Raw genomic sequence first — 226089 nt, forward strand, 5'->3', positions numbered from 1 at the left:
CTCACGGTCAGAAGGTGCAGACCGCCGGTAACAACATGGCCAACACCGACGCCTCGGTCGGCTCCAGCTGGGCCTGACCGACCCGAGTCCCCGGGGCGCTGCGCCGTCACCAACTAATCGGAAATCCGCGTCGCGGCCGATCGACCAGAGGTGGTAGGGCATGGATTTCGGAGCGTTACCGCCGGAGATCAACTCGGGGCGAATGTATTCCGGGCCCGGATCCGGGCCGTTGCTGGCGGCCGCCGCAGCATGGGACGCACTGGCAGCCGAGTTGAGTTCGACCGCGTCGTCGTACAACTCGGTGGTCACCAGCCTCGCGCAGGTCTGGTCCGGGCCGACGGCGGCCGCGATGGCGGCGGCCGCGCAGCCCTATGCCGGTTGGATGGGCAGCACTGCTGCGCAGGCGGCACAGTCCTCCGCCCAGGCCCGGGCGGCGGCCGCCGCCTACGACGCGGCCTTCATCGCGACGGTGCCGCCACCGCTGATCGAGGCGAACCGCAGCCTGCTGCTGTCGCTGATCGCCACCAACATCCTCGGCCAGAACACCGCGGCGATCGCGGCGGCCGAGTCGGAATACGCCGCGATGTGGGCCCAGGATGCCGCCGCGATGTACGGCTACGCCGGTGCCTCGGCCAACGCCACCACGCTGCCTCCGTTCGCGCAGCCGCCCCAGACCACCAATCCGGCCGGCCTACAAGCACAGTCGGCTGCAGCCGGCCAGGCGGCGGCAGGAGCCGGTGCCCAGACCCAGTCGTCGTTGACCCAGCTGATCTCGCTGGTGCCGCAGGCCTTACAGGGCATGGCGGTCTCGGGCACGGCGCAGGCCGAACCGACGGCGATCCTCGATTTCCTGGCCGGCCCGCTGTCGCCGATCTCGCTGTTCGGCATCGGTGGGATCCCCTACCTGCTGGCGATCCAGTGCGTGCTGCTGCCGATGAACGGCGCGAACGTGGTCTCCGCGGTCAACCGGGCACAGGGGCCCAAACCCTGGCTCGAGCAGCCGTTGCCGGCGCAAGCGCTGGCCGGGGCGCGGCTGGCCGGGGCCCCGACGCCGGCGGTGTCGGCCGGGTCGGCCAACAGCGGCTCGATCGGGCGGCTGTCGGTGCCGCAGGGATGGCTCGCCCAGACGCCGACCGCCAAGGCCGTCGCCGCGGTGTTCCCCGAGGCTGGACCGGAAGCCGTCGCGGCGGTTGCCGCGGAGAGCGAGAGCGGGCTGGCCGGCGACCTGGCACTGGGTGGGCTGGCCGGCCGTGCCATGAGTCTCACCGCCGGGGGCGGCGGGCGCGGACCCGGCGGGGTCACCGGCCGAGCGCCGGCCGGCAAGCCCGGTAAACCGAGCAAGGCGACCATCATCGTGATCCCCCCGTCGGCGGAGGACTAGAGCGATGCCGGACTTCGGGGCGCTGCCGCCGGAGACCAACTCGGCGCGGATGTATGCCGGCCCGGGGGCAGGGCCGATGTTGGCAGCGGCCGGCGCATGGCGGGCACTGGCCGGGGAGCTCGGTGCGGTGGCGTCGGCCTATCAGGCCGTGATTGCCGAACTCACCGGCCGGGCCTGGTTCGGTCCGGCGGCGCAGGCGATGTCGGCCGCGACGGCCCCCTACGTGAACTGGCTCACCGCAACCACGGCGGTGGCGGAGCAGACCGCGAGCCGGCTGATGCAGGCGGTGAGCGAGTTCGAGCAGGCGTTCGCAGCAATCGTGCCGCCGCCTGCGATCGCCGCGAACCGCAGCCTGTTGGCGGCGTTGGTCGCCTCTGATGTGCTCGGACAGAACGCGACGGCGATCGCGGCCGCGGAGGCCGAGTACGGACAGATGTGGGTGCAGGACGCCATGGTGATGTACGGCTACGCCGCGCGCTCCGCAACCGCGACGGCCGTGCAGCCGTTCACCTCGCCGCCAACGGTGGCCGACCCGTCGCGCGGACAGGACGCTGCGGTCACACCGGCCGCCACGGGCGGTGCGCACAACCAGCTGTCCCAACTGCTCAACGCGATACCGCAGGCGTTGCGCGGACTCTCCGGGTCCGGCGGTACGCAGGCCGCACCGCTCGACGTGCTGGGTTCGGCGCAGAGCACCGACCCGGTGTCGCAGGGCGCCTCCTACCTCGAGACACTGGCCCGCACGGTCCTGCCTGCCAACGACACCAACATCTCGGTGCTCTACGGCATGGGACAATATGCGCGCAACCTCAATACCGATCTGGACATCTCACAGGCCACCGGAGGACGGGCCGGATTCGGCTCGGGCACAACGGCGTTGGGTGCCGTGGAATCGATGGGCGGCGGGATGCGGCCGGTGGTGGCCGCGAGCGCCGGGAACGCAGGCGTGGTCGGCAAACTCGCGGTCCCGCCGGCCTGGGCCGAGTCGGTGCCGGAGGCCCCGATGGCAGCGGCGGTACCCACCGGGGCACCGGCCGCCGCCGCAGCGGCACCACAAGGACACGGTGCGGGCATGGCTGCTGCCGCGATGACGGCCGGACGGGCCGGTCGGCGGAAACGTGGCGAGCGGGCGGATGCTCAAAGCGAGCGGATCGCCGGCCGGCTCAGCGAGGCGGGAGAGGTGCGGCACTGGCATGTGGAGCCGGGCGGGCTCAAGAGTCTGCTGGGCGAGGTGGCCGGACAGCCCGGGGTCCACGAGATCTACTTCGACACCGAGGCGCAGGTTCCGCCCGACACCGGGCCGCCACGGGGCCGGGGGTGAGGGGAATGGATTTCGCAGCGCTGCCGCCGGAGGTCAACTCCGGCCGGCTGTATGCCGGCCCGGGCTCCGGGCCGATGGCCTCGGCCGCGGCCGCGTGGGCGCGGCTGGCCGCCGAGACCGGTTCGGCTGCCGGGGTTTACCGCTCGGTGCTGTCGGGCTTGACCGACCAGTGGTGGCTGGGGCCGGCGTCGGAGTCGATGGCCGCCGCAGTGGCACCCTACGTGGCTTGGCTCGACTCCACCGCAGCCCTGGCCGAGCAGGCTGCCGCCCGGGCCACCGCGGCCGCGGCCGCCTTCGACGAAGCCTTCGCCGCCGTCGCGCCACCGCCGATGATCGCCGCGAACCGCAGCGCGCAGGCAGCGCTCGTCGCGTCGAATGTACTCGGGCAGAACAGCGCCGCGATCGCGTCGCTCGACGTCGAGTACGCGCAACTGTGGGTCCAGGACGCGCTGGCGATGTACGGCTATGCCGCCCAGTCGGCCGCCGCGACCGCGTTGACCCCATTCGCCGAACCACCGCCCACCACCGACCCTGTGCGACAGGGCGGGCAGGCGGCGGCGGTCGCCGCTGCCACCGCTGCCAGCGGGCACGCTGAGCTGTCGCGGTTGATCACCGCCATTCCTCAGGCGCTGAACGGGCTTGCTCCGGCGGCGGTTGCGGCCGCCTCGACGCCGCCGGCGCAGACCACCGCGGCGCTGTCACTGGCCCAGATCGCCTCCTACATTGAGTTGCTGCCGAAGACCATCGTGCCGTTCAACGACGCGATCAAGACCGTGCTTTACGGACTGATCCAGTACTCCCGCAATCTCAACATCGACCTGGACATCGCCGCGGCCACCGGCGGGCAAGCCGGGTTCGGCTCCGGCGCAACGGCGTTGGCCGCCACGGAAACGCCGCCACCGGTCGCTGCCGCGCCGATATCGGCCGGTGCCGGCGGCGCGGGCACGATCGGCCGACTCAGCGTCCCGCCGAACTGGGTGACGACCGCGCCGGTGGCCAAGATGGTCGCAGCGGCGTTGCCCACCGCAGCGGCGGCAGCGCCGGCGGCTGCGGTCGCCGGAGCGCAGATTCCCACCGGGGTCTTCGGCGACATCGCGCTGGCGAGCCTGGCCGCGCGGGCGCTCACCGGTGCCGCACCGCGAAGCCATCCCGCCGCCGCGATGAACGGTCACGCGCAGAGCCGACTGGAACGCCTCGTCACCGAGTTGGCCGGCACCACCGATGTGCAGCACTGGCACGTCGACGCCGGCCGCCTCGACAGCCTGCTGGAGGAACTCGCCGAGCAACCCGGCGTGCATGCGGTGCACGTCAATCCCGACGGTCAGAGCAACACCGGACCGGGCCGGCAGCCCGGCTGAAACCGGTGCGACTTCTGCCCGACAGTAGGCGATTTGGCCACCGAAGCGGACTATTGGCCCGCTGGCCGCTCCCGCCCCGCCGTGTCCGATTGACCCTGCCAGTTACCTGGTGCACTATGGTGAGGCAAGCACCTCGTTAGGTGAGGCGTCTGCACGGATATAGGCCACTGACCCCGAACGTCGAAAGACGCCCCGGGTCAGGACAGCTCCTCCCGGCTTAAGGGTTGAGCCCAAGTGGCTTCCGGACCCGCGTTGATTACGCAGGCAGGACACGCCGTGCAGTGCCGAAGCTCTGACGAGAGGGGTGCGAAAGTCCGGCCGTCGCCGGGCGTCCCCACCTCTGTGTGCATACGTGCAGGCACCCGCGCGTGCCCAGGCCGAGAGGAGGTGAGAGCGACATTGAGTCCGAGTGATAGTTCCTATCCGAGATCGATGTTCGTCTCCCTAGATCTCGGTACTGCTTTCACCATCTGATTCGCACCGGCGCTGAATTCGTCAGCTGGCGCGCTTCCGTCAGCGGAACGCGTCAGGCTTCGGCATGTCGGTGAAACCGCTTGTCGGCCCGAACTCTCCGTCGAGCAGCGGTTTCGTCGACGTGCCCGGCTCCGGTATGTCGCCATGACCGGCTAACCCGATTCGTGCCTCCGGCCAGCTGCGCAACGCGTATCGGGATGTCGACGTGCCTGCACACCCGCTCAACACCAGACCTCTCTCAACCACCACTCAAAAAGGAGCAATGCCATGGACTTCGGAGCATTCCCGCCGGAAATCAACTCGGCTCGTATCTACACCGGTCCCGGCTCGGGACCGCTGATGGCCGCCGCGGCGGCGTGGGACAAGTTGGCCGCCGAACTCGCTTCGGCCGAGGCCGCCTACCAGTCGGTCATCAACGGGCTCATCAGCGAGGGCTGGATGGGGCCGGCGTCCAACGCGATGGCCGCCGCGGCCGCGCCCTACGCGGCGTGGATGGGCACCACCGCGGTCCGGGCGGAACAGGCTGCCGCCCAGGCGAAGGCGGCAGCGGCGGCGTTCGACGCGGCGTACGCGATGACGGTGGCGCCGCCGCTGGTCGTCGCCAACCGCTCGCAACTCGCGGCCCTGGTGGCCACCAATGTGCTGGGTCAGAACACCGGGGCGATCGCCGCGACAGAGGCGCATTACGGCCAGATGTGGGCCCAGGACGCTGCCGCGATGTACGGCTACGCGGCGTCGTCGGCGGTGGCCACCAAGGTGACGCCGTTCAACTCACCGCACGAGGTCGCCGACCCGTCGTCGCAGGCGGTCCAGCAGGCCGCGGTCGCCCAGGCCGCCGGTAACGCGGCCTCGTCGAATGCTCAATCCGCACTGTCGCAAGCGATTACGAACACACCGCAGACGCTGCAGACCCTCGCGGCGCCGGTGCAGCCGCCCACGCCGCCGGTCACCGGAGGCGAGGTGATCAGCACCGGTGATCTGACAAACGCGATGACCAACCTGATGAGCAGCTCCTTCAGTCCGATGGGCGCGGCCGGGATCTCCAACTTCGCCGCCGACATGGCGGTGGTGCGTGGTGCCGCCATCGCTGCGGGTGACCCGCTGGGCCTGGGCGCCATCGACCCGTTCACCCCGATGCTCGGCGGGCTCGGGCTGGGCGGCGGACTCGGCCATGGAATGAATGGCCTGGGCGCCGGATTGGGCGGGCTGGGCACGGCCTCGGCGACGATGGGGCAGGCGTCCACGGTCGGCGCGCTGTCGGTGCCGCAGTCGTGGGCGGCGTCCATCCCGGCTACCGCAGCCCCGGGCAGCGCCGTGGCCGCCACCGGCTGGACCGTTGCCGCACACGCGCCGGAGGCCGGCGCGGCCGGTATGCCGGGCGTGCCGCTGGCCGGCGCCGGGCAGGGCCGCAACTACGGATTCGCCGCGCCGCGGTACGGCTTCAAGCCGACGGTGATGGCTCGACCCGTGGTCGCCGGGTAGCTGTGACATCGTTGGGGCCATGCAGACGCTGAGCGTCGCCGAGTTCACGCTGCGACTGGCCGTCGGGCTGGGCTGCGGCGCGCTGATCGGGCTGGAACGGCAGTGGCGGGCCCGGATGGCCGGGTTGCGCACCAATGCGCTGGTGGCGGCTGGGGCCACACTGTTCGTGCTCTACTCGGTTTCGGCCGGTGACACCAGTTCTACCCGGGTCGCCTCCTATGTGGTGTCCGGGGTGGGATTCCTCGGCGGCGGGGTGATCCTGCGGGAGGGGTTCAACGTTCGCGGCCTGAACACCGCGGCGACCCTGTGGTGCTCGGCGGCCGTCGGGGTACTGGCGGCCGCCGGCGACGTGCTGTTCGCGGTGATCGGCACCGGCGCGATCGTCGGCACCCACCTGTTGCTGCGACCGTTGGGCCGGCTCATCGACCGTGATCAGCACATCGAAGAGGACGAGCCGCAGTCGCTCTACCAGGTGCAGGTGGTCTGCCGGCCCAAATCCGAGAAGTACCTGCGGGCCCAGATCGTGCAGCACACCGCCGGCAACGACCTGGTGCTGCGGGGGATCCACACCGGTCCGGCCGGCGACGACAACATGACCCTGACCGCCACGATGTTGTCGGATAGCCGGGCGCCGGAACGGCTCGAGCGCCTGGTCGGCGAGCTCTCGTTACAGCCGGGCGTCTATGCGGTGCAGTGGCACGCCGAGGGGCAGGCGGCCCTGTCGCCGGAGTGACGGTCGCCGCGCTGATCTAGGCTGTTGGGCACTGGAGGTGAGCGCGGTGGACGGGATCGCTGGCGTGTGGTCGGTGCTGCCGGGCCCGATGCGTGACCCGGTGCTGTTCGCCATCCCGTTCTTCCTGCTGCTGCTGACGCTGGAATGGACTGCGGCCCGCAAGCTCGCCGACCTTGAACGCGGCTCCTACCGCGCCAGGGACGCCTGGACCAGCATCTCCATGGGATTGGTGTCGGTGGCCACCACCGCCGGCTGGAAGTTCCTCGCGCTGCTCGGCTACGCGGCGATCTACACCTACCTGGCGCCGTGGCACCTGTCGCCGCGGCAGTGGTACACCTGGGTGATCGCCATCCTGGGCGTGGACCTGCTGTATTACACCTACCATCGCATCGCGCACCGGGTCCGGCTGGTTTGGGCGACCCACCAGGCGCACCATTCCAGCCAGTACTACAACCTGGCCACCGCACTGCGACAGAAGTGGAACAACAGCGGCGAGATCCTGCTGTGGATTCCATTGCCGCTGTTGGGCATTCCGCCCTGGATGGTGTTCGCCGCATTCTCGGTGAATCTGATTTACCAGTTCTGGGTGCACACCGAGCGGATCGACAAGCTGCCGCGTGTAATCGAGTTCATCTTCAACACCCCGTCGCACCACCGGGTGCACCACGGGATGGACCAGGAGTATCTGGACAAGAACTACGGCGGCATCCTGATCGTCTGGGACCGGCTGTTCGGCAGCTTCGCGCCCGAGCGGTTCCGGCCGCGCTACGGGCTGACCAAGCAGGTCGACACCTTCAACATCATCAAACTGCAGATCCACGAATACGCCTCGATCCTCGCCGATGTGCGCGCGGCGAAGAGGTGGCGCGATCGGCTCGGCTACGTTTTCGGGCCGCCCGGATGGCAACCCGCGTCGTCGCGGGCTTCGGCGGCACTGCGGCATTGATGGGACGCACCGACCGGTGTTCGCATAGGCTTGCGACGTCGCATCCGCGCGACAACGCCCGGCGTCTTCGGCCGCGGCGTGCCGATGAGAAGGGAACAACGTGGCACAGAGCTTGGGAGACACGCTCACCGCAGGGAAGAAGCTCGTCAAGGGCGAGTCGCTGACCTCTAAAAACGGGGCGTACACCCTGACCCTGCAGGACGACGGCAACCTGGTGCTGGCGGCGCGGGGCAAGGCGATCTGGGCATCCGGCACCAACGGCAACGACGTGGTGCGTGCCGAGGTGCAGCCGGACGGCAACTTCGTGCTGTACACCGCGGACAAGCCCATCTGGCACACCGACACCAAGGGCAAGAAGGACGTCAAGCTGGTCCTGCAGGACGACCGCAACCTGGTGCTCTACGCCGCCGACGGCGCCGCCTGGTCCACCAAGACCGAGACCGACGCCCCGCCGCCCGAGGAGCCCAAGGCTGAAGCGGCGCCCGCTGAAGAGGCCCCCGCTGCAGCGGCCCCCGCAGAGCCGGCCGCACCCGCGGCACGCAAGTACACCGTGGTCTCCGGCGACACGCTGTTCGCCATCGCCGAGCGGTTCTACGGTGACGGCAACAAGTACCCGCAGATCGCGGAGGCCAGCGGTATCGCCAACCCGGACTTGATCCACCCCGGTCAGGAGTTGACCATCCCCTGATCGCCGCTGACGGCCGACGCGGCGGCCCGGAGCCCAAAACGGGGCCGGGCCGTCGCGTTGCGCCGGTGATCACGGTGGTCGAATCCCGGCCGGGCTGACCGGCCTCAACGATCGGAGTCGAGACGGTGCCCGGGCGCATTGTGCGGTTGTTGGCGGTGGGAGTTGCGGTCGGGGCGACGGTCGCGTCCCCGGCGGTCGGTACCGCTCGCGCCGATCGGGTGTTGGTGTTTCCCGGGATGGAGATTCACCAGGACACTCACGTGTGCACCCTCGGCTACGTCGACCCGATCATGCGTGTCGCCTTCACCGCCGGCCACTGCCGGGGGAGCGGCCCCGTCACCGACCGGGCCGGAAACGTCATCGGCACCATGGCGACCTTCCGCGACAACACCCCCAACGGTGCGACCGTCAACACCGATCAGGTGATCGCCGACTACGAGGCGATCGTGCTGGCCGACGATGTCGACAGCAACGACATCCTGCCCGGCGGGCTGCGACTCGAGGCCGGTCCGGACGACATCGTGGCGCCGGGAGACCCGGTCTGCCACTTCGGTATCGTCACCGGAGAGACCTGCGGAACCGTCGAGCGGGTCAACAACGGATGGTTCACGATGACCCACGGCGTTCGAAGCCAACAGGGCGACTCCGGTGGCCCGGTGTATGTCATCCGCGGGCCCGGCTCCGCCCGGATCGTCGGGTTGTTCAACAGCGTGTGGGGGCAGTACCCGGCCGCGGTGTCGTGGCCGGCGATCTCGCAGCAGGTCCGCGAAGACGTCGGCGTGCCAACCCCGCTGCCGTGACTCCGCCGCCTCGACCACCCGTCCAGATCGCCTGGGTCACCAGTGATCTCGACGCCACCGAATCGACGCTGAGCGCATTGTTGGGCGCCCGCAAGTGGGTCCGCATGCCGGGCGTGCATTTCACCCCGGATACCTGCAGCTACCGGGGCGAACCGGCCGACTTCGTTGCCGACATCGCGCTGAGCTATGCCGGCGACATGCAACTGGAACTGATCGCACCGGTCAGCGGGCGCAGTATCTACGCTGACTTCCTCCGCGACAGCGGTCCCGGCCTGCATCACATCTGCATCGAGGCCGCCGACCCCGCCGATTTCGCCGCGATGCTCGACGACGCCGCTGCCCAAGGCGCCGGCGTGGTCGCCCAAGGCGTGATGCCCGGCGGTATCCGGTTCGGCTACGTCTCGGCGGCCCAGGCGGGTGTCCCGTTCGTGGAGATCGCATACATTCCGGCGGAGATCCGAGCGGTCTTCGACTACATCAAAGAGCAGCAGAGGTGAGCCGCGCCGGCGACGACGCGCAGCGCCAGCACGGGAAGGAACGACTTCGATGACCACCGAAATACCGGCAACCGTTGCCGTAGAGGACATCTCGTCATGGTCTGATGAGGTCGACGTAGTGGTGATCGGATTCGGGATCGGCGGTGGTTGCGCGGCGGTCAGCGCGGCGGCAGCCGGTGCGCGGGTGTTGGTGCTGGAGCGGGCCGCCGAGGCGGGCGGCACCACTGCCATGGCGGGCGGGCACTTCTACCTGGGCGGCGGGACCGCCGTCCAACAGGCAACCGGGCATCCGGATTCACCCGACGAGATGTACAAGTACCTCGTAGCGGTCTCCCGGGAGCCCGAGCACGACAAGATCCGGGCCTATTGCGACGGCAGCGTCGAGCACTTCAATTGGCTGGAAGAGCTGGGGGTCGCCTTCGAGCGCAGCTACTACCCGGAGAAGGCGGTGATCCAGCCCAACACCGAGGGGCTGATGTACACCGGCAACGAAAAGGTATGGCCGTACCTGAACCAGGCCGTTCCGGCGCCGCGCGGGCACAAAGTTCCGGTTCCCGGTGACACCCAGGGCGCCAAGATGGTGATCGATCTGCTGCTCAAGCGGGCCGAGGGCCTCGGCGTGGAGATCCGTTACGAAACAGGTGCCACCGGCCTGGTCACCGACGCCGCCGGCGCCGTCGCCGGTGTCACCTGGAAACACTTCACCCAAAGCGGTGCCATCAAAGCGAAGTCGGTGGTGATCGCCGCCGGCGGCTTCGTGATGAACCCGGAGATGGTCGCCCAGTACACCCCGAAACTGGCGGAGAAGCCGTTCGTGCTGGGTAACACCTACGACGACGGACTGGGCATCCGGATGGGGATGTCGGCGGGCGGTGCCACCAAGCATATGGATCAGATATTCATCACCGCGCCGGTCTATCCGCCGTCGATCCTGCTCACCGGGATCATCGTGAACTCCGACGGTAAGCGCTTCGTCGCCGAGGACTCCTATCACTCGCGCACGTCGGGCTACGTGATGGATCAGCCGAACAGTGCGGCGTTCCTGATCGTCGACGAGAACCACCTGCGAACGCCGCAGGTGCCGCTGGTCACGTTGATCGATGGCTGGGAGACGGTTCCGGAAATGGAAGCGGCACTGGGGATTCCGGAGGGGAACCTGGTGGCGACGCTGGATCGCTACAATAGCTACGCGGCGCGCGGGGAGGACCCGGACTTTCACAAGCAGCCGCCGTTCCTCGCCCCGCAGGACACCGGGCCGTGGGGCGCCTTCGACCTGTCGCTGGGCAAGGCGATGTATGCCGGCTTCACCATCGGGGGGCTGGCGACCTCGGTGGACGGCGAGGTGCTGCGCGACGACGGCAGCGCGGTGCCGGGCCTCTACGCCGCCGGCGCCTGTGCGGCCAACATCGCCCAGGACGGCAAGGGTTATGCCAGCGGCACCCAGTTGGGCGAGGGCTCGTTCTTCGGTCGCCGTGCCGGTGCGCACGCGGCAGCCCGCTCCCGCTGACCGGCCGCCCCGGGTCCGAACGTGCGCAAATCCGATGTGCACCACGGCGTGTCGACCGGGGACGCGCACGCTCGCGGGTGGTGGGCTAGACCGGGGTGAGCTCCCAGCGGCCCCGGCCGAGCAGTTCGAGCACCTGCTTGTGATGCTGGCGGACGGTGTGCCGGTGGCTGACGCTGACCACGATGGTGTCGGGAAGTTCGGTGCGCAGCAGCTGATACAGCGCCAGCTCCAAGCCTTCGTCGAGCGCCGACGTCGACTCGTCGAGGAACACCGCCTTGGGCCGGGTCAGCAGCAGCCGGGCGAACGCCACCCGCTGCTGCTCGCCCGGCGAGAGCACCTTGGCCCAGTCCTCGACGTTGTCGAGCTGGTTGATCAGCTGCGGCAGCAGCACCTTGCCCAGCGCATCGACCAGCGCGATGTCGGAGATCTCCTGTGGCGCCAGCGGATAGGCGACCACGGTCCGCAGGTCGCCCAGCGGGATGTAGGGCAGCTGGGAGACGAACACCGTCTCGTTGTCGGCGTCGGGACGTTGCAGGGTGCCCGAGGCGTACGGCCACAGCTGGGCCAGGCTGCGCAGCAGGGTCGTCTTTCCGCTGCCGGACGGTCCGGCGATCATCAGCGCGTCACCGATACCCAGCTGCACATCGAGCGCCTCGACCAGCGGGTCGCCGGCCGGGCTGCGCACCTCGATGCCCTCGAGCGCCACGGTGCCGTCGGTGCTGGGCTTCACCAGCAGCTCGGGCAGCTCGCGGGCCTCGCGGTTGGCTTCCACCAGCCCATGCAGACGAATGATGGAGGCACGGTAGCCGGCGAAGTTGTCGTAGGCGTTGCGGAAGAAGGACAGCGAATCGGAGATGTTGCCGAAAGCTGTCGCGGTCTGCGCCACCCCGCCGAACATGATCTGCCCGGAGAACAACCGCGGCGCCTGGATCACCCAGGGCAACGGCACGATCGCCTGGCTCACCGACAGGTTCCAGCCCGCGAACCCGATGGTCCGGTTCACGAACTTCAGGTAGTTGTCGATGATCCCGCCGAACCGCTCCCGCAACTGGAGGCGTTCGGCGACCTCGCCGCGGTAGAACGCGATGGATTCGGCGGAGTCGCGTACCCGCACCAGTGCATACCGGAAGGCGGCGTTGGTCAGCTCGTTGCGGAAGCTCAGCCGGATCAGCGGCCGGCCGATCCAGAACGCGACAATGGTCGCGACGGCCACGTAGAGCAGCACGATCAGGAACATCGCCCTGGGAATGTCGACCCCCAACACGGTCAGCGTGCCCGACAGGTTCCACAGGATGGCCGTGAACGACACCACGGTCACCATGGACTGCACGGCGCCGAACAACAAGGTTCCACCGGTGCCGTTGGCCGGCGCGTTCGGGTTGGCGCCGTTGCCCGCGGTGAAGATGTCGATGTCCTGCTGGATGCGCTGGTCGGGGTTGTCGATCGCCCCTTCGACGGCCTCACCCACGGCCGGGTCGAGTGGCGTCTTGACGAAGCGGGCGCGGTAGTAGGCCCGCCCCTCGAGCCAGTCGCCGGTGAGCCGGTCGGTGAGCCAGATTCGCCAGTTCACCATGAAGTGCTGGGTCAGATAGATGTCGAGCATCACCCGCGCCACATGCAGCACCGCCATCAGGCTGAAGATGCCGATCGACACCCAGAACCCGTGCACGCCGGACTGTTTGACCGCCTCGTCACCGCCGGCGGCGCCCTGAAACGCAGTCTGCAGCGAGGAGTACATGTCGTTGCCCTGGAAGCTGAAGAGCACGTTGAGGCGCACCGCGGTGATCACCGACAGCAGCAGCACCCCCAACATCAGCCACACCCGGGCGCTCTCGCGTCCGGTGAAGTAGCCGCCGGTGATCTCCCAGAACTGCCGGCCCCACCGGGTGCTCATCCGCAGCAGCACCAGCACGGCCAACACACAGACGGCGCTGATGCTCCAGGCCACCGCGATCCACAGCAGCGAATCGGGCAGCGCGTGCGACCAAGTGATGGACGGGTTGAACAGCTTCGAGTCCACTGCCAGGTCTCCTTGCGGTCGCTACCGCCGGAATCACGTCACCGCCGGTATCGGAAATCGGAAAAATCCCGTGCGAAACCTACCGCAGCGCCGCGTCGTCGCGTCGGATGAGCAGCGCGGGAAAAGCCGACGGGCGCGGTGGTGCCCCCGGGCTGGTGACACCGACCACCGCGTACGGTTGTGCTGTGGCTAACACCTCGAAAACGGTCTCCGGGACCACGCGCGCCAAGTCGGGACGGCTGAGCGGAAAATTCTGGAAACTGCTGGGCGCCAGCACCGAGAAGAACCAGAGCCGCTCGATGGCCGAGGTCAACGCAGCGGCCGCCTTCGCCAAGAAGGCCGCCGGACTCGACGACGAGCAGCTGCGCAAGGCCGCGCAACTGCTCAAGCTCAAGGACCTGGCGGATGCGTCCGACATCCCGCAGTTCCTGGCGATCGCCCGCGAAGCGGCCGAGCGCAGCATCGGGATGCGCCCCTTCGATGTACAGCTGCAGGGCGCGCTGCGGATGCTGGCCGGCGATGTGGTCGAGATGGCCACCGGCGAGGGCAAGACGCTCTCCGGTGCGATCGCCGCCGCCGGTTACGCCATCGGCGGCCGCCACGTGCACGTGGTCACCATCAACGACTACCTGGCCCGTCGCGACGCCGAGTGGATGGGACCACTGCTGACCGCGATGGGGGTGACCGTCGGCTGGATCACCGCCGACTCCAGCGCGGCCGAGCGCCGCGAGGCCTACAAGTGCAATGTCACCTACGCGTCGATCAACGAGATCGGCTTCGACGTGCTGCGTGATCAGCTGGTCACCGACGTCGACGACCTGGTCTCGCCCAACCCCGACGTGGCGCTGATCGACGAGGCCGACTCGGTGCTGGTCGACGAGGCGCTGGTGCCGCTGGTGCTGGCCGGCACCACTCACCGGGAGAACCCCCGGATGGAGATCGTGGAACTCATCGGCCGGCTCACCCCGGGGGTGGACTACGACTCCGACGAGGACCGGCGCAACATCCACCTCACCGAGAAGGGAGCGCGGCGCGTCGAAGCGGCACTCGGCGGCATCGACCTGTACTCCGAGGAACACGTGGTGTCCACGCTGACCGAGGTCAACGTCGCCCTGCACGCGCACGTACTGCTGCAGCGCGACGTGCACTACATCGTCCGCGACGGCAAGGTGCAGTTGATCAACGCCTCCCGCGGCCGGATCGCCGCGCTGCAGCGCTGGCCGGACGGCCTGCAGGCCGCGGTCGAGGCCAAGGAGGGCATCGAGACGACCGAGACCGGCGAGGTGCTCGACACCATCACGGTGCAGGCCCTGGTCAACCGCTATCCCACGGTATGTGGCATGACCGGGACGGCATTGGCCGCCGGTGAGCAGCTGCGGCAGTTCTACCAGCTGGGGGTCTCGCCGATCCCGCCCAACATGCCCAACATCCGTGAGGACGAGACCGACCGGGTCTACATCACCGCCGCGGCCAAGAACGACGCCATCGTCGAACACATCGTCGAGATCCACGCCACCGGGCAGCCGGTGCTGGTCGGCACCCACGACGTCGCCGAATCCGAGGAACTCTACGAGCGGCTGCGCAAACGCGGCGTGCCGGCGGTGGTGCTCAACGCCAAGAACGACGCCGAGGAGGCCACGGTGATCGCCGAGGCCGGCAAGCTCGGCTCGGTCACCGTCTCCACCCAGATGGCCGGGCGAGGCACCGACATCCGGCTCGGCGGCTCCGACGAGACGAACCACGATGAGATCGTCGAACTCGGCGGGCTGCACGTGATCGGCACCGGGCGCCAGCACACCGAGCGGCTGGACAACCAGCTGCGGGGCCGGGCCGGCCGGCAGGGCGACCCCGGCTCGTCGGTGTTCTTCTCCAGTTGGGAGGACGACGTCGCGGCGACCAACCTGGAACCCAATAAGCTGCCGACCGAGACCGACGAGGATGGGCGCATCCTGAGTCCCAAGGCCTCCGGGATGCTCGACCACGCACAGCGCATCGCCGAGGGCAAGCTGCTCGACATCCATGCCAACACCTGGCGCTACAACCAGCTGATCGCCCAGCAGCGCGCCATCATCGTCGAACGGCGCAACACGTTGCTGTCCACCCCGGCGGCCCGCGAGGAACTCGCCGAGCTGACCCCGCAGCGCTATGCCGAGCTGAAAAAGCAGTTGGGCGAGGACGCCGATGCCAAGCTGGAGAAGATCTGCCGGCTGATCATGCTCTACCACCTGGACCGCGGCTGGGCCGATCACCTGGCGTTCCTGGCCGACATCCGGGAGAGCATCCACCTGCGCGCGCTGGGCAGGCAGAACCCGCTCGATGAGTTCCACCGGATGGCCCTGGACGCGTTCGCCTCGCTGGCGGCCGACGCCATCGAGGCGGCCCAGCAGACCCTCGAGACATCCGAGCACATCGAGTCCGAGCCGGGCATCGACCTGTCCAAGCTGGCGCGGCCGACATCGACGTGGACCTACATGGTCCGCGACAACCCGCTCAGCGACGACACCATGGACGCGCTGAGCCTGCCCGGAATCTTCCGCTAGGAGCGGCCGGGATGTCTGCCGGGGCGGGCCCGGATCGAGTCCAAGACCGGGTGCTCACGGTGCCCAACGTCATCAGCCTGGCTCGGCTCGGCCTGATCGTCGTCTTCGGATACCTGCTGCTGGTCGCGCAGGCCGACGGGCTGGCGGCGGCGACGCTGATCATCAGCGGCATCTCCGACTGGGCCGACGGCAAGCTGGCCCGGGTGCTAGACCAGTCCTCGGCGCTTGGCGCCCTGCTCGACCCGGCGATCGACCGGCTCTACATGGCGGCGGTGCCGATCGCGTTCGGCCTGCGCGGCCTGGTGCCGTGGTGGATCATCGGCACACTGCTGGCCCGCGACCTGCTGCTGGCCGCGGTGCTGCCGGTGTTGCGCAGCCGGGGACTGACCGCGCTGCCGGTGACCTACATCGGCAAAGCCGGCACCTTCGCGCTGATGTCGGCGTTCCCGCTGATCCTGCTGGGCCAGTGGGACGCGGTATGGAGCCGGACGGTGCTGTCGGTCGGCTGGGCCTTCCTGATCTGGGGCATGGGCATGTACCTGTGGGCGTTCGTGCTGTACCTGATCCAGGTGAGGTTGGTGGCCCGCACGCTGCCGAAGATCACCTCCCGAGGGGCAGATGTCTGAACCGTTCTTCGCGCTCAGCGGCTATGACGGCCAGAGCGACCGGGGCGCTCACGAGGCGGGCCGGCCGCAGCGATTCGCGGTGCCCTCGCTGCTGCGGTCGCTGCTGTCCGAACACCTGGATCCCGGCTATGCCGCGGCGGCGGCCGAGCGTGACCGGCGCGGCACCGGGCGGCCGGCCGCGCGTTGGGCATGGGAGGCGGTGGCGGCGCTGTTGATGGCGACGGTGTTCGCCGTCGCGTTCTCGCAGGCCCGCTCGTTGGCGCCCGGGGTGCGTGACGCCCAGCAGGTGCTGGCCAGCAACGTTCGTTCGGCCGAATCGGTGACGGTGCGGCTTGTCGACAAACGCGACACCTGGACGAATCGCGTCGATGAGTTGCGCCGCCACCGGCTGGCCGACGACGCCGAGGGGCAGCGCGTGCTGGCCGGCCTCGACGCGCTGAGCCTGGCGGCCGCCAGCACCCGGGTGACCGGCCCCGGGCTGACCGTCACCGTTACCGACCCGGGCGCTGCCGGACGCAACCTCTCCGATGCCTCCAAGCAGCGGGTGTCGGGCAGCCAACAGATCATCTTGGACCGCGACCTGCAGCTCGTCGTCAACTCGCTGTGGGCCAGTGGCGCCGAGGCGATCGCGATCGGTGATGTCCGGATCGGGCCCAATGTGACGATCCGGCAGGCCGGCGGCGCGATCCTGGTTGACAACAAGCCGATCAGCAGCCCGTACTCGGTGCGCGCCATCGGGTCACCGCGCGAGTTGCGCGACGCCTTCGAGCGGACCCCCGGGCTCTACCGGCTGCGCCTGCTGGAGGTGTCCTACGGGGTGGTGGTGCGCGTCGACAGCCGGACCGGCTCAGACCTGACCCTGCCGGCCGGTTCGGTGCGAGATGTCCGGTTCGCCAAACAGATCGGGCAGCCGTGACGCAAGCTTGCCTTGCCGGGTACGCGGCCGTCGGCGTCGTACCCGGGCGGAAATCCGGTTCGGGAGGCTGGAGTGGGTTCTAGATGATCGGTATCGCCGCGCTGGTCGCCGGCATCGTGCTGGGCCTGGTATTTCATCCCAGCGTTCCAGAGGTGGTTCAGCCCTATTTGCCGATCGCCGTGGTGGCGGCATTGGACGCCGTGTTCGGTGGGCTGCGCGCCTATCTGGAGCGGATCTTCGATGCGAAGGTGTTCGTCGTGTCGTTCGTGTTCAACGTCCTGGTCGCGGCGCTGATCGTCTACCTCGGCGACCAGTTGGGGGTCGGCACCCAGCTGTCCACCGCGATCATCGTGGTGCTGGGCATCCGCATCTTCGGCAACGCCGCGGCGCTGCGACGACGGCTGTTCGGGGCCTGACGCGTCATGGGCATGGATCCGGTGCCGCACGGTCGGCACGAACTACCCGACACCGCTGACGGCGCGCCGTCGCGGCGCGGCTTCGGAGGTATTCGCGGGGGGCGTTCCAGCCCGCTGTTCGGCGTATTGGCGATGTTGCTGTGCCTGCTGCTGGGGATCGCGATCGTCACCCAGGTCCGCCAGAACGACTCCACCGACGCCCTGGAGACGGCCCGGCCCGCCGACCTGTTGGTGCTGCTGGACTCGCTGCGACAGCGCGAAGCCGCGCTCAACACCGAGATCGCCGAGCTGCAGCAGACGCTCAACGCCCTGCAGGAGTCCGGCAGCAGCGATCGCGCCGCCATCGAGACCGCCCAGGCGCGGCTCTCCGCCCTGGCGATCATGGTCGGGACGGTCGGCGCCGTCGGGCCCGGGGTGGTGGTCACCGTCGACGACCCGGCGCGCGGCGTGGCGCCGGAGACCATGCTGGATGTCATCAACGAACTTCGAGCCGCCGGCGCCGAGGCGATGGAGGTCCGTGACGCCGCCAAAGCGGTGCGCATCGGGGTGGACTCCTGGGTGGCCGGAACGCCGGGAGAGCTGGAATTCGATGGGATCGCCTTGGTGCCACCGTATTCCGTACTGGCGATCGGCGATCCGCCTACCTTGGCGGCCGCGATGAACATTCCCGGTGGTGCGGTCGACAGCGTTAAACGGCTCGGTGGCGCCATGGCGGTGCAGCAGGCCGACCACGTTGAGGTGACCGTGTTGCGGCAACCGAAACCGCGCCAATACGCTCAGCCAGTCAAGTGAACCCGACAGCGCAAGGAGCACGATCACCGTGAGCTCGGAAAGCAATGTTCCGTCCGACCTGTATTACACCGCCGAGCACGAGTGGGTGCAGCGCACCGGAACCGACACCGTCCGGGTGGGCATCACCGACTTTGCGCAGGCGGCGCTGGGCGACGTGGTCTTCGTGCAACTGCCCGAGGTGGGCGCCGATGTGACCGCGGGGGAGAGCTTCGGCGAGGTGGAGTCGACCAAGTCCGTCTCGGACCTGTTCGGGCCGATCTCGGCGAAAGTGGTTGCCGTCAACGCGGACCTCGACGCCAGCCCGCAGCTGGTGAATTCCGATCCGTACGGCGCCGGCTGGTTGGTCGATCTTCAGGCCGCGGACGGCTTGGACGAGACCCTCGCGGGGCTGCTCACGCCCGACGCGTACCGCGCGACGCTGGCGGAATGAGTATTGCTAGCCTGCCTGCCGGGACGCGCCGGATATCGCGGCGGGTATTCCGCGACACGATCCCGCGGTGCGGGGCACATTATCGACCGCTGCGCGGTACGGTCGACTCAACAATCGTGGGTCCGGTGCCATGGATATCCGGCGGGTGCGACCAGGTAACACGACAGTGGCCAGTGAGGAGCAGCGGGTGACGGAGAAGGACCCAGGAAATGGGCAGGACCAGGCAGGCGACGAGGTCACGGTGGAAACCACATCGGTCTTCCGCGCCGACTTCCTGAGCGAACTCGACGCTCCCGCGCAGGCGGGCGGTGAGAGCCTGACCTCGGGTGTCGAGGGGCTGCCCGCGGGTTCGGCGCTGCTGGTCGTCAAGCGCGGCCCCAACGCCGGGTCGCGTTTCCTGCTCGACCAACCGGTCACCGCCGCCGGCCGGCACCCCGACAGTGACATCTTCCTCGACGACGTCACGGTCAGCCGCCGTCACGCCGAGTTCCGCCTGGAAGGCAACGAGTTTCAGGTCGTCGACGTCGGCAGCCTCAACGGCACCTACGTCAACCGGGAGCCGGTCGATTCGGCGGTCCTGGTCAACGGCGACGAGGTACAGGTGGGCAAGTTCCGGCTGGTATTCCTGACCGGCCCGAAGACGGCTGAGACCGAGGGCGGGCCGGGGAGCTAAGTGAGCGCGCCTGACAGCCCCGAACCGGCCGGGATGTCGATCGGAGCGGTTCTGGATCTGCTTCGGCCGGAGTTTCCCGATGTCACGATCTCCAAGATTCGGTTCCTGGAGGCCGAGGGGCTGGTGACGCCGCAGCGCTCGGCGTCGGGCTACCGCCGGTTCAGCGCCTACGACTGCGCGCGTCTGCGGTTCGTGCTGACCGCGCAACGCGACCAGTACCTGCCGCTGAAAGTGATCAAGGCCAGGCTGGACGCCGAGCCGGACGGGGCGCTGCCGCTGGCCGAGTCGCCGTATACGGTGCCGCGGTTGGTGTCGGCCGCCGACGCCGCGCACAGCGGCACGGCGCTGCCCGTACCGCCCCGGCGGGTCAGGCTGAGCCGGGAGGACCTGCTGGAGCGCTCCGGGGTCGATGACATCCTGCTGACGGCACTGGTCAGAACGGGGGTGATCACGGCCGGGCCGGGCGGATTCTTCGACGAACACGCGGTCGTCATCGCGCAGTGCGCCCGCGGACTGGGCGACTACGGCGTCGAGCCACGGCACCTGCGGGCGTTCCGCTCAGCCGCCGACCGGCAGTCCGATCTGATCGCACAGATCGCCGGGCCGCTGGTCAAGGGTGGCAAGGCCGGCGCGCGCGACCGCGCCGACGACTTGGCGCGCGAGGTGGCCGCGCTGGCAATCGCGCTGCACACCGCGCTGCTCAAGTCGGCGGTACACGACGTTCTGCACGGCTGAGGACTAGACTCGCGTCGGCGGCTTGTTGTGCGACATGCGGTTGCCGGACCGGGGGTTTCGCAGCGAGTCGGACTGGGACACAGCGACTTGGGTTAAGCAATTGCGGAGGGCTGACTGGAGATGGGTGAAGTACGCGTGGTCGGCATTCGCGTCGAGCAACCGCAGAACCAGCCGGTGTTGTTGCTGCGCGAGGCCGACGGCGACCGATACCTCCCGATCTGGATCGGGCAGGCCGAAGCCGCCGCCATCGCCCTGGAGCAGCAGGGTGTGGAACCGGCCCGGCCGTTGACTCACGACTTGATCCGCGACCTGATCGCCGCACTGGGGCATTCGCTCAAGGAGGTCCGGATCGTCGACCTGCAGGAGGGCACGTTCTACGCCGACCTGATTTTCGACCGTGACATCACGGTCTCGGCGCGTCCGTCGGACTCGGTGGCGATCGCGCTGCGGGTGGGGGTGCCGATCTACGTCGAGGAGGCGGTGCTGGCCGAAGCGGGCCTGCTGATCCCCGACGAGACCGACGATGAGCCCTCCGGCGCGGTGCGCGAAGACGAGGTGGAGAAGTTCAAGGAGTTCCTCGATAGCGTGTCGCCCGACGATTTCAAAGCAACCTGACCCGGCGCGGCGGGCTCAGCCCCGTCACAGATCCGTCTCATCTGCGAGCGGTCCGACGACACGCCCATCGCCAAAGCAGGATGCGGAAATCACGGCCCCCATACTTGAGCCACGGCGGGAACCGCACGGTGGCTCGCCGGACAGCGTATGCTCACGACCAACTCGGGCAAGAGCAAACGCGGCCACCGGCCAGCCAGTGGCAACGAGCGCGATCGGCGAGAGGAAGCATCGTGGGCGAGCAACCGGGGCAGGAACAGCTGAACTTCGCGAGTCCCTCCGAATCGGGTTCGGATGGCGAAGTCGCAGCGACCGCTTCCGGCGTCGGCGAACCGGTGCAGCCCGGGCTGTTCCCCGATGACTCCGTGCCCGACGAACTGGTCGGCTACCGCGGGCCCAGCGCCTGCCAGATCGCCGGCATCACCTATCGCCAGTTGGACTACTGGGCCCGCACCTCACTGGTGGTGCCGTCTATTCGGGGCGCGGCCGGCTCCGGCAGTCAGCGGCTGTACTCGTTCAAAGACATCCTGGTGCTCAAGATCGTCAAGCGGTTGCTCGACACCGGCATCTCGCTGCACAACATCCGGGTCGCCGTCGACCATCTGCGGGAGCGCGGGGTACGGGATCTGGCCAACATCACGCTGTTCTCCGACGGCACCACCGTCTATGAGTGCACGTCGGCCGAGGAGGTCGTCGACCTGCTGCAGGGCGGCCAGGGCGTGTTCGGGATCGCGGTATCGGGCGCGATGCGGGAGCTGACCGGCGTCATCGCCGATTTCCCCGGCGAACGCGCCGACGGCGGCGAGTCGATCGCCGCGCCGGAGGATGAACTGGCCAGCCGCCGCAAGTTCCGCGACCGCAAGACCGGTTAGCGCCGGCCGGCCCGGCGCATTCGCATCGGCCGAGGGACGCTCGGTAGACTGGGCCGCGCATCAGCGTAGCGCGGGAGAGTCTCGGGGCAGCCAGTCTCGGGCGCCGAAGGAGCAATACCTCCCCGTCAACCTCTCAGGCACCAGGACCGCGCACGCATCGATGCCTCTGGAAAGCGGTGCTGCCCGGTTCGGGTCCACCCGCCCATGGGGAAAGGCGCCCGTGCCGGCGCCGAATCTCTCAGGCGCCCGGGACGGGCAGACGACAGAGGGGGAGGGACACCAGTCGTCTATCGCCGAGGGGGTCTACGTGGCCGAGCACACCGAATTCCGTTTTGTCGACCGGCACATCGGCCCGGACGACGCCGCCATCGCCACGATGCTGGACACCATCGGGGTCGGCTCGCTGGACGAACTGGCGGCCAAGGCGGTGCCCGCCGGCATCCTCGACCCGCTCGGCCCCGACGGTGTCGCACCCGGCCTGGAAGCCTTGCCGCCGGCCGCCGGCGAGATGCAGGCGCTGGCCGAACTGCGCGAACTGGCCGACGCCAGCACCGTCGCGGTGTCGATGATCGGGCAGGGCTACTACGACACGGTCACCCCGCCGGTGCTGCTGCGCAACATCATGCAGAACCCCGCCTGGTACACCGCCTACACGCCGTACCAGCCCGAGATCAGCCAGGGCCGGCTGGAGGCGCTGCTGAACTTCCAGACCATGATCGCCGACCTGACCGGCTGCGAGATCGCCAATTCGTCGATGCTCGACGAGGGCACCGCGGCAGCCGAGGCGATGACGCTGATGCAGCGCGCGGTGCGGGGGAAGGCCAACCGGCTGGTGGTCGACACCGACCTGTTCACCCAGACCGCGGCGGTGCTGGCAACCCGTGCCGAACCGCTGGGCATCGAGATCGTCACCGCCGACCTGCGCAACGGGTTGCCCGAGGGCGACTTCTTTGGCGTGATCACCCAGCTGCCGGGGGCATCCGGCCGGGTCACCGACTGGTCGGAGGTGATCGAGGCCGCCCACGAACGCGGTGCGATGGTGGCGGTCGGGGCAGACCTGTTGGCACTGACCCTGGTCACGCCGCCCGGCGAGATCGGCGCCGACGTGGCGTTCGGCAGCGCCCAGCGCTTCGGGGTGCCGATGGGCTTCGGCGGGCCCCACGCCGGTTACCTGGCGGTTCACAGCAAGCAGGCCCGGCAACTGCCGGGACGGCTGGTCGGGGTCTCGGTGGACGCCGACGGCTCGCCGGCCTACCGCCTCGCGCTACAAACCCGCGAACAGCACATCCGACGCGACAAGGCGACATCGAACATCTGCACCGCCCAGGTGCTGTTGGCGGTGATGGCCGCGATGTATGCCTGCTACCACGGCGCCGAGGGCCTGACCGCCATCGCACGGCGGGTGCACGGCCAGGCCCAGAAGATCGCCGCTGCGCTCGGTGACGCGCTGGTGCACGACCGCTACTTCGACACCGTGCTGGCCCGCGTTCCCGGCCGCGCCGACGAGGTCATCGCGGCGGCCAAGGCCGACGGCATCAACCTGTGGCGCGTCGACGCCGACCACGTCGCGGTCGCCTGCGACGAGACCACCACCGACGCCCACGTGGCCACAGTGCTGGCGGCTTTCGACGTCGCCGATCCGGAGTTGTCGGGGCGCGAGCCGGTGTGCGCGCACGTCATCACCCGTACTTCGGAATTCCTGACGCACCCGGCTTTTCGGCGCTACCGGACCGAAACCGCCATGATGCGATACCTGCGCGAGCTGTCGGACAAGGACATCGCCTTGGACCGCAGCATGATTCCGCTGGGTTCGTGCACCATGAAGCTCAACGCCGCCGCGGAGATGGAGTCGATCACCTGGCCGGAATTCGCTCGCCAGCACCCCTTCGCGCCGCCCGCCGATGCTGCCGGGCTGCGCCGGCTCATCGCCCAGTTGGAGGAGTGGCTGGCCGGGATCACCGGGTACGACGCGGTTTCGCTGCAACCCAACGCCGGCTCGCAGGGCGAGTACGCGGGCCTGCTGGCCATCCACGCCTACCACGCCAGCCGTGGCGAGTCCCAGCGTGACGTCTGCCTGATCCCGTCCAGCGCGCACGGCACCAACGCCGCGTCGGCAGCGCTGGCCGGGATGCGGGTGGTGGTGGTCGCCTGCCGGGAGAACGGTGACGTCGACCTCGATGATCTGCGTGCCAAGATCGCGGAGTACGCCACGACGCTGTCGGCGCTGATGATCACCTACCCCTCCACCCACGGGGTCTACGAGCACGACATCGCCGAGATCTGCGCCGCCGTGCACGACGCGGGCGGTCAGGTCTACGTCGACGGCGCCAATCTCAACGCGCTGGTCGGACTGGCCCGCCCCGGGCGCTTCGGCGGCGACGTCAGCCACCTGAACCTGCACAAGACGTTCTGCATTCCGCACGGCGGCGGCGGCCCCGGCGTCGGGCCGGTGGCGGTGCGTTCGCACCTGGCCGCCTTCCTGCCCGGGCACCCGTTGGCCGATGAACTGCCCGGCGGCGCGCCGGTCTCGGCGGCTCCCTACGGTTCGGCCTCGATCCTGCCGATCACCTGGGCCTACATCCGGATGATGGGTGCGCAGGGCCTGCGATCGGCGTCGCTGACCGCGATCGCGTCGGCGAATTACATCGCCCGCCGCCTCGATGAGTACTTTCCGGTGCTCTACACCGGGGAGAACGGCATGGTCGCCCACGAATGCATCCTGGACCTGCGCGCGATCACCAAAGCGACCGGCGTGACTGTCGATGATGTCGCAAAACGATTGGCCGACTACGGATTCCATGCTCCGACGATGAGTTTCCCGGTGGCCGGCACGCTGATGGTGGAGCCCACCGAGAGCGAGAGCCTGGCCGAGGTGGACGCGTTCTGCGAGGCGATGATCGCCATCCGCGGTGAGATCGACCGGGTTGGCGCCGGCGAGTGGACCGCGGAGGACAATCCGTTGCGCGGTGCCCCGCACACCGCCGAATGCCTGATGGTCGACAAGTGGGAGCACCCCTACACCCGGGAGCAGGCCGCCTATCCGCTGGGCCGTGACTTCCGGCCGAAGGTGTGGCCACCGGTGCGCCGGATCGACGGCGCCTTCGGGGACCGCAACCTGGTCTGCTCATGCCCGCCGGTGGAGTCCTACGCCTGAGCCACCGGGCGACAAACCCTGAGAACAACATTATGGACTTGATGCCGGAATTCGGCCGGAAAGTCTGTCGAAGTGACGAAACGAAAAACCATTGACGGCTGTGAATAATCAGCGATTTCTCATCTCCACCTGAAATAAGGATTACGCTGGTCTCACCCTGACGGTGATGTGGATCACAAGAGGAGAGACCATGCAACAGCTAGCGCTTCGCCCCTACATCACTGCCGGCGTCGCCGTCGCGGGCGCCGGCATCATCGCGGTGGCGCCGGTAGCGCCGGTGACGCCGCCGGCCCTGGTCTCCGGCGCGCAGTTCCATGCCGTGCAGCTGACCGATGCCTGGTCGGACCTCTTCACCCACACCGCGGCCAACCTGAACAACATCAGCGAGAACGCCGACTGGGGCGCCATCACGGCGGTCTTCGGCAAGCTGTTCACCGACCCGTTCGGCGTGATCTCCGCGTTCACCAGCATCACGCCGACCATCACCACCGATATCTCCGAGCTGCCGGCGTCGGTCTCGGTGCAGCTGCCGCCCGGACTCGAACTGGCGATCGCCAGTATGGGCGCGCAGGCACTGACCTCCCAAGCAATCAGCAATGCCGCGGCCGACATGGCCAACGGCGACTTCTCCACCCTGTTCACCGCGCCGGCCACCATCGCCGACGCCTACCTCAACGGCGCCCAGAACGTCAGCCTGCTCGGGGGCATCATCAACATCCCGGTGCTCAACGGCGTGCTCGCCCCGGTGCAAAACCTGGAGGTGAATCTCAACCTGGTCCAGTTGCTCAACGCCCTGGGGCTGGGCAACCTGGACCTGACCAACCTGGACCTGCAGAACCTGATCGATCAGCTCGGGCTGGGCAACCTGACCCTGGGCAGCCTGCTCAGTGAACTGGGCATCAGCGACGACGGGCTGGGCGACCTGCTCAACCTCGGCAGCGGGATCACCGACCTGGGCGGGCTGCTGGGCTTCCTCGGGCTCGGCAACCTCGGGTTGGGCAGCCTCGGCCTGACCGGCGTCTTGAATGGACTGGGCCTGGACACCGGAGTCGACCTGAACGATCTGCCGCTCAGCAGTGTGCTGAGCGCATTCGGGATCGACCCGACGACGCTGCTGTCGCCGGCCAGCCTGCTGGCCCTGGTGGGGCTGGACCCGGCGAACGCGCTGTCGACGACCATGCTGAACAGCCTGCTCGGTACGCTGGGGCTCGACCCGGCCGGCGGGGTGTCGACGGACGTGGTGAACGGCCTGTTGAGTTCGCTGGGGCTGGACCCGGACGGTGTGATCTCGCCGGCGGTGCTGACCGATCTGCTGAACTCGCTGGGCCTGGATTCCGACAGCACGCTGACGCCGGAAGTGATCAACAGCCTGCTCGGCGGGCTGGGGCTCGACCCGAGCACGTCGGTGTCGACGACGATGTTGAATTTGCTGCTCGGTTCGCTGGGCCTGGACCCGACCAGCACGGTCAGCCCGGATCTGCTGCTCAGCCTGATCGGCCTGGGCACCGGCGATGCGCTGCCGGGGGGGAGCGCACTCAGTTTGCTGACCGCCGCACTGACGGGCGTGCTGAGCGCCTTCGGCTTACCGAGCGGAGCCGTAACAACTCTGGTCTCAGGTCTCCTCACGACTCTTGGCGCCCTTGGACTATCGCCCACCGCCCCGAGCATCGGCGGCCTGCTCGACGGCCTGTTCAGTGCACTGGGCATCACGCCCGCCAGCCTGGGCCTCGACGATCTGCTCGCTGGCCTGGGGCTGAACACCGCCGGCCTGACACTCGATGAGCTGCTGAGCGCGCTGGGACTCTCCGGTGCCGGCACGACGATCGGTGACCTGCTCGGCGACCTGGGTCTGGACGGCAACGGCCTGACCGTCGGTGATCTGCTCGACGTTTTGGGTTCGACACCCGGGGGCCTGACGATCGGCGGCCTGCTCGGCGATCTGGGGTTGGACGGTAGCGGCCTGACGATCGGCGGCCTGCTCGGTGACCTGGGTCTGTCGTCGAACGACCTGACCCTCGGCGGCCTGCTCGGCGATCTGGGGATCGTGCCCGGTCAGGACCTGACCGTCGGCGGGGTGCTGGAGGCGCTGGGCTTCCCGGCCTCGACCGGCGACCTGTCGCTGAGCGAACTGCTGAGCGGATTGGGCCTGGGTGGCATCGACATCACCGGCCTGCTCAACGGCCTGGACCTGGGTGGCCTGATCAGCGGCCTGGGTCTCGACGACCTGCCGCTGAACCTGGGTGACCTGATTCCCCCGCTGGACCTGAACCTGACCGACCTGCTCGACAGCCTGGGCCTGGGCAACCTGGATCTGGCCGACATCAACGTCGGCTCGTTCGGGGGGATGGTCACCCTGCTGGTGGACGTCATCCCGCAGCAGATCCTCGACATGCTGGGTGCTTAGCGGCGCTCAGCCCAGCAGGGTGTTCAGCGTGCCGGCCAGTTCCGGGGTGTTCGCCCCGCGCAGGTTCTGGTACGTGCCACCGGACAGCTGGGCCACCGCCTGCCAGACCGCCCGGTCGGCGTCACCGAAGTCGATGACGTTGACGGCGACCGGGCGCTCAGGGTCGGTGTTGGCCCGGATGAAGTCCTGCAGTCCGGGGCCGTCCAGGGTCCGGTCGGTGTGCGGTCCCGCGGTGATGACCAGTACCGAGTTGCGCTGTCCGGGGTGGTAATTGGCCAACGCCTGGTTGTAGACCAGGCGCAGCGTGGTGAATGACACCGCACCGCCCGATGTCGAACTGAGCGCATCGAGTTCCCGGGTCAGCGTCTCCGCCCGCGTTCCGCCGTTCACCGGCTCATCCAGTGGGCCGGACGTGACCACGCTGTGGCCCTCCACACCGTCGAAGGTCCACAGCCCCACGACGGCGCTCGGCTGCAGCGCCCTGATCCGTTGATCCAGGGCCGCGATCACATGTGCCAGCCGGGTTTTGCCGCCCTCGTCGGTCGTCATGGACTCGTCGAGCATGATCGTCACCGCCGAAGCGCCCGGCAGCGTGGTGAGCGCATTGGCAAGCGTGGCCCGCATCGCGTCGTCGCCTACCGACAGGGTGTCCGATACCGCCGGAAAGTCGGTGACCTCACTGCTCGGCGGGGCGACGCCCTCCACCCGGAATCCGGCCTTGGCCAGCTCCGCGAGCTGATCCGGCTTGCGGGCGAACCGCGCGAATTCGCTGGCGGCACTGACCTGTTCCTGCGAGAGCCACGAGCCGGCAAGCAGCACGGTGGGGTAATCGGCGACCGGCACCGGCCCCGGCGGCAACCAGGAACCGAGGGTGCTCGCCGGGTCCGACAGCGATTGCCCGCGGGTGAACAGTTGCTGCTCGGTGGTCACCACCGCGTGCACCGGTGCAGCCGCTGGATCGCCTTGGCGCAGCAGTACGTTCAGCGCCTCGGCGAGTGAGTTGTCGGCGAGGTGGGGTTGTGCGCCGGCCAGCCGGTGCACCGCCGGCGTCCCGTCGGTGGCAGGGGCGCCTTTCGGGGCGGTGCCGGATGCCACCGCCTCACCGGCCAGGAAAGCGGCATCGCCGTTGCCGCCGATCGGCAGCGCCAGCCGGAGTTGCCCCCAACCGGCGAGGCCGAGTCGGCCCAGGCCGTCGGGGTCGGTCTGCAGGTCCGGCAGACTCGCCCAACTCTGGTGCTGCAGGGCGGATTCGAGCTGGGGCCGGACCGCCAGCAGGACCGGAGAGGTGACCAGCGAACGGCTGTCACTGACGGTTTCCTGGCCGGCCGAGGCCTGCAGGCGGGCCGCCGAGATCGAACTGCCGGGAATCCACAGCGCCGGGCGCTGGCCGAGCTGTGCCGGCCAGTCGCCGATGAAACCACTGACCACGGCGTCGGAATCCACCGGCTTGACCTGCACCGACACGCAGCGGTCACCCACCGGTTTGGCGGTCTTGTTGAATCGGTCGGCGAAACCCTGCACGTGGTCGGCGATCGAGGGGTCCGCCACGACGGCGACCGTTAGATCGCCGTGGGCGCAGGTGCCGGCGGCGACGGCCGAGCGATGCGACAGCGAGTTGCCGAAGAAGCGCCACAGGATCACGGTGCCCACCACGACGATCACGGCAACCAGTGCGGCGATCACACCGACACTGACACCGCGGCGGCCCGCATCGTTGCGATGCCGTCGCCACCGGTCCAGCTCGCGGCGACCGCGGCGCGGTTGGTCGCGATCGGCCTCCCGGCCCGAGTAGGACCCGGTCGGCAAGGCCCCGGGCGAACCGAAAGGCCCGGTACGGTACCGGGTTTCTTCCTCGCTGCCGCTGCCACGCCGCATGTACTGGGCCGGGTCCGCGTGGTAGCCCGCATCGCTGCCGATCGGCTCGTCGTAGAAGGCGTCCTGATAGTCGTCGACGTAGTCGTCGTCGTCCGGATCGCCGAAGCCGAACGGATCGGGCGCCCCGGCGTCCCAGTCAGGGTCGAGCGGCTCGTCATCGAAATCGTCGGGGCCGGGGAAACTGTGCCTACCCACGGTGGCTGCGTCCTCTCCGCCTGGTCAGCTCTCCGGCCACGGTCAATCCACTCGAATCCGCGTAGCCGCTCAGCGGCCGGCGCGGGCTTTGAACTCGCGCCGGCGCCGGTGCAGGATCGGCTCGGTGTAGCCGTTGGGCTGAGTGGTTCCGGACAGGATCAGTTCACGGGCGGCCGCGAACGCGATGCTGTCGTCGAAATCCGGAGCCATCGGCAGGTAAGTCGGATCGCCCGCGTTCTGCCGGTCCACGGCCGGGGCCATCCGCTCCAGGCTGGACTGCACGTCGTCAGCGGTGATCACCCCGTGCCGCAGCCAGTTCGCCAGCAGCTGCGATGAGATCCGCAGTGTCGCACGGTCTTCCATCAGCGCCACATCGTGGATGTCGGGAACCTTTGAGCAGCCGACGCCCTGCGAGATCCACCGAACGACGTAGCCGAGAATCGACTGACAGTTGTTGTCGACCTCCTCGCGGATCTCGTCGGGGGCCCAGGCCAGCCCCTCGGAGAGCGGGATTGTCAGCAGCTGATCGATTGTGGCGCGGCGTTTTCCGGCCAACTCCCGCTGCACCTCGAACACGTCCACCTGGTGGTAGTGCATCGCGTGCAGGGTGGCCGCGGTCGGCGACGGCACCCACGCGGTGCTGGCGCCGGCGCGTGGGTGCGCGATCTTCTGCTCGACCATGTCGGCCATCAGGTCGGTCATCGCCCACATCCCCTTGCCGATCTGGGCGTGACCGGTCAATCCGGTGGCCAGGCCTGCGTCGACGTTGTTGTCCTCGTAGGCCAGGATCCACGGCTGCGACTTCATGGCGGCCTTGCGCACCATCGGCCCGGCCTCCATCGAGGTGTGGATCTCGTCGCCGGTGCGGTCCAGGAAGCCGGTGTTGATGAACACCACCCGGTCGACGGCCGCCTTGATGCAGGCCCGCAGGTTGACGGTGGTGCGGCGTTCCTCGTCCATGATGCCGATCTTGAGGGTCGCCTGCGGCAGGCCGAGGACGTCTTCGACCCGACTGAACAATTCGGCGGTGAACGCCACCTCGTCGGGCCCGTGCATCTTCGGTTTGACGATGTAGATCGACCCGGTGCGGCTGTTGAGCAGCGGGCCGTTGTCGTCGGAGGCAGTCAACCCGTGCATCGCGATCAGCCCGGTGAACAGCGCGTCCTGGATGCCCTCGAACACCTCACGGCCGTCGGTGCCCTCGGCGCCCTCGGCGCCGAAGACGATGGCGTCGTTGGTCATCAGATGACCGACGTTGCGGACGAACATCAGGCTGCGGCCGGGCAGGGTAAGGGTTCCGCCGTCGGGAGCGGTGAACTCGCGGTCGCCGGACAGTGTCCGGGTGAACGTCTTCCCGTCCTTGCTGACCTCTTCGGCCAGATCCCCGCGATTGAGCCCCAGCCAGTTGCGGTAGCCGAGCACCTTGTCCTCGGCGTCGACCGCGGCAACCGAGTCCTCGAAGTCCATGATCGTGGTGACCGCCGACTCGAGCACCACGTCCTTGATGCCAGCGGCATCGGTCGCCCCGATCGGCGAGTCCGGGTCGATCAGGATCTCGATGTGCAGGCCGTGGTGGACCAACAGCACCGATGACGGCGCCTCGGCGTCCCCGAGGTAACCGACGAACTCCGCCGGCGCGGCCACGGTGGTCTCCAGACCGTCGGCCAGCGTGATCACCAGCCGGCCGTCGTTCACCGCGAAGCTCTTGACCTCGGACCACGCGCCGTTGGCCAGCGGCACGGACTCGTCGAGGAACTTGCGGGCATAGCCGATCACCTTGTCGCCGCGCACCGGGTTGTAGCCGCTGTCCGCTCCCGCGGGCGTCTTCGTTGCGCCGTCGTCCTCGCTGATCACGTCGGTGCCGTACAGCGCGTCATACAACGAGCCCCAGCGGGCGTTGGCGGCGTTGAGCGCGAACCGGGCGTTGAGCACCGGCACCACCAGCTGCGGGCCGGCCTGCACGGCGATCTCGTCGTCGACGTCGGCGGTGGTGACGGTGAAGTCCTCCGGCTCGGGCAGCAGGTAGCCGATGTCGGTGAGGAAGGCCCGGTAGGCCTCGGTATCCAACGGCTCGATGACCCGGTGCCGGTGCCACTTGTCGATCTGTGCCTGCAGCTCGTCACGACGCGCCAGCAGCTCCTGGTTCTTCGGCGTCAGATCGGTGACGACCTTGTCCACGCCCGCCCAGAAGCTGTCCGGGTCCAGACCGGTCCCCGGCAGCGCCTCATCGGTGATGAAGTCGTAGAGCGCACGCGCCACCCGCAGACCGCCAACCGGCACCCGATCCGTCATGGTTTCCTCCCTCATAGCCAATCTCTCACCTTACCGGCCGAAAGCACCGCTATCCGCATCCGGCGATTGCCGACAACCGCTCGCACCGTTCGAGCAGAGCGGCGCGCAGCGGTGCGGCCCGCTGCGAGATCTCGGTCTGGCAACGGACGTATTCTGCACGGCCGACCGGGTTTTCGATGCAGATCGGCTCGTACCCGTAGCCGCTCAGGTCATACGGGCTCGCTTGCATGTCGATCTCCCGCGCGGCGGCGGCCAATTGCAGGCAGTCCAGCAGCAATTCCGACTCGATCAACGGGCCCAACTTGTAGCACCACTTGTAAAGGTCCATGTTGGCGTGCAGGCAACCAGGCTGCTCCCAATCGGTTTGGGTGGCCCGCCGGGGCGTCCCGTCGTTGCGTGGCGCCGCCGCCGGGGTGAAGAAGCGGAATGCGTCGAAATGGGTGCAACGCAACGGTATTGACTCGACTACCCGTTCCACTTCGGGTGTACTGAGCCGCAATGGGACGTGACCGTGCCGGACGGTTTGCCCTACCGGACTGCGATACACCATCGCCCACTCGTGCAGCCCGAAACAGTTCAGCCGGGCCGGGCGGGCGGCGGTGGCCCGCAGCAGCCGTGCGACGAACGTCACGGTGTCGGCCCGCGCACGCAGGAAGTCCTCGCCGACACCGACCCGGCCGCCCGTGACGCTGTATCCCCGCCGGTTGCGGTATTCGCGCAGCGCCGCCGCACCGGCCAAGGCAACGCCGAAACCGGGATGCCAGCCGCGCAGCTGTCGGGGCCGCAGGCTGTAGTAGCTGAACAGGAACTTCGGCACCGGGTCGCCGGCGGCGACCTGGCGCAACAGCGGTGCCAGAAAGGTGTCCAGGCGCCGCCGGTAGGCCTGCGCCCGCGCCTGCCAGTGCTCGGTTCCCAGAGCCGATTCGGCCAGGTCAAACATGTTGCGTTCCGTCACGGACGGTTCCCACGACGTCCTGGACGAGGTCCTCGAGGGCCACCATGGCCACCACAGCGCCATCGGTGGCGACCACGAGGGCCAGATGGCTCTTGGTCCGCCGCAGCCGGGTCAACGCGTCGGCCAGCGGCAGCGACGCGGGAACGCGGGGCAGCGGCCGTACCACGCCGATATCGACTACGGCGGCTGCGCCGTCGCCGCCGGTGGCCGCCGCGGCGCTCTCACTGATCGGCAGCAGGTCCTTGATATGCAGGTAGCCGACGTATTGGCCCTGGTCGACGACGGGGAACCGGGAATAACCGGTCTGCGCGAGCGCCTTGTCGACGGCCGCCACGGTGGGGCCGCGCCCGGGCGCTGCGGCCGGGACGGCGCGGATGTCGCCGACCGGCAGCGCCACGTCGGCGACGGTCCGGTTGCGGATCTGCAGGGCGCGGGTCAATCGGGTGTACTCCTCGAGGTCGAGCAGTCCTGCCGAGACCGATTCGGCGATCATCTCGCTGAGCTCGACGGTGGACACCGTGATCTCCAGCTCGTCTTTCGGCTGCACCCGCACGGCGCGCAGCGTGACGTTGGCGCACCAGTTGTAGAAGACGATGAACGGCCGGGCGGCCGCCATGTAGACCAAATACGGCGGGATCAGCAGCATCGCCGCCGTCTCCGGGCCTGCCAGGGCGATGTTCTTGGGCACCATCTCGCCGAACAGCACATGCAGCGTCACCACGATCGTCAACGCGACGATGAACGCCACGGTGTGCAGCAGCGCGTCGGGGATGCCCACCAGCCGGAACACCGGCTCGAGCAGGTCGGCGACGGCAGGCTCACCGATGCGACCGAGCAGAATCGAGCACACCGTGACGCCCAGTTGCGCCCCGGCCAGCATTAGCGACAGCTGCTCGCCGGCCCGGATCACCGTGACCGCGCTCTGCCTGCCCTGTTCGGCCAGCGCCTCGAGCCGGTCGCGTCGCGCCGATATCAGCGAGAACTCGGCGCCGACGAAGAAGGCGTTCGCCGCGACCAGCAGGACGGTCAACACGACGTTGAACAGATCAGCCATCGCCCGCCCCCAGTTGGGTGAGCACCAGCAGGTCGATGCGGCGGCCGTCCATCCGGACCACCCGGGCAAGCCAGCGCGGCGGGATCGCGGACAGCTGGTCGGGATCGAACGCGGTCAGTTCGACGGTCTCGCCCGCCGCCGGAATGTGGCCGAGCTCTTGGAGCACCAGCCCGCCGATGGTCTCGTAGGAGCCCTCCGGGGCGCGGTAGCCGGTGGCCTTGGCGACCTCGTCGATGCGCAGCAGCCCCGACACCTGCCAGCCGCCGCCGGCCGCCACCACGTCCGGCGTGGCGTCGTCGTGCTCGTCGCGGACGTCGCCGACGATCTCCTCGATCAGATCCTCCATCGTGACCATTCCCGCGGTGCCGCCGTATTCATCGACGACCAGGGCAGCCTGCAGGCCGTTGGCCTGAATCTGCTCCATCACCGCGTCGCCGTCGAGGGTGGAGGGCACCACCGCCGCGGGCTCGGCGACGGTGGTGACCGGGGTGGTCGCCCGATCGGCGGCCGCCACCGCGAACACCTGTTTGACGTGGACGATGCCGACGGGGGCGTCCAGGTCACCGGCCACCACCGGAAACCGGGAGAAGCCGGTGTCGATGGCCGCGGCGGCCAGGTCGGCGACAGTGTCACCGGCCTGCAGGCTGACGATCTTCGAACGCGGCGTCATCAGCTCCGCGGCGGTCAGGGCGCCGAACCGTAGCGAGCCCTCGACCAGCGTGGCGGTATTGGGATCCAGCGCGCCGCTGCGCGCCGAGTTGCGCACCAGCGAAGCCAGCTCGCGCGGGGACCGGGCCGAGGTCAACCGGTCGGCAGGCTCGATGCCGAGCCGCTTGAGAATCAGGTTCGCCGTCCCGTTGGTCGCCTTGATCGCGAGGGTGAACAGCCGGGAGAACAGCAGCTGCGGCCCGGCCGTCGCCCGGGCGGTCTGCAGTGGGCGCGCCACGGCGAGATTCTTGGGCACCAGTTCGCCGAAGACCATCGACAGCGAGGTGGCGATCACCAGGGCCAGCGCCAGCGCCACCCCGGCGGCGGCCGGCTCGGACAGGCCGAGAGCGGCCAGCGGGGGGCGCAGCCACCGGGCGAGCACCGGCTCGGCCAGATACCCGGTGGCCAGCGTGGTGATCGAAATACCCAACTGGGCCCCGGAGAGCTGAAAGGACAACGTGCGGTGAGCTTCTTGGATGTAGGCGTCGCGACGGCCGCCGCGACGGGCGTTGGCCTGCACCGCGCTGCGTTCCAGGGTGGTCAGGGAGAACTCGGCGGCGACGAATATCGCGGTCCCCAGCGTGAGGATCACGAACGCCAGCACGCTGCCCAGAGTCAAGGCGATGGTCATGAGCGTCTACGGGTCGCCGCCGGTGGCCTCACCAGCCGAACGGTAGCGGATGGCCCTCGGCGAAGCCCGCGGCCGACTGCACCCCGAGCACCGCGCGCTCATGCAACTCGGCCAGGTCCGAGGCGCCGACGTAGGTGCAGGTGCTGCGAAGGCCCGACGTGATGTGGTCCAGCAGATCCTCGACTCCGCCGCGATCCGGGTCCAGCATCATCCTCGACGTCGAAATACCTTCCTGGAAGAGTGCTTTGCGGGCACGGTCGAACGCGCTGTCGCCGGCTGTGCGCGCGGCCACCGCCCGCTTGGACGCCATGCCGTAGCTTTCCTTGTACGGCTTGTCGTCGCGGTCGAACATCAGGTCGCCGGGCGACTCATAGGTGCCGGCGAACCACGAACCGATCATCACGTTCGACGCCCCGGCGGCAACGGCCAGCGCCACGTCGCGGGGATGACGCACCCCGCCGTCGGCCCAGACGTGGGCGCCGAGTTCGTGCGCTGCGGCCGCACACTCCAGTACGGCCGAGAACTGCGGGCGGCCCACCCCGGTCATCATCCGGGTGGTGCACATCGCGCCGGGGCCGACGCCGACCTTGACGATGTCGGCCCCGGCGCCGATCAAGTCCCGGGTGCCCGCCGCGGACACCACGTTGCCGGCGACCAGCGGAACCCCCGGCGTCAGCGCGGCCACCGAGCGGATCGCCTGTATCGCCTTCTCCTGATGGCCGTGCGCGGTGTCGATGACCAGCACATCCACCCCGGCTGCCAACAACGCGGCGGCCCGGGCCGTCACCTCGCCGGTGATGCCGACCGCGGCGCCGATCCGCAGCCGGCCGGCCGCATCGGTGGCGGGGGTGTAGATGCCGGCCCGGATCGCACCGGTGCGGGTCAGGACGCCGGCCAGCGTGCCGTCGGAGTTGGTCAGCACCGCGACCGGGACCGGCGCATGCTCCAGCAGGTCGAAGACCTTGCGGGGTTCGGTGCCAATCGGAACGCTGAGCAGGTCGGACATCGCGACGTCACGGACTCGGCTGAAGCGGTCCACCCCTTCGCAGCACGCCTTGGTCACCAGGCCGGTCGGCCGGCCGTCGACGATGACCACGGCCGCGCCGTGGGCACGTTTGGGAATCAGCGCCATCGCGGCGGAGACCGAGTCGTCCGGGGAGAGCACGACGGGGGTGTCGGCCACCAGGTCGCGACTTTTCACGAACGCCACGGTCTGGCTTACGGCGTCGATCGGCAGGTCCTGGGGCAGCACCACGATGCCGCCGCGCCGGGACACCGTCTCGGCCATTCGCCGGCCCGCCACGGCCGTCATGTTGGCGACCACCACCGGGATGGTGGCACCCGAACCGTCGCGCGTGGACAGATCCACGTCGAGTCGGGACTCGACCGCCGAGCGGTTGGGGACGATGAAGACATCGTCGTAGGTCAGGTCGTAGCCCGGTTCGTATCCGCCGGCGAATCTCATCGGGCGCCCGACATCGGGCCGTTGGGTTCCGACGAGCCCATCAATTTCCTCCACTGGTTCTGGGCCGGGTACGGGCGGGCGTCGGACGCCGGCCCGGCCGCGCCGGGGGCACCGTTTCGGCCCGGCAGCCACGCTACCGGGCGCCGGTCGGCGGAACCACTCGTGACCGACGGCCCGCGGATGAAAAATTGATCTTCCTCACAGCCACGTCGTCAGGTAAACTCATCTCGTCGTTTAGGGGAACAGAGATGACAGTTAGCTGCGAGCGGCGGGGCACGGCTATTCGGACCCCGATTGCGACCGCTGCTCACCCGCGGCCCACCCGGCCGGGCGACGGTGCCGACCGCGGCTGCCGGATCGATGCACCGGCGGCGTGGCGGGGATGTCACCTCGAAGGCTACCTGGAGCGCAAACTGCATCGGCAGTGGCGCAATCGTGGATCCTAGCCGCCGCGGTGACTTGACGGCGTCCGCGATATCCATCGTCGTGTGCCCATTGTTATCTTGTACCGCAAGGTGAATCGGATGGCCTGGCTGCTGCCGTCGAGGTAGGTCCGGCGTCGACCCGGGGCGCGCCCAGGGGTGCCGTCCCACGGTCGGCCCGATGGGGCGAACATCGCCGACAGGTGGTGCGGGCGAGCACCGGAGGCCGGCACGGCAGTTCGGCGCCGATGCTCTCCACGAAGCGCCGGACGGGCCGGTCACTGCCGGACGCCGCGGCATTGACCGCACTTGTCTGGCAATTAGCTGGCAAGAATTCAATAGCGCAGTCAGATTCTTAGAGCCGAATAAGCTGCGGAATATTCAAACGGCAACTCCGCAGCCGATCCGGACGACACTTTCGCACCCCAAAAGAGGTACGCACCATGCAGGTCAGCCCGCTTTTGTCCCTCACCGCCGGCGCCGCCCTGGCCGGCGGTATCGCCGCCGCGCCGGTCGCTGCACCGCCGGCGACATCGACCGCAGCCAACCGCGACGTTGAACTCACCGCGCAAGATGTCGTCATCGATTTCGTGCGGCATGCGCAGATGACACCGCCGTACGATCTGCTGCTGACCCCCTCCCCGGATCATCCGGGGGCTCCGCTCAGTGACCTCGGCCACGAGCAGGCGAACGACGTCGGGCAGCAGCTGTTCAACGAACTCGGTCCGGTCGCCGGCATCTTCTCCGGGCAGGGCCTGCGGGTGCAGGAGACCGCGGTGCCGTTCGCCGAGCTGGAGGGCGCCGGCGGCACCCCCGCCGACATCCGGCTACTGCCCGGGCTCGACGAGGTGGACAGCGGCGTCTATGCGCTTGATCCGATTGAGAGCCTTGGCGGTCGGCTGGCTTTCCTGACCGTGGGCGCCTGGACATTCGGAGCGCCGCTGGGGTTGGCGCTGCTGCAGGGGCCAGGCTCGCACGACGTCAACGGGATCGTGCTCGACGATCGATTCGGCGACGCCGTTCAGACGATGTACGACCATGCGCTGAACAGCGGGGTGGTCAGCGCCAACGGCCAGCTCACCGATGTGGCCTTCAGCAGCACCGCGTCCGTCTTCGCCTGGGTGATGCAGAACGTCGACAACCCCGATCTGCCGTTCTTCCTGAACCTGCTCCAAGAGTCACACAGTGTCCCAAACGGCCAGACGACCATATTCCTGCCCAACGCCGCCGTCGTCGAAGTCGAGGGCAATCCCACCGACGGCTGGACCCTGGTCAGCTGGGACGGGCACGCCATCCCCGCCGACCCGGGGCTGCTGACCGCCCTGTTCGTCGACGTCCGAGACGTGATGCTGCCGGTCCAGGAGTCGTTGTGGGCTGTGCACCAGGCCATTCTCGGCTCCGATCCCGAGGCGATCATGACCGCGGTCCAGACCGGTTTCGAGCAGGTCAGCGCGGCGTTGAGCCAGTTCCCCGGCGCGGTCTTCAGCGACATCGCCGACGCCCTCGGAAACCTCGGCTAGGAGGTAGCTGTCATGCAGGCAGTCTCGATCGGTCCGGTAGCCGCAGCGGCTGCCCTCGTCGGCGCGGGCGTCATTGCCGCGACACCGCCGGTGCACGCCGATCTCGCAGCCCCCGCGGTCACTCTCACCAGCGCGGAGGCCCAAGATGGCGCCGTGCACGATGTCGTCATCGACATCGTCCGGCACGGGCAGCGGATGCCACCGTTCAACGACGTCATCACACCGTCTCCTGATCATCCGGGCCCGCCGCTCAGCGATCTCGGGATACAGCAGGCCCGCGACGTGGCCGACAAACTGCACCAGGAACTCGGTGACCACGTCGCCGGGATCTTCTCCGGGCAGGCGATCCGCGACATCGACACCGCTGCGCCGTTCGCCGCGCTGCAGAACATGACGACGCAGATCTTGCCCGGACTCAACGAGATCGACAGCGGGATCTATGCCGGCCAGCCGATCGCGAGCCTGGCGGGCTTCCTATACCAATTCACCCCGATGCTCTGGACGTTGTTCGGATTGGTGCTGATGCCGATCCCGGGCTCGGTCGAGGACCCCAATGGGGTGGTGATGGACCAGAAGTTCACTGAGGCCGTGGCGGCGATGTACAGCGCCGCGATGGCCAACCCGGTCGAAAGCGACAACGGCGCCATCACCGCCGTGGCGTTCAACAACGAGGCCGACATCGCCGCGTGGGTGGCGCTCAACGTCAAGAACCCCGACATCTCACTGCTGCTGCCGTTGACGCTGCAGACCATGTTCGCCAACGACGACGGATCCCCACTGTTGCCCAACACCGGCATCGTGCAGATCGAGGGCAACCCCACCGACGGCTGGACACTGGTCAGCTGGAACGGAATCCCCGTACCGGAAGACCCGGGACTGCTGACCTCGCTGCTCATGGATCTGCGCGAGGTGGTCATGGCTCCGCAGGTCGCGGTGTGGAACCTTTACCAGGCGCTGCTCGACGGCGATCCGGCCGGCATCAGCACCGCGCTGCAGACCGGCCTGCAGGACGTGGCCACGACGTTCCTCGGTTTCCCGCAAGCCGTCTTCACCGACATCACTGACGCGCTGACGAATCTCGGTGAGGCAGCCGGTGCCGGGTCCGCGCTGGACGATCTGCTGGCGCTAATCTGAGCCATGGCCCTTTCGAGCATGGCGCCCAGCGTGCGCAACTGGCTGGACGGCGGCAGGTTCGTGCCCACCGACGCGGGGCGGGTGTTCGTACGCTCAGCCCCCGGCGAGGGGCCGACAGTGCTACTGCTACACGGCTTTCCGTCTTCGTCCTACGATTTCCGCGGCGTCGTCGCCCGGCTGGCGGGCCGGTCCTGGCTGACGATGGACTTTCTCGGGTTCGGGCTCTCGGATAAGCCGCGCCCGCACCGCTACAGCTTGTTCGAGCAGGCCGATCTGGTGCAGCAGGTGGTGGCCTCGACAGTGCCCGGTCCGGTGGTGCTGGCCGCCCACGACATGGGCACCTCGGTGGCCACGGAGTTATTGGCCCGCGATATCGCCGGCACGTTGGGCTTCGACCTGCAACGTGCCGTGCTGTCCAACGGCAGCGTCATCCTGGACCGGGCCAGCCTGCGGCCCAGTCAGAAAGTGCTACGTAGCCGCTTCGGCGCTCTGGCCGCTCGGGTGTCCAACCGGCGCGGCTTCACCCGCGGCTTCGGCCGGCTGTTCTCCGCGCAGCACCCGATATCCCCGGAGGAAGCCGCCGCCCAGTGGGATCTGTTGTCCCACAACGACGGTCATCGAATCCTGCACCTGCTCACGGCCTACCTCGACGAACGGGTGCGCTACGCGCAGCGCTGGCACGGCGCGGTGCGCGACTGGCCCAAACCGCTGGGGTTCGTGTGGGGGCTGGGCGACCCGGTCGCCACCACCAATGTGCTCGACGGCCTGCGCGAGCTGCGCCCGGCCGCCGACGTCGTCGAGCTACCCGGGCTGGGTCATTACCCGCAGATCGAGGATCCGAAGGCCTACACCGACGCCGTGCTGGGGTTGCTGGTTTAGGCCGGCACTTCGCTGCGGTCGGCGCTCCACAGCGTGTGGAACTTGCCCTGCGCGTCCACCCGGCCGTAGCTGTGAGCGCCGAAGTAGTCGCGCTGCGCCTGGGTCAGGGCAGCGGGCAGCCGCTCGGTGCGCAGACCGTCGTAGTAGGCCAGGGCCGAGGAGAAACCGGGAGCCGGGATACCGAGGCTGACCGCCGTGGTCACCACCCGCCGCCAGGAGTCGATGGCTGCCTCGACCGCGCTGCGGAAATACGGCGCGGCGAGCAGACTCACCAGGTCGGGGTCGGTGTCGAAGGCCTCTTTGATCCGGTTGAGGAACTTCGCCCGGATGATGCAGCCGCCACGCCAGATCGTCGCCAGGTCGCCGGGCGTGATGTTCCAGCCGTGCTCGGCGCTGCCGGCCTGAATCTGGTTGAACCCCTGCGCATAAGCGACGATCTTCGAGGCGTACAGCGCACGGCGGACGTCCTCGGTGAACCGGGCCGCATCCGAAGGACGGTCGCCGAGGGCCCCGGCGGCCAGGCCTGCCGCCGCGCGACGCTGCGGGACCGCACCCGACAGTGCTCGCGCGAACACCGCCTCGGCGATCCCGGTGACCGGAACTCCCAGGTCCAAGGCGGACTTCACGGTCCAGCGGCCGGTGCCCTTCTGCTCGGCTTCATCGACGATGACGTCGACCAGCGGCTTGCCGGTCTTGGCATCGACCTGGCGCAGCACCTCGGCGGTGATCTCGACCAGGTAGCTGTCCAGCTCACCGGCGTTCCACTCGGTGAACACCTCGGAGATCTGCGGCGCGGTCAGGCCCAGGCCGTCGCGTAGTAACTGGTATGCCTCGCCGATCAGCTGCATGTCGGAGTACTCGATGCCGTTGTGCACCATCTTGACGAAGTGCCCGGCGCCGTCCGGCCCGATGTGGGTGCAGCACGGCACACCGTCGACGTGCGCGGAGATCTCCTCGAGCAGCGGGCCCAGCGAGGTGTAGGACTCCTTCGGGCCGCCCGGCATGATCGACGGCCCGTTCAGCGCACCCTCCTCGCCGCCGGAGATACCGGCCCCGACGAAGTGCAGCCCGCGGGCGGCCATCGCCTTCTCCCGGCGGATGGTGTCGGTGTAGAGCGCGTTGCCGCCGTCGATGATGATGTCGCCGGACTCCATGGCGTCGGCAAGTTCGTTGATAACGGCGTCGGTCGGGTCACCGGCCTTGACCATGATCAACACGCGGCGTGGCTTCTCAAGGGCGGCAAGGAATTCCGGAATCGATTCGGTGCGAACGAACTTACCCTCGGAGCCGTGTGCGCTCAGCAGGGCGTCGGTTTTGGCGATCGACCGGTTGTGCAGCGCCACCGTATAGCCGTGGCGGGCGAAGTTGCGCGCGATGTTGGATCCCATGACGGCCAGGCCGGTCACTCCGATCTGGGCGGTGCCGACAGGTTCCGACGCGCTCATACATTCGCCTTTCGGTGGTAGGTGATCGCTGCGCGGCACGCCGGACGGCGTGGGTCATCCCGCGATCAGTCGATGCAGTTCGGTCAGCCACGGTACCGCCAGCGCGATCGTCGGCACCGTCAGGACCCCGGCCGCGGCGGAGTAAGCGGCCGCGGCCAGCGCGCGACTGTTGCCGCGTCCGGACAGCCGCTGTACCCGCAACACCGTGCTGGGACCGCCGGCGGCCAGCGCGCCGGCGGGGATGGTCGCTGACGCGCAGGCCACCAGGGCGCGGGCCAGGGGAGGGGCGCCGGCGACCCGAACGGCAGCGTCGTCGGCCAGCAGTTCGACTAGCAACCGCACCGCGCCCAAGGCGCTGGCGCTGCGCACCAACCGGGGAAACGCCGAGTGCACCGCGGTGAACGCCTCCAGTACCAGATCGTGCCGGGCGCGCAGGTGGGCGCGCTCATGGCAGAGCAGAGCCGCTAGTTCGCTATCGCTGAGCGCCTGCAGGGCGCCCGAACTGAGCACCACCCGGCTGCGTACCCCGGGCAGGCAGTAGGCCAGTGGCTGCATCACTTGCAGAATCCGAAGGCCGCTGGTGCGCACCGCCGGAGCGCCGTCAGAGACGCCGACCAGGTCGACGAGCATGCGGTGACGGGCCCGGCGTTGCCGGGTGCCGATGGCGACCCGCAGCACGGTTACCGTCAGCCGCAGGCCGACGAGCAGCGTCACCGCCGACACCGCGGTGTAGAACGTCCACAGCGGCCAGCCCAGCCGGTCGAGAGAGCCCAGGATCGTCGAGGTGGGCCGACCGTCGGGGCCCGGCATCAGCAGCCGACTCGACGTGGCGACACCCGCGCTGAACGCCGACAGCACCGCGGCTATGGCGATGGCCTGCCAAAGCACCACCGCGGCCCGGGGGGCGCGCAACGGCCAGTCGGCGCGCGCGAGCAGGGCGGGTACCGGCCCCACGAGCAGCAGCGCCAAGAGGGTGAAGGCCAGCGCGGACACGCTGCCAGTCTCCCTCAGGATGTGGGTCGGCCGCCAGCGGGCGGGCCGACGTGATGTTTGGCTTCCAACTCGTCGAGTGCGCGGCGCAGGGCCTCAGCTTCGTCCACGCCGACGCGCTCCACGAAATGCACCAGGGCGGCCCGGCGGTCACCGGAGTCGGCGGCCTGGTCGAGGGCCTCGACCATCAGCCCGGCGACCAGCTCGTCACGGCCACGCACGGGGGTGTAGCGGTGGGCGCGGTCATCCCGGATCTGCGACACCAGATTCTTCTTGGCCAGCCGCTGCAGCACCGTCATCACCGTGGTGTAGGCCAGGTCGCGCTGCGCGGACAGCGCTTCGTGGACCTGGCGCACCGTCTGGGCCTCCGGTGCGGACCACAGGTGGTCCATCACCGCTCGTTCCAAATCGCCTAGGTGGGTCTGCTTCGCCATGTGGTAATCAACTCCCTGCGGAATGGAGCAAGCCTACCCTCAATTACTACCGACTGTCGTACCGGCGGTGGCCGGGCCTACTGGGCTGCGGGGGCGGGCCACCGGCCGCGACGACCGCGTTCGGCGCACCGCGGCCGGTCGTGTAGAACCATGGGCATGGCTGCCAGCGGTTCCCCGACCATCCCCGTCGCGCCCTTCGACCGTGAGATCGGCCTGGTCTTCACCGACATCGGCCCCGACGGTGCCCGCGCCACGCTGGAGTTGCAGCCCAAGCTGAGCCAGCCCGCCGGGCTCGTGCACGGCGGGGTGTACTGCTCGATCGTCGAGAGTGTGGCAAGCGTCTCCGGTCACGCCTGGCTGAACTCGGGCGGCGGCGACGCCGGCGGCACGGTGGTGGGGGTCAACAACAACACCGACTTTCTGCGAGGAGTGTCGTCGGGGACGGTGTTCGCCGCGGCCACCCCGATACACCGCGGCCGCCGTCAACAACTGTGGCTGGTGACCATCACCGATTCCGACGACAAGGTGCTGGCGCGCGGGCAGGTCAGGCTGCAGAACCTGCCCAGCTGAGGCGCCGGCGGTGAGCCGCTGCTAACTGACCGCGCGTTCGGCGCCGCGCTGCGCCTCGGCCGCCAGCACCTCGAGTTGTTCCAAGCGGGTGCGGGCGAAGGCCTGCTGCTCGGTAATGGTGAGCTGGCCGCGGCGGGTGCTCAGGAACGTCACGTTCCACGACAGCAGCGTGCTGACCTTGTTCTTGAACCCGACCAGATAGATCAGGTGCAGTCCCAGCCACGCCAGCCAGGCCAGAAAACCGCCGAACTCCAGCGGGCCGATCTTGGCGACCGCGGAGAACCTCGACACCGTGGCCATCGAGCCCTTGTCCAGGTACTGGAACGGCTCGCGGTCAGCCGGGTCGGCGCCGCCGAGCTCGGCCTTGATGGTGTTGGCGGCGTGCTTGGCGCCCTGGATGGCGCCCTGCGCCATGCCGGGCACGTCGTCGACGGCCGCCATGTCCCCGACGACGAAGACGTTGGGGTGCCCCGGCACCGACAGGTCCGGCAGCACCTTGACCCGGCCGGCGCGGTCGAGTTCCACCGCGGACTGCTCGGCGAGATCGTGGCCCAGCGGACTGGCGGAGACGCCGGCCGACCACACCTTGCACTGCGACTCGATGCGCCGGATCGTGCCGTCGGAGTCCTTGACCGTCAGGCCGTTGCGGTCGACGTCGGTGACCATGGCGCCGAGCTGGATCTCCACACCCATCTTCTGCAGCCGCTCGGCTGCCTTGAGCCCCAGCTTCTCGCCCATCGGCGGCAGCACCGCCGGGGCGGCGTCGAGCAGGATCACCCGTGCCTTGGTCGAGTCGATGTTGCGGAACGCGCCCTTGAGCGTGTAATTGGCCAATTCGGCTATCTGCCCGGCCATTTCGACGCCGGTCGGGCCCGCGCCGACCACCGTGAACGTGAGCAGCTTCTCCCGCCGGGCCTGGTCCCGGGACCGTTCGGCCTGCTCGAAGGCGCTCAGGATGCGGCCCCGGAGTTCCAGGGCGTCATCGATGGTCTTCATGCCGGGGGCGAACTCGGCGAAGTGGTCGTTGCCGAAATAGGACTGGCCGGCGCCGGCCGCGATGATCAGGCTGTCGAATGGGGTGTCGTAGGTGTGACCCAGCACCTCCGAGGTGACGTACTTTCCGGCAAGGTCGATGTGGGTGACGTCGCCGAGCAGCACCTGGGCGTTGCGCTGCTTGCGCAGCACCACGCGGGTCGACGGCGCGATCTCCCCTTCGGAGAGGATTCCGGTCGCAACCTGGTAGAGCAGCGGCTGGAACAGGTGGTGGGTGGTGCGCGCGATCAACTTGACGTCGACGTCGGCTCGCTTGAGTTTCTTGGCCGCGGTCAAGCCGCCGAATCCGGAGCCGATGATGACGACCTGGTGGCGTCGGCTCTGCGGCGCAGTGACTTCAGGCTGGGCGCTCATGGGAATACGGTTGCTCCTCGACGGCGACTGCGTTCACAAATACGCTAGTCGAACCACTTGGCGGTCACCGAATTCGATCGCTGTGGGATTAGCCACTCCGGTGCGACATCAGCCGAAATGGGCCAGCGCTCCGTGGCTGACGTGCAGGGTCTGGCCGGTGATGTGCCGGGCGGCCGGCGTGGTCAAGAACACTGCCAGGCGGGCGATCTCGGTGTCCGCGCCGGCCGGGGCACTGGTGAGCCCGTCGTAGCCCGGACGCGCACCGGCGCCGGCGGCGACCACGTTGACGGTGATGCCGCGGGTGCCGAACACCGTGGCCTGCCCGGCGGTCCAGCTCGACAGGGCGGCCTTGACGGCCGCATCGGCGCCGCCGTCGAGCGGGTTCTCCGGTACCACCGAAACGATCGAGCCGCCGGAACGCAGGTGATCGCCCACCGTCGCGACCGTCAGCACCGCCGAGAGCACGGTGGCGTCGAGGGCGCCGCGCCATGCGGCGGCCTGGTCGGCCAGCGAGTAGGCGCGCGGGTCACCGCCTTGCCAGCGCGGCGCGGGGACATTGACGATGGTGTCGAGGTGGTGGGGGAACAGGCTGCGGGCCGCCAGCAGGCTCGCCGGATCCGTGTTGTCGCAGACCACGGCGTTGGCGTCGAGTTCCTTGGCGGCGATTTCGAGCTCGGGACCTCGCATCCCTGCGAGCGTCACCTTGTGGCCGGCTTCGCTGAAGCCTTCTGCAACGGTGCGACCCAATTCGGTGTCACCACCGGTGACCAGCACATCCATCGGTAGGACCTCCTCGTGTTGGCAGCTATGTTACTGGACAGTAGCCGGTTTGCGGGCGCGGGACGCAACTCGGCACAGACACGATCCGGCTACGGTCCGGATTAGGCGCGCTTCGCCGCGCTTGCGGTCCGCGGTGTTGGTGTCGGGGACCCGCTGCGCCCGGCTTCGCCGCGCTTGCGGTCCCCGATAGGCTTGTGGGCCATGTGGCGAACCCGGGTGGTGGTCTCCGGCGCGGTGGCGATCATGCTGGCAGCGGGTTCGACGGGATTGACCGGCTGTAGTTCCGGCCCGGCGACGCCATCGATCACGGTGTTCGCTGCGGCGTCGCTGAAGGCGGCGTTCACCGAGATCGCCGAGCAGTTCAAGACCGACCACCCCGGCGTGGCAGTGGAGTTCAACTTCGCCGGGTCCTCGGACTTGGCCACCCAGCTGACCGAGGGTGCGCGCGCCGACGTCTTCGCGTCGGCAAACACCGCCCAGATGGACAAGGTCGCCCGGGCCGGCCTGCTGGACGGTGAGCCGGTGCCGTTCGCCAGCAACACACTGGTGATCGTCACCGCGCCGGGCAACCCGCACGCGGTGCGCTCCTTCGCCGATCTGGCCGGCCCCGACCTGGCCGTGGTGGTGTGTCAACCGCCGGTGCCATGCGGAGCGGCGACCGGCAAGGTCGAAGACCTCACCGGGGTCCGGGTGAATCCGGTCAGTGAGGAGCCCGACGTCACCGACGTGCTCAACAAGGTCACCACCGGCCAGGCCGACGCCGGGGTCGTCTACCGCACCGATGCCATCAACGCCGGCGACAAGGTGGCCACCGTCGAATTCCCCGAGGCGGCGGGGGCGGTCAACACCTACCCGGTCGCGCTGCTCAAAGACGCGGCGCAAGCCGTACCGGCTCGCGCATTCGTCGAGGTGGTCACCGGTGTGGCGGGGCAGAAGATCCTGCACACCGCCGGCTTCGGTGAGCCCTGATCTGTGCACCGGCCCCCTGACCTGCCGGGCTGGGTCTATGTGCCCGCCGCGATCGGCGCCACGTTCGTGGTGCTGCCGTTGGTGGCGATCGCGGTCAGGGTCGACTGGCCGCACTTCTGGTCGTTGATCACCAGTCCATCCTCGATGACCGCGCTGCTGTTGAGCCTGAAAACGGCCACGGTCGCTACTGCGCTCTGCGTCGTGCTGGGCGTGCCGATGGCGTTGGTCCTGGCGCGCAGTCAGTCGCGGGTGGTGCGGCTGCTGCGGCCCCTGACGTTGCTGCCGCTGGTGCTGCCGCCGGTGGTGGGCGGTATCGCGCTGCTGTACGCGTTCGGGCGGCTCGGGCTGCTGGGCCGCTATCTGGAGGCGGCCGGAATCCACATCGCGTTCACCACGGCCGCGGTGGTGCTGGCGCAGACGTTTGTGTCGCTGCCGTTCCTGGTGATCGCGCTGGAGGGCGCGGCCCGCACCGCGGGCGCCGACTATGAGGTGGTGGCCGCCAGCCTGGGAGCCCGGCCGAGCACGGTGTGGTGGCGGGTGACGCTGCCGCTGCTGACACCGGGCCTGATCTCGGGGGCGGTGCTGGCCTTCGCGCGGTCACTGGGGGAGTTCGGGGCGACGTTGACCTTTGCCGGCTCCCGCGAGGGCGTCACCCGAACGCTGCCGCTGGCCATCTATCTGCAGCGGGTGACCGACGCCGACGCCGCCGCCGCGATGTCGCTGCTGCTGGTTGCGGTGGCGGCGGTAGTGGTGCTGGGACTGGGAGCCCGGCGGCTGGCCGGCATCGGGTGACCCGGGTGGCGGACGGGCTGACGCTGCACGCGGTGGTCGCCGAGCGCGGCCTGGATGTGCGAATGACGGTCGAGCCGGGTGAGGTGCTCGCGGTGCTCGGGCCCAACGGCGCCGGCAAATCCACCCTGCTGCACGTGATCGCCGGCCTGCTACCGCCCGATTCGGGCGTGGTGCGGGTCGGCGATCGAGTGCTGACCGACACCGAGGCCGCGGTGCACATCGCCACCTGCGACCGCCGGATCGGCTTGCTGATGCAGGATCCACTGCTGTTCCCGCACCTGAGCGTGGCGGCCAACGTGGCATTCGGACCGCACAGTGGGCACCGTCGGTGGCGCCTCGGCCGGCGGCAGGCGCGCACCCGGGTGTTGGCGGCGCCGTGGTTACGTGCCGTCGGCGCCGAAGAGCTGGCCGACCGCAAGCCGCGCCGGCTCTCCGGCGGCCAAGCGCAGCGGGTCGCGATCGCCCGCGCGCTGGCCGCCGAACCCGACGTGCTGCTGCTCGACGAGCCGTTGGCCGGGCTCGATGTGGCTGCGGCCGATGCGGTGCGCACCGTGCTGCGTGAGGTCATCGCCACCACCCGCCGCACCACGGTGCTGGTCACCCATGACCTGCTCGACGTGTTCGCGCTGGCCGATCGGGTATTGGTGCTCGAGTCGGGTCGGGTTGCCGAAATCGGTGGCACGGCAGAGGTTTTGGCCGCACCCCGCAGTCGATTCGGGGCGCGCATCGCCGGTTTCAATCTGGTGGCCGGGGTGATCGAAAGCGACGGTGTGCTACGCACCCGGTGGGGCGATCGGTGGTACGGAATCGCCGACGACGGCTCGGGCGTCGGCCGGCCGGCTGTCGCGGTGTGTACACCCCGGGCGGTTGCGGTGTATCGGGAGCCGCCGGCGCACGGCAGCCCGCGCAACCTCGTGGCGGTGACCGTCGCCGAACTGGACGCACGGGGCAGCGCGATCCAGGTACGCGGTGTCGACCAGCCGGACGGCGCGCCCGGACTGGCCGCCGACATCACCGCCGAGGCCGCCGGCGAGTTGCGGCTCGCGCCGGGCGAGCCGGTCTGGTTCGGCGTCAAGGCGCAGGAAGTGACCTTGCGGGCGACACACCCCGGCATGGCGTAACTTGCGTAGCGGTCCGGACGCGGTAGGTTTTTCTGCCATGAAGCAGGTGGACCTGACCTCAACGGCTCACAGGGGCATTCGGGCGGTGGCTGCGACGACGTGGGCCACCGCGATCGCCGGTGCGCTGGCATTCGCCATGGCGTCGCCGGCCTCCGCGGACCCGCCGCCGCCACCACCGCCGGCGCCGCCCGCCACGGCCGATGCGCCACCGGCCGACGCACCGCCCCCCGCCGACGGGCACGCACCGGCGCCGGCCGCCGAGCCGGGCGCACCCGAGGTGGGCCGGGTCGACGACGTGGCCGGCGGATTCAGCTACGTGCTGCCCGGCGGCTGGGTGCAGTCCGACACCAGCCACCTGGAATATGGATCCTCGCTGCTGAGCAAGCAGACCGGAGAGCCGATGCTGCCCGGGCAGCCCGCACCGGTGGCCAACGACACCCGGATCGTGCTCGGCAAGCTGGATCAGCGGCTCTACGCCAGCGCCGAGACCGACAACGCCAAGGCCGCCACCCGGCTCGGATCCGACATGGGCGAATTCTTCATGCCCTACCCCGGGACCCGCGCCAACCAGGAAAGCACTCAGCTGGCGGGCGGCGGCCTGACCGGCAGCGCGTCCTACTACGAGGTCAAGTTCACCGACCCGGCCAAACCGGTCGGCCAGATCTGGAGCGGCGTCATCGGTGTGCCGCCGGCCGACGGCGGCACCGGCGCCCAGACCGAGCGGTGGTTCGTGGTGTGGCTGGGAACCGCGAACAACCCGGTGGACCGGGAGGCGGCCAAAGTGCTGACGGAGTCCATCCGTCCGCTGACTGCGGCTCCGGCCCCGGTCGAGCCGGCGCCCGCTCCGGTGCCCGGCATCCCGGGTATTCCGGCGCCCGCACCGGCGCCCGCACCGGCGCCTGCTCCGGCTCCCGCACCGGCCCCGGAACCCGCCCCGGCGGCGCCGCCGGCGCCGGCGCCCGCATCCTGACCGATCGGCTGGCATAGTTTGCCGCGCAGCGGTGTAAAAGCCGCTAGCCTGGCGATATGACTGCGCAAACGCATGTGCTGGCGGCAACGGAATTCCTCGCCGAACGCTCGACGACGCTGACCAGTGTCGGCTGGATCGGCTACATCATCATCGGTGCCATCGCCGGCTGGCTGGCCGGCAAGATCGTCGGCGGCGGCGGCCGCGGTATTTTGATGAACATCGTGATCGGTGTCATCGGCGCATTGATCGGTGGTTTCCTGCTGAGCTTCTTCCTCGACACGGCCGGCGGTGGCTGGTGGTTCACGCTGTTCACCGCGACCTTGGGGTCGGTCCTGCTGCTTTGGCTGCTGGGATTGATGCGCCGAGGCTGAACCGGCCCCCGGTCGCTGGGCGCACAATGTCGTCATGGGTGCGCAGTCCCCCGGGATGACCATGACCGCCTGGCGGGTCGATCATCCCGGTCCCATCGCCGGCGGGCCCTTGCACCGGGTCAGCGCCGCGGTGCCTCGGCCGCAGCCCGCGGAGTTGCTGGTCGCGGTGCGCGCCTGCGGGGTGTGCCGCACCGACTTGCACGTCACCGAAGGTGACCTACCGGTGCACCGCGCCGGGGTCACCCCTGGCCACGAGGTGGTCGGCGAGGTCGTCGAGGTGGGCGCCGAAGCCGGCGAGGACTTCGCGGTGGGGGATCGGGTCGGAATCGCCTGGCTACGGCACACCTGCGGAACCTGCCGATACTGCCGTCGGGGCGATGAGAACCTGTGCCCGCGGTCGCGCTACACCGGCTGGGATGACGACGGCGGTTATGCGGAATTCGCCACCGTCCCAGCCGCGTTCGCCCATCATCTGCCCGGCGGCTACAGCGACACCGAGTTGGCGCCGCTGCTGTGTGCCGGCATCATCGGCTACCGTTCGTTGCAACTCGCCGACCTGCCGCCCGGCGGCCGGCTGGGAATCTACGGGTTCGGCGGCAGTGCGCATATCACCGCGCAGGTCGCGTTGGCCCGCGGCGCCGAGGTGCACGTGATGACCCGGGATCCGCAGGCTTGGGAGCTGGCGCTGCAGCTGGGGGCGGCCTCGGTCCAGGGGGCGGCCGACCCGCCGCCGGTGCGGTTGGACTCGGCCATCCTGTTCGCGCCGGTCGGCGAGCTGGTGCCGCCCGCCTGCCAGGCCCTGGATCGCGGTGGCACGTGCGCGATCGCCGGAATCCATCTGAGCGATATCCCGCCGCTGAACTACCAGCGCGACCTGTTCTACGAACGCCGGATCCGGTCGGTGACGTCGAACACCCGCGCTGACGCCCGCGAGTTCCTCGACTTCGCCGCGGCGCACCACATCACCGTGACGACGCCGGAGTACTCGCTGGGCGACGCCGACCGGGCGCTGGCGGACCTTGCCGCGGGCCGGATCGCCGGGGCGGCGGTGTTGGTGGTGTGAACCGCCGGCTCAGGCCGACAGTTGCCAGACCAGGGCGGCCGCGAGGGCACCCACCCCGTTGAGCGACCAGTGCAGGGCGATCGGAGCGATGAGGCTGCCGCTGCGGCGACGCAGCCAGCTGAACACGAAACCGGCCACCCCGGTGGCCAGCACCGCCAGCGTCACGCCGGCCACCATGCCCAGGAACCCGCCGCCGAACAGCCGGGTAAATCCGACATTGCTGCTGGTCAGCCCGAGTGAGGTCGCCACATGCCACAACCCGAACAGCAGCGAGCCCGCCGCGGCGACGCCGCGGAACCCCCAGGCCCGGTGCAACGCGCCGTGCAGCGCGCCGCGGAACGCCAGCTCTTCGGGGATGACGGTCTGCAGCGGGATGACCAGCATCGAGGCCACCACCGCGCCGGACAGCGTGGCGTAGTGGTTGTTCAAGAACATCGGCCTGGTCCAGGGCAGTAAGGCGCCGACGGCGATCACCGACACCACCACCAGTACCGCCGCGACGGCGTAACCGACCCCGGACTTCCAGTGGGCGCGGCCCAGACCGAGCTCCGCCCAGCTCAGACCATTGCAGCGGACCAGGGCCACCAAACCGACGGCGACCGCGGGCACCGTGGCCACCGCCGCCCAGGGCGTGGTGAAATGCGCGACCAGGTTGGCCATCACCAAGACCACCACGACGACGGCGACGTCGACGAAGGCGCGAAACTGGTTCAGCGCCGCGAGTTGCGACACCAACGGATGCCGCCCCCCGGACGCCGCGAAATCGTGGCAAGGCATTGGTCGGATTCTACGCCCGCCCGGAAGCTGACGCAGTCCGGTCAGTACGCGCGGGGCTCAAGAAAGCTCAGCGGGGACCGTGCGTCGTGCACAGCACTCGCGCCGGGTCTCCGGTCGCGGTCTGTCGGCTGACGACCTTTCCATTGACGCTGACCGTGCAGCTCAGCGTGCCCGGGCCGGCACCCTGGGCGCTCACCGAGTAGACGGCGGAATTGGCCATGTTGGTCATTCGGCCGGTCAGCTCGATCGACCAGGGCAACGGGGCGTTGGTGGCGTGGGACTGACCGTTCTGGGTCTGGTAGGTGATGTAGCCGGCGACGCCGGTTCCGGTCAGGTCATAGCGGACGGGCACCAAGGTGAGGTCCGGCGTCGCGCCGGCCGGGGTGACACCGGCGACGGTCGCCGAGGCGACGAGCACGCCGAACAGCAGCATTGCCGCCTTGCGAAGCGTCCGGACCGGTGACGGGTGAACTGTCATGGCCGTCACCTTATCTCGCCGTCGGCTCCGGACACGTCCGTTCGCCACGTCCAGTCCGCGATCCGGGGGTCGTCCTCACCGTGCTCGCGGGTGTAGAGCCGCGCGGCCAGCCGGGCATCGAGCATCTGCTGGCGCAGCAGCGCGCTGCGCTCAGCCAGACCCGGCACCCGGTCGATGACGTCCATCACCAGATGGAAGCGATCCAGGTCATTGAGCATCACCATGTCGAATGGCGTGGTGGTGGTACCGCGCTCGCGATACCCGCGCACGTGCAGCTGGTCGTGGTTGGTGCGCCGATAGGTCAGCCGGTGGATCAGCCAGGCATAGCCGTGGTAGGCGAAGATCACCGGCTTGTCGCGGGTGAACAAGGCGTCGAACTCGCTGTCGGACAACCCGTGCGGATGCTCGGTGGCAGGCTGCAGCCGCATGATGTCCACCACGTTGACCACCCGCACGGCAAGGCCGGGCAGCTCCCGGCGCAGGATGTCCGCGGCGGCCAGCGTTTCGAGGGTGGGGACGTCGCCGGCGCAGGCCAGCACCACGTCCGGCTCACCGGTGGCGGTGCCGGCCCATTCCCAGATGCCCAATCCCCGGGTGCAGTGCGCCACCGCCTCGGGCATGTCCAGGTAGGCCAGTGCCGGCTGCTTGCCGGCGACGATCACGTTCACGTAGTTGCGGCTGCGCAGGCAGTGGTCGGCCACCGACAGCAGGGTGTTGCCGTCCGGCGGTAGGTAGACCCGCACCACCTCGGGGCGCTTGTTGGCCACCAGGTCGATGAAGCCCGGGTCCTGGTGGGATGCGCCGTTGTGGTCCTGGCGCCAGACGTGGGAGGTCAGCAGGTAATTGAGTGAGGCGATCGGCCGGCGCCACGGCAGCTCTCGGCTGACAGCAAGCCACTTGGCGTGCTGGTTGAACATCGAGTCGACGATGTGCACGAACGCCTCATAGCAGTTGAACAGCCCATGTCGGCCGGTCAGCAGATAGCCCTCCAGCCAGCCCTGGCAGAGGTGTTCGGAGAGCACTTCGAGCACCCGGCCGTCGGGGGCCAGGTGATCGTCGCCGGGTGCGGTCTCCGACAGCCAGACCCGGTCGGTCGTCTCGAATACCGCTGAAAGGCGATTCGAGGCGGTTTCGTCGGGGCCCATCAACCGGAACCGATCGCGGTTGCGGTCGATGACGTCGCGCAGGAAGGTTCCCAGCACGCGGGTGGCCTCGTGGGTCTCGGTGGCCGGCCGGGACACCGGCACGGCGTAGTCCCGGAAGTCGGGCAGGTCCAAATCGCGCAGCAGCAAGCCGCCGTTCGCGTGCGGGTTGGCGCTCATCCGGCGGTTTCCGCGCGGCGCCAGTGCGGCCAGCTCCGGCCGCAGCCGGCCCGATTCGTCAAACAACTCCGTCGGCCGGTAACCGCGCAACCATTCCTCCAGCTGGCTGCGGTGCCCGGGATCGGTGCGGGTCGCAGCGAGCGGCACCTGATGCGACCGCCAGGTGCCCTCCACCTGCTGACCGTCCACCTTGGCCGGCCCGGTCCAGCCCTTGGGGGTGCGCAGCACGATCATCGGCCAGACCGGCCGCATAGTCGAGCCGCCGGCGCGCGCGGCGCGGCGGATCGCCGCGATGTCGTCGAACGCGTCGTCGAGCGCGGCCGCCAGCGACCGGTGCACGACGGCCGGATCGTCGCCGGCGACGGTGATCGGCCGGTAGCCGTAGCCACGCAGCAGCGCCTCCAACTCCGAATTCGGGATGCGGGCCAGCAGCGTCGGATTGGCGATCTTGTAGCCGTTGAGATGCAGGATGGGCAGTACCGCGCCGTCGGTGGCCGGGTTGAGGAATTTGTTCGAATGCCAGCTGGCGGCCAGGGGTCCGGTCTCGGCCTCGCCGTCGCCGATGACACAGGCCACCACCAGCTCCGGGTTGTCGAATGCCGCGCCGAAGGCATGCACCAGCGCGTAGCCCAGTTCGCCGCCCTCATGGATGGAGCCCGGCGTCTCGGCGGCCACGTGGCTGGGTACCCCACCGGGAAATGAGAACTGCCGGAACAATTTTCGTAGGCCTTCGGCATTCTCCCCGATGCCGGTGTACACCTGGCTGTAGGTGCCTTCCAGGTAGGCGTTGGCGACCAGCGCCGGGCCGCCGTGACCGGGCCCGGTGACGAAGATGACGTCGGCGTCGCGCTCCCGGATGACCCGATTCAGGTGGGCGTAAAGCAGGTTCAGCCCCGGGGTGGTGCCCCAGTGCCCCAACAGCCGCGGCTTGACGTGCTCGGCCTGCAGCGGTTCGGTCAGCAGCGGGTTGTCCAGCAGATAGATCTGGCCCACCGACAGGTAGTTGGCGGCCCGCCAATAGGCGTCGATGCGTGCCAGGTCGTCGTCGGAAAGGGTGGGGGATGTCGGTGCCGTGGTCTCTGCACTCATCTCTGCGATTGTCCACGCCGACGCGGACCGGCGGCAACCGTTCATTACCCTGGCCATGTGCTGCTGGAGTCGGTTCGCGTCCTGGATCTGGCTGGTGGTGACGCCGACGCGGTCACCAGGTTGCTCGCCGACCTGGGCGCCGACGTGCTCAAGGTCGAGCCCCCCGGCGGCAGCCCGGCGCGCCGCCTTGCCCCACTGCTGGGGGGCGTGAGCATCTCCTTCGGGTTGCACAACGCCAACAAGCGAAGCGTCATCCTGGATCCGGCCGACGAACGGGACCGCCGCCGGTTCGACGAGCTGGCGCGCACCGCCGACATCGTCGTGGATGGCGGCCCGCCCGGGCGCACCGCCGCCCTGGGGACCTCGCGGTTCGGGACCTCGTGCGGTGAACTGGCCGACCGGTACCGCCACCTGGTGACGATGTCGGTCACCGACTTCGGCATGAGCGGGCCGCGTTCGCACTGGCGGGCCACCGACGCGGTGCTCTACGCCCTCTCCGGTGCGCTGTCGCGATCAGGGCCGACCACCGGAGCCCCGGTGCTGCCGCCGGACGGGATAGCCTCGGCGACCGCGGCGGTGCAGGCCGCCTGGGCGGTGCTGGTGGCCTACTACAATCGGTTACGTTGCGGCGTCGGCGATTACATCGACTTCGCCCGCTTCGATGCGGTGGTCACGGTGCTCGATCCGATCTTCGGCTCGCAGGGCCAGGTGGCAGCGGCCCGCCGCGGGGCGAGTCGCTGGCGTGGCCGGCCCCGCAACCAGGACGCCTACCCGATCTATCCGTGCCGGGACGGCTACGTACGGCTGTGCGTGATGTCGCCGCGACAGTGGCGCGGGCTGCGGGCGTGGCTGGGGGAGCCGGCCGCCTACGCCGACCCCAGATTCGACGTGATCGGTGATCGGTTCGCGGCCTGGCCGCAGATCAGCGTGCTGGTTCGCGAGCTGTTCGCCGAGCAGGACATGGCCGATCTGGTCACGGCCGGACAGGCGCGCGGCGTGCCGATCGCCGCCGTGGGCGAACCGGCGCAGGTGCTGGCCGGTGAACATTTCGCGGCGGCGCGGGCCGCGGTCAGCGCCGAACTGGCCCCCGGTGTCGCTGCGCTGATACCGACCGGCTATTTCGTGGTCGACGGGCGCCGTGCCGGTTTCCGCACGCCGGCGCCGGCGGCCGGTGATGGCGGCGCCGGATGGCGAGCCCGGCCGGACGTGCCGGCGGGCGGCGGCGCGGTCGGTGCGCGCCCGTTCGAGGGGGTGCGGATCGTCGATTTGGGGGTCATCGTGGCCGGCGGTGAGGCCAGCCGGCTCTTCGGCGACCTGGGCGCAGAGATCATCAAGGTGGAGAGTGCCGACTACCCAGACGGGCTGCGGCAGACCCGCGCCGGATCGGCGATGAGCGAGTCGTTCGCCTGGACGCACCGCAACAACTTCGGGTTCGGCCTGGATCTGCGCAGCCCGGCCGGCAAGGAGATCTTCGGTCGGTTGGTGGGTGGCGCCGACGCGGTACTGGCCAACTTCAAACCGGGAACCCTTGCCGCCCTGGGGTTCTGCTACGAAACGCTGCGGGGCATCAACCCGCAGGTGGTGCTGGCCGAGAGCAGCGCGTTCGGGGAGAGCGGGCCCTGGAGCGACCGGATGGGCTATGGCCCGCTGGTGCGTGCCACCACCGGGGTCACCGCGTTGTGGACCGCTCCGCCGGGCCCGGAGGGCACCCAGCGCGCGGCGGCGACGGGGCGCCACGCCTTCTATGACGCCACCACCGTATTCCCCGACCATGTGGTCGCGCGGGTCACCGCCATCGGCGCGCTGGCAGCGCTGATAGCCGGCCGGCGAACCGGCGCCGGAGCCCATGTCCACGTCTCGCAGGCCGAGGCCGCCGTCAACCAACTCGACACCTGCTACGTGGCGCGGGCCGCGGGACCGTCGGTGGTGCCGGACACCGGGCTGGACCTGGTCTGCCCGTGTTCCGGCGACGACGAGTGGTGCGTGGTCTCGATTCGCACCGATGACGATTGGCACCGTGTGGCGGCGGCATTCGGCGACGCGGCGTTGGCCGCCGACCCGCGCTTCGGCACCGGTGAGCACCGCAGCGCCCACCGTGCCGAACTCGTCGAGCAGCTGAGCCGGCATACCGGTGAGCGCACTCCGGCCGATGTCGCCGGGCTGCTGCAGGCGGCCGGGGTGGCGGCCGGGCCGATGAACCGGCCACCCGACATCGCCGAGGATCCCCAGCTGAGCCACCGCGCGGTGTTCGCCGACATGATCCATCCGCTCATCGAGCACCCACTGCCGGCTGAAACCGGTCCGGCGCCGTACCGCAATATCCCGCAGGCGCCGCAACGGCCGGCGCCGCTCCCCGGCCAGGACACCCGGGCGATCTGCCGTGCCGTGCTCGGGCTCGACGACACGCAGACCGAGCGGTTGATCGCCGACGGCGTGCTGTTCGCCGCAGATTAGTCCGACTCGACGGTGCCGCTGCGATTCCGCGACGCCTGCTGGGTCACTCACCCACCGAACGGGGTTCGGCATAGTGGTGCGCGAACACATCGGCCGGAACCGGCCATTGGTCGCCGTGATCACCCTTGACCACCCAGTCCCCGTCGGCGGCTACGGTAGGGCCCTCCAGGGTCTCGATTCTCTCTCCCGGCTGGGCTATTCGCGCAAGCACCGTTCCGCGCCGTTGCCATTGCGATCCGCTCAGATGGCGGTAGCAGGATCGGAAGATGTCGTCGCGCACCGACCAGCTCTTGCCGTCCTCTTCGACCAACCAGTCGCCGGGGCCTGCCTGCATCGTCGCTCCGGACGGGGAGGTCCAGGTCCATGGCCCGGCTCGCTGCTCGGCGCGGACGGTCCCGACCCTGGCGAATGACTGCCATACCGGACGGGACCGGTAGCCGAGCTGGCGAAGACTCCACAGCGTGTTCGCCACGCTCAGCAGGACGCCGTCGAGCAGCGCAGGATCGGTTTCGATGACAGACCAGTCGACCAGCTTGTCGTGGATCCGGTGCCGATCGTCTCGGTTCGGGCCATATCGCCAACCGTTGCGGTGGTAGTAGTGGCACCAGTCTTCGTGTTCGGTACGGGCCATCGCGATGGCTGAATCGTGGTCGAAGCCCAGCTGAGCGAGTTGTTCCAGGGGCGGTAAACCGGCCATGTCTCGCTCGGCCAGCGGGGCCGGTGCGCTGCCCCAGGTGTCCCAGGTGTGATCGGCGACCTGCTCGACCATCCACAAGGCATTGCGGACCTGGCGCCGGTTCGACCCGCGGTAGAACTCGTCGAGTTCGTCCCACGGCAACCGCGAGGGCAGCGGTCGCGCCTGCGGACCACTGCTGGCGAGGTAGCGCCCGTGGATGAGGCTGGCGGCCCGCTCCCAGGCGTCGGATGCTTGCCCGTCGGACATCTGCAGCATCAGCCGGAAAGTACGGAGCCGGCCCACAATCGGTATCGGGTTGTCACTGACCCGGCTGTCGGGATCCCAGCTGTAGACCGGCATCGTGGTGAAGCGGGCCGCCAACCGGCTTCCGGTGGTGGCCGGGCCACGGGGACCACGTGACCAGTCGTCGACGAATATGGCGGCACTGGTCGCCGTATCACCGGCATCGATCAGCTGGGCCAAGGTCGGCACCGTCGGTGCGCTGGACACCACGTCGATGTCCGGACCGGTCGCGATGAGTCCTATTTGCGCGCGGTGGAATTCGTGGTCTCGCTGGTATTCGGCGGCGTCCTCGCCGACCAGTATGAGGGCCGGCAACGCCGACTCGGATGGGGCGGTGTAGTAGTCGTGCTCCAATTTACGGCGGGTCAGGTCGGCGCAGAGCGCCAGGGTCAACTGCGAAGTGCCGCACACGAATACCCGCCGAATAGTCTTGGCTGCGACGATATTGTCGAGCAGCCAGCGGGCGGTCACTTCGTACTTTCCGATGATGTCGACGGCCCATCGCGCATCAGCCCCGCCGAATTGCTGGGCGCGCCAGGCCTCGGCCTGCCACGGATCGTCGACCCTGAGCACCAGAGGCAGTCGTCGCGGCTGGCGGCGTGAATCGGCGAGGGCCTGGCTGATCGTGTCCAGCCACAGCCGGTTGTTGGAGGCGTCACTCGACAACAGGTACAAACTCGCGAGATTGCGCCACAGCGACAGCGATTCCAGCGAGGCCGGGTTGTTGAGGTCTACCGAGAGCACCCGGGCTCCCAGGGCTCGCGCGCCGTATAGGCCGCGGTCGTCGGCGGCGTCGAACATCACGACGAGCGTGTCGCGCCGGCCCAGCGTCTGCGCAATGCCGCCGATCATCGCCCCGGAGTCGTCATCGACACCGATCACCGCGGTGACAGCGGAGGCGTGATTGGCCTGCCAGCGATCCAGCTGGGATCGGAACAGGGCGACCGCGACACCGGAGAGTCCGGTGAAAATGGCGCCGAGTGCCGCCAGTCGTGCCACGATCAGGGCGGCCGGCGTGGTGGTAGGGCAGACCTGCCCACTCATCGAGAGGTCTGTCATGCCGCCTTTGATCAGTACCGCCGTCCAGATCAGCGGCTGGAAGAAGCTCGGATGAGTGTCGTCGTGGCATTCCCAGAACGAGCTCAGGCCCAGTAGCGCGCCCACGGTGGCAAGTCCGGCGACTATCGCGACCGGGGCGCTTCCCGATCGGGTGTCGCCCTGGCCGCGAATACTCAGCACACAGAGCGTGACCAGGACGGTCACGGTGAGGGCGACCGACGGCAACGATCCGGGGCGCCCGAACCAGCCCAGCCACGCCGGTAACCGGTCGGCGGTGTCCGGCCACCGGGCAAGTACGCACAGCCATGCGATCACGGTGACGGCCAGGGCCGACAGGGCCAGATGGGCGGCACGGCGAGACGTGACGAGGGAACGCATTCGCGTGACCGCACGGGCGCCTGTGCATTGTTCCGGACTCGGGCTCACTGTTCTGTCCTGTTGGTATTGCGGGATGGAGTTTACTCGGTATGCTTCTTCCCACGTCGAGCTTTCCGGAGGCGCTCATGCTCTTCGTGAGTCACGCCAGCCAAGACCGGTCGGCCATTGACGCCCTGCTGCTCGTGTTGCGGCGCACCCGCCAGGGTGTGTGGCTGGACGATGAACTGGGCGGCGGCGAGGCCTGGTGGCAGACCATCCTCGAGAAGATTCGCGAATGCGACGTCTTCATCGTTGCGTTGTCGAACAACTCACTGGCCTCCAAACCCTGCCGAGCGGAGCTGGCGTACGCCCAGGCGCTACGCCGCCCGATTCTTCCCGTCCAGATCGGCCCGGTCGACAGCGTGCGGGTCACCCCGCTTGCCGCCACGCAGATCATCGACTTCCGGAACCCGAACTCCGACAATGAAATCCGGTTGATCGAAGCGCTGCAGAAGCGAACGGCTCAACTGGAGCCGCTGCCGGTGCCGCTACCCGCCGAGCCGGAGGTGCCCTTCGCCTATCTGATGCGGCTGGCCGGCATCCTTGCCAGCCCAGAGTTGAGCCATCATGAGCAGGCCGGGTTGGTCTCGGAACTGCGCAACAAGCTTGACGAGGACTGTGCCGATCCGACCGCCCACCGCGACATCGTTCGGCTGCTGTATCTGCTGCGCGACCGGCCCGATGTCACCTGGCGCACCAGAAGCGACGTCGATGCGATGCTGAGCACCTGCGACGCCAACCTCGCAACCCCGGCCGGTGGGATGACCACGGTACCGTTCGCGGCCCCGCGCCCCGCGCTGTCACGGCAGTCGACACCCCAGCGCACGGTGGCACTGTCGTCGGGTGCGCAACCGGTCGTCGAGCCGGCACCGGGTCCGCAACCTGCCGGGGAGTCAGCGACCGAGCGGGCCCGGCCGGTCGCGATCGCCGCGACCGATTCGGTTGCGGCCGGCCCGCGGCGAAGGTGGCCGTCGCGCAACAGGTGGTTTCTCGCCGGCGGTGTCGTCGTCGCGGTGATCGGCACGATTCTGGTTGCGATCCCGCGCAACCACCCCGGCCTCGCCATGCTCGGTGACAGCGAACTCGACGCCATCATGGGTGTTTCCGGAATGAAAGCCCTTGAAGGTGAACCCCAGCACGCCAAGCACACCAGCGGTGTGGTTGAAGTGTCGCCGCCGGATTGTGCGGGTGTGATCTACCCGGGTCTGGACCGCACATATCGGAACAGCGGGAGCCAACAGCTGACCTGGCGGGTGTCCGAGGCCGGCGCCGGGGTGGCACGCGCCGGACTCGACGGAAACCGCTTCGTCGACCAGGACGTGGCGAAGTTCCCCGCTGATACCGACCGGGCCCTGGCGTTCGTCAGGGCCGCGGCGCTCCCGTGGCGGGCTTGTGCCGGGCAGACGGTGACCGCTGTTTACGGCGGAACCGACGCCTTCACCTGGAATATCGGCGAGGTCACCGGCGACGCGCCGAAGATCACTCAGTCGTTCAGCCTCGACGGCCGCAACGGTTACAGCTGCCAGCGGGTGTTGGGGACCGTGGCCGACAAGGTCATCGATGTCAAGGCCTGCGGGGACCACATCGGCGACCAAGCCAACCGGATCGCCGGGAGGCTGGCCGCCAAACTCACCGATAATCCGCCCTTCTGATCTGAACGAATCCGCCCTTCTGATCTGAACGCCACGACGCCGGCGGGCGCGCGCCGCAGATTAGTCTTACGCCCATGCCCGTCGACCCCCGGACACCGGTGCTGATCGGCTACGGCCAGATCAACCACCGCGACGACCACGATCCCGTCGAACCCGTCGATCTGATGGCCGCGGCGGCGCGCCACGCCGCCGACGATCGGGTGCTGCGCGCCGTCGACTCGATCCGGGTGGTGAACCTGCTCTCGGCGCGCTACCGCGATCCGGGTGTGCTGCTTGCGCAGCGGATCGGCGCCGACCGGCCCGCCACACGCTACAGCCCGATGGGTGGCAATGTGCCACAGTCGCTGTTGAATCGAGCCTGCCTGGACATCCAGGACGGCCGCGCCGGGGTGGTGCTGCTGGCCGGCGGTGAGATGTGGCGCACCCGCAGCCGGCTGCGGGCCGCCGGCGGCAGGCTGGCCTGGACCCGGCAGGACGATGCGGAGGTTCCACTCGCCGAATGTGAGGGCGAGGACGTGCCGTTGTCGGGTGCCGCCGAGGAACGCATCGGGTTGGACCGGCCCGCTTACGTCTACCCGCTGTTCGAGCAGGCACTGCGCATCGCGGCCGGGGAGACCATCGACGGCCACCGCCGGCGCATTGGTGAGCTGTGGGCGCGGTTCAACGCGGTCGCGGTGGCCAACCCGCATGCTTGGATCCGCGAACCCGTTGGAGCCGAAGAAATCTGGCGGCCAGGGCAGAAGAACCGGATGATCAGCTGGCCCTACACCAAGTTGATGAACTCCAACAACATGGTTGACCAGGCCGCGGCGCTGGTACTGACCTCCGTTCAGGGCGCCACCGAACTGCGGATCCCGTCGGAGCGCTGGATCTTTCCCCAGGCCGGTGCCGATGCCCACGACACTTATGCGATCGGTGCCCGCGACGAACTGCACCGCTCACCGGCGATCCGGATCGCGGGGAAGTGCGCACTGGAACTGGCGGGCGTCGGTGAGATCGGCGATATCGATTACGTCGACCTGTACTCGTGCTTCCCGTCGGCGGTCCAGGTCACCGCGGCCGAGCTGGGTCTGCCCACCGATGACCCGGCCCGGCCGCTGACCGTGACCGGCGGGCTGACCTTCGCCGGCGGGCCGTGGAACAACTACGTGATGCATTCGATAGCCACCCTGGCTGAACTGCTGGTCGCCAACCCGGGCCGGCGCGGGCTGATCACCGCCAACGGCGGCTACCTGACCAAGCACAGCATGGGGGTGTACGGCACCGAACCGCCCGCATCCGGATTCCGCTGGCAGGACGTTCAATCCGCGGTGGACGCCCACCCGACCCGGCCGGAGCTCACGCAGTGGCAGGGGACGGGCGCGGTGGAGTCGTGGACCACGCCGTTCGACCGGGACGGCAAGCCCCAGCAGATTTTCCTTGCGGTCCGCACACCCGACGGGTCACGAACCATGGCGGTGAGCCGCGATCGGGACACCGCCGACGCGAGCGTGCGCGAGGACATCGCCGGTGCGACCGTCGACGTGCACGTGGACGGCACCGCGACGCTGCGGTAGCGCACCCGCCGCCGCTCAGCGCGACAGCTCGCTCAGCGGCGCCGCCGGGTCTGCTAGCCGGTCGGGATCGACGGGTTCCTGCGACCTGACCAGGGCCTTGATGTCATCGATGCCTTCCCAGACGTTGACGTTCATCCCGGCCAGCACGCGGTTGTCGTCGCCGAGCCAGAAGCTGGTGTACTCGCGCGCGTCGGTGTCGCCACGGAAGACCACGCGGGAGTAGCCGGGCGCATGCCCGACGTACTCCATGCCGAGATCGTATTGGTCGGTGAAAAAGTAAGGCAGCTCGGCGTATTCGCCCGGATCACCGAGCATTCCCGCCGCCGCGACCGCCGGTTGTTTGAGTGCGTTCGCCCAGTGTTCGGTGCGGATCCGGGTTGCCAGCAACGGATGCTGGGCCGCCGCGATATCACCGACCGCGTAGATGTCGGGATCGCTGCTGCACAGGCTCGCGTCCACCAGGACACCGCCGTCCCCGGTGGCAACACCGGCCTGCTCGGCCAGCTCGATGTTGGGTTGTGCGCCCACGGCGACCAGCACCGCGCCCGCGCTGATCTGCGAGCCGTCCGCCAACCGCAGGCCGGTGGCGGCGCCGTCGGCCGTGGTGATCTCGGCAACGGCCGACCCCAGGCGCAGGTCGACGCCGTGGTCACGGTGCAGGGCGGCGAAGATCGCGCCGTTCTCGGCGCCGAGGCTGGCCAGCAGCGGCAGTGTGGCCGTCTCCACCACTGTCACGTCGACGCCGCGCTGGCGGGCCGCCGCGGCCACCTCCATGCCGATCCAGCCGGCACCCACCACTGCCAGCGGGGCGCCCGAGGCCAGTGCGGAATCCAGCGCAGCGGCGTCGTCGACCGTGCGCAGATAGTGCACGCCGCGAGCGTCGGCACCCGGGATCGGTACCCGCCGGGAGCGCGAACCCGTGGCCAGCAGCAGCTTCTGGTAGCTCAGGCTGGTGCCGTCGGCCAGTTCGACGGTGTGACCGGCCCGGTCCACACCCACGACGCGGGCGCCGGAGCGAAAGTCGACATCGTGCTCGCGGTACCAGTCCTGTGGGTTCACGGTGAAGTCACCGAGAGCCTTCTTGCCGGCCAGGAATTCCTTGGACAGTGGCGGGCGCTCGTAGGGAAGATGCTGCTCTTCGCCGAGCAGAATGAGCGTTCCGCCGAAGTTCTTGTCGCGCAGCGCTTCCACGGCCTTGGCGCCGGCCAGGCCGGCGCCGACGATCACGAAGGTTGTTGATGTCGACACGCGATCCTCCGCTCTAGGCGCCGTTCACCGGCTACCTTACCGGCGATTCGGCCGGGCAGCGGGCTAATCGGCCAGCCGCTCACGGATATCGGCGTCGGAGGAGTAACGCACCAGCGCTGCCGCGAGTTCGGCGTTGCGCCCTTTCGACAGCGCACCGAGTTCGCTTGCGTCGCCGGGTAACCCGAGGTCACGCGCGGCGGCCAGCGCACGCTCGTCGAAGCTGGCCCGGGCCCAGGGCCACACGTCCTGGACCTCCCGCAGGAAGATGCTCGCACCGGTATCACCGATACCCTGGAACTCCGTGAGCAACTCGACGGCCGCGTCGACATTGCGCCCGCTGCGCTCCGCGAGCAGCCGCAGATCACCGCGATAGTTCTCCTGCACGGCTTCGGCGAGCTGCAGCAACCGAGTGGCCGAACTCTCGTCATAGCGGCGGTAGTGGGCGCGGCCCATGGCGTCGATCATGGTGCGGCGATCGGCCTCAAGAACTTTGTGTGGTGTGCGCAGGCCGCTCTTGAACAGCTCACGCGCCGCCCGGGCCGCGATGGCCGCGTCAATCGGCTTGCTGGCGAGCATGCACAGGGTCAGCAGCTGAGACAGCGGCATCGGCTGATTACGCAACCGGATACCGGCCTCCTGCGCGTAGGTCTTTCCGGCCCGCCGCAGCAGCCGTCGCACCAGTTCCGTGTCGGTATGCACCGGCCGCGTATACCCGCTCGCGCCGCGCCACAAACGTTGGGCCGCCCGGATCAGCCGCCGTCGAGCGGCACCCACCGCCGCAGCTGCGTCACGTGCTGCGGCGACAGCTCGGCGAGCTCGCTGACCCCCAGCAGTCGCATGGTGCGCCGGATCTGTTCGGCGAGGATGTCGATGACGCGCTGCACCCCGGCCTGACCGCCGGCCATCAGCCCGTACAGGTAGGCACGGCCGATCAAGGTACACCGGGCGCCCAGCGCCACCGCCGCCACGATGTCGGCGCCGGACATGATTCCGGTGTCCAGCAGGATCTCGGTGTCGGCACCGACCTCGCGCGCGACGTGGGGCAGCAGCGCAAAGGGCACCGGCGCCCGGTCGAGTTGGCGTCCGCCGTGGTTGGACAACACGATGCCGTCGGCGCCGAGATCGACCACGGCGCGGGCATCGGCGAGGGTCTGGATGCCCTTGACGACGAATCGGCCCGGCCACTGCGACCTGACCCAGGCCAGATCGTCGAAGGTCATGCTCGGGTCGAACATGCTGTCCATGTACTGCGCGACGGTGCCCGACCACCGGTCCAGCGACGCGAAGGACAGCGGTTCGGTGGTGAAGAGGTCGAACCACCAGGCCGGGTGCACGATCGCATCGGCGACGGTGCGCAGTGTCAGCGCCGGCGGGATGCTCATGCCGTTGCGGGTGTCGCGCCGCCGCGCTCCCGGGACCGGGGCGTCGACGGTCGCCAGCAGGGTGTCGTAGCCGGCGTCGGCGGCGCGGCGCAGCAGCGCCATCGACCGCTCGCGGTCGCGCCACATGTAGAGCTGAAACCACCGTCGGGCGCCGGGGGCGGCCGCGGCGACCTCTTCGATGGAGGCCGTGCCCAGCGTCGACAGTGAGAACGGGATCCCGGCGGCCTCGGCGGCCCGGGCGCCGGCCAGCTCACCGGCGGTGTGCATCAGCCGGGTGAAGCCGGTCGGCGCGATCGCAAAGGGCAGCGCCACCGAAGCGCCCAGTACGTCGCGGCTGGTGTCGACGTCGGTGACGTCGCGCAGGATCGCCGGGTGAAATTCGATGTCGCGGAAGGCCTGTCGGGCCCGTTCCAGTGAGATCTCGTCCTCGGCGGCGCCGTCGGTGTAGTCGAAGGCGGCCCTGGGGGTGCGGCGCTGGGCGATGCGCCGCAGATCTTCGACGGTGAGCGCGGCATCCAGGCGCTGCGCGGTGCGATTGAGCCTGGGCCGGCGGAAGCGGATCAGCGGCGCGAAGTCGTGGAAGTTGGGGAATCGCCGCTCTATCGCCGCCACTGCTGACTCCTTTGCTATCGGCTCCGGGTTTTCCCAGGGTAGGAGTGATTGGTTGTCACGCGGCTCCGTACCGGCCGCAGCGTTTCGTCGAAAACCAGGCAAACGTGTACGACACCGTCATCGCCGAGCTGCATGACCGGCAGCCACTGAAGATTGCGGAAGCCCGCGCCTACCGGGATCACGAGCTGCTCGGCCGGCGGCTGCATGACTGCGCGTGGCTGGTCGACGCCGTGCGGGGAACACCGCAGCGGCTTCCGCCCGGTGCTGGACTGCTATTTCGGTGGCGCGGAGGATCCGGCGACCGTGGACCGACTTGACGGATCCGACTCGGAGCCGCCGCGGCGCGGGTAGCGAGCGCGAAACAGCGCCTTCCAGTCTTCTTCGAATTCCGGTGCCGGTCCGTCGACACCACTTTGCGTGCGACGGCGGTGATCGGAGCCAGATACGCACGGCCGGCATCGCTGCCTGCCATGAGAGCGGAGTCTACGGCGCGCGCCGGGCATTGCCCGGCGCGCGCCGATAGCGACTATCTAGGACGAGGCGGCGGGTAGCGCGTTGGCGGCGAAGATCGCCTGGGCCACCCCCGCCACGATCGAGGCGACCTTGAGGGCCTCCAGCACCGCCTCGCGGCCGACGCCCGCATCGCGGACGACCTGCTCGTGAGAGCCGACGCAGGCCTGGCAGCCGTTGATCGCCGAGACCGCGAAGCTCCACAGCTCGAAGGTGGCCTTGTCGACCCCCGGGTTGCCGATGATGTTCATCCGCAACCCGGGACGCAGGTCGTCGTAGGCGCCGTCCAGGAAGTGCCGGCCACGGTAGAACACGTTGTTCATGCCCATGATCGACGCCGCACCCAGAGCGGCCTGGTAGGCCTCGGCCGACAGGTTGTCGGCCGCTTCGGAGCTGATCTCGGCGAACACCGTGGCGTTGCGTGTCGCCGCGGCGCTGGCCAGCAGGGTGCCCCAGAGCTGCTCCTCGTTCAGAGCGGTGGTGCGAGCGATCGAACTCAGGTTGAGCTTGAGGTCCTTGGCGAATTCCGGGACCGCGTTCTTGAGATTCTCAATGCTCATATGGCGCTATTCCTTTCATCGCCGGCGCGTCGCACCGTGTCGGCTCGGTCAGATCGATTCTTTGAGCAGTTCACCCACGTTGAGCGTCGGGTCACCCTTCTTCCAGTTGCACGCGCACAGCTCATCGGACTGCAGCGCGTCGAGCACCCGTAGCACCTCGTCGACGTTGCGGCCCACCGAACCCGCGGTCACCGAGACGAACTGGATCTCGTTGTTGGGGTCGACGATGAAGGTCGCCCGGTCGGCGACGCCGTCGGCGTTGAGCACACCGGTGGCCTCGGCGAGCTCGCGCTTGAGGTCGGAGAGCATCGGGAACGGCAGCGTCTTGAGGTCCTCGTGCTGGAGACGCCAGTTGTAGTGGACGAACTCGTTGTCGATCGACACGCCCAGCACCTGCGCGTCGCGGTCGGCGAAGTCGTCGTTCAGCTTGCCGAAGGCAGCGATCTCGGTGGGGCAGACGAAGGTGAAGTCCTTGGGCCAGAAGAATACGATCCGCCACTTGCCCGGGTGGTCGTCGCTGGTGACGGTGGTGAAGAAGTCCTCGGGCCCTTTCGCGTCGACCTTCGACAGGTCGCCCGGGATCAGCGCGGTGAGCCGGTAGGACGGGAACTGGTCTCCGATGGTCAGCAGTGCCATGACACTCCTTTTGGTGTGAGATTTCGGGGCGCGGACGAGTTCAGTGCCCGCACACTCCATGTTGCCCTATCTGAATTAAAAATGAAAGGTGATACTTGGCACTATAATTATCGGTATGACCGATATAAGCTATCAGCCGACCCTGGCCGGACTGCGGGCATTCGCCGCGGTCGCCGAGAAGCACCACTTCAGCCTCGCGGCGGCCGGCCTGGGCCTGAGCCAGTCGACGTTGTCGCAGGCGTTGTCGTCACTGGAGTCCGGTCTGGGCATCCAGTTGATTGAGCGGTCCACCCGGCGGGTCTTTTTGACCGCCGAAGGGGAGCAGCTGCTGCCGCACGCCCACGCCGTGCTCGACGCGGCGGCGCAGTTCTCGGCGGCGGCGGCCGGGGTCGCCGATCCGCTGCAGGGGACCATGCGCCTGGGCATGATCCCGACCGTGGCGCCCTATGTGCTGCCCGCCGTGCTGGCCGGCATCTCGGAACGACTACCCGGCCTGAACCTGCGGGTGATCGAGGACCAGACGGTGCGACTGCTCACCGGGCTGCGGGAGGGCGCGGTGGACGCCGCGCTGCTGGCATTGCCGACCGAGACCACCGGCATGACCGAGATACCGATCTATGACGAGGATTTCGTGTTGGCGCTTCCGCCCGGACATGCGCTGGCCGGCAAGCGACGGGTCGCGCCTGCAGCCCTGGCGGACCTGCCGCTGTTGCTGCTCGACGAGGGACACTGCCTGCGGGATCAGGCGCTGGACATCTGCCGAAACGCCGGCGTGCGTGCCCAGTTGGCCAACACTCGCGCGGCGTCGCTGGGGACTGCGGTGCAGTGCGTGACCGGGGGACTGGGCGTGACGTTGATCCCGCAGACGGCGGTCGCGGTGGAAGCCGAGCGCAGTGGCTTGGCGCTGGCCTACTTCGCCGCGCCCCGACCGGGCCGGCGCATCGGGCTGGTGTTTCGGACCTCCAGTGGGCGGGAGGACTCCTACCGGCGGCTGGCGGGGATCATCGGCGACGTCATCGCCGCGCAACACCAGGTCGAGCTGGTCGCGTAACAGCCGTCGATCAGTGTGAACCGACCGGCGTGATGTCCAGGGCGAGGTGCCGCAGCGAACCGTTGGCCGGGACGCTGGGGGTCGCTGCCAACGTGGCCTCGATGATGCCGCGGACCGTGCACCGGCACCTGCCGCAGTCGCCGCCTGCCCCGCACATTGCGGCAACCTCTTTCGACGTCGACGCACCGGCCGCGACGGCGTCGCTCACCATCTGGTTGGTGGCTCCGACACAAAGGCATACATACATGGCGATACCCCTACCGACCGTCGTCCACAGGCGTCATCAGATCGATTGCGGCAGCGAGCTTTCCGACAAACGGCCGGGGGTACCCAGCGGCCCCGGAGCCGATCATCCACTCCGCGGCGGTGTCCGGGTGGTCGATCCAGCGTTGCGCGCTTGCCGCACTGTCGATCTCCAGCAGCGTCATCACCTCATTCCCGTCGTCGACGGCCTGATACACCCACACCTTGCGCACGCCGGCCCCGGCAAATCGATCCAGTCCCCGGTGCACGTTGGCCATCAGATCCGCGGGATGGGCCACGGTGGACACCACCCCGACGATCACTTCTGAACCGGGTTGCTGCGGCCCGGGCTGGGTCAGGTTGATCTTCTCTTTGACCTCGCCGGCGAAGATCGCCGGCAAGTCGTTGACCCCGGAGCGGTCGAACCATTCGAAGACGGCGGGGGAGCGCAGCAACTCCTTGACCGGCACGCGGTGGCGCAGGCCGATCGTCACCAGCACCCGGTCGGTTTCAAACGCCGAGGTGTACAGCACCGCGTGGCGGGCGCCGAGGCTGCGAAGCGGCGCATGGTCGTCGCGGATCAGCGACCAGGTCCGGTCGACGTCGTCAACCCGGTAGTCCAGTGCCAGCACCAGCGAATGCGGGTCGTCGCGCCGGGACACACCATGGCCCGAACTGCCGACACGGCGGCCTGGCGTGGCGAGTCTCATGTTAGTAGAGTCTAACCTAACTTCAGCGCATCGCGTAGGGGTGGCCGGCGACTCGCTTTCGCCGAACGGCCGAGCCGATGCGCCGATTCGACGCGCCGAGACACGGGTAATCACCCGCGTGGCACATCCGACCTGCACTAGATTGAGATTCGGCGCGTTACGGCGATGAGTCACCCCGCCCGTCGCGGCCGGCATGCGAGGTTCTTCACCCCAGAGGAGTGATCATGCAAGGCGACCCGGAGGTCCTCAAACTGCTCAACGAGCAGCTGACCAGTGAACTCACCGCGATCAACCAGTACTTCCTGCACGCGAAGATGCAGGAGAACTGGGGCTTCACCGAGCTGGCCGGCCACACCCGCGAAGAGTCGATGGAGGAGATGCGCCACGCCGAGACGGTCACCGACCGGATTCTGGTGCTCGGCGGCCTGCCGAACTATCAGCGCATCGGCTCGCTGCGCATCGGCCAGACGATCCGCGAACAGTTCGAGAGCGACCTGGCGCTGGAAAACGATGTGCTCAACCGGCTGCGACCGGGCATCGTCATGTGCCGCGAAAAGCAGGACAGCACGACTGCCAAGATTCTCGAGGCCATCCTCGTCGATGAGGAATCCCATATCGACCATCTGGAAACGCAACTGGAGCTGATGGACAAGCTGGGCGAGGCGCTGTACGCGGCACAGTGCGTCTCCCGCCCGCCGACCACGTGACGACGCCCCCGGTCGATGCGGGTAGCCGGTAGCGGGTATCCGCCACCGGTATGAGCAGTTCGGCGCCGGTTGCGGTTGACATGCGGCCTGCGCCGGTCAGCCCGCAGCGTCGCAACCTGATCTTCTTGGCGATCGTCTTCGGCATGCTGATGGCCGCGCTCGATCAGACCATCGTCGCTACGGCTTTGCCGACGATCGTGTCGGACCTGGGCAACGCCGGCCACCAGTCCTGGGTGGTCACCAGTTACCTGCTGACGTCGACTTTCGCGACGGTCCTGGCGGGCAAACTCGGCGACCTGTTCGGGCGCAAGCTGGTCTTCCAGAGCGCGGTGGTGTGCTTCGTGCTCGGCTCGGTGCTGTGCGGGCTGTCCACCTCGATGGTGATGCTGGTCGGCGCCCGCGCGTTGCAGGGTGTCGGGGGCGGTGGCGTCACGGTCACCGCGACCGCGCTGATCGGTGAGGTCATCCCGCTGCGCGACCGGGGCCGCTACCAGGGCATGCTGGGCGCGGTCTTCGGCGTCACGACCGTGATCGGCCCGCTGCTGGGCGGGTATTTCACCGACTACCTGACCTGGCGGTGGGCGTTCTGGATCAACGTGCCGATCTCGGTGGTCGTGATGGTGGTGGCCGGCGCTGCGATCCCGGCGCTGGCCGACCGGGCAAAGCCGGTGATCGACTACGCCGGGATCGTGCTGATCGGGTTGGGCGCAACCGGATTGACGCTGGCGACCAGTTGGGGCGGCACCCGCTACGGCTGGGGCTCGGTGACGATCATCGGGCTGTTCGCCGCGTCCGTGGCGGCGCTGGCGTTGTTCGCCCGGGTGGAAAGCCGGGTCGCGGCTCCCATCCTGCCGACCCGGCTCTTCGCCGACCCGGTGTTCGCGGTGTGCTGTGTGCTGGCGTTCGTGGTCGGCTTCGCGATGCTGGGCGCGCTGACCTTCCTGCCGACCTTCATGCAGTACGTCGACGGTGTCTCGGCGATCAGCTCCGGGCTGCGCACGCTGCCGATGGTGGTGGGCATGCTCGTGACCTCCACCGGCAGCGGCACCCTGGTCGGCCGAACCGGCCGCTACAAGATCTTCCCGGTGGTCGGCACGGCCCTGATGACGATCGCGTTCGCACTGATGTCGCAGATGGACGCCGCTACACCGGCGTGGCTGCAGTCGGCCTACCTGCTGCTGCTGGGTGCCGGCATCGGCCTGTCGATGCAGGTCCTGGTGCTGGTCGTGCAGAACACCTCGAGCTTCGCCGATCTCGGCGTGGCCACCTCCGGGGTCACCTTCTTCCGGACCATCGGCAGCTCCTTCGGCGCTGCGGTGTTCGGGTCGCTGTTCGTCAACTTCCTGGACCGCCGACTGGGTCCGGCGCTCAGCGCCGCCGGGTTGACCGCCGATGCGGCCGGTTCCCCCGAAGCGCTGCACCGACTGCCGCCGCAGCAGGCGGCGCCGATCGTGCAGGCCTACGCCGAGTCGCTGGGCCAGGTCTTCTTCTGGGCTGCCCCGGTCGCGCTGCTCGGGTTCGTGCTGGCGCTGTACCTGCGGGAGGTCCCGCTCAAGGAGTTGCATGACAGTGCGGTCGACCTCGGCGACGGGTTCGGCATGCCTACCACCGCATCCTCGGACGAACTGCTGGAGACCGCGATCGGCCGGTTGCTGCGCAACGAACCCGGTGTGCGACTGCGTAGCATCGCGATGCGACCGGACTGCGAGCTCGACGTGGCCGGGTTGTGGACGGTGCTGCGCATCTACCGCTACACCCAGGTGTTCCGCACCGCGCGGCTCAGCGACATCGGCAAGAACCTGCGGGTGCCCTACGAGATCCTCGAACCCACCGTCGACCGCCTGGTCGCTCAGGGTTATGCGCTGCGCGACGGCGACCACCTGGGACTCACCCGGGCCGGACTGCAGCAGGTGCGGTTCGTGACTTCGCTGATCGAGGACTGGCTGAGCGACAGGCTGTCCCGCTCGCCCGGCTTCGAGGGCCGCCCGGAGCGCGGCGAGATCGAAGCCGCGCTGCAGCGGATCGCCCACCGCACACTCGTCGACCGGAATTGGTCGGCAAGCGAGGCAGAGTTCGCCGGCACGGCCCATGGTGATGGCAAAGCCGATTAGCATCGGCGGGTATGAGCCGAATCGGAGATTTCCCCCCAGATGACCTGATGGCCTGGATGACCAAGTCGCCCGAACTCGCCGCGGGCATCGGTGGATTCAGCACCGCGGTCTATAACAACGGCCGGCTGCCGATGCGCACCCGGGAGCTGGCCCGGATGGTGATCGCCTTCGACAACGAGTGCGCGGTGTGCGTCAACACCCGCGACGCCGACGGTCCGGCGGCCGGCGTGAGCGAGGATCTTTACGAGCATGTGTCGGAATGGCGCACCTGGCCCGGCTACAGCGACGCCGAACGGCTCGCCGCCGAATTCGCCCACCGCTTCGCCACCGACCACACCGGGCTGCGGGACGACGAGGACTTCTGGTCGCGGTGCGCCGAGCACTTCAGCGACGAACTGCTCGCCGACCTCGCGCTGTCGTGCGCGCTGTGGTTGGGCATGGGCCGATTCCTGCGCACCATGGACATCGGTCAGGCTTGCGCGTTCACGCTGCCGAGCCGGGCATGACAACGCAGCGGTGACCCTCAGATCAGCCCGGTGGCGTCGAACACCCACGACATGTCGGCCTCGGCCAGATCCGCCAGCCAGGTCGGTGGGGCGTGGGCGGTCAGGCCGGCCAGGTCCCAGTAGTCCTTCCACAGCGTGATCTTGCCGTCGACCACCTTGTGCACGGTGACGAAGCGCAACAGTGCGGTTTCGCCGGTGGCCCAGGTCCAGGTCTCGGAGTGCTCGTAGACGACGTCGGGGCCCTCGGCGACCAACAACCCCGGGTGGTTGACGTATCCGGCCAGCGGCTGAAGACCGACCTTGAGGCGCTTGATGATGTCGTGTGGGCCGCGGGCGGCCGCGGCCGGGCCCACCGGCATGTCGACATAGATGCAGTCTTGCGCCAGAACGGCTTTCACCGCATCCCAGTCGCGACGCGACAGGGCCTGCCACATCCCGGTGACGATCTGCTTGACGTCAGGCGCCATGCCGACTGCGTGTTCCGGCGTACGACTCACACGCCGGAATATACGCGGGCACCGGTCAGGTGTCCGAGCGGCACCGATGCACCTTTAAAGTCTGGGGCGGGAGGTGGGCATGCCTGAACCGCGGACGGCGCGCAACGTCAAACTGGTGCTGGCGGCAGTAGCTGGGACGGGGGCCGCCGCGGTCGCGTTGCGGAAGTCACTGCTCGCGCGTCCCCGCAAGACCAGCGCATCGCCACTGACCCCGGAGTGGACCGCACCACCGGCACAGTACGGCGTCGGTGTACGGCGCAACGTCGCGGTGGAGATGAGCGACGGTGTCGTGCTGCGCGCCGACATCCATTACCCCACCGTGCGCGAGACCGGAAAGGCCGCGACGGGGCCGTTTCCGGTCCTGCTGGCGATGACCCCCTACGGCAAGCTGGCCCCACCACCGGCCGCGCAGATCGGCGGCGGCCCCACCCCGCACCTGATCCGGCGCGGCTACATCGAGGTGATGGTCGACGTCCGGGGCACCGGGGCATCCGGTGGATCGTTCGAGATGTTGAGCGCCGAGCAGGCCCGCGACGGCGCGGAGTTGCTCTCCTGGGCGTCGACGTTGCCCAACGCCAACGGCCGGGTCGGTATGTTCGGCATCTCCTACCTGGCGATCAATCAACTGTTCACCGCGGCCGCGGTCGGCCCGGACTCGCCGCTGAAGGCGATCTTCCCGGTGATGGCCGCCAACGACTTTTACCGGGATGTCGCCGCAATGGGCGGAACGCCTCACCTGCCTGCGGTGCGCGGCTACGGAGCGGTGTATTCGCTGCTCAATCTCGTCAACCCGACGTTGGAGTTCTTCACCCCGGGTGGACATGAGCGGCCCCGCTCCGGTGGGCTCGCGGCCGTGCGCCAGCGCGGCAGAGACCAGCGCAGCTACTTCGGGCCGCTGACCGCCGAAGTGCGCGCCGGCGGTGACGCCGCCTACGACGGGCCGTTGTGGGATGGCATGCGACCCGACCGGGTGCTGGCCGCGATCGCCGCCAACAACGTCGCCGTCTTCCTGGTGGGCGGCTGGCACGACGCCTTCCAGCGCGGAGCGTCGCTGAACTATGCCGGCCTACAGAACGCCAGTGTGGGCCGCCCGGCGACCGCCCCGATGCAGCCCGGGCAACCGGTGACCGACCGGATCCGGCTGATGATGGGCCCCTGGTACCACGTCTCGGACTTCGACGGCCTGCATCTGCAGAATCTGCAATTGCGCTGGTTCGACCACTGGCTCAAAGACGATGCGGACGCCGCGATCTCGAGTCCCCCGTTCACCTTCCAGGCGATCGGTGACCGCCGCTGGTACCACAGCCGCGAGTACCCGCTCCCCGAAGCGACTCCGACCCGGATGTATCTGGCCCCCGAGGGCCGGTTGGCTGCCGAGGCCCCGGCCGAACAGAGCGTGGCCGTGCTGTCCTACCGCTCGCGCGGCCCGATGTCGGGGCGCAGCCTGGAACAGTGGTCGTTGGGGCTCAACAGTTTCGTCACCACCCAGGTCGGTGGCCGCACCCGTCACGACCAGGACAACCGGCGTCTGCAACGAGGTGCGTTGACCTACACCACCGAGCCGTTCGGTGCGCCGACGCTGATCGCCGGACCGATCACGCTGCGCGTGGAGGCGACAGCCGACACCACCGAGACCTTGTGGGTCGCCCACCTCGACGACGTCGCCCCGGAGGGGGTCAGTCGCCCCCTGACGCAGGGGGCGCTGCTCGGGTCGCACCGCGCACTCGACCCCGACCGCACCTGGTACCTGCCGGACGGCACGGTGCTGCGCCCGCATCACGTCAGCACCCGATCGGCGGTGCGGCCCGTGGAACCGGGGGAGTTGACCGGCTACGACGTCGAGATATTTCCGACCGCCGCGATGATCGCGCCGGGACATCGACTGCGGCTGACGGTGACCAGCTACGATTTCCCGCACCTGGTGCCGACCGCGCCCGCGCGTCGAGCATTGGCCGGTGGCACCTACCGGTTGCATCAGGGCGGTCCCACCCCGTCGTTCTTGCTGTTGCCGCTGGCCGATCCCCACGCGCTGGCCTAGCCTTCAGCTACTGCTGCTCCGCCACGTCGCGGACGCGCTCCAGGGTGCGCCGCATGTCGCGGATGTTGTTGCGCTGCCGCAGAAATCCACCGAACAGGTAGTAGTACACAGTGGTCAGAAAGGAGTCGGCCAGCCGGAACGACTCGGTGACGTCGGTGCCGTCCGCGGTCGGAGCCAGCTCGTAGCGCCACCGGTTCACGGCTCTGTCACCGGCGAGCACTTCGAAGCCGAACACGCGATTCGGCTCGCACTCGGTGACCCGGCAAGTCGTCCAGTACACCGGCCCGATTCCGTTGCGCCGGACGTGGCCACGGAACCGGGCGCCCACTGCCGGACCGGTGGCGCCGTCGAGCCATTCGGCCTCGAAAGTCTCGGGCGAGAACCGCCCGATGTTGCGGACGTCGGCCACCAGATCCCAGATCCGCTCGGCCGGGGCTGCCATGTGAACTGTCGCGGAACCCTGCATGACCGCCATCCAATCATGTTCACGGCAGCGGGGTAAGCCTCTGGCGACAACGCACGACAAAGCACTGAGCCCCATCCGGAATCGGATGGGGCTCAGTGGTCGGATTGAGCGTTTAGCCTTCGCCGCCACCGGCGCTGGCGCCCAGGTGGCTCTGCAGGTCCGGCTTCATCGCCTGCAGCTGAGCTCCCCAGTACTCCCAGCTGTGGGTGCCGTAGTCCGGGAAGTTGAACACGGCGTTGCTGCCACCGGCCGCGGTGTAGGCCTCCTGGAACTTCTTGTTCTGGCCGATCATGAAGTTGCCTTCGAGGAAGGTGGCGGGGATGTTGTCGCCGCCCAGCTCATTGGGGCGACCGTTACCGCAGTAGACCCACAGCCGGGTGTTGTTGGCAACCAGCTTGCCGACGTTGAGGGTCGGGTCGTTGCGCACCCACGCCGGGTCGTCGTCGGGGCCCCACATGTCTTCCTTCTTGTAGCCGCCGGCGTCACCCATGGCCAGGCCGATCCAGCTCTTGCCGTCAGAGGGGTTGACGTAGCCCGACAGCGAACCCGCGTAGGTGAACACGTTCGGGTGGTAGATCGCAAAGTTCATCGCCGAGGAACCGGCCATCGACAGACCCACCGCAGCGTTGCGGCTCTGGCTCACGCCGTATTCGGACGCCAGGTAGGCCGGCAGTTCGTTGGCGATGAAGGTCTCCCACTTGTAGGTGGAGCAACCCGCCTTGCCGCAGGCCGGCTTGTACCAGTCGCTGTAGAAGCTGGACTGGCCTCCGACGGGCATGATCACCGAGATGCCCGACTGGTAGTACCACTCGAACGCCGGGGTGTTGATGTCCCAGCCGTTGTAGTCGTCCTGCGCGCGCATGCCGTCGAGCAGATACAGGCCCGGGGAACCGGAACCGCCGCTCTGGAACTGGACTTTGATGTCCCGGCCCATACCCGCCGAAGGCACCTGCAGGTACTCGACCGGCAGACCCGGCCGGGAGAACGCCGATGCGGTCGCCTCATTGCCCGTCAGGCCGATCAGCCCGGGCAGCGCTGCTGCGGCCACCGCGCCGACCATTAATCGGCGCACCCAGCGCATCCCCTTGGTCACGTCTGTCATTCCTGCCCCTTGTCGTCTGCGGAAGGCTCTCGAAATGTTCTCAAAGTAGCTAATCTGTCGATCGCGACGCAAAGCACGCCACCACTCGTGTGCCGGCCCTCACATGCAACAACGGCCGCTGCTGGCTACTCGGCGGCCGCTCCGGGACCCGACTAGCGACATAGCATACCCGATTTCGGGCCGGGACCCGGTTAGGCACAATGGCGCGACACGCGTAGGCTCGCCTCCGGTAAGCCGACAAAACCACACTGTCCTGGGCTGTGCCGGTCCGTTCCGGTGCCCGCCGAGCCCTACCCCGGGCGAGGCGCAGGCTCTCCGCCGACGCGGTGACATCGCAGATCAGGACGATTGGGGTGCGCGATTTTGGACACGGTACTGGGGCTGGCGATGACGCCGACGACGATCGGCTGGGTCATGGCAGACGGCCGGGCCGACCACTGCCCGACGCTTTCCGGTGACGAGTTCGGTGTCACCCGCGGTGTTGCCGGGCTGGATGCGGTGAGCCTGGCGGCGTCGGCGACGGCTGTCGCTGCCAGAGTTCGCACCGTGCTGGCCGGCCGCGGTGACCGGCTGCACGGCGTCGGTGTGACCTGGAGCGATGACGCAGCGGTCGGGGCCGCGCTGCTGCTGGAGTCGCTGGCTGACGCGGGCTTCGAGAACGTGGTGCCGGTGCGATTCAGCCGGGCGGCGGCGTCGCTGACCACCGGTCTCGCACCGGCTGGCGGACTGACCGCGGTATGCGTCATCGAACCCGGATCGGCCACGCTGGTGCGGTTCGACGGCCCCGGTGACGAGTGTCCGATCGTCACCAGCTGTCCGATCGGCGGTACCGGTGACGTGGTCAAGTGGCTGGCCGACGCCTTCGGGTCGGGCGGCCGGCGGCCTGACCTGCTGACGGTGACCGGCTCCGGGCGCGGCATGGACCGGCTCGGGCGTCGGCTCGAGTCCGAGCTGTCGTTGCCGGTTTTCGTGCAGCCCGGAGCCCAGCAGGCGTTGGCGCGCGGGGCCGCACTGGCGCTGGCGCCGCACGCCGAGCTGACGAGTCCGCGGGCGGTGGGTCGGACCGGCCGGACCGTCGGCGCCGGGCGTTCGATGTCGCTGCCGTACGCCGGGGCACTGACGATGCTGACCGCGGGAACGGTGGTGTTCGTGGCGTCGGTGTCGGCCGCGGTGAGTCTGCAGCTGAGTCCGAGCAGGGACCTGCCGGAGCAGCGACCGCCCGAACACGCGACGGTGGCGCGGGTGGCGGTTCCCGCCGCCCCGCCGCCCGGTGCTCCCGCGGCGCCGCCACCGGCCGCCCCGGCGCCGCCGGGCGAGCTTGCGGACCAACCGGTCGAGTTCGGCGCGCTGTGGGACGGGCCGGATGTGCTCCCGGAACCACCGGCACCGCCGCCGCACAGCGGAGCGTCGCTGCTGGAGCGGTTCCGCGAGCGTATTCCGCGCCTTCCCGGCCGCTGAGTCGTCCCGGTCGCGGAGTCAGGACCCGCGGATCTCGTCCGCCGAGACGGTCGCCGAGAAGGAAACCGACACCTCGTCGGCGACTTGCATCGCCCCCATCAGCATCGAATAACGCCGCACCCCGAAGTCGCTGTGACGAACCACGGTGTCAGCGTCGACTCGCCACGAACCGCGGTGCTGATGCGGCGGCCCCAGCTCGGTCACCTGCACGTCGATGACGTACGGCTTGGTTCGACCGCGAATCTCCAGGGATCCGGTCAGCCGGTAGCCCATGTCGGTCGCCTCGATCTCACTGCTCTCGAAGCGGATCCGGCCGTACTTGTCGGCCCCGAGGCAGTTGCGCGCATTGGTGCGGATCAGCGCCTTCTCCGGACCGGTCAGTGGCGTCATGCCGCCCTCACCGCCGAGCACCCGCAGCGAATCGACCTCGACGGTCAGTGTCGCGGCGGTGGGCTGCTCGCCGGACCACGAAACCACCGCCTGCCAGCGCTCCATGGCGATCGTGAGGCGATGCCCCATCCTCGCGGCGCGGCCGGCCACCCCCGTGCCGAGTTGCAGCCGACCGTGCGATGCGTCGAACTGTCCCTGCGCGGTCATCTGCGGCACTCTAGCGGCCCGGGGCGGTGGCGCCATTCGGCGGAATCACGATGAGGCGCCGCCGGCACCCGTTAGGCTGCCACGCGGGGCCGTCTGCTGGCCAGGATCGACAGACTGAGGGCTGAAGAATGATTCGTGAACTAGCTGCAGCTGCTTTCATCGCCGGAGCCGCGGGGGCAGCCGCCATCGGCGTCGCACCGGCCGCCGGCGCCTACCCCGGTGATGTGCCGGGGATGGCCGAGGGACAGCGGCAGGGCGACGCCTGCTTCAGCTGGGAGCGCTACATCTACGGCCACGGCCCCAACGGCCAGGCGCTGGCCTGCCATTTCATCGCCAACCAGTGGCCGCCCAAGGACACCGGGTTCTGGCAGATCTCCTACCCCCTCTACGGCGTGCAGGAGATCGGTTCGCCCTGCCCGAATCCGCAGTCGGCCGCACAGTCGCCCGACGGCCTGCCGCTGCTGTGCCTGGGCGCGCGGGGCTGGCAGCCCGGCATCTACACCGGGGGCATTGGACCGTACTTCCCGCCGGGGATCGCCCAGGTCGGGTGAGCACGGCGTGAGTCCGCCACGCGTCGTCGGCGGACAGCGTTCTTCCAGGCGGTTGCACTAGCTTCAGGCGGGGTAGCAACGGGCAGGAGGTGCCGAACTTGGGCGGACGCGCTGAGGAGAACTCGCAACGGTTGGTGATCTTCGGGATAACCGGAGACCTGGCCCGCAAAATGACCTTCCGCGCGCTGTATCGCCTGGAGCGCCGCAAACTGCTGGACGGCCCCATCGTCGGGGTGGCCAGCGACGACATCACGGTCGATGAGCTGGTCAACCGGGCCGCCGAGGCGATCCGCCACAGCGGCGAACCGTTCGACGAGACGGTGTTTCGCCGCCTGGCGGAGCGGTTGTCCTATCTGCCCGGCGACGTCACCGATGCCGCACTTTACGAGCAGCTCGCCGAGCGGGTCGGAACCGATCAACCGTGCCTGTACTACCTGGAGATGCCGCCGTCGCTGTTCGCCCCGATCGTGGAACACCTCGGTCGGGCCGGACTGCTGCAGCGGTCCCGGGTGGCGGTGGAAAAGCCGTTCGGCCACGACCTGGCCTCCGCACGCGACCTCAACAGCCGGATGCGCGCGGTGCTGCAGGAGGACCAGATCCTGCGAGTCGATCACTTCCTGGGCAAGCAACCGGTCGCTGACCTGGAGTGCCTGCGGTTCGCCAACACGACGCTCGCCGAACTGTGGGATCGGCACAGCATCGCCGAGATCCACATCACCATGGCCGAGAACTTCGGTGTCGAGGAGCGCGGCGGCTTCTATGACGCCGTGGGCGCGTTACGCGACGTGGTGCAGAACCACCTACTACAGGTGCTGGCACTGGTCGCGATGGAGCCGCCGGTCGGCCCCGGTGACGACGACCTCAACGACAAGAAGGCCGAGGTGTTCCGCGCGATGCCCGCGGCCGACCCGGTGCACTACGTCCGGGGCCAGTACCGCGGCTACAGCGATGTACCCGGAGTCGCCGACGGCTCGCAGACTGAGACCTTCGTGGCGTTGCGCCTACAGATCGAGAACTGGCGCTGGGCGGGTGTCCCGATCTTCCTGCGCGCCGGCAAGGCACTGCCCGAACGAGTCACCGAGGTTCGGCTGTTCACCCGCCGGGTACCGGCGCTGGCGTTCATGCCGCACCGGGACAGGGCCCAACGTAACCAGATCGTGCTGCGCATCGACCCGGATCCGGGGCTGCGGCTGCAACTGGTGGCCCAAGACGACCAGAACGCTCAAGCCTGGCGTGATGTTCACCTGGATTCTTCCTTCACTCACGATCTGGGGGAACCGATCCAGCCCTATGAGCGGCTGTTGCATGCCGCGATAGTCGGCGACCGCCGGCTGTTCGCCCGAGAGGACAGCATCGAGGAGACCTGGCGGATCGTGGCCCCGTTGCTCGAAAACCCCGGCGAGGTCCACCCCTACGAGCGTGGCTCGTGGGGGCCGGAGGCCGCGCAGGCACTGGTGCGTGGCCACCGGAGTTGGCAGCAGCCCTGGTTGCCGGCGAACGGCCGGTCACAATGAGAGGAGCACACACATGCGGTTGGGGATGATCGGCCTGGGGCGGATGGGCGCCAACCTGGTGAGGCGGCTGGTCGATGACGGCCACGAATGCGTCGTCTACGACCACAATCCCGAGGTGGTAGCCGCGCTGGCCGCCGAGACCCAGGCCACCGGGGTGTCCTCGACGGCCGAGCTGGTCGAGAAACTACCCGCGCCCCGGGTGGTGTGGGTGATGGTGCCGGCCGGCTCGATCACCACCGGGGTCATCGAGGAACTCGCGGACACGCTCAGCGCCGGCGACATCGTGATCGACGGCGGCAACTCTTACTACCGTGACGACATCGCACACTCGAAGCTGCTGTCCGACAAAGGTATTCGTCTACTCGACTGCGGCACCAGTGGCGGGGTGTGGGGTCGCGAGCGGGGCTACTGTCTGATGGTCGGCGGTGACCGCGGTGCGTTCGACCATGTCGAGCCGATATTTGCCACCATCGCGCCTGGGGTAGACGCCGCGCCCCGCACGCCGGGCCGTGACGGTGAGGTCGCCCAGGCCGAGAACGGCTACCTGTACTGCGGCCCATCGGGGGCAGGGCACTTCGTGAAGATGGTCCACAATGGCATCGAGTACGGGATGATGGCCTCGATCGCGGAGGGGCTGAATATCCTGCACCATGCCAACATCGGCAAACAGGACCAACGCGGCGACGCCGAGACCGCGCCGCTGAGCCATCCCGAGTTCTACCAGTACGACATCGACATCCCCGAAGTCACCGAGGTCTGGCGGCGGGGCAGTGTGATCGGCTCATGGCTGCTCGACCTGACCGCCGGGGCCCTGCAGAAATCCCCGGCGCTGGAGGAATTCGCCGGCCGCGTCTCCGATTCCGGCGAAGGCCGCTGGACCGTGATCGCCGCCATCGACGAGGGTGTTCCCGCCCCGGTGCTCACCACCGCGCTGTATGCGCGATTCGCCTCCCGGCAACTGTTCGAGTTCGGCGCGAAAGTGCTCTCGGCGATGCGCAAGCAGTTCGGCGGGCACGACGAGAGATCCGGCTGAGCCGACCGCGCCCGGGCCCGGGCGGCAGACCGAGCGGTATCGGCGATCCTGGCCGCCTGCCGCGACGGCATGCCAGTATTGGGCATGCCGCAGCGACGGCGAGCCACCCAGGCCAGTGGCGCTTCGATGCGTGCCGGTGCGGATACGGCGACCGGTCGGGTGATCGCGCTGATCGTGCTGGTGCTCGCGGCCGGGGCGGCGACGCGCGGGTATGTGCCGAGTGTCGTCCACGACCCGCGACGGCCGGCCGAGGCCGGCCCGGTGGCACAGTTGGTCCTGGCCGCGCTGCTGGCGGTATCCGTCGCGGCCGTGGCGGTTGCCGTCGCCCGGCGGGCGCGTGATCAGCGCGCCGCTCCCGGCAGCATCGGTGAGTTGTCCCGGACGGTGGGCGCCCACCGGGGACGGCCGTCGTGGCGGGTGCTGCTGATCGGGTTGGCGGTGCTGACGGCGTGGCTGCTGGCGCTCTGGGTGATGGTACGACTGGGCGCCGCGCACCGTTTCTCGATCCCGGCCGGACTGCTGGGGACGCGCGGTGAGGTGCCCGCGTCGCCGGCCGACGCCGACGCTTCGCCCCCTGTCCCGCTGCGCCCGCCCCCGCTCGGCGCGGCCGGTGCCTCGCTCGGGTATCTGTTGGCGCTCACCGGGGGCCTGCTGGTGCTGATCGCCGCGACGCTGCTGGTCGCGCGCGCCCGTCGGGCCACGTCGGCCGCCCCGCAGATCGATGCCGCACCGGCTGCTCCGCAGCCGCTGACCGCAGGCGAAACCCTGGCGCGGGCAGCCGAACTGGGCTTGACCCGGATCGCCGACCGGAGCAGGGAGCCGCGAGAGGCGATCATCGCCTGCTACGCGGTGATGGAGCGCCACCTCGCCGACGTTCCCGGCGCCGCACCGCGCGAGTTCGACACTCCCACCGAGGTGCTGGCGCGGGCGGTCGAAAACCACGCGCTGCCGGCCGACAATGCATCCAGACTGGTCGAGCTGTTCACCGAGGCGCGGTTCAGCCCGCACCTGATGACCGAGGCGCACCGCGCCGAAGCGGTAGCGATACTGCGCCTGGTGCTGGACGAATTGCGGGCTCGGACATGAAAAACGTTGCGTTGCAAGGCGTGCTGCTGGTACTCGCAGCGCAACTGGCGGTACTGTTCACCCACCAACGACAGCTGCTGCTGTGGGCCGCCGCCATTGCGGTCGCGGTCCCACTGCTGGGCATCCGGCAGCTGCTGAGGAGCGGCGGGCGTGGCGCGGCCGCGGAGCCGGCGCTCGACGAGCCCGGCGAATCGTTGCGGCGGTGGCTGTCGGGCACCGAGGCCAGAATCCGCTGGGCCGAGTCGACGAGGGCCGACTGGGATAGGCGCTGGCGGCCCATCCTGGCCCGCCGGTTCGAGGTCTCCACCGGTCAGCGGCGGGCGAAGAACGAGGCCTTCAGCGCCACCGGGACGATGTTGTTCGGCGCCGAACTGTGGCCCTGGGTCGATCCCAGCAACGTCGCCCCCAGCGCGGACCGCGGGGCCGGCCCGGGACGCGCGGTGCTCGAGGAGATCCTGCACCGGCTGGAGCAACGGTGAGCGCGGGCCTGTCCGGCACGGCGGAAACCACCGCCGAGCGCTGCACCGCCGTGCTCGACGAGATCGAGCAGGCGGTGGTCGGCAAGCGTCCCGCGCTGCGGCTCATTCTGACCGCGGTGCTCGCCGGCGGCCATGTGCTCATCGAAGATCTTCCCGGGCTGGGCAAGACGCTGATCGCGCGGTCGTTCGCCGCCGCGCTCGGATTGGACTTCACCCGCGTGCAGTTCACCCCGGACCTGCTACCGGCCGATCTGCTCGGCACCACCATCTACGACATGGCCTCGGGCCGTTTCGAGTTCCGGCGCGGCCCGATCTTCACCAACCTGGTGTTGGCCGACGAGATCAACCGGACCCCGCCCAAGACGCAGGCCGCCCTGCTGGAGGCGATGGCCGAGGGGCAGGTCAGCATCGACGGGCAGACCCACCGGCTGTCCTCGCCGTTCATCGTGCTGGCCACCGACAACCCGATCGAGTACGAGGGCACCTACCCGCTGCCCGAGGCGCAGCTGGACCGGTTCGCGATCAGGCTGCGACTGGGCTACCTGCCGGAGCAGGGCGAGGCGGCCATGCTGCGCCGGCGACTCGACCGGGGAGCCGCGCTGCCGACGGTGCGCAAGGTGGTCGACGCCGACGACGTGATGGCGATGCGGGAATCGGTGGAGCAGGTCAGCGTGCACGACGACGTGCTGCGCTACGTGGTGTCACTGGCCAACGGCACCCGCCATCACCCGCAGGTCGCCGTCGGCGCCAGCCCGCGATCAGAACTCGATCTGATCCAGCTCGCCCGGGCGCGTGCGCTGCTGCTCGGCCGCGACTACGTGATCCCCGAAGACGTCAAAGCGCTGGCCACCTCGGCGGTCGCACACCGGATCGCGCTGCGGCCGGAGATGTGGGTGCGACGCATCCAGGGCGCAGACGTGGTGGACGAACTGCTGCGACGACTTCCGGTGCCGCGAACCCCGGGCGCGCCCGCACCCGCCCCGGATACGGCGCCGCCATGACGCACCCGGAAGAGCCCGAACCGCGCGACGTCGATACCGAATTACACTGGCATGCATCGCCATTGACACTGGCCTTGGCCACCGGTGCGGGACTGGCGCTGGTGGTGGCGGCGGGCGCGGCGCGCTGGCAGCTGATCGCCTTCGCCGCGCCGCTGCTGGGCGTGCTGTGCTCGCTGGGCTGGCAGCCACCACTGCCGGTGTTCCGCGTGGGCGCGACGCCGGCCTCGCAGCGCTGCTTCGAATCCGAGCCGGTGGAGCTGACGGTTCGGGCCGCGGCGGCCGCGGGCGAGGCGAGCGCCATCGGGGTGGCGGTGTCGGCGCACCCGGCGATGAGCCTTCACAGCGGCGCCGAGTCCGACTCATGCACGGTCGTGACCGCCCGCGCGGAACGCTGGGGCCGTTACCCGATCCGGGCCACCGTGACCGCCGTGGCGCGGGGCGGGTTGCTGGCCGGGACGGCCACCGTCGAGGTCGGCGAGGTCACGGTGTTTCCGTTGGCGCCCCCACAGGCCACCCCGACCCCGCACAGCGAACTGCTCGACCGGGTGGGAACCCACCTGACCCGGCACGCGGGCCGCGGCGTGGAGTACGCCGACATCCGCCCTTACACCCCCGGTGACCCGTTGCGTTCGGTGAATTGGCCGGTAAGCGCGAGGCGGGGGAGACTGCACGTGACCGAGCGGTTGACCGATCGGGCCGCCGACGTGGTGGTATTGATCGACGGCTACCCGCAGCCGCGCGGGCCGGCGACGGCCGCGACCGAACGCTCGGTGATCGGCGCCGCGCAGGTGGTGCAGACCGCGTTGCGCAACGGTGACCGCGCCGGCGTCGTGACGCTCGGTGGCCGGCAGCCGCGCTGGGTCGGCGCGGATATCGGACAGCGTCAGTTCTATCGCATCGTCGACGCGGTGCTGGGCGCCGGCGACGGCTTCGAGAAAACCACCGGAACGCTCGCACCGCGGGCGGCGGTGCCACCGGGCGCCCTCATCATCGCCTTCTCCACCCTGCTCGACACCGAGTTCGCGCTCGCGCTGACGGACTTGCGCAAACGCGGCCACGTGGTGCTCGCCGTCGACGTGCTGGCCGGCCCCCCGTTCGAGCAGGACCCCGATCCGCTGGTCAGCCGGATCTGGATGCTGGAGCGCACCGCCATGTACCGCGACATGGCCAGCATCGGCGTCGACGTCGCATCGTGGCCACCATCGCAGACACTGGAACAGTCGATGCTGCTGGCGACGCAGCGCCACCGCCCGACGGTGGTGCGGTGATGGGGCGTCCGGTCGGCGCCACCGAGACCCTGCCGCTGGTGTTGTCCGGCGCGTGCGGGATGGCGATGACGGCGACCGTCGTATCTGGCGCCTCCGGGCCGGCTGCCGTTGCGGCGCTGGCCGCCGCCGGCGCGGTGCTGGCCGGACTCCGGTGGGCGGCAGCGGCGACGGTTGCAGTGCTGCTGGCAGTCGTCGCGGTCGGGGTCACCGATCCGCCAACGGTTTCGGCGGCCGTGGCCGGGCTGGCCGCGGTGGGATACCTGGTGTTGCGGCACGCCGGCACGATGACACTGCCGACGGTGATCGCCGTCCTCGGGTTCAGCGTGGCCGGGGTGGCGGCCACGGCGTTCCCATGGAGTCTGCCGTGGCTGCCGCTACTGGCGCCGTTCGTGGTGCTCGGTCTCTGCGTCGTGGTGGCTCAACCGTTTCTGGGCACCGAACGGTAACCGGTCAGACTCCGGAGGCCTCGTTGAGCGCCTCCAGGGTGCTGGTCGCCTCGAGGTACTCCTGCACCCAGCGCTCGATGACCGTCGAGGTCTTCTCCACCTTGGTGAACTGGCCGACGACCTGGCCCACCGGGTTGAACGCCACGTCGACGCTCTCATTGGGGTACTTGTTGGTCGCCCGGACCGCCATGCCGGAGACCATGTACTGCAGCGGCATACCCAGCGGCTTGGGGTTCCCCGGAGCCTCCCACGCCTCGGTCCACTCATTGCGCAGCATCCGGGCCGGCTTACCGGTGAAGGAGCGGCTGCGGACGGTGTCGCGGCTGGTCGCCTTGATGTAGGCGGCGTGCTGCGCCTCGGTGTTGGAGGACTCCTCGACCATCAGCCACTGCGAGCCGGTCCACGCGCCCTGGGCGCCCAGCGCCAGGGCCGCGGCGATCTGCTGACCGCTGCCGATGCCGCCCGCCGCCAGCACCGGCACTGGTGCCACGGCCTTGACGACCTCGGGCCACAGCACGATCGAACCCACCTCGCCACAGTGGCCGCCCGCCTCGCCGCCCTGGGCGATGATGATGTCCACACCGGCCGCGGCGTGCTTGCGCGCCTGCGATGCGGAGCCGCACAGCGCGGCGACCTTGCGGCCGGACTCGTGGATGTGCTTGATCATGTCGGCCGGGGGAGTCCCCAGCGCGTTGGCGATCATCGTCACCTTGGGATGCTGCAGCGCCACTTCGACCTGCGGGGTGGCGGTCGCCTCGGTCCACCCGAGCAACTGCAGGCTGTCCTCGGCGGCGTTCTCGACCGGGACACCGTGGTCGGCGAGCAGCTTCTTGCCGAAGTCCAGGTGCTCCTGCGGTACCAGCTTGCGAAGCGACTCGGCGAGTTCCTCGGCGGACTGCCCGGAGTCCATGCCCTCGTATTTGTTCGGGATGACGATGTCCACGCCGTAGGGGTGGTCCCCGATGTTCTCGTCGATCCACTTCAGTTCGATCTCGAGTTGCTCGGGGGTGAAGCCGACCGCGCCGAGCACCCCGAACCCGCCAGCCTTGCTCACTGCGACGACCACGTCGCGGCAGTGGGTGAACGCAAAGATCGGGAACTCGATGCCGAGTTCGTCGCAGAGGGGAGTGTGCATGACCTACTCCTTCGAGGGCGGCGGATGGAAGTGGAACGTGTTCTAATTTAGTACCAGACCCGGGCGCGGCTAGGCCAGTCGGCCACCAGGTGAGCGCTCTGCAGCCCACACTACCGCCGATCGTGTAACCGCTCAGCGCGTGGCGACAGCCCGTAACACCGCCACCCCGAAACCGGCTGCGCGACGCAGGGAACGGCCGGGCGGACGGCCGGGCCCGCTGACACGCAGCACCGGCCAGCCGTGCTCGGCGGCCAGCGCCGCCAGCCCGGGCCGCGGATTGACCGGCCGTGGCCGGCCCACCAGCGACATCAGTGCGGCATCCTCATTGCCGTCGGCGTAGAAGAAGCTCTGGCCGAGGTCGATCCCGTTGTCCGCGCAGAACCGCTGCACCGCAGCCGCCTTCTGGCGGCCCCACACCACCGGTTTGACGATGTCACCGGTCAGCAGTCCTTGTTCGTCGAGTTCGAACCGGTTGCACAGCACCTGTCCGATACCCAAATACCGGGCGACCGGTTCGGCGTGGATGGTCAGCGCCGAGGAGCTCAGCACCACACTGTGGCCGCGCTGCTGGTGGGCCCGAACCACCTGCTGCATGAGCGGGTATATCCGGCCGGTGATGTGGTCGGCGAAGAGCCGCTCACCGATGTCGTCGAGCTCACGGATCGATTCGCCGCGCAGGTACCCTGCCGCGCGTATCAAGAGGCGTTCGAATTGCATGCGGCCCAACCGGTACCGAACGGCGGCCTCGATGACGCCGAGCACCTCGCCGGCCCGGGCCTGGCGCCGGCGGATCCGGTCGCCGGCATGCGCGGTGGCGGTGAACCCCGACACCAGCGTGCCGTCCAGGTCGAAGAACGCCCCGACCCGGGCTCCCGGCTCGGTGCTGTCGATCTCGGCGATCAGATCGCTGGTCATCGGCGTCGATGTTACGGCGGGGCCCGCCGGCGTTGGTGGTCACGCGCCGCAGCGGCAGTGGCGAAACCGGCAGCTGATAGCGTGTTCGGCCTATGGATGAACAGACCGCCTCGACGACCAGTGAGACCGCTGCGGGCGAGGCGCGCCAGACCCTGGCCGAGCGGGCCGAGCAGCTGGGCTGGCAGCGAACCCAGCGGGAGCGCGTCGACGTCTACGGTCGGGGGGTCTTCCACGTCCACGCCGTGTGGCGCGATGCCGGCACCCTCAACGGCGGCGCGCACTATGAGGACTCGGTGTTGCTGGCCTACACCACCGATCTGGGCAAGATCCAGAGCTGGCTGGCCAGATAGCGCCTCGGTAACCGGGGCGGCTCCGGTTCGCAACGGTTGCATAACCGCCCCTCGTGTCACTCTGGGCGACATTTTTCACAGCGCTAACTTCGGTCCCGACCTTGTTGTTATCGGGATGGGGAAGAAGCCATGTCACGAATCCGTAAGTACCTCACTGTTGCGGCCGGTGCCGCCGCGGGACTGTTCCTGGGGGCGCTCGCCTCCAGCACCGCCGCCACCGCGGACACCGCTCCGATCAACCCGGGGCTGCCCGGTGTGGTCGAGCAGATGGTCGCGTCCTCGACGGCCATTCCGCAGCAGTTGCTGCAGACCACCACCTCCGCGCTGAGCGGAACGCCGCTGGCGCCCGCCGCGTCGCCGGCGCAGTCGCCGATCGCCACCGCCACACTCAACGTGCCGCAGACCACGACGACGGCCAGCCAGCCCACCGCCCTGCCCGGGCTGGCCAACCTCAGTTCGGTGCTGCCGTTCCCGCTGCCGAACTTCGGCGGCACGACACCGGTGGCGGCCGCACCGACCACCATGGTCCCCGGCATCTTCGCGCCGACGGCTCCGGTGACGCCGATGGAGGTCATGCTGATTCCCGGCTTGCCCTGACGCTGAGGCCGTAACCTCGGACCGGTGAGCGCACGCGCAGGAATCGTCGTCACCGGTACCGAGGTCCTCACCGGGCGGATCGCAGATCGCAACGGACCGTGGCTGGCCGACCGGCTCTTGGAGCTCGGAGTTGAGCTGGCGCACATCACGATCTGCGGCGACCGGCCCCGCGACATCGAGGCACAGCTGCGGTTCCTGGCCGGCGAGGGTGTCGACCTGATCATCACCAGCGGCGGCCTGGGGCCGACGGCTGATGACCTGACGGTCGACACCGTCGCCCGGTTCTGTGGCCGGGATGTGGTGCTCGACGCCGCACTGGAGGCCCGGATCGCCGAGATCATCAAGCCGCTGATGGCGCGCTTCACCGGTCCGGGCGCTCCGGATTTCGCGACGGTCCGGGCGGCCAACCGCAAGCAGGCGTTGATCCCGGCCGGCTCGACCGTGCTCGACCCGGTGGGCACCGCCCCGGGAGTGGTGGTGCCCGGCGCCCCGACGGTGGTGGTGCTGCCGGGTCCGCCCCGCGAGTTGCAACCGATGTGGCACAAGGCGATCAACACCCCCGAAGTGCAGCAGGCGATCGCCGGCCGGACCCACTACGAACAGCAGACCGTGCGGATGTTCGGGCTGCCCGAGTCCGGGCTGGCCGACACGCTGCGGCACGCACAACAAGTGATCGCGGACTTCGTGCGGCTGGAGATCACCACCTGCCTTCGTGGCGGCGAGCTCGAGATCGTCACCCGCTACGAGCCTGACGCGGCGGCGGCCTACGTACAACTGCTGGCGGTGCTGCGTGAGCGGCACGCCCGGGCGATCTTCTCCGAAGACGGTTCGCGGATCGACGATCTGGTGGCGGGGCTGTTGGCCGGCCGGTGGATCGCGACCGCGGAATCGTGCACCGCGGGCCTGCTGGCGGGCAGACTGGCCGACCCGCCCGGGGCCTCGGACTATCTCGCCGGCGGGGTGGTGTCCTACTCCAACGACGCCAAGGCGGACCTGCTCGACGTTGACCCGGCATTGATCGCCGAGCACGGCGCGGTCTCCGAACCGGTGGCCGAGGCGATGGCCGCCGGCGCACTGCGCCGATTCGCCGCGGACACCGCGGTGGCGATCACCGGAATCGCCGGGCCCGGCGGCGGAACGCCGGACAAGCCGGTGGGCACGGTCTGTTTCTGCGTTGCCCTGGGCGACGGCACGCTGCTCACCCGGACGACTCGGCTGCCCGGGGACCGCGCCGACGTCCGGGAACGGTCGACGACGGTGGCGATGCATCTGCTGCGACGCGCATTGTCAACCGGCTGATGGTGACCCGCAACCGGTGGTATGAACGTCACACCGAGGAGTTGCGGGCGTGGACACACACTGGGCGTGGTTCGACGGGTCCGGCTATTGGCTGGGCCGGCTGGTGCTGCAACGCGGCATCGCCGCGGTGTACGTGGTCGCGTTCGTCGCTGCCGGGCGGCAGTTTCGCGCGCTGATCGGCGAGAGCGGCATGCTGCCGGTGCCGCGGTACCTGCGACGGCGGTCATTTCGGGTGGCGCCCAGCATATTCCAGCTGCACTACTCGGATCGGTTCTTCGCCGCCACCTGCTGGTCCGGCGCGGCGCTGGCGGCGGCGCTGGTGGCCGGCGCCGGCGAGCTGGTGCCGTTGTGGGCGGTGATGTCGATCTGGTTGCTGCTGTGGGTGATGTACCTGTCGATCGTCAACGTCGGCCAGGCGTGGTACTCGTTCGGCTGGGAGTCGATCCTGCTGGAGGCCGGGTTCCTGGCGGTGTTTTTGGGCAACGACCGGGTCGCACCGCCGGTGCTGGTGATGTGGCTGGCCCGGTGGCTGCTGTTCCGGATCGAGTTCGGGGCGGGGTTGATCAAGCTGCGTGGTGACTCCTGCTGGCGCGATTTGACCTGCCTGTACTTCCACCACGAGACCCAACCGATGCCGGGCCCGCTGAGCTGGTTCTTCCACCAGCTGCCCAAGCCGCTGCACCGTATTGAAGCCGCCGGCAACCACTTCGCCCAGCTGGTGGTGCCGTTCGGGCTGTTCGCCCCCCAGCCGATCGCCGGGGCGGCGGCGGCGATCATCATCGTCACCCAGCTGTGGCTGGTGGCCTCCGGCAACTTCGCCTGGCTGAACTGGGTGACGATCGTGCTGGCCGCCGCGGCGCTCGACCAATCCTGGCTCACCGGACTGTTTCCCGGGTTGCGGCCACCGGAGATGCCGGAATCCCCGGTGTGGTTCACCGCCGTGGTGATCGCGTTCACCGCCGCGGTGGTCGTGCTCAGCTACTGGCCGGTGCGCAACCTGGCCTCACGGCATCAGCGAATGAACGCCTCGTTCAACCCGTTTCATCTGGTCAACAGTTACGGGGCATTCGGCACCGTCGGCCGTTGCCGCCGGGAAGTGGTCATCGAGGGGACCGCAGCCACCGAGCTCACCGACCAGACGGTCTGGCGCGAATACGAGTTCAAGGGCAAACCCGGTGCGCTGGATCGGTTGCCGCGGCAATGGGCGCCATACCATCTGCGGCTGGACTGGCTGATGTGGTTTGCCGCGCTCTCACCCGCTTACGCGCGACCGTGGCGCGACGCCCTGTTGCAACGTCTGCTGCGCAACGACCGCGATACAGTGCGACTGTTGCGCCACAACCCGTTTCCCGACGAGCCGCCGCGCTACGTGCGGGCGCTGCTCTACGAATACCGCTTCACCACACCTGCCGAGCGTCGGCGAGATCGGGCGTGGTGGCGTCGGAGCCTGGTGGGCGTCTATCTGCCGCCGGTGTCGGTGAGCGGGATGCCCGCGCCGCCGGGCCCCCGTTAGCGCCGCGGTGGTCACCCAGCTTCGGGCGGGCGGTCGTCAGGTCGGGGTGGGGACACGCGCCCCGGGGATCGTGTCGAATCGGAAAGGCCGGCCCCCCGACTCACGCTGACGTAGATGGTGAGGGGCGCCGCTACCGGGTGTCGACCCACAGCGTGGTGGCCACCAACACCAACGTGACCACAGCCAGCAGCGTCATATCCAGGGCACCCAGTCGGGGTGTCTGCGCGCCCTCGGCCGCCAACCGTCGTTCGCGGGCGATCAGAAACAACGGGAACGTGACGCTGATCGCGATGAGGAATCCGCCTGCGATGTAGGCCCACACGAACCGGACGTGGTGCCGGCGAGCCTCGGCGACCATCAGCACCGCCGCCGCCAAGAAGAGCATCAAGATATCGGCGGTGATCGAGCGCGACGCCGGCGTCACTGCGGTGTCCGGGATGAACCGGGAGAGAAAATCGGAGCCCTCGTAGGCCAGGTTCTGGCTCCAGGTGGCGATCAGGGCGACGACCGCTATCGCGGCATAGCCCCCGCAGCGGATCTTGGCTGATGTGTCCATCCTGGCAACGTTAACGGCGCGCCGTGCCGGGCACGGCGGGTTTCGCGTCAGAGCTCGAGCAGCACGGTCACCGGGCCGTCGTTGACCAGTTCCACGTGCATGTGCGCCCCGAATCGGCCGGTGGCCACCCGGGCACCCAACCGCCGCAGCGCCTCGGCGAACTCGTCGACCAGCGGCTCGGCGACGGCACCGGGGGCAGCGGCGTTCCAGGACGGGCGCCGCCCCTTGGCGGTGTCGGCGTAGAGGGTGAACTGGCTGACCACCAGGATCGGTGCACCCACGTCGGCCGCCGATCGTTGTTCGTCGAGAATCCGTAGGTACCAGAGCTTTTCGGCGAGCCGATGGGCTGTCTTCACATCATCGTCGTGGGTGACCCCGACCAGCGCCACCAGTCCCTGTCCGTCCGGGGCGATGGCGCCGACGGTTTCGCCGTCGACCGTGACTCGCGCCGACGCGACGCGTTGCACCAGAACCCGCACGGGCTCGATGCTAAGTAGGCTCGGTGGTGGTGTCTGCGGGAGGGTGGTCGCAATGTCGGTGTTGGTTGCGTTCTCGGTCACGCCGCTGGGGGCGGGCGAGGGAGTCGGCGAGATCGTCGCGGAAGCGGTGCGGGTGGTTCGCGAGTCGGGGCTGCCGAATCGCACCGATTCGATGTTCACGGTGATCGAAAGCGACAGCTGGGCCGAGGCGATGGCGGTCGTGCAGCGGGCGGTGGAAGCGGTGGCCGCCCGGTCGCCACGAGTGAGCACGGTAATCAAGGCCGACTGGCGAGCCGGCGCGGTCGACGCGATGAGCACCAAGGTGGAGTCGGTGGAGCGGCACCTGGCGGCGCCACCGCCTAATTGACCGCCACATCGAGGATCGGCCTGCCCACGCCGGCGCCCGGCCCGTCGAAGTGCCACCACTCCCCGGGGTAGACGGCGAGGCCGCCGGCGCTCATCGCCTCGCGCAGGGCGGCGCGTTCGGCGGCGGCCTGCGCGCCGATCCCCTCGGCGAATGCAGCGGCACGGGGGGAGAAGTCGTCGAAGCCGGTGCCCATCTCGACCAGCCGGCCCTGCGGGTCGGCGGTGGTCACGTCGACCGACCGCCCGGTCTCGTGGCTGCGGGCCAGCGGTCCCGGGCGGGCAACCCAATTCGGGTCCGGCACCACCTCGAACATCCGGACCTGTACCGCATGCGGGCGGTAGCAGTCCCAGAACACCAGCGTTCGGCCGCGTCGGCGCAGCACATCGGCTGCCGCCGCCAACCCCGGGGCCAGCGACTCGTGCACCAGGCACCGGGCGTTCGCCGGATACAGCTGCACGCCGGTGAAGTTGTTGGTCGTGGCGTACCGCAGGTCGATGATCGCGTCGGGAACTGCGCTACGGACGTCGACGAAACCGGCCGCGCGGGCGGGTGCGGGCAGCGGCGGCACGTCGCCCCCGGGGGCCGCCGCGGCCGGCCCGGCCGGCAGCCAGCCGGCGATCAGCACGGCAAGCAGCAGGATCCGCAGCGTCGCCATTCGCCCATTGTCGTGTCTCATGCCGCAACCACGACGGTCAAACGGTGGTCGTGGCGTTCCACCCGCATCCCGGCTCGCCGAGCGGTCGCCGCCACGCCCGCGACGTCGTCCGGCTCGGCCCTGGTCGAGGCCAGTGCCCGCGCCAGCCGGCCCTTGTGGGCCTTGTTGAAATGGCTGACCGAGACCCGCCGGCCATCGGGGTGTTCGGCGACGACGTCGACGCAGACGGCACCGGGGATCCTGGCCAGCGACGCATAGGCCCCGGATCGCAGGTCGACGACCAGTTCGGCGGCGGCGATCTCGGCCAGCACCGGCTCCAGGACGGGCCGCCAGCGTTTGGCCAGCCCGGGCCGTCCGGGCAGCTTCGAGGCCGCCGAGAGACGATAGGCCGGCACCTGGTCGGTCGCCCGCAGCAGCCCGAACAGCGCCGATCCGACCGTCAGCCGGGCCGTCGCACGCGCCGCCGCCGCGCCGCGCAGCGAATCGACGTCGAGCGCCTCGTAGAGCACCCCGGTGTAACGGTTGATCGCCGGCGCCGTCGGCGCGGTCCGCAGCAACGCGTTGCGTTCGATCTCGGCGTCCTGGGCAGCCGAGAGCGCCAGCGCGTGCCGGCTGGCCTCCCGGTCCGCGGCCAGCGTGACCAACTCGTCGACCAGCGTCGCCCGCAGTTCGTTCAATTGCGGCGACCCCAGGGCGTCGAGTCGCAACGGCCGCCCGTCACCGCCGGTGCGCTTGGTCTCCGACGGGGGCAGCAGCACGATCACAGCGCAGACGTTAACCGAGCGGCCGCGCAGACCAGCGCAGTGGCGAACATCGCCGCACCGAGCGTGTCGGTGACGAAGTGATAGCCGCAGGCCACCAGCCCGAGCATGCCCAGCACACTGAGTCCGGCCGCCAGGGCCAGCGCCCAGCGCCGGGCCTCCCGGCCGGCGTGGGCCACCACGACCATCATGGCCAGCACCGCGACCAGCAGCGCGGTGTGCCCGCTGGGGTATGCCAGGTAGGCGCCGTTGCGCCGGTCGAAGAGGTGCTTGAGGCCCTGGGTGGCCGCGGTGACGACGAACGGGCAGATCAGCACCGCCGCCGCCAGCGCCCACTGCCGCCTGAGCAGGGCTACAGCCAAACATCCCACCAGCACCGCGAGCACCAACCAGCCGCTGGTGAAGGCCAACAGCCACCGCGGTTGCTCGCCGAAGATCCCGCGGATGCGCTGGCTGAACCAGCCGTCGAAGGGTGTCGAGCCGCGACCTACCGCCCATCCCAGGGCCAACGTCGCCACCACGCCGAGCGGCGGCCACCAGCGCAGCGCCGCGGCGGCGCCGGGGTACCTCCGGTCTATCGCTAAGCCGACTTCTGGAACAGCGGCAACAGCGCCTGCCGGCGCCGGTCGTTGCCGTCGGCGAGCGCGTGCAGCGCCTGCTCGACCGAGCGGGCCGTCGGGAACATGGCGTCCTCGTCGAAGTCACCGAGCAGTTCACTGACAGCCGGACCCTCGATCAGCGTCCAGTCGACGCCCGCGGCGCGGCAGTCACCGTCGAGGACGCACAGCAGCCAGATGCCGGCGGCGGCGAACGAGGTCACCCCACTCAGATCGAGCAGCAGCGGCTCCTTGGCCAGGACGAAGCGCCGGGCGTGCTCGCTGAGCTCGTCGACGTTGCCGGAGTCGATACGGCCGCGGATCGCGATCACCGTCGCGAGGTGCCGGGAGTGCGCTCGGATCTGCGCGTCACCGCACTTCACGGTGGGGTTGCCCTGCTGGCCGATCCGCGCCGTGCTCGAAGTGGTGATCGTGATAGCCATGCCAGCCCCCGCTTCCGATATTCGGTCATTGTCGGCAGGTGGCCGACGGTGACATTTCCCGAGGTTAGGCGGCGAAGTTAAGGCAGCTTGGGCGGCCTCTTAACGCTTTCGTGAGATCTCGAAGGGCTCGGTCCACCCGGTGAAAGCGGTGAGCTGGCCCCCGAGCCCGCGGGCGGCGCCGTCATAACGCAGCCGGTAGCGTCCGGCGGCGGTGTCCTCGGGCACCGTCCAGGTCACCGTGACCGTCGACCCGCGGCGCCCGGCGCGGCGCCAGCGGAACGTCGTCGACCAGTCCCCGTCGTCGGCCACGGTGCTCCAGCCACCCTCGGCACCGCCGGTCTGCCGCTCAACCCGCAGGTAGGTGCCGCCCCGGTGCAGGTCGTTGTTCGGGTGGGCGCCGGCGAACACCGCCGCCACCGTGGCCCCCGGCTGGTAGTGGGCCAGCGGCGACCGCAGCACCTCGCCGAACCGGCGGCCGGCGGCCGGCTCGTCGGCGCTGACCCGCCGGCGCGACCGCCGGCTGCGGGGCGGCTCGACGGCCGCTTTGCCGACCGGTGCCGGCTGCTGATCACGCATCGCGGTGGCCAGCCCGGCCGCCACCTGCTGCAGCGCGGCCAGTTCCCACCGTCCGAACAGCGTGCTGCCACCCTCGTAGCGCTGCTCCTGGTACTCCTCGGGCGTGGTGACGTAGTGCAGGTAGCCGTTGCTGTAGCCGGCCACCAGCACATCGCGCAACTCGGCGCCCACGATGGCGGCCACGGTGCGCCGTAACCGCAACCCGGCCACGATGGTCACCTCGGCGGGGATGCCGATCAGATACAGCTGCCCGATGCGCAGCAACTGCACGGGGCCGCCGTTGGGCATCAACGTCAGGGCCCGGTTCAGTCGGCTGCCCGGCCCCACCAGGCCCTTGGGCGCGTGGGCGTCGCGCAGTCGCGGCGCCACGCGGTAGACGGTGGCGTCGACCAGCGAGTCGACGATGCAGTTGCGGCCCTGTCTGAGCAGTGGGTGCAGCGGGCCCGGGCCCTCATCGGTACCGGCCAGTGCCGCCGCCCCGGCCACTGCGGGGCCGGTGCGATGGGTTCGGCCGTCACCGGTGAACTCGGGTGAGACCTCGAAATCGGATAAATCGACGTAGGTGGCCAGGGCAGCAAGGCCGCCGGTGACCTCGGCGCCGTGCCCAGTCGTCAGGTCGGCGGCCGCGGCGGCCTGCCGTTCCCCGATGATTCGGGTGTTCTCGAACTCGTCTTCGGTGGGGCCGCTGCCGGGACGGTGGTTGAGGTTGGGCGACATGTCGCCGCTGTTGGTCTGGGCGAAGGCAGCGACGAAGTCGGGCGGAACGGGTGCCAGATAGTCGACGCCGCGGTCGATGCGCTCCAACCGGTAGGCGGCGTAGCCCTTGTTGTCGCCGCTGATCAAGGTGTTGCGATTGGTCATGGACGTGCCGTGGGTGGCGAACCAGTTCACCGCGCCGACCAGCCGGCCGCCGCGTTCGATGCGCAGCAGCGTGGTCTGCGGGTCGATCGCGTCGGGGAAGTGGGCGCGCTCGGCCGCCGGGTTGCGGGCGAACGCTGACGGCGAGCGGTTGCTGCTGGCGTCGTGCAACCGGCCGACGGCCAGGCTCAGGGCGGCGGGTGCGAGGTCGGCGTGGGCACGCTCGACGGCCTCGCAGATGCCGTCGACGATCGCGGCGAACGTCTGCGGCCGGAATCCGCCGGTGTTGGAGTTGTAGAGCCGGTGGTCGGAGTAGCCGCCCGGACCGCAATGGGTGTGCGTCGCCGTCAGCATCACGTTGTGGACGGTGTACAGCTCGCCGTGGGCGGCGGCCAGCCGACCGAGCACCTCACGGTGCACGCTTTCCAGCAGCAGCGGCAGTTCGCACACCACCAGCAGCAGGCGCACCTCACTGGCGGGGTGGACGATCACGAACGCCCGGGCGCGCAACCTGTTGTGCAGGCCGGAGGTCTGCTGGGAGGCCACGCCGTAACCAAGCATTCCGCATTCGGCCGGCTCGCCGGTGATGTCGGCGATCCCGCGACCCACCCGATACTCCTCTGGCATCGCTCAAGTATCACCGGGCGTGGTCGCTCGCGATTCGGCACTCCCGGTCGATACGCTGTCCCCGCTACAGCGGCAGTCAAAACAGCTACAGCCCATCGGCGAAAGAGTGTTGTGCGCAGCGGAGAGATCAAAGCCCTCACCGGGCTTCGCATCATCGCCGCGGTGTGGGTGGTGCTGTTCCACTTCCGGCCGCTGCTGCGACTGGGGTCGCCGGCCTTCAGCGATGCGCTCGCCCCGGTGCTCGACTGCGGGGCTCAGGGCGTCGACCTGTTCTTCATCCTCAGTGGCTTCGTGCTGACCTGGAACTATCTGGAACGGATGGGGGAGTCCTTCTCACCGCGGGCCACCCTGCACTTCCTGTGGTTGCGGCTGGCCAGGGTGTGGCCGATCTATTTGGTCACGTTGCACCTGGCGCTGCTGTGGGTGATCTTCACCCTGCACGTCGGCCATGTGCCAACCGAAGACCTCAGCCGGATGACCGCGACCAGCTACGTGCGACAGGTCTTGCTGATGCAGCTGTGGTTCGAGCCGTTCTTCGACGGGACCAGCTGGAACGGGCCGGCCTGGTCGATCAGTGCCGAATGGCTGGCATACCTGCTGTTCGGTGGGCTGGTCCTGGTGATCTACCGGGTGATGCGGGCGACGTCGGCCGGTGGCCTGGCCGCGCTGGCGGTCATCGCCTCGCTGCCGCCGCTGCTGCTGTTGCTGGCCACCGGCCAGTTCTACACCCCCTGGAGCTGGCTGCCGCGCATCGTCATGCAGTTCACCGCGGGCGCGCTGGCCTGCGCGTCGGTGCGCAAGCTGCAGGCCGGCGGTTCAGCGAGGCTCGACGGAGGAGAGGCGAAGCTGGGACCGCCGCGTGGACTGAGCGACCGGGCGCGCCGTGGCGCCGGCTACTGCGCGGTGTTGCTCATCGTCGCGATCGTCGGGACCCTGTACTACTTCGACGCCCATCCGATCTCCGGGCTGCACGACAGCGGCGGGCTGGTCGATGTGCTGTTCGTGCCGCTGGTGATGGCGCTGGCGATCGGAACCGGCAGCCTGCCGGTGCTGCTGTCGACTCGGGTGATGGTCTACGGCGGGCAGATCTCGTTCTGTCTGTACATGGTCCACGAGCTGGTGCACACCGCGTGGAACTGGGCCGCAATACAATTCGAGATCGTGTTGGACGAGGGGGCGGGTGCGGCCAAGTGGATGGTGTGCGGGCTGCTGGCGGGGGCGACGCTGTTGTCGGTGTTGTTGTTTCACGCCGTCGAGGAGCCGGGTCGGCGCTGGATGCGCCGGATGATCGGGACCCGGCCGGAGACGGCGCAGGTCACACCGGTCGAGGATCCGCTGGCCGTCGACCCGGTCGCCCCCGTCGCGGCGGATGACCGGCTCCGGAATGGACGCACCGAGGCGGTTCCGGTCAGTGTGCACTGACCCGTTCGGGGGAGGCGAGCGGTGAGCCGGCTGACGATGTTCGCCGGCTCGCTGGTGGCCATCGTGCTCGCCGTCGTCGCCTGCACCGGCTACCTGGCCCGCGACGACGATTCCGCGCGCCACTACGAGACCGTGTCGCTGAGTGCCTCGCCGATCCGGGTCGCCGTCATCGGCGACTCCTACACCGCCGGATACGAGGACACCGGTCGCGGCGCAGCGAACTGGACCGAGCGGGCGTGGCACATCCTGGCCGGCCGCGGCATCAACATCAGCGCCGACGTGGCGGCCGAAGGCGGCGCCGGTTATGCCGCGCGCGGCAACCGGGGCGGTCTCTTCGGGGATCTGACGGCTCGGGGCGTACAACCCGACGACGCGCTGGTGGTGTTCTTCGGCTCGCGCAACGACCAGGACGTCGAACCGAGCGAGCTGACCCGGCTGGTCGCCGACACCCTGGGCCTCGCCCGGCGGATCACCCCGGCGGCCCGGATGCTGGTGATCGGGCCGGCGTGGCCCACCGCTGAGGTACCCGGCAACATGTGGCGGATCCGCGACATCCTGAGCGCCGAGGCACGCGTCGTCGGGGCCGAGTTCGTCGACCCGCTGGCCGAACGCTGGTTCGTCGGCCGGCCCGAGCTGATCGGTCCCGACGGCGTGCATCCCACCGATGCCGGACATGCCTACATGGCCGACAAGATCGTGCCGCTGATCGCCGGCCAGTTGCCCAAGCGCACCTGAGGCGGCCCGGCCGCATCACCGATCCGGGCAGAATCGGGGCATGACTGCGATGCGGGTGTTGATCACCGGAGGAACCGGATTCGTCGGCGGCTGGACCGCCAAAGCGATCAGCGACGCCGGGCACCAGGTGCGGTTCCTGGTTCGCAACCCGGCCGGCCTGCACACCAGCGTGGCGCGGCTCGGCGTCAACGTCGCGGATCATGTCGTCGGTGACATCACCGACGCGGACTCGGTGCGGCGCGCGCTGGACGGCTGCGACGCCGTCGTGCATGCGGCCGCGCTGGTCGCCACCGATCCGCGGCAGGCCGAGCAGATGATGACCACCAACTCCGACGGCGCCCGCAACGTGCTCGGCGGCGCGGTCGAGCTGGGACTGGACCCGATCATTCACGTCTCGAGCTTCACCGCGCTGTTCCGCCCCGGCCTGCGCACGCTGCGTGCCGACCTGCCGGTGGCCGGCGGCTCCGACGGCTACGGCCGGTCCAAAGCCCGTGAGGAGCGCTACGTGCGCGGTCTGCAGCAAGCCGGTGCCCCGGTCAACATCACCTACCCGGGCATGGTGCTGGGGCCGCCGGTCGGAGACCGATTCGGTGAGGCGGGCGAGGGGGTGCGGACCGCGTTGCAGATGCGGGTGATTCCGGGCCGCAACGCGGCCTGGCTGGTCGTCGACGTCCGCGACCTGGCGGCGTTGCACGTGGCGCTGCTTGAGCCCGGCCGCGGTCCGCGGCGTTACATGGCCGGTGGGCATCGGGTGCCCGCGCGGCAACTGGCCGGACTTTTCGCCACGGTGTCCGGTTCGGCCATGCTCGCCGCGCCGGTTCCGGACGTGGTGCTGCGCTGGGCCGGGCGCCTGATGGATCAGGCCGAGCGGGTGCTGCCGATCAGCACGCCGTTCACCGAGGCGGGGATGCAGTACTACACCCAGATGCCGGCCTCCGACGACTCACCGGCCGAACGCGATCTCGGCGTCGTCTTGCGGGATCCGCAAGAGACACTGGCCGATACGGCAGCGGCGATCCGCGGGTAGCCGGCCATGCAGTACCGCTAGGCGCTGGTGCGGAATCGGTCTCGGTAGGCCTTCGGCGAGACGCCGAGGTGAGTGGCGAAGACCCGCCGCAACGTCTCGGTGCTGCCGAAACCGGCCAGCCGCGCCGTATCGGTGACGCTGCGGCCGGCGTCGAGTGCGGCGCGGGCGATGTCGATCCGGACCGTCTCGACGTAGCGGGCCGGGGTAATGCCGAGCTCGGCGCGAAACAGTCGGGTCAGTTGACGGGTACTCAGCGACGCCTGGGCGGCGAGGTTCTTCACGGTGTGTTCGGCTCCGGGATCGGCCGCGATCGAGTCGAGAACACGCCGCAGCGTGGATCGTGATGGTGGAGAATAGCTTTCAACCAGCACGGAGAACTGCGATTGGCCGCCCGCGCGCTTGAGATAGACCACCAGGGTTCGTGCCACCTCGCGGGCGACCTCGGTTCCGTGGTCCTGCTCGACGAGGGCCAGCGCCAAGTCGATGCCCGACGAAACCCCTGCCGAGGTGAAGACGTCGCCGTCGCGGACGAAGATGGCGTCCGGTTCGACGGTGATGTCGGGGAAGGCGCGGGCCAGTAGCCCGGCATGGCGCCAGTGGGTGGTGGCGCGACGGCCGCTGAGCAGCCCGGCCCGCGCCAGGACGAACGATCCGGTGCACACCGAGGCCAGCCGCCGGGTACGGGTGGCTGCCGTCTTCAGTGCGTCGACCAGCTCGGGATCGATCGGGCGGCCGACCAGCGCATTACCGCCGGCCACCATCACCGTGTCGGCGGATTCCAGCGCCGAGATCCGGTCGGTGGCCGTGAACGGCACCCCGACCGAAGTCTGCACCGGGCGACCGTCCACCGAGGCGACGATCAGCCGATAGTCCGCGCCGAACCGGTTGGCTTCGGCGAACACCTCGGCCGGTCCCGCGATGTCCAGGAGTGTCACGCCGTCGAAGACGACCAGCATCACCGTCTTGCTCACCGAACCCACCTCATACCTGCGGCATCCGCTTGCTCAGTTGGGCCAGCGTCAGCCGTTCGCGCCCAGCATCGTCCAGGTAGGGGATACCGATCCCGTACTCCTGCCACCGGGCGGCGATGCGAGCCTCCAATTCGACCGGCAGCCGGTCGGTCGGCGGGAACCGCCGCCCTCCCCAGGCCGGCCTGGGGTCGATGTCCCAACTGCGGGTGGCGTCGATGAGCACCCGGGTCCATTCGCCGCTGCCGTATTTGTTGGTGTCGTTGCGTTCCGGCGGGGTGGACGGATCCAGTGAGGAGCCCAGGCCCGGCCCGAAGAAGGCGATGTCGCCGCGGCCGGCATTGACCCGGTAGGACATCGCCCAGTCGAGGGCGGTCGGGTCGTGGATGTCGATATCCTCCTCGACGACCACGACGTTCTTGTGAAACCACATCGAGCCCCCGGTTCCCCACAGCGCCGAGGCGATCTGTTGGGCATGACCCCGGTAGCGCTTCTGGATCTGCACCACGGTGTTTTGCCCGTTGGTCACCTCGCTCATCCAGAGGTCGGTGATGCCGCCGATACCGAGATCGTCGAGCACGTTCCAGGTGATGGCCGACCGGGCGAAATTGACGATGCTGTCCTCGTTGAGCAGGCCCGGCCGGATGCCTTCCAGGGTGCCGCGCAGCACCGGATCATCGCGGTGGGTGATGCGGGTGACGCGTAGTACGGGCGCGGGTGCCGCATCGCCGATGAAGCCCGGGTATTCGGCGAACGGGCCCTCCATCACGAAGGTCGACGGATCGGGATCGATGTATCCCTCGACCACGATCTCGGCGGTCGCCGGCACGTGCAGCGGAACCGATTCGCAGGCCACCAGATCCACCGGGCGGCCCAAAAGGGCACCCATCATGTCCCATTCGCAGATGTTCTTCGGGAACGGGCTGCCGGCGCAGAACGGCAGCACATCGTGCCAGCCATACACCACCGCGACCGGCATCGGCTCCGGTTTGTACTGCGCCATGTGGCCACCCCAACCCTGGCTGGGAACCAGCAGTTTGGCGATCTTGTCGCGGCCGACGATCTGGCCCCGGTAGAGGCCGATGTTGTCGCGGCCGGTCACGGTGTCCTGGGTGATGACGCCGCAGAACGTATCGATGTAGCGGCCGCCGTCTTCGCCGTGCCATTTCGGCACCGGAAACTCCCGCAGGTCGATGTCGGCGCCCTCGACGATGTTCTGTTTGACGGGTCCGGTCTCGACGATGCGCGGGGGAACCGGGTTGCGGAACGCCTCGCGAAGGTGACGCACGACAGCCGAATCACCGGTGTCGTCGGGCAGGCCCAGCAGTAACCGGAGCTGACGCCGGCTGCCGACCGCCGACGTCAATAGTTTGGTGCACCGGGTGTTTTCATGGTCGGTGATGTTCTCGAACAGCAATGCCGGGCCGCCAAGGCAGAGGTTGGCGCGGGTGATCGCGCCGATCTCTTCATCCCAGTCGACGGCCGCGGTGATGCGGCGTAACTGTCCGGCGGATTCCAGGGTGTCCAGCCAGCTGCGCAGATCCGGGCCGGTGTGCTGATCCGGCTGCCCGACGGAGTCTGCGGTACCGGAAAGGGTTGACGCGGTGCTCATTGCGCGCTCCGCACTACGGCCAACCGCGCGAGCTCGGGGTCGCCACCGGGTTGGTCGTCGTTCGTCGAGATCGGGTGGTGATCGTCTTTCCAGCGGTCGATCAGCGAATGCTCGATCCCGAGCTGATCGATGATGCGGCCGACCACGTAGTCGGTGACCTCCTCGACCGTGCCGGGACGGGCGTAATAGGCCACCGTCGGGGGAAAGATCACCGCACCGGCTCGCGCCAGGTAGTGCATGTTCTCCAGGTGGATCTCGCTCAGCGGGGCCTCCCTGGTGACCAGCACCAGCCTGCGCCGTTCCTTGAGCGTGACATCGGCGGCTCGGGTGATCAGGTTGTCGCTGAAGCCGATCCGGATGGCGCTCAAGGTTTTCATGCTGCACGGACACACCACCATGCCGTCGGCGCGGAAGGATCCACTCGAGATGCCCGCCGCCAGATCTCGGGCACTGTAGGCATGTGTCGCCATCGCCCGCACCTCGGCGACGTCGAAGTCGGTCTCCATCTTGATCGTCGCCCGCGCCCAGTCACTGACAACCAGGTGGGTTTCGACGCCGAGCTGCGCCAGCGCTTCCAATAGACGGATTCCCAGAGCGGCGCCGGTCGCTCCGGTCATGCCAACCACTAATCGCATCTGCTTCCTCCTGTCAACGCCACTTCAGTCTGCGGCGATCGCGTTCCGGAACAGAGGGGCATATCCGCCGTGCATCCCCCAGAATGCGACATGACGACGGCTGTCAGGTCGTCATACCCAGCTCGGACAGCCGGGTCTGGTTTTCGGCGAACCACCTGGTCTCCTGGCCGGGTTCGGGCAGGACCAACCCGGCTTCCATGGCGTTCGCCGAGTCGGCTTCGGTGAGCGCGACCAGAAACTCGGACTCCGGTTGCCCGGTGATCGCTGTCCACATCCGTGAGAATTGACGCAGCATCTGCTGGCGGGTGTCGATATCGCGCCCGTGGCGGATCAGCCCGAAAAGGTACGAGTGGGCGGCGGTCTTACCGGCGACGAAACAGTCCCCGTCGGCGATCTGGTGGAACAGCACATTGACGAACAACTCGGGCGCACCCGTCTGCTCCGTGTGAATCGCAGTGATCTCCTGGGCGATTCGGCGCTTTTGCGGCCCGCTGAGCAGCCCGGCCGGGCTGTAGCACTGATAGATGGGCATCTCGCAACTCCTTTCAACGACGGTCCTGGTAGGTCTGTGATCCCTGCACTTGGCTGCGGAAGTCGCTCGGCGTAATCGCGTGCCGCCGTCGCATCACCGTGGCGAGATGCTGGGAACTGGCGAATCCGCATTGGTGAGCGATCTCGGTGATGCTCAGTGACGAGGCCGCAAGCAGTTCACACGCTCGCGCGAAGCGGCGGTTCATCAGCCAGCGGCGCGGTGGCTCGCCGGTCGCATCGCGAAAGAGTGCGGCCAGGCGTGGCACTGACAGGCGCACTGACGCAGCGATCTCGCTGAGGTCAAGGTCGTCGGCGAGGTGCGTCTCGAGGTATTCGATGGTGCGGCGGAGGCGCCAATCATGGTAGCCGGCACCGACTCTGGGGGAGAGGGCCTGCGAGCCGGAAACGCTCGAATGTCGTCGCAGCAGACCGGCGATCAGTTGCTGGCCCAAGGCAGCCAGCATCGTCCGCGAAATCCGGTCGCCACAGCTCATCTCACGCAGCAGCTGCCGGAAGACGAATTCGACGAACGGATCGTGGGAACACATCGGGTCGATGAGGGTCACCGTCCGGCCGACGGCCAGCACGCCGCTGTCCACGGCCAGCTGCTGGACCAGGGCGTGCCGTACATAGACGTGCAGATAGGTGAACGGCTGGTCAGAGACGAACACTCCGCGCGGTTGCTCGCCGGCAACCACCATGTTCAGGTGAAATGGCGGGTGCGAACGGCTCCATTTCAGCCGGCCGTTGCCGAAGTAGGTGTGGTGGTGGCGTCCGCTGATCGGCATCGCGATGACGTCGATGTTCCGATCTGCGCTGCGGCACAGTTCATAGGACGGTCTGTTGCAGAACCGCCAGATCGCTGCCGACAGCGACCCGTCCGACGTGGCGAGGCGGCGTTCCGGGGCAAAGCCCAATCGGTGCGCGATCGAGTCAGGAATGGATGTCGGAGGTGCCGTCACCCCAGCAGTGTCCGCTTCGGTGTGGCGCACGAACTGGGTCCGATGCGACATCTTTCCCACAACCGCCGACATCGCGGGCCGGCATCGACGGCCGCCGCGCCGCCGATGCGCGTCTGGTGTACATGCCGCGCGTCGCAGACACGCCTGGGCATCGCCGCTTTGGTAAGACCACGGGGCGGCCACGGCGCTCGGTGCCGTGCCGACGTAACCCCGCTCAGCAGAGGAGAAGTCATGCAGTTGTTCTGTCAACCAGGCGCAATCACCGGGGGGCCGGTGGCCCGGATCCGGTTGTGCGTCGCCGCCGGCGCCGCGGCCGCAAGCGCGAGCGTCGTCGTGTGCTCTCTGCCTGCGAGCGGGATCGACATAGCCCAGATTCGTCGGGATGTGGCGCTGACCGCCGGCCGGTACGGCGTCGAGGCTGCAGCCTTGGCCGACGTCACCGAACCGGCACCGGTTGCTCCCAGCGCGACGGGAGCTGACGCGTTCACGATCGGCGGTTTCACCTTCGACCCGGTCAACGGTGACGAGGAGGGTTACGCCCTGATTCACCCGCTCACCAGCGCTCCGCCCCTGTTGACTCTGGGTGGGGGATTCGCATTCGGCGGGCCCATGGCTGGTCAGGAATTCGAGGTGTTCGACCCTGCCGACGGCACCGATCTCGGCAGCATCAATACCAGTGTGGTGGTGGCGAACCTGGGGGGCTTCACCAATACCCAGTTCACCGTCGTCGGCGCGCCGCCGGCGACCGATGTGTCCCTACCGACGGTCGGATCGGTGTACGACGTGTTCAACCTTGGTGGCGGGTTTGCGAACGTCTATACCGCCATCGTGAGCGCCGACGACGGCCCGGACACCGTCACGGATACCTTGGTGACGCCGTTCGGAAACTTCGATCTGACCCCGTTGTTCGGCGGTATCGACGCTGCGGCTCCGCTGCAGCCCGGCGACGCCTTCGCCGAGCTGGAAGCCGGCGCGTCCGGCGGGGGCGAGGACGCCTTTGCCATCGGCGGGTTCACCTTCGACCCGTTCACCAAAACCGGCGGATCCATAACGGAGGGCTTCGCTCCCGTCGCAGCGCTGACCGGAGCCGCGCCGTTCCTGAACATCGGGGGCGCTTCGATCGGAGATGCCACAAACGGCGGAATCATCTTGGCTCCGCAAAGCTTCGACGTCTACAGCGGTTCCGGTGATGCGGCCACGCAGGTCGGCACCATCGCCACCTCCGAGCACGTGACGAGCCTGTTGGGGCTGACCAACACCCAGCTGGTCGTCGCCAGCGCGACCGCGGTCGAGGGCGGCAGCACCGACGTCCTGCCGGCTGCCGGGACGGTGTATGACGCCTTCAACTTCGGTGGCGGCTTCACGAACATCTACACCGCCACCCCGGGAGCCGACGGCGTGGTCACCGATACCCTGATCACACCGTTCGGGAGCATGGACCTCAGCTCACTGTTCGGCGGTATCGATGTGGCGGGCCCGCTGAACCCCGGTGATGCGTTCACCGGATTCGCCGACACGGCCATCGGCAAGGATGCTTTCAGCATCGGCGACACCACCTTCGATCCGTTCACCGGGTCCGGTGACACCGCGACGGAGGGTTTCACCCCGGTATTCCAGACCATCGGTGCGCCGCCGCTGCTCAATCTCGGCGGCGGTGTCGCCACCTTCCCCGGCACCTCGCTACTGCTACAGGTGGCACCGCAGAGCTTCCACGTCTACGACGGAACCGGAGCCGATGCCGAACAGCTCGGCAGCGTGCACACCGCGGAGACCGTGACTCAGCTGCTGGGCCTGACCAACACCGCGTTCACCGTCGACGGCGTCACCGCCGCCACCGGGGTGGACACTGCGGACCTGCCCGCGATCGGCTCGGTGTACGACGTGCTCAACTTCGGCGGCGGTTTCGCCAACGTCTACACCGCAATCCCGGGTCTGGACGGCGCCGAGGGCACCGTTACGGACATCTTGGTGACGCCGTTGGGGAACCTGGACCTCAGCGTGCTGTTCGGCGGCTTAGACGCCTCCGCGCTGATGGACCCGGGGGATGCGTTCCTCGGTCTGGACATCTAGGCAGTCCGGTCCGTCACCACGGCCCAGGCGGTAGGAACCTACCGCCTGGGCCGTGCGCTCTTGATCGCAGCCCAGCGTCGCATTCTGTGGGAACTACGGCGCATCTGCCATGGCTGGATCGCCGGCCGCGCGACCAGAATCGGATCGAAGTGTTGTTGAGAGGAGCACAGATGCCCGAGAACAGGCCCGACCGACGAGTGCTGATCACCGGCGCCTCCAAGGGAATTGGGCGGGCGCTCGCCGACCGCCTCGCCGCGCGCGGATTTCAACCGATCGGGATCGCCCGCACCGCACCCGAGAGTTTCCCGGGGCCGTTCTATCCGGTGGACCTGGCCGACCGTGCGGCAACCGCGGACACTCTGACGGCCATCGTCGCCGACGGCGACGTCGATGCGGTAGTCAACAACGTGGGCTTCGCGCACTTCGGCCGACTCGGGTCGATCGACCTCGATCACCTGTTTGAGACCTACGACCTCAACGTGCGCACGGCGGTGCAGGTGGTCCAGGCGGTACTGCCGGGCATGATCGACCGCGGATGGGGCCGCATCGTCAACGTCACGAGCCTGACCACGTTGGGTACCCCGGAACGGACACCGTATGCGGCGGCGAAGGCCGCGCTGGAAACCTGCACCCGGATCTGGGCGCGGGAACTCGCCGAGACAGGTATCACCGTGAATGCGGTGGCACCCGGCCCCACGGAGACCGAGATGTACCGTGAGCGCAGCCCGGTCGGCTCGGAGCGGGAAAAGGCTTTCCTGCAGAACATTCCGATGCGTCGCGTCGGAAAGCCGGCGGAGATCGCACATGCGATCTGCATCCTGTTGGATGAGGACGCCGGGTATATCACCGGGCAGATCGTCCGGGCAGACGGCGGCGGAAGCCTTGCCGGCTGAGTCGAACGCCGAAACGAAAGGAGCCGCAGCGATGAGTGCAGCCCTGGAGACCGTTGCCGGGATAGCGATCCCCGACACCGCGCTGGTGCGGGAGGCAACCGACTACATCCGCGACGTCGAGAACGATCTGCTGTATCACCATTCTCGGCGGGTGTTCTTCTTTGGCGCGCTACAGGGGCAACGCCGCGGACTGACCCCAGACCTGGAACTGCTCTACGTGGGGGCGATGTTTCACGACCTGGGGCTGACCGAGCGCTACCACGGGTCCGCGCTGCGCTTCGAGGTTGACGGCGCCAACGCCGCCCGGGACTTCCTGCTCGAGCGCGGCGTCGACGAAGCCGATGCCCGCACGGTCTGGCTGGGCATCGCATTGCACACCACCCCGAACATCCCGGAGTTCCTCGACCCGGAGATCGCGCTGGTCACCGCCGGCGTGGAAACCGATGTGCTCGGCATCGGCCGCGACGATCTGGCACCGGACCTGCTGGCGGCGGTGACCGCCGCGCATCCACGGCCCGACTTCAAGCGCCGGATCCTGCAGGCGTTCACCGATGGCTTCAAACACCGCCCGGAGAGCACGTTCGGCACGGTCAACGCCGATGTGCTCGCACATTACGACCCGTCGTTCGTCCGCGGCGATTTCGTCGAAACCATCCTGGGCAACAGCTGGCCGGAGTAGCCGGCTCCGCCCCGGCAGGCGCGCTCAGTCTTCCTTGCGGATCAGCTTGCCCAGCGCCTCCCGGTCCGGTGCCAGCAGTTCGTCGATGCGCGGCTGGTTCACGTCGGCGACGATGATCTCACCGACCTCCTGGTGCACGCTGCTGAAGATGCCGTGCGCCTTCATCTTCTCGGTCTGATACAGGTTGTCCTGAGTGGGCGTGACGTAGTGCACCGCCGCGGCCTTGAACCGGTGGATCAACCACAAGTGGGTCAGATCCATCAGCCGCTTCTGCCGCAGCTTCTCGGCGAAGGTGTTCTGGTCGCGCACCGTCAGGATGCTGCGGCCGTGCCGGTCCTTGATCGGGTCGACGATGACGTTGGCGAGCTTCTCGTCGTCGTCGCCGAAGATCCCGAGCTCCAGCACATCCGACCCGGGACGAGTCGGCCGTAGCTGCGCTCGCAGCTTCTCGCCGATCTGGTAGTGCTCGGCCCACAAGGCCAGCCATTCCTCCAGCAACTTCTTGGGCACCTCGGTCTGCACCAGGTGCTGATGCTGGGTGGAGCCGGCCCCCATCGCCTTGGTGGTAGCGGTGCGGCCGGACGAAGCGGCCAGCGCGGCATCGCTGCGCGGCCCGCCGACCAGCGTCTGCGGGGTTCGGTAGGGCGACTCGACCAACCGCATCTTGCGCTGCAGCCGGGCCAACGCCAGCATGCCGTCCTGCAGCAGGGTGGCCGCGAACTCCTCGGAGGCCACCCCGTCGACCTGGTGGCCGCCGTAGGTGATGAAGTTGAAAACGAACCCCATCTTGCCGAGCTCGGCGGGGAAGGCCCGCATCTGTTCGTCGGTCATGCCGGTGGTGTCCCAGTTGAACGAGGGGGACAGGTTGTAGGCCAGCATCTGGTCGGGATACACGGCGTGGACGGCATCGGCGAACTGGCGGGCATCGTCGAGGTCGGCGGTCTTGGTCTCCATCCACAGCAGGTCGGCGAACGGCGCGGCGGCCAGCGACTTGGCGATCGCATAGGGGATGCCGCCGCGCACCTGGTAGTAGCCTTCGGGGGTCTTGGCCCGCTCGCAGTCCCAGCCGGAGTCGGCGTTCAACTCGGCGGCCTTCGCCTGGGCGGTGTAAAACGGTGCGCGCTCGGCGAATTCGCGCCACTGCGCGGCGGTCATGTCGCGTGGCTCGCCTTCGCGTTCGGCGAACTCGAGCATCTCGGCGACGGCTTCGCCGTAGGTCATCAGTCCGGCGTCGTTCTGCCAGGCTTCGACGAACTTCGATTCGATCTCGTCGTAGAGCCCATCCACGGGCTGCCGGCCGTCACTGCTCCAGCCCTCGGCGGCTTTGGTGATCAACGCGCTGATGCCGCTGCGGTCCAGCCAGGCGTCGGCGGCGGCGTACTCGCCGTCGGGCAGGTCGTAGAGCAGGTGACCGTTGATCTCGGTGATCCCGGAGTTGTAGAACTGGCGCGTCATCGCCAGGAAACAGGCCTTGTAGGACGGGATCTTCAGATTGGTGGTGCCCAGGATGAACGGCTGGTCACGCTCGTCGGCGCGGCTCTCGACCAGGTTGGCCGCCTCGGCGTCGGTGCGCGCGACGATGATGCCGGGGACCCCCATCATGTCCAGCTGGAAGCGGGCGGTGTTCAGCCGCTTGATCTGCTCGTCGGAGGGCACCAACACCTTGCCCCCCTGGTGGCCGCACTTCTTGGTGCCGGGACGCTGATCCTCGATGTGGTAGCCGGGTACACCGGCCTCCACGAAACGCCGGATCAGGTTGCGTACGTGAGGATCACCGCCGTGACCGGTGTCCGCGTCGGCGATGATGAACGGCCGGTAGTCCACGGCGGGGGTGGCGGCGCGCTGCTCCTCGGTCATCTGCAGGCGCAGGTAGTGCTGGTTGCGGTCGGCGGTGAGCAGGGCACGCACCAGCCCGGCCGCCTCATCGGGCACTTGGCTGAGCGGGTAGCTGGCCAGGTCGGGTCCCGGGTCCTCGGTGATGGACCCCTTGGCTGAGGTGGCCCACCCGCCCAGGTAGATGCCCTCGATGCCCACCCGCTTCATCACCACTGCCTGACCCGGCGAATACGGGCCGAACGTGGTGATGCTCTTCTTGGCGGCGAACAGCTCACGCAGCCGGGCGTAGAACGCCGTCGCTGCTTCGCGCGCCACGATGTAGTCGGAGGGGATCGTGCCGCGCTGCTCGACGACCTGGCGGGCGCTGTAGAGGCGGGTGATGCCTTCGAAACGTGGGCTGTCGAAGTATTGCTGTATCGCCGCGACGTCGGCGTCGACATCTGGTTGGACCGGTGCGCTCGCCGCCGTGGTCGTTTCGATGGTCGTCATGGAATTACGCTCCTGTTCGCGCCGGTTCGTGCGGCGGTTCCAGCTTCGGCTCTCCTTCGTCGAGCCTCGCTGAACCGCGGGGTTCGCACGTGTTACTCCCCAGTATTGTGCCGTCGCTGGCTGTGGGATAGCGCAGTTTCGCCATACATCTTCCGTACGCCGCGGACGATGCCCCGGAACTTGCGTGAAGCAGGTGGATTCGACTGCGTTCGTGGCTATGGTTAACAGTTATGACGGCCCGGTCAGGCCGCTGGGACACCCCGTGGGATCAGCCGCCGCAGCGCATCGCTTCGGTGGTCCGACCGGTCGGCCGCTGGGGGGCGCGGCGGATGAATCGCCGCTTCGCCGGCGTCGGCGTACAGATCCCGGCAGCCCGGCTGCGCGAGATGATGGCCGGCGCGCCGCCGGCGTCGGCGGAGTCGATCGACTACACCTTCGCACTCGCCGCGACGGCGATCCAACGCGAACAGCGGATGGCCCGGGCGCGGCGCAACCGGCGCCGCCTGGTGCACGCGCTCATCGTGGCCGGGCTGATGCTCGCCGCGTTGAATCTGCTGATCTGCATGGGTTACGTCTTCGTCAGCCTGGCGCTGCACGAACCGTCGATGTGATCTCATCGGTCCGGCCGGTCGGAGCTTTTGTCGCAGGCCATGCCCACAAGTGAGGTAATCTAACGACCGTCGCGGTGACGGAACTCGGGTTCCGCATGGGTGGGGGAGTTGATCTTCTCGGCTGAGTCGGTCCGTCCCGTGTCCGGGCCAGACGAAAGAGCGGAGGCGCACGCCGGGTGTTTCGAGTGTTGAGGCGGTTCTGGATTCCTCTGCTGCTGGTGGTCGTCGTCGCGCTGGGCGGGTATGCCATTGTCCGCATTCGCGCGACCCTGGGCCACCAAGGCCCGAACTTGGCGGAGGGTTCCGCAATCACCGAGAACTTCAATCCGAAGCACATCACCTATGAGGTCACCGGGACGGGCGGGACCGCGAACCTGAACTACCTTGACGAGAACGGCCAACCCAATCTGATCGAAAACGCCTCACTGCCTTGGTCGTTCACGATCGTGACGACGCTACCGTCGATGTCGGCCAACATCATCGCTCAAGGTGATCGCCATGTCAGTGACCTTCGGTGCCGGGTGACGGTCGACGACAAGGTGCGCGACGACCGGACCAGCACCGACACCGTCAAACCGTTCATCTACTGCCTGGTGAAGTCGGTATGAGCGACCCCGGCGCGGCGCCGCATCGCCCGCACCGACCTTTCTTGGGCCGGATGGTTCGGATCTTCTCGGTGCCGATCATCCTGTTCTGGGTGCTCGTCGCGGTCGTGCTGGGCACCGTGGTCCCGTCACTGGGCAAGGTCGCTGCCACCCGGTCGGTCCCGATCAGCCCCACGGGTGCACCGTCGTACGTGGCGATGCTGAACATCGGCAAGGTATTCCAGCAGTACGATTCGGACTCCACGGCGATGGTCGTGCTGGAGTCTGAGGACCATCTCGGCGATGCCGCGCACAAGTTCTACGACGAGATCGTCGCCAAGCTCGAGGCTGACCACAAGCACGTTCAGAACGTTCAGGACTTCTGGAGCGATCCGCTGACCGCGGCGGGCTCACAGAGTGTGGACGGTAAGTCCGCCTACGTGCAGATCTTCCTCGACGGCTCGCAGGGCACCACCGAAAGCCACGAGTCGGTCGCCGCCGTACGTGACATCGTCGCCTCGGTCGACCCGCCGCCGGGTATCAAGGCCCACGTTGCGGGTAACACCGTCCTCAATGCCGACACCAGTGTCGCCGGGCATCAAAGTATGTCGAGGCTGGAGTTGGTGTCTGTCGCCATCATCATCGTGATGCTGCTGACCATCTACCGCTCGGTGGTCACGATGCTGGTGTCGATGTTTGTCATCGGGCTGGGATTGTTTGCCGCGATGGGTGTTACGGCCGCGGCCGGCAACGTGAACATCGTCGGACTGACCCCGTATGCGGTGAGCATGGTGACGATGTTGTCCATAGCCGCGATAACCGATTACCTGATCTTTCTCCTCGGCCGGTATCACGAGGAGAGAGCGAACGGCCTTGAGCGCGATGACGCATTCTATGTCGCCTATAGCGGCGTCTCGCACGTCATCCTGGGGTCCGGGCTGACCATTGTCGGCGCCTTGATGTGCCTCGGCATGACGACGTTGCCCTACTTCCAGACCATGGGGCCGCCCTGCGCGATCGCCATTCTGGTGGTCATCGCCGCAGCACTGACGCTGGCGCCGGCGGTGCTCACCGTGGCATCGAGGTTCGGACTGCTCGACCCCAGACAGAATCTCTCGACGCGCAACTGGCGCAAGGTCGGAACCAGCACGGTTCGCTGGCCCATTCCGATCATCCTGCTGACCGGCATGGTCGCCGTCGTGGGTTTCGTCAGCCTGTTGACCTATGTGCCGCAGTACAACGACCAGAAATTCACTCCCGCCGATATGCCCGCCAACCTGGCCATGGCCGTCGCGGACCGGCATTTCTCCCAGGCTCGGATGAACCCCGAACTGTTGATGCTCGAGACCGATCATGACCTGCGTACGCCGTCGAACATGTTGGTGATCGAAAAGGTCGCCAAGCACGTCTTCCGGATGCGGGGCATCGACCGGGTGCAGACCATCACCCGCCCACTGGGCTCACCGATCGAGCACAGCTCCATCCCGTTCCTGCTCGGCGCGCAGAATGCCGGCACGTTGCAGGCCGCGAAGTTCAACAACGACAACGCGGCGCAACTGCTCGAACAGGCCGACGAGATGGCAAAGACCGCCGCCAGCCTGGAACGCATGTACACGATCATGAAGGAGACCAGCGAAACCACCCACAGCATGGCGGGCAAGACGCACGTGATGGCCGACACCACCGCTGAATTGCGAGATAACATCGCCGATTTCGATGATTTCTTCCGGGTGTTTCGCAACTACTTCTACTGGGAGCCGCACTGCTACGACATCCCGATCTGTTGGTCGCTCCGGTCGATCTTCGACACCATGGACGGTATTGACCAACTCGCGGAACAGATCCAGAGTCTCACCATCGACATCGATCGCCTGGACGAGTTGATGCCGCAGATGCTGCCGGTGCTGCGGGAGAACATCGACTCGATGAACAAGATGCACGACATGATGATCGCGACTCACAGCACCATGGCCGGCACGCAGGCCCAACAACAGGAACTGGCCAAGGGCGCCACCGAGATCGGGCTGTACTTCGATCAGGCCAAGAGCGATGACTTCTTCTATCTGCCGCCGGATGTGTTCGACAATCCCGACTTCAAGCGTGGCATCAAGATGTTCATGTCGCCGGATCACAAGTCGGTCCGGATGATCATCACCCACCAGGGCGACCCCGCCTCGGTGGACGGCATCGCACACGTCCGGGACCTCAAAGATGTCGTCGCGGACGCCCTCAAGGGCACCCCGCTGGCCAGCGCGAAAGTCTCGATCGCCGGTACCGCATCGCTGTACGCCGACATGCAGGACGGTGTCGTGATCGACCTGATGATCGTGCTCATCGCGTCGCTGATCCTGATCTTCGCGATCATGCTGATCATCACCCGCAGCGTGGTGGCCGCCGTCGTGATCGTCGGCACGGTCGCTGCGTCGCTGGGGATCGCGTGTGGAATATCGGTGTTGCTCTGGCAGGACATCCTGGGCCTGGGCGTGCAGTGGATCGTGATCCCGTTGTCGATGGTGATCCTGCTGGCAGTGGGTTCGGACTACAACCTGCTGCTGGTGTCGCGACTCAGAGAAGAGATACACGCCGGGCTCAACACCGGCATCATCCGAGGCGTGGGGGCCACCGGACGCGTCGTCACCGCCGCCGGCCTGGTGTTCGCTTTCACCATGATGGCGATGATCGTCAGTGACCTGCGCGTCGTCGGCCAGCTCGGTACGACTATCGGTATCGGCCTGATCATCGACACGTTGATGGTGCGGGCGTTCATGACGCCATCGATTGCTGCGGCGTTGGGTCGTTGGTTCTGGTGGCCGCTCAACACCTTTGAGATCACGGGGCATGGCTCTAGCGGACCCGAATTGAGGCCGGCGGAGCGCGGTGATGACACCGCGCCCATACCGACAACAACCGCGTGAGTGTCGCGAACCGATCATGAAAGCTGGTGATGGAGGTGTCGGTCGCCGGGTCGGCCCATAGGTCAGTCACGAGATCGAACCTGCGCCGACGCACCGACGGTCGGCTCGATCGCTCGCGTGACGCGGCGATTCTCGATGCCGCGCTGGCCGCGTTGACGGAGAACGGTTATGGCGGCACGAACATGAACGACGTCGCGACCCGAGCCGGAGTGGGCAAGGCCGCGATATACCGCCGCTGGTCGTCGAAAGCCGCGTTGATCACCGATGCGCTGGTGTACTGGCGGCCCGACCTCATCGACGATGATGCCCCCGATACCGGCAGCCTCGCCGGTGATTTCGACGCGCTGGTCGACCGTGTGGCGCGCAACGACAGCGAGCGGATCCCCAACGATCTGATCCTGCGGGTGGCGATGGAGGCGATGCATGATCGACACCTCACCGCAGCCCTCGACGACTTGATGATCCTCAAGGGCAGGCGCATGGTGACGGCCATCCTGCAACAGGCGGTGGCGCGCGGCGAGCTCGCGCACGATCGGGATTGGTCGCTGATCGCCGACGCCTTGACGGGAATGGGCCTGATGCGGGCCATCAACGGTCAGAGCGTCGACGCGAAGTTCATCCGGAGCGTCATCGACACGCTCATCCTGCCTGCTGTCTGCGCAGTGAATACCCGGCATGGCGGGAGCGCGGAATAGCGGAGCCGCCGGTGCATCAGCCGATCTGGGCCAACCTGGGTGCCAACTCGTCGCCGAGTCGGCGTACGAAGCCGATCGGGTCGGGGTTGCCCGGGAGCGGTCCGGTGTGGACGAGGTCGAAACCCAAGCCGGCGCAGTAGTCCACGGTCCGCAGATAGTCGTCGAGATCGGTGAACGGGTCGGCGAACAGACCGACGGTCTTGCGGATCTCAGCCGGGTCGCGGCCGATTTCATCGCAGTGGCGTCGCAGCACATCGATCTTGCGGCTCAGATCGTCGGGCCGCAGCACCGTGCCGTTGCGGTTCCATATGTCGGCATAGCGGGCGGCCAGTCGCAGCGTCTTCTTCTCGCCGCCACCGCCGATCAGAACCGGTGGCTGCGTTGTCGGCCGCGGCTCGCAGATGGTCTCGGCCAGCTGGTAGTGCTTGCCGCGGTACGGTCCGTCGTTTGCACTCCACATCTGCTTGCAGATCTGCAGCGTCTCTTCCACCATCTCGAATCGGTCGCTCAGTGGCGGAAGCGGCACACCGAGACCGGCGTGTTCGCGCTCGTACCAGCCGGTCCCGAGACCGAAGATGAAGCGGCCGCCCGACAAAACATCCAATGTGGCAGCGGTTTTGGCCAGTACGCCGGGGTGGCGATAGGTGACCCCGGTCACCAGCACACCGAGTGGGATGCTGCGGGTCTGACCGGCGACAAAGGCCAGTGCGGTGTAGCACTCCAGAAAGGGATCCTGGGCGCGGCCGAGTTGTTCCATCTGAAAGAAGTGGTCCTGCATGGTGAACATCGCTGCGCCGGCTTCTTCGGCCGCGGCGGCGGCTCCGGCCAGCACCGGTCCGAGCCGGGCCGGGTCACCGGGCTGAAAATCGACGAAATGTATGCCTAACTCCATCGTGGTGGGCGTCCTTTGCGGTCACGGGGAAAAAGCGGGAAGCGACAGGCCGCGTCTGCGCAACCCATCGTTTAGCTGCAACCACGCCGCACCACGGATGCTTCCGGGCCGCGGTTTCGCGGCCACTTAGACTGCGGGGCATGACGGGCCTGGTGCAGATCGAGGAGTGCCTGGACGCCGACGGGGGCATCATCTTGCCGCCGGATGCCACCTTGATCTCGCTGATCGACCGCAACATCGCCAACGTCGGCGACGCGGTGGCCTTCCGCTACCTCGACTACGCCGGTCCATTCGAGGGCCGGGCGGTGGAACTGACTTGGACGCAACTCGGCGACCGATTGCGGGCCATCGGAGCCCGACTGCAGGAGGTCACCGCCCCGGGTGACCGGGTGGCGATCTTGGCACCCCAGGGACTCGACTATGTCGCCGGGTTTTATGCGGCGATCAAGTGCGGCACCATAGCGGTGCCGTTGTTCGCCCCGGAGTTGCCCGGGCATGCCGAGCGGCTCGACACCGCGCTGCGCGATGCCGCCCCGGCAGCGGTGCTGACCACGTCCGCTGCGCAGCGCATCGTCGAGGATTTCCTGGCCAAGTTGCCGCAGCAGCTGCAGCCGCACGTAGTCGTCATCGATGAGGTCCCGGACTCGGTCGGTGCAGCATTCCTGCCGGTCGACATCGACGTCGACGCCGTGTCGCACCTGCAGTACACCTCGGGTGCCACCCGGCCGCCGATCGGTGTGCAGGTGACCCACCGTTCGGTGGGAACCAACCTGCTGCAGATGATCCTATCTATCGACATGCTGGACCGAAACACGCACGGGCTCAGCTGGTTACCGCTCTACCATGACATGGGCCTGTCGATGATCGGCTTTCCCGCGGTCTACGGGGGACACTCCACGCTGATGTCGCCGACGGCGTTCATCCGCCGACCGCAGCGCTGGATCAACGCCCTGTCCGACGCATCGCGACATGGCCGGGTGGTCACCGCCGCACCGAACTTCGCCTACGAACTGACCGCCCAGCGCGGCCTGCCCGCGCCGGGCGCCGACCTCGACTTGTCGAACGTGGTGATGATCATCGGATCCGAGCCGGTCAGTATGTCGGCGATCACGGCGTTCAACGAGGCATTCGCCCCGTACGGGTTGCCGCGCACCGCGATCAAGCCGTCCTACGGGATCGCCGAGGCCACGCTGTTCGTGGCGACGATCGACCCCGACGCCGAGGCGAGTGTGCTGCACCTGGGGCGCGAGCAACTCGGTGCGGGCCGTGCGGTGCCGGTCACCGCCGGCGCCCCTGATGCGGTGGCTCAGGTGTCGTGCGGCCGGGTTGCCCGCAGCCAGTGGGCGGTGATCGTCGACGCCGATGCCGGTCAGGAACTGCCCGACGGCCGTATCGGCGAGATCTGGCTGCATGGTGCCAACGTGACTGCCGGCTATTGGGGCCGGCCCGACGAGACCCGGCGGGTCTTCGGCGCTCTGCTGCAGCGCCGCTTGTCACACGGCAGTCACGCCGAGCGTGCGCCGATCGACGGCGCCTGGCTGCGCACCGGCGATCTGGGGTTCTATCTCGATGGCGAGCTGTATGTGACCGGCCGGACCGCGGAGCTGATGACCATCGACGGGCGCAGCCACTACCCGCACGATGTCGAGGCCACGGTGGCGCAGGCCTCGCCGATGGTGCGTGGCGGGTATGCGGTGGCGTTCGCCGTCCCGGCAGATCAGGCCGATCGGCTGGTGATCGTCGCCGAGCGCGCCACTGGTACCGGCCGGAAGGATCCCGCGCCGGCGGTCGCGGCGATCCGCGCCGAGGTGTCCCGGGTACACGGGTTGACCGCCGCCGACATCCGGTTTGTGCCGGCCGGGGCCATCCCGCGTACCACCAGCGGCAAACTCGGGCGTACGGCATGCCGCGAGCAGTACCTCTCGGGCGCGCTGGATCAGCGCCGGGCATCCGGCGACGCCACCGCGCCCCGCACAGCGGGCGCACAGCCGGGACATGTGGGGCACCAAAAATAGCTAGCTAGCCTTCCTAAATGGATTTCGGAGTCTTGCCGCCGGAGATCAATTCGGGGGCCGCAGCTGATCTCGACCACGCCAGCGGCGTTACAGAGCCTGGCAACGCCGGCGACCGAGACATCGTCGGGTGCCTCGACGGCATCGTTGTCCAGTCTCAGTTCACTGACCATGCCGCTGCGGATGGCGATGATGCCGATGAGCATGCTGATGCGGATGCTGATGACCGGGACCAGCGGAGCCAAGGGCGCTGCCGCTGGCCTGGCTGCTGCCCCGGCCGCGGCGGCCGGTACCGCCGGTTCGGTGACCCTGACCGGCTTCACCGGAGGGCAGGCTGCCACGGCCGGCCTGGGCCGGGCGGCCTCGATCGGGGCACTGTCGGTGCCGCCGGCCTGGACCGGCATGGGGGTGGCCACCGCTCCGGCGGCCACGGCGCTGGCGGTTACCGGCGCTGTTGCTCCGGCAGGGGCGGGGCCCGGGTCGGCGATTCCTCCGATGGTGCCGTTCGGGAACCTGGGCGGCCGTGGCGGTTTCGGCGCCACGGCCACCCAGTACGACTTTCGTCCTACGGTGATTCCGCGGTCACCGGCAGCCGGGTAGTCGCCGCCGACTGAACTTTGTGAATCCTTCTGGGCCACCAGAACCAGCGGCCGAGTAACGCGGCGATCGACGGGGTCAGGAATGACCGGACGATCAGGGTGTCGAACAGCAGCCCGATCCCGATCGTGCTGCCGGCCTGGCCGATCGAGTACAGATCGCTGACCGCCATCGACATCATCGTGAACGCGAACACCAGGCCCGCCGCGGTGACCACCGATCCGGTTCCGCCGATCGACCGGATGATCCCGGTCTTGATCCCGGTCTTGGTGCCGTCACCGATCTCCTCCTGGAAGCGGGAGACCAGCAGCAGGTTGTAGTCCGATCCCACCGCGAGCAGGATGATGACACCGAACACCGGCGCGATCCAGTTCAGCGGCAGACCGAAGAGGTGCTGCCACACCAGCACCGACAGCCCGAACGCCGCACTCAGTGACAACAGCACCGTGCCGACGATCACCGCGGATGCCACCAGCGCCCGGGTCAGCAGCAGCATCACGATGAAGATCAGCGTTACTGCCGCCACCCCGACGATCAGGATGTCGTAGGTGGAACCGGACTGGATGTCGTTGTAGACCGCCGCGGTTCCGGTGAGATAGAACTTGGCGCCGGTCAGCGGGGTGCCCTTCACCGCGTCGTGGGCGGCGGCAAGCATCGGCTCGACGAAAGAGATGCCCTTGGGCGTGGCCGGATCCGCGTCATAGGTGACGATGAACCGGGCCGCGGTGCCGTCCGGCGACAAGAAGAGCTGCAGGCCCTTTTGGAAGTCCGGATTGTCGAAGGCCTCCGGCGGCAGATAGAAGTAGTCGTCGGCCTGGGAGGCGTCGAAGGCCCGGCCCATCTCGGTGGCGGTGTCGGTCATCCGCGACATCTGGGTCAGCAGTCCGGAGAAGGTTGAGTGCATCGAGAGCAGGCTGGCCCGCATGGATTTCGCCACCGCGATCATCGGCTCGAACTGCCCGACCATCTGTGGCATGACCGCGTTCATGTCGGCCATGTCGGCCAGCAGTGGTGCCATGTTCTCGCTGAACTTGTCCATCCCGTCGTAGGCGTCGAACACCGACCGGACTGCATGACAGACCGGGATGTTGAAACAGTTTTGCTCCCAGTAGAAATAGTTGCGGACCGGACGCACGACGTCGTCGAAATCGGCGATGTGGTCTCGGATCTCATCGACGGTCGCATTGATCGTCACCATGTCGGCGGTCATCCGCTCGGTGGTGGAGTCCATCCTGGCGACCAGATCCCGCAGCCGCTCCATGGACTCGACGGTGGCACCCAGGTCGTCGCTCATCCTGAGCATGTCCGCCAGTCGGTCGTCCATGAACTGCAGATTCTGCTGGATCGGCACGGTGCCCATGCTGACCTGGAACGGGATCGAGGTGTGGTCGATTGGGCTGCCCAATGGTCGGGTGATGCTCTGAACCCGCTCCACTCCGCGGGTGCGGAAGATGTTCTTGGCGATCCGGTCCAAGATGATCATGTCGGCCGAATTGCGCAGGTCATGATCGGCCTCGACCATCAACACATCGGGGTTCATCCGGGCAGCGCTGAAGTGCCGTTCGGCGGCGTCGTAGCCGACGTTCGCCGGCAGTTCGGACGGGATGTAGTAGCGGTCGTTGTAGCTGATCTTCATGCCGGGCACGACGAGCATTCCGGCCAGGGTGACCAACAGTGCGCTGACGAACACCGCACCGGGCCAGCGGACGTTGGCGGTGCCGATGCGCCGCCACCCGCGTTGCTTCTCCGCCCGCTTGGGGTCCAGCAGGCCGAACCCGCTGGCGACCGCAACGATGGCGGGGGCGACGGTCAGCGCGCCGGCGATCACCACCAGCAGCCCCACGGCCGACGGAATGCCGAGTGCCTTGAAGTAGGACAGCCGGGCGAAGTGCAGGCATAACGAGGCTCCGGCGATCGTCAACCCGGATCCCAAGATGACATGCCACGTGCCGCGGAACATGGAATACCAGGCAGTTTCGCGGTCCTCCCCGGCGCGGCGGGCTTCGTGGTATCGGCCGAGCAGGAAGATCGCGTAGTCGGTGCCGGCCGCAATCGCCAGGGACGACAGCATGGCGACCACGAACGTCGAGAAGCCGAGCAGGCCGGCGTTGCCGAGCAACGCGACCAGCCCACGGGCGGTGCCCATCTCGAAGCCGACCATCACCAGTGCCAGAGCCACGGTGGAGAAGGACCGATAGACCAGCGCCAACATGATGATGATGACCACACCGGTCACGCCCATCATCTTGAGCATGCTGTGGTCGGCTGCCTCGGTCATGTCCGTGGTGAGCGCCGCCTGTCCGGTGACGTAGGCCTTGACCCCGTCCGGGGCGGGCACCGAGGCGACGATCTTGCGGACGGCGTCGACCGACTCGTTGCCCAGGGTGCTGCCCTGGTCGCCGGCGGTGTTGATCTGCGCGTACGCGGCACGGCCGTCGCTACTCTGCACGCCGGCGGCGGTGATCGGGTCGCCCCAAAGGTCCGCGATGTGCTGGATGTGCTCGGGGTCGGCGGACAGCTTCTCGATCAGCGTGTCGTAGTAACGGTGGGCGTCCGGTCCGAGTTCGGTCTCGCCTTCGAGCACCAGCATGATCATCGAGTCGGAGTCGAACTCCTCGAACTTCGCGCCGATGCGCTTCGCGGCGATCAGCGACGGCGCGTCTTGCGGGGACATCGTCACCGCGTGCTCGCGCGCGACCGATTCGATCGGCGGAACCAGCACGTTGAGGCCGACGGTCACCAGCAACCAGAAGATGATCAACGGCCACGAAAGCAGGCGAACCAGGCGCATGTACCCCGGGCGGGCGTCACCGTGGGCGCTCATGCCGCTTTGACCAGACAGAAGACCTGGGCGTGGTGCCCGGTGGCGACGTGTTCGTCTTTGACGGCGCCGTTGACGGTTATGCGGCAACCGATCTCGTCACTGTCACCTTGTGCCACCAGGGTGCCGATCACGGCAGGATTCGTCGTGGTGATGGTGTAGCTCCACGGCAGTCCTGCGAACGTCGCCTGCACGGGCCGCATCTCCTCGTTGAGGTAGCTGACCCCGCCCGCGGCACCGTCGGGGCCGAACACCTCGTATACGACCCGCTTTTCGTTGATAGAGGCGATAGGCGCCGAGCCGCTGCCGTCCCAGTGGAAGATCTCGTCGGATCCGAACGCGCCGCGCAGGTTGACCACTGCCACGGTTCCGGCGACCGCGGCCACGGTGACGACCAGTGGCACCCAGGCCCGCTTTGCGATTGTGAACATGCTGGCCATCTCCGCTACCTCCCTCGACGCGACCGACGTTCCCCACAATACCCCCTGGGGTATCAATTCAGCCGAATCGGTGCGCGGCGATATGCGAGCCGTGTTACCGGCGGGGCGAGCTGCGCTGGGCGGCGACCGCTTCGCCCAGCCAGCGGCGCAGGAACCGGCGCAGCTCATCGGGGGAGCGGTCGGGGTCGTTGGGGGCCACGATGAACGACAACATCACGCGCAGGGTGAACTCGACCAATTCGCGCTGGCTCGCTGCGTCGTAGCCATGTTGCGCCCAATCGACGTCGAACCGGTCGACCATGCGCATTCCCAACGTCAGGGACTCCTCGGACGTCATTTCCCGGTTGAGCGGGGAGGTCGACGACAGCATCGCGCCCAGGTGCGGAGAGCGGGCCACCGCATCGAGGGTGTAGAGCGTGCCTTCGGTGAGCGCGTCGGCGGGGTCATGGATGCCCCGGACGTGGTCGGTGAGTCGGTCGAGGAAGTCGTCGACCGAGGCGATCGCCACGGCGCGCATCAGGGCGTCGGCGGTGGGGAAGTAGCGATACACGGTCTGCCGGATGACGCCCAGCGAGCCGGCGACATCGGCCAGCGACACCGCCGCACCCGTCTCGGCGACCAGGTCGACGGCCGCGGCGATGATCCGCCGGCTCGCTTCCTCGTCGCTGTGGGGCGGGTTACCGCCCCAGCCACGTCGGCGTGCCATCAACGACCCCCTTGACAACCGGCGAACATCGAACAATCATACGTCAAGACGTTCATTTGTATGGTGATAGTAGGGGTGGCCATGACCGACCTGATCGTGCGCAAGTTGCGGTTCGCATTCGCCGATCATCCCGTGCCGTTCCTGTGGAACGAGGCCAACCCGGCGTTCTCGTCGATGGCCAATGCGGTCTCGCTGCTGGCGATCGGCTTCGAGAAGATGATCGGCGGAATGATCACCGAGGCCATGCCGCTGATCACCGACCCGGCCGTCGCCGAGGAGGCCGACGCCTTCGTCCGCCAGGAGGGTCAGCACTCCATGGCCCACCGCGGCCACGCCAAGGCACTGGTCAAGGCCTACCCGGCCCTCAAGGAGACCGTCGACGAGTGCAACGCGATGTTCGACAAGATGACCGCCGAGAAGTCGCTGGCCTATCGGCTGGCCTACACCGCCGACCTCGAGGCGACCTTCACCCCGGTCTTCAAGCTGATGCTGGATCACGACGACACGCTGTTCGCGCCCGGGGATGACCGCGTCGCCTCATTGTTCTTGTGGCACTTCGTCGAAGAGGTCGAGCACCGTAGTTCGGCGTTGATCATCTACGACCATGTCATTGACGATCCCTGGTACCGGATGCGGATGGCGCCGTCGATCTTCAAGCACGTGATGAGCGTCATCAAGGTGGCCTGCCTGGGATTCAACAAGCATGTCCCGCTGGTCGACCGCAAGGTCGACGCGCTGTCGTTGTTCACCACCTATCGGGGAAAACAGGCTTGGCGGCGGCGCATTCCATTCGGCTGGCCGGCCGATCAGGGGCCGGTGGTCGACGCCTTCAAGCATCTGCCGAAAGGGGAGATGCTCACCGCGGTGACCGGTATCGTGCGTAGTCAGCTGCCCAATCACAAACCGGCGCACGAGAAGATCCCCGTCCTGGCCGAGAAGTGGTTCACCCGCTACGCCGACGGCTACGACGTGACCAAGTGGTACACCGCCGAGGAGAAGAGCGCCTGATGTCTGATCTGTGTGCCCCGACTTTCGAGCGGCTCGCCGAATCGCTGGGCTTCTCCTGTGCGGAGGCCGGCGGGCTGGTCGAGTTCCGCAACCCGCTGCAGCTGGAGAACTGGACGCTGCCGGTCCTGGAGATCACCGTCATCGTCGGGGCGGTGCTGGCACTGGTCTACGCCATCAACCGATTCCGACGCCACGGGGATGCCACCAACCTGACGCTGTGGTTCGGCGCGATCGCCTACCTGTTGATCATCGAGCCCCCGCTGTACTTTCCGGCGGCGTTCGGGATCGCCGAGCATGTCGACACCATGTTCGCCCACAACGTGTTCAGCGTCGATTTTCTGTGGGGACGGCTGCCGCTGTACATCATCGCGATCTATCCGATGATGGCGACCGTCTCGTTCGAGATCGTCCGGATCCTGGGGGTTTTTCGCCGCTACGGCGTCGTCGTCGGCGCGGTGTGCGTGGGGTTCGTCCACCACGCCTTCTACGAGATCTTCGACCACCTCGGCCCGCAGCTGCGCTGGTGGGAGTGGTCGGTGGACAACCCGCTGAATCAGCCGATGTTCACCTCCGTCCCGATGGGCAGCGTGGTGGTCTTCGCGGCGCTGTGGCCGGCGTCGCTGGCGTTCTGCGCGCAACTGCTGGTGGGGCGCCACGTCGACGAGGGCAGGCGATTCAGCGGGCCGCAGGTGCTGCTGCGCACCGTGGTCGTCGGCCTGTTGGCATCGTTGGGAACCGGCATCCTGCCGCTGCCGGCAACACTGCTGGGCGCCGCAACCGATGGCAGGCTGTTGGGCATCGCTTATGCCGCAGAGCTTCTGGTCATCATCGCGGTCGCCGTTCCGGTGCTCGTGGCACAGTGGCGGCGGCTGCGGTTGAACCTGATCATCGACGGGCGCCACGACAACCCGTTGATGGTGCGCTACGCCGCGGTATATCTATCGGTCATGGCGGTGCTGTGGCTGACGGCGCTGCCGGCCTATTTCGACGCGGTGGGTGGTGTCACCGCCAACGGCGACCCGGTGGGAAGTCTCTGGTACACGGTCGGCTGCTTCACGGTGGCCTACCTGTGTGTCGCGGCCGCGGCGACCGTCCCGCCGGTCGTGCCGGATGCCGTCGAGCGGGCCATGCCGGCGCCCGCCGCGACGGGCTGATTCCGGCCTGAATCAGCGGCCCCGCCAGCGCGGCGGGCGCTGCTCGCGCCACGCCTGCAGTCCCTCGGCGACGTCCTCGGTGGCCCCGGCGACCTTGCGCATGGTCTCCCCGAAGCGGACCGCCTCGATCCAACTCATGCCGTCGCTGCGCCACGCCACCTCCTTGGTGGCCCGCTGAGCCAGCGGGGCGGCTTTGGTCAGGGTGCGCGCCCAGGACTGGGCTGTGGCCTGCAACTCGTCGGGCTCCACCAGCTTCCACACCAGGCCGATTTCCCTGGCGCGTTGCGCGCTCATCGGCTCTCCGGTCAACAACAGCTCCATCGCATTGGCCCAGCCCACCCGCTGCGGCAGCCGGATCGCTCCGACGATGGTGGGCACCCCCAGGCGCACCTCTGGAAAGCGGAACACCGCCTCGGTGCTGGCGATCACGAAGTCGCAGAACAGCAGTCCGGTCAGACCGTAGCCGACACACGGCCCGTGCACCGCAGCGATGGTCGGCTTGAAAAGCTCCATACCGGACTCGAACGAGTTTATGGTGGGCTTCTCCCAGAACGTGCCGGCGAACGTACCGACCGCGCCCTCGGAGTCCTTGAGATCCGCGCCGGCGCAGAACACGTCGCCGGTGGCGGTCAGGATCCCCACCCAGGCGTCCTCGTCGGCACGGAACGCCTCCCAGGCGGCGTTGAGATCAGTGCGCATCGGGCCGTTGATGGCGTTGCGGGCGTCAGGGCGGTTCAGGGTGATGGTCGCGACATGGTCTTCGCATTCATAGGTGACCAGGCTCATGGCGCTGCGCCCCTCCTCCTCGTCGCTACGCTCCGCATCGTCGTGGCGCGGCCTCATGGCGCCCCTCCTCCTCGTCGCTACGCTCCGCATCGTCGTGGCGCGGGCTCATGGCTGCACCGTACCGTCGGAGGGGTGCGCTGGATCGTCGACGCGATGAACGTAATCGGTTCCCGCCCGGACGGCTGGTGGAAGGACCGTGATGCGGCGATGGTCCGGTTGACCCGCCAGCTCGAACAGTGGGCGACGGCGGAGAACCAGCGCGTCACCGTGGTGTTCGAGAAGCCGCCGTCACCGCCGCTTGCCTCGCAGGTCATCGAGATCGCCGCCGCGCCGCGGGCCGCCGCCAACTCTGCCGACGACGAGATCGTCCGGTTGGTTAGAGCCGACGAGCGGCCGCACGACATCACAGTGGTGACATCGGATGCCGTGCTGGTTGATCGGGTTACCGCTGCGGGCGCAGCCAGCTGCCCCGCGTCGTGCTTCCGCGACCTCATCGAGCCGGCCGCGGCTTCAGCTACCGGCCGCGCTGGCTCCGGCGCGGCGGCCGGCGAAGATGCAGTCGGCGATCGACAGTCCGCTGACATATGAGTGTGAGGCGACGCCGATAGCGGTGCGGCCGGCGCTGTAGAGCCCGGGGATCGGCGTGCCCTCGGCGTCGACGACTGCGCCGGTGTCCTCGGCGACCCGCACCCCGCCCAACGTCAGCATCGGGGTCGGTAGCAAGACGTTGGGCCGCACCGAGATGTCCAGCAGGGTGAACGGGGCCTTGTCAATGCGGCGGCGGAACTCGGCCGGCTTTCCGGCCGGGTCCTCGGTGTCGGAGTCGATGGCGTCGTTGTGCGCGGCGACGGTGGCCCGCAGGCCGTCGGGGTCGATCCCGGCGCACCGGGCGACGTCCGCCAGTGTCTTGCCGCGCACCGCACCGGTGAACATCAACGCCGCGGCTTGGGCGCGCTGGAACCACAGCGTCTGGGTGAGCAGCTGGCGCCGGGCCTCGGCCATGAGGGTGGCGTCGGCAAGGATCCAGCCCTTGCTGCCATGGTTTTTCACCAAGGCCTGCCCGAGCGCCGCGCCGTAGCGCGTCTCGTCGATCACCCGGTCGCCCTTCTCGTCGACGACGACCGCGGAGATGAACGCGCTCGGCGGAGTGATGAACCGCCACGCCGAGACATTGTCCATCCGGTCGGGCACTCCGCCGACGCTGGTCGCCAACGCGATGCCGCTGCCGTCGTCGCCGCTGGTTCCCAGCGGCAGGCCGCCGTTGAATTCCGGGGCGTAGCGCTTGCGCCACTCGGTGTTGGCGATGAAGCCGCCGGCGCAGATGATCACTCCGCGGCGAGCGGTGATCTCAATGGGACGGGCGTAGCGGTGCTCCAGCTTCCGCAACCGACGCTCCATCGCGGCGCGCAGCGGGGGGTAGTAGACACCGGGTTTGGACGAGATCGCGGCAAGCCCGGCGTAACGCCGCTGGATGCGCCGCGGCGCCTGCCCCATCGTCAGGGCCCGCACCCCGGTCACCCGTCCGGCCGCGTCCTGCAGCAGTGCGGTGACCCTGGTGTGCGGCCGGAAGTCCACGCCGAGCTTGCGTGCTGATTCGGCCAGCGGCACATAGATCTTCTTGCCGGAGGTGCCTTTGCCGTAGGCGCGGTGGCCGCGCTGCACCGGCGGCGTCACCGCACGGGCGACGCCGGCGTTCTCGCTGCCGGAGTGATACAGGTAGTAGCGGTTGTTCGGAAACGACGTCTTATAGGGGCACAGGCCCGGGTTGAACGGCACGCCGTGGCGTTGCAACCAGTCGATCATCTCCGGGCTGGTGACGACAAAGCGCTGCAGCGTGTCGGGGCTGACCGCCTCGCCGACTTCCAGGCGCAGGTAGTCCAGCATCTGCTCGGGGGTGTCTTGCACGCCGGCGGCTAGTTGGACCGATGTCCCTGCGCCGGCATAGATGATGCCCCCGGAGATCGCCGTGGCGCCGCCGCCGTTGGCCCGATCCACCGCGATGACCTCGGCGCCGTGTTCGCGGGCGGTGATCGCGGCGGAGGTGCCGGCGGCGCCGAATCCGACGATGACGACGTCGGTCGTCACACTGGTGATGGTCACGCGCTATCCCCTCGATGCCATGAACTGTGCCCACAATGTAACAAGCCGTAGTCGCTCTCGGATGCGAGTGACCTGCGTGTATTAGTGCGCATGCAGTTGCGAACAGAACGCGTTCTAGTCGACGCGGAACGCTGCGGCCCGCCGCCTTGCGGCGTTTCGGCCGGTTCACGCGCCAAGATGATCGGTATGCCTGTTCGGTTGCTGCGTGCTCTCGCCGTGTTCGCCCTCGTTTTTACGGTGACGGGGACAGTACCCGCCGGTGCGGCGCCGGGACCGGATCCCGCCGCGGTGGTCGCCGACCTGGTCGCCGCCGATCGGGCGCTGCGGAACCCGTCCGCGCCCGAGCAGGTACTCGCGGCCGCGGCCCGTCGCCAGCAGGTCGCCTATCGCACGCTCGGTGCGCATCCCGAGTGGGACGCGGTCGCACGTCCGCAGATCCCAGCCGCACTGCTGGAAGTCTACGACCGCAACATCGACGCCCGCCGGCAGCTCATGGCGCTCACCGAGCCCAAATCCACCATGCCGCCGTGGCGGGTGGTGCCACCGGTGCCGGCCAACGAGCTGATGGCCGCCTACCGTGCCGCCGAGGCCGCCTCCGGTGTGCCGTGGAACTACCTGGCGGCGATCAACTTCGTCGAGACCGGATTCGGCCGTATCAACGGCGTCAGCGATGACGCCGCACAGGGCCCGATGCAATTCCTGCCCTCGACGTTCGCCGCCTACGGCAACGGCGGCGACATCAACTCGCCACGCGATGCCATCATGGCGGCCGGACGGCTGTTGGCCGCCAATGGGTTTGCCACCAATCGGGACAAGGCGATCTGGGGCTACAACCATTCCGACCACTACGTGCGCGCGGTCAACGACTATGCCGCGGTCATCGGCGGCGATCCGGCCGGGTTCGCGAGCTACTACCGCTGGGACACTTACTACCGCACCACAGCCGGGGATCTGCTGCTGCCGATCGGGTACGTCTCGACGACGCGGATTCCGGTCGGCGAGTACCTGGCCGCGCACCCGCAGTAACGCCTCAGCCCTGCTGGGCCGATTCCATTCGGCCGCGGCTCAGCGCGCCTTGAGGATCTTGATCGCGAAGACCAGCGTGTCGCCCGGCAGAATGCCCGCGGCCGGCTGGCCCTCGGGGTAGCCGTCGGCGGGAACCATCGCGACCGCCACCGTCGACCCGACCTGCTGGCCGGCGATGGCCTTCTGGAAACCCGGCACAACGCGGTCGAGCCCGAATTCCACCGGCTCGCCGCGTTCATAGCTGCTGTCGAACACCGAACCATCACGTCCGTTGACGCCCATGTAACAGACCGAGACAGTCGCGGTGTCCGCCACAACCGGTCCGTCGCCGGCGGTGAGCGTCTGCACCTGCGTCTGGGTCACCTTGAACGGCGCCTCCACGGCGACCCGCGGCGCAGCGGTGTCGGTGGAACCGGTCACCGCGACACTGCCGGTCGCGCCGGGCAGCGTCCAATCGGCGGCGCCGCCGTCGGCCGGCGCCGACGACGGGCATACCGACGGCGTCTGGTTGGCCGGCGGCACGAACAGATCCGTGACCGTCGAGGTGCGTTCGGAGGAGGTATTGCTGTCGGAGCCGCCGCACCCGGTCAGCGTCATCCCCAAGCAGACGACACCGGCAGCGACGAAATAGGGCGCACGAAAAGAATTCACCTGCGCAACGCTACAGCCGGCTGCGCCGCACACCGGCAGTCAGCTACCGAAAGTACGTTCGCGGCCCGGTGTAACCGGATCTAGCCGGCGGTCTTCACCACGAGCTTGCCGACGTTCTTGCCGTCGAACAGCATGTTGATGGCCGTCGGGAGCTGCTCGAAGCCCTCGACGACGGTCTCGAGCGGCGTGAGCTTTCCGGCGGAGATCAGCTCGGCGATCTCGCTGCTGGCCTCCGGTGCGCGCAGGAAGTGGTCGAGCACGATGAAGCCCTGCAGCGTTGCCCGCTGGATGAGCAGGTTCCCGAACGCGCGCGGCCCGGGCTGCGGGTCGGTCGCGTTGTAACCGGAGATCAGCCCGCAGAGCGCGATCCGGGCGCCGATGTTGACGCGCGCAAAGATCGCATCCATGATGTCGCCGCCGACGTTCTCGAAGTCGACGTCGATCCCGTCGGGGGTCGCGGCGGCAAGCCGGGCGGCCCAGTCATCCGCGCGGTAGTCCACGGCCGCATCGAAACCGAGCTGATCGGTCAGCAGCGCGCACTTCTGTGGGCCGCCGGCGATCCCGACGACACGCGCGCCGTCGGCCTTGGCCAGCTGACCGGCGACCGAACCGACCGCGCCTGCCGCGGCCGAGACGACGACGGTCTCGCCGGGTTTGGGTTTGCCGATGTCGCGGATTCCGACCCACGCGGTGAGTCCGGTCATCCCGAGTGCACCCAGGTAGGCGCTCGGTGAGACACCGTCGGCGACGTCGACGGGGAACAACGGCATGGCGTCCGAGACGACCACATAGTCCTGCCAGCCGGTCAGACCCTGCACGATCTGGCCGACCGGATAATTCGGATTGTTCGACGCGACGACTTCACCGAGTCCGGCCGCGCGCATGACCTCGCCGATGCCGACCGGCGGCAGGTACGACGGCGTGTCGTTGATCCACATGCGGTTGGTGGGGTCCAGCGAGATCCACTCGACGCGCACCAATGCCTCGCCGTCGCCAATCGCCGGCACCGCCTGTTCGCTGAACTCGAAGGTGTCCGGACCGATGCGGCCGGTGGGGCGCTCGCGGAGCAGGAAGCGACGGTTTCGATCGGCCATGAGCGCACGGTACCGGATGAGATCGGCACTGGCAATGGCTACTAAAACTACTGGCGGACAACGGGTTTGGTAAGCCTCCAAATCGGCAATCCGAGGGCTGATCGGCGCTGCCTTCCGCAGCGAGGGCCGCAACTGGCACACTACATGCGTGGCACAGATAACTTTGCGTGGAAATCCAGTGACGACGGTCGGCGAACTACCCGCGGTGGGGGATGCGGCGCCCGCATTCTCACTGACCGGAACGGACCTCGGTGTGGTCGAGAGTGCTCAGTTCGGCGGCAAGCCGGTATTGCTGAACATCTTCCCGTCCATCGACACCCCGGTGTGTGCGACGAGCGTGCGAACGTTCAACGAACGCGCCGCCGCCAGCGGTCTGACCGTGGTGTGCGTGTCCAACGATCTGCCGTTCGCGCAGCAGCGCTTCTGCGGTGCGGAGGGCATCGAGAACGTGACGACGGCCTCGGCCTTCCGGTCGAACTTCGGCGGTGATTACGGGGTGACCATCGCCGACGGTCCGATGGCCGGGCTGCTGGCGCGTGCCGTGGTAGTCATCGACGCCGACGGCAAGGTTGTCTACACCGAGCTGGTAACCGAGATCGCCAACGAGCCCGACTACGACGCGGCCATCGCAGCACTGGGCTGATCGGCCCACCGCCGCTGGCCCGGGGACCCGGACTCACCGTGTCGTGGTCGGTTCGGCCCCGGGCTTGTGGTAGCTGACCAGGCTGACATCGAGCATCTCGTCGGTGAAGTAGTGCTGGCACCCTCGCAGGTACTTCACGTAGCGCTGGTAGACCTGCTCGGATTGGATCGCGACGGCCTCGTTCTTGCGGGCTTCCAGCGCGTCACCCCAGATCTGCAAAGTCTTGATGTAGTGCGGTCGCAGGGAGACGGCTTCCGGGACCACGAAGCCGGCCTTCTCGCCGTGCTGAATCATCATCTCGGTGGTGGGCAGCCGACCGCCGGGGAAGATCTCGGTGACCATGAACTTGATGAAGCGCGCGGTTTCGAAGGTGAGCTTCTTGCCGCGGGCGTTGAGGTCGTAGGGGTGGAAACTGACGCTGCTCTGGATCACCATTCGGCCGTCGTCGGGCAGGATGTCGTAACACCGCGCGAAGAACTCGTTGTAGCGATCATGCCCGAAGTGCTCGAATGCCTCGATAGAGACGATGCGGTCGACCGGCGCGCTGAATTCCTCCCAGCCGTGCAGCAGAACCTGGCGGTCGCGACCGGAGTCGGCGGTGTCGATCAACTGCTGCGCGTAGGCGTGCTGGTTCCTCGATAGCGTCAGACCGACGACGTTGACGTCGTATTTCTCCAGGGCGCGTTTCATGGTGGCGCCCCACCCGCAGCCGATGTCGAGCAGCGTCATACCGGGCAGCAGGCGCAATTTGTCGAGATTGAGATCGATCTTGGCCAGCTGTGCCTGCTCCAACGTGGCATCCGGGTCTTGGAAGTAGGCGCAACTGTAGGTACGGGTGCGGTCCTGGAACAGGCCGAAGAAGTCGTCGGACAGGTCGTAGTGGGCCTGGACGTCCTCGAAATGCGGATGCATTTGCTCGGCGCCGGTGGATGCGTCGGTCATATCGGTCCTATTTCTGCAGAGTGAACTGGTTGACGTCGATGTACCCCTCGCGGAACCCTTTGGCGCAGCCGGTCAGGTAGTGCATGTAGCGGTCGTAGACCTCCTGGGACTGGATCGCGATGGCCTCATCGCGGTGGGCTTCCAGCGCGGTCGCCCAGCAGTCGAGTGTTCTCACGTAGTGCTGCTGCAGGGATTGACGGCGGGTCAGCGAGAACCCGGCGCTCGCGGCGTGGCCTTCAACCATCTCGATGGTGGGCAACCGCCCGCCCGGGAAGATCTCGGTGACGATGAATTTGATGAAGCGGGCCATCGCGAACGTCAACGGCAGGCCGCGCTCCTTCATCTGCGGAAGCGTCAGGCCGGAGATGGTGTGCAGCAGCATCACCCCGTGCGGTGGCAGGACCTGGTGGGCCATGGCGAAGAAATCCTCGTAGCGGTCATGGCCGAAGTGCTCGAACGCGCCGATGGAGACGATGCGGTCGACCGGGTCGTCAAAGCATTCCCAGCCTTCCAGCAGTACCTGGCGGCTGCGCGGGGTGTCCATCGCGTCGAGTGAGGCCTGGGCGTGCACGGCCTGGTTCTTGCTCAGGGTCAGGCCGACGACGTTGACGTCGTATTTCTCGATGGCGCGGCGCATGGTCGCCCCCCAGCCGCAGCCGATGTCGAGCAGCAGCATTCCCGGCTGCAATCCGAGCTTGCCCAGTGACAGATCGATCTTGGCGAGCTGGGCCTGTTCCAGGGTCATGTCGTCGCGTTCGAAGTAGGCGCAGCTGTAGGTCTGGCTGGGATCGAGGAACAGCCGGAAGAACTCATCGGACAGGTCGTAGTGGGCCTGTACGTCGTCGAAATGCGGTTCGAGGTCCTTGGGCATAACGCAACTGCTTTCTAGTACTAGTAGGTGCCGAAGGCCAGGGCCACGTTGTGTCCGCCGAACCCGAACGAATTGCTGATCGCATAGCGGTAGTCGCCCGACCGTGGATGGCCGGCCACTACGTCCAATACGATTTCCGGGTCAAGCTGGTTCAAGTTCAGCGTGGGCGGGATAACCCCGTCGCGTAGCGCCAGCACGGTCAGGATCGCCTCGACGGCTCCGACCGCGCCGACTGAATGGCCCAGCGCGGATTTCGGTGCATAGACGGCTGGCTGGTGGCTGCCCATCGCAGTGTGGATGGCCTGGGCCTCGGCCAGATCACCGATGCGGGTACCGGTCGCGTGGGCGTTGATGTGGTCGATGTCAGCCGGTGCCAGCCCGGCGAGTTCGATCGCCCGGGTCATGGCGTAGCCGGCCCGTTCGCCGGTGGGGTCGGGCGCCACGATGTGGTAGCCGTCGGAGGTGATCGCCGCGCCCATCAGCCGGGCCAGGATGGTGGCGCCGCGCGCTTTGGCGTGCTCTTCGGTTTCGATGACCATCATCGCGGCGCCCTCGCCGAACACGAAGCCGTTGCGGTCCCGGTCGAAAGGGCGGCAGGCGCCGGCCGGGTCGTCGTTGGTCGTCGACAACACGATGCGCATGGCGGCGAAGCCGGCGATCGGTACCGCCTCGATCTTGGTCTCCACCCCGCCGCAGATGGCGATGTCGGCTTCGTCGTAGACGATGTCACGCCAGGCTTGGGCGATGGCCTCGGCTCCGGAGGCGCATGCTGAGACCGGTGTCAGCACCCCGGCCTTGGCGCCGCGTTCCAGCCCGACCGCGGCGGCCGCCGCGTTGGGCATGTACTTCTGAACTCCCAACGGCGAGACGCCTTTCATGCCGCGCTCGACCATGCCTTGATAGCCCCAGACCAGTTCTTCCGGGGAGCCCAGGCCGGTGCCGATCGACACCATCAGCCGGCGGGTGTCGACCTCGGGGGATCCGGCGTTGACCCAGACCCGTCGGCCCAACACGGTGGACATCTTCTGCAGATACGACAACCGGTGCAGTTCCTTGCGGGTCAGTTCGTGGTCGAAGTCTTCGAGTAGGTGTCCGCCGATGCGCACCGGCAGGTTGTACTGCTCGACGAACGGATCGTCGAGGTGGCGGATGCCGCTTTGCCCGTCCAGCAATTTCTTCCAGGTGTCGTCCACGGTCGCGGCGAGTGCCGTCGTCATGGCGACGCCGGTGACAACCACATCGGGAAATCCGTTGCCCGTCGAGAACCTGGCCATGGTCGTTATCCGGTTTCCTGACGGCGGATCACTTGCTGAGGGTGAACTGGCCGACGTTGCTGATACCGCGGCGGAACAGATCCGCACAGCCGGTGAGGTAACGCATGTAGCGCTGGTAAACCTCTTCGGACTGCAGCGTGATCGCGCGTTCGCGGTTGGCCGACAGGTTGGCCGCCCAGATCTCCAGGGTCCGCACGTAGTGTTCGGGCAGGAACTCGGTGTGCTCGAGGCGGAAACCCGCGGCCTTCGAGTAGTCATAGATGTCGTCGAGGCCCGCCATCTGGCCGCCTGGGAAGATCTCCTTTCCCAGGAACCGGACGAACCGCAGATCGTTCATGGTGATTCGGATACCGTGCTCGCGCCAATAGGTCTGCGGGCGGGTGAAGATACTGTGCAGCAACAGCCGGCCGTCGTCGGGCAACAAATCGTGGGCGCGCTCGAAGAATGCGGCGTAGCGGGACTTCTTGAACGCGTCGAACGCCTCCACGGTGACGATACGGTCGACGTGTTCGTCGAATTCCTCCCAGCCTTGTAGGCGGGCCTCGACATGACGGTCGGTCGGCAACCTCGCCAAACTAGCGGCACTGTAGGCGCAGTGGTTGCGGCTGAGCGTGATGCCTATGACGTTGACGTCGAACATGGTCACGGCGCGTACCAGCCCGGCACCCCAGCCGCACCCGATATCGAGCACAGTCATGCCGGGTTCCAGGTTCAATTTGCGCAATGCCAGATCGTATTTGGCGTTCTGGGCTTCTTCCAGGCTCATGTCGTCGCGCTCGAAGTACGCACAGGTATAGGCCATGCTCGGGTCCAAGAACAGCGCGAAGAACTCATCCGAGATGTCGTAAGCCGCCTGGGATTCTTCGTAGAACGGCTTCAAATCGGTCATCGTCGTCACCTCCGGTGTCCTTACCTGGTCGGCTTCTCCATCGTGAATTGGCAGACGTCGGTGTAGCCGTCGCGGAAAAGCTCCCGACAGCCGGTCAGGTATTTCAGGAAGGTGTCGTACATCTGCTCACCTTTGAGCTCAATCGCTTCCTCCCGGTGCGCCTCCAAGGCCTTGGCCCAGGTGTCCAGCGTGCGAACGTAATTCGTTCCGATCATGTGGTGACGGGTGATCTCGAAGCCGCACCGGGTGGCGTGTTCGTCGACCACGGAGATCATCGGCAGCCGGCCGCCCGGATAGATCTCCTTGCGGATGAAGCTGATGAAGCGCATCAGCGACATCGTGCGCTTGAGCCCCATCTGCTCGGCTTCCGCTTCGGAAGGCACCACGATCGAATGCAGCAGCATCACCCCGTCATCGGGGAGTACCTGATAGCACATCTTGAAGAAGTCGTCGTAGCGCTCGTAGGTGCCCACACCGTCGGCGAAATGCTCGAAGGCGCCCAGCGACACGATGCGGTCCACCGGTTCGTCGAAGTGCTCCCAGCCTTGTAACCGCACCTCCTTGGATCGTGGGCTGTGCATCTCGGCGAACTTGCGTTCGCAGTGCGCCACCTGGTTATCGCTCAACGTCAGCCCGATCACGTTGACGTCGTACTTCTCGATGGCGCGCCGCATCGTCGACCCCCACCCCGAGCCGATGTCGAGCAGCGTCATCCCGGGCCGCAGGCCCAGCTTTCCCAGCGCCAGGTCCACCTTCGCCATTTGCGCCTCTTCGAGGGTCATGTCCTCGCGCTCGAAATACGCGCAGCTGTAGGTCATGGTGGGATCCAGCCACAGCCGAAAGAACTCGTTGGACCGGTCGTAATGCGATTGGACGTGCGCCACGTCCGGCTTGAGTTCGGTGTCGGTCATGAGGTCTCTCCCGCCAGGTGGGCCGCCGCAGCCCCGCCAGACACCGAACGGTGGGCGCAACGCTGAGCCCACCTGTTCCCCGCTGCACAACGGTCAGCGGTCTCAGCTCGGCGGATTGCCTGTTGAGAACCGAGGCGCGCTGCCGCGCAGATTTCCCCGGGGAACGGCACCCCAAACGCCGATTCGGGGATCTTTTCCCGGCGGTAAACAGCAGCCGTGGCACCAGGGTGAAACGCGCTTGACCAGTGGTTGCGCGACAACGGCTCGGGGCGGGGGCCGGTGATGTCAGACCTGGGCCCGAAACGCCCGAAGCGTCTGCACCCGGGGCCGCCGCCGGTCATGGTGATGCCGGTCGGCGGTCGGCACCCGGCCAGCCAGCGCACCAGGTTCGGAGCTCCCGCGGCCAGGGACCTCCGCCGATGAAACTAGTCGTCGAACAGCATGCGGGCGATGCGTTCGACGGTGCGCATGGGGTCGGTGGCCTTCACCGCCGCGTCGACGGCGTCGTTGAGCCACAACGTGGCGAAGCCGTGCACCAGCGACCAGGCCGCCAGCTCGGCGCCGGTCGGGTCGTCACGGGCGTGCGCGTCGGCCAGACCGGCCACGCCGCGAGACAACTCGGCGGCGGCCGCCGCTTCGGCCGCAGTCAGGCCGGGATCCGCGCTGTCCAGCAGCGACTTGTCGAACATCACCTGGTAGTGACCCGGATGGGCGAGGGCGAACCGCACGTAGGCCAGGGCGGCGTCGATGAACCGTGGCCGAGCCGCGGTGAGTGCGTCGGCCAGCAGCCGAAAGCCTTCCGCGGCCAACGCGGTGAACAAACCCCGCCGATCGGTGAAGTGATGCGCCGGGGCCGCATGTGACACCCCGGCGGCCCGCGCCAGCTCCCGCAGCGACACCCGGTCCGCGCCCTGTTCGGCCACCATGCGGGCGGCCTCGGCCAGGATCGCCGCGCGTAGATCGCCGTGGTGATACGTCGAGCGAGCCATGACGGCCAGCATACCCGGAGTCTTGACAATGGCTAGATACGACCCGTAAAGTCGGCCCCGGTAACTTGGCAACGTCTAGATCGGGGGATGGTCGTGGCGCCATTGATCGCACTGCTGGTCGGCAGCGTCGTCGCCCGGATCGCCGGATGGTGCGGTATCGACTACGTCGACGGCTGGATCCGGGCGATCGCCGTCGGACTGGCCGCGATGTTCGTGGTCACCGGGGTGGCGCATTTCGCACCGCCGCTGCGACGCGACCTGATCGCGATCGTTCCGCCCGCGCTGCCCGCTCCGGGCCTGCTGGTGAGCGTGACCGGTGTGCTGGAACTCGCCGGGGCGGTCGGCCTGCTGATCCCCGTCACCCGGGGCGCGGCAGCAGCCGGTCTCGTGCTGCTGATGCTGGCGATGTTCCCGGCCAACATCTACGCAGCGCGGATGCCGGCTCCGCCCAAGTCGATGACGACGCGACTGTCGGTGCGCACCGGCGAGGAGATCGTGTTCCTGGCCGCGGCCGTGGTGGTTGCCGTCGCAGGTTAGACGCTCACGCTCAGACCACCTCCCGACAGCGCACCGGCACGTAAGATCGCACCGTGCAGACTGACGTCATGACCGTTCCGCAGCCCTTGGGAGAGGTCGGTGCATTGGCCCGGCGCACCCAGGCCGCAGGCTTCTCGGGGCTGCTGTTCACCGAAGCCGGTCGTACCGCATATCTGAACGCCGCCATGGCATCTCAGTCCGCTCCCGGACTGGAGCTTTCGACCGGGGTCGCGGTTGCCTTTCCGCGCAGCCCGTTCGTCACCGCGGCAACGGCCTGGGAGTTGCAGGAGGCGACCGCCGGGAGGTTTCGACTCGGTCTGGGCACCCAGGTTCGTACCCATGTCGTGCGGCGCTACGGCGCAGCGTTCGATCGTCCCGGCCCTCGGCTGCGTGACTACGTGCTCGCCGTGAAGGCGTGTTTCGCCGCGTTCCGGACGGGAAGGTTGGACCATCACGGACAGTTCTACGAGCTCGATTTCATCACTCCGCAGTGGAGTCCCGGCCCCATCGAGGCGCCCGATCCCAAAGTCGATATCGCAGCGGTGAATCCGTGGATGCTGCGCATGGCAGGCGAAGTGGCCGACGGTGTGCACGTCCATCCGCTCGGAGAACCCGGCTACCTCACACGTCACGTGGTGCCCAAGGTGGCAGAAGGCGCCCGCAAGGCGGGACGCTCACCGTCGGAGGTCGCCATCATCGTGCCCGCGATGACGATCGTCGGCGACAGCGACGAAGAGCGGCACCGGGAACGAGAGTTGGTGCGCGCCAGCATGAGCTTCTACGGCAGCACCCCGAACTACGCGTTCATCTGGGATGAGGCCGGCTTCGAAGGCACCACCGCCCGACTCCGCGAAAAGCAGAAGGCGGGCGACTTCGCGGGCATGGCGGCACAGATCACCGACGAACACTTGGCCACCTTTGCGACCGAGTCGACCTGGGATGAATTGGCCGACAAGCTGATCGACAAGTATGGCGCAGTGGCGACTCGGCTGGTCTTGTACAACGCTCTCGGCGATCCCGAACGCTTTGAGCGGTACGGCCAGATCGCGCGCCGGATCTCCGGGTAGCCCCGGGCGTCACCGGGTGGGCGTGGCGCGCCGCCGACGCCAGGCGCTTCGGGCGCGGCGCAGTCCGTATACCGCTGCGCCGCCGCCGATCACTGCGGCGCCGGACACCACCGATGCCGACGGCAGGGCGAACGCCAATGTCCCGCACCCCAGGACCCCGAGAATCGGTAGCAGCGGAGCCGGGCGCCCTTCGTCGCGGCGCAGCGTCAACGCCGATGCGTTCGCGACCGCGTAGTAGATCAACACCCCGAACGACGAGAAGCCGATGGTATTTCGCAGATCCGCGGTGGCTGCCAACGCCGCCACCACCACACCGATCAGCAGTTCGGCCCGGTGCGGCACCTGAAACCTCGGGTGCACCGCGGCCAGTACGTGCGGCAGATGGCGATCCCGCGCCATGGCCAACGTGGTGCGGGACACCCCCAACAACAACCCCAACAGCGAACCCAGCGCCGCCACCGCCGCAGCTGCCTGCACGACGGGCACCAGCCAATTCGCCCCCGCGGCCTGCACCGCCTCCGACAACGGTGACACCGCATTCGCCAGCCGCGGCGCACCCAAGACCGCTAGCACGGCCACCGCCACGACGGCGTAGACCGCCAACGCGATGCCCAACGCGAGGGGGATCGCGCGGGGGATGACCCGAGCGGGCGCACGGACCTCCTCTCCGAGCGTGGCGATGCGCGCATACCCGGCGAACGCGAAGAACAGCAGTCCCGCCGACTGCAGCACCCCATCCACCGTGACGTCCGTCAGATCGATGCGGGGCACCGCCGCAGGCTCGGCGCGCAACGATGTGACGACCACCGCGGCCAGCACCACCACCACGACGGCGACAATCACACGGGTAAGTCGGGCTGACCGCTGCACCCCGGTGTAACTCAGCGCCGTCAAGGCGAGCACCGCCGCCACTGCGACCGCATGGCTGTGCGCCGGCCACAGATAGACGCCGACGGTCAGCGCCATCGCCGCACACGAGGCCGTCTTGCCCGCCACGAACGCCCACCCGGCCAGGTAGCCCCAGAAATCACCGAGCCGCTTGCGGCCGTAGAGGTAGGCGCCGCCAGAGGTCGGGTAGCGGGCCGCCAACCGCGCCGACGACGTGGCGTTGCAGTAGGCAACCAACGCGGCCACCGCCAGCCCGATCAACAGCCCGGCCCCAGCCACCCGCGCCGCCGGGCCCAGCACGACGAAGATTCCGGCGCCGATCATGGAACCCAGGCCGATCACGACCGCGTCGCCGGTGCCGAGGCGGCGCGCCAAAGCCTGGTTTTCGCCCATCATCGCCTCGCCCGCCAGGGCTGCTCGTTGCGTCGCTGCCGCTCCCGCTCGCGGTCTTGATCGTGGGCCCAGAAGTCCTCGAAGCGTTCTCCCGGGTGCACATTGGGCATTCGGTTCATCAGGTTGCTCAGCCAGCGTGGCGGGCGGTCGGGCTCCCATTGGGGAATGACGGCGCTGAGCGCGGCCAGGGTCTTGAGGACGACGAAAATCCCGAACAGCGTGCCCGGAGCGTCCGTGGCGGCGATCCCGGCGAAGCCGAGCAGCAACGTCAGATGCACGACCATCACTCGGCCCAGACCGACATCGGCGGCGCGTTCGAGGTCGCGGAAGGACCAGCGGCGCAGATCGACCAGATCCAGCAGGAACCCCACCGCCAGAAACAGCAATACGGACAGACATCCCCATCCGACGCTGCGCCAGTCGAGGTCGATCAGCTGAAGCTGCGGCGCCCGGTTGTAAGTCAGCAGCGCGAGAATGGTTCCGAGGAAGACCCCGTGGGCAGCACAGAAGGCCAGACTGACCAGAGTGAAGCCCCACAAGAAGGACGAAGTCGCCGGGCCGCCGGTTCCCGGGCCGCGATAGCGGAAATGACCGGATTTGGGTGAGAGACGTTGGTGCACGGCGATGCGGACCATCATCAACAGGCACATCGCGACGTTCTCGAACCAGTACACCACCAGAGTCGTTGCGCCGGACCAATGCTGACCGAACCAGCCGAAAGCCGGCACGGCGATCACTCCGAGCGCAGCCAACAACTGAGCCGATGAGGTTGCGGAGCCGCGCCGCGAACCCGGCGAGGTCACGGTTTAACCCGAGGTCGTGCCTCGGCCGGCCTGGCCACCGAGATGCGGGCCCGCGAGCAGATCGAGGTCGTGGAGTAGTCGACCCCGAGCAGCGCCTCAATGCGGTTGGCCACGGCTCATTCAAGCACTCGCGGCGCGCCGTGAAGCCGCCAAACGAGGCCGAGATTCACCGGACTTGTTATGAGGCCTCGGCCCGCCGGTCGGGGGCGCTGCCCTCGAGCAGTACGCGTGCGACGAGTTCGGGATCGTCGGCCATCGGCACATGGCCGCACCCCGACAGCCGGATGTGGCGTGCTTGGGGGAGTCGTCGCTCGGCGATCCGCGCCTGATAGGGCAGCAGGATCCGGTCACGCGCGGCCCAGGCGACGGTCACCGGGATGTCGGCCGGGATCTCTCGGTCGAACACTTCGGCGGCCGGGAAGATCTTCTTCATCGCGGGAACGGCCCGCCGCATGCCGTGGAGGTCGGCCACGAACTCGTCGGCCGGGATCCGGTCGGGGTGGGCCGACACCACCGCGCCCATCATCCGCCTGGCCCGCGCCGACCGCGCGAGCGTGGGGATCACGGGCGCCAGTGCGCGGGCGCTAGTGGTCAGACACCAGAAGACGAACCGGATGTAGGCGAAATCGAGGGCGTTGTGCCAGTACGCGGCGGGGGACAGCACGGTCGCGCTGGCTACCAGATCATCTGCGGCGGCCTCCAGCGCGATCCGGCCGCCGAGCGAATTTCCGGCGATGTGCGGGCGCTCCAGACCCAACTGGTCCAGCATCGCGACCAGCTCGGTACGCAGGGTTCCTTGCACGTCACCGTCGCGGACCACCAGGTCGTGGGACTCGCCGTGCCCGGGCAGGTCGAATAGCACCACGGTGCGGTGGTCGGTGAGGTGCTCGAGCACCGGATACCACGCCTGCCTGCGGTGGGTGATCCCGTGGACGAGCACCAGCGGCGCACCGGTGCCGTGGATCTCGTACTTCAGCATGGCGGTGCTCCTTCGCGGCCGGCGGCGATGTCGATGTGAGGCAACCGTAGCGTTCCCGCGGTGCCCGGGTTCGCGGCTTGGGCGGTGTGAGTCGCGGCGTCAGCGGTTCGCGCCGTGCAGATTCCTGGCGGTCGGGGATGTCGGTACCGTCGACTGATCCGGGTGTGTGCCGAGCAGTCGATCGGCGGTGCCGGTGGTGGTGATCGTGAACCAGTAGTTCTCATTCTTGAAGTGGTGCTGTCGGTGATTGCGCCAAATCAACCGGTAGGCACGGGTTTTCGGCTTGTAGTCGGTGTGGATGAGGTAATGGGTCCACTCGTAAACCAATCCGAGGCCGGTCAACATGACCACCGATGTCAGTCCCAGGCCGAGCCGGCTGGAGACGAGCAACGGCACCGCGACGGCCGTCGGGATCAACCAGAGCAGAGTCTGGCGGGGTATGAAGATCAGCTCGATCTGCCGCGGGTCACGGTGATGCTCACGGTGTTTGCGCGCCAGCAACGGATCCAGAGTGAAGCGGCCGGCGGAGCGGGGCCGCCAATGCAGGATGCCGACATGGATGACCCACTCGAACACCGGAAAAGCGACGATCATGAGTGCCGGCAGCACAGCATCGCTGACTTGCCAGTCGCCGACGGCGATCCGGGCGGTCAGCGCCGCGATGAACGTCAGCGCCAGGCACCAGGGGGAGGGGTGGCGCCAGAACTCCCGGCCCGCATCGGACAGCGTGAGGCCGCTTCGCGCACGGGTGGTCATCGCTGTTCGTCCAATCCGGACAGGGCGGTGAGCAGGGCGCCGGTGGCCGGTTCCAGTAGTTCGACCGCGGCGCGCCGGGCGCCCGCCGGGTCGCCGGCCGCGATCGCCTGCGCCACGCGCTGGTACGGCTCGGGATGGCTGACCTCGACGGCCATCACGGTCGCCAGGGCTTCCAGGGCCGGCTCGTAGGTGACACGCAGCGTGTTGAACATCAGCCGGAAGACGATGGAGTCGGCGGCATCGACGACGTGGTCCCAAAACGTCAGCGCGGCGCGCTGGCGCTGCACCGGGTCCGCTTCGGCGGCAAGGGCGTCCACGGCGCCGTCGAGCACCGCGGCGGCCTGCGGGCCGCTGCGTTGGGCCGCCAGCTCGGCGACTTTGGGCCCGTTGTGCAGCCGGGCCTCCAGGATGCTGCGCACGACTTCCAGGTCCAGCTCCTCACCCCGGAGCAGCAGGCGGGGCAGCAGGTCCAGGCCCGCGTGACGGCGGTAGTCCCGCACGGTGGTGCCGTCGCCGTGCCGGACCTCGATCAGGCCGGCAGCGTTGAGCCGGCTGAGTGCCTCGCGAACCGCCGGCCGGGAGACGCCCAGGACTTCGGCGAGCCTGCGCTCATTGGGCAACACCTCGCCGGGCGCCATCTCGCCGCTGAGCACCTCGGACATGATCTGCTCGAAGACGTGTTCGGGTACCGAGCGTCGAGTCACCTGCCGCAGAGCCATACCGCCAACTTGCCCGATTGTTGGCCAGAGGTCAAGTGGTCAGACCAGTCCCGGGGCTACGAGGCGAAGATTTCGTGACGATGTCGGTTCAGACAACGTCCGGCAGCTTGGCCGTGCCGCGACAGCCGAAATCGGCTGTGCGGATCTACGGTGTGCTGCTATGGGCCGGCTGGACAGGCGTACGAAGCGCTTACGTACTGCGCTTCACGTCGGCGCGTCGGTATTGCTGGTTGTCATCCTGGGACTGGCCGCCACCGCTGTGGCGCATGCGGCCGCCGCCAGCGCGACGCTGTCGGTGACCTCGACGTGGCAGACCGGTTTCATTGCCCGCTTCGTCATCACGAACAGGAGCGCCGCGCCGCTCGCCGATTGGCGGCTTGAATTCGACCTGCCGGTGGGACAGTCCATCTCGCACAGCTGGAGCAGCACCTTTGCACGCTCGGGTACGCACTATGTTGTCGGCCCCGCCAATTGGAATCGCATCATCGCGCCGGGTGGTTCGGCCACCGGTGGTTTCCGCGGCGTGCTGTCCGGGACGTACTCGCCACCGGTGAACTGTGTGCTCAACAGACAATATCTGTGCAGTTAATGTCGCGGGTGACGGCCGGATCAGGTCCTGTCGGTGGCCCGACTTTCAGTTGACCGTCGGTGGCGCCTGCGGCACCAGGTTGCTCAGTTCGGTCGCGCCACCGTCCTCCCAGTGCCGGATGTGATGGGCGTGCAGACCGCGGCCGGCGCCACAACCAGGAACAGCGCACGTGCGGTGACGGTGCTCCAGGGCGCGGCGGAGCCGTCGGCCGACGGTGCGGGTCGAGCGACCGCAACCGATGACCTCACCCTCGCGTTCGAACCAGACCTCACAGGTGGCGTCGCACGTCAGGTACTGCCGCTCGGAGGCTGACAGCGCGGGGCCCAGATGCAGGGCCGCCATCGGCAGGACTTATGAAGGCTTCGCGGCGATGGGGGAGTCGCGGTGTGTGGCCAGGTGGTGCAGGATTCGTTCGTTGAGGGCGGCGAGCGTGTCGAGCTCAGCCGGGGTGAACAGGTCGATGAAGTTCCGGCGGACGTCGTGCACGTGTCCGGGTGCGGCCTTCTCGATCGCGGCGCGGCCGGCCGGCAGCAGACAGACCATGGTGCTGCGGGCGTCGTCGGGGTTGGGCTCGCGGCCGACCAGCCCGTCTTTCTGCATGCGCCGTACCTGATGGGAGAGACGGCTCTTCTCCCAGCCCAGCGTCTGGCTCAACTGGCGGGCGGACATGCGATCTTCGTCGACAGCAGAGAGCGCCGCCAGGACCGAGTAGTCGGCCCCGGACAGGCCGGCCTCCAGCAAGCGCCGGCTCAAGTGGGCTTCGATCTGTTGGTTGGCGTCTATGAACGCTCGCCAGGCGCGGCTTTCACGAGGTTTCAGCCAGTTCGGTTCCATCCACAGATGCTACCCCAGTTGGTTGACGAATCATCCAAAGTGTGTCTAAAGTTGATGAATCAACCTTTTGATTCGTCGGCCAAGACGGGATATCTCATGAACAGCATCAGCATCATCGGCCTGGGGAACATGGCCGGCGCGCTGGCCGGCCGGGCGCTCGCCGGCGGCAACGAAGTCGAGATCATCGGCCGCGACCCGGTCAAAACCAAGGAATTGGCCGCCGCGCTCGGCGCCACCGTCGGGACGGCTGCGACCGCCCCGGCCGGCGATATCGTCATCCTGGCCGTGCCGTACGCCAGCGCAGCAGCGGTGGTCAGCGAGTACGGGGATGCTTTGCGCGGCAAGGTCGTCGTCGACATCACCAACCCCGTCACCCCCGATCTGACGGGCTTTGTCACCCCCGAAGGCAGTTCCGGCGCGCAGGAGATCGCCGAGGCCGCCCCCGCCGGCGCGGATGTCGTCAAGGCGTTCAACACTTTGTTCGCCAACGTTGTGGCGGACAGCCCAGCTCACGGTCGCCGGGCTGACGTGTTCATTGCCGGCGACGACGCGTCGGCCAAGGCGCGCGTGTCGGACTTCATCGAGAGCCTGGGACTGCGTCCGCTGGACGCCGGGCCGCTGTCGATGGCGCGGGCACTTGAGAATGTCGGCCTGCTGGAGCTAAGCCTTCTCAACCACTCCATCAAGCACACCGACTTCTTCGTCGGCGCCAACGTTCTCAGCTGAGCGACCGCCCGAGCACAACCACCCCTTGCACCTCCATTGAAAAGGACAGTCACATGCGTATTTTCGTCGCCGGCGGGACCGGCCACTCCGGTTCGTACATCATCCCCGAACTCGTCGCCGCCGGGCACGAGGTCACCGGCCTGGCCCGGTCGGACACGGCAGCCGCGGCCCTGACCGCGCTCGGCGCGAAGGTCCGCCGCGGCAGCCTTGAAGATCTCGACGGGCTCAAGGAGGCGGCCGCGAGCTCCGACGGGGTGATCCACGTCGCGCACCGCCAAGACCTGCTGCCGTTCGGCGGGATCGACGTCGTGACCGCCGCGGAGGTACCGGTCATCCTCGCCTACGGCGAGGCACTTGCGGGAACCGGGAAGCCACTGGTCGCGGCGGGCAGCATGGCTTCGCCCGGGCACCTGGGGCGTCCGGCCACCGAGGCGGACCCGGCCTTATCCGGTGGGGACGAATACCGCGGCACCCTGCGTTTCCGCAACGCTGTGGAACTTGCCGTAATCGGCCTCGCCGATCGGGGAGTGAGGTCTTCGATCGTGCGATTGCCCACCATCGCGCACAGCACGACAGATCGCTCCGGCTTCCTGCCGGGGGTGATCGCGCTCGCGAAAGAGAAGGGCATCGTCGGCTACCCCGGCGACGGCGAGAACCTCTGGGGGGCCGTGCATATCTGCGACGTCGCCAGCCTGTTCCGCTTGGCGCTGGAAAAGGGCCCGGCCGGCAGCTACTGGCACGCGGTGGAAGACGCGGGTATCCCGTTCCGGGAGATTGCCGAGGCCATTGGCGGCCGGCTGGGCCTGCCCGTCGTGAGCGTTCCGGTGGATGAACTGATGCTGCCGGGATACTTCGGCATGTTCACGAATCTGGTCACACTGGACCTTCCGGCCTCCAACCTCATTACGCGCCGAACCCTCGGCTGGGAACCCACTCAACGCAGGCTGCTCGCCGATCTGGACAACGGGAACTACTTCCCCGGCCGGCTGACGGCATAGCCGCGCGGCCGATCACACCTATTCCCAGGAGGATTCATGACCGCGTTCGCCCCACATCGCGAAACCTTGGAGTACTTCGTCGACTGCATTCATGGCGGGGCCGACAAAAACACCCGCCGGTCACGTTCCGGCCGATCACCCGGCCCGCCTGCACGCCCGCGACTACAAGAAAGCTTTTGCCGCTCGGCTCAGCGAAACCGCGCGCGAGGCCGGCGCCACCGACCCCGACCAACTCGGCGAGCAACTGGCACTGCTGCTGGACGGCGCCTCAGCACGCAACCGCGTCCTCAACTCCGAGAGCTTCGCCACTGCTGCCGCCATCGCCGCTGTCCTCATCGACAATGCCATCCCCGCGGCAGCAGAACCGCTTGGCGCACACTGAAACCGCTGGGCGTCGTCACCTACACCGGCGGTTCGACTTGAGCCGGTGTCTACCGGATGTCGGGCGAAGTGCGGCGAGTTGCCGTCCATCGCGACCGGGTGCCCAGATGGCGGTGAAGGATGCGACGATCAGCACGACGATGCCGAGCATGAGTAGGGAGGCGTCCATGGCGTGCAGGAAGGCGATCTTGGCGTGGGTTGCCAGGTCGCGTCCGGCGGGCCCGAGCTGTTCGGCGATGACCAGGGCCTGGGCCAGCGAACCGCAGGCGGACTCGCTGATCCGCGGTGGCAGCGCCACGGTGCTGGGTGCCAGTGCGCTGCTGTATCCGGCTGCCAGCACTGAGCCTGCCAGCGCGATGCCGAGCGCCCCGCCGAGCTCGCGGGTGGTGTCGTTGATAGCTGAGGCGACGCCTTGCTTGTTCAGCGGCACGGAGCCGGTGATCGCGGAAGTCCCGGGGGCGTTGCACAGGCCCAGGCCGGTGGCGATGACGCAAATCGGCCAGGCCAGGTCGACGTAGGGTGATCCGAGTTCGAGGTTGCGCATGGACAGCAGCCCGAAACCCAGGATCGCCAGGCCGCCCGCGAGCGACACCCGTAGCCCGAGCCGGGGCAGGTACCAGCTTGTCAGCACCGAAAGGGTGAGCAGCGGTACGGCCAGGGGAGTCAACGCCATCGCGGTGCGCAGCGGGCTGTAGCCCATGACGAGTTGTAGATGTTGCATGGACAGGAAGAAGAAGCCGAAGATCGCAAAGAACAGTGTGGTCATTGTGATTGAGCCGGTGAGCATTTCGGGTCGTACGAACACTCGGATGTCGAGCAGCGGGTGCGGCCGGCGCAGTTCGACTACGCCGAAGAGTAGTGCCAGCACAACGCCGCCGCCCAGGCAGCAGGAGACCAGCGGGTGGCCCCAGCCCAAAAGTGGGGCCTCGATCACGCCATAGACAAACGCCGCCACCGCGGTGGCGATGAGAACCGCGCCCCGGTAGTCGAGCGGGGTCGACGCGGCGTCCTTGGAGGATGTGATCGTGAAACCAAGCACGAACAGCAGCGCCGAGGCTCCGACGAAGGACCAGAAGATGAGCTGCCAGGGCCCGAACTGGGTGAGGATCGCAGCGCCCGTGAATCCGACCAGCGCACTGGCTGCGCATGCGCCGGCCCAGATACCGATCGCCTTGTTGCGTTCGTCGGCCGGGTACGCCGAGGTCAGTAGTGACAATGTGGCGGGGAGGATGGCTGCGGCGCCGACTCCGGTGACCGCCCGGGCGGCGATCAGTGCGGTGGGGGTGTCGATGAAGATCGGTGCCAGCGAGGCTGTGCCGAAGATCGCCAAGCCGATGAGCAGTGCGCCACGACGCCCGTACCGGTCGCCCAGTGCGCCGGCCGGCAGCAGCAGGCATGCCATCACCAGGGTGTAGGCGTCGACGATCCAGGTGAGTTGGTGTTGCGTGGCCATGGTCTCGGTCGCGATGGCGCCGAGCGCGGCGTTGAGGGCCACCATCGACGACATGACCATGAGCACGCCCAGGCAGCAGACGGTCAGCAGCCAAAGCCGGGCCCGCCTCGAGATGGCCGGGGGCGGATCCGGGCGATCGGGGGAGACCGGCGGTTTCTGATCGCCGCGTGTCGTGGTCGGTGAGCTCATTGTGCGACGGGTGGAGCGGGTATGAATGCGGAAATACCGTGGCGTTGAAAGCAATTGATGTCGCGGACCACATCGCAAGGCCGGGGCATCGTGGACCTCCAAGGGATCTACCGGCAGCGCTCGGCACCGTCACATACAGCTGTATGTGACATGCAGACTGTAGGTCACCGGTTGGCGGTGTGCAATAGGATGTGGGCCGTGCACGAGCGGGAACCATTGGATTCCAAGGCACGACGTGCGGCGCAAGCCGAGGCGACCCGCGCGGCGCTCGTGGATGCCGCTCGGCAGTTGTTCGTCGAGAAGGGCTATCACCGAACCGGCACCGAGGAGATCGCGCACGCTGCCGGTGTGGGTACCCGGGGTGCCCTGTACCACCATTTCGCCGACAAACGGGCGCTGTTCGAGGCGGTGTTCATCGCCGTCGAGGAGGAGCTGGTGTTGGCGGGCGCCACCAGCCTGAACGACCCTGCTGACGGGGTGTTGAACCAGCTGCGCCAGGGACTGGCCGGGTTCCTGGACGCATCCTTGGCTCCGCACGTGCAACGCATCCTGCTGATCGATGGTCCGGCTGTGCTGGGCTGGGCCAGGTGGCGGGAGCTGGAAAATCGCTACGGTGTCGGGGCGCTCCGCATGATGCTCGAACGCGCGATCGACGAGGGTGAGCTGACAGCGGGCCTACCGGTAGCGGTTTTGGCTCACATCCTGCTGGTCGCCGCCAACGAGACGGCACTGTTCGTCGCCAACGCAACCGATCAGCGCGGCGCACGCGACGAAGGCGCCAAGGCATTGAACGCACTGCTGGATGGCCTGCGGGCACGCTGATGGGGTCTGGGTTGTGCGCTCACCGCGCCACTGACCGGCCGAACAGGAGGTGACAATGCGCGTTGGGCGCTCGGTTGCTCGATTCAATCGCCGCTTCACCAACCGGGCGGCGCTGCGTGTCGTAGGTCGCATGCCCGCCCTGGGAATACTGGAACATACCGGGCATCGAACCGGAAACCGTTACCGCACACCGCTGCTCGTTTTCGATACCGCCGACGGGTACGCCCTGCTCATCGGCTACGGACCTACGACGCACTGGGTCCGCAACGTTCTGGTCCATGGCTCGGCCGCCATCCGGAAGCACGGCCGCACCCACCGGGTCGCCAAGCCGCGCATACTCAGCAAGGCCCAAGCCGCTCACACCGTCAAACCGCTTTCGCGGCCGCTATACCTGCTGTTCCCGTACAACGAGGCCGTACTGGTGCTGACCAAGTGTCAGCCACGGTGAGCCGGCTCCGGCGGTGCCGAGGGGCGCGATAGCGCTGTGGTCTGAAACATGGCGCCGGTGACACTCCAGCACGATAGTGTTTCACGGTGTCAGGCGATGAAGCCCGCGCGTCAGCGCACGACGGACTTACCGAACCGCCAAGCCCCGAGGCCGTCGCCTGGCGCCGCCTGGTCGACGCCATGCGTGCTGCGGGGGAGCAGGTGGTCGCCGATACCGCGGGGCTGTCTCGGGTAGAGCGCGCCGACGGACTCCGGGCGCTGTTGCGGTCGTTCGCGAATCAATTGGGCCGCTTCGAGGTCGACCGGGACAAACCCGAATTGGTCGCGTTCAACGGGTGGCGGCAGAAGTTCCTGATGGACAACCCGGATTTTCGCTACTGGGTCGCCGACATCCGCTCCGGCGGGCGGTACCGGATTCGCGGGAACCGTGGCGACGCCGCCTATATCTCGATCACGGTCTATGCCGGTGCCGGCGGTACCGATGCCCAGGCCGCCGCGCGGATAGACAGTGATGCCTTGACTTTCGATGAAGCCGGCGGCTATCAGGTCAGTCTCGGCGGTCAGCGGCCGACGACGGGGGACTGGCTGGATCTACCCGCGGGCGCCACCGTGGTGTGGGTCCGGCACTTTCACAATGACGTCCATCAGGACGCCATCGGATGGTGTGCCATCGACCCGGCCGCCCAACCTCCGGTACCGGCGCCGATCGACCCGGAGAGGTTCTCCCGCCAGCTGACCAAGCTCGCAACGGCGACAACGTATCTGCCCCAAATCTGGGCCGCTGCCACCGCGGCAGACCTTGCCCAACCCAACCAGGTGCGGCACTGGGAGGAGATGACCGGCGGGGCGGTGTACACCGAGCCCGATATCCATTACCTGCGCGGGGGATGGCAACTGGCACCAGAGGAGGCACTGTTGATCGAGGGGGAGGCGGTCGACTGCCGCTACTGGAACATTCTGGCCTACAGCCGATTTCTCAATTCCCTCGACCACCGTCATCGCCGCGTCTCCTACACCGGAGCCACCGCCACCGTCGTCGGCAACCGGTATCGGTTCGTGCTGGCTGCCGAGGATCCCGGATCAACTGACGTCGACTGGATCGACACCGAGGGCCGGCCGGAGGGCATCGTGGTGATCCGGTTCTTGCAGCCTGTCCGCACGCCGCAGCTTCCCACCGTCAGGCGTGTGCGGCGCAGCGACATCCGGGCGCGACGATGACCCGGTGGCATGCGCCGGAGCGGACCGCCGCGGCACGGCAGATCTACCGGTCGGCCGAAGAGGACCGGGCCGTGCGGCCCGAGAGGTATCGGCTCGGCGTCGACGCCGTAGACCTGGTGATCGACCGGGCCTCGCGGGGACGTGGCGATGCCATGTTCGGCGAGGTGGCGGACTGGAAACCCGGCCTGGAGCACTATCTGGAGTCGGCGGCCGAAGACGGTCGGCTCAACGCCCTGGGTGCCAAGAACGCGCAGAGCACAGCGGTGGGACGGCTACGTGCCCGAGCGGCGATCGACACCTACCTGGGCGAGCATCCCGGCCTGGAGCAGCGGCCGCTGACCGCACCGATCATCATTACCGGCGGCTGGCGCACCGGGACTACCTTCTTGTTCCGGTTGCTGGGTCGCGACTCCCGACTGCGGGCACCGCTGCCCGCCGAACTCGGCACGCCCTGGCTGCTGGCCGGCGATCTGGAGCAGCAGCAGCGAACAGAACGGTTGGCCGCCGCCGAGTCCGGCCATCGGATACTGCACATCCTGAACCCGACCATGGCGGCCGTCCACGATTCGGGTCCGGACCTGGCCGAAGAATGCGTCCTGGCGATGGGCACCACCCTGCGTAACTGGGGCTTCACCGCCACCACCCGGCTGGACGGGTATGCCCGCTGGCTGGCCGGGGAGTCGTTTGCCGCGGAATACCGTCAGCACCGGCGCATCTTGCAGATCCTCGATGCCGACGACGGACGACGATGGGTCCTCAAGGCACCGGCACACACCGCCGAGTTCGAACATCTGATCGCCACCTATCCCGGTGCCTGCGTGATCTGGTTACACCGTGACATCGTCGAGACGGTGGCCTCCGGTGCGAGTTTGTTCGCCACCTACCGGTCCACCTACAGCGATGAAGTCGACGGTCACGATGTCGGGCGGTTCCAGACCGAGCAGACCGAGTTGTGGCTGCGGCGCGCGGTCACAGTTCGCAAATCCTCAGCGGCACAGAATGTTAAATGGCTGGACATCCACTACCCGGATCTGGTGTCCGATCCGGACGCGACGCTGCGCCGGATCTACGCCGCCGCCGACCTGGACGCCCCGGACACCACGGCGATGATCGCTGAGCACCACAGTGCCCAACCCCGCCACGGAAAGGGTCAACACCGGTACGTGGCCACCGACTTCGGGATCGACCCGCAGGCGCTGCGCGAACGCCTGCAGTTCTACGCCGATACGGTGTCGCTGGCCGCGGGGTAGCGTCGCCGGTCAGGCAGACCGGGTGGGTTGGACTCGACCGTTGGGGTACTCAAAGCTGTGGCTGCAGAAGCAGAGTCGCCCCCCCGTAGTGAAGGCGGCTTCCGTTAGGTATCCCAACCAGTGACCAGACCGCCGTGGGCGATCAGCTGGTGTCGACGTTAGAGCACGGAAAGATCGCCTACGACACCAAGACCGGCCAGGTCGAGGTGACGGTCAACGGGAAGGGCGTACCCGCCGGACTGTAACGCTGGGTCAGGGGTGTCGCTTTGAGGTCCGGTGTTCAGCCGTTCAGTTGGGAGACAGCGAGACGAATATCGAGTGCGTCGGGAGCTGTTTTTCTTCAGCGACCTCGCATCAGGCGCCGCGTGAGGCATCCCAGCCCGCCGGGGTGACGGGCAGCGCGCGCTTGTGGCCGGTGCGCCGGTACCAGCCAAGGATCGTCGCCTCGTCGGCAGGGGAGACGTCGCCGCCCTCGAGGTAGTCGTCGATGACGGCGTAGCGAACGCCGAGGGCCACCTCGTCGGAGATGAGCGGCTTGTCCTCTTCCAGATCGGCGGTGGGCACCTTCTCGATGAGGTTCTCCGGCATGCCAAGATGTCGGCCGATCTCGCGGACGCGGCGCTTCGGGAGGCCGTACAGCGGCGTGAGGTCGGCGGCGCCGTCGCCGTGCTTGGTGAAGAAGCCGACAACCGCCTCTGCCGCCTGGTCCGTGCCGACGACGAGCATGTTGCGGGCCCCGGCGACGGTGTACTGCGCGATCATCCGCTCGCGCGCCTTGACGTTGCCCTTGACGAAGTCGGCCCGCGCGTCGGCGATCGAGATGCCGGCCGCGAGGCAGGCGTCCCACATGCCGTCGACCGCGTCTTTGATGTTGACCGTGTACACCTCGTCCGCCCCGGTCGCCGCCACGGCTAGGTTGGCGTCCGCCTCGTCCTTCTGGACGCCGTACGGCAGTCGGATCGCCACGAACACGGCATCGCCGCCCTCGGCCCGCACCCGCTCGCACGCCAGCTGGCACAGGCGCCCAGCCACCGTGGAGTCGACGCCACCGGAGACGCCGAGCACCAAGCCCTGGGTACCGGTGTGGAGGACGTACTCCGCGAGGAACCGGATGCGACGCTCGGTCTCGCGGGCGGCGTCGAAGTCGGAGACGATCTCCAGATCTTCGATGATCCGCTGCTGCTGAGTGTCACTGTCGGTCATAAGCCGAGGCTAGCAAGCGCCCGCTTCTGACCGGTGTTGCTGACTCTTGCTGTGGGTGGACCGCCTCAAACCTTTACTGGTAACTCGCCGTATTCGATCCGCCAGGCGAGAGGCGCTGAGCCGACGTGGCCAATCATCCTGTGTTGCCCCTCCCGCTTTGTGAGGGTTCACGCGACGCTGCTGTAAATCGCCGCAACGAGCCCGCCCAGGATCAGCACCCCGACCATCACCGAGGCACAGATCGCCCAGCGTCGCCGGCGTCGGTGGGCGCTGCCGATCGCCACTGCGATGCTGGCGAGGGTCAACGCCGCATAGGCCGACAGTCCCACTGTCAGCATCACCGCTTCCCCGGTGCCGGCCAGTGTCGCTTTGGGCATGCGGTGAGCTTACGGGGTTCTCGCCACCGGTCAGGTCGAAGGGATCACCGCCCGGGCCGCACAACATTAGAGCTGGGAATATGGCCTCATGCCGCCTGGGCACGGGGAGAATTGCCACATGTCGACCGCGCTCTGGATCATCATTGCCATGCTCGCTATCGGGACAGTCGCCGGCGGGCTGATGCGACTGCGGGCGTGGTTGCGTAGGCCAGTACCGCCTGAGGTGATCGAGGCCGCGCGTCGCGCTGACGCCGAGGACGAGCACCGGTGATGAAGTGGTGAATCCCTTCACCGACGGGGATGGAAACCGTTGGGGCGAGGTGTAAGGCGAGGTGTAATACGACGAGCTTTACTGGTAACCCGCCATATTCGATGCCGCCGTATTCTTGCCGGGGCGCAAGATGGAGTCAGGGTCGGTCCGACCGCCGGCTGCGCAGACTCAGCGTTACATGTAACATACTGGCATGGCAGTGCGGGAAAGGGTCAGTGAGTACCGGCGGCGGATGCGCGAGCGGGGCCTGCGACCGCTGCAGGTCTGGGTGCCTGATGTGCGCACTGAGAGTTTTGCCGCCGAGGCGCATCGTCAGGCTTCGTTGGTCGCACGAGCGGACGAAAACGCCGATGACCAGGACTTCATTGAGGCCATCTCGACGCCATGGGACGAGGAGTGAACAGGGGGGAGGTCTGGACCGTAGCGGGGGGTGTGTACGCGACCAAACCGCGTCCAGCAGTGATTGTTCAGGACGATCTCTTTGATGCCACGAGTTCAGTGACCGTTGCTCCGATGTCCAGCACGCTGTTGGATGCGCCGTTGATGCGCATCCGGATAGCCGGCGGAGACGGACTGTTGTCCGGACTTGAGCACGACAGTGACGTCATGATCGACAAGCTCACAACCGTCAAAAGATCGAGTGTCCACGCCCGAGTCGGTCGGTTGACCGCTGAACAACTCGTCGAGGTCGAGCGAGCGATGATGGCATTCCTCGGCCTTGCGCGGTAGGCGATAGCCATTGCCCGACAGTGCAATACGGCGTACTTCAGTTGACATAATGTACGTTATCGGCGTTAGGCATATCCGCTGGATGTGGTTTCCGATCGAGTCGGTGTCGCCGATCTCTTCTGTAGATCCGAAACGAGTTGGCAACACGCTTGCGAAGACCTTGGCAGCCCCGGCTTTCCGAAACCATCGGACACTGGCGACCGCCCCAGCGCGAATGCTGCTGCCAACCGGTGAGCCTCAGATCGGCATCGCCCGACCCTGGCCCAAATCCGTAGGGATATGACAAGTGTCGGGCGCGCAGCGGGTCCGCCTGACTGATAATACGTCACGGTGACGAAATGTCCGGGTGTCGCCGCATGGGTTACTGTGCGGCAAGGTTACCGATTATCTTCCCGCGCACAGCTTCCGAGGAACAGGAAGCGTGGCGTCGCGCTCCGAAGATCCGCCAACATCGTTCTGGCGGCGCTGCGGCTCAGTCCGGGGCAGCCAACTGCGCCAGCACCTGCTTGTGCATCCTGGCGTCGAAAGCCACCAGTCGCACCTCGTCGACGCGAGTGTCGAGGGCGGCAATGGTTTCGATGGCGGCGGCGATGGCGTCGTGCTGCGGCCAGCCGTAGGCCCCGGCGCTGATGAGCGGAAAGGCGACGACTCGCGCGCCGAGTTCGTCGGCAACCTCCAAGGCCCGTCGGTAGCAGGACTCCAGCAGTGAACGGTCTGTCTGTCCGGCGTTGAAATTCGGGCCGACCGTGTGAATGACCCACCGGGCAGGCAGGTCGCCTGCTGTCGTCCATCCTGCGTCACCGGTGGCCAGCCCATTGGGGAACCTCTTGACGCAGTCGCGCAGAATGGCGGCGCCACCGGCGCGATGGATCGCGCCATCCGCGCCGCCACCGCCGCGCATAGCGGTGTTGGCGGGATTGACTACGGCGTCGACTTGCTGCTCGGTGATGTCGCCGCGAACCGCGGTGATTGTCGGCACGCTGCTCAGTATGCCTGCGTGAGCGTGACGGGTCGCCGCGATCCGCTCCATATCGCGGCCAACCCGTCATGCTCAGCGTCATCGACGCTGCAGCACTATCGCTTTACCGTTGCGGCGGCGGCGGCGCTACCGGCTGACAGGCATTGGCACCCGGATTCCACCAGTTGCCAGGACCGCAATTGGGCGGCGCTGACGGCTGGCAGGCATTGGCACCCGGGTTCCAGAAGTTGCCCGGTCCGCAATCAGGCGGTTGAGCCGAGCCAACGCCGGGCGCTACCGCTGCCACATACACGCCCGGTGCGAACGCCACGGCCGCGGCGCATGCCATGCGAAAAACGAACTTCCCCATGATTGCCTCCCCTCGAAAGTGTCCAGATCCCCGATCTGGATGTCGATTCATTAGCACTACCCCCTCCGGCGGAGGCGCAATCACGAATTCCACCGGGTGCGGCGGGACACTAATACGTCACGGTGACGAATTGAAGCCCCGAAGCAGGGCACGTGACAGTCGCTGTGCGGCACGCTGGACACGCCACCATGGCGCCGTCTGAAACGATGGACGGGTTGATTTCGCTCGATGCAAGAGGACTCGCGGTCACCAGCCATGACACCTTCTCGCCCGGTATCGGCCACCGGTGATACCGCGGTACCCGGCGATGACACCGGCATCGCGTTGCCGGTCGGCCCCGAAGAGATGTTGAGCCGTGGGAGCGGATTTCTCACCCGCGCGCTGCGCGGGTACGGAACTCTGGCGGCCGACAATGCGGTAGCGAACATCACCGATTTCGCGGAGGTCGGCGGCGGAAGCACCGGCCGCAAGGCCCGGCTGTCGATCGAGTACGCCGGTTGTGATCCCCAGCTGCCCACCGAACTGTTCGTGAAGTTCTCCCGCGACCTCGATGACCCCGTTCGCGATGTCGGCAGAACCCAGATGAAGGCCGAGGTTCGCTTTGCCGCGTTGGCGCGCACACCCGGATTTCCGATCACCGTGCCGGCCACACTGTTCGCCGACTATCACAGCGAGTCCGGCACCGGGCTGCTGATCAGCGAGCGGATCATGTTTGGTGACAACGGAATCGAACAACAACACCACAAGTGCCTGGACTATGAGATGCCTGATCCGCTGGAGCACTACCGGGCCATGACGGTCTCGCTGGCCAGACTGGCCGGCTGGGATCGCAGCGGTGCCGCCGGCGGTGCGATCGACGCCTTCCCCGTCGACCTTCAAGGGGCCACCGTCGGCGAGCGGCGTCCGCTCAGCGAAGACAGATTGGCGCGGCAGCTGGCACGTCTCACCGACTTCACCAGCACCCATCCCGGGCTGTTCCCGGCCGGGGTCCGCGCCTCGCACTTCCTGTCGGACTTCGCCGAGCAGGCACCTAGGATCGTTCAGGCCGAAGCGGCGGTGTGGCGGCACCTGGCAGCTGATCAGAATCACATCGCGCTGTGCCATTGGAACGCCAACGTCGACAACGCGTGGTTCTGGCGTGACGCCGACGATGTTCTGCAGTGCGGCTTGATGGACTGGGGATGCGTCAGTCAGATGAATGTGGCGATGGCGCTGTGGGGTGCGATGTCGGCGGCCGAGATCACCTTATGGAATGAACATTTCGATGCACTGGTGACGCTGTTCGTCACCGAGTTGGCCGCAGCCGGTGGCCCGCTGATCGACCCGGGCGAACTGACCCGCCAGGTCCTGATCTATGCGGGCATCATGGGGGTCAGCTGGCTGCTTGACGTGCCGGCACTGATCTGCACCCGCCTGGGCGAATCAGCCCGGGCGATGACCCGGTACGACGCGCCAATCAAACACGACGAAAGCGTCCGCGCCCCGCTGCAGATGTTGGTCAACGTGCTCAACCTGTGGCAGACGCGTGAAATCGGCGCACTGCTGGCCGGCCTTTGACGGCCCACGCTGGACGGCGGATCACCCGACCGCGGGCACATCCACCAGGCCGGTGAACCCGCTGGGACCGTGCGGCCCGATCGCCAGTTGCTCGAGCACCCCGATCCCGGTCCGCTCCCCCCACCGCGCCCGCATCACCTGCTGGACATGAATGTTGTCCAGTGCGAGGTTGTCGAGCTCGGCGACCGGGCTCTGCTCGCCGCCGACGGCGAGTTCGTCGTGCCACAAGCCGTGTGACCACTGTGGATGGAAGTAGCCAGCTCCCTTCATCCGGAAGGTCAGCAACGGTTCCAGCTTGATGGTTTCCGTGGCCTCACCGCGCCGGAAGTCCAGGCGCGCCCCCCGAGAGCGGCGCAGGCCCGGGGCCCAGTCGATGGTGTGGCTGATGTCGAGGTGCTCGATGCGGTCCTGGGGGCCGTAGACCGGATCGCCGGGCCGCAGAATGGGCAGCACCGCCCCGCTTTGAGCCCACGAGGCCCCGGTGTGATCCTCGAAGGTCAGGTAGTGCAACGCGACGTCGTCGAAATTCAACGGGGCCCAGAGAAAAAATATCTGGCCCGCCGACGGTTCGGGCGCCGCTGAAGCCGGCAGCCCCACCGGACGCAGACCCCAGGAGCGGTCCTTGGTGCCGTAGACGGTCCGGGTGTCGAAGTCGTTGGTGGCGCCGTCGACGGTCACCGATCCCGACCACCGGCCCAGCTGGGAGGCACGCGTCATGTCGATGGCCAACCGCGTACCCACATACCGGGTCTGGCGGGGTTCCTCGCAACCGGCGGTGCGCGCCGTGAACGTCATATCGGCGCTCAGCCCGTACTCGGGCGCGTCGACGACGACACGGTTGATGCGCATCGGTTCGACGATCTCGATGCTGATGGGCCCGATCGCCGTCTGGGTGCGATCCAACGGCGCACGGCCGGAGGCGAAAACTGAGCGCTGCACCCCGTCGCTGACCACACTGAGCGCGGCGTCGATGACACCTCGGTTTGGGTAGATGCCCAGTGCCACTGCGAAATAGAAGTCTTCGGTGTAGCCGTTGAACCAGAACCTGTCGTAGTGGTCGGGGTTGCCGTTGCCGGCGTGTGCCAGTGCCACCGGTGTCTGATGCACGGGGTAGTCGTCGAACGGTGTCAACACGGCGCTGTCCTAGCCGTCCAGCAGTGCCTCGGTGCCCAGATCGCTGATCTGCGCGCACGCCCGGCGAATCATCGTCAGGAACATCTGGTCGCCACGCTCGGTGCGTTCGACCAGCATGGCGGCCGGCGCCAGGAAGAACACCGCGTAGGCGGCCTGGCGTCGATAGTCGTTCCAGCACTGCGCCCAGTCGTAGCCGGACACTCCGGCGGCGGTCAGCGCGTCGAAGTAGCAGCGGACCAGTTCCTGCTCGTGGGCCGCCCGCAGTTCCGGATCCAGTGCGGTGCCGAGCAGGAACGCCACATCGATCAACCCGTTTCCCCGGTCTACGGTCTGCCAATCGACCACCGCCACCGGCACCTCGCCGCCCTTGGCGTCGAAGAGCATGTTGTCGGTTCGAAAGTCGCCGTGTACGACGGTGATCGGGCCTTGCGGTTCGGCGGGTTGTTGCGCGTGGACGCTGAGCCGGCGCATCCGCCCGGTGATGTCGGGTCCCAGCTCAGCGGCGTAGCGCTCGCAGAACTGGTCGATCAACAGCGGAACGACCTCGGCGAGGATATCGGCCGTGTTGCGGCCATGGTTGAGCCAGTCGTGATCATCGAACTCCGCGCGGCCCCAGAACGGCGCGTGCAATGCCGCCGCCTGAGCCAGCGCGCAGCGCGCGTGCTCGACGGTGAATCCGCTGAGCTGGTCGACCGCGGCCACCGGTGTCATGTTCTCCAGGAGCAGCACGAACTGGCCTGTGGCGGGGTCGATGTCACTGTAGAGGTAGCCCGGTGTCGCCACGGTGGTCCGGTCGCGCAGGTTCTGGTAGAAGCGGACCTCACGCTCGTAGAGTCGCTGCATGACGGCGGCCTGGCGGCTGTTGGGGTCATCAGCCGGTAGTTTGGCCACCACACTGGCCGGCCCGTCCGAATCGGCCCGGTCGTAGCTGAGGGCGAAAACCAGGGTGTCCGCGACCTGGCCGGTGCCGATCGGCGCGGCGGTCACGGCGGTCACCGTGGCGTCGGTAAGGGCCCCGCAGTGGCGCAGTACCTGGGTGAACCATTCTGCGCTCATGTCGTGGCGGTCGACGAGCGGCGGAGGAAGCGCGACGGTGCTCACAGCTAGCACCATAACCGCAGGACTGTCCCGGTCACAGTTCAACCGGTGCCGCCGGCGGCATCAATCGCCCGGTGGATCCGCTGCTGACTCACCGGACGCGAAGTGCCGAGCTGTTGCGCCCACAGGCTGACGCGCAGTTCTTCGATCTGCCAACCGATGTCGCGCACATCGGCAGCGGTGCGGCGAGCCAGGGGCAGGCCGGCGAGCAGTTCCTCATAAGCGTCCTGCACGGCGTGTACCTGGGCCATCCGCTGCCGGTCGGCGCTGCCGGCGCGCGGCAGCTGCTCCAGGCGCCGCCGGATCGCAGCCAGATAGCGGGTGAAGTCGGCCAGTCGTGCGCGACCCGCCGCGGTGACGAAGCCGGGCGCCAACAGCCGGTGCAGCTGGTCGCGAATATCGGCGACGGCGTCGCGATGGGCGGCCGGCGGCTGCGCGGGCACCAGCAGATCGACGTCGCGCGCGGCAGCGAGCAGCTTCTCGACACGAACCACGATGTCCTGCGTCGTTGCCTTCAGGGCCTCGCCCACCGCGGCCCGCAGCGTGGCAAACGCCTCGCGCGTCCACACCGGACCGTCCATCAGCGACTCGACCGCCGCGTCGGTGCAGTCATCGAGCAGGGCGGTCAGTGACCCGTCCGGATTGGCCTTCAGTGCCAACCGGGTGCCCGGATCCAGCTGCCGCTCGATCGCCTTGATCGGAGATGGGACGCAGCAGCGCAGCAGCCGCCGGATGCCGGCCGTCATGGCCGCGGCCTGTTCGCCCTCGGTGGCGAAGACTCGTAGGTCGGTGGCGGCTCCGGTGTCGACGAACGCCGGATAGCCCCGGACCACGCGCCCGCCGACCACGTGCTCGACCACCCGCGGCAGTTCCTCGAGGTCGGCGGGCCAGTCGCGCAGTCCGCTGCGCTGCAGCTCACCGGCGACCACCCCGGCAACCGCATCCCGCGCCGACGCGGCGAAGCGCTCCTGCAGGGCGCCCAGGTTGTCCCCGCGCGCCAACTCCGAGCCGTCGGCAGCTTCGACGCTGAACGTCACCCGCAGATGGGCAGGCAGCCTGCTCAGATCGAACGACTCGATGGGCACCAGGACACCGGTGCGCCGGCGCAGCTCGCGTTGCAGCGCCACCAGCAGCGAGCCGCCGTCGGGATCGAGTGCGGGCAGCACCGCGCGGGCGGTGTCGGGGGCGGGCACGAAGTTCCGCCGCAGCTCCTTCGGCAACGAGCGGATCAGCGCGGTCACCAACTCCTCGCGCAGCGCCGGCACCTGCCAGGTGAAGGCGTCACCGCCGAGCCGGGCCAGCACATCGATCGGCACATGCACCGTGACGCCGTCGTCGGCGGCGTCGGGCTCGAACCGGTAGCTCAGCGGCAGGCTGGCATCACCGGTCTGCCAGCTGTCGGGCCGGCCGGCGACAACCTCGCCATCGGCACGCAGCAGATCGTCACGGCTCAACGTCAACAGGTCCGGGGTCTGACGCCGTTGCTTCTTCCACCAGCCGTCGAAGTGCCGGGCGGAGACCACATCGGCCGGTATCCGGGCGTCATAGAACGCATAGATCTCGTCGTCGTCGACGATCAGATCGCGACGGCGGGCCCGGTCCTGCAATTCGTCCAGCTCGGCCCGCAACCGCGCGTTGTCGGCCGAGAAACCGTGACGGCTCTGCCAGTCGTCCTCCACCAGCGCGTGCCGGATGAACAGCTCGCGCGCCAGCGTCGGCTCGACCCGGGAATAGCCGACCCGGCGCCGCGCCACCAGCGGCAGGCCGTACAGCGTCACCCGTTCGTAGGCCAGCACCTCACCGCGCTGCGCATCCCAGTGCGGTTCGCTGTAGCTGCGCTGCACCAACTCCCCCGCCATCCGCTCGATGACCTCGGGCTGGATGCGCGCCGCGGTGCGCCCGTAGAGCCGGCTGGTCTCGACCAGCTCGGCCACCACCACCCACCGCGGCGGTCGTTTGGCCAGCACCGATCCGGGCGCCAACACGAACCGGGAGTTGCGCGCCCCCAGATAGTCGCGCCCGTCCACGCGGCGCATACCCACGTGCGACAGCAACCCGGCCAGCAGCGCCGCGTGCACGCGGGCCCGACCCGCGGGCTCGTCGACGTCGACCCCGGACTCATCCAGGCCCAGATCCCGCGCGACGCTGCGCAACTGCCCCACCAGATCCTGCCACTCGCGGATTCGCAGATAATGCAGGAACTCGTTCCGGCACATCTTCCGGAACGCACTGCCGCTCAGCGCCTTTCGCTGTTCATTGAGATACCGCCACAGATTCAGGTAGGACATGAAGTCCGACTCGTCATCGGCAAAGCGGGCGTGCTGGGCGCGGGCGGCCTCCTGCCGGTCGGTGGGGCGTTCCCGCGGATCGGGGATCGTCAGCGCCGCCGCTACCACCAGCACCTCGCGCACACATCCCTCGGTGCCGGCCGCCAGGATCATCCGGCCCAGCCGCGGGTCGACGGGCAGCCGGGCCAACCGGCGACCCAGATCGGTGATCTGCCCCTGCGCGTCGAACGCGCCGAGTTCGACCAGCAGTGCCATCCCGTCGCGGATGCTGCGCGCATCCGGTGGATCCAGAAACGGGAAGTCCGCGACCTCACCGAGTCGCAGCGCAGCCATCTGCAGCAACACTGCGGCGAGATTGGTGCGCAGCACCTCCGGGTCGGTATAGGCCGGCCGCGCCTCGAAGTCGGCCTGCGAGTACAGCCGGATACACACCCCCGGGGCGGTGCGTCCACAGCGTCCGGACCGCTGGGCGGCCGACGCCTGCGAGATCGGCTCGATCGGCAGCCGCTGCACCTTCAATCGCCTGCTGTAGCGCGAGATGCGGGCGTTGCCCGGGTCGATGACGTAGCGGATGCCGGGCACCGTCAGCGAGGTCTCGGCCACATTGGTGGCCAGGACCACGCGCCGGGTGATACTCGATGCGGTCCGCCGGTTGAATACCTTCTGTTGTTCGGCGGTCGGCAGCCGGGCATACAGCGGCAATACCTCAAGGGGGTGGCCGCCCGGACGCAGTCCTTGCAATGCGTCGGCGGTATCGCGGATTTCCCGTTCACCGGACAAAAAGACCAGGATGTCGCCGGGCGGCTCCGCCGCCAGTTCCCCGATCGCGTCGATGATCGCCTCGATCTCGTCGCGCGTCTCGGTGCGTACGATCTCCTGATCGGGATCGTCAGGATCTTCGGCCGCGTTCGTCGTGACCGCGACTTCCAGTGGGCGGTAACGGATCTCCACCGGGTAGGTCCGGCCGGACACCTCGATGATGGGAGCCCCGCCGCCGAAGTGCGCCGCGAAGCGCTGCGGCTCGATGGTCGCCGAGGTGATGATCAGCTTCAGGTCGGGCCGCCGGGGCAGCAGCTGACGCAGGTAGCCGAGCAGGAAGTCGATGTTGAGGCTGCGTTCGTGGGCCTCGTCGAGAATCACCGTGTCGTAGCGCAGCAACCGCCGATCCCGCTGGATCTCGGCAAGCAGGATCCCGTCGGTCATCAGCTTGACCAGGGTGCGGTCACTGACCCGGTCGGTGAAACGCACGCTGTAACCGACGGCGTCGCCGAGCGGCACCGACAGTTCGTCGGCGATGCGCTGCCCGACCGTTCGCGCGGCGAGCCGGCGCGGCTGGGTGTGGCCGATCATGCCGCGGATGCCCCGGCCGATCTCGAGGCAGATCTTGGGAAGCTGCGTCGTCTTGCCCGACCCGGTTGCCCCGGCCACCACCACCACTTGGTGCGCCCGGATCGCCTCGGCGATCTCATCACGCCGATCGCTGACCGGCAGGTCGGGATAGCTGATCGCCGGCACGGCGGCGCGCCGGGCGGCGACGACTGCCTCGGCGGCGGTGAGCTGCTCGGCCAGCTGCCGCAGCTGCTGCGGCCGGCCATCACGCAGCTGCTTGAGGCGCCTGCCGAAGTGCGCGGCGTCGCGAATGGTCAGGCCGTCGAGCCGGCTGCGCAAGGCTGCTACGGAGGGCTCGGGCACGCCGCCGAGGATAGAGGTCGTGAGACCGCCGACCACCGGCTAACCGTCGGTACCGGTCAGTACCGATCCGGCGACAACGTCGGGCCGGCCGCGCACTTGTTGACTCAAGTCAGTCAACATGGTTACCGTCCATGATCCGGGCCCCCGAATTGAACGGACTGAGGATGCGCAGAATAGTTCAGTTCTCCACCGGCAACGTCGGCCGCCATTCGTTGTGGGCGATCATCGGCCGGCCGGATCTGGAGCTGGTGGGCGTGCACGCCTCGAGTCCGGACAAGATCGGTCGTGATGCCGCCGAACTCTGCGGCCGCCGTGAACCCACCGGAGTGCTCGCCACCGACGATATCGATGCGCTGCTGGCACTCGGCGCAGACTGCGTGGTGTACACGGCGCAGGCCGAAACACGTCCGCTCGAAGCGATCGAACAGCTGGCGACGTTCTTGTCCGCCGGCGTCAACGTCGTCGCCTCGTCGCTGGTCTGGATGGTCACGCCGCACCAGGCCGACGACTGGCTGCGTGAACCGCTCGCGCAGGCGTGCAAAGCCGGCAACGCGTCGCTCTACGTCAACGGAGTGGATCCCGGGTATTCCGGCGACACCGAGGCGCTGGCGGCCATGAGCTTGGCCACCCGCATCACATCCGTGACCGTGCAAGAGATCTTCGACTACGGCAACTACGACGACTTCGAATTCACTGGAAAGACCATGGGTTCGGACTGCCCCGCGACAGCGACGTGACGCCGGCATTGTTCTTGCCCGGCGTGATCAGCTCGATGTGGGGTGGCCCGGTGCGAAATCTGGCCCGACATCTGGGAATCGAGCTGGACGAGGTACGGCAACGCGCCGATGCCTGGTACGCCACCGATCACATCGAATGCGCCATGACCTCGGTGGAGCCCGGGCAGCTGGCCGCCGCCCGGTTCGCCGTCGAGGGAGTGATCAACGGTGCACCGGTCATCACCATGGAGCACATCACCCGCCTCACTCCGGCGTCGGCGCCCGACTGGGAGTACCCACCGGACGGCCAGATCGGAATACACCGGGTCGTCGTCGAAGGTGAGCCGCGGGTGGAGATCAACACCGCGCTCTCGCACCCCGCCTACGACCCGACCGACGCCGGCTGTATCTCCACGGCGGCGCGCATCGTCAACGTGATCGACTGGGTCTGTGATGCTCCGGCCGGGCTGATCGCCGTCGAGGACATCCCCCAGGTCGCCATGGTCAAAGGACTGATCTGGTGAGTACCGGCCCGACGCGCAACCAGGTGTCGGTCGCCGCGCTCTAGGCTCCGGCAGGCACCTGACGAACTTTACAATTCTGCACCAAACTGTCACTCTTGCGGTCGGGGCGGGGTGGGCGAATCCGCTCGAATAAGCCCTACGGCAACGCATCGACAAGCGAGGAGTCAGCGGGTGGCAGGCAGCGAATTCTCCGGCCGCACCATGGTGGTGTCCGGCGGCAGCCGTGGTATCGGATTGGCGATCGGCCTGGGCGCCGCTCGGTTGGGTGCCAACGTGGTGCTGCTGGCCAAGACCGCCGAACCGCACCCGCGCCTGCCCGGCACGGTGCACACCGCCGCGGCCGAGATCGAAGCGGCCGGCGGCAAAGCCCTGGCCGTCGTCGGTGACGTGCGCAGCGAAGACGACGTGCAGCGCGCCGTCGATGCCGCAGTGGACCGGTTCGGCGGCATCGACATCTGCGTGAACAACGCCAGCTCGATCGCCACCGAACCGACGGACAAGCTGTCCGCCAAGAAGTTCGACCTGATGCAGGACATCAACGTCCGCGGGACGTTCCTACTGACCAAGGCGTGCCTGCCGCACCTGCAGCGCTCTGCTGCACCGCACGTGTTGACGATCGCTCCCCCGATCAACATGAACCCGTACTGGCTGGGTGTGCACCCGTCCTACACGCTGTCCAAGTACGGCATGACGTTGTTGACCCTGGGCTGGGCCGCCGAATACGCCGACGCCGGCATCGCGGCCAACTGCCTGTGGCCGGAGACCTACATCGCGACATCGGCGGTGGCCAACTCCCCCGACGGCGGCCAGTTGCTGGAGAAGGCACGCAGCCCGCAGATCATGGCGGACGCCGCCGTGGCGATCCTGCGCCGCCCGGCCGCAGAAGCCAACGGACAGTGCTTCATCGATGCCGACGTGCTGGCCGAGAACGGCGTGACGGACTTCTCGGTCTACGGCGGTGGGCCCGAGCCGCTGATGGACTTCTTTGTCGACAGGCAGCCTCAGCGCAGGTAGACCTCGCTGCCGCTGGGATATCCGCCACCGGTGGTGGTGATGTGGACATGGTCGTAGTGGCCGTAGCCGCCGCGCTGCGCCCCGCCGCCGGGCGTGTAGTACATCCCGCGCCAGATGGCGTCTTGCAGGCCGAACCGATCGGCGTTCTCCATCACGTAGGCCACGATCGCGTCGCCGAGTGCGATGCCGTCGGCGCTGCCGGGGTTGGGGATCATGACATCGAGCGCCAGGCCGTTGGGGTGCCAGCGCAAGGCGTCGGCGCGCACACCACCGATCTGGTGGATCTGCGGAAAGGCGTCGCTGATGCTGCGGGCGGCCAGGATCGTCTTGACCTGAAGACCGCGTTCGGAGGCGACCCCGGCGGGCAAAAAGCGCGACACCATCCGCATTCGTGAGGCCGCGGCAACGCCTTCCGGACTGCCCTGCCGCAGGTAATCGGCCGGGGCCGCAACCAACTGCAATCCGCCCGGTGAATCGTCCACAGCAACCACCGGATCGGCTTCTTTCGCGCCCGTAGTATTGGCGCTGCCTCCCACAGCAAAGAACATTGCTGCTGGTGCGATGAGCGCAGCCATCCAAACCGATGACCGTTGACGCTTCCTGGCTAACTCATGTCGGCCCACGGGAAGACAGGATACGAGAAATTCGGCTAATAGTCACAAATTTATAAACCTCATAAATTCCTTATGTCTGACTGGTCACACCGGAATGGGTTTCCCGCTGCCCCGAATTCGCCATTCACCGAGGTGGACGGCGCGCGCCCGAGCGCACCGGTGACCGCAAAGGAAGCCCACCTAACCAGCTGGGTCTAGACTGCAACTCATGAAGTCGACGACCCTCGCCGCGGCGGTCCTGGGCTTGGCGGTGGCGCTGGCCGCACCGGCGCAGGCCGACCCCGACATTGATTTTGCCCACGAACTGCACACCTACGGCATCTACGGCCCCCGGGACTACAACGCGTGGCTGGGCAAGATCGTCTGCGAGCGCCTCGACAAGGGCGTGGACGGCGACGCGGCCAAGTCGGTCCGCTTCATCACCCCGAACCTGCAGAAGGGCACCACCCAGCCGCAGGTCTGGCAGTTCCTGGGCGCGGCCATCCACACCTACTGCCCGGACAAGCGGCCGGTGCTGGAACAGGCCGCCGCCCAGCACGGCTGATGAACGTCAGCCGGCTCTGGCAGAACAGGCTCTTCTCTCGGACCGTGGGCGCGGCCTATGCCCGCGCGATCGAACGCCCCGCGTTGGCCCGCGTCTTCGGCCGGCTGCTCTTCGGCACCGACGTCGACCGCATCTATCAGGCCATGGACGTCGTCGCGGAGCTGCCTGACGGCTCGGCTGTACTCGATGTGCCCTGCGGCGGCGGCATCACCATCGCCCGCCTGCTTCCCGGCAAACGCGTGCGCTACGTGGCGATGGATATCTCGCCGGGCATGCTCGACCACGCCCGCCGGCGACTGCCGCATAGCCCCGTCGAGTTCGTCGAGGGCAGCATCGAAGCGATCCCGTTCGCCGACGACGAGTTCGACCTGTGCGTGAGCTTCAACGGGCTGCACTGTCTACCCGACCCGGCCGCTGCCATCCGTGAGATCGCCCGTTGCCTCAAACCGGGCGGCCGGCTGGTCGGCGATTTCGCCACCCGCGGGCAGGTTCCCCGTGCCGACGCCTACATGGTGCTGATGCGGGCCAGCGGCACCTTCGGGCCCGGCGGCACCCTGGCCGACGCCCGGCGGTGGTTCACCGACGCCGGCCTCACGATTGACGAGCTCGAATGTTCCGGCGCGATCACCCATTTCGCCGTCCACAAATAGTTAGAGCCGATTTCCTGCTGGCCGCGCCGCTGATGCGGACTAAGGTCGGTGGTATCCCGATTCGCCCAGCGAGAGGGGCCACCATGGCCGAGCAGACCATTCTCGACAGCTTCGGAACCAAAGACCAGCTGTCCGTCGACGACACCCGCTATCAGATCCGGCGTCTCGATCGCATCGACGGCTCGGCGCGATTGCCCTACAGCCTCAAGGTGCTGCTGGAGGATCTGCTGCGCAACGAGGACGGCCGGCTGGTGACCACCGATCAGATCAACGCGATGGCCGCCTGGGACCCGAAAGCCGAGCACGGCCGCGAGATCGCCTACACCCCGGCCCGCGTGCTGATGCAGGACTTCACCGGCGTCCCGTGCGTCGTCGACCTGGTGGCGATGCGCGACGCGATCGCGGAGCTGGGCGGCGACACCAAACGCATCAACCCGCTGTGCCCGACCGAGCTGGTGATCGACCACTCGGTGATCGCCGACGTCTTCGGCCGCGCCGACGCGTTCGCCATCAACGCCGAACTGGAGTTCGAGCGCAACGCCGAGCGTTACCAACTGCTGCGCTGGGGCCAGCAGGCCTTCGACGACTTCTCGGTGGTGCCGCCCGACACCGGCATCTGCCACCAGGTCAACCTGGAATACCTGGCCCGCGTGGTGTTCACCCGTGACACCGACGAAGGGCCGCAGGCCTACCCGGACACGCTGGTCGGCACCGACTCGCACACCCCGATGATCAACGGCCTCGGCGTGCTGGGCTGGGGTGTCGGCGGCATCGAAGCCGAGGCGGCCATGCTGGGGCAACCGATGAGCATGCTGATCCCCCAGGTGGTCGGTCTGAAGCTCAGCGGCGAACTGCAGCCCGGCACCACCGCCACCGACCTGGTACTTACCGTCGCCGAACTGTTGCGGCGCACCGGCGTGGTGGGCAAGTTCGTCGAATTCTTCGGCCCCGGCGTAGCCAATGTGCCGTTGGCGAACCGGGCCACCATCGGCAACATGAGCCCGGAGTACGGGGCTACCTGCGCGATCTTCCCGATCGACGGCGTCACCTGCGACTACCTGCGCCTGACCGGGCGCTCGGAGCACCAGATCAAGCTGGTCGAGGCCTACGCCAAAGAACAGGGCATGTGGCACGAGCCCGACCGTGAGCCCACCTACTCGCAGATCCTGGAGCTGGACCTCAGCACCGTCGAGCCGTCGATCGCCGGGCCCAAACGTCCGCAGGACCGCATCCCGCTGCGGTTGGCTCCGCAGACGGTCTGCGCACTGCTCGGCGGCACCGAAACCACCGAACAGGCGCTGTCAGACCTCGACGAAGCGTCCGCGGACTCCTTCCCCGCCAGCGACCCCATCGCCTTCGGTGACCGGTCGCAGCCCGAGGGCAAACCACGCCTGCCGGACAGCGACTGCGCCGCCCTGGACTGGCCGTCGGAGTCGGTGGCCGTCGAGCTCGCCGACGGCACCCGCACCGACATCGGCAACGGCGATGTGGTGATCGCCGCCATCACCTCGTGCACCAATACTTCCAACCCGTCGGTGATGGTGGGTGCGGCGCTGCTGGCGCGCAACGCCGTCGACAAGGGGCTGTCGCGCAAGCCGTGGGTGAAGACCACCCTGGCACCCGGATCGCGGGTGGTAACCGACTACTACGACCGCGCCGGCCTGACCCCGTACCTGGACAAGCTGGGCTTCAACCTGGTCGGCTACGGCTGCACCACCTGCATCGGCAACTCCGGCCCGCTGATCCCCGAGGTGGGCAAGGCCGTCGTCGACAACGACCTGACCGTGTGTTCGGTGCTGTCCGGCAACCGAAACTTCGAGGGCCGTATCCACCCGGACACCCGGATGAACTTCCTGGCTTCGCCGCCGCTGGTGGTCGCCTATGCACTGGCTGGCACGCTGCGGATCAATCTGCTCACCGACCCGATCGGAACCGGCAGCGACGGCGAGCCGGTGTATCTGCGTGACCTCTGGCCCACCACCGAGGAGATCGCCGCGGTGGTGGACGACAATCTGCAGGCCGAGATGTTCACCGCCAGCTACGCCGATGTCTTCACCGGCGACGAGCGCTGGCGCGGAATGACGGTGCCGGAGGGCGACACGTTCTCCTGGGATCCCGACTCCACCTATGTGCGCCAGCCGCCGTACTTCGACGGCATGACCCGCGAACCGCAACCCGTCACCGACATCACCGGGGCCCGGGTGCTGGCCAAACTCGGCGACTCGGTCACCACCGACCACATCAGCCCGGCCGGGTCGATCCGGTATGACTCACCCGCGGGAAAGTACTTGTCCGCGCACGGTATTGAGCGCAAGGATTTCAACTCCTACGGCTCCCGGCGCGGCAATCACGAGGTGATGATCCGCGGCACGTTCGCTAACGTCCGGCTGCGCAACGAGCTGGCGCCCGGCACCGAGGGCGGCTTCACCCGCGACTTCACCCAACCGGACGCTCCGGTCAGCACCATCTACGACGCGTCGGTCAACTACCTCGACGCCGGGGTGCCGTTGGTGATCCTGGCCGGCAAGGAATACGGGTCCGGCTCGTCCCGCGACTGGGCCGCCAAGGGCACCGTGCTGCTTGGCGTGCGAGCGGTGCTGGCGGTGTCCTACGAGCGCATCCACCGCTCCAACCTGATCGGGATGGGGGTCCTGCCGCTGCAGTTCCCCGACGGCGCCGACGCCGACTCGCTCGGCCTGACCGGTGAGGAGACCTTCGACATCACCGGCGTGACCGCCCTGGACGACGCCATCCCCGACACGGTGCACGTGAAGGCGGGATCGGTGGAGTTCGACGCCAAGGTGCGCATCGACACCCCCGGTGAGGCCGACTACTACCGGCACGGCGGCATCATGCAGTACGTGCTGCGGCAGCTGCTCGACTGAATCGCAAGAACATCGTTGCGCGATCTACTTCCGGCGGGGTGGACGGCAGCGTAGAGATCGGTGTCGAATGCCCCTAACCCGCCATCGCGGAATGCGGCCCGGTGGTATACCCAGACACGCTTTCACTACGCGATGAAAGGGGCGGGAGCCGGGTGGGCGCAACGATGACAGGGCCGACGACCGGCACCCGGGAGGCGGTACGGACACTCAACCCGGGCTATTTCGCGCTGGTGATGGCCAGTGGAATGGTGTCGATGGCCATGTACCACCAGGACGCCTACTGGTTGTCGGTCCCGTTGCTGTGGGTGACGGTGCTGTCCTATCTGGTCCTGGTGGCGGTATCGGCGGTGCGGCTCATCGCCTTTCGCCACGAATTCCGGGCCGACCTGTCGGACTCCGGTCGTGCGTTCGGGTTGTTCACCTTCGTCTCGGCGACCAACGTGCTGGGGGCCCGGCTCGTCATCGACGGTCACACCGGTGTTGCGGTCGGCCTGCTGTCGGTCAGCACGCTGGCCTGGCTGGTGCTCGGCTATCTCATTCCCTGGACCGCTGTGCTGGGCACCTCGGAGCGGCCGGTGGTGCGGCGCGCCAACGGCACCTGGTTCATCTGGGTGGTCGCCAGCCAGTCCATCGCGGTGCTGGCCGCGGTCCTCGAGGTGGAGATCGATGAGCCCTGGCGTCAGAGTCTGGCGCTGCTGGCGGTGGTCTCGTGGTCGATCGGGGTGTTCCTCTACGGCGCCGCCGGGATCTTCGTGGCGCTGCGCCTGCTGCTCTATCCGCTGTTGCCACGGGATCTCATCCCGCAGTACTGGGTGGCGATGGGCGCCTGTGCGATCACCGTCCTGGCAGGCGCACGGATCGTCGAGATGGCCGAGGCGCCGATGGTCACCGCGACCCGCGGCCTCATCGCCGGAACGTCGGTGATGTTCTGGGCCTTCGGCACCTGGCTGATCCCGCCGTTGATCGCCGCCGGCGTGTGGCGGCATGTGGTGCACCACATCCCACTGCGCTATGAGGCCCCGTGGTGGAGCGTGATTTTTCCGCTCGGGATGTACGGGGTGGGCAGCCACTACCTCGGGCAGGCCGACCACCTGCCGATCGTCTATTACATCGGCTCGGTGCAAAGCTGGATCGCGCTGGCCGCCTGGGTCATAACGTTTGTCCTGATGCTGCACCACCTCGCGGTGACGCTGGTCCCCGAAGCGCCCAAGCGGGCACGCTAGCCGCCCGCGGGGTTCAGCCTCGCATCAACCCAGCCGGGCGCCGTCGGCGGTGAACACGTGCAGGTCCGCCACGTCGAGCTGCAGCGACAACCGGGAGCCCCGGTCCACATCGGTGCCGCCCGGAACCCGGGCCACCACCGACTGCGGTGGCTGCGGGCCGACGGTCCGACCGTAAAGGTAGGCGTCGGCACCCAGTTCCTCGATGAAGTCGACCTCGACCCCGATCCCACGATCGGCCAGGTGCAGCTGCTCGGGCCGGACACCGACAATCAGTTCGGCTGCAGCGGAAGCGCTTTCGCGCGGCAGGGCCATGGTGTGGCCGCCCAGCGCGAACCCGCCCTCGACAACCGGGACGGGGAACAGGTTCATCGCCGGCGAGCCGATGAATCCGGCGACGAACACGTTGGCCGGATGGCGGTACAGTTCGCGTGGCGTTGCGCACTGCTGCAGCACCCCGTCGCGCAACACCGCCACCCGGTCCCCCATCGTCATCGCCTCCACCTGGTCGTGGGTGACGTAGACAGTGGTGATGCCCAGCCGGCGTTGGAGTTCGGCGACCTGATTGCGGGTCTGCACCCGCAGCATGGCATCCAGATTCGACAGCGGCTCGTCCATCAGGAACACCTGCGGGCGCCGCACGATTGCCCGGCCCATCGCGACCCGCTGGCGTTCACCCCCGGACAGGTCCTTGGGCTTGCGCTGCAGGTGGCCCTGCAGGCCGAGCAGTTCGGCGACCTCGAGCACCCGGGCGCGGATCTCGGCTTTCGGGGTTTTGGCGACCTTGAGCGCGAAACCCATGTTCTGCGCCACCGTCATGTGCGGGTACAGCGCATAGTTCTGGAACACCATGGCGATGTCGCGATGGCCGGGGTCGGTCTCGGTCACCTCGTCGTCGCCGATGAAGATACGGCCGGCGTCAACGGGTTCCAGGCCGGCGAGCACCCGCAGCGTGGTCGTCTTGCCGCAGCCGGACGGCCCGACCAGCACCATGAACTCGCCGTCCTCCACCGACAGGTCCAGCTTGTCCAGCGCGGGCCGGTCGGCACCGGGATAGTGCCGGGTCACCGAATCGAAAGTCACTGCCGCCACTGCGCTACCGCCCACCGAATCCGGTGGCGGCGATCCCGCTGACGAAGGCGCGCTGTGCCACGGCGTAGATCAGGATCAGCGGAGCCAACATCAGCATGGACGCCGCCATCAGCACCGGCCATTCGGCGACGTACTCCCCCTGCATCCACACCAGTCCGAGCGTAAGGGTGGCGATCTCCTCGCGCTGGATCATCAACAGCGGCCACAGGAAATCGTTCCAGACGTTGATCCAGGTCAGTACCGCCAACACCATCACCGCCGGCTTGGCGTGTGGCAGCAGAATCCGCCAGTAGACACCCCACGGCGAACAGCCGTCGAGTATGGCCGCCTCCTCGAGGTCGACGGGCAGCGTCGCGAAGAACTGCCGCATCAGATAGGTGCCGAACGCGCCGCCGAACAGTCCCGGGATGATCATCGCCCACACGGTGTCGGTCCAGCCGAACACGCGCATCAAGATGAACTGCGGAATCACCGTGACCGTCAGCGGCACCATCAACGTGGCCAGGTACAACACAAACAGGGTGTCGCGCCCGGTGAACGGCAACCGGGCGAAGGCATAGCCGGCCAGCGAGCAGAAGAAGACCTGCCCTACCGTCACACAACCGGCGTAGAGCACGGTGTTGAAGAACATCCGCCAGAACGGCATCCGGGCGAACACCTCGAGGTAGTTCGACCACTGCGGATGCGCCGGCAACAGCATCGGCAGGCTGATCTCGGCCTGGCGTTTCAGTGACCCCGACAGCGCCCACAGGATCGGGAACAGCGCACATGCCGCGACGGCGGCCAACCCGGCGTACACGCCCAGCAGTCCGGCGATGCGGTGCCGCACCCGCTGCCCCGTCACTGGTCCACCGCGTTTCGCCGCGACAACCGCAGTTGGATGATCGTCAACGCCAGCAGCACGGCGAACATCACCCACGCCAGCGCGGATGCGTAACCGAAGTCCAGGAACGCGAACGCGTGCTGAAACAGCATGATGGCCAACACATACGTGCCCGTCTCCGGGCCGCCGCTGCTGCCGGTGAGCACATAGACCAGGTCGAACGCCTGAAACGCGTTGATGACCGAGATCACCACCACGAACCAGAGTGCGCCCCGGATCATCGGCACCGTGATCGACACGAAGCGCCGCACCTCCCCGGCGCCGTCGATGCGGGCGGCCTCGTGCAGCGACTCGGGAACACCCTGCATGGCCGCCAACAGGATCACCGTCGCGAACGGCACGCTCTTCCACACGCTGACCAGGCACAGCGATGCCATCGCCCAGTGCGGCTCGGTGAGCCACGGCACCGGCGAAACGCCGACCCAGCCGAGCATGATGTTGAGCAGGCCACTGTCGGTGTTGAACACGAACTGCCACACCACCGCGATCACCACCGAGGACACCGCCAACGGCAGGAAGGCGATCGCCCGGAACAACCCGATGCCCCTGACCGCCCGGTTCAGCAATCCGGCCACCGCCAGACTGATCACCACCGTCGGCACCACCGTGCCGACGGTGAAGACCGTGGTGTTGCGGACCGCGATGCCGAACAGCGGGTCCCCGGTCAACAGATCGGAGTAGTTCGTTACGCCGACGAACTTCGGCGGCGTGAACAGATCCCACTGCTGAAAGCTCATATAGAGGGAGAACGCCAGCGGAAACGCCAGGAACACCGTGACCGCCGCCAGATTCGGGGCGATGAACCACCGGCCCGCCCGTGCCCGCCTGCGTGTCGGGTTCATGCTCGCGTGGGATTCATCGGGAAGCCAACAATTCGTCGATCTGGGGTGACAGACCGGTCTTGAGGGTGGCGGCCGGGTGCTTTCCGCGCAGCACCGGCCCGATCGCGCGGTCCATCAAAGCGTGTACCCGCTGCCAGTCCGGCGAGACCGGCAGTCCCTCGGAGTGGGCCGGGCCGCCGGTGAGCACCGCCAGATTGGTGATCCCGCGGTGGGCGGCGGTGAACCCGGGGGCGGCGATCGCGGATCGCAGCACCGGCACGAACAGCCCGGACTCTCCGATCAGCGATTGGCCCACCGGGCCCGCGGCGAACTTGACGAATTCCCACGCCTGCCGGCGGTGGCGGCTGGCGGCGGCGATCGCCAGGCCGGTGCTGCCGATGGCCGAGCGGGCGGCCAGGCCCTTGGCGGCAGCGGCCGGCCCCGTCGGCAGCACCGCCACATCGAACTGGAGATCCTCGGCCTGGGCGAAAGTCTGGTAGCGCCAATGCCCGCCCAGCGCCATCGCCGCCTTGCCCGCGGTGAACAACCCCATGGTGGACATCGCCTGGGTGTCGGAGGCGGCCGGCGCCACGCGATGCACGTTTGCCAGGTCGGCGTAGAACTGGATGCCGGCGAGGAAGGCGTCGTCGTCGTAATTGAGGTGGGTGGGGTTGAACCGCGGCACCGCCCAGGGCGTGCCGTTGTTCATGCCGAACAACGCCGCCGAATACGGCGGTGACCAGGTGTCGACGAACCCCCACCGGGTGACTCTGCCGTTGGCGGCGCGCCGGGTCAGTGCGGTTGCGGTGTCCAGGAATTCCCCGAAGGACCACGGCTCATCCCAGCGTCCCGGCGGCGGCGGAACGCCGGCCTCGGCGAAGATCGCGGTGTTGTAGAACAGGAACGCCCCCGACCACTGCTCCGGAAAGGCGTACTGGCCGCCGTTGAAGCTGAACGTCTCATACAGTGCCGGGATGCTGTCGGCGCGCAACGCCGCGGCGAACTCGCGGTCGGTGTCCAGCAGCGTGTTCAGGTCCGCCAGCACGCCGCGTTGGGCCAGCTCGGCGTAGTTGAACTCCCAGGCCATCAGCACATCCGGGCATCTGCCGCCGGCGCAGAACGTCGAGATCTGCTGGGTGGGGTCTCCCCCGGCCAGCACGGTGCGCACCCGGATGTCGGGGTGCCGGCGCTGGAAGGCGTCCACGATGCGCATCCGGGCGTCGGCCTCCTCCGGGTTGGCCGCGAAGAAGAACCGCAGTGCGTCGTCATCGGCTCCGCACGCCGACGGCCACGGCGCCGCGGCGGCCAGCCCCAGCGCCGCGGCGCCGCGAAGCACGGTGCGGCGCCGCAACGGTGTTCCGCTCCGAGGCTGCACCGGCGCGACCGTCACACTTCGATCGGCGGGTAGAGACGTTCGAGGGTGAACTGGCGATCTCGGCGCGCGGCCCAGGCGCTGGCGGCCAGCGATACGACGAGGATGCCGGCCAGCACCGCCACCGACGTCCACAACCTGGAGTCGATACCGCCGACGGTCAACTGCCGTAAACCGTTGACGGCGTATGTCATCGGATCGTAGGGGTGCAGGATCTGGAACGGCCTGGCGGTCGTCTCCACGGGATAGACCCCGCCGGAGGACACCAGCTGGAACATCAGGAACGCCAGCGCGACCACCCGGCCGACCGCGACGCCGAGCACCGCGTTGAAGGCCTGGATCATCGCCAGGAACGACGCCGCGATCAACGCCAGGAAGGCGACCGTGCCCGCGGCGTAGCGCGCCTGCAGCCCGACCCCGAAATGCACCACCGCATACATCAGCACCACCTGGCAGACACCCAGCAGCAGCGCGGGCCAATAGGAGGCCAGCACCACCCGCACCGCGCCGAGGCCATTGACGATGGCACGAGTCTGCAACGGGGTCAGCAACATCCAAATGATCAGCGAACCGATGAACAATGCCAGCGGCAGAAAGAACGGGGCGAATCCGGTGCCGAAGGTAGCGGCGTGATGGGTGAAGTCCATATCGACCCCGACCGGGCTGGCCAGGATCTGCGACACCTCCACGCGCTGCTGGTCGGTGATCGTCGAGGCGCGCTGATCCGCCTGTCCCAGCCCGTCGGCCAACTGCCTGGCACCGTCCTCGAGTCGGTTGCTGCCGTCGGCGAGCTGGACCAGGCCGTCGCTGAGCTGGTGCGCCCCGGCGTCGAGGTCGGTTGCGCCGTCACGCAGCGCGACCAGATCATTCTTGAGTCCGCCGTCGAGGGCGTGGGTGATGAACGTGCGCAGCCCGCTACCCGGGTCGGCCAGGTCGCCCGTCAGCTTCTGGGCGTTGCCGCGCAACTGGTTCAGCCCCTCGTCGGTGGCCGGGTCGAGCCCCTTGACGGCGAGCAGCCGCTGAGCGCCGGCCAGGGTGTCGCCGAGCCCGCGCACCGCCGGGTCGGGGTTGGCGCGCAACGCGTCCACCACCTGGTTGACGATCCCGGCTGCCTGCTGGTAATTGACGTTGAGCGAGGCGATCCGGTCGGACACCGTTTTGATGTTGCCGCTCAACGCGGTCGCGGCGGCACCGGCGGCGTTCGGGTCGAAGCCCATGGCGGCGAGGTCGTCGGTCAGCTTCAGCAGTGGATCGGTGGCCTGCTGGATGCCCGCCGACAATCGCCGGCTGCCATCGGCGAGCGCGGCCGAACCGTCGCGTGCCGTGCCGAGATTGTCGGCCAACGTCTTCGAGCCCTCCGACAGCCGGCCGGCGCCGTCGGCCGCCTGCTTCACCTCGTCGGTCACCTGGGTCAGCGCGGTGCCGATCACCTGCTGGCCGACCTTGGCGCCGACCTGGTTGAGTACCTCGCGGGCGGCGTTCTGGCCCATGACCGACGCCAGGTAGTTGTTGGCGTCGTTGAACCGGAACTGGATCTGCGCCTTCTGCGGGTGCGGGCCCGCCGGTGAGACCACCGCCGTGCTGAAGTCTGGCGGCAGCGTGATCGAGAAGTAATACGTGCCGTCGGAAACCCCTTTGGCGGCTTCACTTTCCGATACCTCGTGTAGATCGAGCTGGCCGGAGTCGACCAACCCGCGAGTCACCTCGTCGCCGGCCCGCAGCTGCTGTCCCCCGACGGTGGCGCCGGTGTCGGAGTTGACCAGCGCGACCGGGATCTTGTCGATGGCGGCGAATGGATTCCAGAACGCCCACAAGTACATTGCGCCGTAGAGCAGTGGCAGCACGATGATGGTGAGCAGGGCCACCCGCGGCATGGTGCCGCGTGAATAGCGTTTCAGGTCGGTGCCCAACGACATTCCGGCGAGCATGATCAGGAGTCCCTCTTCTCGTGTCTGCCGTGACCGGTGACGTCGGCCGGTTCCAGGTGTTCGACGTGGATCTGCGCGGCAACCCCCGAGCCCTCCGGGAGCTCGTTGGCCGAGGCGGTGATCACGGTCTGGCGTTCCCCCAGCTCGACCAGTCGGCCGACCAGCACCTGGCGGTCGCGGTCGCTGGTGACCTGGTCGATGCTGCCGACCACCAGCAGCGGCGGACGCGCGGTATTAGCCAGCGCGATGCGCAACAACAGACCGGTCAGTTCGTCGAGTTGCTCGACGTAATCGTCCAGCCGGGGCGGCGGCAGGTCACCGAAGACCGGCCCGCACACGGCGTCGCGTTCGGCTTCGCCGGCGCGCCGCACCAGCCGGTACCAGGCTGCGTCCCAGCGGATCTGCTCGGTTATCAGATCGCGGACCGTGACCGACTCGAAGATCGCGTCGAGGTGTTCCACGCCGGCCAGGGCGGCGACATCGAAGATGTCGCGGGCCTTGCTGTGCCCGAACACCGTGACCGATCCCGCCGAGGGCTTCATCCGGCCCGCGAGGTTCATCAGCAACGCGGTGCGTCCCGATCCGGGCGGTCCGATCAGCAAGCTGACCCCGCCGGCGGCTACGTCCAGATCGAGCGGGCCGAAAACCCGCCCCCACGGGCCGGTCATGGTGATGCCGCGTGCCTTGACCGCCACCGGCGCCTCCGCGGGAGCCTTCGCTTCCGCCGGAGCCTTCACTTCCTCTGGCATAGGATGCCCCCTATTGACTGCCGAATCGGTTCGCGTGACCCATCCAAGCAGAACCGGACGGCGGCGATGAGCCGTCGCGGGAGTTCACGCCCGGCCGGTTTCCGGTAGCCGCAGCGTCAAGGGGCGCAGCCGGTCGGGATCGCCGACGATGTCGATGGCGTCGATGCGCCCGTCGTCACCAATGCCGATGCTCAGCACGGCCAGCAGCCGGCCCCCGGGCGCGATCGCGATGCCGGGTGCGTCGTCGACCAACAACACCGCACCGGCGCGGGCCCGGCGGGTGAAGCGGCGGGTCTCGGTGGCGATGTCGGCGGCACCACGCAGCTCGACGGGCACATCGGCGGGCACCAGCAGCGGGTCGACCCGGCGTACCACCTCCGGTGCCAGCAACTCGAGCAGCGCCGGGATGTCGCCGCCGCGCGAGGCCGCCAAAAAGGCCGACACCACCCGCAGGTGCTCGGCACGGCGCCGCGGTTCGGCGGCCGGCCCGGCGTGTAACCGTGCTCGTGCCCGACTGGCCAGCTTCTTGGCCGCATCCGCCGACCGATCCAGCGCTTCACCGACCTGCTCGAACGGTATGTCGAACACGTCGTGCAGCACGAAGGCGGCCCGCTGCGCCGGCGACAACCGATCCAGCACCACCAGCAGCGCACGGCTGACCGCATCGGAGCGCAACACCGCTTCGTCGGCGGCCGGAACGGCGGCGGCGCCGAGGGCCTCGGACAGCGGGCGCTCGCCGCGCCGGGCACGCGCCCGCACCTGATCCATCGCGGTGCGGGCGGTGATCGTGGTGAGCCAGCCGGGCAGGTTGTCCACCGCGGTGAAGTCGGCGCCGCTGGCCTTCAGCCAGGCCGACTGAACCGCGTCGTCGGCGTCGGCGCTCGATCCGAGCAGGTGGAATGCCACCGCATGCAGGCGGTGGCGAAGGTCTTCGAACTGCTCCGCCAGGACTTTCTCATCGCTCATGGGTCACCTTCGCCGTCCGGGAGTCGTCATTGGACAGGGATAGCCACATCCACCGACGAAAGGAAGACCAACATCATGAGCGTATCGACCCTCTACCTGGCGACCATCACCGTGACGGCCGTCATCACGATCGCCATCGCCGTCGCCGACTTCATTCCGGCACCGTTCGTCCTGGCCAATTCGGCCCAGGTCGGGGTGCCGCGATCGTGGCTGCCGATGCTGGGCGGGCTGAAGCTGGCCGGCGGCGCCGGTCTGCTCATCGGACTGGCGGGCGTCCCGCTCATCGGTCCGGCCGCCGCGGCCGGGCTGGTCGCCTTCTTCATCGGGGCCGTCGTGACGCATATGCGGGCCGGCGTCTGGTACAACATCGGCTTTCCCGCCGTGTACCTACTGCTGTCGACGGCGTCGCTGGTGATGTTGCTGGCCTGAGCTATCCGAACTCGGCCGCCGGATCGGTGTGACCGGCGGAACCAGCCCGGCGCGGCAGTTCCAGCACGACGTTGGTGGCTTTGACCGAGGCGACGACCAGGCTGCCGGGCTGCAACCGCAGTTCGTCGGCGGCCTCCCGGCTGACCAGCGACACCAGCCGGAAGGGACCGGCCTGCACATCGACCTGCGCCATCACCGTGTCACGAGTCACGTTGGTGACCAGCCCGACCAGCCGGTTGCGGGCGGACTGGCCCACCACCGGATTGCGCGACACCGGCTCCACCGACGCGCGCTCCTGGGCGAACCGCGCCAGCTCGGCTCCGTCGACCACCCGAGGTCCACTGCCCGTGGACGCCGACAGGCGACCGGAGTCGATCCAGCGCCGCACGGTGTCGTCGCTGACCCCGAGCAATTCGGCGACTTCGGCGATTCGAAAGCTTGGCACGCCGTTGAGCTTATCCTCGCCCCGAGTGGCGACTCAGTCTTCTGCGAAGTACCGGACCGTGGTGATCGCCCGGCCGCCGCGGTCCACGTCGGCGAACAGCACCCCGCGCTGCTGCGCAGCGGTGAGGGAAACCGCGACGGTGCGGCCGGCCGCCAGCAGCTTCGTCGGGCGGGCGCCCACCAGCCGGGCGGCGAGCTCGGCGAGATCGATGACGGTGTCATCGCCGTAAGTCATTGTCACAGCGGGTGATAGCGCCGCAGTGACAGTGGACAACTCGCCGGAGGAGACGGCGGCGAGGAAGGCCCGCACCGGCCTCTTGCCCCGGCCGGCCGGCCGTCGAAATCCGGCGGCGAACCCGGCGGTGCCGGCGAGGCGTTGGTTGCGCAGCAGTGATCGCGACAGCTGGACCGCGGCGGGCGCCGCCGCAACGCCGTTGCCGAGGAACCGGCGCATCATCGCCGGCAGCTCCCAGTAGGCGCGCAACCGCCGCAGCTTCCATCGGCGACCGGCCCCGGTGAGGTCTTCGGTGAGGTCTTCGGTGGGGCCATCTTCGGTCGGGTCGTCTTCGGTCAGGTCATAGCGCAGGATCGCCGGGATGTGCATGATCACCGACGGCCCCATCGCGACCTCGAGTTCCAGATCGCGCACCACCGTCGTGCCCCGCACGATGTCCAGGTCGCGGTGGAAGGTGATGTCGCGCGGGCCGATGAACGTGTCGTAGAACCGGCCGATCTGTTCGGCACCGACGTGCGGGCGGGAGCCCACCGGGTCCTCCACCTGGCCGTCGGCGCTGAACAGACCCACCCAGCCGGCCCGGTCGTGGGCGGCGGCCGCGGCCGGCGACTGCTCGACGGTGGCCAGCAGATGTTGCGCTATCGCGTCCGTCATCAGGCTTCCTCCACCACGGTGATACCGGCGCTGCGCATCGCCGTCAGCGCAGCGGCCGCCGAGTCGACGGCCACCCCCGCGGTCAGTTGCGGCAGCACCGCGGTGGCGAACCCGGCGCGGACCGCGTCCTCGGCGGTGCGGCGCACACAGTAGTCGGTCGCGACGCCGACCACATCGACACGGTCCACGTTGCGCCGGCGCAGCCAGTCGCCCAGTGCGGTGCCGGTGTCGTCGACGCCGCCGAATCCGCTGTAGCCGGCGTCGTAGTCACCTTTGGTGAAGACGGCGTCGATCCGGTCGGTGGGTAGCGCGGGATGAAGATCCGCACCGGGTGTTCCGGCGCGGCAATGCGGCGGCCACGACGTCACGTAGTCCGGACGCTGCGAGAAGTGCCCACCGGGGTCGATGTGCCAGTCTTTGGTCGCCACGACGTAGTGGTAGCGGTCGCGTGCGGTCTCGCTGTCGAGGTATCGGGTGATGTCGCGGGCGACCTCGACAGCGCCGGTCACCGGCAGCGCGCCGCCGTCACAGAAGTCGTTCTGCACGTCGACGATGATCAGCGCCCGCATGATCACCACCGTATCGCCGGCGCCGCAGCACGGCGCGGCCGTAGATCACCCACGACACGCCGACTGCCGCCAGCACCGCCGCCTCGACGGCTGCGCTCCAGCCGGCCGGGTAGAGCACGCCGGTCAGATAGTGGGCGATGAATCCCTCCGGAGGCAGCGGTGTCATTCCCGCCCGGGCGCGGGCGTAACGCTCCAGCCAGGTCAGCGGGCAGTCCAGCTGGGCGACAACGATGAGCACCGCCCACAGCACCGCCGCGCCGTGCAGCCAGATGCTGCGCGGCCACCGCACCGCCAGGAAACCGCCGACCGCGACGTAGCAGACGAACCCCAGGTGCAGCGCGACAATGACCACCACCGCGGTTTGGTACATGCCGTTTCGCCGTCCGCAGAATCCCGTATCGTCCCGGTCCGCCACGGTACATTGGCGGACATCCAACGTGGTCAGGAGCGCATCTGATGGCAACCGGCGATTTCGGCCCGAACGGCCCCGGCTATGGCCAGCCCGGCTCCTACCCGCCCCCGCAGGGCTGGGGACAGCAGCCCGCATGGGGGCACAAGCCGGGTGGACTGGGCAGGCGCTTCTGGGCCCGGCTCATCGACGGTGTACTGGTCAGCATCGTGGCCTTCGCGCTGTCGCTGTTCGTGTTCGCCGACGACTATCCGTTCCTGGTGACCGGCCTGTTCTCCGGTGTGCTGACCTACGGCTACTTCATCTTGTTCGAGGTCACCCAGGGGTCCACCCCGGCCAAACGGCTGCTCGGGCTGGCGGTGCGCGGGCCCGACGGTGCGTCCAAGCCCACGCTAGGGCAATCGGCCGTCCGCAACGCCTTCACGCTGCTGGCGGTACTGCCCTACCTCGGTCCGCTGCTGGCTTTCGTCGCCTATGTCGTGATCGCGCTGACGATCAGCGGCAGCGCGACCAAGCAGGGCAAGCACGACGAGTTGGCCGGCGGCACCCGGGTGATCCGCACCTGATCGCCGACGCGCCCGATCGCTAGCGCGCCAGGGTGAACCCCGCCCAGGCCATCCGGCGCTCCGGCGACGGGTCGAACTCCACCCGCGTCGTGTGGTCGAACACCATGACGGCGCGGTCGGACCGGTCGTAGGCCGGCCAGTCGTCGCCGGGCACCCCGTCCCGGCTGAACGCCAGCCAGCGCCGCTGCACCTGGCCACTGACCCGGATCGCCGCCCGACGGTCCGCGCCGGCGGTGAGCAGCCGGCCCAGGCCGCCGCTGCGGTAGACGTCGAACACGGCGAACAGTTCGGTGGCATGCGTGGCGCCCATCCCCGACCAGCGCAGCATCCGCGGCGCGTAGTCGTAGCGGTAGACGTAGGTGGGTGCATGCCCCCCGTGCGCTTCGGCGATCTCCCACACCGCCGCATTGAACGCGAAGTCGCCGCCCAGGCGGATGCAGGCCTTCCGGTCGGGGTAATCGGGGTAGGCGGCGATGATGCGGTCGCGCACGCCCGCCTCGGTGTTGGCCAGCACCGCCTCGACCATCGGCTCGGTCGTCGGCAACATCCTCAAGAACCGGGTGAACAACCGGCCCTCGTGTGCGTTGCTGCCGACGATGAGCGGTACCCGGTGGGCCGAACCGCGCCGCATCGCCTCGACCGGGTCCAGCGGCAACAGGTCGTCGCCGAACATCGGCCCGATCGGGAACGCGCCGAGCATGTCGCGGGTGCCGTCGGCGAGCAACCGGTCCTGGGCTGCCAGCAGCTCGGCCGGCGACACCCGCAGCAGGGTGTGCGCGGCGTCGGGGGAACGCACACCCAGCAGCGCGGCGAACCGGTCGGCGAACTCCGCGGCAACCTCGGAACTGCGAACCATGCCGGCGGCGGGGCTCTCGGCGATCGCCCGGGCGAACAGGCCCTCGGCTTGCGGCACCGCCAGTAGCGTGGCGACGGTGTGCGCACCGGCGCTCTCGCCGAAAATGGTGACATTGTCGGGGTCGCCGCCGAACGCTGCGATGTTCTCGCGGACCCAGCGCAGCGCCAACACCAGATCACGCAGATACAGGTTGCTGTCCACGGTGACCGCGGAGGTCGACAGCGACGACAGATCCAGGCAGCCGAGCGCACCGAGCCGGTAGTTGACCGACACGTACACGCAGCCGCGGCGAGCCAGCGCCGCCCCGTCGTAGATCGGGGTGGCCGAGCTGCCCAGGATGTAGCCACCACCGTGGATGAACACCATGACCGGCAGCGGGCCGTCACCGGCTTCCTCGGGGGCCACCACGTTGAGGGTCAGGCAGTCCTCACTGGTCGGCTGGAAGCGGCCCGGGCCCAGCATGGTGTACATCCGCGCCTGGGGTGCGCAGTTGGTGAACCCGTGGCAGTGACGTACCCCCGACCACGGCTCAGCAGGCTCGGGCGCCCGAAAGCGGAGCGGGCCCACCGGCGGCCGGGCATACGGGATGGAACGCCACCGGCGCACCCCGTCGCGGGCGAAACCCTCCACGACGCCGGTGGCGATACTGGCCTGCACAGGGTTGTCATGCATGAGCCGAACGGTAACGAACCGCACGGCGGTTAGCGAACCTCGACGAAGGAGAGGTGAGGCTGGACCGCCGCATGAGCACGGCGGTTAGCGAACCTCGACGCAGGAGAGGTGAGGCTGGACCGCCGCCTGAACACGGCGGTTAGCCTAACGGCATGCGTCTCACCGGCCTCATCGTCGTGTTGCTGTTGCTCGCCGGATGCTCCCGCGCGACGGTCGATGAGCCGGAGCCGGCCCCGAGCGGGTCGAGTGCCACGGCTACCACCGCGCCGTCATCCGCGCCTTCGCCGGCCTCGACGTCGCCGAAGCCGGCGGCCGCTCCCTCCCCCGGCGCGCCGATCGCCGATGTCATCGCCTGGATCGAGGCCGGCCGGCCCGTGGACGCCGCCGGCTATCACAGCGCGTCCCGCGACGGCGCCACCACCGACCTGATCGAGGAAGTCGCGTTCACCGTCTCGGCCGCGCCGCGGCGGGCCACCAATTGCATGACCGATTCCGACTCCCCCGACAGCCCGCTGGCCTGCGTGGTGGATCTGGTGAACCCGCCGGGGCAGCCCGAGGAGATCTACGGGCAGTGGCAGGGCGGCCGGGTCGACTACGCCGGCAACACGCTGCGTGTCGGGTCGGCTCACGGCGACCCGGGCCGGTTCCTGCACGGGCAGGGGGCCGAACTGCCCGACGGAGCGGTGCTGTCGTTCGGCGACTACCGCTGCCGCGCGGACCGGGCTGGGTTGTTCTGCGTCAACTACGCGCACCGCTCGGCGGTGCGGTTCAGCCCGGAAGACATCGGCGTGTTCGGCTGCCTGCGTCCGGTGCCGCCGCCCGCCGACGCCGGCAAGCTGTACAGCTGCGCCAGCTGACGCCTCAACGCCACCGGTCGGCGGATTCGACGGCCTGCAGCAACGCCTCGCACAGCTGCTGCAGCTCATCGCGTGGCGCGCCCTCGGCCAGGGCGGTCGCGATGTCCTCGGCCGCGCACCGCACCTGATACACCCGGTCGGATAAGGCCGTCGCCTCCTCGGCGGAGAGCACCACCGAATCAGGCGCCAGCGCGGTCGTCTTGCCGCTGCTGATCAGGGCACGCTGCTCGTAGGCGCGCTGCCGGCAGGATTGGCGGCAGTACTGTCGGCGCCGGCCGATCCCGGCGTCGCCCACGTCGCGGCCGCACCATCGACAAGGTTGGGGGCGGGGACTGCGCGGCACGCCTGAACACCTTAGTCCGGCCGTTGCGCCGATCCCGGTATCATTAGGGGCTGTGCCGCGTGCGCCGGGAACTGCACAGGGCCCGCTCGCGTTGTCAATGCGAGACGAATTCGAAGACAAACAGGTTCTAAGGAGTGTGGGTCATGGCTGATCGTGTACTGCGGGGCAGTCGGCTGGGCGCCGTGAGCTACGAGACCGACCGCAACCATGACTTGGCGCCGCGCCGGATGGCGCGGTACCGCACCGAAAACGGTGAAGAGTTCGAGGTTCCGTTCGCCGACGACGCGGAGATCCCGGGCACCTGGATGTGCCGCAACGGCCTGGAGGGCACCCTGCTCGAGGGCGACGTGCCCGAGCCGAAGAAGGTCAAGCCGCCGCGCACGCACTGGGACATGCTGTTGGAGCGCCGTTCGATCGAGGACCTCGAAGAGCTGCTCAAGGAGCGCCTGGACCTGATCAAGAGCCGCCGTCGCGGCTGACGCGGGGGTTTTCTCAGCCGCGCCGGCCCCGGAGCCGGTTGATCCGGCCGCCGATCCCCCAGCGGGCGACCTTGACCATCGCTTCGCGGATATTGGAGCCGCTCATCTTGGAGACGCCCAGTTCGCGCTCGGTAAAGGTGATCGGCACCTCGGTGATGGTGAAACCGTTGTTGACCGCCCGCCAGGTGAGGTCGACCTGGAAGCAGTAGCCCTTCGAGTCCACCGCGTCCAGGCCGATCTTGTCCAGCACCCCGCGACGGTAGGCCCGGTACCCGGCGGTGATGTCGTGGATACCCACCCCCAGCAGTAGCCGGGCATAGGTGTTGGCGGTCTTGGACAGCACCAGGCGGCGCACCGGCCAGTTGCGCACCGCGCCGCCGTCGACGTAGCGCGAACCGATTGCCACGTCGGCTCCCGCATCGATCGCTTCCAGCAGCCGGTAGAGCTGCTCGGGGGCATGGCTGCCGTCGGCGTCCATCTCGACGATCACCTCGTAATGGCGGGACAGCCCCCAGGCGAAACCGGCGAGGTAGGCCGCGCCCAGGCCGGCCTTGGCGGTGCGGTGCATCACGTGGATGCGGTCCGGGTCGGCGGCGGCCAGCTCGTCGGCCAGCTGGCCGGTGCCGTCGGGGCTGCCGTCGTCGACCACCAGGACGTGCACGTCCGGGCGGGCCTGCTGCAGCCGGCCGAGGATGATCGGCAGATTCTCCAGCTCGTTGTAGGTGGGAACCACCACCAGCGTGTGCAGGCTGGGACGATCACTCATCGGCGCCGCTCCTCGGAGTCAACATCGGCGCCGGTGCTACGACGCTTGAACCATGTGAAGCGACTATTTTGCCGTACTGCCGCCAGCAGGCCCGCAACAGCCGCGCCGAGCAGCACCCACTGCAGGATCGGCGCCCACCGGGTGGCCGGGGTCAGCGCGGTCTTGAGCCGCACGTGGGTGTCCAGGTAGGCGGGCTCGAAGAATGCCGTGCGGGCCAGTTCGCGCCCGTCGGGAGCGATCACCGCGCTGATCCCGGTGGTTCCCGCGACGACGACGTAGCGGTCATGCTCGACCGCGCGCACCTTGGCGAACGCCAGCTGCTGCTCGCTCATGGCCTCGTCGAACGTGGCGTTGTTCGACGGCACGGCCAGCAGCTGGGCACCGGCCAACACCGATTCCCGGGGCGCCCGGTCGAAGATCACCTCCCAGCAGGTGGCCACGCCGACCGGAACGCCCGCGACATGCACCACGCCGTCGCCGTCGCCCGGCACGAAATAGCCTGCCCGGTCGGCGTAGCCGGACAGGTGACGGAAGAACCCGCGCCATGGCAGGTACTCCCCGAACGGCTGCACGATCCGCTTGTCGTGGCTCTCCCCCGGACCGGTCCGCGGATCCCACACCAGCACCGAGTTCGTCGCCACCGGCTTCTCCCGGGTCCAGCCGGGTGCCGCGCGGACGGTGCCCACCAGGATTGGGGCATCGATCGCCTGGGCGGCCATGGTGATCTCCCGCGCGGCATCGGCGTTCGCCATCGGATCGATATCGGACGCGTTCTCCGGCCAGATCACGAACAGCGGCGCGGCCGCCCGCCCGGCCTCGACGTCGTCGGCCAACCGCAGCGTTTCCCGGACGTGATAGTCGAGCACCTGGCGGCGCTGCGCGTTGAAGTCCAGTCCGAGCCGCGGCACGTTGCCCTGCACCGCCGCCACCGTAATCGCCGGGTCGTCACCGGCGCCCGCGCCGGAGCGGCGCACCCCGGGCCACACCGCGACCGCCGACAACAGCACCAGACAGATGCACAAGCCGGGTAGCAGCACCGCCGGCGGCCGGCCGTTGTCCGCTGTCGGCGGTGTATCCGACCGCAGCCACCGGATGATCTCAACGGTAAGCGCGGTCCCGGCAGCGCCGGTCAGCGCCACCGCTAGCGACAGCAGCGGCACCCCGCCCAGCGCGACCAGCGGCAGCAGCGGTCCCGCCGTCTGGCCGTATCCGACAGCCCCCCAAGGGAATCCGCCGAACGGGATCACCGACTTCGCCCATTCCTGCGCGGCCCACAGCAGCGCGAACCACACCGGCCAGCCCGCCAGATTGCGCACCGCCACCGCCGCCGCCCCGAACACGGCGGGAAACAGCGCGCACATCACCGCCAGCATCAGCCAGGGCAGCGCGCCGACCAGCCCGCCCACCCACGGCAGCAGCGGCAGATAGAAGGCCAGGCCGCACAGCAGGCCGTAACCGAAACCGCCGGCAAGGGTGGTCTCGCGGCGAATCAGCACCCAACTCAGCAGCCCGAAGGCCAGGATCGCCGCCCACCACCAGTTCAGCGGCGGGAAGCTGGCTCGAAGCAGCATCCCGGCGAACACCGACGCCGCCAGTTGGGCCCAGCGGTCGGCTGCCGCGATACCGAGGCGCTCCAACCGCTTCGGGCCGGCAGCGACCACGGTGTCGGGAGGGTCGGTGGTCTCAGCCATGCAGCACCACGCCCCGGTGCACGGTACGCCGACACAGCGGTGAGTCGCCCGGTTCCAGGACCGGCAGCGCCGGCACCCGGGAGCGCGGATCGGTCGACCATCGCTGAACCGTGTCGCGCGGCGCCTCGACGGCCAGCCGGCTGGGCTCCCAGACGGCGTAGGAGGCCGGTGCGCCGGGCACCAGGGTTCCGCTGACGCCGTCGTTGATGCCGGCAGCCCGCCACCCGCCGCGGGTGGCTGCGGCGAACGCCGCTCGCATCGACACCGCGCTGCCCGGCGTGCGGTGGTGTGCGGCCGCGCGGACCGCGGCCCACGGATCGAGCTCGGTGACCGGGCTGTCGGAACCGAACGCGAGAGGCACGCCTTGGGATGCTAACAGCGCGAACGGGTTCAGCCCGGCGGCCCGCTGCGCACCCAACCGCTGGGCGTACATGCCGTCGACGCCGCCCCACAGCGCGTCGAAAACCGGTTGCATACTGGCGATCACGCCCCACGATCCCAGCTGGGCGGCCTGTTCGGCACTGACCATCTCCAGATGCTCCAGCCGGTGCCCGCAGGCAGCCACCGCCGCGACCCCGAAGTGCTGAACCACCCGCTGCAGCGCCGTGATCACCGCGGACACCGCGGCGTCCCCGATGACGTGGAAACCGGCGGTCACCCCGGCCTCGGTACACGCCCACAGATGGGCCGCGACGGTCTCGGCGTCCAGGTGACACGCCCCGGTGCAGCCGACGGCGTCGGCGTAGGGCTCGTGCAGCCAGGCGGTGTGTGAACCCAGCGCACCATCGACGAACAGATCGCCGGCCAGACCCCGGGCGCCGGTGTCGGCGAGCAGTTCGCGCGCCCGGGCGGCACTGGTGACCGGTTCGCCCCAGTAACCGATGACCTCGACACCATGGTGCAGGGCCCGCAGCTCCCGCCAGTCATCGAGGCCGCCGATATCCGGGCCGGCGCACTCGTGGACCGCGACGATGCCCACCGCCGCGGCGGCATCGAGGGCGGCAGTGCGGGCAGCGGCGCGCTGCGGCGCGGTGAGCAGCTCGCGGGCCGCGGCACGAACCAGGTGGTGGTCGGCGCCGGACAGCGGCCCGATTCCGAACTCCGCCGACAGCTTCGGCACCCGCTTGCGCAACCCGCTCGAAGCCAGCGCCGAGTGGACGTCAACCCGGGACAGGTAGGCCGGGCGCTCGCCCACCACCGCGTCGAGCGCCTCGGTGTCCGGGGCGGCACCGTCGGGCCAGCCCGACTCGTCCCAACCGTGGCCCCAGATCGGCTGGTCGGGATGGGCCGCCGCGTAATCGGCGATCAACTGCAGACAGTGCCGCTGCGAGCTGGCCGGCCGCAGATCCAGGCCGGTGCGGCACAGCCCCGTCTCGGTGACATGGACATGACTGTCGACGAAACCGGGCGTCACCAAAGCCCCGTCGAGGTCGGTGACGTCGGCTTGCGGAAACTGCTCCCGACCGACGGCGTCGCTGCCCAGCCAGGCGACCACCCCGTCGCGGACGGCCATCGCGGTGGCATCGGGATGACTCGGGCTGTGGATACGTCCGCCGAGCAACAGCGACGTGGGAGCCCCGGGCACAACGGTCACGACGTAGAAAGTACGGGGTGCCGGATCAACCGTGGGACAGGGCGGGCGGTTGGGTCTCGGTGACGTCGACGAATTCGGCGTCGATGTAGTCGGTGCGACGGCCGGGCGTGCGCCGGGCGGTGTACCAGCGTCGACCGACGACCGTGGCAGCCACCAGTGGTGTGCGGCGGCCGATCCCAGCGGCCGCCGCCCCGGCCAGCAGCGGGCGCACAGCAGCCCTGGTTCCAGGCGCCAGCAGTGCCAGGCCCGCCAGCGTGGTCACCGGTCCGGGGACCACGACCAGCAGCGTGCCCGCCGCGATCAGCCCACCGTCGGCGAGCACGCGCTGCCCCGCACCGGAACGCAACCGGGCTACCTGGCGCCTAATCTGCCCGGCCGCCAATGCCAGCCCGACCAGAAATGCGCCCACCAGCAGCAGTGCGGTCCAGCCGAAACCGATCCCCCAGATCAGCGCGGCAACCGCCGCCGACTCGACCAAGATGTAGATCAGCACGATCCGCAACACAGCGCTCGCCATGCCACCCCAACGTCTGAACCGTCGAGGAGGTTCCCACCCGGCGCCCAGGGGAATACCTTGAGGCCATGACGACCATCGAAGTTGCCACTCCCGACGGGCCCATCGAAGCGCTGCTGGACATTCCGGAAGGGCCCGGACCATGGCCCGGCGTGGTGGTGGTCCACGATGCGATCGGCTACGCCGCAGACATGGAGGCCATCTCCGAGCGCATCGCCGACGCGGGCTATCTGGCCGTGTCGCCCAACCTGTACTCCCGCGGCGGCCGGGCCCGCTGCATCACCCGGGTGTTCCGGGAACTGCTGACCCAGCGCGGCCGCGCGCTGGATGACATCCTGGCCGCCCGCGACCACCTGTTGGGCATGCCGGAATGTTCGGGCACGGTCGGAATCGCCGGTTTCTGCATGGGCGGGCAGTTCTCACTGGTCTTGTCACCCAAGGGGTTTGGAGCCTCGGCCCCGTTCTACGGCACGCCACTGCCCCGGCGCCTGGAGGAGACCCTCACCGGCGCCTGCCCGATCGTCGCCAGCTTCGGCGGCCGCGATCCGCTGGGGAGAGGAGCCCCCGACCGGCTACGCCGGGTCGTGGAGCAACACGACATCCCGCACGACATCAAGACCTATCCGGGAGCCGGACACAGCTTCGCCAACAAGCTGCCGGCCCAGCCGCTGCTCCGCATCACCGGCTTCGGCTACAACGAGGCCGCCACCGCCGATGCCTGGGCGCGGGTGTTCGCGTTCTTCGGCGAACACCTACAGGCCGCCGGCTGAGCTCAGGCGAGACTGCCGGCTGCGGCGAGCACCCGCGGGAACAGCACGTTGTTCTCCTTGTGCACGTGCAGGTGGATGTCGCTTTCCAGCTCCGCCAGGCCGGCCAGCATCGCGGTGTAGCTGGCGCAGGCGTCTGCCGGAACGGTGTAGTCGTCGGTGAGCTTGCGCAGTTCGGCGAGCAGGTGGCCGGCGTTGTCGTGCTCCTGCTGGTTTTCGGCCAGTTCGTTGCGCAGCTCGTCGGAGAGCGGCCGGTCCGGTCGGCCGGCGAGCAGGCTGATCTCGGGGAACAACATGGTCTCCTCGGTGCGCAGGTGGGGTTCCATGCCGGCGCGCAACTGGTGGAAGAGCTCGCGGACGCGTACCAGCTCGCCGTGGTTGGGGCCGTGCACCCGCGCCACCTTGTCGACCAGCTCCGCCAGCCGCGGGAACTCGTCCCAGAGGAACCGGTGGTGAGTGCTGACGATGTGGGCGATCAGCGAGGTGTCGTCGAAGTCGGCCCAGTCGGCGCGCTGGGCGGGCTCACCGGAGCTGTTCAGCGCCGCGAGCAGCTCGTCAGCGTTCACGCCGTCGGCGGCGCACGCATCACGCAGCGTCCGCTGGCCGTGGCAGCAGAAGTCGATCCCGAACCTGCTCAGGATGCGGGTCGTCGATGGGTCGGCGGTCACGATGTCGCCGAGGATCTGGTCGGAGGTGAAGGCGGCCACGGGAACTCCTCGTTGTCGGCGGGTGGTTCGGACCAACCATCCTAATATTAATGATTAAAGTCCACTATATGTGACGCAGTCGTCGGGTCAGCCGGCAGCCGGCGTCAACGCCAGCCCGACGTTGTTGCGCATCCCGCCGCGCAGTTTGCTGAACACGTTGAACACCCGGCCGATGACCCCGTACCGCTTGCCGATCGCGGCGTAGACGGCACCGTTGTCCGCCTTGTCCAACACGGCGGCCACCGCCTCGATGGCCTCGCCCTTGGGCCGGCCCCGCATGTCGCACGGCGTCAAGGTGACGCGCGGTGTGTTGCGGATCCGCTTGACCTTCCAGGAGGACTCCTGGGTGATCACCAACAGCCGATTGCCATCCGGTGCGGCCCACACCGGGGTGGGCTTGGCGCGACCGTCCTTGGTGAACGTGGTCAGCAACACGTAGTCGGATTTGGCGATCTCGGCGAAGATTGGGGCCACAGTGGTGAATCTAGTCCCCCCGGCGCCGCGGCGCCGGGAACGATCCGCCAACGGGCGAGCTGCGCCGGCGCGGCTACAGCGGGGGCCGGCTCGCGACCGGGTGCAGTTCGGCGATCTTGGGCAGCGGCGGGGCCGCCGGCGCCGAGTCGATGTAGGCGGCCACCGCATCGGGCGAGACCAGGCCGTAGCGCACCAGCAGGTCCACGGCGTTCAGGCCGAAGTGCTGGGCAACCCGCAGCAAGTTGTCGGCGGTGATCAGCCTGCCCTCGTGGGCCGCCTTGTAGTAGGCGGATTTGCGGTAGCCGAAGGCCTCGTAGACCTCGGTGGCGGCCAGCGGCCGGCCGATCAGGTACGGCAGCACTACCGAGGGATCTTTATCACGGTCGTCCATGGTTTTACACCATAGTGCTGTTCGGAGGCCGGAAACCAGCTCGTCACATGTGATTTAGTTGTGAATTTTAATTAACTTGATAGGTTGAGGCGTCCTGGCATCCCGAATTGCCCGGTAACCGGGGTATTCGGGCCTCACCGAGGCATCCGGCGCCAGAGGGGCTGCGGCACCAGTCGCATGGCTACGAACATCATCCGCAACCGCCGGGGAACCGCGACCGTGCGCCGCCCCCGGGCCAGTGCGCGGGCCGTCGCCGCCGCCACCCGCGCCGGCGTGCTGGCCAACGGAGCCGGTTTCATGCCGTCGGTCATCCGTCCGATCACGAACCCCGGACGAACGATCAGCAATCCCACCCCGCTGCCGTGCAGCGCATCGGCAAGTCCGCCGGCGAACCCGTCGAGGCCGGCTTTGGCCGAGCCGTAGACGTAGTTGGCGCGCCGCACCCGCACCCCGGCCACCGACGAGAACACCACCATGCGTCCCCGGCCGGCGGCTCGCATCGCCGTGGCCAGGTGAGTGAGCAGACTGACCTGGGCGACGTAGTCGGTGTGGACGATGGCAACGGCATGCGCGGCATCGGCCTCGGCGCGTGCCTGGTCGCCCAGAATCCCGAAGGCCACCACGGCGGTGCCGATCGGCCCGTGCTCGGCGATGAGCCGCGCGACCAGCGGCCCGTGGCTCGCCAGGTCGTCGGCGTCGAACTCGACGGTGTGCACGGCAATGGCACCCGCGCCGCGCACCGCGGCGGCCTCGGCGTCGAGCCGGTCGGCGGACCTGGCGGCCAGCACCACCGTCGCCCCGGGCGCCAGCCGGCAGGCCAGTTCTCCCCCGATCTCACTGCGGCCGCCGAAAATCACCACCGGCCCGTCAACCGTGTCGTTCACGGCTGTGATTATCGCCTGCGCTAGCGTGAACGGTGATGGCGAATGCGACGACCCGGCTCACCAGTGACGCACTGGCGTTTCTCACCGAACGCCACCTGGCGATGCTGACCACCCTGCGCGCCGACAACTCACCGCATGTGGTCGCGGTCGGTTTCACATTCGACCCGAAAACCCATATCGCCCGGGTGATCACCACTGGCGGCTCGCAGAAAGCGGTCAACGCCGACCGGGCCGGTGTAGCCGTGCTCAGCCAGGTCGACGGCGCGCGCTGGCTCTCGCTGGAGGGCCGCGCGACGGTCAACGACGCGGTCGCCGCGGTCCGCGATGCCGAGCTGCGCTACGCCCAGCGCTACCGCACACCGCGGGTCAATCCGCAGCGGGTGGTGATCGAAGTACAGGTGGAACGGGTGCTGGGGTCGGCGGATCTGCTCGACCGCGGTACCCGCTAAACCTCGACCACCACCAGATCGTGGGGCCGGTTGTTCAGTGACTCGGCGCCGTCGGCGGTGACGATCACGATGTCCTCGATACGTGCGCCCCACTTGCCGGGGAAGTAGATGCCCGGTTCGATCGAGAACGCCATCCCGGCTGCCAGGGCGAGGTCATTACCGGCGACGATGTACGGCTCTTCGTGCACCGACAGGCCGATGCCGTGACCGGTGCGGTGCACGAAGTATTCCGCCAGCCCCGCTTCGGCCAGCACATCGCGTGCCGCGGCGTCGACCTGCCGGGCGCTGACTCCCGGACGGACGCTCTCGACCGCGGCGCGTTGTGCTCGTTGCAACACCGAATACCGTTGGGCCACCTCCGGTTCCGGCTCGCCCAGGCTGTAGGTCCGAGTCGAGTCGGAGTGGTATCCGGGTTCGACCGGGCCGCCGATGTCGACGACCACGACGTCGCCGGCGGCAAGTTCACGCTGCGAACACTCGTGGTGGGGGTCGGCGCCGTGCGGGCCCGAACCGACGATGATAAAGGCCACCTCCGAATGGCCCTCGGCCACGATCGCCTCGGCGATGTCGGCGGCGACGTCGGCTTCGGTACGGCCCGGGACCAGGAACTCCGGTACCCGGGCGTGCACCCGGTCTATCGCCGCTCCGGCCTTGCGCAGCGCGTCGATCTCGCTGGGGTCCTTGATCATTCGCAATCCACGTAACACAGCGGTGGCCAGCACCGGGGTGGCGCCGAGAACATCGATGAGTGGCAGGAGATGCAGCGCCGACATCGCGTCGGTGACCGCCGCGGCCGCCGGCCGGCCCCCCAGCGCCTCACCCACCATGCGGTAGGGGTCCTCGCCGTCGACCCAGTCGCGCACCGCCACGCCCAGATCCGCCACCGCGGATTCGCGCAGCGCCGCCAGTTCCAGTCGCGGCACCACCATGGTGGGCGGGCCCGACACCGGCAGCACCAGCGCGGTGAGCCGTTCGAAGGTCTGAGCCCGTGACCCGGTCAGGTAGCGCAGGTCGTAGCCCGGTGTGATCACCAGGCCGGCCAGGCCGGTCTTCGCGGTGGCGGCTACCGCGGCGGCCAGGCGGTGGGCGTAGACGCTGCTGTCGAACCGGGAAGTCACGCACATCAGGCTATCCGGTCGGCGAGTGCGAAACTCACGACGCGACACGCGTGAGAGGTGTCGCGGTGTTGCGTTTCGCGGGGCGACCAGCGGCAAATAGGGTGGCTGCCATGCCTGCTCCCGTGCTGCTGCTCGACGGTGCCAGTATGTGGTTCCGGTCCTATTTCGGGGTGCCGTCCTCGATCACCGCGCCTGACGGCCGGCCGGTGAACGCGGTGCGCGGCTTCTTCGACTCGGTGGCCACCCTGATCACCCGCCAGCAGCCCGATCGGCTGGCGGTCTGCCTGGATCTGGACTGGCGCCCGCAATGGCGGGTGGACCTCGTCGCGTCGTACAAGGCACACCGGGTCGCCGAAGAGGCACCGGCTGACGTTGACGCCCCCGACATCGAGGAGGTGCCCGACGAACTGACTCCCCAGGTGGAATGGATCGCCGAGTTGCTCGATGCCTTCGGGATCGCCACCGCCGGCGCCCCCGACTACGAGGCCGACGACGTACTGGGCACGCTGGCGGCAGCCGAGCGGCGTGACCCGGTGATCGTCGTCAGCGGCGATCGCGATCTGCTGCAGGTGGTCGCTGAGCATCCGGTACCGGTGTCGGTGCTCTACCTGGGACGCGGGCTGGCGCGCGCGACGCTGTTCGGGCCCGCGGAGGTGGCTGAGCGCTACGGCCTGCCGGCGCAGCGGGCCGGCGCCGCCTACGCCGAAATGGCGCTGCTGCGCGGTGATCCGTCCGACGGGCTGCCCGGAGTGCCCGGCGTCGGCGAGAAGACGGCGGTCGGGCTGCTGGCCCAATACGGCTCGCTGGCGGCGGTCCTGGCCGCTGCCGCCGATCCGGCCTCCGCGATGGCCAAGGGGGTGCGGGCCAAGCTGCAGGCAGCCCGGGACTACATCGCCGCCGCCGGTCCGGTGGTGCGGGTGGCCACCGACGCGCCGGTCACGCTGTCGACGCCGTCGGACACCCTGCCGCGGGTGGCTGCCGACCCGGCCCGGGTCGCCGAGCTGGCGGACCGACTCGGTGTCGGGTCTTCGATCGCCCGGCTGCAGCGGGCCCTGGACACGCTGCCCGACTAAACCGCCGGGTTAATGCGGCGGTCCCAGCTTCGCCTCTCCTGCGTCGAGGCTCGCTAAACCGCCGTGCTCATGCGGCGGTCCCAGCTTCGCCTCTCCTGCGTCGAGGCTCGCTAAACCGCCGGGACTACTTGGGCCGACCGACCTCGTAGGTGCCGGAGTTGTCCTGGAAGGTGACGGTCACCTGGCGTTTGGTGCCGTCGATACTGACCTCGCAGTTGAACGTGTCGCCTTGTTTGACCACCGGGCTCTGACCGTTGTTGCAGCGCACGTCCTTGACGTTCTTGGCGCCGTAGCCGTTGGTCTGGTCGGCCAGGATCTGCTGCACACCCTGCTGCGCCTTGTCGATATCGAGTTTGGTGGTCACGAAAAACCCGGGCTTCCAGAAGCCCAGTACCAGTACCACCAGTGCGGCGATGCCCAGGCACGCGGCGAGCACGGTGCCCACCAGCGCCGTCGGGCGTTTGCCACCGGAGCCGGGCTGACCGAACTGGCCCGGCTGCTGCGGGTACTGACCGTACTGGCCCGGCTGGCCGTACTGGCCGGGCTGGCCGTACTGGCCGGGCTGGCCGTACTGGCCGGGCTGGCCGTATTGGCCGGGCTGGCCGTACTGGGTGGGTTGGCCGTAACCCCCGGGCTGGCCGTACTGCTCCGGCTGCGGATAGCCGGGATACTGCGGTGCTGACGGGTAGGACTGCGGGTACTGCGACGGCGTGTAGGCCGGCGGCTGCCACTGCTGCTCGGCGCCGGCTGCAGGTCCCTGCCCGGTGCCGGGCCGCTCTTCGGGCTGCCCGGGCTGCTGAGGTTGCCACGGCTGCGTCGGGTCGTATCCCTGCGGTCCGCTCATCGTTGTTCCTCAAGTCCTCTCACGTAGCGGCTGCTGATCACCGCCGGCTCTCCACCGTAGCGCGCGGACCAGCCTACCCGGCGTCAACGGCGACGACGCCGCGTAAAACCGTGTCGATCGCCTGTTTTGCGGTCGCCCGCAATTCGGCGCCGGGCGCCGCATTGCGCAGCTGATCCAGCAGGTCGAGCACCTGGCGGCACCAGCGCACGAAGTCGCCCGCCGACAACGGCGCCGCGGAGCCGGCCGCCAATCCCTCCGAGGCGTCCAACGCCGAGGCCAGGTCGCCGGTGCGGGCCCAGCGGTACACCGCGGCGACGAACCCCTCGTCGGGTTCGCGGCTGGGGCTGATGCGGTGCCGGCTCTCGTCGGCCCGCAGCGTCGCTGAGAGCTTGCGGGTCCGGTGCAGCGCACGGCGCACCGGCTCGGTGGGCGGGTACGGCGTCGGAGGGCCGTCCGGGCCGTCCGCACCGCGGGACTCATAGAGCACCGCGGAGACCACCGCGGCCAGTTCGGCAGGCCCCAACCCGTCCCACGCGCCGGTGCGCAGGCATTCGGCGACCAAAAGGTCGCTCTCGCTGTAGATCCGGGCCAGCATCCGGCCATCGGCGGTCACCTTCGGGTCGCCGTCACCGGTCGTTATGAAGCCGCGTTCGGCCAACAGGCCGACGATCCGGTCGAAGGTGCGGGCCAGCGAGTTGGTGGCCGCGTCGACCTTCTTGCGCAGTTGCGCATTGTCAGCCTCCACGCGCAGGTAGCGCTCGGCGGTGCGCACCTTGTCCTCACGGTCGGCGTCGCCGTGGCTGGGATGGTCGCGCATCCGTTGCCGCAGCGCGGCCAGCTCCGGATCCACCGGGTCCTCCTGCCGCCCGCCGCCGCGTCGGCCGCGCGGCTTCGGCACCGCCAGACCTTCTGCCGCCGACCGCAACGCCGAGGCCAGATCGCGGCGGACCCGCGGCTGGCGGTGCTCCACCCGCTTGGGCAGGGTCATGGTGCCGATCGGCCCCTCGGCGCCGGAGTAGTCCGCCGAGGAGATCCGGCCCGCCCAGCGATGCTCGGTGAGCACCAGTGGCCGCGGCTCGTCCGAATCCCGGTCGGCCTGCAACACCACTGCCAGACCGCCGCGGCGGCCGTGAGTGAGGGTGATGATGTCGCCTTTGCGCAGCGCGGCCAGGGCGTCACTGGCGGCCCGGCGCCGTTGCAGCCGTGAGGCGCGCGCCTGGGCTCGCTCCCGTTCGGAGATCTTCGCCCGCAGTCGGGCATAGTCGAGCATCGGCGAGTCGCGGCCGCCGAGTTCGGCGGCGATCTCGTCGAGGGTCCGTTCGCCGCGTTCGACGCCGCGCACCAGGCCGACGACGGACCGGTCGGCCTGGTACTGGGCGAACGACTGCTCCAACAGCCGGTGGGCCTGCTCGGGGCCCATCTGCTGGACCAGATTGATCGTCATGTTGTAGGACGGGGCGAACGAACTGCGCAACGGGAAGGTACGGGTGGAGGCCAGCCCGGCCACCTGCTCGGGGTCCGCGGTGCTCTCCCCCGGATGCCACAACACCACCGCGTGGCCCTCGACGTCGATGCCGCGCCGGCCGGCCCGGCCAGTCAACTGGGTGTATTCGCCCGGTGTCAGGGCGGCATGTTGTTCACCGTTGAACTTGACCAACCGTTCGAGCACCACGGTGCGGGCCGGCATGTTGATGCCCAGCGCCAGGGTTTCGGTGGCGAACACCGCCTTGACCAGGCCGGCGGTGAACAGCTCTTCGACGGTGTGGCGAAACACCGGCAGCAGCCCGGCGTGGTGGCCGGCCAGCCCGCGCAGCAGCCCCTCGCGCCATTCGTAGTAGCCCAGTACATCCAGGTCGTCGTCGGCGAGGTCGCCGCACCGGTGGTCGATCACTTCGGCGATACGGGCGCGCTCGGACTCGGTGGTCAGCCGCAGCGGTGAGCGCAGGCACTGTTTGACGGCGGCATCGCAGCCGACCCGGGAGAACACGAAGGTGATCGCCGGCAGCAGCCCGGCCGAATCCAGCACCGCGATCACGTCCGGGCGCATCGGCGGGCGGTAGCTCGGCCGCCCCGGGCCGCCCCGGCCGCCATTGCGCCGTGGCGACCAGTCGGTGAGCCGGTCGGCTTCGCGACGATGTGCAATGTGCCGCAACAGTTGTGGGTTGACGCGAGGCCGGCCCGCGGATCCCTTACCGTCGGTGTCGGGTCGAGACTCGAACAGGTCGAAAAGCCGCTTGCCCACCATCATGTGCTGCCACAGCGGCACCGGGCGGTGCTCGTCGACGACGACGGCGGTGTCCCCGCGCACCGTCTGGATCCAGCCGCCGAACTCCTCGGCGTTGCTGACCGTCGCCGAGAGGCTGACCAACCGCACTTCATCGGCCAGGTGCAGGATTACCTCCTCCCAGACCGCGCCCCGCATCCGGTCGGCCAGAAAGTGCACCTCGTCCATCACCACATGGGAAAGGCCTTGCAGCGCGCGCGAATTCGCGTAGAGCATGTTGCGCAACACCTCGGTGGTCATCACCACCACCGGCGCGCTGGCGTTGACCGACAGATCGCCGGTCAACAAACCGACCCGGTCCTTGCCGTAGCGGGCCACCAGGTCGGTGTGCTTCTGGTTGCTCAGTGCCTTGATCGGGGTGGTGTAGAAGCACTTTCCGCCGGCTGCCAGCGCCAGGTGCACCGCGAACTCGCCGACCACGGTCTTGCCCGCGCCGGTCGGTGCGCAGACCAGCACTCCCCGACCGTCCGCCAGCGCCAGGCACGCGCGGCGCTGGAAGTCGTCGAGTCCGAACGGCAGGCCGGCGGTGAACCGCTCGAGCTCGGTCATGCCGGCGGCCCGGTGAGCGTGCACAGTTGTACGGCCAAACCGGCGTGTCGCTGAGCAAACACGCCCGCTCGCGCGATCGGGGGGCTACTCATGCGGGGCTGTCACGGGCGCCGGCGCCTCGAGCGGCGAGGCTTCGTCGTCGGGTAGCTGCGTGGTGGCCTCCCGCCGGGCCTTGCGCTTGTCGTGCAACCGGGCGATCTGGATGGCGAACTCCTGCAGCAGGCTCAACGTGCAGCCGAGCACGATCATCGAGAACGGGTCGGACCCGGGGGTGAAGAAAGCCGCGAACACGAACATCGCGAAGATCAGCCCGCGCCGCCACTCCTTCAACCGGGCGTAGCTCAGTACCCCGACCTGGTTGAGCATGACGATCAGCAGCGGAAACTCGAAGCTGATGCCGAACACCACCAGCAGGTTGAGCAGGAAACCGAAATAGCGGTCGCCGGACAGCGCGGTCACCTGCACATCGCTGCCCACGGTCAGCAGAAAACCCAGCGCCTTGGAGAGCACCAGATAAGCCAGGACGGCGCCGGTGACGAACAGCACCGCCGCCGACACGACGAACACCACCGCGAAGCGCCGCTCCTTGCGGTACAGCCCCGGCGTGATGAACGCCCACAACTGGTAGAACCAGACCGGACAGGCCAGCACGACTCCGGCGGCCAGCCCCACCTTGAGCCGCAGCATGAACTGGTCGAAGGGCGCGGTGGCCAGCAGTCGGCACTGCCCGTCGGGCGCGATCGCGGCGCGCGAGGATGCCGGCAGCTCGCAGTACGGCTGGCGCAGCCACTCACCGAGACTCTCCAGCCCGAACAGCGGCCGGCCGTACCAGACGAAGCCGATAATCGTGGTGACCACGATCGCGGCGAGCGAGATCAGCAGCCGGGTCCGCAGCTCACGCAGGTGATCGACGAGCGACATCGTCCCGTCGGGATTGGTGCGGCTGCGACGCAGTCGCGGGTCCAGCCGCCGCAGAGCTCCGAGCGTGGGCACAGTAGATCAGACGCGGATGCCGCGACGGCGATGCCGGGCTACGCCGAGGGACCGCCGGCCGCCGGCGGATCGACCCGCTCGGAGGAGACGGTGGTCGAGTTGGCGGTCGAATCCGGCTTGGCCTCGTTCTGCAGTTCGCGGACCTCGGATTTGAAGATGCGCATCGACTTACCGAGCGAGCGCGCCGCGTCGGGCAGGCGCTTGGCGCCGAACAAGATGATCACGGCGACGGCGAGGATCGCCAGGTGCGACGGTCCTAAAGCGTTCACTTTGCTTACCTCCAGACGTCGTATCGATGCTACCGCAGCTCAGGACCCCGGCGGCGCACGCCGCGGACGGGTGGCCCCCGTCCAGCTCTGACCGTCGAAGTAGCGGAGCAGTTCGGGGTCGGCGGGATCCGGATACCAAGCCGGGGGCACCGCTGATTGCCTCGCCGACCTCGACTTGGCCTTGACCAGGAAAACGATGCCGGCCACCACGCCTATCACCACGACCAGGAAGGCGATATCGGCCATCAGCATTCCGGCGCTGAAGGCGGTCATGCGCGTACATCCCGGTAGGCCGCCAGCGCGGCGGCCGCGGCCTCGCGCACCCCGTCGACCACCGACTCGGGCGCCACGATCTGCACCTCGTCACCCATGCCCAGCAGCAGCCGCGTCAACCATTCGTCGGAGGCGTAGGTCATCTCCGCTTCCCGCCAGCCGTCGGCCGACTCACCGACCAGTCGCATCGGGTAGTACTCGAACATCCAGGCCGCCACCGGCGCGACCCGAACGGTGGCGACCGGCAGCGACGGGTCGGCGTCGAACAGCGAGGTGTCGGTCTCGGCCTGGCGTGCCGGTTCCGGCGGCGCCGAGGGCTCGTCGAGCAACTCGGCGTCGTCGATCCGGTCGAAGCGGAACAACCGCACCCCGGCGGACTCGCGGCACCATGCCTCCAGGTAGCTGTGGTTGGCGATCAGCACCACCCGGATGGGGTCGACGACCCGGCGCGACGACGTGTCCCGCGAGGCGGCGTAGTAGTCGATGCTGATCGCGCGGCGGCGGTGCACGCCGTCACGGACGACCGCGGCGACCGGGTCGTCTTCGTCCGCGATGTCGGTTGCGCGGTGGGCGGCCTCGCCGGCGGCGTTCTCAATCTTGGCGATCGCGCTGCGGGCCGCTCGGGGGTCGACGATGCCGGGCATGTCGACCAACGCCCGCAGCGCCATCAGCATGGCGGTGGCCTCCGGCGACGTCAGACGCAACGGCCGATCCACCCCGGCGGTCTCGTGCACATCGAGCCGGTCGTCGTAGAACGTCACGTCGATCAGCTCGCCGGGCCCGTAGCCGGGCATGCCGCACATCACCAGCTGATGCAGGTCGGCCTGCAGCTGCGCCAGGCTCACCCCGAGCTCGGCGGCCGCCTGCTTCTTGGTGATGCCGGGCCGCGCCTGCAGATACGGCACCATGTTCAGCAGCCGGACCAGCCGCTTGGAAAGTTGGCTCACGCGAGCACCCCCCGGGCGCTGGCGGTCAGCCGGGCCACCACGTCGTCGCGCAGTGACGGCGGATCCAGCACGACGGCGTCGGCCCCGTGCCCGGCGATATCGCGGGCCAGCCGGTCGTGGGTGCCGATGTCGACGCCGACGATGTCGCCGTCGCGGCCGGCGAGGGCCTGCCGGCCCAGCACGGTGCCGGCCCGGCGCAGTGCCACCGCCCGGCCGTCGGCGACCCAGATCCGGGCCTGCAGCCCGCTCGGCGCTTCGCCGACGGCCTCGGCGACGATCGCGCGCAGGTCGACGCCGCCGGGGCGGGTGACCGAACCTGGCGACCCGATCGGTGTGACCTCGTCGGCGATCCGTGACATCCGGAAGGTGCGCACCGCATCACGATCCCGGTCATGGCCGACCAGATACCAGCGGCCGCCGTGGGTCACCACCCCCCACGGTTCCACGGTGCGGGTGACGTACGCATCGACCGGCGACGGGCGGTGACCGAACTGCACGGCCTGCCCCGCCTGGACGGCGTCCATCAGGGCGCCCAGCGCCGGCTCGGCTCGGTGGATGCCCGGCAGCGCCGCCGGGGGCGCCACCAGTACGTCGGCGCGCGCCGGGTCCACCTCGACGCCGGCGGCGTGCAGTTTGGCCACCGCCCCCTGGGCGTTGGCCCGCAGCTGCGGCGACTGCCACAGCTGGACCGCCACGGCGACCGCGGCGGCCTCCTCACTGGTGAGCTCGATGGCGGGCAGCGCGTAGGCATCGGGGTTGATGCGGTAGCCGTCTACCGTGTCGAACACCGACGCCTTCCCGGTTTCCAGCGGAATGCCCAGATCACGCAGCTCGTTCTTGTCCCGCTCGAACATCCGCGAGAACGCTTCGTCGCTGGGGCTGTCACCGTAGCCGATCACGGTGGCGCGGATCTTGTCCGCGGTGAGATAGCCGCGCGTGGACAGCAGTGCAATGACCAGATTCAGTAGTCGTTCGACTTTGGCAGTCGCCATGCCATGGAGGATAGGCGGTGGCATCGGGCGAGTCGGTCGGAAGTGGGTGCTACATGCTGGCGATCAGCCGCTTGACCCGCTCGTCGACCGACCGGAACGGGTCTTTGCACAGCACGGTGCGCTGGGCTTGATCGTTGAGCTTGAGGTGCACCCAGTCGACGGTGAAGTCTCGGCCGGCGGCCTGTGCGGCACTGATGAATTCGCCGCGCAGCTTGGCGCGGGTGGTCTGCGGCGGGGTGTCGACGGCCTCGTCGACCTCCTCGTCGGTGGTGACCCGGGCGGCCAGCCCCTTGCGCTGCAGCAGATCGAACACGCCGCGGCCGCGTTTGATGTCGTGGTAGGCCAGATCCAGCTGGGCGATCTTGGGGTCCGACAGCTCCATGTCGTACCGATCCTGGTAGCGCTGGAACAGTTTTCGCTTGATCACCCAGTCGATCTCGGTGTCCACCTTGGCGAAGTCCTGGGTTTCGACGGCGTCGAGCTGACGACCCCACAGGTCGATGACCTGCTCCAGTTGCGGATTGCTGGCCCGCGTCTGTACGTAGTCCACGGCCCGCCCGTAGTACTCGCGCTGGATGTCCAGCGCACCGGCCTGCCGTCCGCCCGCCAGTCGTACCGGCCGCCGGCCGGTGACGTCGTGGCTGACCTCGCGGATGGCCCGGATCGGGTTGTCCAGCGAGAAGTCGCGGAAGGGCACCCCCGCCTCGATCATCTCCAGCACCAGTGCCGCGCTGCCCACCTTGAGCAGGGTGGAGGTCTCGGACATGTTGGAGTCCCCGACGATGACGTGCAGCCGGCGGTACTTCTCGGCGTCGGCGTGCGGCTCGTCGCGGGTGTTGATGATGGGACGCGATCGGGTCGTGGCGCTCGACACGCCCTCCCAGATGTGCTCGGCGCGCTGCGACAGGCAGAAGGCGGCGGCTTTGGGGGTCTGCAGCACCTTGCCGGCGCCGCAGATCAGCTGGCGGGTCACCAGGAACGGCAGCAGCACGTCGGAGATCCGGGAGAACTCCCCGGCGCGGACGATCAGGTAGTTCTCGTGGCAGCCGTAGGAGTTGCCCGCCGAGTCGGTGTTGTTCTTGAACAGATAGATGTCGCCGCCGATCCCCTCATCGACCAGCCGCTGCTCGGCATCGATCAGCAGGTCTTCGAGCACCCGCTCGCCGGCCCGGTCGTGGGTGACCAGCTGCACCAGGTTGTCGCATTCGGCGGTGGCGTACTCCGGATGACTGCCGACATCCAGGTATAACCGGGCGCCGTTGCGCAGGAACACATTCGAACTGCGGCCCCAGGACACCACCCGGCGGAACAGATAGCGCGCCACCTCGTCGGGTGACAGTCGCCGGTGGCCGTGGAAGGTGCAGGTGACACCGAACTCGGTCTCGATGCCCATGATTCTGCGCTGCACGTCATCGAGACTACTGGTTGAACCAGGGCAACGGTGGTCAGGCCGGGGGGTTCGCCGCCGTGTCGAGGGTTTCCAGCACGACCTCGGCCACCTGGCGCATCGTGGTGCGCTTGTCCATCGCCGCCCGCTGAATCCACCGGAACGCGTCCGGCTCGCTCAGTCCCTGCTTGGACTGCAGCAGTCCCTTGGCGCGCTCGATGAGCTTGCGGGTCTCGAGTTGCTCCGACAGGCTGCTGACTTCGCGTTCCAGCGCGGTGATCTCCTCCGAGCGGCTGAGCGCCAGCTCGATGGCGGGTACCAGATCCCCGGCCGAGAACGGTTTGACCAGATAAGCCATCGCCCCGGCGTCGCGCGCCCGTTCCACCAGGTCACGCTGGCTGAACGCGGTGAGCATGACGATCGGCGCGATGCGTTTGCCGGCGATCTCGGAGGCCGCGTCGATGCCGTCGCGGCGCGGCATCTTGACGTCGATGATCACCAGATCGGGGCGCAGCAGCTCCGCCAGTTCGACGGCCTCCTGGCCGTCGCCGGCCTCGCCGACCACCTCGTAGCCCTCTTCCCGCAGCATTTCGGCGAGGTCGAGCCGGATCAGCGCCTCGTCCTCGGCGATCAGGACCCGGCGGGCAGGGCGCGGGGCGCCCTCGGATGTCGACGCAGTCATCACCCCATTCTGTCGCGCCTGCCGGCGGCGGCAACCCTTCGGGGCATCGTCTATCGTGGAGACCCGCGCGCAGGCGCTGGGCCCTCGTATCCCAACTGGCAGAGGAAACGGATTCAAAACCCGTACAGTGTGAGTTCGAATCTCACCGAGGGCACCACGGATCGCCGCCGCTCAGCGTGGTGCGTACATGATCACGGCCACCCCGATCAGGCAGATCAGCGCGCCGAGCACATCGGCGCGGTCGGGCCGGAAGCCGTCGAAGGCCATGCCCCAGGCCAGTGAGCCCGCCACGAACACCCCGCCGTAGGCGGCCAGGATCCGGCCGAAATGAGCGTCGGGCTGCAACGTCGCCACAAAGCCGTACAAGCCCAGGGCGATCACACCGGCCCCGGCCCACAGCAGGCCGCGGTGCTCACGTACCCCCTGCCACACCAGCCAGGCGCCGCCGATCTCCGCGATGGCGGCCAGCACGAACAGCGCAACCGAACGCAGCACCATGGACGTTGACCCTAGCCGCCCAGGTGAAACCGCCAACTGCCCAGTTCACGGGATTAGGCTGTCGAAGGTGACCGTCAAGCGGTTCCTCGCGGTGTCGGCGGAGTCCCAGCCTCCCGACCGGCCCTGGCACTGCATGCCGGCGCGCACCCGCCACTACGCGGCGCGGCTGTCGCAGCGGCTGCGGATCCTCAAGGTCTCCGCCGGGCTGGCCGCGATCATCAGCGCGGGCTTCGGACTCCTCGAGATCTGGGCTGACCCCACGTACTGGTGGATCGGTGCGCTCAATCTGATCGCCGCCGCCGCCTTTGTGCTGACCCCGCTGCTGTACCACTACGGCGAGCTGATCGCGCCCTTGGCGTTCGTCGGCATCGCCTACCTGACGACGTTCGTGGTGTGTTGGGTGGTCGGCACCGGGTCGGGCATCCAGTTCTACTTCCTGGCCGCGGCGTCGATCAGTGTGCTCATTCTGGGCGTGGACCGGATCAAGCTGGCCGCCGTCGTGGCAGGCGTCGGCGCCGCGCTGACGATCATCCTGCAATTCCTGGTTCCCACCTACAAACTGGACCAGCCGGGCTGGCTCCGCGACCTGTCGTTCGTGCTGGTGGTGGTCTCGGCGTGCTTCATGGTGGTAGCGACGGTCTGGTTCGCGCTGCGCGAGATCTCCCGCGCCGAAGCGGCGATGGAGGCCGAGTACGAGCGTTCGGAATCGCTGCTGGCCAATATCCTGCCGGGGGCGGTCGCCGAACGGCTGAAGAACCCGGCGGTCGACGTCATCGCCGACAGCTATCCCGATGCCTCCGTGCTGTTCGCCGATATCGCCGACTTCACCCGGCGGGCCAGCCAGACCGATCCGGGGCAGCTGGTCGAATTCCTCAATGAGCTCTACACCGGACTGGATCGGCTCGTCGAGCGGCACGGGCTGGAGAAGATCAAGACCAGTGGTGATTCCTACATGGTGGTCAGCGGCGTCCCCGACCCGCGACCGGACCATCTGCACGCGCTGGCGCAGTTGGCCCTCGACATCGCCGACACCATCGCCGACCTGCGCGATCCGCTGGGCGGGCCGGTATCGCTGCGCATCGGTCTGGCCGCCGGCCCGGTGGTCGCCGGTGTGGTCGGCAATCGCCGGTTCTTCTATGACGTGTGGGGCGATGCGGTGAATCTCGCCTCCCGGATGGAGTCGACCGGCGTACCGGACCGTATCCAGGTCCCGCAGGATGTCCGGCAGCGCTTGAGCAGCGACTTCATCTTCGAGGAGCGCGGCGACGTCGAGGTCAAGGGCAAGGGCGTCGTGCACACCTGGTTCCTGGTCGGTGCGCGCCCGTCCTCCGCCCCCGGCCCGGCGAGCCGGTCGCTGTCGGTCGCCCCCGCGCGCTGACCGGGTGACTCGCCCGGCTTCGGTAGGGTGCCGGACCAGGTTGTCCCACAACGCAGAGGAGCGCAATGACGAGGCTTCTGGCCGTCTTCGGCTCGCTGGCCGGACTCGCCGTCACCCTCAACGGCTACCGCCCGTTGGCCAAGCACGGTTATCCGTCGCTGTATTCGTTCGGTTTCGGCCTGTTCGCCTCGGAGCTTCCGCTGCAACTCTTGGCCGGGCAATCCGCGACGCTGGCAGCGGTGTCGCGGTGGCTGTCGCCACCGGCGCGACGTTTCAGCTGGTTGGTGTCGGCGCTGTCGTGGCTGGGCCTGCTCGGGCTCAACCATCTCGGGCGCACCGCGAATCGGCCGCTGACCGAGGCGCTGGACGCCGAACTCGGTGCGGATCGCCGCACCGACGGCCGTGAGCTCTGGCAGAGTCCGGGCCCGAGCGGCGAGGCCGCCAAAGCGCCCGGCGTGGTACGCATGCTGCGGGCCTACCGCGACTACGCCACCGACGCCGACATCGCCTACGGCGAATTCGGGGGCCGCAACACCCTCGACGTATGGCGGCATCGCGACCTGCCCCGCGACGGCCGCGCTCCGGTCCTGCTGCAGGTGCCCGGCGGTGCCTGGATGGTGGGAAGCAAACGCGGTCAGGCGCATCCGCTGATGAGCCATCTGGTCGAACGGGGCTGGGTATGCGTGTCGATCAATTACCGGCTCAGCCCCCGCTCGACATGGCCGGACCACATCGTCGATGTCAAACGGGCGCTGGCCTGGACCAAAGCCCACATCGCCGACTACGGCGGCGACCCGGACTGGGTCGCGGTCACCGGCGGCTCGGCGGGCGGTCACCTGTGCTCGCTGACCGCACTGACCGCGGGCGACCCGCAGTTCCAGCCGGGCTTCGCCAATGCCGACACCAGTGTGCGCGCGGCGGTTCCGTTCTACGGCGTCTACGACTTCACCGGTGACACCGACCTGCATCCGCTGCTGACACCGGCGCTCAGCGCTTACGTGTTCAAGCAGAGCCGGCGCCGATTCCCCGACACCTATCGCACCGCCTCATCGATGACGTACATCTCGGCTGACGCCCCACCTTTTTTCGTGCTGCACGGCAGCAACGACTCGTTGGTCCCGGTCGAGCAGGCCCGCGCGTTCACCGCCCGGTTGCGCGATGTCAGCGCGAACCCCGTCGTTTATGCGGAACTGCCGCTGGCTCAGCACGCATTCGACATCTTCGGCTCGCCCCGGGCGGCGCACACCGCGGTCGCCGTCGAGCAGTTCCTCGCCGAGATCTACGCCCGGGACACGGCACGGCAGTCAGGCTGAAACCGCCCACTGCAGCGGCCCATGTGCCACACTCCGGGCATGGAAACGACCACCGCTCCGAAACTGCTGCCACATCTTTGGAAATCGACGCTGGTCTCCGGTGTCCTGGCGCTGGTGCTGGGCGTGCTGGTCCTGGCTCGGCCCGGTAACTCGATTTTGGCTGCCGCGATTCTGTTCGGCATCTACCTGCTGGTAACCGGTGTGGCGCAGACGATTTTCGCCTTCAGCCTGCCGGTCATGTCGGCGGGTGGGCGGGTGTTGCTCTTCATCAGCGGGGCGGCGTCGCTGATCCTGGCCGTGCTGTGCTTCCGGCACTTCCATTCCGATGAGGAAGCCCTGGCGGTGCTGTTGCTGGCCATCTGGATCGCGGTCGGCTTCATCTTCCGCGGGGTGGCCACCACCGTCGCCGCCATCAGCGACCCCGCGCTGCCGGGCCGCGGCTGGCAGATCTTCATGGGCGTGGTCAGCCTGCTGGCCGGGCTGGTGACGCTGGCGGCACCGTTCACGTCGCTGTGGATCCTGGCGCTGGTGGTCGGCAGCTGGCTGATCGTCATCGGTATCGCCGAGATCATCGGCGCCTTCAGCATCCGGCGGGCCTCCCGCGAGGTCGCCACGGCGCTGTCGGGGCGGTAGCGGGCGCCCGCTGCTCCCGAGCCCGAACGGGCCGACACAGGTACCCTGAGTTCTGTCCCTGCTGACACCTGTCGAATGCCCTGATGTGGAGCGCGCGCAATGCCCGAGTCTCAACCGTCCTGGCCGCCGGCCGGCGGTGGTTACCCCCCGCCGGGCTACCCCTACCCCTACCCGGCACCCGCGCACTACCCCGGCTACCCTCCGCCCGGCCAGACCAGCGCCCCCCGCAACGGCGCGGGCATCGCCGCCCTGGTGGTCGCCATCGCCGGCATCGTGACCGCGCTGTCGGTGATCGGCGGTGTGGTGCTGGGGATCGTGGCGGTGGTGCTCGGGTTCATCGGTCGCGGCCGCGCCAAACGCGGTGAAGCCGACAACGGCGGGGTCGCGATCTCCGGCATCGTGCTCGGCGCCCTGGCGGTCGTCGCCGGAATCGGCTGCATCTTCGTCTACGTCGGCATCTGGCGGACGGCCGGCGGCGGCGACTACGTGGACTGCATGACGAAAGCGGGTTCGGACGCGGCCGCCCAGCAGCAGTGCACCGACCGGTTCCGTGAGCATTTCGAGAACAAGTTCGGCACCGCCGAAGCCCCGATGGTGCAGGAGTCGTCGGACTCGGCACTGATGCCGGCCTAGTGGCGCCTGCACAGCCGGCGCAATCGCGGCAGACAGGCTCGTCAGCGCTTGGCGTTGGGGAAGTACATCAGCACGCCCTCCTGGGTGACGGTGGCGATCACCTGCCCGGATCGGTCGAAGAAGTGCCCGGTGCCCAGCCCCCGGGAGTCCGCGGCCACCGGTGACGACGTGGCGTACAGCACCCAGTCGTCGAACCGCACCGGCCGGTGGAACCACAGGGTGTGGTTGGCGCTGGCGGCAAAGATCCGGTCGAAACCCCACGACAGCCCATGGGTGGTGATGATCGAATCGAGCACCGTGGTGTCCGACGAGTACACCATCAGCGCGGTGTGCAGCACCGGATCCTCGGGCAGCACCCCGTCGGCCTTCATCCAGACCCGGTTATGGGCGAGCTGCCCGCCCTTGTCACGCATCACCCAGGCGGGATCGTTGGCATAGCGCCAGTCGATCGGGTGCGGCGCATTGACGAAGCCGGGCACAACCTCCTCGTAGCCCTCCAGAAGCTTCCGGACCCGGGGCAGCGTCTCCGGATCGGCGACCGCGGGCACTTCCGCGCCGTGCTCGAGCCCGCGACCGCCGGCAAGATACGAGACCATCGCGGTGGCGATCAGGGTGTCACCCTGCAACGCGTCGACCCGGCGGTTGGCGAACCGCCGCTCGTCGCGCAGCCGGTGGACCCGGAACTCGATGTCGCGGGCCGGATCCCCGCCGTTGATGAAGTGGACCGACAGCGTGCCCGGCGGCAGGCGCTCCGAGACGGTGCGGCTCGCGGCCACGAACGATTGCGACATCAGCTGTCCGCCGAAGGTGCGCAGCGGCGTCTTGCTCGGGTGCGATCCGGTGAACACGTCGGGTCCGGTGGCCTCGAGGTCCAAAACGGCCAACAGCTCCTGGAAGTCCGTGTTCGGCTCGGCCGGCACTAGACGTCGTCCTCCCCGATCCGGTGCACATGGATCAGGTTGGTCGAACCGACGGTGCCCGGCGGGGCTCCCGCGACGACGATCACCAGGTCGCCGCGGTGATAGCGGCCCAGATCCAGCAGCGCCTTGTCGACCTGACGGATCATCCCATCGGTCGACTGCATCTGCGGGACGATGAATGTCTCAGTGCCCCAGGTCATTGCGAGCTGGCTACGGACCTCGGGAAGCGCCGTGAACGCCAGCAACGGCAGCGGGGTGTGCAGCCGGGCCAGCCGGCGAACGGTGTCACCGGATTGAGTGAACGCCACCAGTGCCTTGGCGTCGAGACGCTCGCCGATGTCGCGGGCCGCATACGAGATCACCCCGCGCTTGGTGCGCGGAATGTGCGACAACGGCGGTGCCGCAGTGGAATTCTCCTCCACCGCACACACGATCCGGCTCATCGTCCGTACCGCCTCCAGGGCGTACTTGCCGACGGCCGTCTCACCGGACAGCATCACCGCGTCGGTGCCGTCGAGCACCGCATTGGCCACGTCGGACGCCTCGGCGCGGGTGGGCCGGAAATTCGAGATCATCGACTCCAGCATCTGGGTCGCGACGATGACCGGTCGGGCGTTCTCGCGCGCCACCTGAATGGCGCGCTTCTGCACCAACGGCACTTCTTCGAGTGCGAGCTCCACTCCCAGGTCACCGCGGGCCACCATCACCGCGTCGAACGCCAGCACCACGGCCTCGAGGTTCTCGATGGCCTCCGGCTTCTCCAGTTTGGCGATCACCGGGACGCGGCGACCGACCCGGTCCATCACCTCGTGCACCAGCTCCACATCCGACGGCGAGCGCACGAAGGACAGCGCCACCATGTCGACGCCGAGGTCCAGCGCGAATTCCAGGTCTTCGATGTCCTTCTCGGACAGCGCCGGAGCGGAGACGTTCATGCCGGGCAGCGATATGCCCTTGTGGTTGCTGACGGTGCCGCCCTCGGTGACGGTGCACACCACGTCTTCGCCGTCGATGTGTTCCACCACCAGGCCGACCTTGCCGTCGTCGACCAGGACACGGTCGCCGGGTGCCGCATCGGCCGCGAGGTGTTTGTAGGTGGTGGACACCCGATCATGGCCGCCCGGGCAGTCGGAAACCGTGATGCGGATGGTCTCGCCGTTGGCCCAGTAGGCGGAGCCGTCGGCGAAGCGTCCCAGCCGGATCTTGGGTCCCTGCAGGTCGGCCAGCACACCGACCGCCCGCCCGGTCGCATCCGAAGCGGTGCGCACCCATTCGTAAGAGGCTTGATGGTCTTTGTGGTCACCGTGGCTGAAGTTCAGCCGGGCCACATCCATGCCCGCGTCGACCAATGCTCGGACCATCTCCGCGGAGTGGGTCGCCGGACCGAGAGTACAGACGATTTTGCCGCGTCGATTCACGACCCAAGCATAGTCGGGCCGACTGGGCCGCTCCCCTCCGGAACGGTTGGCATCGCCGAAAGCTGCGTGGTCAGCGGCCGTCTGGCGCGTCAGACCCCGTCGCGCAGCGGTCGGCCCTGCTTGTCGCGCACCCGCCCGGCGAGCATCAGGATCGCATCGACGATGCCCCAGATCACCGGGACGCCGGCACCGATGCCCCACGTCGCCGCGGTGAAGAGCAGACAGCCCAGCAACTGCGCGACTCCCAGCGCGGTCTGACCCAGATAGATGCGCCCGAATCCGAGGAACCCGAACAAGCCCAGAAGCTGCAGCAGGGCTGCGATGACTTTCGACTTGTCGGAGTACGGCTGCCCGGTGACCGGATGGCGGCCGTGGGGCGCCACGGCGTCGGGGTAGCCCGGATACGGGGGCGGATAGCCCGGCTGCTGCGGGTGGTGCTGCCAACCCTCCGGCGGACCTGCCGGCGGCCACGACGGATCGGTCATGTCTTGCAGCATGCCAGAAAAACCGGTGGTGCCGGTCGGAGCGAAATCAGCGCTGGTCGGGCTCGTCGGCCTCGTCAGCCGCGTCGTCCCCGTCAGCCGCGGCGTCCTGCTCGGCTCCGTCGGCCTCCGCGGTGTGCTCGTCGCTGTCGTCGTCGACGCCGCCGTCGGACTCTTTGGTGTCTTCGACGACTTCGGCGTCGTCCGCCACGGATTCCTCGGCGGTCTCAGCCGTGTCCTCGTCGGCCTGGTCCACCGGTTCGGCGACGTCATCACCCTCGGTGACTTCGTCACCCTCGTCGGCTTCGTCACCCTCGTCGGTATCGTCGCCGGCCTCGGTGTCGGAGGCCTCGGCGTCGTCGGTGTGCTGGCCGGCGGTGTCGTCGGCGCCGGCCTCGTCCGGCTCGGTTTCGGCTTTGCCGGCAAGCCGTTCCGGTATCCGGACCACGGATCCGACGCCGTTCGCCGCGCCGACCGCCACCAGCTCTTCTTCGGGTGCCGGCTCGGGTTCGGCCTCCGCAGCCTGGTCCTCCGGTGCGTCGGATTCCCATGCGCGGCGGATGACCTCGGGATCCTCGCGGCCCTTGGTGGCTAGCAGGATGTAGACCACCGCCCCGATGAACACGAACGTCGACGTGAACGAGTTGACCCGGATCCCGGCGATGTGGGTGGCCGCGTCGTCGCGCAGCAGTTCGATGCCGAAGCGCCCGATGCAGTAACCGGCGACGTAGAGCGCGAACAGCCGGCCGTGACCCATGCGGAACCGCCGGTCGGCATAGATCAACACCGCGAATACGGCCAGATTCCAGAGTAATTCGTACAGGAACGTCGGTTGCACGATCTTGTACAGTTCGCCGGTCGACACACCGTCGAGCAGGTGCGGATCGCGTACCCCGGCGGCGTCCTCCCGCCAGAAGATCTCCAGGCCCCACGGCAAGGTCGTCTCGCGGCCGTAGAGTTCCTGGTTGAAGTAGTTGCCGAGTCGGCCGATCGCCTGCGCCAGCACGATGCCGGGCGCGACCGCGTCACCGAACGCCGGTAACGGGATCCCGCGACGTCGGCAGCCGATCCAGGCGCCGATCCCGCCCAGCGCCACCGCACCCCAGATCCCCAGGCCGCCGTCCCAGATCCGCGGCGTCGCCTCCCAGCCGGCGCCGCCCTCACCGAAGTAGGTTCGCCAGTCGGTCATCAGGTGATACAGCCGCCCACCGATCAAGCCGAACGGCACGGCCCACAACGCGATGTCGTAGATGACCCCCGGCTCACCGCCCCGCGCCCGCCACCGGCGGTCACCGATCAGCAGCGCGATGACGATGCCGATGATGATGCACAGGGCATAGGCGCGGATCGGTACCGGGCCCAGATGCCAGACACCGCGAGCCGGACTGGGAAAGTACGTCAGCCAGTTCAACGTCATGGCTGTGGAATCCTTTGACGCACACCCGACGCCAGCTCCTCGGTCAGCGAGCGCAGCGCCTCCAAGCCATCGCCGAGTGCGGTGACCAGCGCCGAGCCGACGATGACACCGTCGGTATAGGTGCCGATCTCGGCGGCCTGCGCGCCGGAACGCACACCCAGGCCCACCCCGACCGGAATGTCGGAGACCTCCCGTACCCGGCCCACCAGTTCCGGCGCCGCGTTCGACACCGTGTCGCGGGCACCGGTGACACCCATCGTCGACGCCGCGTAGACGAATCCGCTTGAGGCATGTGCGGTCTCGGCCAATCGCTGCGGTGTCGACGACGGCGCCACCAGAAAGATACGATCCAGCTGATGCTGCTCGGATGCCGCCAGCCAGTCGTCGGCCTCATCGACGATCAGATCGGGCGTGATCACCCCCAGCCCCCCGGCCGAGGCGAGATCGCGGGCGAAGGCATCGACGCCGTAGCGCAGCACCAGATTCCAATAGGTCATCACCACCGCACGGCCACCGGCAGCAGCGATCGCCTCGACCGCGGTCAAGCTGTCGCGGACCCGGACGCCGCCCTGCAGGGCCACCTCGGTGGCCCGCGCGATGGTCGGGCCGTCCATTCCCGGATCGGAGTAGGGCACGCCGACTTCGACGAGGTCGCAACCCGATTCGACCAGGGTGGTCATGGCGGCGACCGAACCCGGCACGTCCGGGTAGCCGGTGGGAAGATAGCAGATCAGCGCGGCGCGCCCCTCCGCCCGGCACGCGGCGAACATCGGGGCCAGCCGGTCGCCGGTGTGATCGGTCATGCCTGGCCGCCGTCATCGTCGCCCAGCAGCCCGAACCACTTGCCCGCGGTTTCGACGTCCTTGTCGCCGCGTCCGGACAGGTTGACCACGATGACCTTGCCCGGGCCCAGCTCGGTGGCCAGCTTGAGCGCGCCGGCCACCGCGTGCGCTGATTCGATCGCCGGGATGATTCCCTCGGTGCGGCAGAGTATTCCGAACGCCTCCATCGCCTCGGCGTCGGTGATCGGCTGATACTCGGCGCGCCCCGTCTCCCGCAGCCAGGCGTGCTCCGGGCCGACGCCGGGATAGTCCAGACCCGCCGAGATCGAGTGCGACTCGATGGTCTGCCCGTCCTCGTCCTGCAGCAGGTAGGAGAACGAGCCCTGAAACGCCCCCGGAGAGCCACCGGCGAACGTCGCGGCGTGCCGACCGGTGGCCACACCGTCGCCGCCGGCTTCGTAGCCGATCAGCCGCACCGCGGGGTCGTCGATGAACGCATGGAAGATGCCGATGGCGTTCGACCCACCGCCGACGCAGGCCACCACGGCATCGGGCAGCCGGCCGGCCAGCTGCTGGATCTGAGCGCGGGCCTCCAGCCCGACGATCCGCTGGAAGTCGCGCACCATGGTCGGGAACGGGTGCGGCCCGGCCGCGGTCCCGAAGCAGTAATAGGTGCGATCGGCGTTGGTCACCCAGTCCCGAAACGCATCGTTGATGGCGTCCTTGAGCGTCTGCGAGCCCGATTCCACCGAGACCACCTCGGCGCCCAGCAGCCGCATCCGGGCCACGTTGAGCGCCTGGCGGCGGGTGTCGACGGCTCCCATGTAGATCACGCACTCCAGGCCCAGCAGGGCGCAGGCGGTGGCGGTGGCCACGCCGTGCTGACCGGCGCCGGTCTCGGCGATCACCCGGGTCTTGCCCATCCGCCGCGCCAGCAGGGCCTGGCCCAGCACGTTGTTGATCTTGTGCGAGCCGGTGTGGTTCAGGTCCTCGCGCTTCAGGAAGATGCGGGCACCGCCGGCGTGGGCGGTCAGGCGCTGCGCCTCATACAGCGGCGAGGGCCGGCCGGTGTAGTGCGTCTGCAGGTTGTCGAGGGTGTCGAGGAACTCCCGGTCATTGCGCACCTTGTCGTAGGCGGCGGTGACCTCTTCGATGACCGCCATCAACGCCTCGGCGACGTAGCGGCCGCCGTAGGCGCCGAAGTGCCCGCGGGCATCCGGGTCGTGTCGGCTGGGTTCGGCGACTCCGGCGCTGGCACGCGGAAGGTTCGGGTGCGCGGTATCCGACATTTAGCGGGCGGGCTTCGGGCAGGACGGATGCTTACCCGCACTGACCAAATCGGCAACGGCCGCCCGCGGGTCGCCGCTGGTGACCAGTCCCTCGCCGACGAGGACGGCGTCCGCGCCGGCACCGGCATAGGCCAGCAGGTCCGCGGTGCCGCGCACGCCGGACTCGGCGATCTTGACCACCTCGGTCGGCAGGCCCGGCGCGATCCGTGCGAAGCAGTCCCGGTCGACCTCCAGCGTGTGCAAGTCGCGGGCGTTGACCCCGATCACCTTGGCGCCGGCGGTCAGGGCCCGGTCAGCCTCTTCCTCGGTGTGCACCTCCACCAGGGCGGTCATCCCGAGCGACTCGGTGCGGTCGAGCATCGAGACCAGGGCCTGCTGCTCGAGCGCCGCCACGATCAGCAACAGCATGTCCGCGCCGTGCGCACGAGCTTCGTGAATCTGGTAGGGCCGCACGATGAAGTCCTTGCGCAGCACCGGAACCGACACCGCGGCACGCACCGCGTCGAGGTCGGCGAGCGAGCCGTTGAAGCGGCGCTCCTCGGTCAGCACGCTGATAGCGCGGGCTCCGCCCTCGGCGTAGGCGCAGGCGAGTTCGGCCGGATCGGCGATCGGGGCCAGTTGCCCCTTGGACGGGCTGGCGCGTTTGACCTCGGCGATGACCGCGATGCCGGGCTCTCGCAGGGCCGCCATGACGTCGCGCGGCGCGGGCATGGCCTCGGCTGCCGCCTTGACTTCCGCCAGGCTGACGACGGCCTCCCGGGCGGCAACGTCGGCGCAGACTCCCTCGATGATGGAGTCGAGCACGGTTGCCGAACTCATGTCTGCCAGTTCCTCTCCCGCTTGGCTCCCCTTGTCCGGGACCTCCCTCGAAGGGTAACGACCGTCACCGTCACCGGTGTCACCGGCCCTCGGCCGCCGGCCCGGGTGGCGGTTCTGTGGGGTCGGAACCCTCGTCGAGCGCGTCCCACATCATCCGTTCCGACATCTCCGGGGCGTCAGCGGCGGCGTCGACGCCGCGCGCCACCGCCCGCCGCGCCGCCGGCGTCTGGTATTTGGCGTTGTCGTTGGTGCGGTGCGCGGCGGCCCGCATCAGCAACGCCGCAGCGGCCAGCACACCCAGCGCTGCCAGCAGGCTCAACACCGCCCCGGTGAGGCGGCGGTCGGCCGCCAGCAGCGATGTCAGCGGGATCTCGGCGATGTCAAGGGCGCGGAGCGCGACATCGCGCACCACCCACATGCTGACGGCCAGATAACCGGCCGCCAGGCTCACCGCGGCCATCAACACGGCCAGCACCCGCAATTTCCAGCCCCGCACCGCCACCGCGGCAACCGCGGCGGCCAGGCACAGCAGCGCCAACGGCACCAGCGCCGTCGACCACGACGCGCCGCTGACCGTGACGTCCTTGGGTTGTCCCAGCCCGTCGGAGGAGCGGATCAGCACCCACGGCAGCCGGGAGGCGCCCCACAACCCGCCGGCGGCCAGCACCAGCAGCAGTTGCGCCACCCGCAGCGCCCGCGCCCCACCGCGGGCCCGATCCTCAGTCATCGCTGCCCGGGGCCGTCAGCGTTTCGGCGGCCGCGATCGCCGCCAGCACCGCGCGGGCCTTGTTGGAGGCCTCGGTGTACTCGTAGGGGCCGTTGGAGTCGGCCACCACGCCGCCGCCGGCCTGCACGTAGGCGGTACCGCCGGCCAGCAGGGCGGTGCGGATCGCGATCGCGAAGTCGGCGTTGCCGGCGAAGTCGAGATAGCCGACGACGCCGCCGTACAGCCCGCGGCGGGTCTTCTCGACCTCCTCGATCAACTCCATGGCGCGCACCTTGGGCGCCCCGGACAGCGTGCCGGCCGGGAAGCAGGCGGTCACCGCGTCCAGTGCGGTGCGGTCCGGCGCAAGCAGCCCGCTGACCGTGGAGACCAGGTGCATGACGTGGCTGTAGCGCTCGATGTGGCTGTAGTCGGACACCCGCACCGTACCCGGGACGCATACCCGCCCCAGGTCGTTGCGACCGAGGTCCACCAGCATCAGGTGCTCGGCGCGCTCCTTCTCGTCGTTCAACAGGTCCTTCTCCAGGAGCTGGTCTTCCTCCTCGGTCGCACCGCGCCAGCGGGTCCCGGCGATCGGGTGGGTGGTCGCGCGACCGTCCTGGACCGTCACCAGCGCCTCGGGGCTGGAGCCCACGATCGAAAAGGCTACTCCCCCAACATCGTCGGGCACCTGCAGCAGATACATGTACGGGCTCGGATTGGACACCCGCAGCATCCGGTAGACGTCGATGGGATCTACGTCGGTGTCCATCTCGAAACGTTGCGAGGGCACCACCTGAAACGCCTCGCCGGCCTCGATCTCACCGACCAGCCGCTCGACGATGGTGCCGTACTCCTCGGGGGTGCGCTGGCGCCGGTAGACCGGCTCGGGCCGGCCGAAGGTGGCGACACTGGACTCCAGCGGCTGACTTAGCGCCGCGGTCATCACATCGAGCCGTGCGATCGCATCGTCGTAGGCTTCGTCGACCCGCTCGCCGGTGCCGTTCCAGTTGACCGCATTGGCGATCAGCGTGATGGTGCCCTCGTGGTGGTCGACCGCGGCCATGTCGGTGGCCAGTAGCAACAGCATGTCGGGCAGTTGCAGGTCATCGACGGCCAACTCCGGAAGACGTTCCAGCCGGCGCACCATGTCGTAGGCGAAAAAGCCCACCAGGCCACTCGACAGCGGCGGCAGCCCGGGAATGGCGGCGGTTTCCAGCAGTGCCAGCGTCTCACGCAGCGCCTGCAGCGGGTCGCCGCCGGTGGGGGCGTCCTGCGGCACCGGACCCAACCACACCGCTTCGCCGTCCCGAACCGTCAGCGCCGACGACGTCCCGGCGCCGATGAACGACCACCGCGACCAGGACCGGCCGTTCTCGGCCGATTCCAGCAGGAAGGTGCCGGGCCGGTTCGCGGCCAGCTTGCGGTAGGCCGACAGCGGCGTCTCGGCATCGGCCAGCACCTTGCGGAGCACGGGAACCACGCGGTGCTCGGCGGCCAGCGCCCGAAAGTCCGCCCGGGAGGTGACGCCGGCGCTGCTGGGGGTGTGCACGCGCCCATCTTCCCAGACCCCACCCGTGCGGCCGGGAGTAGCCTGGCGGCCATGAACACTGGCGACACCGTGGCCGACTTCGAGCTCCCCGACCAGACCGGAACACCGCGGCGACTCAGTGCGCTGCTGGCCGACGGGCCGGTGGTGCTGTTCTTCTACCCGGCGGCGATGACTCCGGGCTGCACCAAGGAGGCCTGCCACTTCCGGGATCTGGCCCGCGAGTTCGCCGCGGTGGGGGCGCAACGGGTGGGCATCAGCACCGACGCAGTGGCCAAGCAGGCCAAGTTCGCCGATCAACAGGGATTCGACTACCCGCTGCTGTCCGACACCGACGGCACGGTGGCCGCCCGGTTCGGCGTCAAGCGCGGGCTGCTGGGCAAGCTGCTGCCGGTGAAGCGGACCACGTTCGTCATCGACACAGATCGCACGGTGCTAGGCGTGATCGCCAGCGAGTTCGCCATGGATGCCCACGCCGACAAGGCGCTGGAGCTGCTGCGGGCGCGTTCCTCCGCCTAGACCGCCGGGCCGGCCCGGCGGGTCGGAGACGTCTACTCGTCGGTCGCCGTGTCGTTGTCGCCGGCTTGGTCGGCTTCGGGTGCTTCGCCGGACGCGGCCGCCGGGACGGCTTCGGCGGCCCGCAGGTTGTCGCCGACGGCGGTGTCGATCCAGTTGCGGATCTCGGTGAGGTGGGTGACGATCCCGGAACGTTCCCGTACCAGCAGATCCACTTCGGCCTGGGTGCGCTCGGTGAGCAGTTTGGCCTCACGTTTGGTGGTGGCGATCAGCGTGGACGCCTCCAGCCGAGCCTCCTTGTCGAGCTTGGCGATGTTCGCCTCGGCCTGCTCCCAGGCTGCCTGCATCTTCTGGTCCAGCCGGTGCTGGGCTTCGCGGCGGTTGCGCTCGTCTTCTTCCCAGGCCAGCTTGATCTGCTGGTCGAGGGATTCCTGCGCCGCCCGGCGGTTGCGCTCGTCTTCCTCGGCCAGCCGCTGGTAGACCTCGCGTCGACTGCGCTCGGCTTCTTCGATCTCCTGTGCGATGCGGTTGCGCTCCTCGTGCGCGATCCGCAGGATCTCCTCTGCCTCCTGGGTCGCGGCATCGAGGATCTTCGCCCGGCGCGCGTTGGTGGAAGCCTGAAATTCGGCCAGCGCCTCGCTGGCGGCGGCACGGTCCTGGCTGGCGGCCTCCAACTGCTCGCGCAGCTGTCCGGTCAGCGACTCGGCGTCCTGTTGGGCCAATTCCTTGGTGCGGCGCGCTTCCTCGGAGGCGATGCGCATCATCCGCGCGATCCGGTCCGACATGCCCTCCACCGAGTTGACCGGACCGGTGACCTGCTCGAACTGGCTTTGCAGTTGCGCCAGTTCGCCGGTGAGACGTTGCCGCTCGGAGTCGGCCTCAGCGGTCAGCCGCACGATGTCGTTCTGCAGCCGCGTGACCTCGGCGCTGAGTTGCTCCTGGTCGAATCGAGTTTGCGACTTGGCGGCTTCGAGGGACTTGTTGCGGTCCTGCAGAATGTCGATTTCGCGGTGGAGGCGAGCGATGTAGTCGGCTACTTCATTGCGATCGAAACCGCGCATCTGCGTTTCGAATTCCGGAATCTCCAGCGCCACCGGCGTTACTCCTAGGTACCTGTCAGGTTCGGTTCTCGGTTCGACAGCCAAGCCGCGTGCAACTCCAGTTGGCTTGCGCGCGAAGCTAAATGGGCATGCCCACTGAACGCACCGTGCGACGGAGCGTATCAGACCTGGCAGAGTGTGTCACCGGTCTCGTCGGCAGCAGACTTGGGCTTGAGTGCGGACGGCTTTCGCCAAATGAGGACTCTTTTTCCCGTCCGGAGAATTCGCCGTTTGGTCAAGCCGATGAATGTCGCTCGCCGTTGTCGCCGACGGCGGTGTCGATCCAGTTCCTGATCGCGTTGAGGTGCGTGAGGATGTCGGCACGCTCTCGTCCCAGCAGCTCCACCGCCGTCCGGGCGCGATCGCTGAGCGCTTTGGCCTCGCGCCGGGCGGTGGCGATCAGCGTCGAGGCCTCCAACCGGGCTTCCTTGTCGAGCCTGGCGATACTGGCCTCGGTCTGTTCCCATGCGGCCTGCATCTTCTGGTCCAGCCGCCGCCGCGCCTCCCGCCGGTTGTGCTCGTCTTCCTCCCAGGCCAGCTTGACCTGCTCGTCGAGGGCCTCCTGCGCCGCCCGGCGGTTGCGCTCGTCCTCCTCGGCCAGCCGCTGGTAGACCTCCCGGCGGCTGCGCTCGGCGGCCTCGATCTCCTGCGTGATCTGGGCGCGTTCCCGGTGCGCGAGCCGCAGGATCTCCTCGGCTTCGGCGGTTGCGACCTCCAGGATCTTCGCCCGCCGGGAGTTGGCGGAAGCCTGCAGCTCAGCCAATGCCTCGCCGGCGGCAGCACGGTCAAGCCTGGCGGCCTCGAGTTGCTCACGAAGTTCCGCGGTCAGCGACTCGGCGTCCTGTTGGGCCAGCTCCTTGGTGCGCCGCGCTTCCTCGGAGGCCAGCCGCATCATCCGCGAGATGCGATCCGACATGCCTGCCACCGAGTCGACCGGAGCGCTGACCTGATCGGACTGGCTGTGCAGTCGCCGCAGTTCCGCGGTGAGTTCTTGACGTTCGGCCTCGGCATCGGCGGTCATCCGCACAATGTGGTGCTGAAGCCGTTTCACCTCGGCGGCGAGTTGTTCACGGTCAAATCGGGCCTGCGCTTTGACGGCGTCGAGCGATTTGGTGTTCTCCTGCAGAATTCCGATTTCATGATGGAGCCGGGCAATGTAATTGGAGACCTCATTGCGATCGAACCCGCGTAGCTGCGTTTCGAATTCCGGAATGGCTGGCACCACCGGTTCAACTCCTCCCGACAGGATTTGCCCTCGGCTCGACAGCACCGGGCGTTTGGCCGATTATTCGCCGAAAAAGGGCAGCTCAACGGGCATAGTCAAGCCGCCGTGCGAGGTGAGCGTAGCAGACGATCGCTGGGCGTCGGCCGAAATTTACGGTAGCGAAAAAATAGGGTCAGTGTGGACGATTTTCGCGAAACCAGGATTCCCTGGGCGGTGGCGCCGGTTCCCGGCTGACCGGAACGGCGTCGTTAACCGGATTTGCGTCGTTAACTTCGGGCCGGCGATTCACTTGAAACGTCGTGCGCTCTATCTGGTGGACGATTTTCGCCCGCGCATCGATGAGTTCGGCCAGGCGCTGCTGGGCGTCGGCCACGTGGCTGTTGATGGCCTGATTCATCTCGGTCAGGATCGCCGACGCGTGGTTCTCGGCTTCTCGCATGATCTCGGCGGCGCTCATCACGGCCTGTCGGCGCAGGTGGGCGGCCTGGGTGCGCAACTGCTTGTGCTGGGTCTCCAGCTCGGCCCGCAACTCGGCGGCCTCTCGGCGTTGCGCCTCGGCGTCTTGGAGGATCGCGGCCGCCTCGTTCTCGGCGGCGCCGCGCACCTCGTCGGCGAAGCGCTGAGCCTCGGCACGAATATCATCGGCCTCGGCGACCGCGCCGTTGAGAATTCCGGACAGTCGTTCACTTAATCCGACGATATCGCCGGGGATTTCCGACGCCAACTCGTTGAAACGCGCCGACGTCGACTCCAGGTTCGCCTGCGACTCGCTCAACTGATTCGTCAGCGCGACGATCCGCGACCCGTCGCGCGGCATGTGCGCCTCGATGTCGCTGACCGTCCCCTCGGCGTAGTGAGCGTCGATCTGCAGCGAGAGCCGCTCCAGCTCCAGACCTCTGGGCCGGTGCTGGTGTTCCAACCGGTACCAGTCGTCAGACTCGTCGGAGTTCACAGTCGGCCAGCATACCGCCCGGCCGCCGCGGGTGAATCAATCTGCGGGACCGAGCAACACGTCGGCATCGAAGCAACTGCGGTCTCCGGTGTGACAAGCGCCGCCGGTCTGATCGACCTCCAGCAGCACCGTGTCACCGTCGCAGTCCAGCCGCACCGCATGCACGTACTGGGTGTGCCCGGAAGTGGCGCCCTTGACCCACTGCTGGTTGCGGGACCGCGAAAAATACGTCGCCTCACGGGTTGCCAGGGTGCGGGCCAGCGCGGCGTCGTCCATCCAGGCGACCATCAGCACCTCGCCGCTGCCCCGCTGCTGTGCCACTGCAGCGATCAATCCCTCCGCATTGCGCTTGAGCCGGGCCGCGATCGCCGGATCCAAACGGCTTT

Annotated in this window: 217 protein-coding genes, 1 tRNA gene, 4 pseudogenes and 2 riboswitches (1 of these 224 only partly in view); of the genes and pseudogenes, 106 read left to right on the forward strand and 116 right to left on the reverse strand. The window is 68.3% G+C overall.

Annotation, left to right across the window (positions count from 1 at the left end; genetic code table 11):
- The 11 genes and pseudogenes from ACAG20_RS02495 to ACAG20_RS02545 all read left to right on the forward strand — a co-directional run.
- Nucleotides 1-77 (forward strand): annotated as a pseudogene (locus ACAG20_RS02495) (type VII secretion protein EsxI); the annotation flags it as partial.
- Between the two features lie 83 nt (nucleotides 78-160).
- Nucleotides 161-1381, forward strand: a complete 1221-nt coding sequence (locus tag ACAG20_RS02500; RefSeq protein WP_370491422.1) for a PPE family protein — start codon at nucleotides 161-163, stop codon at nucleotides 1379-1381.
- A gap of 4 nt (nucleotides 1382-1385) precedes the next feature.
- Nucleotides 1386-2702 carry a PPE family protein gene (locus tag ACAG20_RS02505; protein ID WP_370491423.1) on the forward strand — a complete coding sequence of 439 codons (1317 nt, stop codon included), beginning with the start codon at nucleotides 1386-1388 and terminating at the stop codon, nucleotides 2700-2702.
- Between the two features lie 5 nt (nucleotides 2703-2707).
- Nucleotides 2708-4060, forward strand: coding sequence for a PPE family protein (locus ACAG20_RS02510; protein WP_370491424.1), 1353 nt, complete (start codon nucleotides 2708-2710; stop codon nucleotides 4058-4060).
- Between the two features lie 125 nt (nucleotides 4061-4185).
- Nucleotides 4186-4371, forward strand: a riboswitch (M-box (ykoK) riboswitch).
- Between the two features lie 430 nt (nucleotides 4372-4801).
- Nucleotides 4802-6016 (forward strand): PPE family protein, encoded by a 1215-nt coding sequence (locus tag ACAG20_RS02515; RefSeq protein ID WP_370491425.1) that lies wholly within the window; start codon nucleotides 4802-4804, stop codon nucleotides 6014-6016.
- Nucleotides 6017-6035: 19 nt separating this feature from the next.
- Complete coding sequence (locus ACAG20_RS02520; protein ID WP_370491426.1) at nucleotides 6036-6749, forward strand: MgtC/SapB family protein; 714 nt, start codon at nucleotides 6036-6038, stop codon at nucleotides 6747-6749.
- A gap of 46 nt (nucleotides 6750-6795) precedes the next feature.
- Nucleotides 6796-7695: a sterol desaturase family protein gene (locus ACAG20_RS02525; RefSeq protein WP_165825079.1), complete on the forward strand. Its 900-nt coding sequence runs from the start codon at nucleotides 6796-6798 to the stop codon at nucleotides 7693-7695.
- Nucleotides 7696-7807: 112 nt separating this feature from the next.
- Nucleotides 7808-8383 carry a LysM peptidoglycan-binding domain-containing protein gene (locus ACAG20_RS02530; RefSeq protein WP_112688187.1) on the forward strand — a complete coding sequence of 192 codons (576 nt, stop codon included), beginning with the start codon at nucleotides 7808-7810 and terminating at the stop codon, nucleotides 8381-8383.
- 137 nt (nucleotides 8384-8520) lie between these two features.
- Nucleotides 8521-9183 (forward strand): hypothetical protein, encoded by a 663-nt coding sequence (locus ACAG20_RS02535; RefSeq protein WP_165825081.1) that lies wholly within the window; start codon nucleotides 8521-8523, stop codon nucleotides 9181-9183.
- Nucleotides 9180-9680, forward strand: coding sequence for a VOC family protein (locus ACAG20_RS02540; protein ID WP_112688177.1), 501 nt, complete (start codon nucleotides 9180-9182; stop codon nucleotides 9678-9680). The genes ACAG20_RS02535 and ACAG20_RS02540 overlap by 4 nt, the downstream gene beginning before the upstream one ends.
- Before the next feature lie 49 nt (nucleotides 9681-9729).
- Nucleotides 9730-11187 carry an FAD-binding protein gene (locus ACAG20_RS02545; RefSeq protein ID WP_370491427.1) on the forward strand — a complete coding sequence of 486 codons (1458 nt, stop codon included), beginning with the start codon at nucleotides 9730-9732 and terminating at the stop codon, nucleotides 11185-11187.
- Between the two features lie 85 nt (nucleotides 11188-11272).
- Here the strand turns inward: ACAG20_RS02545 and ACAG20_RS02550 are convergent, their stop codons facing one another.
- On the reverse strand, nucleotides 11273-13207 hold the full coding sequence (locus tag ACAG20_RS02550) for an ABC transporter ATP-binding protein/permease (protein ID WP_370491428.1): 1935 nt from the start codon (nucleotides 13205-13207) through the stop codon (nucleotides 11273-11275).
- Nucleotides 13208-13392: 185 nt separating this feature from the next.
- Here ACAG20_RS02550 and secA2 point away from each other — a divergent pair, with 185 nt between their 5' ends.
- The 12 genes from secA2 to ACAG20_RS02610 all read left to right on the forward strand — a co-directional run bounded on the left by secA2 (nucleotide 13393) and on the right by ACAG20_RS02610 (nucleotide 27377).
- Nucleotides 13393-15747 (forward strand): accessory Sec system translocase SecA2, encoded by a 2355-nt coding sequence (gene secA2, locus ACAG20_RS02555; protein WP_370491429.1) that lies wholly within the window; start codon nucleotides 13393-13395, stop codon nucleotides 15745-15747.
- A gap of 11 nt (nucleotides 15748-15758) precedes the next feature.
- Complete coding sequence (locus ACAG20_RS02560) at nucleotides 15759-16373, forward strand: CDP-alcohol phosphatidyltransferase family protein (RefSeq protein ID WP_370491430.1); 615 nt, start codon at nucleotides 15759-15761, stop codon at nucleotides 16371-16373.
- Entirely contained in the window at nucleotides 16366-17289 is a 924-nt protein-coding gene (locus ACAG20_RS02565; protein WP_370491431.1) for a DUF881 domain-containing protein, read from the forward strand. The genes ACAG20_RS02560 and ACAG20_RS02565 overlap by 8 nt, the downstream gene beginning before the upstream one ends.
- A gap of 83 nt (nucleotides 17290-17372) precedes the next feature.
- A complete protein-coding gene (locus ACAG20_RS02570) occupies nucleotides 17373-17705 on the forward strand; it encodes a small basic family protein (RefSeq protein WP_064855409.1) in 333 nt (110 codons plus the stop codon).
- A 6-nt stretch (nucleotides 17706-17711) separates the two neighbouring features.
- Entirely contained in the window at nucleotides 17712-18497 is a 786-nt protein-coding gene (locus tag ACAG20_RS02575) for a DUF881 domain-containing protein (RefSeq protein ID WP_370491432.1), read from the forward strand.
- 28 nt (nucleotides 18498-18525) lie between these two features.
- Nucleotides 18526-18927 (forward strand): glycine cleavage system protein GcvH, encoded by a 402-nt coding sequence (gene gcvH / locus ACAG20_RS02580; RefSeq protein WP_013828853.1) that lies wholly within the window; start codon nucleotides 18526-18528, stop codon nucleotides 18925-18927.
- Between the two features lie 187 nt (nucleotides 18928-19114).
- Nucleotides 19115-19600: a glycogen accumulation regulator GarA gene (gene garA / locus ACAG20_RS02585; RefSeq protein WP_112685439.1), complete on the forward strand. Its 486-nt coding sequence runs from the start codon at nucleotides 19115-19117 to the stop codon at nucleotides 19598-19600.
- A complete protein-coding gene (locus ACAG20_RS02590; RefSeq protein ID WP_112685397.1) occupies nucleotides 19601-20335 on the forward strand; it encodes a MerR family transcriptional regulator in 735 nt (244 codons plus the stop codon).
- Between the two features lie 120 nt (nucleotides 20336-20455).
- Nucleotides 20456-20950 carry a bifunctional nuclease family protein gene (locus tag ACAG20_RS02595; RefSeq protein WP_013828856.1) on the forward strand — a complete coding sequence of 165 codons (495 nt, stop codon included), beginning with the start codon at nucleotides 20456-20458 and terminating at the stop codon, nucleotides 20948-20950.
- A gap of 230 nt (nucleotides 20951-21180) precedes the next feature.
- Nucleotides 21181-21819 (forward strand): MerR family transcriptional regulator, encoded by a 639-nt coding sequence (locus ACAG20_RS02600; protein WP_112685399.1) that lies wholly within the window; start codon nucleotides 21181-21183, stop codon nucleotides 21817-21819.
- Nucleotides 21820-21880: 61 nt separating this feature from the next.
- A riboswitch (glycine riboswitch) is annotated at nucleotides 21881-21978 on the forward strand.
- Between the two features lie 148 nt (nucleotides 21979-22126).
- Complete coding sequence (gcvP, locus tag ACAG20_RS02605; protein WP_370491433.1) at nucleotides 22127-24973, forward strand: aminomethyl-transferring glycine dehydrogenase; 2847 nt, start codon at nucleotides 22127-22129, stop codon at nucleotides 24971-24973.
- Between the two features lie 190 nt (nucleotides 24974-25163).
- Nucleotides 25164-27377 (forward strand): hypothetical protein, encoded by a 2214-nt coding sequence (locus tag ACAG20_RS02610; protein WP_370491434.1) that lies wholly within the window; start codon nucleotides 25164-25166, stop codon nucleotides 27375-27377.
- Between the two features lie 6 nt (nucleotides 27378-27383).
- Here ACAG20_RS02610 and ACAG20_RS02615 read toward each other — a convergent pair whose 3' ends face one another.
- From ACAG20_RS02615 to ACAG20_RS02640, 6 genes are all read right to left on the reverse strand, one after another.
- Nucleotides 27384-29447 carry a substrate-binding domain-containing protein gene (locus tag ACAG20_RS02615; protein ID WP_370491435.1) on the reverse strand — a complete coding sequence of 688 codons (2064 nt, stop codon included), beginning with the start codon at nucleotides 29445-29447 and terminating at the stop codon, nucleotides 27384-27386.
- Nucleotides 29448-29516: 69 nt separating this feature from the next.
- Nucleotides 29517-31739 carry a malate synthase G gene (locus tag ACAG20_RS02620; protein WP_370491436.1) on the reverse strand — a complete coding sequence of 741 codons (2223 nt, stop codon included), beginning with the start codon at nucleotides 31737-31739 and terminating at the stop codon, nucleotides 29517-29519.
- A 49-nt stretch (nucleotides 31740-31788) separates the two neighbouring features.
- Nucleotides 31789-32679: a 3-methyladenine DNA glycosylase gene (locus ACAG20_RS02625; protein ID WP_370491437.1), complete on the reverse strand. Its 891-nt coding sequence runs from the start codon at nucleotides 32677-32679 to the stop codon at nucleotides 31789-31791.
- Nucleotides 32672-33748, reverse strand: a complete 1077-nt coding sequence (locus ACAG20_RS02630; RefSeq protein ID WP_370491438.1) for a hemolysin family protein — start codon at nucleotides 33746-33748, stop codon at nucleotides 32672-32674. The genes ACAG20_RS02625 and ACAG20_RS02630 overlap by 8 nt, the downstream gene beginning before the upstream one ends.
- The gene (locus tag ACAG20_RS02635; protein WP_112685411.1) at nucleotides 33741-35087 is read right to left on the reverse strand and encodes a hemolysin family protein; all 1347 of its coding nucleotides are present in this window, start codon (nucleotides 35085-35087) and stop codon (nucleotides 33741-33743) included. The genes ACAG20_RS02630 and ACAG20_RS02635 overlap by 8 nt, the downstream gene beginning before the upstream one ends.
- Before the next feature lie 28 nt (nucleotides 35088-35115).
- Nucleotides 35116-36552: a GuaB1 family IMP dehydrogenase-related protein gene (locus ACAG20_RS02640; protein WP_370491439.1), complete on the reverse strand. Its 1437-nt coding sequence runs from the start codon at nucleotides 36550-36552 to the stop codon at nucleotides 35116-35118.
- A gap of 865 nt (nucleotides 36553-37417) precedes the next feature.
- On the opposite strand from ACAG20_RS02640, the gene ACAG20_RS02645 reads away from it, so the two are divergent.
- Genes ACAG20_RS02645 through ACAG20_RS02655 form a run of 3 tightly spaced genes read left to right on the forward strand, consistent with a single transcriptional unit; the run spans nucleotide 37418 to nucleotide 40507 of the window.
- On the forward strand, nucleotides 37418-38494 hold the full coding sequence (locus ACAG20_RS02645) for a phosphoglycerate mutase family protein (protein ID WP_234825617.1): 1077 nt from the start codon (nucleotides 37418-37420) through the stop codon (nucleotides 38492-38494).
- 12 nt (nucleotides 38495-38506) lie between these two features.
- Nucleotides 38507-39628 carry a histidine phosphatase family protein gene (locus tag ACAG20_RS02650; protein WP_370491440.1) on the forward strand — a complete coding sequence of 374 codons (1122 nt, stop codon included), beginning with the start codon at nucleotides 38507-38509 and terminating at the stop codon, nucleotides 39626-39628.
- A gap of 3 nt (nucleotides 39629-39631) precedes the next feature.
- Nucleotides 39632-40507, forward strand: a complete 876-nt coding sequence (locus ACAG20_RS02655; protein WP_370491441.1) for an alpha/beta fold hydrolase — start codon at nucleotides 39632-39634, stop codon at nucleotides 40505-40507.
- Here the strand turns inward: ACAG20_RS02655 and gndA are convergent.
- Genes gndA through ACAG20_RS02670 form a run of 3 tightly spaced genes read right to left on the reverse strand, consistent with a single transcriptional unit; the run spans nucleotide 40504 to nucleotide 43376 of the window.
- Nucleotides 40504-41952, reverse strand: a complete 1449-nt coding sequence (gndA, locus tag ACAG20_RS02660) for an NADP-dependent phosphogluconate dehydrogenase (RefSeq protein ID WP_112685419.1) — start codon at nucleotides 41950-41952, stop codon at nucleotides 40504-40506. The two genes, ACAG20_RS02655 and gndA, sit on opposite strands and share 4 nt — an antisense overlap.
- A 54-nt stretch (nucleotides 41953-42006) precedes the next feature.
- A complete protein-coding gene (locus tag ACAG20_RS02665) occupies nucleotides 42007-42945 on the reverse strand; it encodes a M56 family metallopeptidase (RefSeq protein WP_370491442.1) in 939 nt (312 codons plus the stop codon).
- Between the two features lie 14 nt (nucleotides 42946-42959).
- Entirely contained in the window at nucleotides 42960-43376 is a 417-nt protein-coding gene (locus ACAG20_RS02670; protein WP_370491443.1) for a BlaI/MecI/CopY family transcriptional regulator, read from the reverse strand.
- Between the two features lie 156 nt (nucleotides 43377-43532).
- On the opposite strand from ACAG20_RS02670, the gene ACAG20_RS02675 reads away from it, so the two are divergent.
- Nucleotides 43533-43946 (forward strand): PaaI family thioesterase, encoded by a 414-nt coding sequence (locus tag ACAG20_RS02675; RefSeq protein ID WP_370491444.1) that lies wholly within the window; start codon nucleotides 43533-43535, stop codon nucleotides 43944-43946.
- 21 nt (nucleotides 43947-43967) lie between these two features.
- On the opposite strand, the gene ACAG20_RS02680 is transcribed toward ACAG20_RS02675, so the two are convergent.
- A complete protein-coding gene (locus tag ACAG20_RS02680; protein ID WP_370491445.1) occupies nucleotides 43968-45353 on the reverse strand; it encodes an NAD(P)/FAD-dependent oxidoreductase in 1386 nt (461 codons plus the stop codon).
- Nucleotides 45354-45461: 108 nt separating this feature from the next.
- On the reverse strand, nucleotides 45462-46133 hold the full coding sequence (locus ACAG20_RS02685; protein WP_370491446.1) for an SDR family oxidoreductase: 672 nt from the start codon (nucleotides 46131-46133) through the stop codon (nucleotides 45462-45464).
- A gap of 201 nt (nucleotides 46134-46334) precedes the next feature.
- Between ACAG20_RS02685 and modA the strand changes: the two genes are divergently transcribed.
- From modA to ACAG20_RS02715, 6 genes are all read left to right on the forward strand, one after another.
- Entirely contained in the window at nucleotides 46335-47102 is a 768-nt protein-coding gene (modA, locus tag ACAG20_RS02690; RefSeq protein ID WP_370491447.1) for a molybdate ABC transporter substrate-binding protein, read from the forward strand.
- 3 nt (nucleotides 47103-47105) lie between these two features.
- Nucleotides 47106-47894, forward strand: a complete 789-nt coding sequence (locus ACAG20_RS02695) for an ABC transporter permease (RefSeq protein ID WP_112685433.1) — start codon at nucleotides 47106-47108, stop codon at nucleotides 47892-47894.
- Between the two features lie 62 nt (nucleotides 47895-47956).
- Complete coding sequence (locus tag ACAG20_RS02700; RefSeq protein WP_370491722.1) at nucleotides 47957-49015, forward strand: sulfate/molybdate ABC transporter ATP-binding protein; 1059 nt, start codon at nucleotides 47957-47959, stop codon at nucleotides 49013-49015.
- 37 nt (nucleotides 49016-49052) lie between these two features.
- Nucleotides 49053-49985 carry an alanine and proline-rich secreted protein Apa gene (locus tag ACAG20_RS02705; protein ID WP_370491448.1) on the forward strand — a complete coding sequence of 311 codons (933 nt, stop codon included), beginning with the start codon at nucleotides 49053-49055 and terminating at the stop codon, nucleotides 49983-49985.
- Between the two features lie 56 nt (nucleotides 49986-50041).
- Entirely contained in the window at nucleotides 50042-50356 is a 315-nt protein-coding gene (locus ACAG20_RS02710; RefSeq protein ID WP_370491449.1) for a GlsB/YeaQ/YmgE family stress response membrane protein, read from the forward strand.
- A gap of 34 nt (nucleotides 50357-50390) precedes the next feature.
- Nucleotides 50391-51419: a zinc-binding alcohol dehydrogenase family protein gene (locus ACAG20_RS02715; protein WP_370491450.1), complete on the forward strand. Its 1029-nt coding sequence runs from the start codon at nucleotides 50391-50393 to the stop codon at nucleotides 51417-51419.
- A 9-nt stretch (nucleotides 51420-51428) separates the two neighbouring features.
- Here the strand turns inward: ACAG20_RS02715 and ACAG20_RS02720 are convergent, their stop codons facing one another.
- From ACAG20_RS02720 to ACAG20_RS02730, 3 genes are all read right to left on the reverse strand, one after another.
- Nucleotides 51429-52196, reverse strand: coding sequence for a lysostaphin resistance A-like protein (locus tag ACAG20_RS02720; RefSeq protein WP_370491451.1), 768 nt, complete (start codon nucleotides 52194-52196; stop codon nucleotides 51429-51431).
- A gap of 67 nt (nucleotides 52197-52263) precedes the next feature.
- Complete coding sequence (locus tag ACAG20_RS02725) at nucleotides 52264-52674, reverse strand: MmpS family transport accessory protein (protein ID WP_370491452.1); 411 nt, start codon at nucleotides 52672-52674, stop codon at nucleotides 52264-52266.
- Between the two features lie 5 nt (nucleotides 52675-52679).
- The gene (locus ACAG20_RS02730) at nucleotides 52680-55085 is read right to left on the reverse strand and encodes a phosphoketolase (RefSeq protein WP_370491453.1); all 2406 of its coding nucleotides are present in this window, start codon (nucleotides 55083-55085) and stop codon (nucleotides 52680-52682) included.
- A 57-nt stretch (nucleotides 55086-55142) separates the two neighbouring features.
- Here ACAG20_RS02730 and ACAG20_RS02735 point away from each other — a divergent pair, with 57 nt between their 5' ends.
- Complete coding sequence (locus ACAG20_RS02735) at nucleotides 55143-57539, forward strand: CoA transferase (protein ID WP_370491454.1); 2397 nt, start codon at nucleotides 55143-55145, stop codon at nucleotides 57537-57539.
- Nucleotides 57540-57582: 43 nt separating this feature from the next.
- On the opposite strand, the gene ACAG20_RS02740 is transcribed toward ACAG20_RS02735, so the two are convergent.
- Nucleotides 57583-59955, reverse strand: coding sequence for a hypothetical protein (locus ACAG20_RS02740; RefSeq protein ID WP_112685622.1), 2373 nt, complete (start codon nucleotides 59953-59955; stop codon nucleotides 57583-57585).
- 125 nt (nucleotides 59956-60080) lie between these two features.
- Between ACAG20_RS02740 and ACAG20_RS02745 the strand changes: the two genes are divergently transcribed.
- Together ACAG20_RS02745 and ACAG20_RS02750 are read left to right on the forward strand one after the other, a co-directional pair.
- Entirely contained in the window at nucleotides 60081-61646 is a 1566-nt protein-coding gene (locus tag ACAG20_RS02745) for a sensor domain-containing protein (RefSeq protein ID WP_370491455.1), read from the forward strand.
- 74 nt (nucleotides 61647-61720) lie between these two features.
- Nucleotides 61721-63202: an acetyl-CoA acetyltransferase gene (locus ACAG20_RS02750; protein WP_370491456.1), complete on the forward strand. Its 1482-nt coding sequence runs from the start codon at nucleotides 61721-61723 to the stop codon at nucleotides 63200-63202.
- Nucleotides 63203-63217: 15 nt separating this feature from the next.
- On the opposite strand, the gene ACAG20_RS02755 is transcribed toward ACAG20_RS02750, so the two are convergent.
- The 5 genes from ACAG20_RS02755 to ACAG20_RS02775 form a co-directional block, all read right to left on the reverse strand.
- Nucleotides 63218-64450, reverse strand: a complete 1233-nt coding sequence (locus ACAG20_RS02755; RefSeq protein ID WP_370491457.1) for an NAD(P)/FAD-dependent oxidoreductase — start codon at nucleotides 64448-64450, stop codon at nucleotides 63218-63220.
- A gap of 63 nt (nucleotides 64451-64513) precedes the next feature.
- Nucleotides 64514-65149: an endonuclease gene (locus ACAG20_RS02760; protein ID WP_370491458.1), complete on the reverse strand. Its 636-nt coding sequence runs from the start codon at nucleotides 65147-65149 to the stop codon at nucleotides 64514-64516.
- Nucleotides 65150-65199: 50 nt separating this feature from the next.
- Nucleotides 65200-66444, reverse strand: coding sequence for an alpha-hydroxy-acid oxidizing protein (locus ACAG20_RS02765; RefSeq protein WP_370491459.1), 1245 nt, complete (start codon nucleotides 66442-66444; stop codon nucleotides 65200-65202).
- A gap of 530 nt (nucleotides 66445-66974) precedes the next feature.
- Entirely contained in the window at nucleotides 66975-67514 is a 540-nt protein-coding gene (locus ACAG20_RS02770) for a carboxymuconolactone decarboxylase family protein (RefSeq protein ID WP_112685632.1), read from the reverse strand.
- A gap of 48 nt (nucleotides 67515-67562) precedes the next feature.
- Entirely contained in the window at nucleotides 67563-68150 is a 588-nt protein-coding gene (locus tag ACAG20_RS02775; protein ID WP_013828895.1) for a peroxiredoxin, read from the reverse strand.
- A 115-nt stretch (nucleotides 68151-68265) separates the two neighbouring features.
- Here ACAG20_RS02775 and ACAG20_RS02780 point away from each other — a divergent pair, with 115 nt between their 5' ends.
- Entirely contained in the window at nucleotides 68266-69201 is a 936-nt protein-coding gene (locus ACAG20_RS02780) for a hydrogen peroxide-inducible genes activator (protein ID WP_013828896.1), read from the forward strand.
- A 10-nt stretch (nucleotides 69202-69211) separates the two neighbouring features.
- Here ACAG20_RS02780 and ACAG20_RS02785 read toward each other — a convergent pair whose 3' ends face one another.
- Nucleotides 69212-69448 carry a bacterioferritin-associated ferredoxin gene (locus ACAG20_RS02785; RefSeq protein ID WP_041317844.1) on the reverse strand — a complete coding sequence of 79 codons (237 nt, stop codon included), beginning with the start codon at nucleotides 69446-69448 and terminating at the stop codon, nucleotides 69212-69214.
- A 10-nt stretch (nucleotides 69449-69458) separates the two neighbouring features.
- Nucleotides 69459-70154 carry a fatty-acid--CoA ligase gene (locus ACAG20_RS02790; protein WP_234825627.1) on the reverse strand — a complete coding sequence of 232 codons (696 nt, stop codon included), beginning with the start codon at nucleotides 70152-70154 and terminating at the stop codon, nucleotides 69459-69461.
- A 224-nt stretch (nucleotides 70155-70378) separates the two neighbouring features.
- Between ACAG20_RS02790 and bfr the strand changes: the two genes are divergently transcribed.
- From bfr to ACAG20_RS02805, 3 genes are read left to right on the forward strand one after another with little or no spacing between them, the layout of a single operon-like run.
- Nucleotides 70379-70861: a bacterioferritin gene (gene bfr / locus ACAG20_RS02795; RefSeq protein WP_112685652.1), complete on the forward strand. Its 483-nt coding sequence runs from the start codon at nucleotides 70379-70381 to the stop codon at nucleotides 70859-70861.
- A gap of 50 nt (nucleotides 70862-70911) precedes the next feature.
- Nucleotides 70912-72972, forward strand: a complete 2061-nt coding sequence (locus tag ACAG20_RS02800; protein WP_112685638.1) for an MDR family MFS transporter — start codon at nucleotides 70912-70914, stop codon at nucleotides 72970-72972.
- Nucleotides 72973-72983: 11 nt separating this feature from the next.
- Nucleotides 72984-73478, forward strand: a complete 495-nt coding sequence (locus ACAG20_RS02805) for a carboxymuconolactone decarboxylase family protein (protein ID WP_112685640.1) — start codon at nucleotides 72984-72986, stop codon at nucleotides 73476-73478.
- A gap of 17 nt (nucleotides 73479-73495) precedes the next feature.
- On the opposite strand, the gene ACAG20_RS02810 is transcribed toward ACAG20_RS02805, so the two are convergent.
- Complete coding sequence (locus ACAG20_RS02810; RefSeq protein ID WP_112685642.1) at nucleotides 73496-73945, reverse strand: nuclear transport factor 2 family protein; 450 nt, start codon at nucleotides 73943-73945, stop codon at nucleotides 73496-73498.
- Between the two features lie 304 nt (nucleotides 73946-74249).
- Here ACAG20_RS02810 and ACAG20_RS02815 point away from each other — a divergent pair, with 304 nt between their 5' ends.
- Entirely contained in the window at nucleotides 74250-76013 is a 1764-nt protein-coding gene (locus tag ACAG20_RS02815; RefSeq protein ID WP_370491723.1) for a CocE/NonD family hydrolase, read from the forward strand.
- 7 nt (nucleotides 76014-76020) lie between these two features.
- Here ACAG20_RS02815 and ACAG20_RS02820 read toward each other — a convergent pair whose 3' ends face one another.
- Together ACAG20_RS02820 and ACAG20_RS02825 are read right to left on the reverse strand one after the other, a co-directional pair.
- Nucleotides 76021-76488, reverse strand: a complete 468-nt coding sequence (locus tag ACAG20_RS02820; protein ID WP_112685646.1) for an SRPBCC family protein — start codon at nucleotides 76486-76488, stop codon at nucleotides 76021-76023.
- A 103-nt stretch (nucleotides 76489-76591) separates the two neighbouring features.
- Nucleotides 76592-77581 carry an esterase family protein gene (locus ACAG20_RS02825; RefSeq protein ID WP_165824996.1) on the reverse strand — a complete coding sequence of 330 codons (990 nt, stop codon included), beginning with the start codon at nucleotides 77579-77581 and terminating at the stop codon, nucleotides 76592-76594.
- A gap of 363 nt (nucleotides 77582-77944) precedes the next feature.
- Here ACAG20_RS02825 and ACAG20_RS02830 point away from each other — a divergent pair, with 363 nt between their 5' ends.
- On the forward strand, nucleotides 77945-79039 hold the full coding sequence (locus ACAG20_RS02830; protein WP_370491460.1) for a hypothetical protein: 1095 nt from the start codon (nucleotides 77945-77947) through the stop codon (nucleotides 79037-79039).
- Between the two features lie 18 nt (nucleotides 79040-79057).
- Here the strand turns inward: ACAG20_RS02830 and ACAG20_RS02835 are convergent, their stop codons facing one another.
- Nucleotides 79058-79636 carry a YceI family protein gene (locus tag ACAG20_RS02835; RefSeq protein ID WP_112689369.1) on the reverse strand — a complete coding sequence of 193 codons (579 nt, stop codon included), beginning with the start codon at nucleotides 79634-79636 and terminating at the stop codon, nucleotides 79058-79060.
- Nucleotides 79637-79764: 128 nt separating this feature from the next.
- On the opposite strand from ACAG20_RS02835, the gene ACAG20_RS02840 reads away from it, so the two are divergent.
- From ACAG20_RS02840 to ACAG20_RS02875, 8 genes are all read left to right on the forward strand, one after another.
- A complete protein-coding gene (locus ACAG20_RS02840) occupies nucleotides 79765-80187 on the forward strand; it encodes a hypothetical protein (RefSeq protein WP_112689367.1) in 423 nt (140 codons plus the stop codon).
- An 89-nt stretch (nucleotides 80188-80276) separates the two neighbouring features.
- On the forward strand, nucleotides 80277-81701 hold the full coding sequence (locus ACAG20_RS02845; protein ID WP_370491461.1) for a glucose-6-phosphate dehydrogenase: 1425 nt from the start codon (nucleotides 80277-80279) through the stop codon (nucleotides 81699-81701).
- Nucleotides 81702-81714: 13 nt separating this feature from the next.
- Nucleotides 81715-82734, forward strand: coding sequence for a phosphogluconate dehydrogenase (NAD(+)-dependent, decarboxylating) (gene gnd, locus ACAG20_RS02850; protein WP_112689363.1), 1020 nt, complete (start codon nucleotides 81715-81717; stop codon nucleotides 82732-82734).
- Between the two features lie 84 nt (nucleotides 82735-82818).
- Complete coding sequence (locus ACAG20_RS02855; protein ID WP_370491724.1) at nucleotides 82819-83820, forward strand: DUF4129 domain-containing protein; 1002 nt, start codon at nucleotides 82819-82821, stop codon at nucleotides 83818-83820.
- Nucleotides 83817-84299, forward strand: a complete 483-nt coding sequence (locus tag ACAG20_RS02860; protein WP_370491462.1) for a hypothetical protein — start codon at nucleotides 83817-83819, stop codon at nucleotides 84297-84299. The genes ACAG20_RS02855 and ACAG20_RS02860 overlap by 4 nt, the downstream gene beginning before the upstream one ends.
- A gap of 8 nt (nucleotides 84300-84307) precedes the next feature.
- Nucleotides 84308-85300, forward strand: coding sequence for an AAA family ATPase (locus tag ACAG20_RS02865; RefSeq protein WP_370491725.1), 993 nt, complete (start codon nucleotides 84308-84310; stop codon nucleotides 85298-85300).
- The gene (locus ACAG20_RS02870) at nucleotides 85297-86568 is read left to right on the forward strand and encodes a DUF58 domain-containing protein (RefSeq protein WP_370491463.1); all 1272 of its coding nucleotides are present in this window, start codon (nucleotides 85297-85299) and stop codon (nucleotides 86566-86568) included. Before ACAG20_RS02865 ends, ACAG20_RS02870 begins: the two co-directional genes overlap by 4 nt.
- Nucleotides 86568-87014, forward strand: coding sequence for a hypothetical protein (locus tag ACAG20_RS02875; RefSeq protein ID WP_370491464.1), 447 nt, complete (start codon nucleotides 86568-86570; stop codon nucleotides 87012-87014). Before ACAG20_RS02870 ends, ACAG20_RS02875 begins: the two co-directional genes overlap by 1 nt.
- Before the next feature lie 4 nt (nucleotides 87015-87018).
- On the opposite strand, the gene ACAG20_RS02880 is transcribed toward ACAG20_RS02875, so the two are convergent.
- Nucleotides 87019-88149: a nitronate monooxygenase gene (locus ACAG20_RS02880; RefSeq protein ID WP_370491465.1), complete on the reverse strand. Its 1131-nt coding sequence runs from the start codon at nucleotides 88147-88149 to the stop codon at nucleotides 87019-87021.
- Between the two features lie 132 nt (nucleotides 88150-88281).
- Entirely contained in the window at nucleotides 88282-89064 is a 783-nt protein-coding gene (locus ACAG20_RS02885) for an HAD family hydrolase (protein WP_370491466.1), read from the reverse strand.
- A gap of 92 nt (nucleotides 89065-89156) precedes the next feature.
- Here ACAG20_RS02885 and ACAG20_RS02890 point away from each other — a divergent pair, with 92 nt between their 5' ends.
- From ACAG20_RS02890 to ACAG20_RS02905, 4 genes are all read left to right on the forward strand, one after another.
- On the forward strand, nucleotides 89157-89414 hold the full coding sequence (locus ACAG20_RS02890) for a hypothetical protein (RefSeq protein WP_112688449.1): 258 nt from the start codon (nucleotides 89157-89159) through the stop codon (nucleotides 89412-89414).
- Nucleotides 89415-89543: 129 nt separating this feature from the next.
- Nucleotides 89544-90011 (forward strand): hypothetical protein, encoded by a 468-nt coding sequence (locus ACAG20_RS02895; RefSeq protein WP_370491467.1) that lies wholly within the window; start codon nucleotides 89544-89546, stop codon nucleotides 90009-90011.
- A gap of 24 nt (nucleotides 90012-90035) precedes the next feature.
- The gene (locus ACAG20_RS02900; protein ID WP_112688445.1) at nucleotides 90036-91310 is read left to right on the forward strand and encodes a competence/damage-inducible protein A; all 1275 of its coding nucleotides are present in this window, start codon (nucleotides 90036-90038) and stop codon (nucleotides 91308-91310) included.
- Between the two features lie 49 nt (nucleotides 91311-91359).
- Entirely contained in the window at nucleotides 91360-92823 is a 1464-nt protein-coding gene (locus ACAG20_RS02905) for a lipase maturation factor family protein (protein ID WP_370491468.1), read from the forward strand.
- 130 nt (nucleotides 92824-92953) lie between these two features.
- Here ACAG20_RS02905 and ACAG20_RS02910 read toward each other — a convergent pair whose 3' ends face one another.
- Together ACAG20_RS02910 and dtd are read right to left on the reverse strand one after the other, a co-directional pair.
- A complete protein-coding gene (locus ACAG20_RS02910; protein WP_370491469.1) occupies nucleotides 92954-93379 on the reverse strand; it encodes a DUF2834 domain-containing protein in 426 nt (141 codons plus the stop codon).
- Between the two features lie 47 nt (nucleotides 93380-93426).
- Nucleotides 93427-93858, reverse strand: coding sequence for a D-aminoacyl-tRNA deacylase (dtd, locus tag ACAG20_RS02915; protein ID WP_112688439.1), 432 nt, complete (start codon nucleotides 93856-93858; stop codon nucleotides 93427-93429).
- Nucleotides 93859-93910: 52 nt separating this feature from the next.
- On the opposite strand from dtd, the gene ACAG20_RS02920 reads away from it, so the two are divergent.
- Nucleotides 93911-94225: an MTH1187 family thiamine-binding protein gene (locus tag ACAG20_RS02920; protein WP_112688437.1), complete on the forward strand. Its 315-nt coding sequence runs from the start codon at nucleotides 93911-93913 to the stop codon at nucleotides 94223-94225.
- On the opposite strand, the gene ACAG20_RS02925 is transcribed toward ACAG20_RS02920, so the two are convergent.
- From ACAG20_RS02925 to ACAG20_RS02945, 5 genes are all read right to left on the reverse strand, one after another.
- Entirely contained in the window at nucleotides 94218-94880 is a 663-nt protein-coding gene (locus ACAG20_RS02925; RefSeq protein ID WP_370491470.1) for a M15 family metallopeptidase, read from the reverse strand. The genes ACAG20_RS02920 and ACAG20_RS02925 overlap by 8 nt on opposite strands.
- Before the next feature lie 17 nt (nucleotides 94881-94897).
- Complete coding sequence (gene yaaA, locus ACAG20_RS02930; protein ID WP_112689556.1) at nucleotides 94898-95644, reverse strand: peroxide stress protein YaaA; 747 nt, start codon at nucleotides 95642-95644, stop codon at nucleotides 94898-94900.
- Nucleotides 95641-96159 (reverse strand): phosphatase PAP2 family protein, encoded by a 519-nt coding sequence (locus ACAG20_RS02935; RefSeq protein WP_370491471.1) that lies wholly within the window; start codon nucleotides 96157-96159, stop codon nucleotides 95641-95643. The genes yaaA and ACAG20_RS02935 overlap by 4 nt, the downstream gene beginning before the upstream one ends.
- Nucleotides 96160-96221: 62 nt before the next feature.
- Nucleotides 96222-96680, reverse strand: a complete 459-nt coding sequence (locus ACAG20_RS02940) for an STAS domain-containing protein (protein ID WP_112689560.1) — start codon at nucleotides 96678-96680, stop codon at nucleotides 96222-96224.
- A gap of 99 nt (nucleotides 96681-96779) precedes the next feature.
- Nucleotides 96780-98741, reverse strand: coding sequence for a neutral/alkaline non-lysosomal ceramidase N-terminal domain-containing protein (locus tag ACAG20_RS02945; RefSeq protein ID WP_370491472.1), 1962 nt, complete (start codon nucleotides 98739-98741; stop codon nucleotides 96780-96782).
- 111 nt (nucleotides 98742-98852) lie between these two features.
- On the opposite strand from ACAG20_RS02945, the gene ACAG20_RS02950 reads away from it, so the two are divergent.
- From ACAG20_RS02950 to ACAG20_RS02960, 3 genes are read left to right on the forward strand one after another with little or no spacing between them, the layout of a single operon-like run.
- Entirely contained in the window at nucleotides 98853-100163 is a 1311-nt protein-coding gene (locus ACAG20_RS02950; RefSeq protein ID WP_112683717.1) for an acyltransferase, read from the forward strand.
- Between the two features lie 21 nt (nucleotides 100164-100184).
- Nucleotides 100185-100898 (forward strand): GDSL lipase, encoded by a 714-nt coding sequence (locus tag ACAG20_RS02955; RefSeq protein ID WP_234825502.1) that lies wholly within the window; start codon nucleotides 100185-100187, stop codon nucleotides 100896-100898.
- A 49-nt stretch (nucleotides 100899-100947) separates the two neighbouring features.
- On the forward strand, nucleotides 100948-101925 hold the full coding sequence (locus ACAG20_RS02960) for an NAD-dependent epimerase/dehydratase family protein (RefSeq protein WP_370491726.1): 978 nt from the start codon (nucleotides 100948-100950) through the stop codon (nucleotides 101923-101925).
- Between the two features lie 17 nt (nucleotides 101926-101942).
- On the opposite strand, the gene ACAG20_RS02965 is transcribed toward ACAG20_RS02960, so the two are convergent.
- The 5 genes from ACAG20_RS02965 to ACAG20_RS02985 form a co-directional block, all read right to left on the reverse strand.
- On the reverse strand, nucleotides 101943-102881 hold the full coding sequence (locus ACAG20_RS02965) for a GlxA family transcriptional regulator (protein ID WP_370491727.1): 939 nt from the start codon (nucleotides 102879-102881) through the stop codon (nucleotides 101943-101945).
- Between the two features lie 25 nt (nucleotides 102882-102906).
- The gene (locus ACAG20_RS02970) at nucleotides 102907-104505 is read right to left on the reverse strand and encodes a UbiD family decarboxylase (RefSeq protein WP_370491473.1); all 1599 of its coding nucleotides are present in this window, start codon (nucleotides 104503-104505) and stop codon (nucleotides 102907-102909) included.
- Complete coding sequence (locus ACAG20_RS02975; protein WP_112683715.1) at nucleotides 104502-105140, reverse strand: UbiX family flavin prenyltransferase; 639 nt, start codon at nucleotides 105138-105140, stop codon at nucleotides 104502-104504. The genes ACAG20_RS02970 and ACAG20_RS02975 overlap by 4 nt, the downstream gene beginning before the upstream one ends.
- 103 nt (nucleotides 105141-105243) lie before the next feature.
- The gene (locus tag ACAG20_RS02980; RefSeq protein WP_370491474.1) at nucleotides 105244-105672 is read right to left on the reverse strand and encodes a tautomerase family protein; all 429 of its coding nucleotides are present in this window, start codon (nucleotides 105670-105672) and stop codon (nucleotides 105244-105246) included.
- 13 nt (nucleotides 105673-105685) lie between these two features.
- Entirely contained in the window at nucleotides 105686-106663 is a 978-nt protein-coding gene (locus ACAG20_RS02985) for a helix-turn-helix domain-containing protein (protein ID WP_370491475.1), read from the reverse strand.
- Between the two features lie 201 nt (nucleotides 106664-106864).
- Between ACAG20_RS02985 and ACAG20_RS02990 the strand changes: the two genes are divergently transcribed.
- The 3 genes from ACAG20_RS02990 to ACAG20_RS03000 all read left to right on the forward strand — a co-directional run bounded on the left by ACAG20_RS02990 (nucleotide 106865) and on the right by ACAG20_RS03000 (nucleotide 110275).
- Nucleotides 106865-108703 carry a hypothetical protein gene (locus tag ACAG20_RS02990; protein WP_370491476.1) on the forward strand — a complete coding sequence of 613 codons (1839 nt, stop codon included), beginning with the start codon at nucleotides 106865-106867 and terminating at the stop codon, nucleotides 108701-108703.
- A gap of 170 nt (nucleotides 108704-108873) precedes the next feature.
- Nucleotides 108874-109596, forward strand: coding sequence for an SDR family oxidoreductase (locus ACAG20_RS02995; protein ID WP_370491477.1), 723 nt, complete (start codon nucleotides 108874-108876; stop codon nucleotides 109594-109596).
- 31 nt (nucleotides 109597-109627) lie between these two features.
- Entirely contained in the window at nucleotides 109628-110275 is a 648-nt protein-coding gene (locus ACAG20_RS03000; protein ID WP_370491478.1) for an HD domain-containing protein, read from the forward strand.
- 24 nt (nucleotides 110276-110299) lie between these two features.
- On the opposite strand, the gene aceA is transcribed toward ACAG20_RS03000, so the two are convergent.
- Nucleotides 110300-112600 carry an isocitrate lyase ICL2 gene (aceA, locus tag ACAG20_RS03005; RefSeq protein WP_370491479.1) on the reverse strand — a complete coding sequence of 767 codons (2301 nt, stop codon included), beginning with the start codon at nucleotides 112598-112600 and terminating at the stop codon, nucleotides 110300-110302.
- Nucleotides 112601-112830: 230 nt separating this feature from the next.
- On the opposite strand from aceA, the gene ACAG20_RS03010 reads away from it, so the two are divergent.
- From ACAG20_RS03010 to ACAG20_RS03025, 4 genes are all read left to right on the forward strand, one after another.
- Nucleotides 112831-113211, forward strand: a complete 381-nt coding sequence (locus ACAG20_RS03010) for a hypothetical protein (RefSeq protein WP_370491480.1) — start codon at nucleotides 112831-112833, stop codon at nucleotides 113209-113211.
- Nucleotides 113212-113396: 185 nt separating this feature from the next.
- A complete protein-coding gene (locus ACAG20_RS03015; RefSeq protein ID WP_370491481.1) occupies nucleotides 113397-113819 on the forward strand; it encodes an MmpS family transport accessory protein in 423 nt (140 codons plus the stop codon).
- A complete protein-coding gene (locus tag ACAG20_RS03020) occupies nucleotides 113816-116710 on the forward strand; it encodes an RND family transporter (RefSeq protein WP_370491482.1) in 2895 nt (964 codons plus the stop codon). The genes ACAG20_RS03015 and ACAG20_RS03020 overlap by 4 nt, the downstream gene beginning before the upstream one ends.
- A gap of 29 nt (nucleotides 116711-116739) precedes the next feature.
- Complete coding sequence (locus tag ACAG20_RS03025) at nucleotides 116740-117405, forward strand: TetR/AcrR family transcriptional regulator (RefSeq protein WP_112683708.1); 666 nt, start codon at nucleotides 116740-116742, stop codon at nucleotides 117403-117405.
- Nucleotides 117406-117421: 16 nt separating this feature from the next.
- Here ACAG20_RS03025 and ACAG20_RS03030 read toward each other — a convergent pair whose 3' ends face one another.
- Nucleotides 117422-118297, reverse strand: a complete 876-nt coding sequence (locus ACAG20_RS03030) for an LLM class F420-dependent oxidoreductase (protein WP_085259381.1) — start codon at nucleotides 118295-118297, stop codon at nucleotides 117422-117424.
- A gap of 140 nt (nucleotides 118298-118437) precedes the next feature.
- On the opposite strand from ACAG20_RS03030, the pseudogene ACAG20_RS03035 reads away from it, so the two are divergent.
- Nucleotides 118438-120240: pseudogene (locus ACAG20_RS03035) on the forward strand (fatty acyl-AMP ligase); the annotation flags it as partial.
- Nucleotides 120241-120456: 216 nt separating this feature from the next.
- The gene (locus ACAG20_RS03040) at nucleotides 120457-120909 is read left to right on the forward strand and encodes a PE/PPE C-terminal domain-containing protein (RefSeq protein ID WP_370491483.1); all 453 of its coding nucleotides are present in this window, start codon (nucleotides 120457-120459) and stop codon (nucleotides 120907-120909) included.
- On the opposite strand, the gene ACAG20_RS03045 is transcribed toward ACAG20_RS03040, so the two are convergent.
- The 3 genes from ACAG20_RS03045 to ACAG20_RS03055 all read right to left on the reverse strand — a co-directional run bounded on the left by ACAG20_RS03045 (nucleotide 120875) and on the right by ACAG20_RS03055 (nucleotide 124873).
- The gene (locus tag ACAG20_RS03045) at nucleotides 120875-123730 is read right to left on the reverse strand and encodes an RND family transporter (protein WP_370491484.1); all 2856 of its coding nucleotides are present in this window, start codon (nucleotides 123728-123730) and stop codon (nucleotides 120875-120877) included. The genes ACAG20_RS03040 and ACAG20_RS03045 overlap by 35 nt on opposite strands.
- Nucleotides 123727-124158: an MmpS family transport accessory protein gene (locus tag ACAG20_RS03050; protein ID WP_165824895.1), complete on the reverse strand. Its 432-nt coding sequence runs from the start codon at nucleotides 124156-124158 to the stop codon at nucleotides 123727-123729. The genes ACAG20_RS03045 and ACAG20_RS03050 overlap by 4 nt, the downstream gene beginning before the upstream one ends.
- A 103-nt stretch (nucleotides 124159-124261) precedes the next feature.
- Nucleotides 124262-124873 (reverse strand): TetR/AcrR family transcriptional regulator, encoded by a 612-nt coding sequence (locus ACAG20_RS03055; protein WP_370491485.1) that lies wholly within the window; start codon nucleotides 124871-124873, stop codon nucleotides 124262-124264.
- A gap of 81 nt (nucleotides 124874-124954) precedes the next feature.
- On the opposite strand from ACAG20_RS03055, the gene ACAG20_RS03060 reads away from it, so the two are divergent.
- Both ACAG20_RS03060 and ACAG20_RS03065 read left to right on the forward strand, forming a co-directional pair.
- Nucleotides 124955-125881: a metal-dependent hydrolase gene (locus tag ACAG20_RS03060; protein ID WP_370491486.1), complete on the forward strand. Its 927-nt coding sequence runs from the start codon at nucleotides 124955-124957 to the stop codon at nucleotides 125879-125881.
- Nucleotides 125881-127035, forward strand: a complete 1155-nt coding sequence (locus ACAG20_RS03065) for a hypothetical protein (RefSeq protein ID WP_370491487.1) — start codon at nucleotides 125881-125883, stop codon at nucleotides 127033-127035. The genes ACAG20_RS03060 and ACAG20_RS03065 overlap by 1 nt, the downstream gene beginning before the upstream one ends.
- 12 nt (nucleotides 127036-127047) lie before the next feature.
- On the opposite strand, the gene ACAG20_RS03070 is transcribed toward ACAG20_RS03065, so the two are convergent.
- Nucleotides 127048-127821 carry an enoyl-CoA hydratase/isomerase family protein gene (locus ACAG20_RS03070; RefSeq protein WP_370491728.1) on the reverse strand — a complete coding sequence of 258 codons (774 nt, stop codon included), beginning with the start codon at nucleotides 127819-127821 and terminating at the stop codon, nucleotides 127048-127050.
- A gap of 132 nt (nucleotides 127822-127953) precedes the next feature.
- On the opposite strand from ACAG20_RS03070, the gene ACAG20_RS03075 reads away from it, so the two are divergent.
- Nucleotides 127954-128409, forward strand: a complete 456-nt coding sequence (locus tag ACAG20_RS03075) for an NYN domain-containing protein (protein WP_370491488.1) — start codon at nucleotides 127954-127956, stop codon at nucleotides 128407-128409.
- Here the strand turns inward: ACAG20_RS03075 and ACAG20_RS03080 are convergent.
- Nucleotides 128332-129921 (reverse strand): FAD-binding protein, encoded by a 1590-nt coding sequence (locus tag ACAG20_RS03080; protein WP_370491489.1) that lies wholly within the window; start codon nucleotides 129919-129921, stop codon nucleotides 128332-128334. The genes ACAG20_RS03075 and ACAG20_RS03080 overlap by 78 nt on opposite strands.
- A gap of 186 nt (nucleotides 129922-130107) precedes the next feature.
- On the opposite strand from ACAG20_RS03080, the gene ACAG20_RS03085 reads away from it, so the two are divergent.
- Nucleotides 130108-130947, forward strand: coding sequence for a lytic transglycosylase domain-containing protein (locus ACAG20_RS03085; protein WP_370491490.1), 840 nt, complete (start codon nucleotides 130108-130110; stop codon nucleotides 130945-130947).
- Between the two features lie 39 nt (nucleotides 130948-130986).
- Here the strand turns inward: ACAG20_RS03085 and ACAG20_RS03090 are convergent, their stop codons facing one another.
- Nucleotides 130987-131544: an FKBP-type peptidyl-prolyl cis-trans isomerase gene (locus ACAG20_RS03090; protein ID WP_370491729.1), complete on the reverse strand. Its 558-nt coding sequence runs from the start codon at nucleotides 131542-131544 to the stop codon at nucleotides 130987-130989.
- Between the two features lie 134 nt (nucleotides 131545-131678).
- Nucleotides 131679-132692, reverse strand: a complete 1014-nt coding sequence (locus tag ACAG20_RS03095; RefSeq protein ID WP_370491491.1) for an NADP-dependent oxidoreductase — start codon at nucleotides 132690-132692, stop codon at nucleotides 131679-131681.
- Nucleotides 132693-132840: 148 nt separating this feature from the next.
- On the opposite strand from ACAG20_RS03095, the gene tpx reads away from it, so the two are divergent.
- Nucleotides 132841-133335: a thiol peroxidase gene (gene tpx / locus ACAG20_RS03100; RefSeq protein WP_112683695.1), complete on the forward strand. Its 495-nt coding sequence runs from the start codon at nucleotides 132841-132843 to the stop codon at nucleotides 133333-133335.
- Between the two features lie 33 nt (nucleotides 133336-133368).
- On the opposite strand, the gene ACAG20_RS03105 is transcribed toward tpx, so the two are convergent.
- The 6 genes from ACAG20_RS03105 to ACAG20_RS03130 all read right to left on the reverse strand — a co-directional run bounded on the left by ACAG20_RS03105 (nucleotide 133369) and on the right by ACAG20_RS03130 (nucleotide 139211).
- The gene (locus ACAG20_RS03105; RefSeq protein WP_370491492.1) at nucleotides 133369-134277 is read right to left on the reverse strand and encodes a cyclopropane mycolic acid synthase family methyltransferase; all 909 of its coding nucleotides are present in this window, start codon (nucleotides 134275-134277) and stop codon (nucleotides 133369-133371) included.
- A gap of 7 nt (nucleotides 134278-134284) precedes the next feature.
- Complete coding sequence (locus tag ACAG20_RS03110) at nucleotides 134285-135148, reverse strand: cyclopropane mycolic acid synthase family methyltransferase (protein ID WP_370491493.1); 864 nt, start codon at nucleotides 135146-135148, stop codon at nucleotides 134285-134287.
- A 20-nt stretch (nucleotides 135149-135168) separates the two neighbouring features.
- Nucleotides 135169-136422, reverse strand: coding sequence for a 3-oxoacyl-ACP synthase KasB (gene kasB, locus ACAG20_RS03115; RefSeq protein WP_370491494.1), 1254 nt, complete (start codon nucleotides 136420-136422; stop codon nucleotides 135169-135171).
- A 28-nt stretch (nucleotides 136423-136450) separates the two neighbouring features.
- Nucleotides 136451-137311 (reverse strand): cyclopropane mycolic acid synthase family methyltransferase, encoded by an 861-nt coding sequence (locus ACAG20_RS03120; RefSeq protein ID WP_112683725.1) that lies wholly within the window; start codon nucleotides 137309-137311, stop codon nucleotides 136451-136453.
- 20 nt (nucleotides 137312-137331) lie between these two features.
- Nucleotides 137332-138222: a cyclopropane mycolic acid synthase family methyltransferase gene (locus ACAG20_RS03125; RefSeq protein WP_370491495.1), complete on the reverse strand. Its 891-nt coding sequence runs from the start codon at nucleotides 138220-138222 to the stop codon at nucleotides 137332-137334.
- Between the two features lie 425 nt (nucleotides 138223-138647).
- Nucleotides 138648-139211 carry a TetR/AcrR family transcriptional regulator gene (locus ACAG20_RS03130; RefSeq protein WP_370491496.1) on the reverse strand — a complete coding sequence of 188 codons (564 nt, stop codon included), beginning with the start codon at nucleotides 139209-139211 and terminating at the stop codon, nucleotides 138648-138650.
- A 93-nt stretch (nucleotides 139212-139304) separates the two neighbouring features.
- On the opposite strand from ACAG20_RS03130, the gene ACAG20_RS03135 reads away from it, so the two are divergent.
- Both ACAG20_RS03135 and ACAG20_RS03140 read left to right on the forward strand, forming a co-directional pair.
- A complete protein-coding gene (locus ACAG20_RS03135) occupies nucleotides 139305-139748 on the forward strand; it encodes a DoxX family protein (protein ID WP_165824894.1) in 444 nt (147 codons plus the stop codon).
- 53 nt (nucleotides 139749-139801) lie between these two features.
- A complete protein-coding gene (locus ACAG20_RS03140) occupies nucleotides 139802-140815 on the forward strand; it encodes a TIGR03617 family F420-dependent LLM class oxidoreductase (RefSeq protein ID WP_370491497.1) in 1014 nt (337 codons plus the stop codon).
- 9 nt (nucleotides 140816-140824) lie between these two features.
- On the opposite strand, the gene ACAG20_RS03145 is transcribed toward ACAG20_RS03140, so the two are convergent.
- The 5 genes from ACAG20_RS03145 to ACAG20_RS03165 all read right to left on the reverse strand — a co-directional run bounded on the left by ACAG20_RS03145 (nucleotide 140825) and on the right by ACAG20_RS03165 (nucleotide 145353).
- Nucleotides 140825-142096, reverse strand: a complete 1272-nt coding sequence (locus tag ACAG20_RS03145) for an APC family permease (RefSeq protein ID WP_370491498.1) — start codon at nucleotides 142094-142096, stop codon at nucleotides 140825-140827.
- Nucleotides 142096-142899: a DUF6498-containing protein gene (locus ACAG20_RS03150; RefSeq protein ID WP_370491499.1), complete on the reverse strand. Its 804-nt coding sequence runs from the start codon at nucleotides 142897-142899 to the stop codon at nucleotides 142096-142098. The genes ACAG20_RS03145 and ACAG20_RS03150 overlap by 1 nt, the downstream gene beginning before the upstream one ends.
- Before the next feature lie 178 nt (nucleotides 142900-143077).
- Nucleotides 143078-143878, reverse strand: coding sequence for an alpha/beta fold hydrolase (locus tag ACAG20_RS03155; protein WP_112683686.1), 801 nt, complete (start codon nucleotides 143876-143878; stop codon nucleotides 143078-143080).
- A 99-nt stretch (nucleotides 143879-143977) separates the two neighbouring features.
- On the reverse strand, nucleotides 143978-144634 hold the full coding sequence (locus ACAG20_RS03160; protein ID WP_370491500.1) for a sterol desaturase family protein: 657 nt from the start codon (nucleotides 144632-144634) through the stop codon (nucleotides 143978-143980).
- The gene (locus tag ACAG20_RS03165) at nucleotides 144631-145353 is read right to left on the reverse strand and encodes a FadR/GntR family transcriptional regulator (protein ID WP_370491501.1); all 723 of its coding nucleotides are present in this window, start codon (nucleotides 145351-145353) and stop codon (nucleotides 144631-144633) included. The genes ACAG20_RS03160 and ACAG20_RS03165 overlap by 4 nt, the downstream gene beginning before the upstream one ends.
- Nucleotides 145354-145513: 160 nt before the next feature.
- On the opposite strand from ACAG20_RS03165, the gene ACAG20_RS03170 reads away from it, so the two are divergent.
- Nucleotides 145514-145942, forward strand: coding sequence for a cellulose-binding domain-containing protein (locus tag ACAG20_RS03170; protein ID WP_112683683.1), 429 nt, complete (start codon nucleotides 145514-145516; stop codon nucleotides 145940-145942).
- A gap of 60 nt (nucleotides 145943-146002) precedes the next feature.
- Here the strand turns inward: ACAG20_RS03170 and ACAG20_RS03175 are convergent.
- A pseudogene (locus ACAG20_RS03175) lies at nucleotides 146003-146281 on the reverse strand (DUF222 domain-containing protein); the annotation flags it as partial.
- Nucleotides 146282-146293: 12 nt separating this feature from the next.
- The gene (locus ACAG20_RS03180) at nucleotides 146294-146776 is read right to left on the reverse strand and encodes a MarR family winged helix-turn-helix transcriptional regulator (protein WP_112683682.1); all 483 of its coding nucleotides are present in this window, start codon (nucleotides 146774-146776) and stop codon (nucleotides 146294-146296) included.
- 96 nt (nucleotides 146777-146872) lie between these two features.
- Here ACAG20_RS03180 and ACAG20_RS03185 point away from each other — a divergent pair, with 96 nt between their 5' ends.
- The 3 genes from ACAG20_RS03185 to ACAG20_RS03195 all read left to right on the forward strand — a co-directional run bounded on the left by ACAG20_RS03185 (nucleotide 146873) and on the right by ACAG20_RS03195 (nucleotide 148882).
- Nucleotides 146873-147502, forward strand: a complete 630-nt coding sequence (locus ACAG20_RS03185; RefSeq protein WP_112683681.1) for an NADPH-dependent F420 reductase — start codon at nucleotides 146873-146875, stop codon at nucleotides 147500-147502.
- Nucleotides 147503-147555: 53 nt separating this feature from the next.
- Entirely contained in the window at nucleotides 147556-148500 is a 945-nt protein-coding gene (locus tag ACAG20_RS03190) for an SDR family oxidoreductase (protein WP_370491502.1), read from the forward strand.
- Nucleotides 148501-148591: 91 nt separating this feature from the next.
- Nucleotides 148592-148882: a hypothetical protein gene (locus ACAG20_RS03195; protein WP_370491503.1), complete on the forward strand. Its 291-nt coding sequence runs from the start codon at nucleotides 148592-148594 to the stop codon at nucleotides 148880-148882.
- Between the two features lie 15 nt (nucleotides 148883-148897).
- Here the strand turns inward: ACAG20_RS03195 and ACAG20_RS03200 are convergent, their stop codons facing one another.
- Nucleotides 148898-150523: an MFS transporter gene (locus ACAG20_RS03200; RefSeq protein WP_370491504.1), complete on the reverse strand. Its 1626-nt coding sequence runs from the start codon at nucleotides 150521-150523 to the stop codon at nucleotides 148898-148900.
- A gap of 198 nt (nucleotides 150524-150721) precedes the next feature.
- On the opposite strand from ACAG20_RS03200, the gene ACAG20_RS03205 reads away from it, so the two are divergent.
- The 4 genes from ACAG20_RS03205 to ACAG20_RS03220 all read left to right on the forward strand — a co-directional run bounded on the left by ACAG20_RS03205 (nucleotide 150722) and on the right by ACAG20_RS03220 (nucleotide 154260).
- The gene (locus ACAG20_RS03205) at nucleotides 150722-151345 is read left to right on the forward strand and encodes a TetR/AcrR family transcriptional regulator (RefSeq protein ID WP_234825496.1); all 624 of its coding nucleotides are present in this window, start codon (nucleotides 150722-150724) and stop codon (nucleotides 151343-151345) included.
- A 55-nt stretch (nucleotides 151346-151400) separates the two neighbouring features.
- Complete coding sequence (locus ACAG20_RS03210) at nucleotides 151401-151793, forward strand: nitroreductase family deazaflavin-dependent oxidoreductase (protein ID WP_370491505.1); 393 nt, start codon at nucleotides 151401-151403, stop codon at nucleotides 151791-151793.
- Nucleotides 151794-151972: 179 nt separating this feature from the next.
- Nucleotides 151973-153010, forward strand: coding sequence for a hypothetical protein (locus tag ACAG20_RS03215; RefSeq protein WP_370491730.1), 1038 nt, complete (start codon nucleotides 151973-151975; stop codon nucleotides 153008-153010).
- Complete coding sequence (locus ACAG20_RS03220) at nucleotides 153007-154260, forward strand: sulfotransferase (RefSeq protein WP_370491506.1); 1254 nt, start codon at nucleotides 153007-153009, stop codon at nucleotides 154258-154260. The genes ACAG20_RS03215 and ACAG20_RS03220 overlap by 4 nt, the downstream gene beginning before the upstream one ends.
- Nucleotides 154261-154614: 354 nt before the next feature.
- Here the strand turns inward: ACAG20_RS03220 and nadE are convergent, their stop codons facing one another.
- The gene (gene nadE, locus ACAG20_RS03225; protein WP_370491507.1) at nucleotides 154615-155463 is read right to left on the reverse strand and encodes an ammonia-dependent NAD(+) synthetase; all 849 of its coding nucleotides are present in this window, start codon (nucleotides 155461-155463) and stop codon (nucleotides 154615-154617) included.
- A 167-nt stretch (nucleotides 155464-155630) separates the two neighbouring features.
- A complete protein-coding gene (locus ACAG20_RS03230; RefSeq protein ID WP_370491508.1) occupies nucleotides 155631-155840 on the reverse strand; it encodes a hypothetical protein in 210 nt (69 codons plus the stop codon).
- A 118-nt stretch (nucleotides 155841-155958) separates the two neighbouring features.
- Here ACAG20_RS03230 and ACAG20_RS03235 point away from each other — a divergent pair, with 118 nt between their 5' ends.
- The 3 genes from ACAG20_RS03235 to ACAG20_RS03245 all read left to right on the forward strand — a co-directional run bounded on the left by ACAG20_RS03235 (nucleotide 155959) and on the right by ACAG20_RS03245 (nucleotide 156840).
- Nucleotides 155959-156111 (forward strand): hypothetical protein, encoded by a 153-nt coding sequence (locus tag ACAG20_RS03235; protein WP_370491509.1) that lies wholly within the window; start codon nucleotides 155959-155961, stop codon nucleotides 156109-156111.
- A 193-nt stretch (nucleotides 156112-156304) separates the two neighbouring features.
- Entirely contained in the window at nucleotides 156305-156511 is a 207-nt protein-coding gene (locus tag ACAG20_RS03240) for an antitoxin MazE-like protein (RefSeq protein WP_112683672.1), read from the forward strand.
- Nucleotides 156508-156840 carry a type II toxin-antitoxin system PemK/MazF family toxin gene (locus ACAG20_RS03245; protein ID WP_112683671.1) on the forward strand — a complete coding sequence of 111 codons (333 nt, stop codon included), beginning with the start codon at nucleotides 156508-156510 and terminating at the stop codon, nucleotides 156838-156840. Before ACAG20_RS03240 ends, ACAG20_RS03245 begins: the two co-directional genes overlap by 4 nt.
- Before the next feature lie 472 nt (nucleotides 156841-157312).
- Here ACAG20_RS03245 and ACAG20_RS03250 read toward each other — a convergent pair whose 3' ends face one another.
- Nucleotides 157313-157819 (reverse strand): O-acetyl-ADP-ribose deacetylase, encoded by a 507-nt coding sequence (locus ACAG20_RS03250; RefSeq protein ID WP_370491510.1) that lies wholly within the window; start codon nucleotides 157817-157819, stop codon nucleotides 157313-157315.
- Nucleotides 157820-158423: 604 nt separating this feature from the next.
- On the opposite strand from ACAG20_RS03250, the gene ACAG20_RS03255 reads away from it, so the two are divergent.
- Entirely contained in the window at nucleotides 158424-159725 is a 1302-nt protein-coding gene (locus ACAG20_RS03255; RefSeq protein WP_370491511.1) for a hypothetical protein, read from the forward strand.
- Nucleotides 159726-159746: 21 nt separating this feature from the next.
- Here ACAG20_RS03255 and ACAG20_RS03260 read toward each other — a convergent pair whose 3' ends face one another.
- Genes ACAG20_RS03260 through hrpA form a run of 3 tightly spaced genes read right to left on the reverse strand, consistent with a single transcriptional unit; the run spans nucleotide 159747 to nucleotide 165937 of the window.
- A complete protein-coding gene (locus tag ACAG20_RS03260) occupies nucleotides 159747-160859 on the reverse strand; it encodes a hypothetical protein (protein WP_370491512.1) in 1113 nt (370 codons plus the stop codon).
- A 9-nt stretch (nucleotides 160860-160868) separates the two neighbouring features.
- Complete coding sequence (locus ACAG20_RS03265; protein WP_370491513.1) at nucleotides 160869-161960, reverse strand: phosphotransferase; 1092 nt, start codon at nucleotides 161958-161960, stop codon at nucleotides 160869-160871.
- 38 nt (nucleotides 161961-161998) lie between these two features.
- Nucleotides 161999-165937, reverse strand: coding sequence for an ATP-dependent RNA helicase HrpA (gene hrpA / locus ACAG20_RS03270; protein ID WP_370491514.1), 3939 nt, complete (start codon nucleotides 165935-165937; stop codon nucleotides 161999-162001).
- 164 nt (nucleotides 165938-166101) lie between these two features.
- On the opposite strand from hrpA, the pseudogene ACAG20_RS03275 reads away from it, so the two are divergent.
- Nucleotides 166102-167177 (forward strand): annotated as a pseudogene (locus tag ACAG20_RS03275) (dihydrodipicolinate reductase).
- 171 nt (nucleotides 167178-167348) lie between these two features.
- Nucleotides 167349-168191 (forward strand): SDR family oxidoreductase, encoded by an 843-nt coding sequence (locus ACAG20_RS03280; RefSeq protein ID WP_370491515.1) that lies wholly within the window; start codon nucleotides 167349-167351, stop codon nucleotides 168189-168191.
- On the opposite strand, the gene ACAG20_RS03285 is transcribed toward ACAG20_RS03280, so the two are convergent.
- On the reverse strand, nucleotides 168179-168814 hold the full coding sequence (locus ACAG20_RS03285; protein ID WP_370491516.1) for a hypothetical protein: 636 nt from the start codon (nucleotides 168812-168814) through the stop codon (nucleotides 168179-168181). The two genes, ACAG20_RS03280 and ACAG20_RS03285, sit on opposite strands and share 13 nt — an antisense overlap.
- A 199-nt stretch (nucleotides 168815-169013) precedes the next feature.
- Between ACAG20_RS03285 and ACAG20_RS03290 the strand changes: the two genes are divergently transcribed.
- The 4 genes from ACAG20_RS03290 to ACAG20_RS03305 all read left to right on the forward strand — a co-directional run bounded on the left by ACAG20_RS03290 (nucleotide 169014) and on the right by ACAG20_RS03305 (nucleotide 174107).
- Nucleotides 169014-169349 (forward strand): DUF732 domain-containing protein, encoded by a 336-nt coding sequence (locus ACAG20_RS03290; protein WP_370491517.1) that lies wholly within the window; start codon nucleotides 169014-169016, stop codon nucleotides 169347-169349.
- A complete protein-coding gene (locus tag ACAG20_RS03295) occupies nucleotides 169349-169999 on the forward strand; it encodes a class I SAM-dependent methyltransferase (RefSeq protein WP_370491518.1) in 651 nt (216 codons plus the stop codon). The genes ACAG20_RS03290 and ACAG20_RS03295 overlap by 1 nt, the downstream gene beginning before the upstream one ends.
- 83 nt (nucleotides 170000-170082) lie before the next feature.
- Nucleotides 170083-172884: an aconitate hydratase gene (locus ACAG20_RS03300; RefSeq protein WP_370491519.1), complete on the forward strand. Its 2802-nt coding sequence runs from the start codon at nucleotides 170083-170085 to the stop codon at nucleotides 172882-172884.
- Between the two features lie 164 nt (nucleotides 172885-173048).
- Entirely contained in the window at nucleotides 173049-174107 is a 1059-nt protein-coding gene (locus ACAG20_RS03305) for a tellurite resistance/C4-dicarboxylate transporter family protein (protein WP_370491520.1), read from the forward strand.
- Nucleotides 174108-174131: 24 nt separating this feature from the next.
- Here ACAG20_RS03305 and ACAG20_RS03310 read toward each other — a convergent pair whose 3' ends face one another.
- The 7 genes from ACAG20_RS03310 to ACAG20_RS03340 form a co-directional block, all read right to left on the reverse strand.
- On the reverse strand, nucleotides 174132-175196 hold the full coding sequence (locus ACAG20_RS03310; RefSeq protein ID WP_370491521.1) for an ABC transporter ATP-binding protein: 1065 nt from the start codon (nucleotides 175194-175196) through the stop codon (nucleotides 174132-174134).
- A gap of 4 nt (nucleotides 175197-175200) precedes the next feature.
- Nucleotides 175201-176040 carry a carbohydrate ABC transporter permease gene (locus tag ACAG20_RS03315; RefSeq protein ID WP_370491522.1) on the reverse strand — a complete coding sequence of 280 codons (840 nt, stop codon included), beginning with the start codon at nucleotides 176038-176040 and terminating at the stop codon, nucleotides 175201-175203.
- Nucleotides 176037-176921 (reverse strand): carbohydrate ABC transporter permease, encoded by an 885-nt coding sequence (locus ACAG20_RS03320; protein WP_370491523.1) that lies wholly within the window; start codon nucleotides 176919-176921, stop codon nucleotides 176037-176039. Before ACAG20_RS03320 ends, ACAG20_RS03315 begins: the two co-directional genes overlap by 4 nt.
- Before the next feature lie 13 nt (nucleotides 176922-176934).
- Nucleotides 176935-178275 (reverse strand): sugar ABC transporter substrate-binding protein, encoded by a 1341-nt coding sequence (locus ACAG20_RS03325; protein WP_370491524.1) that lies wholly within the window; start codon nucleotides 178273-178275, stop codon nucleotides 176935-176937.
- A gap of 11 nt (nucleotides 178276-178286) precedes the next feature.
- The gene (locus ACAG20_RS03330; RefSeq protein ID WP_370491525.1) at nucleotides 178287-180200 is read right to left on the reverse strand and encodes a YhgE/Pip family protein; all 1914 of its coding nucleotides are present in this window, start codon (nucleotides 180198-180200) and stop codon (nucleotides 178287-178289) included.
- A gap of 2 nt (nucleotides 180201-180202) precedes the next feature.
- Nucleotides 180203-180949, reverse strand: coding sequence for an ATP-binding cassette domain-containing protein (locus ACAG20_RS03335; RefSeq protein WP_370491526.1), 747 nt, complete (start codon nucleotides 180947-180949; stop codon nucleotides 180203-180205).
- 84 nt (nucleotides 180950-181033) lie between these two features.
- Nucleotides 181034-181915 (reverse strand): sigma-70 family RNA polymerase sigma factor, encoded by an 882-nt coding sequence (locus ACAG20_RS03340; protein WP_370491527.1) that lies wholly within the window; start codon nucleotides 181913-181915, stop codon nucleotides 181034-181036.
- 75 nt (nucleotides 181916-181990) lie between these two features.
- On the opposite strand from ACAG20_RS03340, the gene ACAG20_RS03345 reads away from it, so the two are divergent.
- A complete protein-coding gene (locus ACAG20_RS03345; protein ID WP_370491528.1) occupies nucleotides 181991-182344 on the forward strand; it encodes a DoxX family protein in 354 nt (117 codons plus the stop codon).
- Nucleotide 182345: 1 nt separating this feature from the next.
- Here the strand turns inward: ACAG20_RS03345 and ACAG20_RS03350 are convergent, their stop codons facing one another.
- The 4 genes from ACAG20_RS03350 to ACAG20_RS03365 are packed head-to-tail and all read right to left on the reverse strand — an operon-like array spanning nucleotide 182346 to nucleotide 184616.
- Nucleotides 182346-182789: a molybdopterin-binding protein gene (locus ACAG20_RS03350; protein WP_370491529.1), complete on the reverse strand. Its 444-nt coding sequence runs from the start codon at nucleotides 182787-182789 to the stop codon at nucleotides 182346-182348.
- A gap of 33 nt (nucleotides 182790-182822) precedes the next feature.
- Nucleotides 182823-183677 (reverse strand): ketosteroid isomerase family protein, encoded by an 855-nt coding sequence (locus tag ACAG20_RS03355; protein ID WP_370491530.1) that lies wholly within the window; start codon nucleotides 183675-183677, stop codon nucleotides 182823-182825.
- Entirely contained in the window at nucleotides 183677-184246 is a 570-nt protein-coding gene (locus ACAG20_RS03360) for an isochorismatase family protein (RefSeq protein WP_370491531.1), read from the reverse strand. Before ACAG20_RS03360 ends, ACAG20_RS03355 begins: the two co-directional genes overlap by 1 nt.
- A complete protein-coding gene (locus ACAG20_RS03365; RefSeq protein ID WP_370491532.1) occupies nucleotides 184203-184616 on the reverse strand; it encodes a DUF2784 domain-containing protein in 414 nt (137 codons plus the stop codon). The genes ACAG20_RS03360 and ACAG20_RS03365 overlap by 44 nt, the downstream gene beginning before the upstream one ends.
- Before the next feature lie 86 nt (nucleotides 184617-184702).
- Between ACAG20_RS03365 and ACAG20_RS03370 the strand changes: the two genes are divergently transcribed.
- Nucleotides 184703-185221: an RDD family protein gene (locus ACAG20_RS03370; RefSeq protein WP_370491533.1), complete on the forward strand. Its 519-nt coding sequence runs from the start codon at nucleotides 184703-184705 to the stop codon at nucleotides 185219-185221.
- Nucleotides 185222-185240: 19 nt separating this feature from the next.
- Here ACAG20_RS03370 and ACAG20_RS03375 read toward each other — a convergent pair whose 3' ends face one another.
- Nucleotides 185241-186749, reverse strand: a complete 1509-nt coding sequence (locus ACAG20_RS03375; protein WP_370491534.1) for a carboxylesterase/lipase family protein — start codon at nucleotides 186747-186749, stop codon at nucleotides 185241-185243.
- Between the two features lie 152 nt (nucleotides 186750-186901).
- Between ACAG20_RS03375 and ACAG20_RS03380 the strand changes: the two genes are divergently transcribed.
- Nucleotides 186902-187606: a hypothetical protein gene (locus ACAG20_RS03380; RefSeq protein WP_370491535.1), complete on the forward strand. Its 705-nt coding sequence runs from the start codon at nucleotides 186902-186904 to the stop codon at nucleotides 187604-187606.
- A 4-nt stretch (nucleotides 187607-187610) separates the two neighbouring features.
- Here the strand turns inward: ACAG20_RS03380 and ACAG20_RS03385 are convergent, their stop codons facing one another.
- Entirely contained in the window at nucleotides 187611-187949 is a 339-nt protein-coding gene (locus ACAG20_RS03385; protein ID WP_370491536.1) for a hypothetical protein, read from the reverse strand.
- A 143-nt stretch (nucleotides 187950-188092) separates the two neighbouring features.
- Here ACAG20_RS03385 and ACAG20_RS03390 point away from each other — a divergent pair, with 143 nt between their 5' ends.
- Nucleotides 188093-188428, forward strand: a complete 336-nt coding sequence (locus tag ACAG20_RS03390; protein WP_112683718.1) for an RNA polymerase-binding protein RbpA — start codon at nucleotides 188093-188095, stop codon at nucleotides 188426-188428.
- Nucleotides 188429-188441: 13 nt separating this feature from the next.
- Here ACAG20_RS03390 and ACAG20_RS03395 read toward each other — a convergent pair whose 3' ends face one another.
- The 4 genes from ACAG20_RS03395 to ACAG20_RS03410 form a co-directional block, all read right to left on the reverse strand.
- Nucleotides 188442-189194 carry a polyprenol monophosphomannose synthase gene (locus tag ACAG20_RS03395; RefSeq protein ID WP_370491537.1) on the reverse strand — a complete coding sequence of 251 codons (753 nt, stop codon included), beginning with the start codon at nucleotides 189192-189194 and terminating at the stop codon, nucleotides 188442-188444.
- Nucleotides 189191-190885 carry an apolipoprotein N-acyltransferase gene (gene lnt, locus ACAG20_RS03400; RefSeq protein ID WP_370491538.1) on the reverse strand — a complete coding sequence of 565 codons (1695 nt, stop codon included), beginning with the start codon at nucleotides 190883-190885 and terminating at the stop codon, nucleotides 189191-189193. Before lnt ends, ACAG20_RS03395 begins: the two co-directional genes overlap by 4 nt.
- Complete coding sequence (locus tag ACAG20_RS03405; protein ID WP_370491731.1) at nucleotides 190878-192398, reverse strand: amidohydrolase; 1521 nt, start codon at nucleotides 192396-192398, stop codon at nucleotides 190878-190880. The genes lnt and ACAG20_RS03405 overlap by 8 nt, the downstream gene beginning before the upstream one ends.
- A gap of 106 nt (nucleotides 192399-192504) precedes the next feature.
- On the reverse strand, nucleotides 192505-192996 hold the full coding sequence (locus tag ACAG20_RS03410; RefSeq protein WP_112688996.1) for an FxsA family protein: 492 nt from the start codon (nucleotides 192994-192996) through the stop codon (nucleotides 192505-192507).
- Nucleotides 192997-193061: 65 nt separating this feature from the next.
- Here ACAG20_RS03410 and ACAG20_RS03415 point away from each other — a divergent pair, with 65 nt between their 5' ends.
- Nucleotides 193062-193763 carry a dienelactone hydrolase family protein gene (locus tag ACAG20_RS03415; protein ID WP_112688994.1) on the forward strand — a complete coding sequence of 234 codons (702 nt, stop codon included), beginning with the start codon at nucleotides 193062-193064 and terminating at the stop codon, nucleotides 193761-193763.
- Nucleotides 193764-193765: 2 nt separating this feature from the next.
- On the opposite strand, the gene ric is transcribed toward ACAG20_RS03415, so the two are convergent.
- The 4 genes from ric to ACAG20_RS03435 all read right to left on the reverse strand — a co-directional run bounded on the left by ric (nucleotide 193766) and on the right by ACAG20_RS03435 (nucleotide 196216).
- A complete protein-coding gene (gene ric / locus ACAG20_RS03420; RefSeq protein ID WP_112688992.1) occupies nucleotides 193766-194467 on the reverse strand; it encodes an iron-sulfur cluster repair di-iron protein in 702 nt (233 codons plus the stop codon).
- Between the two features lie 87 nt (nucleotides 194468-194554).
- Entirely contained in the window at nucleotides 194555-194941 is a 387-nt protein-coding gene (locus ACAG20_RS03425) for a PPOX class F420-dependent oxidoreductase (protein ID WP_370491539.1), read from the reverse strand.
- A 73-nt stretch (nucleotides 194942-195014) separates the two neighbouring features.
- On the reverse strand, nucleotides 195015-195332 hold the full coding sequence (locus ACAG20_RS03430) for a hypothetical protein (RefSeq protein WP_370491540.1): 318 nt from the start codon (nucleotides 195330-195332) through the stop codon (nucleotides 195015-195017).
- Between the two features lie 134 nt (nucleotides 195333-195466).
- Nucleotides 195467-196216, reverse strand: a complete 750-nt coding sequence (locus ACAG20_RS03435; RefSeq protein ID WP_112688988.1) for an SDR family NAD(P)-dependent oxidoreductase — start codon at nucleotides 196214-196216, stop codon at nucleotides 195467-195469.
- Between the two features lie 35 nt (nucleotides 196217-196251).
- Here ACAG20_RS03435 and ACAG20_RS03440 point away from each other — a divergent pair, with 35 nt between their 5' ends.
- A complete protein-coding gene (locus ACAG20_RS03440; RefSeq protein ID WP_013829042.1) occupies nucleotides 196252-196665 on the forward strand; it encodes a F420-dependent biliverdin reductase in 414 nt (137 codons plus the stop codon).
- Here ACAG20_RS03440 and ACAG20_RS03445 read toward each other — a convergent pair.
- Nucleotides 196662-197789, reverse strand: a complete 1128-nt coding sequence (locus ACAG20_RS03445; protein ID WP_370491541.1) for a M24 family metallopeptidase — start codon at nucleotides 197787-197789, stop codon at nucleotides 196662-196664. The genes ACAG20_RS03440 and ACAG20_RS03445 overlap by 4 nt on opposite strands.
- A 104-nt stretch (nucleotides 197790-197893) precedes the next feature.
- Here ACAG20_RS03445 and ACAG20_RS03450 point away from each other — a divergent pair, with 104 nt between their 5' ends.
- On the forward strand, nucleotides 197894-198856 hold the full coding sequence (locus ACAG20_RS03450) for a 5'-3' exonuclease H3TH domain-containing protein (protein WP_370491542.1): 963 nt from the start codon (nucleotides 197894-197896) through the stop codon (nucleotides 198854-198856).
- 124 nt (nucleotides 198857-198980) lie between these two features.
- Here the strand turns inward: ACAG20_RS03450 and ACAG20_RS03455 are convergent, their stop codons facing one another.
- The 9 genes from ACAG20_RS03455 to ACAG20_RS03495 form a co-directional block, all read right to left on the reverse strand.
- Nucleotides 198981-199700, reverse strand: a complete 720-nt coding sequence (locus tag ACAG20_RS03455) for a DUF4333 domain-containing protein (RefSeq protein WP_112685181.1) — start codon at nucleotides 199698-199700, stop codon at nucleotides 198981-198983.
- Between the two features lie 73 nt (nucleotides 199701-199773).
- A complete protein-coding gene (locus ACAG20_RS03460; RefSeq protein ID WP_112685179.1) occupies nucleotides 199774-202533 on the reverse strand; it encodes an RNA helicase in 2760 nt (919 codons plus the stop codon).
- An 84-nt stretch (nucleotides 202534-202617) separates the two neighbouring features.
- Nucleotides 202618-203454: a twin-arginine translocase subunit TatC gene (gene tatC / locus ACAG20_RS03465; RefSeq protein ID WP_370491732.1), complete on the reverse strand. Its 837-nt coding sequence runs from the start codon at nucleotides 203452-203454 to the stop codon at nucleotides 202618-202620.
- A 110-nt stretch (nucleotides 203455-203564) separates the two neighbouring features.
- The gene (gene tatA / locus ACAG20_RS03470) at nucleotides 203565-203795 is read right to left on the reverse strand and encodes a Sec-independent protein translocase subunit TatA (RefSeq protein ID WP_013829048.1); all 231 of its coding nucleotides are present in this window, start codon (nucleotides 203793-203795) and stop codon (nucleotides 203565-203567) included.
- A gap of 39 nt (nucleotides 203796-203834) precedes the next feature.
- Complete coding sequence (locus ACAG20_RS03475; protein WP_112685173.1) at nucleotides 203835-204068, reverse strand: DUF2510 domain-containing protein; 234 nt, start codon at nucleotides 204066-204068, stop codon at nucleotides 203835-203837.
- Nucleotides 204065-205015: a helix-turn-helix transcriptional regulator gene (locus tag ACAG20_RS03480; protein ID WP_370491543.1), complete on the reverse strand. Its 951-nt coding sequence runs from the start codon at nucleotides 205013-205015 to the stop codon at nucleotides 204065-204067. Before ACAG20_RS03480 ends, ACAG20_RS03475 begins: the two co-directional genes overlap by 4 nt.
- On the reverse strand, nucleotides 205012-206007 hold the full coding sequence (locus ACAG20_RS03485) for a helix-turn-helix transcriptional regulator (RefSeq protein WP_370491544.1): 996 nt from the start codon (nucleotides 206005-206007) through the stop codon (nucleotides 205012-205014). The genes ACAG20_RS03480 and ACAG20_RS03485 overlap by 4 nt, the downstream gene beginning before the upstream one ends.
- A gap of 49 nt (nucleotides 206008-206056) precedes the next feature.
- Complete coding sequence (gene pafA / locus ACAG20_RS03490) at nucleotides 206057-207415, reverse strand: Pup--protein ligase (protein WP_112685166.1); 1359 nt, start codon at nucleotides 207413-207415, stop codon at nucleotides 206057-206059.
- Nucleotides 207416-207452: 37 nt separating this feature from the next.
- Nucleotides 207453-208076 (reverse strand): ANTAR domain-containing response regulator, encoded by a 624-nt coding sequence (locus ACAG20_RS03495; protein WP_112685164.1) that lies wholly within the window; start codon nucleotides 208074-208076, stop codon nucleotides 207453-207455.
- 80 nt (nucleotides 208077-208156) lie between these two features.
- On the opposite strand from ACAG20_RS03495, the gene ACAG20_RS03500 reads away from it, so the two are divergent.
- Nucleotides 208157-208233, forward strand: a tRNA-Leu gene (locus tag ACAG20_RS03500).
- Nucleotides 208234-208247: 14 nt separating this feature from the next.
- Here ACAG20_RS03500 and ACAG20_RS03505 read toward each other — a convergent pair.
- On the reverse strand, nucleotides 208248-208574 hold the full coding sequence (locus tag ACAG20_RS03505) for a YnfA family protein (RefSeq protein WP_112685162.1): 327 nt from the start codon (nucleotides 208572-208574) through the stop codon (nucleotides 208248-208250).
- Nucleotides 208575-208641: 67 nt separating this feature from the next.
- Between ACAG20_RS03505 and ACAG20_RS03510 the strand changes: the two genes are divergently transcribed.
- The 4 genes from ACAG20_RS03510 (at nucleotide 208642) to ACAG20_RS03525 (ending at nucleotide 212531) form a co-directional block, all read left to right on the forward strand.
- Complete coding sequence (locus ACAG20_RS03510; RefSeq protein ID WP_370491545.1) at nucleotides 208642-209952, forward strand: adenylate/guanylate cyclase domain-containing protein; 1311 nt, start codon at nucleotides 208642-208644, stop codon at nucleotides 209950-209952.
- Nucleotides 209953-210017: 65 nt separating this feature from the next.
- On the forward strand, nucleotides 210018-211265 hold the full coding sequence (locus ACAG20_RS03515; protein WP_370491546.1) for an alpha/beta hydrolase fold domain-containing protein: 1248 nt from the start codon (nucleotides 210018-210020) through the stop codon (nucleotides 211263-211265).
- 21 nt (nucleotides 211266-211286) lie between these two features.
- The gene (locus ACAG20_RS03520) at nucleotides 211287-211898 is read left to right on the forward strand and encodes an HdeD family acid-resistance protein (RefSeq protein ID WP_370491547.1); all 612 of its coding nucleotides are present in this window, start codon (nucleotides 211287-211289) and stop codon (nucleotides 211896-211898) included.
- 99 nt (nucleotides 211899-211997) lie between these two features.
- The gene (locus tag ACAG20_RS03525; protein ID WP_370491548.1) at nucleotides 211998-212531 is read left to right on the forward strand and encodes a DUF4190 domain-containing protein; all 534 of its coding nucleotides are present in this window, start codon (nucleotides 211998-212000) and stop codon (nucleotides 212529-212531) included.
- 41 nt (nucleotides 212532-212572) lie between these two features.
- On the opposite strand, the gene ACAG20_RS03530 is transcribed toward ACAG20_RS03525, so the two are convergent.
- The 9 genes from ACAG20_RS03530 to ACAG20_RS03570 form a co-directional block, all read right to left on the reverse strand.
- Nucleotides 212573-213451, reverse strand: a complete 879-nt coding sequence (locus ACAG20_RS03530; protein WP_370491549.1) for an acyl-CoA thioesterase II — start codon at nucleotides 213449-213451, stop codon at nucleotides 212573-212575.
- Nucleotides 213451-214869, reverse strand: coding sequence for a pyruvate kinase (gene pyk / locus ACAG20_RS03535; protein WP_112685150.1), 1419 nt, complete (start codon nucleotides 214867-214869; stop codon nucleotides 213451-213453). Before pyk ends, ACAG20_RS03530 begins: the two co-directional genes overlap by 1 nt.
- Before the next feature lie 89 nt (nucleotides 214870-214958).
- On the reverse strand, nucleotides 214959-215366 hold the full coding sequence (locus ACAG20_RS03540; RefSeq protein ID WP_370491550.1) for an NINE protein: 408 nt from the start codon (nucleotides 215364-215366) through the stop codon (nucleotides 214959-214961).
- Between the two features lie 34 nt (nucleotides 215367-215400).
- The gene (gene lgt, locus ACAG20_RS03545) at nucleotides 215401-216768 is read right to left on the reverse strand and encodes a prolipoprotein diacylglyceryl transferase (protein WP_370491551.1); all 1368 of its coding nucleotides are present in this window, start codon (nucleotides 216766-216768) and stop codon (nucleotides 215401-215403) included.
- Nucleotides 216765-217571, reverse strand: a complete 807-nt coding sequence (gene trpA / locus ACAG20_RS03550) for a tryptophan synthase subunit alpha (RefSeq protein ID WP_370491552.1) — start codon at nucleotides 217569-217571, stop codon at nucleotides 216765-216767. Before trpA ends, lgt begins: the two co-directional genes overlap by 4 nt.
- Nucleotides 217568-218839: a tryptophan synthase subunit beta gene (gene trpB / locus ACAG20_RS03555; RefSeq protein ID WP_370491553.1), complete on the reverse strand. Its 1272-nt coding sequence runs from the start codon at nucleotides 218837-218839 to the stop codon at nucleotides 217568-217570. The genes trpA and trpB overlap by 4 nt, the downstream gene beginning before the upstream one ends.
- Nucleotides 218840-219658: an indole-3-glycerol phosphate synthase TrpC gene (trpC, locus tag ACAG20_RS03560; RefSeq protein WP_013829065.1), complete on the reverse strand. Its 819-nt coding sequence runs from the start codon at nucleotides 219656-219658 to the stop codon at nucleotides 218840-218842.
- Nucleotides 219659-219737: 79 nt separating this feature from the next.
- The gene (locus tag ACAG20_RS03565) at nucleotides 219738-220385 is read right to left on the reverse strand and encodes a TIGR02234 family membrane protein (RefSeq protein WP_370491554.1); all 648 of its coding nucleotides are present in this window, start codon (nucleotides 220383-220385) and stop codon (nucleotides 219738-219740) included.
- Nucleotides 220378-221913: an anthranilate synthase component I gene (locus ACAG20_RS03570; RefSeq protein ID WP_370491555.1), complete on the reverse strand. Its 1536-nt coding sequence runs from the start codon at nucleotides 221911-221913 to the stop codon at nucleotides 220378-220380. Before ACAG20_RS03570 ends, ACAG20_RS03565 begins: the two co-directional genes overlap by 8 nt.
- Nucleotides 221914-221964: 51 nt before the next feature.
- Here ACAG20_RS03570 and ACAG20_RS03575 point away from each other — a divergent pair, with 51 nt between their 5' ends.
- The gene (locus tag ACAG20_RS03575; protein WP_370491556.1) at nucleotides 221965-222429 is read left to right on the forward strand and encodes a peroxiredoxin; all 465 of its coding nucleotides are present in this window, start codon (nucleotides 221965-221967) and stop codon (nucleotides 222427-222429) included.
- Between the two features lie 32 nt (nucleotides 222430-222461).
- On the opposite strand, the gene ACAG20_RS03580 is transcribed toward ACAG20_RS03575, so the two are convergent.
- Both ACAG20_RS03580 and ACAG20_RS03585 read right to left on the reverse strand, forming a co-directional pair.
- Complete coding sequence (locus ACAG20_RS03580; protein ID WP_370491557.1) at nucleotides 222462-223520, reverse strand: hypothetical protein; 1059 nt, start codon at nucleotides 223518-223520, stop codon at nucleotides 222462-222464.
- A 241-nt stretch (nucleotides 223521-223761) separates the two neighbouring features.
- Nucleotides 223762-224547: a hypothetical protein gene (locus ACAG20_RS03585; protein ID WP_370491558.1), complete on the reverse strand. Its 786-nt coding sequence runs from the start codon at nucleotides 224545-224547 to the stop codon at nucleotides 223762-223764.
- Here ACAG20_RS03585 and ACAG20_RS03590 point away from each other — a divergent pair.
- Nucleotides 224518-224718 carry a hypothetical protein gene (locus tag ACAG20_RS03590; protein WP_234825600.1) on the forward strand — a complete coding sequence of 67 codons (201 nt, stop codon included), beginning with the start codon at nucleotides 224518-224520 and terminating at the stop codon, nucleotides 224716-224718. The two genes, ACAG20_RS03585 and ACAG20_RS03590, sit on opposite strands and share 30 nt — an antisense overlap.
- A gap of 205 nt (nucleotides 224719-224923) precedes the next feature.
- Here ACAG20_RS03590 and ACAG20_RS03595 read toward each other — a convergent pair whose 3' ends face one another.
- Both ACAG20_RS03595 and hisI read right to left on the reverse strand, forming a co-directional pair.
- A complete protein-coding gene (locus tag ACAG20_RS03595) occupies nucleotides 224924-225568 on the reverse strand; it encodes a M protein (RefSeq protein WP_370491559.1) in 645 nt (214 codons plus the stop codon).
- A 171-nt stretch (nucleotides 225569-225739) separates the two neighbouring features.
- On the reverse strand, nucleotides 225740-226089 hold the 3' portion of the coding sequence (gene hisI / locus ACAG20_RS03600; RefSeq protein ID WP_112685126.1) for a phosphoribosyl-AMP cyclohydrolase. 7 nt of this gene lie beyond the right edge of the window; the window shows 350 of its 357 coding nt (coding positions 8-357); its start codon lies beyond the right edge, outside the window; its stop codon occupies nucleotides 225740-225742.

This window comes from Mycobacterium sp. pW045 (genome assembly GCF_041287085.1).
Lineage (GTDB): Bacteria > Actinomycetota > Actinomycetes > Mycobacteriales > Mycobacteriaceae > Mycobacterium > Mycobacterium algericum_A.

Coding starts and splice junctions, on each gene's coding strand:
- ACAG20_RS02500 (WP_370491422.1), top strand. CDS start 161: ATGGATTTCGGAGCGTTACCGCCGGAGATCAACTCGGGGCGAATGTAT.
- ACAG20_RS02505 (WP_370491423.1), top strand. CDS start 1,386: ATGCCGGACTTCGGGGCGCTGCCGCCGGAGACCAACTCGGCGCGGATG.
- ACAG20_RS02510 (WP_370491424.1), top strand. CDS start 2,708: ATGGATTTCGCAGCGCTGCCGCCGGAGGTCAACTCCGGCCGGCTGTAT.
- ACAG20_RS02515 (WP_370491425.1), top strand. CDS start 4,802: ATGGACTTCGGAGCATTCCCGCCGGAAATCAACTCGGCTCGTATCTAC.
- ACAG20_RS02520 (WP_370491426.1), top strand. CDS start 6,036: ATGCAGACGCTGAGCGTCGCCGAGTTCACGCTGCGACTGGCCGTCGGG.
- ACAG20_RS02545 (WP_370491427.1), top strand. CDS start 9,730: ATGACCACCGAAATACCGGCAACCGTTGCCGTAGAGGACATCTCGTCA.
- ACAG20_RS02560 (WP_370491430.1), top strand. CDS start 15,759: ATGTCTGCCGGGGCGGGCCCGGATCGAGTCCAAGACCGGGTGCTCACG.
- ACAG20_RS02565 (WP_370491431.1), top strand. CDS start 16,366: ATGTCTGAACCGTTCTTCGCGCTCAGCGGCTATGACGGCCAGAGCGAC.
- ACAG20_RS02570 (WP_064855409.1), top strand. CDS start 17,373: ATGATCGGTATCGCCGCGCTGGTCGCCGGCATCGTGCTGGGCCTGGTA.
- ACAG20_RS02575 (WP_370491432.1), top strand. CDS start 17,712: ATGGGCATGGATCCGGTGCCGCACGGTCGGCACGAACTACCCGACACC.
- ACAG20_RS02595 (WP_013828856.1), top strand. CDS start 20,456: ATGGGTGAAGTACGCGTGGTCGGCATTCGCGTCGAGCAACCGCAGAAC.
- ACAG20_RS02610 (WP_370491434.1), top strand. CDS start 25,164: ATGCAACAGCTAGCGCTTCGCCCCTACATCACTGCCGGCGTCGCCGTC.
- ACAG20_RS02620 (WP_370491436.1), bottom strand. CDS start 31,739: ATGACGGATCGGGTGCCGGTTGGCGGTCTGCGGGTGGCGCGTGCGCTC.
- ACAG20_RS02625 (WP_370491437.1), bottom strand. CDS start 32,679: ATGTTTGACCTGGCCGAATCGGCTCTGGGAACCGAGCACTGGCAGGCG.
- ACAG20_RS02630 (WP_370491438.1), bottom strand. CDS start 33,748: ATGGCTGATCTGTTCAACGTCGTGTTGACCGTCCTGCTGGTCGCGGCG.
- ACAG20_RS02635 (WP_112685411.1), bottom strand. CDS start 35,087: ATGACCATCGCCTTGACTCTGGGCAGCGTGCTGGCGTTCGTGATCCTC.
- ACAG20_RS02640 (WP_370491439.1), bottom strand. CDS start 36,552: ATGAGATTCGCCGGCGGATACGAACCGGGCTACGACCTGACCTACGAC.
- ACAG20_RS02645 (WP_234825617.1), top strand. CDS start 37,418: ATGCAGGTCAGCCCGCTTTTGTCCCTCACCGCCGGCGCCGCCCTGGCC.
- ACAG20_RS02650 (WP_370491440.1), top strand. CDS start 38,507: ATGCAGGCAGTCTCGATCGGTCCGGTAGCCGCAGCGGCTGCCCTCGTC.
- ACAG20_RS02655 (WP_370491441.1), top strand. CDS start 39,632: ATGGCCCTTTCGAGCATGGCGCCCAGCGTGCGCAACTGGCTGGACGGC.
- gndA (WP_112685419.1), bottom strand. CDS start 41,952: ATGAGCGCGTCGGAACCTGTCGGCACCGCCCAGATCGGAGTGACCGGC.
- ACAG20_RS02670 (WP_370491443.1), bottom strand. CDS start 43,376: ATGGCGAAGCAGACCCACCTAGGCGATTTGGAACGAGCGGTGATGGAC.
- ACAG20_RS02675 (WP_370491444.1), top strand. CDS start 43,533: ATGGCTGCCAGCGGTTCCCCGACCATCCCCGTCGCGCCCTTCGACCGT.
- ACAG20_RS02680 (WP_370491445.1), bottom strand. CDS start 45,353: ATGAGCGCCCAGCCTGAAGTCACTGCGCCGCAGAGCCGACGCCACCAG.
- ACAG20_RS02685 (WP_370491446.1), bottom strand. CDS start 46,133: ATGGATGTGCTGGTCACCGGTGGTGACACCGAATTGGGTCGCACCGTT.
- modA (WP_370491447.1), top strand. CDS start 46,335: ATGTGGCGAACCCGGGTGGTGGTCTCCGGCGCGGTGGCGATCATGCTG.
- ACAG20_RS02700 (WP_370491722.1), top strand. CDS start 47,957: ATGACGGTCGAGCCGGGTGAGGTGCTCGCGGTGCTCGGGCCCAACGGC.
- ACAG20_RS02705 (WP_370491448.1), top strand. CDS start 49,053: ATGAAGCAGGTGGACCTGACCTCAACGGCTCACAGGGGCATTCGGGCG.
- ACAG20_RS02710 (WP_370491449.1), top strand. CDS start 50,042: ATGACTGCGCAAACGCATGTGCTGGCGGCAACGGAATTCCTCGCCGAA.
- ACAG20_RS02715 (WP_370491450.1), top strand. CDS start 50,391: ATGGGTGCGCAGTCCCCCGGGATGACCATGACCGCCTGGCGGGTCGAT.
- ACAG20_RS02720 (WP_370491451.1), bottom strand. CDS start 52,196: ATGCCTTGCCACGATTTCGCGGCGTCCGGGGGGCGGCATCCGTTGGTG.
- ACAG20_RS02725 (WP_370491452.1), bottom strand. CDS start 52,674: ATGACAGTTCACCCGTCACCGGTCCGGACGCTTCGCAAGGCGGCAATG.
- ACAG20_RS02730 (WP_370491453.1), bottom strand. CDS start 55,085: ATGAGTGCAGAGACCACGGCACCGACATCCCCCACCCTTTCCGACGAC.
- ACAG20_RS02740 (WP_112685622.1), bottom strand. CDS start 59,955: ATGCGTTCCCTCGTCACGTCTCGCCGTGCCGCCCATCTGGCCCTGTCG.
- ACAG20_RS02745 (WP_370491455.1), top strand. CDS start 60,081: ATGCTCTTCGTGAGTCACGCCAGCCAAGACCGGTCGGCCATTGACGCC.
- ACAG20_RS02750 (WP_370491456.1), top strand. CDS start 61,721: ATGCCCGTCGACCCCCGGACACCGGTGCTGATCGGCTACGGCCAGATC.
- ACAG20_RS02770 (WP_112685632.1), bottom strand. CDS start 67,514: ATGAGCATTGAGAATCTCAAGAACGCGGTCCCGGAATTCGCCAAGGAC.
- ACAG20_RS02775 (WP_013828895.1), bottom strand. CDS start 68,150: ATGGCACTGCTGACCATCGGAGACCAGTTCCCGTCCTACCGGCTCACC.
- ACAG20_RS02780 (WP_013828896.1), top strand. CDS start 68,266: ATGACCGATATAAGCTATCAGCCGACCCTGGCCGGACTGCGGGCATTC.
- ACAG20_RS02785 (WP_041317844.1), bottom strand. CDS start 69,448: ATGTATGTATGCCTTTGTGTCGGAGCCACCAACCAGATGGTGAGCGAC.
- ACAG20_RS02790 (WP_234825627.1), bottom strand. CDS start 70,154: ATGAGACTCGCCACGCCAGGCCGCCGTGTCGGCAGTTCGGGCCATGGT.
- bfr (WP_112685652.1), top strand. CDS start 70,379: ATGCAAGGCGACCCGGAGGTCCTCAAACTGCTCAACGAGCAGCTGACC.
- ACAG20_RS02800 (WP_112685638.1), top strand. CDS start 70,912: ATGAGCAGTTCGGCGCCGGTTGCGGTTGACATGCGGCCTGCGCCGGTC.
- ACAG20_RS02805 (WP_112685640.1), top strand. CDS start 72,984: ATGAGCCGAATCGGAGATTTCCCCCCAGATGACCTGATGGCCTGGATG.
- ACAG20_RS02810 (WP_112685642.1), bottom strand. CDS start 73,945: ATGGCGCCTGACGTCAAGCAGATCGTCACCGGGATGTGGCAGGCCCTG.
- ACAG20_RS02815 (WP_370491723.1), top strand. CDS start 74,250: ATGAGCGACGGTGTCGTGCTGCGCGCCGACATCCATTACCCCACCGTG.
- ACAG20_RS02820 (WP_112685646.1), bottom strand. CDS start 76,488: ATGGCGGTCATGCAGGGTTCCGCGACAGTTCACATGGCAGCCCCGGCC.
- ACAG20_RS02825 (WP_165824996.1), bottom strand. CDS start 77,581: ATGACAGACGTGACCAAGGGGATGCGCTGGGTGCGCCGATTAATGGTC.
- ACAG20_RS02835 (WP_112689369.1), bottom strand. CDS start 79,636: ATGACCGCGCAGGGACAGTTCGACGCATCGCACGGTCGGCTGCAACTC.
- ACAG20_RS02840 (WP_112689367.1), top strand. CDS start 79,765: ATGATTCGTGAACTAGCTGCAGCTGCTTTCATCGCCGGAGCCGCGGGG.
- gnd (WP_112689363.1), top strand. CDS start 81,715: ATGCGGTTGGGGATGATCGGCCTGGGGCGGATGGGCGCCAACCTGGTG.
- ACAG20_RS02855 (WP_370491724.1), top strand. CDS start 82,819: ATGCCGCAGCGACGGCGAGCCACCCAGGCCAGTGGCGCTTCGATGCGT.
- ACAG20_RS02860 (WP_370491462.1), top strand. CDS start 83,817: ATGAAAAACGTTGCGTTGCAAGGCGTGCTGCTGGTACTCGCAGCGCAA.
- ACAG20_RS02870 (WP_370491463.1), top strand. CDS start 85,297: ATGACGCACCCGGAAGAGCCCGAACCGCGCGACGTCGATACCGAATTA.
- ACAG20_RS02875 (WP_370491464.1), top strand. CDS start 86,568: ATGGGGCGTCCGGTCGGCGCCACCGAGACCCTGCCGCTGGTGTTGTCC.
- ACAG20_RS02880 (WP_370491465.1), bottom strand. CDS start 88,149: ATGCACACTCCCCTCTGCGACGAACTCGGCATCGAGTTCCCGATCTTT.
- ACAG20_RS02885 (WP_370491466.1), bottom strand. CDS start 89,064: ATGACCAGCGATCTGATCGCCGAGATCGACAGCACCGAGCCGGGAGCC.
- ACAG20_RS02890 (WP_112688449.1), top strand. CDS start 89,157: ATGGATGAACAGACCGCCTCGACGACCAGTGAGACCGCTGCGGGCGAG.
- ACAG20_RS02895 (WP_370491467.1), top strand. CDS start 89,544: ATGTCACGAATCCGTAAGTACCTCACTGTTGCGGCCGGTGCCGCCGCG.
- ACAG20_RS02910 (WP_370491469.1), bottom strand. CDS start 93,379: ATGGACACATCAGCCAAGATCCGCTGCGGGGGCTATGCCGCGATAGCG.
- ACAG20_RS02920 (WP_112688437.1), top strand. CDS start 93,911: ATGTCGGTGTTGGTTGCGTTCTCGGTCACGCCGCTGGGGGCGGGCGAG.
- ACAG20_RS02925 (WP_370491470.1), bottom strand. CDS start 94,880: ATGGCGACGCTGCGGATCCTGCTGCTTGCCGTGCTGATCGCCGGCTGG.
- ACAG20_RS02940 (WP_112689560.1), bottom strand. CDS start 96,680: ATGGCTATCACGATCACCACTTCGAGCACGGCGCGGATCGGCCAGCAG.
- ACAG20_RS02945 (WP_370491472.1), bottom strand. CDS start 98,741: ATGCCAGAGGAGTATCGGGTGGGTCGCGGGATCGCCGACATCACCGGC.
- ACAG20_RS02960 (WP_370491726.1), top strand. CDS start 100,948: ATGCGGGTGTTGATCACCGGAGGAACCGGATTCGTCGGCGGCTGGACC.
- ACAG20_RS02965 (WP_370491727.1), bottom strand. CDS start 102,881: ATGCTGGTCGTCTTCGACGGCGTGACACTCCTGGACATCGCGGGACCG.
- ACAG20_RS02970 (WP_370491473.1), bottom strand. CDS start 104,505: ATGAGCACCGCGTCAACCCTTTCCGGTACCGCAGACTCCGTCGGGCAG.
- ACAG20_RS02975 (WP_112683715.1), bottom strand. CDS start 105,140: ATGCGATTAGTGGTTGGCATGACCGGAGCGACCGGCGCCGCTCTGGGA.
- ACAG20_RS02980 (WP_370491474.1), bottom strand. CDS start 105,672: ATGCCCATCTATCAGTGCTACAGCCCGGCCGGGCTGCTCAGCGGGCCG.
- ACAG20_RS02990 (WP_370491476.1), top strand. CDS start 106,865: ATGCAGTTGTTCTGTCAACCAGGCGCAATCACCGGGGGGCCGGTGGCC.
- ACAG20_RS02995 (WP_370491477.1), top strand. CDS start 108,874: ATGCCCGAGAACAGGCCCGACCGACGAGTGCTGATCACCGGCGCCTCC.
- ACAG20_RS03000 (WP_370491478.1), top strand. CDS start 109,628: ATGAGTGCAGCCCTGGAGACCGTTGCCGGGATAGCGATCCCCGACACC.
- aceA (WP_370491479.1), bottom strand. CDS start 112,600: ATGACGACCATCGAAACGACCACGGCGGCGAGCGCACCGGTCCAACCA.
- ACAG20_RS03010 (WP_370491480.1), top strand. CDS start 112,831: ATGACGGCCCGGTCAGGCCGCTGGGACACCCCGTGGGATCAGCCGCCG.
- ACAG20_RS03020 (WP_370491482.1), top strand. CDS start 113,816: ATGAGCGACCCCGGCGCGGCGCCGCATCGCCCGCACCGACCTTTCTTG.
- ACAG20_RS03025 (WP_112683708.1), top strand. CDS start 116,740: ATGGAGGTGTCGGTCGCCGGGTCGGCCCATAGGTCAGTCACGAGATCG.
- ACAG20_RS03030 (WP_085259381.1), bottom strand. CDS start 118,297: ATGGAGTTAGGCATACATTTCGTCGATTTTCAGCCCGGTGACCCGGCC.
- ACAG20_RS03045 (WP_370491484.1), bottom strand. CDS start 123,730: ATGAGCGCCCACGGTGACGCCCGCCCGGGGTACATGCGCCTGGTTCGC.
- ACAG20_RS03050 (WP_165824895.1), bottom strand. CDS start 124,158: ATGTTCACAATCGCAAAGCGGGCCTGGGTGCCACTGGTCGTCACCGTG.
- ACAG20_RS03055 (WP_370491485.1), bottom strand. CDS start 124,873: ATGGCACGCCGACGTGGCTGGGGCGGTAACCCGCCCCACAGCGACGAG.
- ACAG20_RS03060 (WP_370491486.1), top strand. CDS start 124,955: ATGACCGACCTGATCGTGCGCAAGTTGCGGTTCGCATTCGCCGATCAT.
- ACAG20_RS03065 (WP_370491487.1), top strand. CDS start 125,881: ATGTCTGATCTGTGTGCCCCGACTTTCGAGCGGCTCGCCGAATCGCTG.
- ACAG20_RS03070 (WP_370491728.1), bottom strand. CDS start 127,821: ATGAGCCTGGTCACCTATGAATGCGAAGACCATGTCGCGACCATCACC.
- ACAG20_RS03085 (WP_370491490.1), top strand. CDS start 130,108: ATGCCTGTTCGGTTGCTGCGTGCTCTCGCCGTGTTCGCCCTCGTTTTT.
- ACAG20_RS03090 (WP_370491729.1), bottom strand. CDS start 131,544: ATGACGCTGACCGGGTGCGGCGGCTCCGACAGCAATACCTCCTCCGAA.
- ACAG20_RS03095 (WP_370491491.1), bottom strand. CDS start 132,692: ATGGCCGATCGAAACCGTCGCTTCCTGCTCCGCGAGCGCCCCACCGGC.
- ACAG20_RS03105 (WP_370491492.1), bottom strand. CDS start 134,277: ATGACCGACGCATCCACCGGCGCCGAGCAAATGCATCCGCATTTCGAG.
- ACAG20_RS03110 (WP_370491493.1), bottom strand. CDS start 135,148: ATGCCCAAGGACCTCGAACCGCATTTCGACGACGTACAGGCCCACTAC.
- kasB (WP_370491494.1), bottom strand. CDS start 136,422: ATGGCCAGGTTCTCGACGGGCAACGGATTTCCCGATGTGGTTGTCACC.
- ACAG20_RS03120 (WP_112683725.1), bottom strand. CDS start 137,311: ATGACCGATTTGAAGCCGTTCTACGAAGAATCCCAGGCGGCTTACGAC.
- ACAG20_RS03125 (WP_370491495.1), bottom strand. CDS start 138,222: ATGACCGACACCGAACTCAAGCCGGACGTGGCGCACGTCCAATCGCAT.
- ACAG20_RS03130 (WP_370491496.1), bottom strand. CDS start 139,211: ATGGCTCGCTCGACGTATCACCACGGCGATCTACGCGCGGCGATCCTG.
- ACAG20_RS03145 (WP_370491498.1), bottom strand. CDS start 142,096: ATGGGCGAAAACCAGGCTTTGGCGCGCCGCCTCGGCACCGGCGACGCG.
- ACAG20_RS03155 (WP_112683686.1), bottom strand. CDS start 143,878: ATGCTGAAGTACGAGATCCACGGCACCGGTGCGCCGCTGGTGCTCGTC.
- ACAG20_RS03160 (WP_370491500.1), bottom strand. CDS start 144,634: ATGACCACCCGTGCGCGAAGCGGCCTCACGCTGTCCGATGCGGGCCGG.
- ACAG20_RS03165 (WP_370491501.1), bottom strand. CDS start 145,353: ATGGCTCTGCGGCAGGTGACTCGACGCTCGGTACCCGAACACGTCTTC.
- ACAG20_RS03170 (WP_112683683.1), top strand. CDS start 145,514: ATGGGCCGGCTGGACAGGCGTACGAAGCGCTTACGTACTGCGCTTCAC.
- ACAG20_RS03180 (WP_112683682.1), bottom strand. CDS start 146,776: ATGGAACCGAACTGGCTGAAACCTCGTGAAAGCCGCGCCTGGCGAGCG.
- ACAG20_RS03185 (WP_112683681.1), top strand. CDS start 146,873: ATGAACAGCATCAGCATCATCGGCCTGGGGAACATGGCCGGCGCGCTG.
- ACAG20_RS03190 (WP_370491502.1), top strand. CDS start 147,556: ATGCGTATTTTCGTCGCCGGCGGGACCGGCCACTCCGGTTCGTACATC.
- ACAG20_RS03195 (WP_370491503.1), top strand. CDS start 148,592: ATGGCGGGGCCGACAAAAACACCCGCCGGTCACGTTCCGGCCGATCAC.
- ACAG20_RS03200 (WP_370491504.1), bottom strand. CDS start 150,523: ATGAGCTCACCGACCACGACACGCGGCGATCAGAAACCGCCGGTCTCC.
- ACAG20_RS03210 (WP_370491505.1), top strand. CDS start 151,401: ATGCGCGTTGGGCGCTCGGTTGCTCGATTCAATCGCCGCTTCACCAAC.
- ACAG20_RS03215 (WP_370491730.1), top strand. CDS start 151,973: ATGCGTGCTGCGGGGGAGCAGGTGGTCGCCGATACCGCGGGGCTGTCT.
- ACAG20_RS03220 (WP_370491506.1), top strand. CDS start 153,007: ATGACCCGGTGGCATGCGCCGGAGCGGACCGCCGCGGCACGGCAGATC.
- nadE (WP_370491507.1), bottom strand. CDS start 155,463: ATGACCGACAGTGACACTCAGCAGCAGCGGATCATCGAAGATCTGGAG.
- ACAG20_RS03230 (WP_370491508.1), bottom strand. CDS start 155,840: ATGCCCAAAGCGACACTGGCCGGCACCGGGGAAGCGGTGATGCTGACA.
- ACAG20_RS03235 (WP_370491509.1), top strand. CDS start 155,959: ATGTCGACCGCGCTCTGGATCATCATTGCCATGCTCGCTATCGGGACA.
- ACAG20_RS03240 (WP_112683672.1), top strand. CDS start 156,305: ATGGCAGTGCGGGAAAGGGTCAGTGAGTACCGGCGGCGGATGCGCGAG.
- ACAG20_RS03255 (WP_370491511.1), top strand. CDS start 158,424: ATGACACCTTCTCGCCCGGTATCGGCCACCGGTGATACCGCGGTACCC.
- ACAG20_RS03290 (WP_370491517.1), top strand. CDS start 169,014: ATGAAGTCGACGACCCTCGCCGCGGCGGTCCTGGGCTTGGCGGTGGCG.
- ACAG20_RS03295 (WP_370491518.1), top strand. CDS start 169,349: ATGAACGTCAGCCGGCTCTGGCAGAACAGGCTCTTCTCTCGGACCGTG.
- ACAG20_RS03300 (WP_370491519.1), top strand. CDS start 170,083: ATGGCCGAGCAGACCATTCTCGACAGCTTCGGAACCAAAGACCAGCTG.
- ACAG20_RS03305 (WP_370491520.1), top strand. CDS start 173,049: ATGACAGGGCCGACGACCGGCACCCGGGAGGCGGTACGGACACTCAAC.
- ACAG20_RS03320 (WP_370491523.1), bottom strand. CDS start 176,921: ATGAACCCGACACGCAGGCGGGCACGGGCGGGCCGGTGGTTCATCGCC.
- ACAG20_RS03330 (WP_370491525.1), bottom strand. CDS start 180,200: ATGCTCGCCGGAATGTCGTTGGGCACCGACCTGAAACGCTATTCACGC.
- ACAG20_RS03335 (WP_370491526.1), bottom strand. CDS start 180,949: ATGCCAGAGGAAGTGAAGGCTCCGGCGGAAGCGAAGGCTCCCGCGGAG.
- ACAG20_RS03340 (WP_370491527.1), bottom strand. CDS start 181,915: ATGAGCGATGAGAAAGTCCTGGCGGAGCAGTTCGAAGACCTTCGCCAC.
- ACAG20_RS03345 (WP_370491528.1), top strand. CDS start 181,991: ATGAGCGTATCGACCCTCTACCTGGCGACCATCACCGTGACGGCCGTC.
- ACAG20_RS03355 (WP_370491530.1), bottom strand. CDS start 183,677: ATGACGGACGCGATAGCGCAACATCTGCTGGCCACCGTCGAGCAGTCG.
- ACAG20_RS03360 (WP_370491531.1), bottom strand. CDS start 184,246: ATGCGGGCGCTGATCATCGTCGACGTGCAGAACGACTTCTGTGACGGC.
- ACAG20_RS03365 (WP_370491532.1), bottom strand. CDS start 184,616: ATGTACCAAACCGCGGTGGTGGTCATTGTCGCGCTGCACCTGGGGTTC.
- ACAG20_RS03370 (WP_370491533.1), top strand. CDS start 184,703: ATGGCAACCGGCGATTTCGGCCCGAACGGCCCCGGCTATGGCCAGCCC.
- ACAG20_RS03375 (WP_370491534.1), bottom strand. CDS start 186,749: ATGCATGACAACCCTGTGCAGGCCAGTATCGCCACCGGCGTCGTGGAG.
- ACAG20_RS03380 (WP_370491535.1), top strand. CDS start 186,902: ATGCGTCTCACCGGCCTCATCGTCGTGTTGCTGTTGCTCGCCGGATGC.
- ACAG20_RS03390 (WP_112683718.1), top strand. CDS start 188,093: ATGGCTGATCGTGTACTGCGGGGCAGTCGGCTGGGCGCCGTGAGCTAC.
- ACAG20_RS03395 (WP_370491537.1), bottom strand. CDS start 189,194: ATGAGTGATCGTCCCAGCCTGCACACGCTGGTGGTGGTTCCCACCTAC.
- lnt (WP_370491538.1), bottom strand. CDS start 190,885: ATGGCTGAGACCACCGACCCTCCCGACACCGTGGTCGCTGCCGGCCCG.
- ACAG20_RS03405 (WP_370491731.1), bottom strand. CDS start 192,398: ATGGCCGTCCGCGACGGGGTGGTCGCCTGGCTGGGCAGCGACGCCGTC.
- ACAG20_RS03410 (WP_112688996.1), bottom strand. CDS start 192,996: ATGGCGAGCGCTGTGTTGCGGATCGTGCTGATCTACATCTTGGTCGAG.
- ACAG20_RS03415 (WP_112688994.1), top strand. CDS start 193,062: ATGACGACCATCGAAGTTGCCACTCCCGACGGGCCCATCGAAGCGCTG.
- ACAG20_RS03430 (WP_370491540.1), bottom strand. CDS start 195,332: ATGGACGACCGTGATAAAGATCCCTCGGTAGTGCTGCCGTACCTGATC.
- ACAG20_RS03440 (WP_013829042.1), top strand. CDS start 196,252: ATGGCGAATGCGACGACCCGGCTCACCAGTGACGCACTGGCGTTTCTC.
- ACAG20_RS03445 (WP_370491541.1), bottom strand. CDS start 197,789: ATGTGCGTGACTTCCCGGTTCGACAGCAGCGTCTACGCCCACCGCCTG.
- ACAG20_RS03450 (WP_370491542.1), top strand. CDS start 197,894: ATGCCTGCTCCCGTGCTGCTGCTCGACGGTGCCAGTATGTGGTTCCGG.
- ACAG20_RS03455 (WP_112685181.1), bottom strand. CDS start 199,700: ATGAGCGGACCGCAGGGATACGACCCGACGCAGCCGTGGCAACCTCAG.
- ACAG20_RS03460 (WP_112685179.1), bottom strand. CDS start 202,533: ATGACCGAGCTCGAGCGGTTCACCGCCGGCCTGCCGTTCGGACTCGAC.
- tatC (WP_370491732.1), bottom strand. CDS start 203,454: ATGTCGCTCGTCGATCACCTGCGTGAGCTGCGGACCCGGCTGCTGATC.
- ACAG20_RS03475 (WP_112685173.1), bottom strand. CDS start 204,068: ATGACCGCCTTCAGCGCCGGAATGCTGATGGCCGATATCGCCTTCCTG.
- ACAG20_RS03485 (WP_370491544.1), bottom strand. CDS start 206,007: ATGGCGACTGCCAAAGTCGAACGACTACTGAATCTGGTCATTGCACTG.
- ACAG20_RS03495 (WP_112685164.1), bottom strand. CDS start 208,076: ATGACTGCGTCGACATCCGAGGGCGCCCCGCGCCCTGCCCGCCGGGTC.
- ACAG20_RS03505 (WP_112685162.1), bottom strand. CDS start 208,574: ATGGTGCTGCGTTCGGTTGCGCTGTTCGTGCTGGCCGCCATCGCGGAG.
- ACAG20_RS03515 (WP_370491546.1), top strand. CDS start 210,018: ATGACGAGGCTTCTGGCCGTCTTCGGCTCGCTGGCCGGACTCGCCGTC.
- ACAG20_RS03520 (WP_370491547.1), top strand. CDS start 211,287: ATGTGCCACACTCCGGGCATGGAAACGACCACCGCTCCGAAACTGCTG.
- ACAG20_RS03525 (WP_370491548.1), top strand. CDS start 211,998: ATGCCCGAGTCTCAACCGTCCTGGCCGCCGGCCGGCGGTGGTTACCCC.
- ACAG20_RS03540 (WP_370491550.1), bottom strand. CDS start 215,366: ATGCTGCAAGACATGACCGATCCGTCGTGGCCGCCGGCAGGTCCGCCG.
- lgt (WP_370491551.1), bottom strand. CDS start 216,768: ATGACGTTGAACTGGCTGACGTACTTTCCCAGTCCGGCTCGCGGTGTC.
- trpA (WP_370491552.1), bottom strand. CDS start 217,571: ATGACCGATCACACCGGCGACCGGCTGGCCCCGATGTTCGCCGCGTGC.
- trpB (WP_370491553.1), bottom strand. CDS start 218,839: ATGTCGGATACCGCGCACCCGAACCTTCCGCGTGCCAGCGCCGGAGTC.
- trpC (WP_013829065.1), bottom strand. CDS start 219,658: ATGAGTTCGGCAACCGTGCTCGACTCCATCATCGAGGGAGTCTGCGCC.
- ACAG20_RS03565 (WP_370491554.1), bottom strand. CDS start 220,385: ATGACTGAGGATCGGGCCCGCGGTGGGGCGCGGGCGCTGCGGGTGGCG.
- ACAG20_RS03575 (WP_370491556.1), top strand. CDS start 221,965: ATGAACACTGGCGACACCGTGGCCGACTTCGAGCTCCCCGACCAGACC.
- ACAG20_RS03585 (WP_370491558.1), bottom strand. CDS start 224,547: ATGACCGCCGATGCCGAGGCCGAACGTCAAGAACTCACCGCGGAACTG.
- ACAG20_RS03595 (WP_370491559.1), bottom strand. CDS start 225,568: ATGCCGCGCGACGGGTCGCGGATCGTCGCGCTGACGAATCAGTTGAGC.